This window comes from Burkholderia thailandensis E264 (assembly GCF_000012365.1).
Classification (GTDB): Bacteria; Pseudomonadota; Gammaproteobacteria; order Burkholderiales; family Burkholderiaceae; genus Burkholderia; species Burkholderia thailandensis.
Genome location: NC_007651.1, coordinates 1931469 through 2162154, shown reverse-complemented (window position 1 = coordinate 2162154; position 230686 = coordinate 1931469). Strand labels below are relative to the sequence as shown.

The following is a 230686-nucleotide window of genomic DNA, read 5'->3' as shown; positions in this document are numbered from 1 at the left end:
GCTCGACCTGACCCTCACGCAACGCGGCGCATCCGCCGGCACGCCGATCAAGATGGCGGGCGTGCCGCATCACGCGGTCGAGCAATACCTCGCGAAGCTCGTGAAATTCGGCGAATCGGCGGCGATCTGCGAACAGATCGGCGATCCCGCGACGTCGAAAGGCCCCGTCGAGCGCAAGGTCGTGCGTGTCGTGACGCCGGGCACGCTGACCGACGCCGCACTGCTGTCCGACAAGAGCGACGTGTTCCTGCTCGCGCTTTGCGTCGGACACAACAAGCGCGGCGTCGCGTCGACCATCGGCCTTGCGTGGCTCAATCTCGCGAGCGGCGCGCTGCGGCTCGCCGAGATCGCGCCGGACCAGCTCGGCGCGGCGCTCGAGCGCATCCGCCCCGCCGAGATCCTCGCGGCCGACGGCGCGATCGAAGCGGTGCCGGCCGGCACGGGCGCGATCACGCGCGTGCCGGCGTGGCACTTCGATATCGCGTCGGGCACGCAACGCCTCTGCGATCAACTCGAAGTCGCGAGCCTCGACGGCTTCGGCGCGCAGGCGCTCACGAGCGCGAACGGAGCGGCGGGCGCGCTGCTAATCTACGCGGCGGCGACGCAAGGCCAGCAACTTCGCCACGTGCGCAGCCTCAAGGTCGAAAACGAATCCGAGTACATCGGGCTCGACCCGTCGACGCGGCGCAACCTCGAACTCACCGAAACGCTGCGCGGCACCGAATCGCCGACGCTCTATTCGCTGCTCGACACCTGCTGCACCGCGATGGGCAGCCGCCTGCTGCGCCACTGGCTGCATCATCCGCCGCGCGCATCGGTCGCCGCGCAGGCACGCCACCAGGCGATCGGCGCGTTGCTCGACGCGCCCGTGCACGTCGGCCTCGACAGCCTGCGCTCGGCGCTGCGGCAGATCGCCGATGTCGAGCGAATCACCGGCCGCCTCGCGCTGCTGTCCGCGCGGCCACGCGATCTGTCCAGCCTGCGCGACACGTTCGCCGCCCTCCCCGCGCTGCGCGAACGCGTGGCCGAGATCGCGCCGAACGCTGCCGCGCTCGGCCGCCTCGAAGCCGCGCTCGAGCCGCCGCCCGGCTGCCTCGATCTGCTCACGCGCGCGATCGCGCCCGAGCCGGCGGCAATGGTGCGCGACGGCGGCGTGATCGCCCGCGGCTACGACGCCGAGCTCGACGAGCTGCGCGACATCTCGGAGAACTGCGGCCAGTTCCTGATCGATCTCGAAACGCGCGAGCGCGCACGCACCGGCATTCCGAACCTGCGCGTCGAGTACAACAAGGTTCACGGCTTCTACATCGAGGTCACGCGCGGCCAGACCGACAAGGTGCCCGACGACTATCGCCGCCGCCAGACGCTCAAGAACGCGGAACGCTACATCACGCCCGAACTGAAGACGTTCGAGGACAAGGCGCTGTCCGCGCAGGAGCGCGCGCTCGCCCGCGAACGCGCGCTTTACGACAGCGTGCTGCAAGCGCTATTGCCTCACATCGAGGGTTGCCAGCGCGTCGCGAGCGGCCTCGCGGAGCTCGACCTGCTTGCGGCATTCGCCGAGCGCGCCCGCACGCTCGACTGGGTCGCGCCGGAATTCATCGACGAGATCGGCATCGAGATCGACCAAGGCCGCCATCCGGTCGTCGAAGCACAGGTCGAGCAGTTCATCGCGAACGATTGCGCGCTGAACTCCGATCGGAAGCTGCTCCTCATCACCGGTCCGAACATGGGCGGTAAATCGACGTTCATGCGACAGACGGCGCTCATCGCACTGATGGCGTACGTCGGCAGCTACGTGCCGGCGAAGGCGGCGCGCTTCGGCCCGATCGACCGCATCTTCACGCGCATCGGTGCGGCGGACGATCTCGCAGGCGGCCGCTCGACGTTCATGGTCGAAATGACAGAAGCTGCCGCGATCCTGAACGACGCGACGCCGCAAAGCCTTGTGCTGATGGACGAAATCGGCCGCGGCACGTCGACGTTCGACGGCCTCGCGCTCGCCTGGGCGATCGCGCGCCATTTGCTGTCGCACAATCGCTGCTATACGTTGTTCGCGACGCACTACTTCGAGCTCACGCAATTGCCCGCGGAATTCCCGCAAGCGGCGAACGTGCATCTGTCGGCGGTCGAGCACGGCCACGGCATCGTGTTCCTGCACGCGGTCGAGGAAGGCCCGGCGAACCAGAGCTATGGCCTGCAGGTCGCGCAACTCGCGGGCGTTCCGGCGCCGGTGATTCGCGCCGCCCGCAAGCATCTCGCGCACCTCGAGCAGCAGTCCGCAGCCCAGGCGACGCCGCAGCTCGATCTCTTCGCCGCGCAACCGATCGTCGACGAGCAGGAGTGCAACCAGCCGCCGGCAGCGGCGCCGCACCCGGCGCTCGAGCGCCTGCTCGCGCTCGATCCGGACGACCTGAAGCCGCGCGACGCGCTCGACCTGCTCTACGAACTGCGCGCGCTCGCCCGCTCAGGCGCAACGGATGCGCAACGCTGACGGTATCGCGCCGCGCGCAACGCTTCGCTCGCGCGTCGCCGCTTGCGCGCTCGCTTGCGCGCTCTCGTGGGCGCCGGCCGGCGACGCACTGTCCGCATCCGCTTCGTCGCAGGCGGGCGGCGAGCCTTATACGTTCGCCGTCTTGTCCGGGGTGATCGCGTCGGCTGACGACGAACCCCGGGCTCGGCGCCTGCTGGATGCGATCGCGCGCGACCGCTCGGTGTCGTTCATCGTCTACGAGGGCAACCTGAAGGGACCGAAGGAAGCCTGCCGCGATCAGTTGTATGAGCAGCGCAACGTGCTGTTCACGGCGTCGCGCGTGCCGCTCGTGCTGCTGCCCGGCCAGTATGACTGGGCCGCTTGCGGCACGCGCGATGCCGGCGCGTACGATCCCGTCGAGCGGCTCGACTTCCTGCGTCAGAACGTCTTCACCGAGCCGGCGTCGCCCGGCGCGAATCCAATGCCGCTCACGCGCGAAAGCGAAGTGCCGCGCTTTCGCCCATATCGCGAGAACGTTCGCTGGGTCCGCGACGCAACCGTGTTCATCGGCCTGAACGCGCCGGGGCCGAACAACCGCTACCTGACGGCGGGCGGTCGCAACGGCGAGTTCGAGGATCGCGCCATCGCGAACGCCTTCTGGATCGATCACGCAGCCGAGTACGCGAAGCGCCGCAAGGCGCGCGCGCTCGTGGTCTTTCTCGAAGGCGACCCGCAATTCGATCGCTACGAACGTTCGGAGCGCTTCGGATGGCTGCGTTTCAACCGCCCTCGCGTGCGCGACGGCTTTCGCGAATTCAAGCGAGCGTTGGTGAAGGCCGCGGCGGTCTTTCGCGGCTCGATCGTCGTCGTGCATCCAAGCGGCGAGCCGCTCGCGAACGGGTTCAGGATTGACCGTCCGCTACGAGACGACAAGGGGGATCTGGTCGGCAATCTGACGCGCGTCGCGATCGCGCCGCATGCGCGTCTAACTCAATGGGTGCGAATCGGCGTGGATTCGGCGAGGCAGCCGATGTTCAACGTGAGCCTGCAAACCGTACCGAGACATCTGCCTCAACCGCCCGCGCTGCCCTTCGTGCCGCATGACGATACGCCGTTGCCCGACATGCCCGAAATCCCGGCGCCGCCGGCGCTGCCCGATTCGAGCGCGAGCGGCGCGATGCCGCCCGACTACGGCGAATGGCATGGCGCGCGCGAAGGTTCATTCGACCACCACGCGCCATCGAGCGCGACACCCGGCGAGACGCAGGGCGTCGCCGCACCGGATTCAATGCAGGGTACGCGCTGAACCGCTGCCTTCGTTGTCGTCGTCCTCGTCTTCGTCGACGATCTCGAGCCCTTCCGCGCCGTGCGCATGCTCGTGCTCGATTTCGTCTTCCGTCGCTTCGCGCACGTCCTTGACGGTCAGCGCGAAGCGCAGCGCCATCCCGGCGAGCGGATGATTGCCGTCGAGAACGACCTTGTCTTCCGCGATATCGGTCACCGTGTAGATCAGCGAATCGATTTCCTCGTCGCCGTCCTCCGGCGTGCCTTCGAATTGCATGCCGACTTCGAGCGGCTCGGGGAAACGGTCGCGCGGCTCGATCTTCACGAGTTCAGGATCGTAATCGCCGAACGCATCCTGCGGCTCCAGCTGGACTTGCGTCTGATAGCCAGGCTCCTGGCCGTCGAGTTGTTCCTCGATCTTGGGGAACGTGCCATCATAGCCGCCGTGCAGATAGACCATCGGCTCATCGCTCTCCTCGATCAGATTGCCTTGCGCATCCGACAGCTTGTAAGCGACCGATACGACAGTGTTTTTTGCGATTTTCATCCAATTCTCCCAAGTACGACAGCCATTATACGATGCCCAAACGGCCACTACCCGAACCGTCCGGCCGTGTGCGCGAACGCACTCGCGCGCCGCTGTCCGAGGCGCCCACCCCGCTTCTCGGCAATCTCAGTCCCGCGCAATTCATGCGCCGATACTGGCAGAAAAAGCCGCTTCTGATTCGGCAGGCGATCGCCGACATCGCGCCGCCGCTGTCGCGCGACGCGCTGTTCGAACTTGCGGCCGACTATGACGTCGAATCGCGTCTCGTCACCCATTTTCGTAACAGATGGCAACTGGAACACGGACCGTTCGAGCCCGAGAATCTGCCGTCCGTGAAGCGCCGCGAATGGACGCTGCTCGTGCAGGGGCTCGATCTGCATGACGACCGCGCCCGCTCGCTGCTCGAGCGTTTCCGGTTCGTGCCGGACGCGCGCCTCGACGATCTGATGATTTCGTACGCGACGGACGGCGGCGGCGTTGGCCCGCATTTCGACTCGTACGATGTGTTCCTGCTGCAGGTGCACGGCAAACGCCGCTGGCGAATCGGCGCGCAACAGGATCTGTCGCTGCAGGAAGGTTTGCCGCTGAAGGTCCTCGCAAATTTCGAGCCGACCGAAGAATGGGTGCTCGAACCCGGCGACATGCTGTATCTGCCGCCGCACGTCGCGCACGACGGCATCGCGCTCGGCGAGTGCATGACGTGCTCGATCGGCTTCCGAGCCCCGTCCGCAGGCGAGTTGCGCGCGCAGTTCCTCTATCACCTCGCGGAGCGCGGCGGCCTGCGCACCCGCGCGAGCGACGACGCGCGGTACCGCGACCCGGCGCAGCCCGCGGTCGACACGCCCGCGATGCTGCCTGCGTCGATGGTCGAGCGCGTTGCCACGATGCTCGCCGGAATCAAATGGGACGAACGCGATATCGGCGATTTTCTTGGTTGTTACTTGAGCGAGCCCAAATCGAACGTCGTTTTCGAGCCGCCGCTGCGGCGGCTCGGCGAAGCCGCATTCGTCGCCCAGGCGTCCCGCAAAGGCATCCGGCTCGACAGGAAAGCGGCGTTGTTGTATAACGCGCGCTCGTACTTCATCAACGGCGACGCGCAACCGCTCGCAACCGCGGCGAAATGGCTGCCGGAACTGGCCGATACGCGTCGGATGGAGGCGAAACGGTTTGTAACACTCTCCCGGGACCCCGCCATGACAGCCCTGCTGCACGAGTGGTATTGTGCGGGCTGGATACGGGTGGGCGACATGAGGTAGAGTTGCCCGGCCGTATGCCCATACGAACGCATGTTTTGTATGGGAAAGACAACGTATTGACCCCGCATTTGTCGACGGTCGATAGGAAAGTGCATATAATTTCCGCCCAAGCCGTAGGGAAGATTCACGCTCTAGAAGTGCATCTCCACCAGCGGCCCAGGTCGGTGTTGGAGCACATTACCGGTATTGTTTCGCGCTGTTGCTTACCTTTAACCATAAAAGGACGTGATCATGAAGAAATCCCTCCTCGTAGCTTCCCTGTTGGCTGCCGTTGCACTGGCTGCGTGCAACAAGAGCTCCGAGCAAGCTGCTTCGTCGGCTGCTAGCGACGCAACCGCCGCTGCCGCTTCGGCCGCTTCGGGCGTTGCCGCTGCTGCTTCGGACGCTGCTTCGAGCGTTGCTGCTGCTGCGAGCGATGCAGCTGCTGCTGTGGCGTCGGCTGCTTCGGCAGCGACGGCTGCTCCGGCTTCGGGCGCAAGCCAGTAAGTCCGCGTCAGCATCAGCTGAAAAAAAACCGGCCCGTGGGCCGGTTTTTTAACGTCCTTTTTACGTCCTTGGCCCGGCCTTGCGGGCCCGTCGGCCCCGCATCGGCGTTGCGCGGCCCGTCGGCGCCGTGCCGCGCCCGAACCAGCCGGCCCCGGCGTGCGCCGGCTCGCCGGTCGCGCATCAGCGCAGGCTGAGCCAGCCGAATCCCCCGTCCTGCGACGCGACGAGCACGTCGTCCGCCTGCCCTCCCCAAGCCGCCGCAAGCGCCGCCTGCGCGAGTGCGGGCGCGTTGTTCTGCTGGCTCAGGTGCGCGGCCACCAAGTGCCGCAGCCGGCTGCGATCGAGCTCGGCGAGGATCGCGGCCGCCGCATCGTTGCTCAGATGGCCGTGCGAGCCGCCGATGCGCGCCTTCAGCGACGCCGGATAGCGGCTGGCCGCAAGCATCGCGACGTCGTGATTCGCCTCCAGCACGAGGCCGTCGCAGCCGCTCAGCACGGTGCCGATATGCGGCGTAGACATGCCGACGTCGGTCAGCACGCCAAGACGCGTCGCGCCGTCGCTGAAGACGAACTGGAGCGGTTCGCGCGCATCGTGCGGAACGGTATAGGGAAGCACGCACAAATCGCCTACCGCGGCTGTTTCGTCGCCCCAGAGCACGCGGAGATCGACGCCGGCCTCGTCCGCGCCGACCGCGCGCGCGGTGCCCCAGCTCGTGTACAGCGGCAGCGACGCCCGGCGGGCGAGTGTCAGCGCGCAACCGACATGGTCGCCGTGTTCGTGAGTGACCAGGATCGCATCGAGATCGTCGACGCGCAAACCGACACGTGCGAGCCGGCGTTCGAGCTCCTTCGCCGAGAAGCCGCAGTCGAGCAGGACGCGCGTCGTCGTCGCGCCACTTGACGCTTCGACGACGAGCGCATTGCCTTCGCTGCCGCTTCCGAGGCTCGCGAATCGCACGCGCGGTTAGTTCAGCTGCGCGTGCAGCAGCGAGATGATTCGCCGTGCGTCGGATGACGTGTCGATCTGGCCGTTTGCATCGACGACGGCCACCTGCGTCTTCGCATCGCCTTGCGCGCGCACGTTGACGAGGAATTCCTTGCCCGGTTTCGCGGCAGTCGGGCCGCCGTAGAACAGCTTGCCGAACAGGCCGTCGCGCTTGAGCTCTTCCATCGAGTTCGCGTAACGGACGTAGTACACGCCCTTCGAGCGATCGCGGTTGTCGACCGCGAAGTTCGTGCGGTCGAGCGCGAGCCCGACACGCAGCCAAGCGCGGTCGAACGATTCGGCCAGATCGAGCGTCGATGCGCCGCCGGCGCCGACGACGGTCACGGGCGCGGTGGCCGGACGCGCGTCGGCGAGCAGTTGCTTCGCCTGCGCATCGGTCAGGCCGAACTTCTCCATCAGCTTCGCGAGGAACACGGCCTCGAGCACCGGATTGCGCGGACGCTCCTCCCAGCGCGACGACGTGCCGCCCTGCGCGCCCGTCAGCTTTTCCTCCATCGCGCTATGCGTGATCGAGATGTCGGTATTGCCGTCCGACGTGCGCGTGACGAGCGTGCGGAAGCGATCGCGCGTGCCCGACGAATAGGCGAAATCGATCACTCGGCCGATCGTGCGGCGGAACCAGTCGTCGGGAATGTTCGCGCGATTTTCCGCCCAGTCGGTCGCCATGATGCCCGTCGACGGCGCGTCCGTCTTCAGCACGAAGCCGTTGTCCTGCCAGAACTCCTTCAACTGCGGCCACAGCTGTTCGGGCGAGCGGCCGTCGACGACGAGCCAGCGGCGGTCGCCGTCGCGCTCGACGTGCATGCCGAACGGATCCTGCGCGCTCGGCTGCCCCTCCGTCGTGTTACCCGCGGCCGTCACCGCGCGCGTCGGCGCGGAGCCCAGGCCCGAATTCGTCGGCGGCGCGACGTACGACGGGCTGAGCGGCATCGCCGTCAGATCCTGCGGCACCTGCAGCGGCGGCGCAGACCCGGTCGACTTGTAGTTGACCCGGTCGGGCGCGAGGTAGTCGTTCAGCGTGTCGCAGCCGGCGAGCGCGCCCAGCGCGAGCGCCAGCACCGAAATCTGGATCGCACGGGAGGAAAAGGCGGAATGTTTCATGAAGTCCTTCGTCTTGCTAGAACGCGTGTCACGCGCGACGCCGGGAGCGGCCGGGTCGGTGTCGGATCGATCGGGATGCGGCGCGGCCGCGCGGACGGCCGCGTAAGGCCTCACAGGAGGCCGGCCTCGCGAAGCGCACCGCGCACGGCTTCGTGGCAGCGCTCGTCGAGCGGCGTAAGCGGCAGGCGAATGCCGCCCGCGATCTTGCCCATTTGCTGAAGCGCCCACTTCACCGGAATCGGGTTCGCTTCGATGAACAGATGCTTGTGCAGCGACAGGAGCTTCATATGAATCTCGCGCGCCGTCTTCACGTCGGCGGCCAGCGCCGCGCGGCAGAGCTCGCTCATCGCGCGCGGCGCGACGTTCGCCGTCACCGAGATGTTGCCGTGGCCGCCGAGGAGCATCAGCGCGATCGCCGTCGGATCGTCGCCGCTGTAGATCGAGAAGTGCGCGGGCGCAGCCTTGATCAGTTGCGCGGCGCGGTCGATGTTGCCCGTCGCGTCCTTCACGCCGACGATGCCCGGCACCTGCGCGAGCCGCAGGATCGTCTCGTTCGACATGTCCGCGACCGTGCGGCCCGGCACGTTGTACAGGATCACCGGCAGGTCGACCGCCTCGGCGATCGCCTTGAAGTGGCGGTACATCCCTTCCTGCGTCGGCTTGTTGTAATACGGCACCACTTGCAGCGTCGCGTCGGCACCCACCGCTTTCGCGTGCTTCGACAATTCGATCGCTTCGGCCGTCGAGTTGCCGCCCGCGCCCGCGACGATCGGGATCCGCTTCGCCGCATGCTTGACCGCGGTTTCGATCATGAGGACATGCTCGTCGACGGAAAGCGTCGCCGATTCGCCGCTCGTGCCGACCACGACGAGGGCATCCGTCCCCTCTTCGATGTGCCAGTCGATCAGCTTGCGGAAGGCCGCCAGCTCGAGGCTGCCGTCCTCGAGCATCGGGGTGACGATCGCGGGGACGCTGCCGCGGATTTGAATGCCGTCTTGAGTGCCGTTAGCCATGAAACAAACGCGATGAAAAATCGGTAAAAGTCGATTGTAGCGGATTAGCCCGCCAGTCCGTAACGCGGAAATCCCGCCCCTTCTTGCGACGCGGCGCGCTCGCGCAACGCGCAGATTCGTTGGACGAATGCGTCGCGCGGCGCGGTGACGAACCCATCCTCGAACGCGACGACGCGCAACTGCCCGCGCACGGCATCGAGCAGCTCGCCCGGCGCGAGCAGGAACGCCGGATTGGACGGCTTGCCGACCGTTTGGTTGCCTTGCGCGAACGTCTCGTACAGCAGCACGCCGCCCGGCGCGACTGCGGCGACGAGACGCGGCAGCAGAGGGCGGTGCAGATAGTTCGTGACGACGACTGCCGAAAAGCACGCATCGTCGGCGAGCGGCCACGGCGCGCCTTCGAGATCGGCCGCCTGCGCGACCACGCCGGGCAGCGCGCCAAGCGATGCGAGCGCGGCCGGATCGCGCTCGAGCGCGCGCACCGGATGGCCTCGCTGCGCGAACCAGCGCGCGTGGCGTCCGTGGCCCGCGGCGACGTCGAGCACCGCGCCGCCCGCCGGCATGAGATGCGACCACTTGAGCACCCACGCCGACGGCTCGACCGCCATGTCGTGCGCGCCCGCACCGGGTGCGCGCTCAGCTGCGATCGTTGGCGTTTTCAACTGTACGACAGCCCCATCGCCTCGCGCACGTCGCGCATCGTCTCGGTCGCATACTTGCGCGCCTTGTCGCAGCCGTCCGCGACGATCGCGCGCAACAGCGACGGATCGTCCATGTACTTCTGCGCGCGCTCGAGCATCGGCTGCTGCTCGCGCAGAATCCCCTCGACCACCGGCTGCTTGCAGTCGAGGCAGCCGATGCCCGCCGAACGGCAGCCCTTCTGCACCCACTCGTGCGTCGCCTCGTCCGTGTAGACCTGGTGAAGCTGCCACACCGGACACTTGTCCGGATCGCCCGGATCGGTGCGGCGCACGCGCGCCGGATCGGTCGGCATCGTGCGGACCTTCTTCGTGATCGTCTCCGCGTCCTCGCGCAGGCCGATCGTGTTGCCGTACGACTTCGACATCTTCTGGCCGTCGAGGCCCGGCATCCGCGAAGCCTCGGTCAGAAGCGCCTGCGGCTCGACGAGGATGATCTTGCGCGCGCCTTCGAGATAGCCGAACAGGCGCTCGCGGTCGCTCATCGACAGGCTCTGCGATTCCTGCAGCATCGCGCGCGCCTGTTCGAGCGCCTCGTCGTCGCCCTCCTGCTGATATGCGTTGCGCAGCTCGTGATAGAGCTTCGCACGCTTGCCGCCCAGCTTCTTCGCCGCCTCGAGCGCCTTCTCCTCGAAGCCCGGCTCGCGGCCGTACAGGTAGTTGAAGCGGCGCGCGATCTCGCGCGTCATCTCGACGTGCGGCACCTGATCCTCGCCGACCGGCACGAGCGAGCCGCGGTACAGCAGGATGTCGGCCGCCATCAGCACCGGATAGCCGAGGAAGCCGTACGTCGACAGATCCTTGTCCTTCAGCTTCTCGATCTGCTCCTTGTAGGTCGGCACGCGCTCGAGCCAGCCGAGCGGCGTGCTCATCCCGAGCAGCAACGCGAGCTCCGCATGCTCGGGCACCTTGCTCTGGATGAAGAGCGTCGCCTGCGCCGGGTCGATGCCCGACGCAAGCCAGTCGATCAGCACGTCCCAGACGTTCTTCTCGATCACCTCGGGCGTTTCGTAGTGCGTCGTCAGCGCATGCCAGTCGACGACGCAGAAGAAGCACGGATACTCGGACTGCAGCTTGACCCAGTTCTTCAGCACGCCGTGATAGTGGCCGAGATGGAGCGACCCCGTGGGTCGCATGCCGGAAAAGATACGGTCTGGGAACATGATTATCGTTAGAAAAGCGAGGCGAAAGGAGTCAGGATGGCCGTCACGACCGCATAGCCGGCGCTCACCAGCGGCCGCAGCCAGAGCTTCGTCAGGAGGCCCGTCGCGACGAGCGCGAGCACGATGAAGAAACCGTACGGCTCGAGCCGCGACAGCGCGATCGATTGCTTCGGCGGCAGCAGCGCCGCGAGCACGCGCCCGCCGTCGAGCGGCGGCAGCGGAAAGAGATTCAGCACCGCGAGCACGAGATTCACGCCGACGCCCGCGCCCGCCATGCGCGTGAAGAAGGGCTCGTCGATTGCGAGCGCGGCGAGGCCGATGCTCACGAAGCCCCAGATCAGCGCCTGGACGAAGTTGCAGCCTGGCCCGGCGAGCGCGACCCAGAGGCTCCCCCAGCGCGGATTGCGCAGATTGCGGAACGTGACGGGCACGGGCTTCGCGTAGCCGAACAGGAACGCGCCGCTCGTGAGGAAGTACAGCACGAGCGGAATCACGATCGTGCCGAACGGATCGATGTGGCGCATCGGATTGAACGACACCCGGCCCATCATGTACGCGGTATTGTCGCCCAGCAGGCGAGCGACATAGCCGTGGGCGGCCTCGTGCAGCGTGATCGCGAAGACCACGGGAATGGCGTAGACGGCAATCGTCTGTATCAGGGAAGAAGCATCCATAGCGCGCTATTGTAACAAGCGGCAAACGCGCGAACGGCGCGCATGCATGCGGACCGAAACGGCGGCCGCTCCGTTGCGCCGGGACGGCGCGGCGGCGCTCACGCGGCGAGGCCGAACGGCTCGAGCGGGCCGCGCCCCGCCCGCACGAGTTGCGGCTCGTCACCCGTCAGGTCGATCACCGTCGACGGCTCGCGCGGGCACGCGCCGCCGTCGATCACGAGGTCGACCTGCTTTTCGAGGCGCGCGCGGATTTCCTCCGGATCGTTGAGCGGTTCGTCGTCGGGCGGCAGGATCAGCGTCGTGCCGAGCAGCGGCTGGCCGAGCGACTCGAGCAGCGCGAGCGTGATCGCATGCGCGGGCACGCGCAGGCCGATCGTCTTGCGCGACGGGTGCGACAGCCGCCGCGGCACTTCCTTCGTCGCCTGCAGGATGAACACGTACGGCCCCGGCGTCACCGACTTGATCAGCCGGTACTGGCGGTTGTCGACCATCGCGAACGTCGCGAGCTCGGACAGATCGCGCACGAGGAGCGACAGGTGCTGCTTCTCGTCGAGCCCGCGGATGCGGCGCACGCGCTCGACCGCGTCCTTGTCGTCCAGATGGCACGCGAGCGCGTAGCTAGAATCGGTCGGCAGCGCGATCACGCCGCCGCCGCGCACGATTTCGGCCGCCTGCTTGATGAGACGCGGCTGCGGATCATCCGGGTGAATCCTGAAGAATTGGGACATGGGGACAAAAGTATGGATCGGCGCGCGCGAGCCCGCGGCCGGATGTGCTGCCGGCAAACGCCGCTATAGCCAGCGCTCCCAGACGGGTTTGAGATCGGGCGGCAGCGGCGGCAGGCTGCCGAGCTCGGTGCGCCCTTCTCCCGGCGCGTGGAAATCGGAGCCGCGCGACGCCTCGAAGCCGAAGCGCCGCGCGACGTCCGCATATTCGCGGTACTGGTCGGGCGTGTGGCTGCCCGTCACGACCTCGATCGCGACGCCGCCCAGATCGATGAACTCGCCGAAGAACGCGTCGAACTCGACGCTCGTGTACGCGTAGCGGCCCGGATGCGCGACGACCGCTTCGCCGCCCGCCTGGCGGATCCACGTGACGGCGTCCGACAGCTTCGCCCAGCGGTGCGCGACGTAGCCCGGCTTGCCGTCGCCGAGGTAGCGGTCGAACACGTCGGAAATCGATGCCGCGTAGCCCTTGTCGACGAGAAAGCGCGCGAAGTGCGTGCGCGAGATCAGATCGGGATTCGACACGTAGCCGAGCGCGCCCGCGTAGGCCCCTTCGATGCCGAGCGCGGCAAGCGCGTCGCCGATCGCGACCGCGCGCGCCGCGCGGCCATTGCGGGTTCGGTACAGCCCGTCGACGAGCGCCGGGTTCTGCGGATCGATGTTCAGACCGACGATGTGCACGGTGCGCGACGCCCACGTCACGGAAATCTCGACGCCGTGCAGGTAGCGCATGCCGAGCGCCTCGGCGGCCTCGCGCGCGGCGCGCTGGCCGCCGACCTCGTCGTGATCGGTCAGCGCCCACAACGTGACGCCGCCCGCGTGCGCGCGGCGCGCGACGTCGGCGGGCGCGAGTTGACCGTCGGAAACGTTCGAATGGCAGTGGAGATCGGCGTTCATCGTGGGCATCGGAGGCTAAGCGGTCATTCTACTGCAACGCGCAAATTCGCCGCAGACGCCCCGCCGGCGGGAGCCGCGCCCGGCTGCGGGCCCGCCGGGCGACGCGCTCGCGCGTCGTTCGCCTTTCGCCTCCCGCGCGCCGACGCGCGTTCGGACATGCATTGGCACCCGGCCTTTCGCCGCCCGCCGGATCGACGCCCGCAAATCGGCTCAGGCGCAGAACGCCTCGATCAGCGCCGCGATCTGCTCCGGCTGATCGTGATGCACCATGTGCCCCGCGTCTTCGACAAGCTTCTCGCGCCAGTCGGCGAACGCCGAAAAGCGCGCCTTGAATTCGGAAAGCGCAATCTCGCCCGCCAGGAACGCGAGCGTCGGCGAATCGACGGCCTCGATGTGCAGCACCCTCGCGCGCACCTTCGACCAGATCGCCATCACCTCGTCGAGGCGGTACAGCAGCGGGCCGCGCAGCTTGTGCGCGGGATCGGCGAGCAGCCGGTACTGGCCGCCCGCGTCGCGCGTCGCCCAATGCGCGGCGAGAAACGCCGCGCGGCGCGGCTCGAGGCGCGGATTCGTCTTCACGAGGCGCGCGGCGACGTCTTCGAGCGACGCGTAGCGCTTGAGCCCCGGCGGCGCGCGCAGCTCGTCGAGCCACTGCGCGAGACGCCGCGGCGCCTGCTCGGCGTGCGCGGGCGCGAGCCCGAAGCCCTCCAGATCGACGACCCGCCGCACCCGCTGCGGCCGCGCGCCCGCATACAGGCACACGACGTTCGCGCCCATGCTGTGGCCGACGAGATTCACCTCGCCGTCGGGCGTGTAGTGGTCGATCAGCGCATCGAGGTCCGCCAGGTATTCGTGGAACCAGTAGTGGCCGCCGCCTTGCGCGGCGACCGGCCAGTCGGACAGGCCGAAGCCGCGCGCGTCCGGTGCGATCACCTGCCAGTCGCCCGCGAGCGCGTCGACGACGAACTGGAACGACGCGGCAACGTCCATCCAGCCGTGCAGCATGTAGAGCGTCGGTGCATCGGGCCGCCCCCAGCGGCGCACATGCAGCTTCACGCCGCGAACCGTGACGAAATCGGAGACAGATTGAGTGGAGTGCATCGCAACCGCCATAAAAAAGAATGACCGTTCGATTATATCGATCCGGCCCGTCCGGCGTGGGGCGAGCCGCAAGACCGGGCGCGTTTCGAGGCACTTCTCTAGGGCCTGTTCACGCTCGTGACGGGCTTGCGCTGGCCGCCGGAGGGGCCAGGCGGCCGGATTGCGGCGATGCGACTACCCAATGTCTTCGCAAAGAGCACGGCGCGGCGATCGGCCCTTTCCGCGGCCGGCCCCGCGAACGAATTCCGGAATCAGGGGGGGGCGCCTCGCCGGCACACGCCCGCGTCACGCGTTCGGATCGTCGTCCTGCGCGATGAGCGCGTTCAGTTCGTCGTCGTCGAAGCCCGCGGCGCGCCGAGCCTCGAAATTGAACGGGCCGCGCAGCCGCGGCGCCCGGTACTGCTTGGCGAGCCGTTCGTAGGTCGCATGCGGATCGATCCCGGCGGCGTCGCACAGATGGCGAAACCAGCGATTGCCGATTCGCACATGACCGATCTCGTCGCGCAGGATCACATCGAGAATCGCCGCCGACGCGTGATCGCCCGCCTGCTGAAGCCGTGCGCGAATCGGCGGCGACGCGTCGAGCCCGCGCGCCTCGAGCGTGCGCGGCACGAGCGCCATCCGTGCGAGCGCGTCGCCCGCGGTCCGCTCGCACATCTCCCAGAGGCCGTCGTGCGCCGGGAAATCGCCGTACGCGTGGCCGAACTCGGCTAGACGCGCGGCGAGCAGCGAGAAGTGGTGCGCCTCCTCCGCGGCAACTTTGAGCCAGTCCGCATAGAACGCCGCGGGCATCCGCGCGAAGCGCCACACCGCGTCGAGCGCGAGGTTGATCGCGTTGAATTCGATGTGGGCAAGCGCATGCAGCAGCACGGCCCGCCCTTGCGGCGATCGCATGCTGCGCCGCGCGAGCAGGCGCGGCTCGACGAGCGCCGGGCGAACCGGCCGCCCCGGCAGACCGTGCGCGGGCGCGCTCAGCTCGCGATCGGGGAAAGCCGCCGCGCGGCCGTCGACGAGCGCCGAGCGCAGCTCGACGACGCGCGCGGCCTTGCTTGCGGGATCGGTCTCGCAAAGCGCGGCAAGCGCGTCGCTTCGAGCGCAGCGCAACGGTTCGGGCAATGAAATCGGGACGGATGACATGAGAAGACGACCTGCCCGCGTGCGGCGCGCACGCGAACGACCGGGACAACCGTTTACAATAAGCGATTCGATCGCGCCGCATTCAAGCGCGACGCAACCGCGCGCCATTGTACCGGCCGCCCAGACAAGCCCCAAGGGAGACATCGTGACCATCTACAAGCTCGGCGACAACGCCCCGTCCATCCACGAAAGCGTGTTTGTCGCGGACAGCGCGACGATCATCGGCCAAGTCGTGCTGGAAGAGAACGCGAGCGTCTGGTTCGGCGCGACGATCCGTGGCGACAACGAGCCGATCACGGTCGGTGCGGGCAGCAACGTGCAGGAAGGCGCGGTGCTGCACACCGATCCGGGATGCCCGCTCACGATCGCGCCGAACGTGACGGTCGGCCATCAGGCGATGCTGCACGGCTGCACGATCGGCGAGGGCTCGCTGATCGGCATTCAGGCGGTGATCTTGAATCGCGCGGTGATCGGCCGCAACTGCCTGGTCGGCGCGGGCGCGGTGATCACCGAGGGCAAGACGTTTCCCGACAATTCGCTGATTCTCGGCGCGCCGGCGAAGGTCGTGCGTACGCTGTCCGACGAGGACATCGCGCGGATGCACATGAACACGAAGAGCTACGCGATGCGGCGCGCGTATTTCAAGGAGCAGCTCGTGCGGATCGGCTGAACCGCCGCGCACGAGCCGTTTGATCGTCGAGGAAAAAAGTGAGCGACCAGTTACAGAAATTCATGTTCAACGCGGCCCCGGTGCGCGGCGAGATCGTCTCGCTGCGCAACACGTGGCAAGAGGTGCTCACGCGCCGCGACTACCCGACGCCCGTGCGCAACGTGCTCGGCGAGATGATGGCGGCGTGCGCGCTGTTGTCGGCGAATCTGAAGTTCGACGGCACGCTCATCATGCAGATCTTCGGCGACGGCCCGGTGAAGATGCTCGTCGTCCAGTGCAGTGCGGACCTCGCGATGCGCGCGACCGCGAAGTTCTCGGGCGACGCCGCGCAGATCATCGGCGACGGCACGTCGTTCGCGAACCTGATCAACGCGAGCGGCCACGGCCGCTGCGTGATCACGCTCGACCCCGCCGACAAGCGGCCCGGCCAGCAGCCGTATCAGGGCATCGTGCCGCTGAACGGCGAGGACGGCCCGCTCGCGTCGATCGCCGACGTGCTCGAGCATTACATGCGGCACTCGGAGCAGCTCGACACGCGCCTCTGGCTCGCCGCCGATCAGGATCGCGCGGTCGGCGTGCTGCTGCAGAAGCTGCCGGGCGACGGCGGCATCGTGCCGCGCGTCGAGGAAACCGATACGGACACCTGGGAGCGCGTGTGCACGCTCGGCGGCACGCTTTCGTCGAAAGAGCTGCTCGAAGTGGAACCCGAGACCGTGTTTCGGCGTCTGTTCTGGCAGGAGAATGTGCAGCACTTCGAACCGACGGCCACGCGCTTCCAGTGCACGTGCTCGCGCGAGAAGGTCGGCGGGATGCTGCGCATGCTCGGGCGCGTCGAGATCGACGGCGTGATCGAAGAGCGCGGCCACGTCGAGATTCACTGCGAATTCTGCAATCAGCGCTACGAATTCGATCCGGTCGACGTCGTCCAGTTGTTCGCGACGCCCGAACTCGGCGCGGGCGTCGCGCCCGCCGCCGCGCAACGGCACTGATTCGCCCGCGAGCCAACGAGCAACCGGGCAATGCGCCGCGCCCGTTGTCCGGCGAGCGCGGCGCCGGCACAAGCCAGGAGGCAGCAGCATGAAATCGATTCTCGTTCGCGCCGCGCCGCTCGCGGCGCTCGTTGCGGCCGCGTCGCTGAGCGGATGCGCCGCGCCGCCGTCGACGACGGTTCTGAGTCGTCTGCCCGAGCAGGCAGGTACGACGACGCACACGCTCACGCCCGACGAGCGCAAGCGCTACGACGAGATCGACCGGCAGGTGCTGCGCGAGCAGAACGCGGCGATCGCGGCCGAGGATGCGGCGCGCGCGTGGTCGTACTACTATCCGCCGCCCATCACCTACTACGGCGGCTACTACGGCGGAGGCTGGGGACACGGCTGGGACTCGGGTTTCAGCTACGGCTACCCGGGTTGGCGGTGGTGAATTCGCCGAATTTCGGCAAATTGAGAACCCACGAGAAACAAAAAGCGCGGCCGAGAGACCGCGCTTTTTTCACCGGGCTTTCCGAAGCATCCTGATTGCGTGACGGCCGCGCCGCGCATTCGGCGGCGAGTCTTCACCGCGCGATGCCAGGGCCGCGCCCGTCAGCCTTGCGTCGGCTTGCGCGCCTTGTCGCCGCCGTGCCGCCTCTCCGGCTTTACGCGCGAGACGGGATTCGGCACGACGCGCATCGGCGCGGCCGACACCTCGCCGCGCGTCGACGTCGACGGCTGCGCGTTGCTCTGCGCCGCGGGCGCCGGCGAATTCGGCGACACGAACTGCACGAACACTTCGCCGTCCTTCACCATGCCCATTTCGTAGCGCGCGCGCTCCTCGATCGCCGACGTGCCGTTCTGCAGATCCTGCACTTCGCCTGCGATCCGCTCGTTGCGCAGCTTCGCATCGGCATTCTTCTGCAACTGGTCGTTCAACTGCTGCCGCAGCTCATGCACCCGCAGCCAGCCGCCGTGCCCCCACCACAACGGGTACTGAATCACGACCAGCAAAGCGATCAGAACGACGGTAACGAGCCGCATGAATAAGCCGCAGATATAAGAAGCGCCGCTTCACGAGATCGCGAAGCGGCGTCATCAGTGAACAAGACCGATAGTAACGCGTCAGCGCGCGTCAGCGCAGATTGTAGAACGCCGATTTGCCCGGGTAGCTCGCGATGTCGCCCAGATCCTCTTCGATGCGAAGCAGCTGGTTGTACTTCGAAATGCGATCGCTGCGCGACAGCGACCCCGTCTTGATCTGGCCGGCGTTCAGGCCAACCGCGATGTCGGCGATCGTCGAATCCTCGGTTTCACCCGAACGGTGCGAAATCACGGCCGTGTAGCGCGCGCGCTTGGCCATCTCGATCGCCGCGAACGTTTCGGTCAACGTACCGATCTGATTGATCTTGATGAGGATCGAGTTCGCGATGCCCTTCTCGATGCCTTCCTTCAGGATGCGCGTGTTCGTGACGAACAGGTCGTCGCCGACCAGTTGCACCTTCTTGCCGAGGCGATCGGTCAGCAGCTTCCAGCCGTCCCAATCGCTTTCGTGCATGCCGTCCTCGATCGACACGATCGGGAACTTGTCGGCAAGCGTCGCGAGGTAATCGCTGAATTCGGCCGACGACAGTTGCAGGCCCTCGCCCGCGAGCTGGTACTTGCCGTCGTGGTAGAACTCGGAGGCCGCGCAGTCGAGCGCGAGCAGCACGTCTTCGCCCGCGCGGTAGCCCGCCTTCTCAATCGCCTGCAGGATCGTCGACAGGCATTCGTCGTTGCTGCCGAAGTTCGGCGCGAAGCCGCCTTCGTCGCCGACCGCCGTGCTCATGCCGCGGTCGCCGAGAATCTTCTTCAGCGCATGGAACACTTCCGCGCCGCAACGCAGGGCTTCGCGGAACGTCGGCTGGCTGACCGGGACGATCATGAATTCCTGGATGTCGAGGCTGTTGTTCGCGTGCGCGCCGCCGTTGACGATGTTCATCATCGGCACCGGCAGTTGCATCGCGCCCGAGCCGCCGAAATAGCGGTACAGCGGCAGGCCGGCTTCTTCAGCCGCGGCCTTCGCGACCGCCATCGACACGGCGAGCATCGCGTTCGCGCCAAGGCGTGATTTGTTGTCGGTGCCGTCGAGCTCGAGCAGCGTCTTGTCGAGGAACGCCTGCTCGGACGCATCGAGGCCCATGATCGCTTCGGAGATCTCGGTGTTGATGTGCTCGACCGCCTTCAGCACGCCCTTGCCGTTGTAACGGCCGGCTTCGCCGTCGCGCAGCTCGATCGCCTCGCGCGAGCCCGTGGACGCGCCCGACGGCACCGCCGCGCGGCCCATCGTGCCCGACTCGAGCAGCACGTCGCACTCGACGGTGGGATTGCCGCGCGAATCCAGAATTTCGCGGCCGATGATGTCTACGATTGCACTCATGGTTTCCTCTGAAAATGACGATGGATCCTGTCTTCAGCGACGGCGGTCGATCCCGGCGCGGCAGCCGCTCCTGCTACTGACGCGCGCGACGGCCGCCGAGTTCATCAATTGAAATCGTTTTCCAGGAACGGGACGCGCTTCACCGCTTGATCGAGCGTGACGAGCGTTTCCAGCAGCGCGGCCATCCTGCCGAGCGGCACCGCGTTCGGGCCGTCGGACTTCGCCTCGGCCGGATTCGGGTGCGTCTCCATGAAAAGCCCCGCGACGCCCGTGGCGACCGCCGCGCGCGCGAGCACCGGCACGAATTCGCGCTGGCCGCCCGAACTCGTGCCCTGCCCGCCCGGCAGTTGCACCGAGTGGGTCGCGTCGAACACGACGGGCGCGCCCGTCTCGCGCATGATCGCGAGCGATCGCATGTCCGACACGAGATTGTTGTAGCCGAACGACACGCCGCGCTCGCACGCCATGAAGCGGTCTTCCGACAGTCCCGCTTCGCGCGCGGCGTCGCGCGCCTTGTCGATCACGTTCTTCATGTCGTGCGGCGCGAGAAACTGGCCCTTCTTGATGTTCACGGGCTTGCCCGATTGCGCGCACGCGCGGATGAAATCGGTCTGACGGCACAGGAACGCGGGCGTCTGCAACACGTCGACGACGGCCGCCACGGGCGCGATCTCGTCGATCTCGTGCACGTCGGTCAGCACCGGCACGTTCAGTTGCCGCTTCACCTCGGCAAGAATCCGCAGCCCCTCGTCCATCCCGAGCCCACGAAACGACTTGCCCGAGCTGCGATTGGCCTTGTCGTACGACGACTTGTAAATGAACGGCACGCCAAGCTTCGCGCAGATTTCCTTCAGCCGGCCTGCGGTGTCGATCGTCATCTGCTCCGATTCGACGACGCAGGTGCCGGCGATCAGGAAGAACGGCTTGTCGAGCCCGACTTCGAATCCGGCGAGATTCATGCTTTCGCTCCGGCGCGCGCCTGCTGACACGCGATCGCGGCTTGAACGAACGACTTGAAGAGCGGATGGCCGTCACGCGGCGTCGACGTGAATTCCGGGTGGAACTGAACGCCGACGAACCACGGGTGCATCGCGCGCGGCAGCTCCATCATTTCCGGCAGATCTTCGCTCGGCGTGCGCGCGCTGATCACGAGGCCGCCCGCTTCGAGTTGCGGCACGAAGCGGTTGTTGACTTCGTAACGATGACGGTGGCGCTCGTTCACGTCCTTGCCGTAAATCGCTTCGGCGAGCGTGCCCGGCTTGATCGGGCAGCGCTGCGAGCCGAGCCGCATCGTGCCGCCGAGATCGGAATCCTCGGTGCGCTTCTCGACCTTGCCCTCGCGGTCGTACCACTCGGTGATCAGCGCGACGACGCGCTCCGGCGTGTTCGGATCGAACTCGGTGCTGTTCGCCTGCTTGAGGCCGACGACGTCGCGCGCGAATTCGATGACGGCGAGTTGCATGCCGAGGCAGATGCCGAGATACGGCACCTTCGCTTCGCGCGCATAGCGCACGGCCGCGATCTTGCCTTCGGTGCCGCGCCGGCCGAAGCCGCCCGGCACGAGCACGGCGTCGAGATGAGCGAGGCTCGCGGTGCCGTTCGCCTCGAGCTCTTCCGAATCGATGTACTCGATGTTGACCTTCGTCGACGTGTGGATCGACGCATGACGCAGCGCTTCGATCAGCGACTTGTACGACTCCGTCAGGTCGACGTACTTGCCGACCATCCCGATCGTCACCTCGTGCTTCGGATTCTGAAGCTTCTCGACGAGCTCCGACCACATGCGCAGGTCGGCCGGCTGCGGATCGAGGCGCAACTCCTCGCAGATGAGGCGGTCGAGCCCCTGGTCGTGCAGCATCTGCGGAATCTTATAGATGCTGTCGACGTCCCACACCGAGATCACCGCGTCTTCCGGCACGTTCGAGAAGAGCGAGATCTTCTTCGATTCGTCGTCGGGAATCGGGCGATCGGCACGGCAGAGCAGCACGTGCGGCGAAATGCCGATCTCGCGCAGCTTCTGCACGCTGTGCTGGGTCGGCTTCGTCTTCAGCTCGCCCGCCGTCGCGATGAACGGCACGAGCGTCAGGTGAACGAAGCATGCGCTGTTGCGGCCGAGGCGCAGGCTCATCTGGCGCGCCGCCTCGAGGAACGGCAGCGACTCGATGTCGCCCACCGTGCCGCCGATCTCGACGATGGCCACATCCGGCTCGCCGCAGGTGGCCGACGCCGCGCCGCGCTCGATGAACGCCTGGATCTCGTTCGTGATGTGCGGAATCACCTGGACGGTCTTGCCGAGGTAATCGCCGCGACGCTCCTTGCGGATCACCGATTCGTAGATCTGACCGGTCGTGAAGTTGTTGGCCTTGCGCATCTTCGTGCTGATGAAGCGCTCATAGTGGCCGAGGTCGAGATCCGTCTCCGCGCCGTCTTCCGTCACGAACACTTCGCCGTGCTGAAACGGGCTCATCGTGCCGGGGTCGACGTTGATGTAAGGATCGAGTTTGAGGAGGGTGACTTTGAGACCGCGCGATTCGAGGATCGCGGCGAGAGAGGCGGCGGCAATGCCCTTGCCGAGGGAGGAAACTACGCCGCCGGTGACGAAAACATATTTGGTCATCGCTGGATGCTCGCGGGAAAAACGGATTATACCGTAAAGGCCGCGCGTCACTCAGCAATCGACGCGCGATCGCGCCCCTTCCCGTTACTGTCCGCGCTCGTCCGCGCCGACCGGCCATTTCACGCAGCGGGCCGCCGCCGATCGCGCCGCGTGGCCGTGCAATCCCGGCGCGCCGCGCCGATCTCGCCCGCGCCGCATCCGGCCGGTTCCCCCCTTGCATCGCGGCACGCAAGCCGCCGCGATCACCCGCGCCGCGCGTCGTCGCCGCCTTGCGCCGCGCGCAGCACGTTGATCATGCGCTGCACCGCGCGGGCGGTCTCGAGCGGCCGCTCCATCGGGAAGAGATGGCTGCCTTCGAGCCATTCGATCCGGCCGCGCACCGCCCGGCGCGTTGCCGCGAGCCCGATCTGGCGGATCTCGCGCGAGCGCGTGCCGGCGAGAAAGCCGACCGGCACGGGCGCGCCGCGCGCGAGGCGCGGACCGAGCGTGTGCGGCAGCGTCCGGTAGATCATGTACTCGATCTGCCGGTCGAACGCGAGCGAGCGCTCGCCCGCCGCACTCGTCTGCGGAATGCCGTAGTCGATGTAGTCGGACAGCATCCGCTCGTCCCAGCGCGCGAACGCGGACTTCGCGCGGAAATGCCGCCACGCGTCGTCGCGACTCGCCCAATGGACGCGCCGGGTGCGCGTCGCGGCGGCGGGGGACAAACGCTCGTCGAGCCCCGTCCATTGGCTCACGCGCAGCGCGCTGCTGCGCCAGCCGGCAATCACGGGCGAATCGAGCATCACGACGCCGCGCACCCATTGCGGGCGCTTGAGCGCCGCCATCAGCGACAGATAGCCGCCGAGCGAATGGCCGACAAGCCACACGGGCCGCTCGTATGCGCGGCCGATGTCGTCGAGCAGTTGCTCGACGAGGTGCGGCCAGTCGCGCGTCACCGGAAAGCGGCGGTCATGACCGATCCGCTCGATGAAGCGCAATTCGTAATCGTCCGCGAGCTCGGCGAAGATCGTCCGATACGTGGACGCCGGAAAGCCGTTCGCATGCGAGAAATGGATGATGTCCTTCAAACGACGCTGTCTCCCTGTCGTAGCCTCCGCACCGCGTCAACGGTCCATCCAGTAGCGCCGGTGCGCGTCCCGATACCGTACCGGCGCGGGGAGCGCGCCGCTCGACGTCATGTCGACGCGCACGGCGCCGTCGCGGTCGGTACGCGGCAACTCGATGCCGCGCCCGGCATAGCGCGCCCAGACGGTCGGATGCGGATGGTGAAACCTGTTGGCGTAGCCTACCTGAAATATTGCAATGCGCGGCTCGACCGAATCGAGGAAAGGCTCGGTCGACGACGTGCGGCTGCCATGGTGCGGGACGACGAGCACCTGCGCCGCGAGCGCTCGGCGCGCCCCGGCGACGAGCGCGCGCTCGGAGCGTGCGTCGACATCGCCCGTCAGGAGCGCCGCACGCTCGCCCGCCGACACGCGCAGCACGCACGACTGAGCGTTCGTCGCGCCGCCCGCGCGCGGCCCGCCGGCGGGCCAGAGCGTCGCGAACTCGACGCCGTCCCAGCGCCAGCGCTGCCCCGCCGCGCACGGCAGCGCGTCGGCCACGCCGGCTGCGTGCGCGACGCGCCACAGGCGGTTCGACGGCGGCAGCCCGCCCGTCACCTGCGCGACCGTGATCGCTTCGAGGACGGCGGGCGCGCCGCCCGCGTGGTCCGAATCCGCGTGGCTCACGACGAGCGTGTCGAGCATGCGCACGCCCCGCGCGCGCAAGAACGGCACGACGACCCGCTCGCCCGCATTCGACGCCTCCGGCCCCGGGCCCGCGTCGAACAGCAGCGCATGCCGCGCGGTTTCGATCAACACCGCCGAGCCCTGCCCGACGTCGAGCGCCGTCAACCGGAACGTGCCGTCGGGCAGGGCGAGCGGAGCCGGCACGACAAGCGGCAGCCACGCGAGCGGCGCCGCACCGCGCAGCGGCCAGCCGCGCGGCGTCAGCGCCCACACGACACCCGCCGCCGCCGTGGCGAGCGCGAAGCCGCCCGGCACCGGCAGCATCCAGACCGTGCGCCCCGCGCCGGCTGCCGCTTCGAGGAACCGCATCAGCGCCGCGACGAGCGCTTCGCCGAGCACGTACGCCGGTGCGTCGAGCGGCGCGGGCAGCACGACGCCCGCGAGCACGATCGGCGTGACGAGCGAGCCGACCCACGGAATCGCGAACGCATTTGCGAGCGGGCCGGTGAGCGGAATCTGCGCGAACCACAGCGCGGTGAGCGGCGCGAGCGCGATCGTCACCGCGAACTGCGCCCGCGCGGCATCGCGCACGCGCCGAACGAGCCGCCCGATCGCGCGCCTCGCCCTCATCCGTGCCCGCGCACACGCGGCACGCCACCGCGCGGGACACGCCGGCGGCGACGCGCGTTCGCGACATGCGCCGTCGATCGAGCCGCGCGCCTCGTCGAGGTCGCGCGCTTCGCGCGCGGCGCTTCGCCCCGACGACGCGAACAGGATCGCAGCGACCGCGCAGAACGACAGCCAGAACCCCGGCGACGTCACTGCCCACGGATCGACGATCAGCACGCAGCCGAGCGCCGCCGCCAGCACCGAAGACGGCGCGAGCGAGCGCCCGCTCAGATATGCGACGCCCGCGGCGGCGAGCATCCACCACGCGCGCTGCGCGGGCACGTTGAAGCCCGCGAGCGCCGCATAGCCGGCGCCGCCGACGATCGCGCCGAGCGCCGCGACCTTCTGCGCGGGCACGACAAGCGGCCAGTTGCGCCCGACGTAGCCCGAGCGCCGCCAGAACCCGCCTGCGAGCCACGCGCACAGGCCGCCGACCATCCCGACGTGCAGCCCGGAAATCGCGACGAGGTGGCTCGTGCCGGTATCGCGCAGGATGCGCCGGTCGCCGTCGACGATGTCGTCCTGCGCGCCGATCGCGAGCGCGACGACGATCCCGCGATGCGCGGCGTCGCCGAGCGCATCGGCGATGCGCCCGCGCAGGCGCGCACGCAACCGGTCGACCATCGCCGCGACGCCGGACGCGCGCCCCGCGAGCCGTTGCGCATCGTGCGCCGCCGATACGTAGCCGAGCGCCCGGATGCCGCGCGCGAGCCATGCCGCTTCCGCATCGCGCACCCCGAAATTCGCATTGCCGTGCGGGCGTTTCAGACGCACGCGCAGCCGCCATCGGTCGCCCGGCACGAGCTCGGGCGGCGACGCGGCCGAGCGGCCGAACGTGTACCACGCAAGCGACAGCGTCGCCGGAAACCGCGCGATGCGCGCGTCGTTTTCATCGACGTCGAACAGGAAACGCGTGCCGTTCGCGTCGCGCGACGGCAAGCCGCGCACGGCGCCCGTCACGACGATGTCGCGCCCCTCCCACTGCGCGGGCAGCGCATCGGCAAGCCGCCACTGCGCGCGCGCCGCCGCGTAGCCGAAGCCCGCGAGCGCGGCCGCGCAACAGCATGCGCAGAACCCGATCGATCGCGTGCGCGCACGCACGCCGTCGCGCCACGCGAGCGCGAGCCACACGCACAAGCCGAACGCGAGCGCGCCGCCCGCCCATGCCGCCGCGCCCGGCAACGCCGCCTGCTGCTGCAGCGCGACGACGCCGAGCGCGAACGCGCCGCACCTCGCCCGCATCGCGCCTCCGTCTATTCGCGCCGCCCGAGCGACGCGTGTCCGTCACGAATCGATTATGCGGACGAAAGCGCGAGTCGCGGCAGCGCGGCGAGCGCGTTAGCCGAAGTGGATAGGGAAAGCGCGTCGACGCCGATGCCGCGCAGCTCGGCGATCACGGCGCCGATGCGCGGCACCTGGTCGGGCGTATTGCGCTGCTTGTCGCGCCATTCGGGGGGAATGTCGGGCGCGTCGGTCTCGACGACGAGCGCGTCGAGCGGCAGTTGCCCGGCGAGCCGCCTGATCTGCCGCGCGCGATCGAACGTCACGTTGCCGCCGAAGCCGAGCTTGAGCCCTTGCGCGAGATACGCTTCGGCCTGCTGGAAGCTGCCGTTGAACGCGTGCGCGATGCCGCGCCGCACGCCCGCGCGCCGCAGCCCGGCCAGCACGCGATCCTGCGACTTGCGCACGTGGCACACGACAGGCAGATCGAAGTCGCGCGCGAGCCGCAGCTGCGCATCGTAGAAGCGCTGCTGCCGGTTCTCGTCGAGCCCCGGCGCGAAGTAGTCGAGACCGATCTCGCCGATGCCGACGAAGCGCGGATCGCCGATGCTCGCCTCGACTTCCATCCGCAACCGGTCGAGGTCCTCGTCGCGCGCATGCGGCGTGTACATCGGATGAATGCCGAGCGCGTAGACCGCGCCCTGCGTCGCGTGCGCGAGTTCGCGCACCGTCGGGAAATTCATCCGGCCGACGCTCGGGATCACGATGCGCGACACGCCCGCCGCCCGCGCCGCATCGGCGACGACCTCGCGGTCGGCGTCGAACTCCGGCGCATCGAGATGGCAATGCGTGTCGACCCACATCGCGTCACACCGGCACGGCCGGCTCCTCGTGCAGCACGCCGTCGCGCAGCCGCAGGATGCGGTCGCAGCGCGCGGCGAGATCGGGATCGTGCGTGACGATCACGAAGCTCGTGTCGAGCGTTCGCGACAGCTCGAGCATCAGGTGGAACACGTGATCGGCGGTCGAGCCGTCGAGGTTACCGGTCGGCTCGTCGGCGAGCACGCACGCGGGCTTCGTGACGAGCGCGCGCGCGATCGCGACGCGCTGCCGCTCGCCGCCCGACAGCTCGCCCGGCCGGTGCTTCGCACGCGCGCCGAGCCCCACCTGCTCAAGCATCTCGCGCGCATGATGGCGCGCCTCCTCGGCCGACATCCGGCGGATTCTGAGCGGCATCGCGACGTTGTCGAGCGCGGTGAATTCCGGCAGAAGATGATGAAACTGATAGACGAAGCCGAGCGCGCGGTTGCGCAGGTCGTTGCGCTCGCGCTCGGCGAGTTGCGTGAACGGCTTGCCGAGCAGCGACACCTGCCCCGCGCTCGGCTCGTCGAGCCCGCCCAGCACGTGCAGCAGCGTGCTCTTGCCCGAGCCCGACGCGCCGACGATCGCGAGCTTCTCGCCGCGCCGCACCGACACCTGCGCGTTGTCGAGCACCTGCACGTTGAAGCCGCCCTGCATGAACGTCTTCGTGATGCCGTGCGCCTCGAGCACGCATTCGCGCGCGGCGCCACCCTGATGGTTCTGATTCATCGTCTGTTCGAAAACCCGGTCATTCATAGCGCAGCGCCTCCGCCGGTCGCACCTTCGCGCCGCGCCAGCTCGGATAGAGCGTCGCGAGCGCGGACAGCACGAAAGCGATCACGCCGATCTTGATCACGTCGCCCGCGACGAGCTCGGACGGCAGCTCGCTGATGAAGTACACCGACGGCGGCAGGAACTGCACGCCGAACGCATGCTCGATCATCGGAATGAGCCACGGAATGCTCCACGCGATCAGGCAGCCGAGCGCGACGCCCGTCGCGGTGCCGACGAAGCCGATCGTCACGCCCTGCACGACGAAGATCTTCATGATGGAGCCCGGCTGCGCGCCGAGCGTGCGCAGGATCGCGATGTCCGCCTGCTTGTTCGTCACCGTCATCACGAGCGACGATACGAGGTTGAACGCCGCGACCGCGATGATCAGCGTGAGGATGATGAACATCATCCGCTTCTCGATCTGCACTGCGGAGAACCACGTCTTGTTCTGCTGCGTCCAGTCGCGGATATACAGGTCGCCCGACAGCGTGTGCGCGAGTTCGCGCGCGACCTGCGGCGCCTTCTGCATGTCCGTGAGACGCAGCCGCACGCCCGTCGGCGCGGGCAGCCTGAAGAGCGCCTGCGCGTCCTGGATGTCGATCATCGCAAGCGTGCTGTCGTATTCGTAATGGCCGGACTCGAAGATGCCGACCACGGTGAACTGCTTCAGGCGCGGCATCATCCCGGCCGGCGTGATCGTGCCCTCCGGCGCGACGAGCGTGACCTTGTCGCCGACGCCCACCCCGAGATTGCCCGCGAGCGCGTTGCCGAGCACGATCCCGAACTGGCCGGGCGCGAGCGCCGTGAGCGCGCCCGCCTTCATGTCCTTGCCGATGTCGGACACCTGCGGCTCGAGCGACGGCTCGACGCCGCGCAGCATCACGCCGCTCACCGCGTCCTGCCGCGTGAGAAGCGCCTGCGCGTCGACGTACGGCGCCGCGCCGATCACCGATCGATTCAGGCGCGCTTCCTTCGCGGTCAGTTGCCAGTCGGGCATCGAGCCCGTCGGCGAGAAAATCTCGACGTGCGCGAGCACCGACAGCATCCGGTCGCGCACCTCCTTCTGAAAGCCGTTCATCACCGACAGCACGACGATGAGCGCCGCGACGCCGAGCGCGATCCCGAGCATCGACACGAGCGCGATGAAGGAAATGAAGCCGTTGCCGGTCGTGCGTTTGCCGGCGCGCGTATAGCGCCAGCCGATCTGCCATTCGTACGGAAGTTTCAAGCGTATCCTTTCTGCTGGTTGGGACGCCGCGCGCTGCGCGAATCCGCGCGCCGCAAGCCGGGCCGACCCGGTTACGCGCGCAGTGTGCCACACAATGCTTAATCGGCCCTGAAAACGCTCCGGATCGGCGATACGCGCGCCGCACGAGTTCGGGCGACGCGCGCCGCATCGCTGCGCGCCCGGTCGACTCCGCGCTCACGCGAGCGGCGCGGCGCGCGCGACACCGACACCGACACCGACACCGATCGGCAATTTTACCAACGCGCGCCGCGCATCCGGTGCGTGGCGCGACGTCGGCGACCGACATTGCCGTTTGGCCTACAATGCGCACCATCATGCGTGCCCAACGTCTTCATTTCCTCGTGCCCTTCGCGCTGCCTTCGGCCGCCGACGCCGCGTCTTCCCTTCACACGCTCGACAGTCCCGCGCTCGCGAAGCTCGTCGCCCGCGCGCGGCTCGTCGAGCACACGGTCGGGGAGGATTTTCAGCGCACGCTGCCGCACGAGCGCTGGCTCGCGCGCCGGTTCGGCGCGATCGCCGGCGACGCCGACGACGCGCCGCTCGCGCCGTACATGCTCATGGCCGACGGCGGCACGCCCGGCGGCGACACATGGGCGTGCGTCGAGCCCGTGCACGTGCGGATCGCAACCGATCATCTCGTGCTGATCGATCCCGCGTCGCTCGAGATCGGCGACGACGAAGCCGCCGCGCTTCTCGACACCGCCCGCCCGTTGATCGAGGCGCTCGGCGTGAAGGTGCAGGCGCCGCACGCGTCGCGCTGGTATCTGTCGAGCCCGCAGCTCGCCGGACTCGCGGGCGCCCCGCCGCTGCGCGCGAGCGGCCGCAATATCGAGATCTGGCTGCCGCACGAGACGCGAACGGGCGAGCGCTCGCGCGCGTGGATGAAGCTGCAGAACGAGGTGCAGATGGCGTGGTTCCGGCATCCCGTCAACGAGGCGCGCGAAGCGCGCGGCTACCCGGCGATCAATTCGATCTGGTTCCACGCGCAAGGCGCGATGCGGCCCGTGACGAGCCCGTTCGCGCGCGTGCTGTCGCCCGCGCCCGGCGCGCGCGGGCTCGCGCTCGCCGCGGGCGCGGCCGCGGGCGAGCCGCCCGCGGCGTTCGCCGCGCTCGACGCCCGCGCGCCCGGCGCCCCATCGCAGCCGGACGGCGCGACGCTCGTCGAGCTCGACGCGCTGACGACGCCGTTCATCGAGCAGGACTGGGCGCGCTGGCACGACGCGCTCGCCGCGCTCGAACGCGACTGGTTCGCGCCCGCGCTCGGCGCGCTCGCGCGAGGGCGCATCGGCGAGCTCGCGCTCACGCTGTGCGGCGACACGAGCGCCGCGACGCTCGCCGCGACGCGCGGCGAGCTGCGCAAGTTCTGGCGCCGCCGCGCGCTTGCCTCCCTGTTCGAATAACGACAACCGTTTCGCATGACCCGCATCGTCACCCGCCCAGCTGTCCCCGCCGCGCTCGACGCGCTCGCCCGCCACGGGCTGCATCCCGTGCTCGCCCGCCTGTACGCGGCGCGCGGAATCGCGTCGCCCGCCGACGTCGAAACCGCGCTGTCGCGCCTCGTGCCGCCCGCGCAGCTCAAAGGCTGCGCGGACGCCGCCGCGCTCCTCGCCGATGCGCTCGAAGCCGGCCGCAAGATGCTCGTCGTCGCCGATTACGACTGCGACGGCGCGACCGCCTGCGCGGTCGCCGTGCGCGGCTTGCGGATGTTCGGCGCGAAGATCGACTACCTCGTGCCGAACCGCTTCGAATACGGCTACGGGCTCACGCCCGAGATCGTCGAGCTCGCGGCCGCGAGAAAGCCCGATCTGCTGATCACCGTCGACAACGGAATCGCGAGCGTCGACGGCGTCGCAGCCGCGAACGCGCGCGGCATCGACGTGCTCGTCACCGATCACCACCTGCCCGGCGACACGCTGCCCGCCGCACGCGCGATCGTCAATCCGAACCAGCCCGGCTGCGCGTTCCCGAGCAAGCACATCGCGGGCGTCGGCGTGATGTTCTACGTGCTGCTCGCGCTGCGCGCCGAGCTGCGCGCGCGCGGCGCGTTCGGCGACGCCCGCCCCGAGCCGCGGCTCGACGGCCTCCTCGACCTCGTCGCGCTCGGCACGGTGGCCGACGTCGTGCGCCTCGACGGCAACAATCGCGTGCTCGTCGCGCAGGGCCTGCAGCGGATTCGCAACGGACGGATGCAGCCCGGCGTCGCCGCGCTCTTTCGCGCGGCCGCGCGCGACGCGCGCAGCGCATCGGGCTTCGATCTCGGCTTCGGCCTCGGCCCGCGCCTGAACGCGGCGGGCCGCCTGTCGGACATGTCGCTCGGCATCGAATGCCTGACGACGGACGACGTCGGCCGCGCATGGGAGCTCGCGCAGCAGCTCGACGCGATGAACCGCGAGCGGCGCGAGATCGAGGCCGGCATGCAGCAGCAGGCGCTCGCCGATCTCGCATCGGTCGATCCCGCCGAAGCGGCGACGATCACGCTCTTCAACCCCGAGTGGCACCAGGGCGTGATCGGGATCGTCGCGGGCCGGCTGAAGGAGCGCTTCCATCGGCCGGCGTTCACGTTCGCGCACGCGGACGGCAGCGGCGCGCGCGTGAAGGGCTCCGGCCGCTCGATTCCCGGTTTTCATCTGCGCGACGCGATCGACCTGATCTCGAAGCGCGAGCCCGATCTGATCGTCACGTTCGGCGGCCACGCGATGGCGGCGGGCGTCACGCTCGACACCGGGAACGTGCCGCGCTTTGCCGCCGCGTTCGAGGCGGTCGCGCGCGAATGGCTGTCCGACGACGCGCTCGCGCGCGTGATCGAGACGGACGGCGATCTCGAGGATGCGTACTTCACGCCGCAGGTCGTCGAGCTGCTCGATGCGGCCGTCTGGGGCCAGGGCTTCCCGGCGCCCCTTTTCTCCGGCGAATTCGACGTGGCGTCGCAGGCGCTCGTCAAGGACAAGCACCTGAAGCTGCAATTGATGCGCGGCCGCCAGCGCTTCAACGCGATCTGGTTCAACCACGCGGAGCCGCTGCCCGCGCGCGCGACGCTCGCGTTCCGGCTCGCGAGCGATACGTGGAACGGGACGACACGCGTGCAACTGATCGTCGAGCACGCCGCATAACGCGCGCGGCCCCGTCGGCCGCCTCGTTGCCGCGCGCCGATCCGCCCCGGATGACTGGCGAGCCGCCTCCATCCCGCGGCGGCGGCGCGCCCGCCGCGCCGCCGCAACCCGAATCCACGCGCCTCGCGCCGCGCCGCATGCGGCCGCCCGCCCGCAACCGCACCGGCCGGGGTCCCCGATCAGCTATAATTTCCCCTTTTCACGAAGCGTCAAAAGCGAACAAGATCATGGAAGCGGAACGTCTGAACGCGATCGAAAGCTCCCTCGCGGACCTGCGCCGGCGCGCGGGCGAGCTACGGGGGTATCTTTGACTACGACGTCAAGTCCGAACGTCTAGCCGAAGTCAACAAGCAGCTCGAAGATCCGAACGTCTGGAACGACTCGAAGAACGCCCAGGCGCTCGGCCGCGAAAAGAAGTCGCTCGAGGGTGTCGTCACGACGCTCACCGAGCTCGACAACGACCTGCGCGACGCGCAGGATCTGTTCGACCTTGCTCGCGAGGAAAACGACGAGGACACGCTCGTCGCGACCGAATCCGACGCGGCGAAGCTCGAGGCGCGCGTCGCCGACATCGAATTCCGCCGGATGTTCTCGAACCCGGCCGATCCGAACAACTGCTTCATCGACATCCAGGCGGGCGCGGGCGGCACCGAGGCGTGCGACTGGGCGTCGATGCTGCTGCGCCAGTACCTGCGCTACTGCGAGCGCAAGGGCTTCAAGGCCGAAGTGCTCGAAGAGTCCGACGGCGACGTCGCCGGCATCAAGAACGCGACGATCAAGGTGTCGGGCGATTACGCGTACGGCTACCTGCGCACCGAAACGGGCATTCACCGCCTCGTGCGCAAGTCGCCGTTCGATTCGTCGGGCGGCCGCCACACGTCGTTCTCGTCGGTGTTCGTGTATCCGGAGATCGACGACTCGATCGAAGTCGAGATCAACCCGGCCGACCTTCGCATCGACACCTACCGCGCGTCGGGCGCGGGCGGTCAGCACATCAACAAGACCGATTCGGCCGTGCGGATCACGCACATGCCGACGGGCATCGTCGTCCAGTGCCAGAACGACCGCTCGCAGCACCGCAACCGCGCGGAAGCGATGGCGATGCTGAAGTCGCGCCTCTTCGAAGCCGAGCTGCGCAAGCGCCAGGCCGAGCAGGACAAGCTCGAATCGAGCAAGACCGACGTGGGCTGGGGCCACCAGATCCGCTCGTACGTGCTCGACCAGAGCCGCGTGAAGGATCTGCGCACGAACGTCGAAATGAGCAACACGAAGGCCGTCCTCGACGGCGACCTCGACGACTTCATCAGCGCGAGCCTCAAACAGGGCGTGTAAGCGCCCCTCGCGCGGGCGCGGCGCCAAGCCGGCCCGCGCCCCGCTGCCGCATCACCCTCGAACCCGACCATCATGACCGAACCGATCCAACCGCAGGCCGCTGTCGCAGCGGACGAAAACCAGATCGTCGCGGAACGCCGCGACAAGCTGCGCGCGCTGCGCGACCAAGGCATCGCCTATCCGAACGACTTCCAGCCGACGCACCACGCGGCCGATCTGCAGACCGCATACGCGGACGCCGACAAGGAAGCGCTCGAGGCGAAGTCGCTCGAGGTCGCGATCGCCGGCCGGATGATGCTCAAGCGCGTGATGGGCAAGGCGAGCTTCGCGACGGTGCAGGACGGCTCGGGTCAGATCCAGTTCTTCGTGACGCCCGCCGACGTCGGCGCGGAAACGTACGATGCGTTCAAGAAGTGGGACCTGGGCGACATCGTCGCCGCGCGCGGCGTGCTGTTTCGCACGAACAAGGGCGAGCTGTCGGTGAAGTGCACGCAGCTGCGGCTGCTCGCGAAGGCGCTGCGCCCGCTGCCCGACAAGTTCCACGGCCTCGCTGACCAGGAAACGCGCTATCGCCAGCGCTACGTCGACCTGATCGTCACGCCCGAGACGCGCACGACGTTTCGCGCGCGCACGAAGGCGATCGCGTCGATCCGCAAGTTCATGGGCGACGCCGATTTCATGGAAGTCGAGACGCCGATGCTGCACCCGATCCCGGGCGGCGCGGCCGCGAAGCCGTTCGTCACGCATCACAACGCGCTCGACATGGAAATGTTCCTGCGCATCGCGCCCGAGCTGTACCTGAAGCGCCTCATCGTCGGCGGCTTCGAGCGCGTGTTCGAGATCAACCGGAATTTCCGCAACGAGGGCGTGTCGCCGCGCCACAATCCGGAATTCACGATGATGGAGTTCTACGCCGCGTACACCGACTACCGCTGGCTGATGGACTTCACCGAGCGGCTGATCCGCCAGGCGGCCGTGGACGCGCTCGGCACCGCGACGATCCAGTACCAGGGCCGCGAGCTCGATCTCGCGCAACCGTTTCATCGCCTGACGATCACGCAGGCGATCCAGAAGTACGCGCCCAGCTACACGGATGGCCAACTGTCGGACGACGCGTTCCTGCGCAGCGAACTGAAGCGCCTCGGCGTCGACGTCACGCAGCCCGCGTTCCTGAACGCCGGCATCGGCGCGCTGCAGCTCGCCCTCTTCGAGGAAACCGCGGAAGCGCAACTGTGGGAGCCGACCTTCATCATCGACTACCCGATCGAAGTGTCGCCGCTCGCGCGCGAATCGGACACGGTGGCCGGCATCACCGAGCGTTTCGAGCTCTTCATCACCGGCCGCGAAATCGCGAACGGGTTCTCGGAGCTGAACGATCCCGAAGACCAGGCCGCGCGCTTCAAGAAGCAGGTCGAACAGAAGGACGCGGGCGACGAGGAAGCGATGTTCTTCGATGCGGACTACATCCGCGCGCTCGAATACGGGATGCCTCCGACAGGCGGCTGCGGGATCGGCATCGACCGTCTCGTGATGCTGCTGACCGACAGCCCGACGATCCGCGACGTGCTGCTGTTCCCGCACCTGCGTCGCGAGGACTGACGCCACGCAAACCGCCCTCCGCGCCCGCCCTTCGTTCGCTTGGGTTCGCCTCGGCCCGCTTTCGCCGGGCGGCGCGCGATGGAGAACGGCGGCGGGCGGCGGCCAGCCCCGTCTGCTTTGTAACCACCCGTAAATCCCGGCCGCCGCGCCGCCCCTTTCTTCCGTCCCCTTCTTCACGCCGCCTTTGCGCCGCTTGCGCGGGCGGGCGTTTGACAGTGTTTGACACGCAAGTTTGCGCAGCGAATCGTTACAACTTGAAACGGCGCGCCCAGGGTGTTTGATCGACACTAGCTCCAGAAAATAACGCACCACCATGTGCGCCAGGAGAGTCGAAAATGGACAACCAGAACACCACCACGCAACAACGTCAGCGCCTCCATCCGCTCGTCGCGACGGCGGCGGGCGCCGTCATCGTCGCGAGCCTCGCGGCGACGGCGGCCATCACCGGCGTGTTCCCGAAAGCGAGCAGCACCGACGCGCAAAACCCGCAGACGCAGGCCGCGCTGATCGCATCGCAGCCGGCCGTCGACACGGCCGCCGCGGCAAGCGCCGCGCTCGCCGCGCAAGCCGCGCAGCAACAGGCTGCCCAGCAGCAACCGCGGGCGGTCGCGCAAGCCGCGCCGAAGCCGGCCTCGCATCAAACGACGCGCCATCATCACAAGACATCCGCGGCACCGCAGCCGCCGCAATATGCGCAACAGCCGTATCCGCAACAGCAGCAATCGACGTACTGCGCGAGCTGCGGCACCGTTGCCTCGATCGTGCCGGTGCGCACGGCGGGCACGAGTTCCGGGATCGGCGCGATCGGCGGCGCGGCCGCGGGCGGCCTCGTCGGCAACCAGTTCGGCCGCGGCAACGGCCGCACCGCGATGACGATCCTGGGCGCGCTGGGCGGCGGTCTCGCCGGCAACGTAGTCGAGAAGCAGGTTCGCAGCGAAACGGATTATCAGGTCCAGGTGCAGATGCAGGACGGCTCGACGCGCACGTTCACGTACCGCAACCCGCCGCCGTTCGGCCAAGGCCAGCGCGTGCGCGTGGAGAACGGCACGCTCGTCGGCGCGTGACGTCGAGCGCGCGGCGTGACGGCCGCGCGCACCCTTCGCCGCTCCGGCCGAGGCGACGCTTCGCCCGCCCTCCCGTCGGAGACAAAAAAACGGCCCGTGATTGCCTCACGGGCCGTTTTTCCTTGAATCTTCTTCGAATGCTTGCGGGAAATTGCGCGTCGCCGCGCCGCCGCCGCATCGTCGCGCACGCACGACCGCGGCGTGTGATCGAATCTCGCCGCGCAACGCGCGCTAGCGTCGCGCCGCGTCAATCCTCGTCGTCGAAGTCCGATTCGTCGATCCAGTGCGCCTGGATCGCCTCGAGGATCTTTTCGCCCGAATGGCCCGGATCGTCGTCGAAGCCGTCGAGATCGAGCACCCACTGGCGCAGTTCGGTGAAGCGGATCGTCTTCGGGTCGACGTCCGGATGCTTGTCCGCGAGCGCGATCGCGATCTCGCGGGAATCGGTCCATTTCATCGTCGAACCTCCTCGCCGTCAGTGATTTTCCTTCGCGTGGTTGATCGAGTACTTCGGAATCTCGACGACCAGATCCACGCCTTCCTTCACGATCGCCTGGCACGAAAGGCGCGATGTCGGCTCGAGGCCCCACGCCTTGTCGAGCAGATCGTCCTCGTCCTCCTCGGACGGCTCGAGCGCGTTGAAGCCCTCGCGGATGATCACGTGGCACGTCGTGCACGCGCACGACTTCTCGCACGCATGCTCGATCTCGACGCCATTGTCGAGCAGGTTGTCGCAGATGCTCTTGCCGGGCACGGCGTCGATCACCGCGCCGTCCGGGCACAATTCGACGTGCGGCAGTACTACGAGTTGAGGCATGTTCGTTCCGTTCGTTCAGCCAGTGCGCGGCTCGCCGCCGCGCCGTCCATCGCCGCGCCGGCGGCCAGCCGGCCGCACGGCGCGGTTCGTATTCAGATCTCGTCGAGCTTGCGGCCGGCGAGCGCGCGCTTGATGCTCTTGTTCATCCTGCGTGCGGCGAATTCATCGGTGCCCTCGGCGAGCGCCTTCGTCGCCGCGTCGATCGCGTTCGCGTCGTCGCCCGGCGCGAGCGCGCGCAGCGACGCGACAAGCGCCTCGACCGTCGCGCGCTCGCTTGCGTCGAGCAGATCGCCGTCGGCGGCAAGCGCCGCCTCCGTCGCCTCGACGAGGCGCTGCGCCTCGACCTGCGCCTCGCGCAGCGCGCGCGCGCGCATGTCGACTTCGGCCGTCTTGAAGCTGTCTTCGAGCATCCGCGCGATGTCGTCGTCGCCGAGGCCGTACGACGGCTTCACGACGACCGACGCCTCGACGCCCGAATGCTGCTCGCGCGCGAACACCGACAGCAGGCCGTCGGCGTCGACCTGATAGGTCACGCGAATCCGCGCGGCGCCCGCCGCCATCGGCGGAATGCCGCGCAGCTCGAAGCGCGCGAGCGACCGGCAATCGGATACGAGCTCGCGCTCGCCCTGCACGACATGGATCGCCATCGCCGTCTGGCCGTCCTTGAACGTCGTGAATTCCTGCGCGCGCGCGACGGGAATCGTCGAATTGCGCGGAATGATCTTCTCGACGAGGCCGCCCATCGTCTCGACGCCGAGCGACAGCGGGATCACGTCGAGCAGCAGCCAGTCGTCGCCGCCGCTGCGGTTGCCCGCGAGCAGATCCGCCTGGATCGCCGCGCCGAGCGCGACGACCTGATCCGGATCGAGGTTGACGAGCGGGGGCTGACCGAAGTATTTCTCGACCGCGTCGCGGATCACCGGCATGCGCGTCGCGCCGCCGACGAGCACGACGCCCTTGATGTCGGCCGCGCTCACCCGCGCGTCGCGCAGCGCCTTGCGGGTCGGCGCGAGCGTGCGTTGCACGAGCGGCTCGACGAGCGCGGCGAACGTATCGCGCGTGATCGTCTGCACGAGCTTCTCGCCCGTCGACAGCTTCACGTCGAGCTGCGCCTGCTGCGCGGCCGACAGCGCCTCCTTCACGCCGCGCACGCGATCGAGCAGCAGGCGCACGTCCTCGGGCGCGAGCGCAGCCGCGTCGAGCCCCGCCTGCACGAGCACGTGCGCGAACAGCAGATGATCGAAATCGTCGCCGCCGAGCGCGGAATCGCCGCCCGCCGCGAGCACTTCGAACACGCCCTTCGTGAGCTTCAGGATCGACAGATCGAACGTGCCGCCGCCGAGGTCGTAGACCGCGTAGAGGCCCTCCGCGCCGTTGTCGAGCCCGTACGCGATCGCGGCCGCGGTCGGCTCGTTCAACAGGCGCAGCACGTTCAGGCCCGCGAGCCGCGCGGCGTCCTTCGTCGCCTGACGCTGCGCATCGTCGAAATACGCGGGCACCGTGATCACCGCGCCGACGAGGTCGTCGCCGAGCGTATCCTCCGCACGTTGCCGCAGCGTCGCGAGAATTTCCGCCGATACCTCGACCGGGCTCTTCACGCCGTCGACCGTGCGGATCTGCACCATGCCGGGCGCATCGACGAATTCGTACGGCGCGTTCGCCGCACCTTCGACTTCCGCCTTGCCGCGCCCCATGAAGCGCTTGACCGACACGATCGTGTTGCGCGGATCGATCGCGGCCTCTTCCTTGGCGGCATGGCCGATCCGGCGGCCGCCCTTCTCCAGATAGCGGACGACGGACGGCAGCAGCACGCGGCCCGTATCGTCGGGCAACGCTTCCGGAATGCTGTTGCGCACCGCCGCGACGAGCGAATTCGTCGTGCCGAGGTCGATGCCGACGGCGAGGCGCCGCTGATGCGGCGCGGGCGCCATGCCGGGTTCGGAAATTTGCAGTAAAGCCATTTCTTGTGTTCGATGAGGGCCGAAGCCCCGCTTGCATCGCGTGCGTAAAGCGCGCGGTTAATGTTCGAGGCGCTCGATCTGAGCGCCGATCTCGGCCGATACGCGCTCGACGAACATCAGTTGCCGCACGGCCTCGGCGGCGCCCTGGTCCGAGCCGCTATCGAGCAGCGAACCCAGCTTCGCAAGGCGCGCGCGCCGTTCGTCGCGCAATTCGTCGAGGAGCGCGTCGAGCTCGCCGACGTTCTTCGCGGCCGCCGCATCCTCGATGCGCTCGCGCCACTCCATCTGCTGCATCAGGAACGCCGGCTCCATCGCCGTGTTGTTCTCCGCGCCAACATCGACGCCGCGCAGGTGCAGCAGGTACGTCGCCCGCTTGAGCGGATCGCGCAGCGTCTGGTACGCCTCGTTCGCGCGCGTCGCCCATTGCATCGCGACGCGCTTTTGCGCATCGCCCGCCGCGGCGAAGCGGTCCGGGTGCACCTGCGACTGCACGGCGCGGTACGCGGCGTCGAGCGTGGGCTCGTCGAGCGCGAACTGCGCCGGCAAATGAAAGAGTTCGAAGTGGCTGTCCTTCAGCGAAACCATCGCGTAGTCGCTCTCGCGCTCAACTCGTTGTCGACTGCGGCACGACGTCGACCGAAGTGCCGCCCATTAAAAAGGCGGCCCGCGCCGCCTCTTGCCCGCCTCGCGCGGAGCGCCGTCACACGCGGAACGATTCGCCGCAGCCGCACTCGTCCTTCACGTTGGGATTGTTGAACTTGAACCCCTCGTTCAACCCCTCGCGCGCGAAGTCGAGCTCCGTGCCGTCGATGTACGCCAGGCTTTTCGGGTCGACGAAGACTTTCACGCCATGGCTTTCGAACATCTGATCCTCAGGCGTGAGCTCATCGACGTACTCGAGCTTGTACGCGAGGCCCGAGCAGCCGGTCGTGCGCACGCCGAGCCGCAGGCCCAGCCCCTTGCCGCGCCGCGTCAGATACTTCTGCACATGTTGCGCAGCCTTTTCGGTCAGTGTGATAGCCATAGTGTCCTTCTTCGCACGAAGCCGGCTTCGTGCGTCATGCGTCCAAACCCAAACCCGCCGTCCGTCGAACCCGCCACGCCGCTTACGCGGCGGCCTTGCCGTCTTCGGCCGTTTCGTGGCGCTTCTTGTAGTCGGCCACGGCCGCCTTGATCGCGTCTTCCGCGAGGATCGAGCAGTGGATCTTCACGGGCGGCAGCGCGAGTTCCTCGGCGATCTGCGTGTTCTTGATCGCGAGCGCCTCGTCGAGCGTCTTGCCCTTCACCCACTCGGTGACGAGCGAGCTCGACGCGATCGCCGACCCGCAACCGTAGGTCTTGAACTTCGCGTCTTCGATCACGCCGTTCTCGCCGACGCGGATCTGCAGCTTCATCACGTCGCCGCACGCGGGCGCGCCGACCATGCCGGTGCCCACCGCGTCGTCGTCCTTCGCGAACGAGCCGACGTTACGCGGATTTTCGTAGTGATCCAGAACCTTGTTGCTGTATGACATGACTCAAACTCCTTGCTTCGTTTCGTCTGCGCGGCGCTCAGTCGCCCGCGAAAAATCCGCTGCGCTCAGTGCGCCGCCCATTCGATCGTCGACAGATCGATGCCGTCCTGATGCATCTCCCAAAGCGGCGACAGGTCGCGCAGCTTCGCGATCTTGCTCTTCAGCAGGTCGATCACGTAGTCGACTTCCTGCTCCGTCGTGAAACGGCCGACCGTGAAGCGGATCGAGCTGTGCGCGAGCTCGTCGTTGCGGCCGAGCGCGCGCAGCACGTACGACGGCTCGAGCGAAGCCGACGTGCACGCGGAGCCCGACGACACCGCGACGTCCTTGATCGCCATGATCAGCGATTCGCCTTCGACAAAATTGAAGCTGATGTTCAGGTTGTGCGGAATCCGGTGCTCGAGATCGCCGTTCACGTAGGTTTCGTCGATTTCCGACAGGCCGCGCAGCAGCTTGTCGCGCAGCATCCGGATGCGCTCGTTCTCGGTCGCCATCTCTTCGCGCGCGATCCGGAACGCCTCGCCCATGCCGACGATCTGGTGCGTCGGCAGCGTGCCCGAGCGCATCCCGCGCTCGTGGCCGCCGCCATGCATCTGCGCCTCGATGCGCACGCGCGGCTTGCGGCGCACGTACAGCGCGCCGATGCCCTTCGGGCCGTAGGTCTTGTGCGCGGAGAACGACATCAGGTCGACCTTCAGCTTCGCGAGGTCGATCTCGACCTTGCCCGTCGCCTGCGCGGCGTCGACGTGGAAGATGATGCCCTTCTCGCGGCAGATCGCGCCGATCGCCTCGATGTCCTGGATCACGCCGATCTCGTTGTTCACGTGCATCACCGATGCAAGGATCGTGTCCGGGCGCAGCGCGGCCTTGAACACGTCGAGATCGACGAGGCCGTTGTCCTTCACGTCGAGATAGGTCACCTCGAAGCCTTCGCGCTCGAGCTCGCGGCAGGTGTCGAGCACCGCCTTGTGCTCGGTCTTCACGGTGACGATGTGCTTGCCCTTGCCCTGATAGAAGTGCGCGGCGCCCTTGATCGCAAGGTTGTCGGACTCCGTCGCGCCGGACGTCCAGATGATTTCGCGCGGATCGGCGTTGACGAGGGCGGCCACCTGCTCGCGCGCCTCTTCGACCGCGCGCTCCGCGTCCCAGCCGTATGCGTGGCTGCGCGACGCCGGGTTGCCGAACTGCTCGCGCAGATACGGCACCATCTTGTCGACCACGCGCGGATCGACGGGCGTCGTCGCGCTGTAGTCCATGTAGATGGGCAGGTGGGGGATCTCGTTGTTCATCTATCGCTCCGGGTATGCGTTCAGTGCGGGGACTATTCGTTATGCGCGTTGTGCGGGCCGCGTTCAGTGCGCGGCGCTCATGAGCTCGCGATGTTGAAGACCGAATTCGGGCCGAGCGGAATCGAGCGCACCGGCTCGACGCTCGCCGCGACGGGCTCGGGCTTGCGCTTGTCGCGCAGCACGGCGGGCGTGCCTTCGCGGGCGCGCTGCTGATCGACGAGATCCTGCAGCGACACCGAATCGAGGTATTCGACCATCTTCTGGTTCAGCGTCGACCAGAGCTCGTGCGTCATGCAATGGCCGTCGGGCTGCTTCGAGCCTTCGCACGTGCCCTTGCCGCCGCATTGGGTCGCATCGAGCGGCTCGTCGACCGCGATGATGATGTCGGCGACCGTCACGTCCTGCGCACGGCGCGCGAGGTTGTAGCCGCCGCCCGGTCCGCGGACCGATTCGACGATTTCATGCCGGCGCAGCTTGCCGAACAATTGCTCGAGGTAGGAGAGCGAAATCCGCTGGCGCTGGCTGATGCCTGCAAGCGTCACCGGGCCTTGCTCCTGGCGCAGCGCCAAGTCGATCATCGCCGTGACGGCGAAACGGCCTTTGGTGGTGAGTCTCATGGTATTGAATGGGCAGCAATCTTGACGATTTTGGTCAAGTATAAATATTTGACAAATTTAGTCAAGTATCCCTGCCACTAAAAGGGGTTGTATGCGGCGCTTCAGCGTGCCGTTTCGCGCAGGCTTTCGAGGAGGCCGCGGCACGCGTCCTCGCACTGATCGAGCACCTGTTCGAAACCACGCGCGCCGCCGAAATACGGATCGGCGATTTCGCCCGCCGATCCGTCGCCCGCGTACGCCATCAGGAGCCGGATCTTGCCCCGATATTGCGGCGGGCAGCGCTTGCGCAACTCCGCAAGATTGGCGCAATCCATCGCGAGCACGAGATCGAAGCGTTCGAAATCGGCGTCGCCGATCTGCCGCGCCCGCAACGTCGACAGATCGTAGCCCCGCGCACGCGCCGCTTGCTGCGCGCGTGCGTCGGGCGCCTCGCCGACATGCCAGTCGCCCGTGCCGGCCGAATCGATCTCGATCACGGCGTCAAGCCCCGCTGCCGCCACCTGATGACGCATCACCCCTTCCGCGGTGGGCGAGCGGCAGATGTTGCCGAGGCAGACGAAACAGATCGCGACGCTTTTCATTGTGCTGCCGGACACTCGCGGCGAATCGCTCGGACGAGCAACGCGCCATTATACAAAGGCGCGCCGATTCCCGCTTGCGCCGGATTCAGCTTCACAGCGCCTTCGGACCGGCGAGCGGCGCGACGCGCGATGCGGCGGGCAGCGGCTGCGACGTATCGTCGACGAGCCCGTACGACACCGCGCGCGCGAGTTCGGCCGACGCGTCGCGCGTGCCCGCCGGAGCGCGCTGCGGCGCGGCTTCGGACAGATACAGGTATGCGGCGGCGGCGAGCGGCACGACGATCGCAAGCGGCCAGTACATCGATATTGTCTTTCTCATGATGCGACCTCTCTCGGCTGGTGCATCGGGCATTCCCCAATGCTGATGTCGAGATTCTATAGACCGCACCTATCGGGATAAATCCACGAATAGCGAACGCAGTGTTGTCGCCCGATGAACAGTCGCGGCGCGACGCGTACGCCGCGCGTGCGCGCCATCGGATCAGCGCTTGGAAGACGGATCGAGATGCGTGCGCGATGCCGCGTACAGCTCACGGAAAGTCCGGCCCGCGGGCGCCGGGATGTCGCGCGTATCGGTCCAGCCCCGCGCGAACGGCAAGCGTCCGAGCGTGCCCGCCACGCCGCCCGCCGTGCCGCCCGCGCGCTCGAGCGCACGGGCCGCGAGCTTCGTCGCGAGCGCGTACAGCGCCGGCCGCCGCGCGAAGAAGCCCCAAGCGGCGAGCGCCGCACGCTCGCGCCACGGCCGCAGGCGCCGCTCGACCTGCTTCTCGCGCAGCTTGCGCAGCAAGCCGGAAATCGGGATTCCGACCGGGCAGACACTGTCGCACTCGCCGCAGAGCGTCGCCGCCTGCGGCAAGTCGAGCGCACGGCCGAGCCCGACATAGCTCGGCGTCAGCACCGAGCCCATCGGCCCCGGATACACCCAGCCGTACGCGTGCCCGCCGACTTTCTGGTACACCGGGCAATGGTTCATGCACGCGCCACAGCGGATGCAGCGGAGCATCTCCTGGAATTCGCCGCCAATGAGCCCGCTGCGGCCGCCGTCGACGAGCACGACGTACGAATGCTCGGGGCCGTCCTCGTCGCCGTCGCCGCGCACGCCGGTCAACAGCGAGAAATAGTTCGAAGTCTTCTGCCCGGTCGCCGAGCGCGGCAACAGGCGCATCGCGGTCGCGAGATCCTCGAGCGTCGGCAGCACTTTCTCGATCCCCGTCACCGCCACGTGCACGCGCGGCAGCACCGTGCACATCCCTTCGTTGCCCTCGTTCGTCACGAGCGCGACGGAGCCCGTCTCGGCGATCACGAAATTGCCGCCCGTCACGCCCATGTCCGCCGACAGGAAATGCGGACGCAGCACCTCGCGGGCCTCGCGGGTCATCTCCGGAATCTCGGTGAGACGCGGCCGCCCGTGCGTCTTCGCGAACAGCTCGGCCACCTCCTCCTTGTCCCGGTGCAGCACGGGCGCAATGATGTGGCTCGGCGGCTCATTGCCGTTGATCTGCAGGATGTATTCGCCGAGATCCGTCTCGATCGACTGTACGCCGAGCTGGCCGAGCACCGCGTTGAGATTCGCTTCCTCGGTCACCATCGATTTCGTCTTGATGACCTTCTTCACGTCGTGCCGGCGCGCGATGTCCGCGACGAGCTTCGCCGCATCGTCGGTCGTCTGCGCGTACAGCACGGTCGTCCCGCGCCGCGCCGCCTCGCGCTCGAACATCTCGAGCCACACGTCGAGCCGCTCGAGCGCTCGGTTGCGGCGCGCCTTCAACTCGGCGCGCGTCGCGACGAAATCGATCTGCGTGACGGCCTCGGCGCGACCCGACACGAATTTCGTCGATAGCCGCCTGAGGTTTTCCTGCAGGCGCGCATCGGCGAGCTTCTCGCCGGCGCGCGCCTTGAAATGCATCGATTGAACTTGCATGGCGGTTCGTGGGGTTCGTGAATCTCGTCGTGGTTTCGTATCGGCGATCGGCAGCGCTCGACGCGGCAGGCGCGGCAGATCGTCCGGGGAGAGACGCTCAGACGTCGCCCGCGAGCACCTGCGCGACATGCAGCACGCGCGTGTCGCGGTCGCCCATGCGGCGTAGCCGCCCCTCGATGTTCAGCATGCAGCCGAGATCGCCGAGCACGACCGCGCCTGCGCCCGTCGCGCGCACGTTCGCGCACTTCTCGTCGACGATCGCGGTCGAAATGTTGCCGTACTTCACCGCGAACGTGCCGCCGAAGCCGCAGCAGTGCTCGCAGTCTTTCATCTCGTCGACGGCGACGCCGCGCTGCGCGAGCAGCGCGCGCGGCTGCGCCTTCACGCCGAGCTCGCGCAGTCCGGAGCACGAATCGTGGTACGTGACGGGCCCCTTGAATTCGCCCGGCTCGAGCGTCACCCGTGCGACGTTGACGAGGAAGTCGGTCAGCTCGTAGACCTTCGTGCGCAGACGCCCGTAGCGCGCCATCAATTCGGGATCGTCGCGGAAGAGATCGCCGTAATGCACCCGGATCATCCCGCCGCACGAGCCCGACGGCACGACGACGTAGTCGAGCGCCTCGAACTCGTCGAGCGTCTTTTCGGCGAGATCGCGCGCGAGCGCGCGCTCGCCCGAGTTGTACGCGGGCTGGCCGCAGCAGGTCTGCGTGGGCGGCACGACGACTTCGCAGCCCGCCTGCTTCAGCAGCTTGAGCGCCGAAAAGCCGATCTCGGGCCGCATCAGGTCGACGACGCACGTGACGAACAATCCGACTCGCATAGGCGCTCCTTCGAGAAAACGAAGCTCATTATCCGCCGTTCGCGCGGCGACACCAACGCCATCGCGCAAAGACATGCCGCGGGCGACGCCGAACGAGGACTTCCTCGAACACCGTTCGCTTTTTTCACGATACGAGATACAATCGTCGCATTGGTATTTGATGCGGCAACCGATTTCCCACGATGAGCAACCCGAACCCGGATTCCAAAACGTCGATCCAGGTGATCGAACGGATGATGCGGCTCCTCGATGCGCTCGCCGCGCACAGCGACCCGGTCAGCCTGAAGGAGCTCGCGCAGCGCACCGAGCTGCATCCGTCCACCGCGCACCGGATCTTGAACGACATGGTGACCTGCCGCCTCGTCGACCGGTCCGATCCCGGCACGTATCGGCTCGGCATGCGCCTGCTCGAGCTCGGCAACCTCGTGAAGGCGCGCCTGTCGGTGCGGGACGCGGCGCTGATGCCGATGCGCGAGCTGCACCGGCTGACGGGGCAGACCGTGAACCTGTCGGTGCGCCAGGGCGACGAAATCGTCTACATCGAGCGCGCGTACTCGGAGCGCTCCGGGATGCAGGTCGTGCGCGCGATCGGCGGCCGCGCGCCGCTGCACCTGACCTCGGTCGGCAAGCTGTTCCTCGCGGCCGACGAGACGTCGCGGGTGCGCGCGTACGCGACGCGCACGGGCCTTGCCGGCCATACGCAGAACAGCATCACCGACCTGCCGAAGCTCGAGCGCGAATTGACGCTCGTGCGCCAGCAAGCATGCGCGCGCGACAACGAGGAACTGGAGCTGGGCGTGCGCTGCATCGCAGCCGGCATCTATGACGATTCGGGCAAGCTGGTCGCGGGGCTGTCTCTGTCCGCGCCCGCCGACCGGCTGCAGGATGCGTGGCTCGGCCAGTTGAGCCGCACGGCGCTCACGATCTCCGAATCGCTCGGCTATCGTCCGGAAACCGCGAAGGAAATCGACGCGCCGGCGCAAAAGCAGGCGTAGTAGGCGCGCTTGCGTCTGCCGGCCGCCTTCCGCGGTCGGCGCGAACGAAAAAAGCCCCGCATTCGCGGGGCTTTTTGCTGAGTGGCGCCACGCTTGGCGCCACGATCGAGCGGCCGTGCGATCAGGTTCCGCCCGTCGACGTGTTCGCCGCCGTCAGGCGCTCGCCGCCGCCGTTGTCGAGCCAGTTGCGAACGCGCGACGCATCGGCGAAGCGTGAATACTTCCCGAAAGAATCGAGCAGCACCATCACGATCGGACGGCCATGAATCGTCGTCTGCATCACGAGACACTCGCCCGCTTCGTTGATGAAGCCCGTCTTCTGCAGGCCGATGTCCCACGACGGGTTGCGCACGAGCGCGTTCGTGCTGTTGTACGCGAGCATCCGCTTGCCGGTGTTGACCTCGTAGCTGCGATCGGTCGAGAACTTGCGGATGAGCGGGTACTGGTACGCCGCGTTCACCATCTTCACGAGATCGCGCGCGCTCGACACGTTCTGGCTCGACAGGCCCGTCGAATTCTCGAAGTGCGTGTCGTTCATGCCGAGCGACTTCGCCTTCGCGTTCATCGCCGCGATGAACGCCGGGCGGCCGCCCGGGTAGTAGCGCGACAGCGCGGCCGCGGCGCGGTTCTCCGAGGCCATCAGCGCGATGTGCAGCATGTCCTCGCGCGACAGCACCGAGCCGACCGACAAGCGAGAACCCGTACCCTTCTCGTAATCGCGGTCTTCGTCGGTCACGTCGATTTGCTCGGTGAGCGGCGCCTTCGAATCGAGGACGACCATCGCGGTCATCAGCTTCGTGATCGACGCGATCGGCACCACCGCGCGCGAATTCTTGTCGAAGAGCGGCTCGGCGGTGTTCTGGTCGACGACGTACGCGACGCTCGAGCGCAGCGCGAGCGAATCGGGCGTCTCATGCAGGCCGAACGCCTGGCCGACCGACGGCGGACGCGGCTGGAACGCGACGCGGCGCACGCCGCTGCGGTGATGCCGGCCATTCGACACGTAGGTCACGCGCTTGCGCGCGCCTTTCGCGCGCGGCTCGGCGCTCGACGACGCGGCGCGCAGCGATTTCTTCGCCGGGCTCTTCTTGCCTTTCGCGCTATGCGCGGTCTTGGCGGTGGCGGCGAACGCGTCCGCGGGCGCGACGGCGGCCGTCGCCACCATCAGCGAGACCGCGACCGAGACGGCGGTGCCGAGCGCCACGCTCTGCATCATCCTGAGCGGTGCAAACAATTGGGCTTTCATTGGGGTCCGAGCAAAACGACGGGAGGTTTCCGCAAGTGTAGTAAAAGGTGAAAAAATAAGCAATATTAGGCACTTACCGATCTTCGTTAAACCGGAATGTAAGAATCGGCCATACCAGGTCAATCGGCCCCGCCTTTGTCATCGAAAAATACGATGAAGAAAACGAGACGCCCGAAGCGCGCGACACATGAATCACCCATCGGTTGATCAGAATATCGGCGTCGCAACGGACAAGCTGAAGCTGGGAGAAACCACGAATACGGCGGCAAGGCGAGCCGAACGACCCGCCGACGGGCTCGGCGGCGAACCTTCACACAGGGTGCTCGCTTGCCGAAGCGCCGAAAACGGCGAGCCATTCGACACGCCAGAATGTTAAACGTTCCGCCGCCCCAATCGGTTTACCGCGTCTCGATGGTGCGCCTGCGTCAGCGGGACACGCGGCCGAGCCGGCCTGGGGGCGCACTGAAACCGATACCAACGAGATAGCGCAAGCTATTGTTTTGCTTAAGAATTGTTAGGTTTGTGCAATGCACCAAAAGCACTTGACAATCAATCCTGACGCCCTAAAATAGGAACCATTGTTGCGTCGCACAAAGCAGTTTCAGGTATCTGTTCTCCAAAGTTGTGCCCTTTTCCTTCACGATCATCGATCGAACCTCAGGAGCATGAACATGTCCTTGCTGACCCCCGAGCAAATCGCCGCCGCCCAGAAAGCCAACATCGAAAGCCTCTTCGGCCTCACGACGAAGGCGTTCGAAGGCGTCGAAAAGCTGATCGAACTGAATCTGCAAGTGGTGAAGTCGACGCTCGCTGAAAGCCAGGAAAACGTTCAGCGCGCGCTGTCGGTGAAGGACGCGCAGGAACTGCTCGCGCTGCAGGCAAGCCTCACGCAGCCGATCGCCGAAAAGGTGCTCGCGTACGGTCGCCACGTGTACGAAATCGCATCGGCCACGCAAGCCGAATTCGCGAAGGTCGCCGAGGCGCAATACGAGGAACAGAACCGCAAGGTGCAGGCGCTCGTCGACAACGTCGCGAAGAACGCGCCGGCCGGCTCGGAAACCGCCGTCGCCGCGCTGAAGTCGGCGATCAACGCCGCGAACACGACGTACGAAACGGTGCAGAAGGCTGCGAAGCAAGCGGTCGAAATCGCCGAAACGAACTTCAACGCCGCCGCCGCCGTCGCCACGAAGGCGGCGAACACCGCGGCCGCCGCGTCGCGTCGCAGCGGCACCGGCAAGACCGCGTAAGCAACGGCGTCATCGCCTGCTCGTTTTGGGGAAAGCCGCGCATTCGCGCGGCTTTTTTCATGGCCGCTCGCCCGCGAACGCCTGCTTCGTCCGCTGCGGCCAAACAAAACGGCGCCTCCCTTTTTGAACCGATCTCGCGAAGCCGGATGCCGGGTTTCGGAGTGCGGTTCGTTTCGGGAGGCGCCGTTTTCGCGCCGTCGCAGCCTGCCGGCCGCGATGACTACTTCTTACGTTGCGGCGGCAGGTCCGTGCAGACGCCTTCGTACAGCTCGGCGGCCATGCCGACCGATTCGCCGAGCGTCGGGTGCGGATGGATCGTCTTGCCGATGTCTTGCGCGTCCGCGCCCATCTCGACCGCGAGGCACACTTCGCTGATGAGGTCGCCCGCGTTCAGACCGACGATGCCGCCGCCGATCACGCGATGCGTTTGCTCGTCGAAGATCAGCTTCGTGAAGCCCTCGTCGCGACCGTTCGCGATCGCGCGACCCGATGCCGCCCACGGGAACACCGCCTTGCCGTACTTGATGCCTTCGGCCTTGCACTGGTCTTCCGTCTTGCCCGCCCATGCGACTTCCGGATCGGTATAGGCCACCGACGGAATCTGCAACGCGTCGAAATAGGCCTTCTCGCCGTGCGCCGCCTCGGCCGCGACGTGGCCTTCGTGCACCGCCTTGTGCGCGAGCATCGGCTGGCCGACGATGTCGCCGATCGCGAAGATGTGCGGGACGTTCGTGCGCATCTGCTTGTCGACGTCGATGAAGCCGCGCTCCGTGACGGCGACGCCGGCCTTCTCGGCGCCGATCTTCTTGCCGTTCGGGCTGCGGCCCACCGCGACGAGCACGAGATCGTAGCGCTGCGCTTCCGCCGGCGCCTTCTCGCCCTCGAACTTCACGTAGATGCCGTCTTCCTTCGCTTGCGCGCCGACCGTCTTCGTCTTCAGCATCACGTTGCCGAAGCGCTTCGCGTTGTACTTTTCCCAGACCTTCACGAGGTCGCGGTCCGCGCCCATCATCAGGCCGTCCATCATTTCGACGACGTCGATCTCCGCGCCGAGCGTCGAATACACCGTCGCCATTTCGAGGCCGATGATGCCGCCGCCGATCACGAGCATCCGCTTGGGCAACTGGCGCAGTTCGAGCGCGCCCGTCGAATCGACGACGCGCGGGTCTTCCGGCATGAACGGCAGCTTCACGGCCTGCGAACCCGCGGCGATGATCGCCTGCTTGAACTTGACGACCTTCTTGCCGCCTTCGCCCTGCACTTCCATGTGGTACGGATCGACGAACGCGCCGACGCCCGTGACGACTTCGACCTTGCGCGCCTTCGCCATGCCGGCGAGGCCCGTCGTCAGCTTCTTGACGACGCCGCCCTTGAAGTCGCGCAGCTTGTCGAGGTCGACTTGCGGCTTGCCGAACGAGATGCCGTGCGACGCGAGCGCCTCGGCTTCCTCGACGACGAGCGCCGTGTGCAGCAGCGCCTTCGACGGGATGCAGCCGACGTTCAGACACACGCCGCCGAGCGTCGAATAGCGTTCGACAAGCACCGTCTTCATGCCGAGATCGGCTGCGCGGAACGCGGCCGAGTAGCCGCCGGGGCCGGCGCCGAGCACGAGCATGTCGCACTCGATGTCCGCCGCGCCGGCGTAGCTGCCGGCCTGCGGCGCGCTCGCCGGTGCGGCGGCGGGCGCGGCGGCCGGAGCCGGCACGGCGGGCTTGGCCGGTTCGGCCGCTTTCGCGGGCGCGGCCGCGCCTGCCGATGCTTCGACGAGCGCGATGACCGTGCCCTGCGAGACCTTGTCGCCGGCCTTGACCTTGATTTCCTTCACCGTGCCGGCGACGTCGCTCGGCACTTCCATGGATGCCTTGTCCGATTCGAGCGTGAGGAGCGTTTGCTCCTTTTCGATCACGTCGCCCGGCTTCACGTTGACTTCGATGACATCGACGCCGCTGAAATCGCCAATATCCGGAACCTTGACTTCGATGAGACTCATGACTGTCCCCTTCTTGATTAGCTGCAGACAGAGGGGGAGCAACCCGCAAAAGAACCCGTTGCGACTACGGCCGGACAAGAGAACGCGAACCTGGGCTGGACCACCTTTGCCGTCCGCCCAAGGACGCGCCTTTCTTTTGGTTACTTTTCTTTGGAAGACAAAGAAAAGTGACCGCCGCCCCGCGCAGGGGCGACGCTAATAGACCGTTGGCAAAACAGGTTCAACGACGGGGCATGGCGAACCGACAAACAACCCACGCCCCCGCGAGCCACTCCCACGCTCATCAAAGAATGATGCGGCGGAAATCCCCGAGCAACGCCCCGAGATACGCATTGAACCGCGCGGCTTCCGCGCCGTCGATCACGCGATGGTCATACGACAGCGACAGCGGCAGCGTGAGGCGCGGCACGAACTGCTTGCCGTCCCACACCGGCTTCATCTGGCCGCGCGACAACCCGAGGATCGCCACTTCCGGCGCGTTGATGATCGGCGTGAAGTGCGTGCCGCCGATCCCGCCGAGCGACGAGATCGAGAAGCAGCCGCCCTGCATCTGGTCCGGCTTCAGCTTGCCTTCGCGCGCGGCCTTCGACAACTCGGCCATTTCCTTCGCGATCTCGACGAGCCCCTTCTTGTCCGCATCGCGGATCACCGGCACGACGAGGCCGTTCGGCGTGTCGGCCGCGAAACCAATGTGGTAGTACTGCTTGAAGACGAGGTTGTCGCCGTCGAGGCTCGCGTTGAAGGTCGGGAATTTCTTGAGCGCCGCCACCACCGCCTTGATCACGAACGCGAGCATCGTGAACTTCACGCCCGCCTTCTCGTGCTCTTTGTTCAGTTGCACGCGCAGCGCCTCGAGATCGGTGATGTCCGCTTCGTCGTTGTTCGTGACGTGCGGGATCATCACCCAGTTGCGATGCAGGTTCGCGCCCGAGATCTTCTTGATCCGCGACAGCGGCTTCGCCTCGAACGGGCCGAACTTCGAGAAATCGACCTTCGGCCACGGCAGCAGATTCAGCTCGCCGCCGCCTGCCGGCGCCGCCGCGGCGGGCGCCGCCCTCTGCCCCGTCATCACGCCCTTCACGAACGCGGTGACGTCGTCCTTCGTGATGCGGTTCTTCGGCCCCGTGCCCGCGACGCGCGACACGTCGACACCGAGTTCGCGCGCGAACTTGCGCACCGACGGCGACGCGTGGCTCGGGCGGTACTCGCCGCTCGCGGCGGGCGCAGGCGCGGCTGCGGGCGCCGCCTGCGGCGCGGGTGCAGCCTGAGGCGCGGGTGCCGGTGCAGCCGCGGGAGCGGGCGCGGCCTGAGCGGGCGCGGCGGCCTGCGGCGCGCTCGCGGCGGCGGCGCCCGACGCCTCGAGCACGACGATCAGCGAGCCTTCCGACACCGCGTCGCCCACCTTCACCTTGATGTCCTTGACGACGCCCGCGGCCGGGCTCGGCACGTCCATCGTCGCCTTGTCGGACTCGAGCGTGACGAGCGACTGCTCCTTCTCGACCGTGTCGCCGATCTTCACGGCGATCTCGATGACGGGCACGTCCTTGTAGTCGCCGATGTCCGGCACCCTCACGTCGACCGTGCCGCCGCCCGCCGCCACAGGCGCAGGCGCGGCGGCAACGGGCGCGGCCGCCGGCTGAGCGGCGCTCGCCGCGGCGCCGTTCGCCTGCGCGGGCCTGCCCGCCGCCTGCGCGCCGTCGAGCAGCACGATCAGCGAACCTTGCGACACCGCGTCGCCGACCTTCACCTTCACTTCCTTCACCGTGCCCGCCGACGGGCTCGGCACGTCCATCGTCGCCTTGTCGGACTCGAGCGTGACGAGCGACTGCTCGGGCTCGACCGCATCGCCCGGCTTCACGAGCACCTCGATGACGGGCACGTCCTTGTAATCGCCGATATCCGGCACCTTGACTTCGATCGCTTGACTCATCTGTTTCAGTCTCCTGTCGATCGGAGCTGCCGCCGCAGCGGCCCGCTCCGATCCCATGCAAGGCGCAAGCCGCGCCGTCCGTCCCGCCTTCGTTCGCCGAAATCGTCGAAAGCGGGAGCGGGCGCGCGACGTCACGCGGCGCGTGCGTTAAACCGTCATCGGGTTGGGTTTGGCCGGGTCGAGGTCGTACTTCGCGATGGCGTCCGCCACGACCTTGCGGTCGATCGCACCCTCGTCGGCAAGCGCGTTGAGCGCCGCGACCGTGACCCAGTAACGATCCACCTCGAAGAAGTGGCGCAGCGCCTTGCGCGTGTCCGAGCGGCCGAAGCCGTCGGTGCCGAGCACGACGTAGCGGCGATCGATCTGGCCGCGAATCTGGTCGGCGAGCGCGCGCACGTAGTCGGTCGACGCGATCACCGGGCCTTGCGTGTCCTTCAGGCATTTCTGCACGTGCGACAGGCGGCGCGGCTCGGCCGGATGCAGCAGGTTCCAGCGCTCGACCTCGTGGCCCTCGCGCGCAAGCTCGGTGAAGCTCGGCACGCTCCAGAGATCGGCCGCGACGCCCCAGTCGTTCTTCAAAAGCTCGGCGGCGGCGATCACTTCGTTGAAGATCGTGCCCGCGCCGAGCAGTTGAACGCGCGGCGCCTTCTTGTCGGCGTCGGCCTTCTTGAACGAGTACATGCCCTTGATGATGTCGGCCGCCACGTGCTCGCCCTGCGGGATCGCCGGGTGCTCGTAGTTCTCGTTCATCACCGTCACGTAGTAGTAGACGTCCTCCTGCTCCTGCACCATGCGGCGCAGGCCGTCCTGCATGATGACGGCGAGCTCGTAGCCGAACGTCGGATCGTAGCTCACGCAGTTCGGCACCGATGCCGCCCACATCAGCGAGTGGCCGTCCTCGTGCTGCAGGCCTTCGCCGTTGAGCGTCGTGCGGCCCGCCGTGCCGCCGAGCAGGAAGCCGCGCGAGCGCATGTCGCCCGCCGCCCATGCGAGGTCGCCGATCCGCTGGAAGCCGAACATCGAATAGAAGATGTAGAACGGCACCATGATCTCGCCGTGCGTCGAGTACGACGTCGCCGCCGCGATCCAGTCGCACATGCCGCCCGCTTCGTTGATGCCTTCCTGCAGGATCTGGCCGGTTTCCGATTCCTTGTAGAACATCAGCTGGTCGGAATCCTCCGGCACGTATTTCTGGCCTTCCTGGTTCCAGATGCCGATCTGGCGGAACAGGCCCTCCATGCCGAACGTGCGCGACTCGTCCGGCACGATCGGCACGACGCGCTTGCCGAGCGTCTTGTCCTTCAGCAGGATGTTCAGGATTCGCACGAACGCCATCGTCGTCGAGATCTCGCGGCCTTCGCCCGTGCCCTTCAAGAGCGGCTCGAACGCCTCGAGCGGCGGCACCGGCAGCGACTCGGCCTTCTGGCGGCGCTGCGGCAGGTAGCCGCCGAGGTCCATGCGCTGCTTGCGCATGTATTCGAGCTCCTTCGAGCCTTCCTCGAACTTCACGTACGGCACGTCGGCGATCTGCTCGTCGGTGATCGGCAGGCGGAACTGGTCGCGGAACTTCTTCAGTTGCTCGACGGGCAGCTTCTTCTGCTGGTGCGTGATATTCATCGCCTGGCCCGACTCGCCCATCCCGTAGCCCTTGATGGTCTTCGCGAGGATCACGGTCGGCGCGCCCTTCGAGTTGCTCGCCGCGTGGAACGCCGCGTAGATCTTGTGCGGATCGTGGCCGCCGCGGTTCAGGTTCCAGATGTCGTCGTCGGACCAGTCGGCCACGAGCGCCTTCAGCTCGGGCGTGTTGAAGAAATGCTCGCGCACGTACGCGCCCGACTCCGACTTGTACGTCTGGTACTCGCCGTCGACGACCTCCATCATCCGGCGCATCAGCGCGCCCGTCTTGTCGCGCGCGAAGAGCGCATCCCAGCGGCTGCCCCAGATCACCTTGATCACGTTCCAGCCCGCGCCGCGGAATTCCGATTCCAGCTCCTGGATGATCTTGCCGTTGCCGCGCACCGGGCCGTCCAGGCGCTGCAGGTTGCAGTTGATCACGAACACGAGATTGTCGAGCTTCTCGCGGCTCGCCATGCCGATCGCGCCGAGCGATTCCGGCTCGTCCGTCTCGCCGTCGCCGAGGAACGCCCAGACCTTGCGGCCGGCGGTCTTCGCGATGCCGCGCGATTCCAGGTACTTCATGAAGCGCGCCTGGTAGATCGCCATGATCGGGCCGAGGCCCATCGACACGGTCGGGAACTGCCAGAAGTCCGGCATCAGCCACGGGTGCGGATACGACGAGATGCCGTTGCCGCCGACTTCCTGGCGGAAGTTGTCGAGCTGCTCTTCCGACAGGCGGCCAAGCAGGAACGCGCGCGAGTACACGCCCGGCGACGAGTGGCCCTGCACGAACACGAGATCGCCGCCGTGCTCGGCGGACGGCGCGTGCCAGAAGTGGTTGTAGCCGACGTCATACAAGGTCGCGGCCGACGCGAACGACGCGATGTGGCCGCCGACGTTCGTGTCCTTGCCCGCGCGCAGCACCATCGCGATCGCGTTCCAGCGCGTGTACGAGCGGATCCGGTGCTCGATGTCCTGGTCGCCCGGAATCTTCGCCTGGGCTTCGACGGGAATCGTGTTGATGTACGGGGTGTTCGCGGAGAACGGCAGGTGCTCGCCGTGCATCCGCGCGAATTCAATCTGCTTCTCGATCAGGTAGTGCGCGCGGCCGGGGCCGACCGAGGAAATCACGCCGTCAAGCGCTTCGAGCCATTCGACGGTTTCCTGCGCGTCGTCGTCGCGTTCGGCTGCGACGTACTTCATCACTTCATTCGGTACAGCGGACATTCTCGTCTCCTGGGTGTCCTGGAATTGAAGATGGCCTTCGCGCGACGACGCATGCCGCCGGCTGCAACAAGCTCCCGCGGATTGTAAAGAGCGTCACACGCAACGCGCAACAAAATTTTCGAATTATGAGATCATTTCTCGCGATATGAAATATTGCTGCGCCGCACCCATCCGACCGGCAGTTGCGGCGCAACGTGCATCGATAATTCCGCTTTCGGTTCAATCTTTCTTGTACGCCTTTTGTGCACGACGCGCTGAGCTACAATCCTGCCATGTTGACCGATCGGCTTTTCGCTCGCTCGGCGCGACCGTCGGGCTCGCCGGCGGAGTCGCAGCCGTCCCGCTGGCACCACGGACCGTGGTGGTCCAACTCTTACCTGCTCACCCCCCTGCTGTCGATCCTCGTCTTCCTCGTCGTGATGAGCCTCATTCTGTGGAGCCTCAATCGCCGCGAGGAGCAGCAGCAGGAAGACACGCTGTTTCGCAACGTCGCGTGGGCGCAGCAGCAGATCCGCCTGTCGATGACGAGCGCGCAAGAGCAGCTCCAGGCGTTCTCGCGCGACATCGCCGCGGGCCGCATCGACGAGCATGCGTTCCAGACGACGGTGGGCGACGTGATGCAGGCGCATCCCGAGATCCTCTATCTGAACTGGTACACGTCGCCCGGCACGAAACGCTGGCCGACGATGCAATTGCCGGTACTCGGCCAGCGGCTCGCGAAGCCGGGCGACGCGCAGATGGACGAAGTCGTGCGCGGCGCGTATGCCCAGGCGCGCAGCACGCGCCGTCAGTCGTACTCGCCGCTCGTCTACGACGACTTCGGCAACGGCTACCTGACGCTGCAAACGCCCGTGATCCGCGATCGCGAGTACCTCGGCTCGATCGCCGCGGTGTTCTCGGTCGAAGGAATCCTGAAGCACGACATCCCGCCCGAGCTGTCGGCGAAATACAAGATCTCGATCACCGACGCGAACAACCGCGAGCTCGCGTCGACGTCGTCGCGCCCGCGGCTGCCGCGCGACGCGCACTACGACCTGCCGCTCGATCCGCCCGGCCAGGGCCTCACGGTGCGCGTGTACGCGTACCCGCAGACGACGAACCTGACCAACAACACGCTCGTGTGGCTCGTCGCCGGCCTGTCGTGCTTCGTGCTGTGGAGCCTCTGGAGCCTGTGGAAGCACACGCGGCAACGCTTCGAGGCGCAGCAGGCGCTGTACGCGGAGGCGTTCTTCCGCCGCGCGATGGAGAATTCGGTGCTGATCGGCATGCGCGTGCTCGACATGCACGGGCGGATCACGCACGTGAATCCGGCGTTCTGCCGGATGACCGGCTGGGACGAAAGCGACCTCGTCGGCAAGACCGCGCCGTTCCCGTACTGGCCGCGCGATGCGTACCCGGAAATGCAGCGCCAGCTCGACATGACGCTGCGCGGCAAGGCGCCGAGCTCCGGCTTCGAGCTGCGCGTGCGCCGCAAGGACGGCTCGCTCTTTCATGCGCGCCTGTACGTATCGCCGCTCATCGACAGCGCCGGCCGGCAGACGGGCTGGATGTCGTCGATGACCGACATCACCGAGCCGAAGCGCGCGCGCGAAGAGCTCGCGGCCGCGCACGAGCGCTTCACGACGGTGCTCGAAAGCCTCGACGCCGCGGTGTCGGTGCTCGCCGCGGACGAAGCCGAGCTGCTCTTCGCGAACCGCTATTACCGGCATCTGTTCGGCATCCGTCCGGACGGCCATCTCGAGCTGTCGGGCGGCGGCTTCGACACCGCGCAGGCGTCGTCGGACTCGATCGACATGGTCGACGCTTACGCCGGCCTGCCCGCCGCCGCGCTCACCGAGAGCACGGCGGACGCGCAGGAGGTGTACGTCGAGAGCATCCAGAAGTGGTTCGAGGTGCGCCGCCAGTACATCCAGTGGGTTGACGGCCACCTCGCGCAGATGCAGATCGCGACCGACATCACGACGCGCAAGAAGGCGCAGGAGCTCGCGCACCAGCAGGAGGAGAAGCTGCAGTTCACGAGCCGGCTGATGACGATGGGCGAGATGGCGTCGTCGATCGCGCACGAGCTGAACCAGCCGCTCGCCGCGATCAACAACTACTGCTCGGGTACGCTCGCGCTCGTGAAGAGCGGCCGCGCGTCGCCGGAGACGCTCGCGCCCGCGCTCGAGAAGACCGCGCAGCAGGCGCTGCGCGCCGGGATGATCGTCAAGCGGATTCGCGAGTTCGTCAAGCGCAGCGAGCCGAAGCGGCAGCCGTCGCGGGTCGCCGACATCGTCGCCGACGCGGTCGGCCTCGCCGAGATCGAGGCGAGAAAGCGCCGGATTCGGATCGTCACCGAAATCCGCGCAAGAATGCCTATTATTTATGTCGACCCCGTGTTGATCGAGCAGGTGCTCGTGAACCTGATGAAGAACGCGGCCGAGGCGATGCAGGAGGCGCGGCCGCAGGCGGAGAACGGCGTGATCCGCGTCGTCGCCGACCTCGAATCGGGCTTCGTCGACATCCGCGTGATCGACCAGGGTCCGGGCGTCGACGAGGCGACGGCCGAACGCCTGTTCGAACCGTTCTACAGCACCAAGTCGGACGGGATGGGCATGGGGCTCAATATCTGCCGCTCGATCATCGAATCGCATCGCGGGCGTCTGTGGGTGGTCAACAACGTCGAGCCGGACGGCTTCGTATCGGGCGCGACGTTCCACTGCAGCCTGCCCATTGGGGAACCGGAGGATCTCGGTCACGGATCCGAGACATCGCCATCACAAACCGTAACGGGAGAGATATGAATAGCCCTGTCACCACCTCTCAGGAAACCGTCTTTGTCGTCGACGACGACGAGGCCGTGCGCGACTCGCTGCGCTGGCTGCTGGAGGCAAACGGCTATCGCGTGCAGTGCTTCTCGAGCGCCGAGCAGTTCCTCGAGGCGTATCAGCCCGCGCAGCAGGCGGGACAGATCGCGTGCCTGATCCTCGACGTGCGGATGTCCGGGATGAGCGGCCTCGAGTTGCAGGAGCGTCTGATCGCCGAGAACGCGGCGCTCCCGATCATCTTCGTGACGGGCCACGGCGACGTGCCGATGGCCGTGTCGACGATGAAGAAGGGCGCGATGGACTTCATCGAGAAACCGTTCGACGAGGCCGAGCTGCGCAAGCTCGTCGAGCGCATGCTCGACAAGGCGCGCAGCGAGAGCAAGAGCGTCCAGGAGCAGCGTGCGGCGAGCGAGCGCCTGTCGAAGCTGACGGCGCGCGAGCAGCAGGTGCTCGAGCGGATCATTGCGGGCCGTCTGAACAAGCAGATCGCCGACGATCTCGGGATCAGCATCAAGACGGTCGAGGCGCACCGCGCGAACATCATGGAAAAGCTCAACGTCAACACGGTGGCCGACCTGCTGCGGCTCGCGCTGTCGAAGAAGCAGGCGTAACGCGCGGCGCCCGGCCCTCCTCCTCCGCCCGGCGCGCGCCGGGCGAGCGCCGGTTTTGCAGCGCGGCATCGCGCGCGATGCTGCCGGTTCCCGTCCCGCTTGCATGCCCGCTCGCGCCCTCGTTCGCCGGCGCACGCCACCCCGCTTTTTTCCCGCTTTTTTCCGTTTTTCCCCCGTTTGGCATGCCGCGCATGGCGCGAATCGACTCGATCGGTGTCGGCTGACGACAGGCGGGCGGTATAATTCGATGCTTCGCTGCAGCGCAACCCAGCGCCGCACGCCCGCATATCCAACCTGCCCAAGCGAATTCCCACCATGACAGCCACTCTGATCGACGGCAACGCCCTTTCGAAGACCCTGCGCGCGCAAGCGGCCAAGCGCGCCGCCGCGCTCGCCGCGCGCGGTCACCGGCCGGGCCTCGCGGTGATCCTCGTCGGCGACAACCCGGCGAGCGAAGTCTACGTGCGCAACAAGATCAAGGCGTGCGAGGACAACGGCTTCTTCTCGCTGAAGGACCGCTATCCGGCGACGCTCTCCGAGCCCGAGCTGCTCGCGCGCATCGGCGAACTGAACCGCGATCCGAAGATCCACGGGATTCTCGTGCAGTTGCCGCTGCCCGCGCACATCGACAGCCACAAGGTGATCGAGGCGATCGCGCCGGAGAAGGACGTCGACGGCTTTCACGTCGCCAACGCGGGCGCGCTGCTGACGGGCAAGCCGCTCTTCCGCCCGTGCACGCCGTACGGCGTGATGAAGATGTTCGAAGCGTACAAGATCCCGCTGCAGGGCGCGAACGCGGTCGTGATCGGCCGCTCGAACATCGTCGGCAAGCCGATGGCGCTGCTGCTGCTCGAAGCGGGCGCGACCGTCACGATCTGCCATAGCAAGACGCGCGACCTCGCCGCGCATACGCGCGAGGCCGACATCGTCGTCGCGGCGGTCGGCAAGCGCAACGTGCTGACCGCCGACATGGTGAAGCCGGGCGCGACCGTGATCGACGTCGGGATGAACCGCAACGACGAAGGCAAGCTGTGCGGCGATGTCGACTTCGCGGGCGTCTCGCAGGTCGCGGGCCACATCACGCCCGTGCCGGGCGGCGTCGGCCCGATGACGATCACGATGCTGCTCGTCAATACGATCGAAGCCGCCGAGCGCGCCGCGGCCGCGGCCTGACCGGCGGATTCGCCAACGCTCGCGGCGGCGGCGAGCCGGCCGGCTTCGGCGACAATAGCCGCGGCCGGCAAGCCCGCCGCGCGTGCCGTCGATCTTGCATTGCCGCCCCCGAGGCTTCGGCGGGAAGCGTTTCCGCGCAATGCGGGCCGCCCGGCAGCGGTCAGTCGGCCGGGCCGTTCGACGCCCGCGCCGATGCCGACGTTTGCGCTCGCACGCTTGTTGCCGCAATCGCCATCGCCGCCGCCTTTCGCAGCGGCCGCTCGCCAGCGCCTGCCGGCTCGCGGCCGCACACGCTTCTCGCCACGCCGCACGGCGAACCGGACGCGCTGCGCCCCCGAGAAACGCAATCCGGCGAATCGCTCGCCGCCAGTCGCGCGCCTGCCGCTTCGCGCCCATCCGGCCGGCTGGGCATGCCGGTGTCGGCATCGCCGCCGCCCGTCGCTGGAACGCGCCCCGGCCGACGCCGTCCGCGCGTGAGCGAGGCCGCCCATCGCCGCCTTCCGTTCCCGCCCCAATCGCTTCGTTAGAAACTAACGATTGGAAAGCGCGCGATGCGCCCCAATAATGTCGACATGACGCGACGGCCGGCGCCGTGCGCCGCCGTCTTTCGCCCAACCCGAAACCGCCAGGGAGCTCTATGTCCGTCAGCGCAAACGCCAATCCGCTTCTCGATTTCTCAGGTCTGCCTCGCTTCGGCGAAATTCGCCCCGAGCACGTGACGCCCGCGCTCGACACGCTGCTCGCGAGCGCAAACGAAGCCGTCGAGCAAGCCGCGCGGCCCGACACGCCCGCGACCTGGGCCGATGTCGTCGAGACCATCGAGCATGCGACCGAGCCGCTCGGCCGCGCATGGGGCGTCGTCGGCCACCTGAACGCGGTCGCCGACACGCCCGAGCTGCGCGCCGTCTACGGCGAGAACCTGCCGCGCGTGACCGAGTTCTGGTCGAGCGTCGGCCAGAATCTCGCGCTCTACGAGAAATACAAGGCGATCGCCGCGAGCGCGGAATACGCGACGCTGTCCGCCGAGCGCAAGAAGATCCTCGACAACGCGCTGCGCGACTTCCGCCTGTCGGGCGCGGAGCTGCCCGAGGACCGGAAGCCGCGCTTCGCCGAGCTGCAGGAGCAGCAGGCGGCGCTGTCGAAATCGTTCTCCGATCACGTGCTCGACGCGACGAACGGCTACGCGTACTACGCGCAGAGCGACGACGAACTGGCCGGCCTGCCCGACGATGCGATCGCGGCCGCCCGCGAGGCCGCGCAGAAGGAAGACAAGACCGGCTGGAAGTTCACGCTGCACTTCCCGTCGTATTTCCCGGTGCTGCAATACGCGCAGAACCGCGCGATGCGCGAGGCGATGTACCGCGCCTACGTGACGCGCGCGTCCGAGCTCGGCCCGCAGTACGGCAACGGCAAGGCAGACTGGGACAACACGACGATCGTCGCCGATCAACTCGCGCTGCGCCGCGAAGAGGCGACGATGCTCGGCTATCACGACTTCGCCGAGGTGTCGCTCGCGCCGAAGATGGCGGAATCGCCGCAGCAGGTAATCGCGTTCCTCGAGGATCTCGCGAAGCGCGCGCGCCCGTTCGCCGAGAAGGACTGGGACGAGCTGCGCGCGTTCGCGTCGAGCGAGCTCGGCCTCGCCGCGCTCGAGCCGTGGGACGTCGCGTATGCGGCCGAGAAGCTGCGCGAGCGGCGCTACGCGTTCTCCGAGAACGAGGTGAAGCAGTACTTCCCCGAACCCGCGGTGCTCAAGGGCCTGTTCACGGTCGCCGAGACGCTGTTCGGCGTGCGCATCGCGCGCGACGAAGCGCCCGTCTGGCACGAGGACGTGCGCTTCTTCCGCGTCGAGAATCGCGACGGCTCGCTCGTCGCGCAGTTCTATCTCGACCTGTACGCGCGCGAAGGCAAGCGCGGCGGCGCGTGGATGGACGACGCGCGCTCGCGCGCGAAGCGCGGCGACGGCAGCGTGCAGACGCCCGTCGCATACCTGACCTGCAACTTCTCCGCGCCGATCGGCGGCAAACCCGCGTGCTTCACGCACGACGAAGTGATCACGCTGTTCCACGAGTTCGGCCACGGGCTGCATCACATGCTCACGCGTGTCGACGAGATCGGCGTGTCGGGCATCAACGGCGTCGAATGGGACGCGGTCGAGCTGCCGTCGCAGTTCATGGAGAACTTCTGCTGGGAATGGGACGTGCTCTCGTCGATGTCGTCGCACGTCGATACCGCGCAGCCGCTGCCGCGCGCGCTGTTCGACAAGATGCTCGCCGCGAAGAACTTCCAGAGCGGCCTCGGCACGCTGCGCCAGATCGTGTTCTCGATGTTCGACATGCTGCTGCACGTCGACTTCGATCCCGCGTCGGACAAGACAAGCGTCAACGACTTCGCGCGCGAGATCAACGAGCGCTTCCACGTGATTCCGCAAGCGCCGTTCTCGCGCTGGCCGAACACGTTCAGCCACATCTTCGCGGGCGGCTATGCGGCCGGCTACTACAGCTACAAGTGGGCCGAAGTGCTGTCCGCCGACGCATACGCGGCGTTCGAGGAAGCGGCCGGCTCGGCGGGCAGCGTGCTCGACGCGACGACGGGCGCGCGCTATCGGCGCGAGATCCTCGAAGTCGGCGGCAGCCGCCCGGCGATGGACTCGTTCAAGGCGTTCCGGGGCCGCGAGCCGAACATCGACGCATTGCTGCGTCACAGCGGGATGGCCGACGCCGAGCAGGCGCGCGCGTAATGCGGCCGGCTTCGCGCGCGTAGATCGGGCGATCGCCCCGGCAATCGGCTCGGGGCGCGACAGGCCGCGTGCGCGCGCCGCGCCCCGTCACATCGGCAGATCGGCAGATCCGCGAAAGGCGACGAATGGCAACCCGTACCGACGGGTTGCCGTTTTTTTATCGCGCCGCACCGAGGCGCCAGGCAGGCACCGAGCCCTCGCGCGTTCGATCACGCGTCGGACGACGCATCGCCTTCGCCGCCATCGTCACCGTCGCCGTTCATGACCTCGTCGTCGAAGAGCGCGATCTGTCCGTGCCGCTCGGCCGTGTCCTCGTCGATCCGCACGCCGACGCCCAACAGCCGCACCGCCTGCTTGCGGCGCGCGAGCCCTTTCGCGAGCAGCGAGACCGCGGTTTCGGCATCGGTCGCGTCGGCGACGCACTCGACCGTCGTGCGCTGAAAATCCGCGAAACGGATCTTCACGTAGAGCTTCCTGATCGAGCGCGCGGCCCCGGCCCGCTCGATCCGCGCATCGAGCAGCGCCGTCAGTCGACGGATCTCCGCCGCGCATTGGTCGAGCGTGGCGAGATCCTGCACATAGGTCGTCTCGACGCTCACCGACTTGCGCTCCTGGTCCGCGCGCACCGGCCGCTCGTCGATGCCGCGCGCAAGCTCGTAGAGCCGCCGGCCGAACGCGCCGAACTCGTGATGCAGATCGAACAGCGACCAGCCGCGCAGCTCGCTGCAGGTGCGAATGCCGAGCTTGTCGAGCCGCGCCGCCGTCACCTTGCCGACGCCGTGCAGCTTGCGCACGGGCAGCGCGGCGACGAACGCGTCGACTTCGTGCGGCCGCACGACGAACAGGCCATCGGGCTTGTTCCAGTCGGACGCGATCTTCGCGATGAACTTGTTCGGCGCGACGCCCGCCGACACCGTGACGCCCACCGTGTCGCGCACGCGCTCGCGGATCTCGCGCGCGATCAGCGTGCCGCTGCCGTGACAGCGCGTCGCGCGGCTCACGTCGAGATACGCCTCGTCGAGCGACAGCGGCTCGACGTCGGGCGTGTAGTCGCGATAGATCGCCATGATGAGCCGCGACGCCGCGCGATACTTGTCCATCGCGGAGGGCAGGATCAGGAGGTCCGGACACTTGCGCATCGCGAGCGCCGACGACATCGCCGAATGCACGCCGAAGCGCCGCGCCTCGTAGTTGCAGGTCGCGATCACGCCGCGCTGATCGGGGCGGCCGCCGACCGCGAGCGGGCGGCCGCGCAGCGACGGATCGTCGCGCATCTCGACCGACGCGTAGAAGCAATCGCAGTCGCAATGGATAATCTTGCGCGCGAACGGGGCCGCGTCGCCCAAAGGCGGCGAATACGGGTCGGGGGAAGGCGTCGGCTTGTTCACGGTGCCGATACTGTACAAAAACACAGTGAGCGTTTCAACTGCGCGGCGCGGCTTCGCGTGGCGCGACTCCCGAGGAGCCCGGGCTGCGTCGGCGGGGCGAATTCGATGGGGCGGCCGGCTCGCTCTCGAAGGCGACGACGGCACGCGCAGCCTGCGTGGCACGCAGGCTCGTGCGGCGTCCCGCAAGCGTGATGCAGGCTGCCCCGCAACGAGCGGTGCGCCTGCCGCGGCTCCGCTCGACGATCCTGAAGCCGCGACGTTCCCCGCCCGGCCGGCCGGCGCACCGCCGAGCGCTTGTCCGCCACGTTGCACGCATCGGGAATTCCAGGCCCGGGCGGGCTGCGCAAGCAGGATGCGCGCGATGCCGAGAATCCGCTCGGTCTGCGTTCGAAAATCGGCCTCGGAAAGAAGCGCCGTTCGACACGCCTATTCGGACGACTTCACCGACGGATCACTGGCGGCCAATAGTAAGGCGTCTGCCAATATTGGTATCCTTACGCCCTTAACTATTACATTAACCACATGCTGCAAAGAACTCGAATAACGATAAACTGCGCATCCGCTACCGCTACTTATCGGGCCGATATCGACGGACTCAGGGCGATCGCCGTGGCATCCGTCCTGGTTTTTCATGCGTTCCCGAACGTCTTGCCGGGGGGATTCGTCGGGGTTGATGTGTTTTTCGTCATTTCCGGATATCTGATCACGCAACTGATGATCGATGGTCTTGAAAATGGTGAATTCCGATTTTTCAGATTCTATATTCGGCGGGTCGCACGCCTGTTTCCCGCCCTTCTGATCACGCTCGCAGCCTGCTATGGATTTGGATGGTTCAATCTTCTGGACTATGAATTCAAAGCGCTGGGCAAACATATCGCTTCCGGGGCACTGTCGATCGCGAACTGGGTATATTGGAAAGAATCCGGATACTTCGATGTCGATTCAATTCAAAAGCCGCTCTTGCACCTGTGGTCGCTCGGCGTGGAGGAACAATTTTATTTGTTCTGGCCCATGGTGCTTTGGCTCCTCTTTCGATTCCGGAAGAACGCGCTGCTTGCCATCGTCGGAATTGGAATTGCATCGTTTGTCGCGAACGTCATCCTGACTGAACACCGGCAAGCATCGGCATTCTTCCTGCCGATGCCGCGCGCATGGGAATTGATGCTCGGAGCCGCCGTTGCCTTCATGCACTCGAAGAACATTTGCTTTGCGCGGGAATATGCAGATTGCAAGGCCGCGTTTGGCATGCTGCTGATCGCTGCCGCATGCGTGATGCTGAATGAAAAATCGTCGTTTCCTGGATGGTGGGCACTGCTCCCCACATTCGGCGCGGCGATCACGATAGACGCGCGCCACTCACGAATCAACGGCCGCTTGCTGTCTCATCCGTGGTTCGTCGGAATCGGGCTGATCAGCTATCCGCTATATCTCTATCACTGGCCGCTCCTGTCGTCTCTCCAAGTCGTCTCGATCGACACGCCTGCGTGGCAATTGCGCGCGGCGGCCCTGCTCTGTTGCTTTCCGCTCGCGTGGGGAACGTATCGATTCATCGAACGCCCGTTGCGCAGGAACAGCCGTCCGGCGCTGACAGCCACGCTGCTCGCCGTCTCGATGGCTGGCGTCGGTTACATCGGATTCAACACATACGATCGGGACGGCCTGAATTTCAGGATGTCCCGTCTCGTCACGCAGTTCACCGATGACGTGCATTTCGATCTCGATCGGGAGTGGCGGCGGCATACCTGTTACATCGCGGACGAGGAAACGGCGTTTGCGCCCGAGTGCGCCGATAGCGGCGGGACCGGGCCGTTGATGATGCTTTGGGGCGACTCGCACTCGGCCGCGGTCTATCCGGCGCTGCGCGATTCGCATCGCGCATTCGGCATGCGGCTCGCACAATACAGCGTGGCGAGTTGCCCGCCGGTGTTGCTACGCGGGCCGTGTGACTCGGTTGAGGCAGGCATCTTGTCGGTCGTGCGCGCGATCAAGCCGGATGTGATCGTGCTGACGGCAAACTGGACGAAGGACAGTCTGGATTCGCTGCGTCAAACGGTCGATGCGATCCGGGAAAGTGGCGTCAATCGCATTGTGCTGCTTGGCCCGGTTCCGAAATGGACTGCCATGCTGCCCAAGGTCTATTGGGCATATTGGCGCAAGCATCGGGAAAAACTGCCCGAGTACACGGCTTTCGGGCTCGATACGTCAGTCGCCGAATTGGACCGCTACGCTCGTGGTACGGCGTCGTCTCTCGGCATCGAATACGCGTCGGCTTACCAAGCGCTGTGCAACGACAAGGGATGCCGAACCCGGTACGGCTCGGGAAAAGGCAAGCCGATCATGTACGATGACCACCACCTCACGCCGGCGGGGGCAACCGCGCTGATGGACAAGTTGGCGCCGTCGCTTTTTGCACGCGAACCGGCCAGGCGCTAACGAAGCGCGCTTGCCGCGGATTTCGCCGCCTTCGGGCGGCGTTCCCGCAACCGGAGGCGATGACGGACGCCTCGCCGCCCATGCTCGACCGGTCGGGCGTCGCGCCCATGCGGGACCGACGCGGCGCCCGCCAACGATGCGTGGGGCGCGGTACGCGCAACGACATCGTGAGACGAAGCCGGCGCGACATCGATGCCGTGAACGCGCCGATCGACAGAAGCGCGATGTGCGATGAAAACGCAACGCGAAAAACAAAAACCCGGCTCGAAAGCCGGGTTTTTGTTTAGGCGATTCGCGCATCGGTCACTTGCGCGTGGACCTCGCCGAATTTGGTTGCGGGGGTAGGATTTGAACCTACGACCTTCGGGTTATGAGCCCGACGAGCTGCCAGACTGCTCCACCCCGCGTCAGAGAAACAAAAGTATATGGGTTTTAAGCGGGTACGTCAAATCTTATTTCAAACAATCGTCACACACACCGCCGCGCCCTCGCCGATCGAACTAGGCCGGTCGACCCAGCGACACGAACGCGCCCGTTCCTCCGGCGAATAGGCAAGCGCATCGCCCGTCCCTACTCTTGAGACGCTCCTCCTCGTCTCGAGAGAATCGTCATGGCTGCAACCTTCGCTCCCCCCGCATCGCTCGACAAGCGCGCGATGCCCGTGCTCGCGTCGAGCACGATCGCGTTCACACTGTGCTTCGCCGTCTGGATGATGTTCGCGATCCTCGGCATTCCGCTCAAGAAAACGCTCGGCCTGAACGACACCGAATTCGGCCTCATCGCCGCCATGCCCGTGCTCACCGGCTCGCTGATCCGCGTGCCGCTCGGCATCTGGACCGACCGCTACGGCGGACGCATCGTGTTCTTCATCCTGATGCTCGTCACCGTCGCGCCGATCTGGCTGATCTCATATGCCACCGCGCTCTGGCAATTCCTCGTGCTCGGCCTGTTCGTCGGGCTCGCGGGCGGCTCGTTTTCGGTCGGCACGCCCTACGTCGCGCGCTGGTTCCCGAAAGCGCGCCAGGGCCTCGCGATGGGCGTGTTCGGCGCCGGCAACTCGGGCGCGGCCGTCAACAAGTTCGTCGCGCCCGCGCTGATCGCCGCGGCGGGCACGTGGACCATCGTGCCGCGCGTCTACGCGATCGCGATGCTCGCGATGGCGCTCCTCTTCTGGCTGTTCTCCGCCACCGATCCCGCGCACCGCTCGACGAACGCGACGTCGCTGCGCGCGCAGTTGCGCGTGCTGAAGGACCCGCGCGTGTGGCGCTACTCGCAGTACTACTCGGTCGTGTTCGGCGGCTACGTCGGGCTGTCGCTGTGGCTCACGCAGTACTACGTCGGCGAATACGGCTTCGGCATCCAGTCGGCCGCGTTCCTCGCCGCGTGCTTCTCGCTGCCGGGCGGCGTGCTGCGCGCGATCGGCGGCTGGCTCTCCGACCGCTACGGCGCGTATCGCACGACGTGGTGGGTGATGTGGGTCTGCTGGGTGATGTTCTTCCTGCTCAGCTATCCGCCGACCGATTTCACGATCCGTGCCGCGCACGGCCCGCTCGGCTTCCATCTGTCGCTCACGCCCGTCGCGTTCACCGTGCTGCTGTTCGCGGTCGGCATCGCGATGGCAGTCGGCAAGGCATCGGTCTTCAAGTTCATCGCCGACGAGTTCCCGGACGACATCGGCGCGGTGTCGGGCGTCGTCGGCCTCGCGGGCGGCCTGGCCGGCTTCGCGCTGCCGATCCTGTTCGGCGCGCTCGTCGACCTGACGGGCGTGCGCTCGACCTGCTTCATGCTGCTCTACGGCGCCGTCAGCGTGAGCCTCGTCTGGATGTACTTCAGCTTCCGCGCCGAGCGCGCGGCGCACGACCAGCGCGTGCTCGCCGCCCGCTCCGCGTGAGCGTCGTCTTCGCCATCTTCGTTCACTCAACGGATTCGATCATGTCCACCTCTCTACTCGTGCGCTGGGACCCCGAAAACCCGGCATTCTGGCAAGCCAAGGGGCGCCCCGTCGCGTGGCGCAATCTCGCGATCTCGATTCCCGCGCTGATGCTCGCGTTCGTCGTCTGGTCGCTCTGGAGCGTCGTCGTCGTCAACCTCGATCGCGCGGGCTTTCACTTCAGCAAGAACCAGCTGTTCTGGCTCACCGCGCTGCCCGCGCTATCCGGCGCGACGCTGCGCATCTTCTATTCGTTCCTCGTGCCGATCTTCGGCGGCCGCCGCTTCACCGCGATCTCGACCGCGACGCTGCTGATCCCCGCGCTCGGCATGGGCTTCGCGCTGCGCGATCCCGGCACGGGCTATCCGACGCTCCTCATCCTCGCGCTGCTCTGCGGGTTCGGCGGCGCGAACTTCAGCTCGTCGATGGCGAACATCAGCTTCTTCTTCCCGAAGGCGAAGAAGGGTCTCGCGACCGGCCTGAACGCGGGCATCGGCAACCTCGGCGTGTCGGTCGTGCAGTTCGTCACGCCGCTCGTGATCTCGGCAGGCCTGTTCGGCGCGCTCGCGGGCGATCCGCAGACCGCCGTCGCGCACGGCACGACGACGAGCCTGTGGCTGCAGAACGCGGGCTTCGTGTGGGTGCCGTTCATTGTCGTCGCGACGCTCGCCGCGTGGTTCGGGATGAACGACATCGCCGACGCGAAGGCATCGTTCGCCGAGCAGGCGGTGATCTTCCGCCGGCTGCACAACTGGCTGATGTGCTGGCTGTATGTCGGCACCTTCGGCTCGTTCATCGGCTTTTCCGCGGGCTTCGCGCTCCTCACGAAGGCGCTCTTCCCGAACGTGAACCCGACCGCGTACGCGTTCATCGGCCCGCTCGCGGGCGCGTTGATGCGCCCCGTCGGCGGCTGGGTGTCCGACCGGATCGGCGGCGCGCGCGTCACGTTCTGGACCTTCGCCGCGATGATCGCGGCAGTCGGCGGCGTGATCGCGACGCTGCCGTCGGGCGGCGACGCGGGCAGCTTCGCAGGCTTCCTCGCGATGTTCATCGTGTTGTTCGCGCTGACGGGCATCGGCAACGGTTCGACGTTCCGGATGATTCCCGTGATCTTCCTGACCGAGCGGCAGCGCGCCGCGCACGGCCAGGGCGAAGCCGCGCAGAAGCAGGCGGTGCTCGACGCCGGCAAGGAATCGGCCGCCGTGCTCGGCTTCTCGGGCGCGATCGGCGCGTACGGCGGCTTCTTCATCCCGAAGAGCTTCGGCACGTCGCTCGACATGACGGGCTCGGCCGTGCCGGCGCTCACCTGCTTCATCGTGTTCTACGTGTCGTGCGTCGCGATCACCTGGTGGTTCTACGCGCGCCGCAACGCGTCGATGCCCTGCTGACGGCAGGCCGAACACCGCGCGGGCCGGATGCGCCGCGCCGCGACACGCGGCCGCACCCGGCCCGCATTCCGCGAGGGCGCGCCGCGCCCTCTAGTTCTTTCGAACTAGTTCTTCTCCCGCCCGCTTCCCGCTCCATCGGCGAATGGGCGCGCGAGCGCGCGCGCCGTAATCTCGGACTGTCCCCTGACACAAGCATTCGCAGCACCCGAGGGCGACCGCGGATGCCCTTGGAGAAACACACGATGAGTCACTTTCTGGATCGGCTGAAGTTCATGTCGCGCGTGAAATCCACGTTCTCCGACGGCCACGGCGCCGTCGTCGACGAGGACCGGCGCTGGGAAAACGGCTACCGCAGCCGCTGGCAGCACGACAAGATCGTCCGCTCGACGCATGGCGTGAATTGCACCGGCTCCTGTTCGTGGAAGGTCTATGTAAAGAACGGCCTCATCACGTGGGAAACCCAGCAGACCGACTACCCGCGCACCCGCGCCGACCTGCCGAACCACGAACCGCGCGGCTGCCCGCGCGGCGCGTCGTACAGCTGGTATGTCTACTCCGCGCAGCGCGTCAAGTATCCGATGATCCGCGGCCGCCTGATGGAGATGTGGCGCGAGGCCCGCAAGACGATGGACCCGATCGCCGCATGGGAATCGATCAGCCAGAACCCGGAGAAGGCGCGCCGCTACAAGAGCGTGCGCGGCCTGGGCGGCTTCGTGCGCGCGGACTGGAACACCGCGACCGAGATCATCGCCGCGGCGAACGCATACACGATCAAGCGCTACGGGCCGGACCGCGTCGTCGGTTTCTCGCCGATCCCGGCGATGTCGATGGTGTCGTACGCGGCGGGCGCGCGCTATCTGAGCCTCATCGGCGGCGCATGCCTGTCGTTCTACGACTGGTACTGCGACCTGCCGCCCGCGAGCCCGCAGGTGTGGGGCGAGCAGACCGACGTGCCCGAATCGGCCGACTGGTACAACTCGAGCTACCTGCTCGTCTGGGGCTCGAACGTGCCGCAGACGCGCACGCCGGACGCGCACTTCTACACCGAGGTCCGCTACAAGGGGACGAAGACGGTCGCGATCTCGTCCGACTACGGCGAGATGGTCAAGTTCGGCGACATCTGGCTCGCGCCGAAGCAAGGCACCGACGCCGCGCTCGCGATGGCGATGGGCCACGTCGTGCTGAAGGAATTCCACGCGTCGAACAAGTCCGCGTATTTCCGCGACTACGTGAAGCAGTACACCGACATGCCGATGCTCGTGCTGCTGCGCGAGCGCGACGGCGCGCTCGTGCCCGACCATTTCCTGCGCGCGTCGCATCTGGCCGCTTCGCTGAGCGAAGCGAACCATCCCGAATGGAAGACGCTCGCGATCGACGCCGCGACGGGCGACATCGTCGCGCCGAACGGTTCGATCGGCTTTCGGTGGGGCGAGGCCACGCACAACGGCGGCGAGAAGGTCGGCCGCTGGAATCTCGAGATGAAGGACGGCGGCAGCGGCCGCGCGATCGATCCGAAGCTCTCGCTCGTCGGCTCGCACGACGAAATCGTCGACGTCGGCTTCCCGTACTTCGGCGGCGAGCACGAATCGGTGCTCGCGCGCCGCGTGCCCGCGAAGCGCGTCGCGCTCGCGGACGGCACGAGCGCGCTCGTGGCGACCGTCTACGATCTGCAGATGGCGAATTACGGCGTCGATCAGGGCCTCGGCGGCCCGAACGTCGCGGCGAGCTACGACGACGACGTGCCTTACACGCCCGCGTGGCAGGAAAAGCACACGGGCGTCGCGCGCCATCTCGTGATCCAGGTCGCGCGCGAGTTCGCGGACAACGCTGACCGCACGCGCGGCAAGAGCATGGTGATCGTCGGCGCGGCGCTCAACCACTGGTATCACAACGACATGATCTACCGCGGCATCATCAACCTGTTGATGATGTGCGGGTGCATCGGCCAGAGCGGCGGCGGCTGGGCGCACTACGTCGGCCAGGAGAAGCTGCGCCCGCAGTTCGGCTGGGCGCCGCTCGCGTTCGCGCTCGACTGGTCGCGCCCGCCGCGCCAGATGAACGGCACGTCGTTCTTCTACAACCACACGAGCCAGTGGCGCCACGAGAAGCTCGCGGTGGGCGAGATCCTCGGGCCGACCGCCGATGCGTCGAAGTACGAAGGCATGACGCTGCTCGACCTGAACGCGAAATCGGAGCGCATGGGCTGGCTGCCGTCCGCGCCGCAGTTCGGCAGGAATCCGCTCGACGTCGTCGACGAAGCCGAGCGCGCGGGCAAGGAGCCCGTCGCGTACGCGGTCGAGATGCTCAAGAGCGGCAAGCTCGCGTTCGCGTGCGACGACCCCGACAACCCCGCAAACTTCCCGCGCAACATGTTCGTGTGGCGCTCGAACATTCTCGGCAGCTCGGGCAAGGGCCACGAGTATTTCCTCAAGTACCTGCTCGGCACGCAGAACGCACTCTTCAGCGACGAGGCGGACGCGCTCAAGCCGTCCGAAGTGCAGGTGCGCGAGGCGGCCGAAGGCAAGCTCGATCTGCTCACCGTGCTCGACTTCCGGATGAGCACGACGTGCCTGTACGGCGACATCGTGCTGCCGACCGCGACCTGGTACGAGAAGGACGACCTCAACACGTCGGACATGCATCCGTTCATCCACCCGCTGTCCGAAGCCGTGCAGCCGCTGTGGGAAAGCAAGACCGACTGGGAAATCTACAAGACGATCGCGAAGAAGTTCAGCGAGATCGCGGGCCCCTACCTCGGCACGCGGCGCGATCTCGTCTGCACGCCGCTCATGCACGACACGCCGGGCGAGCTCGGCCAGCCGTTCGAGCCGAAGGACTGGCGCCGCGGCGAATGCGATCTGATCCCCGGCAAGACCGCGCCGTCGATGACCGTCGTCGAGCGCAACTACGCCGACGTCTACAAGAAGTTCACGTCGATCGGCCCCCTTCTCGACAAGCTCGGCAACGGCGGCAAGGGGATCAACTGGAACACCGAACACGAGGTGAAGGAAATCGGCGCGCTGTCCGACACGGTCGCCGAACCCGGCGTGAGCCGCGGCCGCCCGCGCCTGGACACCGCGATCGACGCGGCCGAGATGATCCTCACGTTCGCGCCGGAGACGAACGGCCACGTCGCGGTGAAGGCATGGGACGCGCTCTCGAAGATCACGGGCCGCGACCACACGCACCTGGCGGTGGGCCGCGAGCACGACAAGATCCGCTTCCGCGACGTGCAGGCGCAGCCGCGCAAGATCATCTCCGCGCCGACGTGGTCGGGCCTCGAATCGGAGGAAGTGAGCTACAACGCCGGCTACACGAACGTGCACGAGCTGATTCCGTGGCGCACGCTGACGGGCCGCCAGCAGTTCTATCAGGACCACCGCTGGATGCTCGACTTCGGCGAAGGCTCGTGCGCGTACCGGCCGGCGATCGACACGAAGACCGTCGCGCCGCTGCACAAGCGGATGCCGAACGGCCAGCCGGAGCTCGTGCTGAACTGGATCACGCCGCACCAGAAGTGGGGCATCCACTCGACCTACTCGGACAACCTGCGGATGCTCACGCTCTCGCGCGGCGGCCCGCACGTGTGGATCTCGGAGGCCGAGGCGCAGCAGGCGGGCATCCGCGACAACGACTGGGTCGAGGTGTTCAACGTGAACGGCACGCTGACCGCGCGCGCGGTCGTGTCGCAGCGCGTGCCGGCCGGCATGTGCCTGATGTATCACGCGCAGGAGAAGATCGTGAACGTGCCGGGCGCGGAGACGAGCGGCAAGCGCGGCGGGATTCACAACTCGGTCACGCGCACCGTGACGAAGCCGACGCACATGATCGGCGGCTACGCGCAGCAGGCGTACGGCTTCAACTACTACGGCACCGTCGGCAGCAACCGCGACGAATACGTGATCGTGCGCAAGATGAACCGGGTGGACTGGCTCGAAGAGCCGCTTAACGAAGGAGCAGAACAATGAAGATCCGCGCACAAGTGGCGATGGTGCTCAATCTCGACAAATGCATCGGTTGCCACACCTGCTCCGTCACCTGCAAGAACGTGTGGACCTCGCGCGACGGCGTCGAGTACGCGTGGTTCAACAACGTCGAGACGAAGCCCGGCGTCGGCTACCCGCGCGAGTGGGAGAACCAGGACAAGTGGCAAGGCGGCTGGAAGCGCAACGACGCCGGCAAGCTCGAGCCGCGCCAGGGCGGCAAGCTGAAGATCCTCGCGAACCTCTTCGCGAACCCGAACCTGCCCGCGATCGACGACTACTACGAGCCGTTCACGTACGACTACGCGCATCTGCAGAACGCGCCGCTGTCGCAGACGCCGCCGACCGCGCGCCCCGTGTCCGCGATCACCGGCCAGAAGATGGAGAAGATCGAATGGGGCCCGAACTGGGAAGACGATCTCGGCGGCGAGTTCAAGTCGCGCGGCCGCGACAAGCTGTTCGAGGCCGTGCAAAAGGAGATGTACTCGACGTTCGAGAACACCTTCATGATGTATCTGCCGCGCCTCTGCGAGCACTGCCTGAACCCGACCTGCGTCGCGTCGTGCCCGTCCGGCTCGGTCTACAAGCGCGAGGACGACGGCATCGTGCTCGTCGACCAGGACAAGTGCCGCGGCTGGCGCATGTGCATCTCCGGCTGCCCGTACAAGAAGATCTACTTCAACTGGCAGACCGGCAAGGCCGAGAAGTGCGTGTTCTGCTTCCCGCGCATCGAGGCCGGCCAGCCGACCGTGTGCTCGGAAACCTGCGTCGGGCGCATCCGCTATCTCGGCGTGATGCTCTATGACGCGGACCGCATCGAGCAGGCCGCGTCCGTCGCCGATCCGCAGAAGCTCTATGAAGAGCAGCTCTCGGTGTTCGTCGATCCGCACGATCCGGCGATCGAGCGCCAGGCGCTCGCCGACGGCGTCCCGCAAAGCTGGCTCGACGCGGCGAAGCGCTCGCCCGTCTACCGGATGGCGTGCGAATGGAAGGTCGCGTTCCCGCTGCACCCGGAATACCGGACGCTGCCGATGGTCTGGTACGTGCCGCCCCTTTCTCCGATCCAGGGCGCCGCGCAGTCGGGCCACATGGGGATGAACGGCGTGATTCCGGACGTGCGCAGCCTGCGGATTCCGCTGCGCTATCTCGCGAACCTGCTGACGGCGGGCGACGAAGCGCCGGTCGCCGCCGCGCTCGACCGGATGCTCGCGATGCGCGCGTACAAGCGCGCTCAGACCGTGCACGGCGAGCACGACGCGCAGGTGCTCGAGCAGGTCGGGCTCACCGCCGAGCAGGTCGAGGACATGTATCAGCTGATGGCGATCGCGAACTACGAGGACCGCTTCGTGATTCCGTCGTCGCACAAGGAAATGGCCGAGGACAGCTTCGACGAGAAAGGCAGTTGCGGCTTCTCGTTCGGCAACGGCTGCTCGGGCGGCACGTCGGACGGCACGCTGTTCGGCCGCAAGAAGGAAACGGCCGTGTCGTACGCGGCGCTGCCGACCGTCACGCGCAAGAAAGCGAGTGCCGCATGAGCGCATCGCACGAGGAAAACGTCATGTCGATCTACCCGATTCTGTCCGCCCTGCTGACCTACCCGGAACAGCCGCTGCTCGACGCGCTGCCCGACATCGAGCGCGCGCTCGACGCGTTCCCCGACGCGCGCGCGGCGCTCGCGCCGCTCGTCGAATCGCTGCGCGCGACGCCGTTGATCGAGCTGCAGGAGCGCTACGTCGCGACGTTCGACCGCACGCCGTCGCACTCGCTGCATCTGTTCGAGCACGTGCACGGCGAGAGCCGCGACCGCGGCCAGGCGATGGTCGATCTGCTCGACGAATACCGGCGCCACGGCTTCGAGCCCGTCGGCAGCGAGTTGCCCGACTACGTGCCGCTCTTCGTCGAATTCCTCGGCGCGATCGCGAGCGACGGCGACGACGCGCACGCGGCGCACCTGCTCGGCGACGCGATCGACGTGCTCGCCGCGCTCGGCGAGCGCCTCGCGCGCGCGTCGAGCCCGTACGCGGGCGCGTTCGACGTGCTGCGCGCGTGCTCGCCGGTCGAGCCGCGGCCCGTCGCCGAGCCGCCGCCGCGCACGATGGACGAGGCGCTCGAGCGCTTCGGCCCCGGCCACGACGGCGTCGAGCCGCTGCTCGCGCCCGCGGTCGACGCGTCGGCCGCGCAGCCGATCCGATTTCATCCGCCGCGCCGCGCGGCGACGCCCGCTCCCCGCGCGTGACGCGGGAGGCGTCGCGAACCCGTTTCGAGGTCACGTCATGGATTATCTGAATACGTTCGTCTACGGCATCTATCCGTACATCGCCGCCGCCATCTTCCTGTTCGGCAGCCTCGCGCGCTTCGAGCGCGAGCAGTACACGTGGAAGTCCGACAGCTCGCAGCTCCTGCACCGCGGCGCGCTGCGCACGGGCAACATCCTCTTTCACGTCGGCGTGCTCGGGCTCTTCTTCGGGCATCTGGTCGGGCTGCTCACGCCCGTGGCCGTGTGGGACGCGCTCGGCGTCACCCACCACTTCAAGCAGCTCGTCGCGATGACGGCGGGCGGCGTGATGGGCTCGCTCGCGCTCGCGGGCCTCGCGATCCTGCTGCACCGGCGGCTCACGAACGCGCGGATCGCGGCCGTCACGCGGCGCGGCGACAAGGTGCTGCTCGCGTGGCTGCTCGTCACGCTCGTGCTCGGCCTGTCGACGATCTTCGAATCGGCCAGCCACACCGACGGCCATCTGATGGTGCAACTGATGACGTGGGCGCAGCACATCGTCACATTCCGCGGCGACGCGGCGAGCCATGTCGCCGATGCGCCGTGGCTCTTCAAGGCGCACCTGTTCATGGGGCTCTCGCTCTTCGCGATCTTCCCGTTCACGCGCCTCGTGCATGTGTGGAGCGGCTTCGCATCGGTCACGTACGTCGGCCGCGCGTGGCAGCTCGTGCGCGCGCGCCGCTAGACGCGGCCAGGGCGGGGGCCGAGCCAAACGCAGCGCGGCGCACCGGGCGGGTGCGCCGCGATGCCCCACGTGCTCGAATGTCGCAGCAACCGCGCAACATTCAGCAGGACAATTGTCATGTTCAAAAAAATCATGACGTGCTATGGCTCCCGCCCTCCCCGACTCCCCCGCCCCGTGGCGGCACCGCCTGTCGACGCGGATCGTCGCGCTGTCGGCGATCGCGTGGGCGCTCGTGCTCGCGATGGTGGGCGGCACGCTGTGGCTGTCGTGGCAGCTCGAAGGCGCGGGCGCGGCGATCAACGACGCCGGCAGCCTGCGGATGCGCGCGACGCGCACCTACGTCGAGCTGTCGGGCGCGGGCGTCGAGCCGCGCCGCCAGCTCGCGGCCGAGGTCGAAGCGATCGACGGCACGCTCGCGCGGCTGCGCCGCGGCGATCCGTCGCGCCCACTCTTTCTGCCGGGCACCGCCGTCGTCCAGCATCAGCTCGACATCGTCACCGATCGCTGGAACGCCGCGCTGCGCCCGCTCGCCGCCGCCGCGCTGACGAACGCGCCGCGCGCTGACGCGGCCGCCGCCTATCTCGTCGCGCTGCCGGGCTTCGTCGACGAAGCCGATCTGCTCGTGCGCGAGATCGAATCGGACAACGCACGCAAGACGACGTGGCTGCGCCTGTCGCAGATCGGGCTCGGCCTGCTCGCATGCTCGGGCACGGTCGCCGTCATCTATCTGCTGTTCCTGTGGATCATCCTGCCCGTGATGCAGTTGCGCGACGGCCTGAGGCGCATGGCCGCGCGCGAATTCGCGGTGCGCCTGCCGGTGCAGACGCGCGACGAGTTCGGCGATCTCGCGCACGGCTTCAACCGGATGGCGAGCGAATTGCAGGAAGTCTATGCGGGGCTGGAGGAGCGCGTGCAGCAGAAGACCGCGCAACTTGCCGCGCAGAATCGCGAACTGAGCGCGCTCTACGAAATCACCGCGTTCCTGAACCGCCCGCAGGCCGTCGACGACATGTGCGCGGGCTTCCTGTCGCGCGCGATCGCGCAGTTCGACGCGGACGCCGGCAGCATCCGCGTCACCGATCCGACGGGCGAAAAGCTGCATCTCGTGATCGCGGAAGGCCTGTCGGCCGAGCTCACCGAGCTCGAGCGCTGCATGCCCGTCGACGATTGCTTCTGCGGCACCGTGACGCGCGCGGAAACGGCCGTGCTGCACGATCTGCGCGGCGGCGCCGCGCGCTCGCCGACCCCGTGCTCGCGCGAAGGCTTCGCGGCCGTCGCCGTGTTCAAGGTGATGACGCAGGACGCGGTGCTCGGCTCGTTCTCGCTGCACTATCGCGACGCATCGCGGCTGCCCGACGCCGAGCGGCGCGTGCTCGAAACGCTCGGCCGCCATCTCGGGATCGCGCTCGATCACGTGCGGCTGTCCGCGAGCGCGCGGCAGCTCGCGGTCGCCGAAGAACGCAATCTCGTCGCGCAAGGGCTGCACGACAGCATCGCGCAGAGCCTCAATTTCGTGAACCTGCAGACGCAGATGCTCGGCGACGCGATCTCGCACGACAATCTCGCCGACGCGCGCGACATCGTGCCGATGCTCAAGCACGGCGTCGAGCAGAGCTACGCGGACGTGCGCGAGCTGCTGCTCAACTTCCGCACGCGGCTCACGCAAGGCGAGCTGAAGGCGGCGATCGAGGAAACGATCGCACGCTTCGAGAAGCAGACGCGCGTCGCGTGCGCGCTGAATTACCGCGAGACGGGCGGCGCGCCGCTGCCGTCCGACGAGCAGCTGCAGGTGCTGTTCATCCTGCAGGAAGCGTTGTCGAACGTGCGCAAGCACGCGCATGCGCAGCACGTCGCGGTCGATATCGAGAACGGCGCCGCGTTCCGGCTGTCCGTTGCCGACGACGGTTGCGGCTACGATCCGGCCGCGCTCGCCGCGCGCGCGGACACGCACGTCGGACTCACGATCATGCGGGAGCGCGCCGCCCGCCTGCGCGCGACGCTCACGTTGACGGGCGCACCGCAACGCGGCGCGCGCGTCGAGCTGGTGTTGCCGGCCGACGCGCGACAGGCGGCATAGAAACAAGAACGAGGACAACAATCATGACCATACGCGTACTGTTGATCGACGACCACACGCTCTTTCGCAGCGGCGTCAAGCTGCTGTTGCAGCGCCAGCCGGATTTCGAAGTCGTCGACGAGGCGTCCGACGGCGTCGAGGGCGTGAAGCGCGCGAAGCAGCATCAGCCCGACGTGATCCTGCTCGACCTGAACATGCCGGGGCTGTCGGGGCTCGAAACGCTGCAACTGCTCGTGCAGGACGTGCCGTCCGCGCATGTCGTGATCCTCACGGTGTCGGAAGATGCGCAAGAGCTGACGACCGCGCTGCGCGACGGCGCGTGCGGCTTCCTCGTGAAGAACATCGACGCGGAGACGCTCGTCGCGGGCATCCGCAAGGCTGCCGCGGGCGAGCCTGTGATCGCCGAGAGCATGACCGCGAAGTGGATCGCCAGCCTGCGCGCGCCCGCGCCCGCCGCGCGGCCCGCGCCGGCCCCGGCCGCGACGCCCGCCGCGCATGTGCCGGTCGATCCCGACCAGTTGACGCCGCGCGAGCACGACATCGTGCGCGCGCTCGCGCGCGGCGCGAGCAACAAGGAGATCGCGCGCGAGTTCGACGTCGCCGAAAGCACGGTGAAGATCCACGTGCAGAACGTCCTGAAGAAGCTGAACCTGTCGAGCCGCGTGCAGATCGCCGTGTATGCGGTCGAGCGAGGCCTCACCGCGCCGCATCCGGCCGAGGCCTGAGCGAGAACGACGGCCGCGCGCGGATGACGGCGCGAGCCGCATGATTCGCGGCGACATCGTCCTTCGCCGCTTCACCGCGCCGCCGATCGAATGACCGAAGGCGCCGTCGGCCTCAGCCGTCGACATGGCGCGACGTCGGCGTCATCACCACCTCGGCGCGTTGCTCGACGAACCGCATCGCGTCACCGCGCCAAACCGAAGGCCCGACAGCGCGCCCCTTCGTTCGAGCACGGACGAGCCCGAACGCGTCGGGTCCGGCAACCGGATCGCCCCGCGTCCGAAGCAAACGCATGCATGAGCCGGCTCGTTCGATCGACTTCGTCGGGCAACGCAATGCAATCCGACATCGGCATGAACGCCGCCGCCTCCTGAACCGCGCCACGGCATCGTGACGTCGCGCGCTCCGGTTCGCGAACGCGCGAGCCGTGCCCTTCAACAACCCTCTCGCAATCCGCGCCATGCCGGCGCGCGTCATCCGCGCTCGGCATAGAAAATCGACGGCGCGCGCCGCACAACGATCGAACGCGTTGATTACATCCCGCAAACGGCTGAAAGGTTTCCGGCTGTCGTTTTCCGGCTTGCCGGCATCGACCGGACGCGCGAATCCCACATCTCACGCACCGCCCGCCGAAGATCGACATGCAAGGATGTTGCCGCGACAAAATTTTGCGGTATTCTGCGTGACGCCAGGATTGCCGGACGATGCAGCGGCGCGGCGCATACGTCGACACGGTCGCAACGCTCGATTCGTCGACGCGCGCCCCGACGACGCAGCACGCGTTTTCGCGACGGGTCGATCGCGCGTTGCCGGCGTCGGGCCACGCGATCGCCGGTTCGCTGACGCGTAACGAACAGCCCATGGCGCGCTGCCGTTCATCCGGCCACGCCCACATACTGGACCTTCGCACCGAGCTGCACGGGTGCGGCGTGACTTTTACCCCATCGAGGAAGGTAGGCAGTCTCATGACAGCATCCGAACAGCTTCAGCACCTCCTGTCGGCGCGACAAACACTGGGCGGCGATTTCTTCGGCGGCTGGACGCCCGCCGATCTCGACCTGTTCGCGCGTCATCACAAGCCGGCCGCAGGCTCGGCAGGCTACGTGACCGACTATTTCGGCGTGAAGACGCGCACGGATTTCGTGCCGTGGGCCAACGCCCTCAACGGACACACGCTCACGACGCCGCCGATCCCGAACGACGGCGTGCGCGCGGAGGCGATCGAATACGTCGCGCTGCTCGACAGCATCGAGCACAGCGCGGGCCCGCATTTCGCGATGGTCGAGCTGGGCGCGAGCTACGCGCCGTGGGCCGCGCTCGCGGGCGTGATCGCGAAGCGCCTCGGCAAGAACGTGTCGGTGCGCGCCGTCGAGGCGAGCAGCTACTTCCATGCGCTCATCCCCGAGAACTACACGGCGAACGGTCTCGTCGGCGATTCGAACGGCGTGGGCCCGACGGTCGAAAGCGTCGCGATCCACGGCGCCGTCGGCATCAAGAAAGGCACGATGTTCTTCCCCGTCGTGAACAGCGCGTTCGAGAACGGCGGCCAGGCGGCCGACAGCGTGCCCGACGTCGATTATGTCGGCCGCGCGGTCCCGCACGAGGAAGTGCCGATCCGCACGCTCGACGAAATCTTCGACGGCCTCGACGCCGTCGATTTCCTGCACTGCGACATCCAGGGCTCGGAAGAGGACGTGCTCGTGCACGGCGCGGCGCTGCTCAGCCAGAAGGTCAAGCGCATGTTCGTCGGCACGCACAGCCGGAAAATCGAAGGCGCGCTGATCGAATGCCTGCACAAGCACGGCTGGCATCTCATGCGCGAGCGCCCCGTCACGTTCGCGCATCAGCCGCAGCTGTCGTCGGTGGTTGGCATGACGACGATCGACGGCGGCCAATACTGGGTCAATTCGCGCTTCTGATTGCGCGCGCCGTCGCGCTTTGACGGTTCGTCGACAGCGCTTTGACAGCGCTTCGATCGCGCGTCCGCGGCGGCCCGGCGTCGCGGCGTGCGGCGCCCGGAGCGACGCGCGATCGTCCCCCGCTTTGCTCGAATGATCCGCGAACCGAAGCCGTGCGGCGCCGGTTCGCGGCCGTGAACGGCGCGGCGCCGATCGCTCGCCGGTTCGGCGTCGCGCCGGCTTTCCCGCCGCCTGCGGCGGCTCGCGGTAAGATGTCGGCCTCACGCATCCCGCCGATCCGCCCATGAGAATTGCCACCTGGAACGTCAACTCCCTGAACGTGCGCAAGCAGCACGTGCTCGACTGGCTCGCGCAGAGCGACGTCGACGTGCTGTGCCTTCAGGAGCTCAAGATCCCCGACGAGAAATTCCCGCGCGAAGCGCTCGAAGCGGCCGGCTACCGCAGCTGGTTCGCGGGCCAGAAGACCTACAACGGCGTCGCGATCCTCGCGCGCGCGAGCCTGCCGTTCGACGAGACGGACGTCGTGCGCAACATCCCCGGCTTCGAGGACACGCAACAGCGCCTGATCGCCGCGACGATCGACGGCGTGCGGATCGTGTCCGCGTACTTCCCGAACGGACAGGCGCTCGACTCGGACAAGTTCGTCTACAAGATGCAGTGGCTCGACGCGCTGCAGGCGTGGCTGAAGAACGAGCTGCAGCGCTACCCGAAGCTCGCGCTGCTCGGCGACTACAACATCGCGCCCGAAGATCGCGACGTGCACGATCCCTCGAAATGGGAAGGCCAGAATCTCGTGTCGCCGCAGGAGCGCGCGCACTTCGCGCAACTCGTCGCGCTCGGGTTCGTCGACGCGTTCCGCCGCTTCGATCAGCCCGAGAAGACCTTCACGTGGTGGGACTACCGGATGCTCGCGTTCCGCCGCAACGCGGGGCTTCGGATCGATCACATCCTGCTGTCGCCCGCGCTCGCCGAGACCTGCACGAGCTGCACGGTCGATCGCGCGCCGCGCGCGTGGGAACAGCCGTCCGATCACACGCCCGTCGTCGCGCAGCTCGGCTGAGCCGGCGTCGCGCCCGCCCGCGCCCGCCCGCGTTCGGCCGCGCGCAGTGCGACGCGCGAACACGCGAGTGGCGCACGCCCGGCCGAAAGCCGCTCGCGAGCCCGCTATCGACTCGCGTATCCGAGCGCGCTCGCGGGGTCTGTGCATCGTCATCCAACGCACGGCGCACATCGCGCCGCGTCGATCACGATTCGAGATGCAACTCCTGAATCTTGCGCGTGATCGTGTTGCGGCCGATGCCGAGCCGCTCCGCCGCCTCGACCTTGCGGCCGCGCGTGAAGTCGAGCGCCTCGCGGATCACCGCGGCCTCGAAACGCCGCGCGAGCGCGTCCATCACGTCCGCCGAGTTCTCGCGCAACAAGCGCGCGACTTCGGTGCGCAGCCCATGCTCCCACAGCGGATGCCCCACCGCCGCGCCGACCGCCGCCGGCGCGCCCGCCATCGCCGGCGCGACCGCGGCCGCGACCACGCTCGCCACGTGCGATTCCGCGGCGCCGGCGCCGATGCCGGCCGCCGGCGCGTCCGCCTCCACGGTGGCCTCGACGGGCGTCACGCTGCCGGACGCCGTCTGCGTCGCGACGAGATCGGGCGGCAGATCCTTGATCTCGACCGTCTGCGCGGGCGCCATCACCGTCAGCCAGTTCGCGAGATTCTCGAGTTGCCGGACGTTGCCCGGGAACGGCAGCGACGTCAGATACGCGAGCGCTTCGTCCGACACGCGCTTCGGCTCGACACCGAGGTCGCGAGCGCTCTTCTGCAGGAAGTGCCGCGTGAGGAGCGCAATGTCCTCGCTGCGCTCGCGCAATGGCGGCAACCGCAGCCGGATCACGTTGAGCCGGTGATACAGGTCTTCGCGGAACAGCCCCTGCCGCACGCGCGCCTCGAGATTCTGGTGCGTCGCCGCGATCACCCGCACGTTCGCGCGCAGCGGGCTATGGCCGCCGACGCGATAGAACTGCCCGTCCGACAGCACGCGCAACAGGCGCGTCTGCAGGTCGAACGGCATGTCGCCGATTTCGTCGAGGAACAGCGTGCCGTTCTCGGCCTGCTCGAAGCGGCCCTGGCGCGTCGTCTGCGCGCCCGTGAACGCGCCGCGCTCGTGGCCGAACAGTTCCGATTCGAGCAGATCCTTCGGGATCGCCGCCGTGTTCAGCGCGATGAACGGGCCGTTCGCGCGCGGGCTGTGCCGATGCAGCGCGCGCGCGACGAGCTCCTTGCCGGTGCCCGATTCGCCCGTGATCAGCACGGTCGCGGCCGAATGCGACAGCCGGCCGATCGCGCGAAACATGTCCTGCATCGCGGGCGCCTGGCCGAGCATCTCGGGCGCCTCGGCGAGCTTGTCGTCGTCGGGCACGCCGCCGCGCAAGCTCTCTTCGACCGCGCGCCGGATCAGCTCGACCGCCTTGTCGACGTCGAACGGCTTCGCGAGATATTCGAACGCGCCGCCCTGAAACGCCGCCACGGCGCTGTCGAGATCCGAGAACGCCGTCATGATGATGACGGGCAGCCCCGGCAGCCGGTCGTGCATCGCCTGCAGCAGCTCGAGCCCGGAGCCGCCCGGCATCCGGATATCGGATACGAGCACCTGCGGCGTTTCCTGGTCGAGCGCGGCGAGCGCGTCGCGCACGTTCGCGAAGCTCCTCGTCGCGAAGCTCTCGCGCGCGAGCGCCTTCTCGAGCACCCAGCGGATCGATTGGTCGTCGTCTACTATCCAGATCGGCTTCATAGTCGGTCAGAGGTATGGTGAATCGCTGCGCCGCCGCTCAGTGGTCGAGCGGCAGCAAAATCTGAAATTCGGTCCGGCCCGGCCGGCTGTCCACTTCGATCATCCCGTCGTGCTGCTGGATGAACGTCTGCGCGAGCGTGAGCCCGAGCCCGCTGCCGTCGTCGCGGCCGGATACGAGCGGATAGAAGATCCGGTCGCGTATCTCGTCGGGAATGCCGGGGCCGTTGTCGATCACGTGCAAATCCAGTGCCAGCCTGTACAGGCGCTTCGCGATCGTCACCTTGCGCGCGACGCGCGTGCGCAACTCGATCTTCGCGTCGCCCTGCGCGATCCGCTCGCGCAGCGCCTGCGCCGCGTTGCGCACGATGTTCAGCAGCGCCTGGATCAGTTGCTCCTTGTCGCCGCGCAGGTCGGGCACGCTCACGTCGTAGTCGCGCTCGATCGTGAGGCCGCGCGGAAATTCAGCGAGCATCACGGCGCGCACCCGCTCGCACACTTCATGGATATTCACGTCGCCGACGATGTGCGGGTGCCGATGCGGTTCGAGCAAACGGTCGACGAGCGTCTGCAGCCGGTCCGATTCCTTGATGATCACCTGCGTGTACTCGCGCAGCTCGTCGCGCTCGCGCTCGCCCAACTCGAATTCGAGCAATTGCGCGGCGCCGCGAATCCCGCCGAGCGGGTTCTTGATCTCGTGCGCGAGATTGCGGATCAGTTGCTTGTTGACGGCCGTGAGATCGTGGATTCGCTCCTCGCGGTCGGTGCGCGACTGCCGCTCGTTCTCGAACAGCTCGACGAGCACGAAGTCCGGCGCGCCCTCGAGGAAGCCGACGATCGCGTGCACGTGCAGCGGCTCGCGTCCCGGGCGGTCGAGCACGGTGTCGAGATGCGTCGCATGAAAGCGCTCTTCGCCGATCGCGGCGATCGTCGTCGCGAGCTCGTTCGCGTTCGGGAAGATCTCGCTCCACGGCATCTGCGACAACTGCCGGCGCGAGATGTCGAGCATCGCCTCCGCCGACGGATTGGCGAACGCGATCCTGAGCGTGCGCCGGTCGAGCACGAGCACGACCGTCGGCAACGCCTCCAGCCCCGTGAGGAGCCCCGAGCGCACGAGCCGGTCGTCGTCCGACAAGCGCTCCGGGTGGCCGGCCCTGGCCTTGATCAGATTCTTCAGAACCATCTTGCGTGGATGCCGTGTCAAAAACCGCCGTCGCGGGCGGAACAAAAAGGGGACGGCGTCCCGCCGTCCCCTTTCAAGGTCCGATGCCTTCGCGCGCGGTTGCCGCGCGAAGGCCGGTCGGCGCCGCGGCGCTTCGTCCGCCGACGAGACGAAGCGCCATCGTCGCTTACAGCGAGTAGTACATCTCGAACTCGATCGGATGCGTCGTCATGCGGAACTTCGCGAGCTCCTGTTCCTTCAGGCCCAGGTACGCGTCGATCATCGCGTCCGTGAACACGCCGCCGCGGGTCAGGAACTCGCGGTCCTTGTCGAGCGCCTCGAGCGCCTGGTCGAGGCCGGCGCACACGGTCGGGATCTTTGCATCCTCTTCCGGCGGCAGGTCGTACAGGTTCTTGTCCGCAGCCTCGCCCGGGTGGATCTTGTTCTGGATGCCGTCGAGACCCGCCATCATCAGCGCCGAGAAGCACAGGTACGGGTTCGCCATCGGGTCCGGGAAGCGCGTTTCGATGCGGCGGCCCTTCGGGTTCGACACGTGCGGAATGCGGATCGACGCCGAGCGGTTGCGCGCCGAGTAAGCGAGCTTCACGGGCGCTTCGAAGTGCGGCACGAGACGCTTGTACGAGTTCGTCGTCGGGTTCGTGATCGCGTTCAGCGCGCGCGCGTGCTTGATGATGCCGCCGATGTAGAACAGCGCCGTTTCCGACAGGCCGGCGTAGCCATTGCCCGCGAACAGGTTCTGGCCGTCCTTCCAGATCGACTGGTGCACGTGCATGCCCGAGCCGTTGTCGCCGACGACGGGCTTCGGCATGAACGTCGCCGTCTTGCCGTACGAATGCGCGACGTTATGGATGATGTACTTCGACCATTGCGTCCAGTCCGCGCGCTGCAGGAGCGTCGAGAACTTCGTGCCGATTTCGTTCTGGCCCTGGCCCGCGACTTCGTGGTGGTGCACTTCGACCGGAATGCCGATCTGCTCGAGCAGCAGGCACATTTCCGAGCGCATGTCCTGGAACTGGTCGACCGGCGCGACAGGGAAGTAGCCGCCCTTCACGCCCGGACGGTGGCCCGTGTTGCCGCCTTCGAATTCCTTCGCCGACGACCACGGCGCTTCTTCCGAGTTGATCTTCACGAAGCAGCCCGACATGTCGGTGTTCCACTGCACCGAGTCGAAAATGAAGAATTCCGGCTCCGGACCGAAGTAGGCGGTGTCGCCGATGCCCGTGCTCTTCAGGTATGCCTCGGCGCGCTTCGCGAGCGAGCGCGGGTCGCGCTCGTAGCCCTTGCCGTCGGCGGGCTCGACGACGTCGCAGGTCAGCACGAGGGTCGACTCTTCGTAGAACGGGTCGATGAAGGCGGCGTTCGGGTCCGGCATGAGCAGCATGTCCGACGCCTCGATGCCCTTCCAGCCCGCGATCGACGAGCCGTCGAACGCGTGGCCGCTTTCGAACTTGTCCTCGCCGAAAGCCGACACCGGCACCGACACGTGTTGCTCCTTGCCGCGCGTGTCCGTGAAGCGGAAATCGACAAACTTGACGTCCTCGTCCTTCGCGAGCTGCATGACGTCGGCGACGGTTTTACTCATAACCTCTTCTCCTGATTGAACAAATCCGGCGGACTGGGACCGCCTCGTTAAGCGAGCTGCTGGGCGCAGCGTTCTTTGCCGCGTACAACCGATTCGAACGGAACGGGATGGATATAGCAGCTTCCGTGCCATGCATGCGCCAGATCGGCGCGAAGCGCGCGAGACCGCGCCGCGGCAGGGCCCGAGCGCGCACTTTCGGGGCTTCGGCGCGCCCGGACGTCACGGCGCGCGCACCTTATCCGTGCAATGCGGCATTCCGCACACTCGAAAATCCCAATGTTGGTGCCGATCACGTATTTTGCACCTTTTTGGTGAGTGCGACGCATCACGGATATCGCCGGCGCCGCCGCTCACCCTGCGCGCTAGAATGCTTTTTTGATCCGCAGGAGACCTCCCGCCATGAGTACGCTTGAACAGCTTTACGCGCAAGCCGACACGCGCCGCGCGCAAGGCAACCTGAACTACGCGGGCGCGCTCTCGCCCGCCGAGGCGTTCGAGCTGCTGCAGCTCGATCCGAACGCGCGCCTCATCGACGTGCGCACCCGCGCGGAGCTCGACTGGGTTGGCCGCCCGATCGTCGGCGACGGCCAGTACGCGCACGTCGAATGGACCCGCTACCCGGGCGGCGTGCCGAACGCGGAATTCATCGACCAGTTGCGCACGCTCGCGCAACCCGATCAGCCGATCCTGTTCCTGTGCCGCAGCGCCGCCCGCTCGAAGCTCGCCGCGGTCGCCGCCGCGCAGGCCGGCTTCACGAAGGCGTTCGACCTGCTCGAAGGATTCGAAGGCGCGAAGGACGCGCAGGGGCACCGCAAGACCGTCGAGGGCTGGTGCCACCGCGGCCTGCCTTGGATCGGCGCATAACGCACACCCGTACGCCGGCACATCGGCACGCCGTTACAGCGTTACGCACCGCCGCCCGCCATCGTCGGGCCGGCCGATGACACGGCGATGACGCGACGCGCCTAGACGCGCCGACGGCGCCGGCAACGTGCCGCCCGGTGCAGGCCGGTGCCGCCCGGTGAGGCGCCGCGTGGCCATGCGTGACGGGGTGCGGCGCCCGTCGGCGCTGCCGAGCATCCGGCCCGCGCGCGTCGGAGAGCTGTCTGTCCGTTGTCCCGCCGTCTCGTATCGGCGCGGGCCGCGCCGGCCGCCCGCTCAGGCGCGCGGCGCCTCGGCCGGCTCGACGATGTCGCCGCCGAGCAGATGCACGCCCTCGCGCAGCTTCACGAACGCGGCGGCGACCGCTTCCGGCTCGCCCTTCACCCCGAGATCGATGTGCCGGCGCGCGTAGATTCCGCCCTTTTCCGCGTCGCCGACGCTCGGCAGGCTGAACACCCGCACGCCCGGGAAATCGCGCTCGATCTTCTCCATCAGCGGCGTGAGCGTCGATTCGGGCAGCTCGAACACGTAGAGCGAGCGCTCCGCATGCGGCGTCGCGTGGTGCAGGTGCGCGTACTTCGTGTCGAGCACCCATTCGATCATCGGCCACGCCATCACCGGAAAGCCCGGCACGAAATGATGGTCGCCGCATGAAAAGCCCGGGATCCGGTTGTAGCCGTTCGGGATGATCGCCGCGCCGCGCGGGAACACGCCCATGTTCAGCCGATGCAGGTTCTCGGGCGAATCGAGGTCGACGGGCTTCGCGGCGTCGGCGTGCGTCTCGCGGATCCGCTCCTCGATCAGCGCCTTCGCCTCCGGGTGCAGTTCGAGCGGCACGCCGAGCGCCGCGGCCGCGCACTGGCGCGTGTGGTCGTCGGGCGTCGCGCCGATGCCGCCCGTCGAGAACACGATGTCGCCCGACGCGAACGTGCGCGCGAGCGTCGCCGTGATCCGCGCGGGATCGTCGCCGACGTATTCGGCCCAGCCGAGCGCGAGCCCGCGCGCGGCCAGGAGCTCGATCACCTTGGCGAGGTGCTTGTCTTGACGGCGACCGGACAGAATTTCGTCGCCGATGATGATGATGCCGATGGTCATGCTCGCCTCGTCGAATCGGTGGAAATCGCATTCGCGGCCGCCGCGCGCTCGTCCTGCAGCGCGCGCAGGCAGTAGAAGCCGAACCACAGCGCCGAGAACACCAGAATGAACGCGTAGACCCAGATCATCGCGGCGGCGACGAACGGAAACAGCACCATCATCCAGATCGACGACACCCAGATGAAGGTCGGCACCGTGCCGAGCAGCCCGCTCGCGACGCCGATGCCCAGCAAGGGCCAGCGGTGCTTGCGCACGAGCGCGCGGCGCTCGTCGGCGCTCGCGTGCAGCGCGAGCGCGTCGTAGGTCATCACGCGGTACGTGAGCCAGCCCCAGATCACGGGCGGCAGCAGCGCGAAGAACGGTGGAATCAGCCACAGCGGCACCGTCACGACCAGGAGCGCGATGCTCGCGAACGCGGCCCACAGCGAATTGAACACGCTGCCGAACAAGCTGCCGCCCCGCTTCATCTCGAGCGACGCGAACTGGCGCTTCGCCAGATGCGAGACGACGGCGGGCATCGACAGCGTCGCGATCAGGAGCAGCACCGTCAGCACGATGAGCGGAATCGCGAGCGACACGACGACGAACGGCGCGACAACCGCGTGCAGTTGCGACGCGCCGATCGCGTTGAAGAACTTGTAGAGGAGCGCCGTCAGCGCGAAGCCGTCGAGCGCGGCGCGCGCGGCGTCGACGAGCGGCTGCCACGAGAACCAGAGCACGACGCCCCAGATCACCGCGGCGACGATAAACGGCATGAAGGTAAGCCAGAGCATCCGCGGGTGCAGCGCACTCGCGAGCGCCCGGCCGAAGGAGCGCAGCAGGTCGTTCATGCGGGACGGATCATCGATCGGGAATGGGAAGGGAAAGCCCGGAAAGGATAAACCACGCGGCGTGCGCGCGGCAAAAACGGGGCGGCAGCGGATGGCGCGAAGAAAGCGCGTGCTGCGCGCGCATCGCCGCCCCCCGGGTGCGGTGACGCGCGGGGGACGGCGGAACGCGCCCGGCGCTCGAAGGACGACGTGCCGCGGCAATCGAAACGCGGCGGGCGCGGGCCGATTGCCGAGGAACGGCGAACGGCGAACGGCGAGCGGCGAACGGCGAATCGTCGGCGGTGAAACGCGAATCGGTCGACAAAAGCGGTGGGCGCACGGACAACCCGCCGTCGAAGCGCCGCTTACGCCGACGCCACGTCGCTCCGCTTGCCCGGCGCGAGCCGCCGCGCGATCCGCACGAACGCGAGCCAGTGCTGCGCCCAGAAGCCGTCGCCGTACGACACGCCCTCGTACTGCTCGCGGATGCCGGTCGGCTCGGGCGTGCGGTTCCACGACGCGGTGCGAAACAGCATGTCCCACCACGGGAACAGCACGCCGAAGTTGCAGCCGTACTTCGTGCCCTCGTGGCCGTAGCCAACCGCGTGATGGCGGCGATGGAACGTCGGGCTGACGACGAGGCGCTCGGCGAGCCAGCCGAACGGCAGCCGCGCGTTCGTGTGCTGAACGCTCTGCATGAAGTTCGTGACCGCGGTCAGCACGACGAACTGCGACGGCGACACGCCGATCACGAGCGCAATCGCCGCGAAGAAGCACGCCTGCAGCACGTCGTCGAGCAGATGGTTGCGGTCGTCGCACCAGAGCGACATCTGGCGCTGGCTGTGATGCACCGCGTGCAGTTCCCACCATATGCCGATCCGGTGCTGCCAGCGGTGATACCAGTAGCCGGCGAAATCGAGCACGATCAGGTAGATCGCGAACGCGACGATCGGCCTGGACGTGACGCCCGGCCACAGGTAGTCGAGATTGACGTTCGCGATCCCGTGCAGGCGCAGCCACGCCTGGACGTTGTCGAAAAGCGGCCGCAGCGCGAAAAAGAAGAACAGGCTGAAGATGCCGAGCTTCGCGATCAGCGTGTAGATCACGTCGACGCGCACCGCCTTGCGGTTCGCCCACCGCTCGACGGGGCGCAGCGCCTCGAGCGGGCGCAGCAGCACATACATCGCGACGACCTGCAGCGCGCCGACGATCACCCAGTAGAGCGCGTCGTACGTGTCCTCGTCGTAGCCCATCAGGCCGACCTTGAACAGCAGCGGCTGCACGATGTCGACATACAGCCACGTCTGCAGATCGGACACGAAGCCGTCGAGCGCGGCGGCGATCACGTGCAGCATGAACCGCTCCCCCGCCGCGTCACGCGCCGTTCGGCGCCGTCCACGGCGCGCGGTCGTAGAAATAGATCCCGTGCGGCGAGCGGCCGACCGAAATCGTCTGGATCAGCTTGCGGCTCGGCAGGTCGATCACGCCGACCTTCTTCGCGAAGCGGAACGTCACCCACAGCGTCTTCCTGTCGGCCGACAGCTCCATGTCGTCCGGGCCGGGCAACAGGCCCGTGATGTCGCCGACGTTCGTGAGCGCGTTCTCGTCGATGATGCTGATCGTGTTCGCGACCCGGTTCGTCACGGCGACGTGCGTGCCGTCCGCGAGCGAGCGGAAGTTGTGCGCGCCCTTGCCGGTCGGAATCGTTTTCACGACCTTCTGGTTGCGCCAGTCGACGACGGCGACGTAATCCGCGCCCGTCATCCCGATCAGCACGTACTTGTCGCCGGGCGTGAGCCAGAGGCCCGCCGGCACCTTGCCGACCTTCATCTTCCACTTGACCGTCTGCGTGGCCAGATCGATCGCGGCGAGCTCGCCCGACACCTGCAGCGACACGAGCACCGTCTTGCTGTCCTTCGTGAACGCGAGGTGGCTCGGCATCACGTCCAGCGGCACGCGCTTGGCGAGCTTCAGGTCATGGCCGTCGTAGCGGTAGATGTCGACGCGGTCGAGCCGCAGGCCCGCCGCGACGAACCACTTGCGATCGGGCGAGAAGCCGAGCTGATACGGATCGTCGATCCCTTCGAGCGTGCGCTGCGGCTTGCCCGTCTTCGGATCGAGGAACATCAGGCTGTTCGACACCGAATTCGCGACGATCAGCGACGAATTGTCGGGCGTCGCCATCAGGTGGTGCGGTTCCTTGCCGGTCGGGTACTGGCCGACGACCTGGCGGGATTGCTCGTCGATCAGGGAAAGCGTCGCTTCGGCCGAATTCAGCACGATCACGTTGTTCGCAAAGGCGGCGACGGGCGCCAGCACGGCGGCTGCAAGCGCGAGCGTGCGGCCGAGAGAAAGGAAATTGCGCATGAAGACTCACGTCGTGGGACTGGCGTGATTGTAAAACGCGCGAGAGCGCCGCCGGTTGACGTCCCGCGCCCGAGTGTGAACCCGCATACTTTGAACCGCGCTCAGCGCTGCATCGACTCCCACACTTTGTAGAGCCGCTTGACCGACACCGGCATCGGCGTGCGCAGTTCCTGCGCGAAAAGCGAGATCCGCAGTTCCTCGAGCAGCCACCGGAACTCGGCGAGCCGCGCATCCGCGACGCCGCCGCGCTGCACAATCGAGCGCTGATAATGCTGCGCGAGCGGCTGCAGCTCGGCCGCCTGCCGCGCGTCGCGGGCGGGATCGGCCTTCAGCTTGTCGATTCGCAGCGCGATGCCCTTCAGGTAGCGCGGGAAATGCGCAAGCTGCGCGTAAGGCGTGTCGATGACGAAGCGCTTGCCGACGAGCGCGGCGAGCTGGCCCTGCAGGTCCGCGTGCGCGGCCGGGAACGGCTTCGCCTGCGCGAGCTTCTTCGCGAGCCCCGCGTACTCGGCGAGGATCTGCCCGACGAGCCGCGCCATCTCCTGCGCGAGCAGGTTCAGCCGGCTCCTGCCCTCGTCGCGGCGCGCGTGAAAACTCGCGTCGTCGGCGGGCAGCGGGTCCTGCAGGCACGCGCGGTCGAGCGCGGTCGCGATCAACTGGTCGCGCAGTTCGTCCTGCGTGCCGAGCGACATGTACTGCATCGCCATCTCGCGCAGCCCCGGCAGGTTCTTCTCCAGGTACTTGATCGGCTCCTTCAGCTGCAACGCGAACAGGCGCCGCAGGCCCGCGCGGTGGATTCGCGCCGCCTCGTCGGGCGAGTCGAACACCTCGACGTCGCAGTGCGTGCCGCGGTCGACGAGCGCCGGGTAGCCGAACAGCGTCTCGCCGCGCCGGCGGATCTCGAGGAGTTCCGGCAGCTTGCCGAAGTTCCACGTCGTCAGGTTCTCATAAAGCGCGGTCGCGCCGGCGGCGGCCGCGCCCGCTTGCGCCGCCGACGGCGCGACGGCGGGCGTCGCCCCGCCGCCTTGCGCGCCTCGCGGCCGCGCGCCACCCGCGGGCGCCTCGGCGGCGGCCGCGCCGGAAGGCGCGCCCGCCGGCGCGAGCGTTGCCGCGGCGGCGATCTTCTGAAAGTGCTGCTGCGCCTGCGCGCCCAACTCCGCGCGCAACTGCGCGAGATTGCGCCCCATCGCGAGCTGCCGGCCGTGCTCGTCGATCACCTTGAAGTTCATGAACAGGTGCGCGGGCAGCGTCTCGAGCTTGAAGTCGGACGTCTTCGTCGCGACCTGCGTCCGCTCGCGGACGTCGGCGATCAGCGCGTCGACGAGGCCGCCCGCGCCGAAGCGCTCGCGCCCGGCGCGCTCGACGAAGCCCGCCGCGTACTCTGGCAGCGGCACGCAATGGCGGCGCAGCTTCTGCGGCAGCGACTTCAGCAGCAGGTGCGCCTTCTCCTTCAGCATCCCGGGCACGAGCCACTCGGCGCGGCGCGCGTCGACCTGGTTCAGCGCGAAGAGCGGCACCGCGAGCGTCACGCCGTCGCGCGGCGAGCCGGGCTCGAAGTGGTACGTGAGCGCCATCTCGACGCCCGCCATCGTCGCGCGCTTCGGAAACAGATCGGTCGTCACGCCCGCCGCCTCGTGGCGCATCAGATCGTCGCGCGACAGATACAGCAGGCGCAGCTTGTCTTCCGGCTGCCCGCTCTTTTTCACCTCGTCGCGGTACCAGCGCTCGAACGCGGCGCCCGTGTGGATGCCGGACGGAATCGCCTGATCGTAGAACGCGTGAATCAGCTCGTCGTCGACGAGCACGTCCTGCCGGCGCGACTTGTGCTCGAGCTGCTCGATGTCGGCGAGCAGCTTGCGGTTGTGCGCGAAGAACGCGAGCTTCGTGTCGAATTCGCCGTCGACGAGCGCGCCGCGGATGAACAGCTCCCGCGCGCGCGCCGGGTCCTGCCGGCCGAACGCGACGCGCCGCCGGTGATAGACGGTGAGCCCGTACAGCGTCGCGCGCTCGAACGCGGTGACCTGCGCGGGACGCTTCTCCCAGTGCGGCTCGGACAGCGATTTCTTCAACAGGTGCGCGCCGATGCGCTCGATCCATTCCGGCTCGATCTTCGCGATGCAGCGCGCATAGAGGCGGCTCGTCTCGACGAGCTCGGCCGCCATCACCCAGCGCCCCGCCTTCTTCACGAGCGCGGAGCCCGGCCACAGATGGAACTTGATCCCGCGCGCGCCGAGATAGTGCGGCTCGTCCTCGGCCTTGAAGCCGATGTTGCCGAGCAGCCCCGTCAACAGCGACAGATGGATCTGCTCGAACGTCGCGTCGGCCTCGTTCAGGCGCCAGCCGTGCTCGCGCACGACGGTCAGGAGCTGCGAGTGGACGTCGCGCCATTCGCGCAGCCGCAGGTGCGACAGGAAATGCTGCCGGCACGCGTCGACGAGTTGCCGGTTCGACTTCTTGTGCGCGACCGCCTCCTCGAACCACGCCCAGATCCTCAGCCACTGGAGGAACTCGGAGCGCTCGTCGGCGAAGCGCCGGTGCGCCTGGTCGGCCTGCTCCTGCGCGTCGATCGGGCGATCGCGCGGGTCCTGCACGGACAGCGCGCTCGCGATCACGAGCACTTCGCGCAACGCCTGCTGGTCGCGCGCGGCGAGGATCATCCGGCCGACGCGCGGATCGAGCGGCAACCGCGCGAGCTCGCGGCCGAGCGGCGTGAGCGCGTTGTCGTCGTCGACCGCGCCGAGCTCGTTGAGCAGTTGATAGCCGTCCGCGATCGCGCGGCCGGGCGGCGGCTCGATGAACGGAAACGATTCGATCGCCGACAGATGCAGCGACTTCATCCGCAGGATCACCGATGCGAGCGACGAGCGCAGGATTTCCGGATCGGTGAAGCGCGCGCGGCCGGCGAAATCGCTTTCCTCGTAGAGACGGATGCAGATGCCGTCGGCGACGCGGCCGCAGCGGCCCGCGCGCTGGTTCGCGGCCGCCTGCGAGATCGACTCGATCTGCAACTGCTCGACCTTGTTCCGGTACGAATAGCGCTTCACGCGCGCAAGCCCGGTATCGACGACGTAGCGGATGCCCGGCACCGTGAGCGACGTCTCGGCGACGTTCGTCGCGAGCACGATCCGCCGCGCGTTCGACGCCTTGAACACGCGCTCCTGCTCGGCCGCCGACAGCCGCGCGAACAGCGGCAGGATCTCGGTGTGCGGCGGATGGTGCTTGCGCAGCGACTCGGCGGCGTCGCGGATCTCGCGCTCGCCGGGCAGGAACACGAGCACGTCGCCCGGGCCCTCGCGGCACAGCTCGTCGACCGCGTCGACGATGCCGTCCATCAGGTCGCGCTCGGCCTCGCGCGCGCTCTTCGCGCGGTCGCGCCCGGACGCCGCGCCTTCCGCGTGCCGGACGGCGGCCGGCCGGTCGTCGGCGATCGGCCGGTAGCGGACTTCCACCGGATAGAGCCGCCCGCTCACCTCGATCACCGGCGCGGGCCGCTCGTCGCTGCCGAAATGGCGCGCGAAACGGTCCGCGTCGATCGTCGCCGACGTGACGATCAGCTTCAGGTCCGGCCGCCTCGGCAGGATCTGCTTCAGGTAGCCGAGCAGAAAATCGATGTTCAGGCTGCGCTCGTGCGCCTCGTCGATGATGAGGGTGTCGTACGCCTTGAGCAGCGGATCGGTCTGCGACTCGGCGAGCAGGATGCCGTCCGTCATCAGCTTGACCGACGCGCCCGGCGCGAGGTTGTCGGTGAAGCGCACCTTGTAGCCCACCACTTCGCCGAACGGCGTGCCGAGCTCCTCGGCGATCCGGCGGCCCGTCGACGACGCCGCGAGCCGCCTCGGCTGCGTGTGGCCGATCAGCCCCGCGCCGCCCGCGCCGACGCCGCGGCCGAGCGCGAGGCAGATCTTCGGCAACTGGGTGGTCTTGCCCGAGCCCGTCTCGCCGCAGACGATCACGACCTGGTGAGCGGCGATCGCGCGCGCGATCTCGTCGCGCTTGCCCGACACGGGCAGGCTTTCGGGAAACGTGATCGGCGGAACGGGATTCGGCGCTGTCCGCGCGCGCGGCGCATGCGGCGCGCGCGCGGCCTCGGAGCCGGCGTCGCGGCGCGCGGCGCGCGGCGCGCCCGCCTGCCCGGACGGCGCCCGCGGCGGGCGCGGCGGCCGCGGCGCGTGCGCGCCGGCGGGCTGCGCCTCGCCCGGCGTGCCCGCATGTTTTTGCGCGGGACTTTTAGGTACATTCGACATGGGGGCGCATTATAATCCCGCCCATGAATTCCCAAACCGACCTCCCCGCCGCCCAATCGGGTGCCGCGCCCCAGCCGTCCGTCGACGAAGCCGTCCATCACGCGCAGTTCGTCGACTGGATGCGCTCCGTCGCGCCCTATATCCACAAGTTCCGCAACAGCACGTTCGTGGTCGGCTTCGGCGGCGAGGTCGTGCAGCACGGGCTGCTGAGCGCGCTCGTGTCCGACATCGCGCTCTTGCAGGCGATGGGCATCCAGATCGTGCTCGTGCACGGCTCGCGGCCGCAGGTCGAGGAGCAACTGCACCTGCACGGCGTCGAATCGGCGTTCTCGCACGGCCTGCGGATCACCGATGCGCGCGCGCTCGAATCGGCGAAGGAAGCGGCGGGCGAAGTGCGGCTCGACATCGAGGCGGCGATCAGCCAGGGCTTGCCGAACACGCCGATGGCGCACGCGCACATCAGCGTCGTGTCGGGCAACTTCGTCACCGCGCGGCCGGTCGGAATTCTCGACGGCGTCGATTTCGCTCATACGGGCGTCGTGCGCAAGATCGACGCCGAATCGATCCGCCACTCGCTCGCGAGCCGCAAGCTCGTGCTGCTGTCGCCGCTCGGCTTCTCGCCGACGGGCGAGGCGTTCAACCTGTCGATGGAGGATGTCGCGTCGGCGGCCGCGATCGCGCTGCGCGCCGACAAGATCATTTTCCTGACCGAGTCGCCCGGCATCGTCGACGAAGCGGGCGAGCTCGTGCGCGAGATGTCGCTCGACGCGGCGGCCGAGCTGCTCGACTCGGGCGATCTGCAGGGCGACGACGGGTTCTTCCTGAAGCACGCGATCCGCGCATGCCGCGGCGGCGTCGCGCGCGCACACCTGATTCCGCAATCGCTCGACGGCAGCGTGCTGCTCGAGCTGTTCCTGCACGACGGCGTGGGCACGATGATCTCGTACGAGAACCTCGAAAGCCTGCGCGAGGCGACGCCGGACGACGTCGGCGGCATCCTGACCCTCATCGAGCCGCTCGAGACGGACGGCACGCTCGTGCGGCGAGGCCGCCACCAGATCGAGCGCGACATCGATCACTTCTCGGTCATCGAGCACGACGGCGTGCTGTTCGGCTGCGCGGCGCTCTACCCGTACCCGACCGAGAAGATCGGCGAGATGGCGTGCCTGACGGTCGCGCCCGAGGCGCAAGGCTCGGGCGACGGCGAGCGGCTCCTGAAGCGGATCGAGCAGCGCGCCCGCGCGCGCGGCTTGACGCGGATCTTCGTGCTGACGACCCGCACCGAGCACTGGTTCCTCAAGCGCGGCTTCGTGAAGGTGACGGTCGACGACCTGCCCGAAGACCGTCGCAAGCTCTACAACTGGCAGCGCAAGTCGCTCGTGCTGATGAAGCAGCTCTGAGCGGCGCGGCGCGCCCTTCCCCCGGATTACGATTACAGGAGAGGTACACGATGGCCCGTATGATTCACTGCGCGAAGCTCGGCAAGGAAGCCGAAGGACTCGATTTCCCGCCGCTGCCGGGCGAGCTCGGCAAGCGCCTGTACGAGAGCGTGTCGAAGGAGGCATGGCAAGGCTGGCTCAAGCAGCAGACGATGCTGATCAACGAGAACCGGCTGAACATGGCCGATCCGCGCGCGCGCCAGTATCTGATGAAGCAGACCGAGAAGTACTTCTTCGGCGAAGGCGCGGACCAGGCGTCCGGCTACGTGCCGCCGGCGCAGGACTGATCCGGCGCGGCGCGCGAGACGCCGCCTGCGCACTGGCGCGTTGCGCACTCGAACAAAAAGCCTCGGGCAGCGATTGCTGCCCGAGGCTTTTTTGCGGGCGCCGCGGCCGCGCTTCGCGCGCGGCGCGTCAAGGCTTCGCGAGCGCACCGCCGGGCGCGCCGGCGTCGCTTCGCTTGTCGCGCTCGAGCGTCGCGATGCACCCGAGCGACACCGCCGCGAGCGCGCTGTAGAACGCGGCGAGCGGCCACCACTCGCCGGCGAAACGGTGCGCGAGCAGCGTGCCCGCGAGCGGCGTGAGCCCGCCCGCGAGCGCCGCGCAAAGCTGATACGACAGCGAGATCGCCGAATAGCGGACGCGCACGTCGAACGCGCTCGACATGAAGCCCGCCATCACCGCGTACGAGCTCGACATGCACATCACCGCGATCGCGATGCCCACGACGATCGCGACGGGCCGCCCCGTCGACACGAGCGCGAACATCGGATACGGCGACGCGATCGCGAGCGCGGCGGCCGTCTTCAGGAAGCGCCCGATGCCGATGCGCTGCGCGAACCAGCCTGACGCGAACTGCGTGCCGAGCTGGATGAACGCGACGACGAACAGGCAATCGAGGATCAGCGCGCGATCGAGCCCGAGCGTCTGCGTCGTGTAGTTCAGCATGAACGTGTTGACGAACCACGCGCCCGCGACGCCGATCACGTTCGCGCCGAGACAGAGCAGCAGCGTGCGCCATGCGTCGCGCACCACGTCGGCCACGGGCAGCGCGGCCGTGCGCCGCTCGGCCTTCACGCGCGCGAATTCCGGCGATTCGGCGACGCCCGCGCGAATCGCGAGCCCGACCGCGAGCAGCGCCGCGCTCGCGAGAAACGGCAGCCGCCAGCCCCATGCGAGGAACGCGCCGTGCTCGATGCCCGCGACGAGACGAAACGCGAGCAGCGCGAGAATCAGCCCGGCCGGGCTGCCGAGCTGCGCGAACGACGCGACGAACGTGCGCTTGTCCGCGCTCGCGTGCTCGCTCGCCATCAGCACCGCGCCGCCCCACTCGCCGCCGATCGCGATGCCCTGCGCGATGCGCAGCACGACGAGCACGACGGGCGCGACGACGCCCGCCTGCGCGTATGAAGGCAACAGGCCGATGCCGACCGTGCCGACCGCCATGATGACGAGCGTCGCGACGAGCGCCTTCTTGCGGCCGATCCGGTCGCCGAGATGGCCGAACACGAGGCCGCCGAACGGCCGCGCGAAAAAGCCGACCGCGAACGTGCCGAACGACGCGAGCGTGCTGAAGAACGGCTCGCCCGACGGAAAGAACAGCTTGCCGAAGATGAGCGCGGACGCGGTTGCGTAAAGGTAGAAGTCGTACCACTCGATCGTCGTGCCGACGAACGCCGCGAGCGCGGCGCGCGCGGGCTGGCCGACCGGCGCGCGAACGGCGCGGTCATCGTGCTGGGATGTCATCGTTGTCTCCATGTCTCTTGCCGGTGGCGCGACTCGCGCGCGCCTTCACCGGCCGGGCCGGATCGCTCCGGGTTCGGTCGCCGCCGGACAGGCGGCGCGCGCCGTTCGGCCGAAGACGGATCGATCGTCTGCGGACGTTCGGCCGCGCGCGCACCCGGCGGCGCCCATCGAGCCGCGGCCGCCGCCAAGCGTCGGCGGCCGCGTCCATTCGCTCACGTCGCCATCTACTTCGCCTCCTTCAGCACGCCCGCTTCGGCGAGGCGCGCCTGCGTCGCCGCGTCGATGCCGAGCGCGTCGAGCACCGCGCGCGTATCGCGCCCGAGCATGGGCGGCGCGGTGCGGTACGTCGCGCTCGTGCGCGACAGCTTGATCGGCGATGCGGCGCCCCGGTATCGCCCCATCTCGACGACGAGCCCGCGATGCAGCGTGTGCGGATCGCGCGCGACCGCGTCGACCGTGCGCACCGGCCCGCACGGCACGCCCTCGGCCATCAGCTCGCGCGCGAGCGTCTCGCAGTCGCGATCGGCGAGCCGCGCCTCGAGGCTCGCCTTCAGCTCGGCGCGGTGCGCGCAACGGCTGCGGTTGTCGACGAAACGCGGGTCGCCCGCGAGCTCGGGCACGCCCAGATGCGCGCAGAGCCGGGCGAACTGCCGGTCGTTGCCGACCGCGAGAAAGATCGGCCCGGTCGCGGTGCGGTAGCTGTCGTACGGCGCGATGTTCGGATGCGCGTTGCCGCTGCGCGCGGGCGTGCGCCCCGAGCCGAACCAGTTCGGCAAATGCGGATGCAGCAGCGACACGCCGCAGTCGTACAGCGCGATGTCGACCGACTGGCCGACGCCGCTTTTCTCGCGCTCGGCGAGCGCGAGCAGGATGCCGGCGAGCGCGTTCAGGCCCGTCACCATGTCGACGATCGGCAGGCCGATGCGGGTCGCGCCGCCGCAGGCGTCGCCGTTCACGCTCATGAGGCCCGCCATCGCCTGGATCACCGCGTCGTAGCCGGGCAGCCCGCCGAGCGGGCCGTCGGCGCCGAAGCCCGTGATCGCGCAATGGACGAGACGGGGAAAGCGCGGCCGCAAGTCCCGCTCGTAGTCCATCCCCCAACGCGCGAGCGTGCCGGGCTTGAAATTCTCGACGAGCACGTCCGCGTCTTCGAGCAGACGCCAGAGGATCGCGCGGCCTTCGTCGCGCGACAGGTCGAGCGCGATGCCTTCCTTGTTGCGGTTCACGCCGATGAAGTACCACGCGTCGTCGTCGAAGAACGGCGGGCCCCAGCCGCGCGTCTCGTCGCCCGCCGGCGGCTCGATCTTGATCACGCGCGCGCCGTGGTCCGCGAGCGCCTGCGTGCAGTACGGGCCGCCGAGGACGCGGCTCAGGTCGACGATCTTCAGGCCCGCGAGTGCGCCGCGGCGGGCGTGCTCGGTCGCCGCCGCGTCGCGCGGGGAGGCCGAACCCGGTCGGCGTGCGGCGTTTGCGGCCGCCGTCTCCAGCGGTTCGCGCTGCGCAGGCGGAGCGCAAAGCGCGCTCGCCGGCTGCGACGGATTCGCGGCGCGCCCTGCCGCGCCAGCGACGCCGGCCGCACCTGCCGAATCGATCGCCCGCGCTGCGTCGCGCTCGATCTCCAAGCCGCCCGAAGACGGGAATTGCTTCGAGGCATCGTCGCTCATGCCGCCTCTCCCGACGGACCGTCGAGCAACCGCAACGCGTCGTCGAGCGCGACGGGCCGATCGTGCAGCAACGCCGCCAGCGCGCCAGAGTTCGCATCGGCATCGGCGCGCGGCATTGCGAGCGGATCGACGGGCGACAGCTTGTGCCGCAGCACGAGATGCGCGAGCGCGAGCCGTCGATGATCGGGCGCGAGCCGCATCCCTTCGCTCGCGAGGAGGATCGCGGTCGTCGCGTGATAAAGCGCGCTCGCCGACTGCCGCACGAACGCATCGTCGCCCGTCTGCGCGACGTGTGCGATCGCGTCGCTCGCGCGATCGAGCGCGCGGCGCAGGCGCGTCGCGCTCGCGCCGGGCAGCCGCGCCGCGTCGAGCGTGTCGAGCAGGAACGCACGCAGCGGCGCAAGCGCGCCTTCCCGCTTGACCGCCCGCGCGACGTCGAGCGCGACGATGTTGCTCGTGCCCTCCCAGATCGAGCCGAGATGCGCGTCGCGCAGCACGCGCGCATCGCTCCACTCCTCGATGTAGCCGGTGCCGCCGCGCACCTCCATCGCATCGCCGGCGACGCGGCGCGCGTCGCGGCACGCGCGGAACTTGATGAGCGGCGTCAGGATTCGCACGCAGCCGGCTGCCTGCGCGTCGCCCGCGTCGGCTTGCGCGAGCAGCATCGCGATCTGCATGAAGAGCGAGCGCGCCTGCTCGGTCGGCACGAGCATCTTGACGAGCTGCCGCTGCATCAGCGGCATGTCGATCAGCTTGCGGCCGAACGCTTCGCGATGGCGCGCGACATGCAGCGCCTCCGCCGTCGCGCGACGCATCAACCCCGCCGCACGCACGCCGTTCGACAGACGCGACATGTTGATCATGTCGGCCATCTGGTGGAAGCCGCGCCCGATCTCGCCGATCAGATACGCTTCGGCGCCCTCCAGCGCGATCTCGCCGCTCGCCATCGAGCGGCTGCCGAGCTTGTCTTTCAGGCGCACGATCCGATAGCGATTGCGCGAGCCGTCGGCGAGCGTCTTCGGCAGCAGGAACAACGCGAGCCCGTTGACGCCGTCGGGCGCGCCTTCGGGCCGCGCGAGCACCATCGCGAGATCGGCGTCCGCGTTCGAGCAGAACCATTTGTCGCCGAACAGACGCCATGTCGCCGCGCCATTGGCGGACGTCTCGCGCACCGCGCGCGTCGCGATCCGGCCGACGTCGGAACCGGCGGCCTGCTCGGTCATGAACATCGCGCCCTGGTGCAGCACGCCGAAATCGCGCGACGCGAGCCGCGGCAGGAAACGCTCGACAAGCTCGCGCGAACCGTAACGGCGCAGCGTGCGCGTGAGCGAATCGGTCATGCTGACGGGGCAGCAGAGGCCGAACTCCGCCTGAACGAACAGGAACGTCAACGCGTACTTGACGAGCGGCGGCGGCGCATCGTCACGATGGCTCATCGCGGCAAGCCCAAGTTCCGAATACGCGACGCGCTCGAGTGCGACATAGTCCGGATGCTTGTCGATCGTCTCGAGCGACTCGCCGCGACGCGTGCGCGGCTGCAGCACGGGCGGGTTCTTGTCGGCGCGCGACGCGAGGCGATCGAGCTCGTCCGACGCGCGCAGCCCGAGCGCGCGCAACTCCGGCTCGAGGGTGCGAAAGCGCGCTTCGCCGAGATGAAGCCGCAACAGCGCCGCACAATCGGGGTCGCTCGTGAAGAAGTTGATGCCCCGCGAATCGGGGATGTGGGCGGCGCCCGCCGCGGGCGTGCTCGCCTCGACGATTTCTTTCATCATGTTCATCGCTTGTCTCCTGGTCCGACGAGCGTAGAACCGCGACCGATAATCGTCCAATACAGGATTTATCCAGTACGATAAGCTGCATTTATCGATCGCCCCGAACGGAGACGCGATGGACCTCAAGCAATTGCGCTACTTCGTCGCCGTCGCGGAGGAACTGCATTTCGGCCGCGCGGCGAAACGGCTGTTCATCTCGCAGCCGGCGTTGAGCTTCGACATCCGCAAGTTCGAGGACGAACTCGGCGTGCAGCTGTTCGCGCGCACGAGCAAGTCGGTCGCGCTGACGAATGCGGGCGAAGTGCTGCTCGGCGAGGCGCGCCGGCTGCTGCTGCAGGCGCAGGAAGCGCAACGACTGACGATTCGGTCGGCGTCGGGGCTCGCGGGGCGACTCAAGGTCGGCTTCGTCAATTCGATGCTGTATCGCGGGTTGCCGTCCGCGGTGCGGCGCTTCGAGGCGGATTATCCGAATGTCGAAGTCGTGCTGAAGGAAATGAACACGCACGAGCAGGTGCAGGCGATCCTGCGCGGGCAGATCGACGTCGGCTACGCGCATTGGGGCACGTTTCCGCCCGAGATCTCGGCCGATACGATTTTCTCCGAACCGTTCCTCTGCTGCCTGCCGGCCGCGCACCGGCTCGCGCGACGCAGGCGCGTCGACCTCGCGGCGCTCGCGCATGAGCCGTTCATCCTGTTCCCGCGCGATGCGGCGCCCCACTACCACGATCTCATCATCGCGCAGTGCGTGAGCGCCGGCTTCAGCCCGCAGATCCGGCACGAGGCGCGCCTGTGGCAGACGGTGCTGACGATGGTCGAGTTCGAGATGGGGGTGGCGCTCGTGCCGAGCGTGCTGCGCCAGGTGCGCAGCGAGCGGCTGCGCTACCTGCCGCTCGCCGGCGACGCACTAGAGTCGCGCACGTTGCGGTTGCGGCGCTCGGATGAACGGGAGCCCGTTGCAGAGCGTTTCGGCGAATATCTGGACGACGGGATCCGGCGGCTTCGCGGCGCGGCGAAGTGACGGCGCGCGAGCGGACGCTCAAAAAGTTCTGGATAAAAGTGCGCGATTGCCGGTAGAATCACGCCCCTGGTCGCGCGGTGCGTGACCGGCACCCGTCAGATGGGTTATGTCGAAAAAAGTGCTTTACGGAACGAAAAAGCTCTGACATAATTCAAGGCTCTTTGGGCGGTTAGCTCAGCGGTAGAGCACTGCCTTCACACGGCAGGGGTCACTGGTTCGATCCCAGTACCGCCCACCAAAGACATCAAGCGCAGCCGCTGGCGGCGCCTCAAAGACTGGTTCATTCCGTTCCCCAACGGACACCCCGAACCAGCATTCAGCTGATAAGCAAAAAAGCCCCGCACGTGCGGGGCTTTTTTTCGGACTAGACCAGTTGTCAGTCCCTTTCGCGCTATGGCATCCTGCCCGGGCTTTCAAATACAGAAATCCGAGGGAAATCAAATGTCTATGGCCTGCACGGGAACAGCGTTCTACCAAGCCTTCAAGCAAAACATGGAAGCGCTAGGGCTCGATGTGCCGTCGAGCTGGTACGGCACCCAAACCGCCCTGCTTACACGCGTCGGCGCACTCGTCGCAGCTGTCGACCGGCTCGGCAAGGATGCAACGCTTGCGGAACTGATCGGCGCAACGACTTTGCCTGAGAAACTGCTAGCGGCCGGCGGAATCTATGCATCGTGGTATGTCGGCGCGGCCGTCGGTAGCCTCATGGTCGCCACCGGCAAATTTACGCAGTGCAGCAGCTCGACTGACATCTCACGAGCCGTCCAACGATTCCAGTTCGAGGCGGCGATCCGTGTTCCGAGCAGCCTGCTGTTTCACCTGCAGACGCACCCGGAAATCTTCGATGACAACGCAACGAACCGCCTCATGTATGCGCGCCGCGGCCTGTCGACAAAGCAACCCGAATTCGCGAAATGACCATGAAGACCCGTTCCCGTGAGTGGTGGATTGATCGCGCTGCACTACTCGGCGTCGCAGTTCTATGCGCGAGCCTCGCATGGCTGTTTTCAATCGGCGCTGGCAAGTGGAGCACGCTTATCCTAGCGACCGTCGTTTTCGTCGCCTTGCTTTTGGACAATCACCGACTTCGAAAAGAGCTGAAGCGATACCGAGACAAGTAACACCGACCAAGCCGCTTCACTCAACCGGCAAGAGCAGTTGCACAGCCGCATACCCCATATGCGGCACTAAGTGCGCATAGCGCTCCGTGACCGTGTCGAGGATTGCCCAAGCAGGTCTTTGACGACATACAGGGACACTTTCGCCATCACCAACCACGATGCGAACATGTGGCGCAGATCGTGGGCGCGAAAATCCTCGATCCCCGCACGCACGCCGGCAGCGGTATGAAGGCTACGCCTCGCATCCGAAACGCATGCCCACCGACGAAACCCCTTCGTCCCGCAGCCGACGCCGCCTGCCCAGCATCACACGAGACCCAGTTGCTGCGCTGTCGCGTCGATCGCACGCTTCGCCTTCTCGACGATCTCGTCGATTTCGGGCCGCGAGATCACGAGCGGCGGCGAAAGCAGCATCCGGTCGCCCGTCGCGCGCATGATCAGGTTGCCGTTGAAGCAGTAGTCGCGGCAGATCGTGCCGACCTCGCCGCCGTTCTCGAAGCGCTTGCGCGCGCCGGGCTCGCGCGCGAGCTGAATGCCCGCGACAAGCCCCGCGCCGGCGATATCCCCGACGATCGGATGGTTCGCGAACGTCTCGCGCAGCAACTGCTGGAAGTACGGGCCGGTATCGGTCTTCACGCGCTCGACGATCTTCTCGTCGCGCAGCACCTTCAGATTCGCGACGGCCACCGCCGCGGCCACCGGATGCCCCGAGTACGTCATCCCGTGATTGAACTCGCCGTGCGCGATCAGCGCGTCGGCGATCCGGTCCGACAGCGCGACCGCGCCCATCGGCACGTAACCGCTCGTCAGCCCCTTCGCGAGCGTCATCAGGTCGGGCTCGAAGCCGAAGTGCTGGTGCGCGAACCATTCGCCGGTGCGCCCGAAGCCGCCGATCACTTCGTCCGCGACGAGCAGCACGTCGTACTGGCGGCAGATCCGCTCGATCTCGGGCCAGTACGTCGACGGCGGGAAGATCACGCCGCCGGCGCCCTGGAACGGCTCGCCGATGAACGCGGCGACGTTCTGCGCGCCGAGCTCGAGAATCTTCGCCTCGAGCTGCCGCGCGCGTTCGAGGCCGAACGCCTCGGGCGTCTGCCCTTCGCTCGCCTCGCCGAAGTAATAAGGCTGATCGATGTGGACGATATGCTCGACCTTCGAGGGCATCTGCTCGTGCATGTAGCCCATGCCGCCGAGCGTGGCGCCCGCGATCGTCGAGCCGTGATAGCCGTTCCTGCGCGAGATCACGAACTTCTTCTGCGGCCGGTTTTGCGTGCGCCAGTACTGATGCGCGATGCGCAGCACGGTATCGTTGCCCTCGGAGCCGCTGTTGCAATAGAAGAAGCGGTTGAACGCGGGCGGCGCGATCTCGGCAAGCAGCGCGGAGAGCTCGATGACGGGCGGATGGGTGGTCTTGAAGAACGTGTTGTAGAACGGCAGCTCGCGCAACTGGCGGCTGCCGGCCGCGATCAGTTCCTCGCGGCCGTAGCCGACGTTCACGCACCAGAGGCCGGCCATGCCGTCGATGATCTTGTTGCCGTCGGAATCCCACAGATGGACGCCTTCGGCCTTCACGATCACGCGGCTGCCCGCGCGATTGAGCGAGCCCATGTCGGAGAACGGGTGAATGTGATGCGCGGCGTCGAGCGCGCGATATTCGGCGCTCGTGCGGTGCGCGTGCGCATGCGCCTGCGCGTGCAGCGGCTCGACATAGGCGATGCCTTCGTTTCGATACGTCACTTTGACCTCCTGAATGCGGCGTGCGCCCGCACGCTCAAACGTGCAGCAGCAGGTGCTTGCGCTCCCACGAGCTGATCACGCGGAAAAATGCTTCGTACTCCGTTTCCTTCAACGCGAGATAGGCCTTCACGAACTTCTCGCCTAGCATCTCGGCGAGCGGCGCGCACGCGCTCATCAGCGTGAGCCCCTCCTCCAGATTGCGCGGCAGTTGATAAGGCAGGCTGTAGCCGTCGCTCGCGAGCGGCTCGGTCGGCTCGAGCGCCTGCGTGACGCCGAGATAGCCGGCCGCGAGCGTGGCCGCGATCGCGAGATACGGATTGCAGTCGACGCCCGGAATCCGGTTCTCGATTCGCCGCGCGGCGGCGGCCGAATGCGGAATCCGGAAGCCGACCGTGCGGTTGTCGTAACCCCACTGCACGTTGATCGGCGCGGCCATGAAGCGCGACAGCCGGCGATACGAGTTGATGTACGGCGCGAAGATCGGCATCAGCGCGGGCGTGTACTTCTGCAGTCCGGCGAGATAGCCGCGGAACATCGGCGTGACGTCGCCGCTCGCGCCGATGAAGAGGTTGCGGCCCGTCTCGATGTCGACGACGCTCTGATGAATGTGCATCGCCGAACCCGGCTCGTTCTCCATCGGCTTCGCCATGAACGTTGCGTACATGTTGTGGCGCAGCGCCGCTTCGCGCACGGTGCGCTTGAACAGGAACACCTGGTCGGCGAGCGACAGCGCGTCGCCGTGCAGGAAGTTGATCTCCATCTGCGCGGCGCCGACCTCGTGAATCAGCGTGTCGATGTCGAGCCCCTGCAGCTCGCAGTATTCGTAGATGTCCTCGAAGAGCGGATCGAATTCGTTGACCGCCTCGATCGAATACGACTGGCGCCCCGTCTCCGCACGCCCCGTGCGGCCGACGGGCGGCCGCAGCGGCAGGTCCGGATCCTTGTTCATGTCGACCAGATAGAACTCGAGCTCCGGCGCGACGACGGGCTTCCATCCTTTCGCGCGATACAGATCGAGCACCCGGCGCAGCACGTAGCGCGGCGAGATCTCGACGGGCGAGCCGTCGAAATGCACGCAATCGTGAATCACCTGCGCGGTCGGATCGACCGCCCACGGAATCAGGCAGATCGTCGACGCGTCAGCCACGCACACCATGTCGGGATCGGTGACGCCCGTGAGCGCGCCGTCCTCCGGATAGTCGCCGGTGACGGTCTGCACCATCACCGCTTGCGGCAGGCGCATCGATTCGCCGGTTTCGAACTTGTTGCGCGGAATGATCTTGCCGCGCGCGATGCCCGCCATGTCGGGGATGATCGCCTCCACTTCGGTGATCCGGTGCTGCCTCAGAAAATCATCGATGTCTTGCATGTGAGCCTCTCTTCGATAAGCGTCGACGGCCGTCACGCGCGCGGCGCGCGCCCGGCCGTCCGGCGTCTTCGGGCGCGGCACGCCGCGCCGAACGCCGCAAAGATTTCTCGCGACAGCGGATTGCTGTCGAAACGCCATTCCGGATGCCATTGCACGCCGAGCGCGAACGCGCGTGCGTCGCGCACGCCGATCGCCTCGACGAGCCCGTCGGGCGCGCGCGCCTCCACGGTCAGCCCGTCGCCGAGCCGCTCGATGCCCTGCGCGTGCAGAGAATTAACGTCGACGGCCTCGGCGCCCGCGAGCCGATGCAGCAGGCCGCCCGGCACGAGCCGGACCGGATGCGCGGGGCCGTACTGCACGTCGACCGATGCCAGCAGGTCCTCGCGATGATCGGCATGGCCGCTCAGGGCGTGCACCGCCTGATGCAGCGTGCCGCCATACGCGACGTTCAGCTCCTGCATCCCGCGGCAGATCGCGAGCACGGGCACGCCGGCGTCGATCGCCGCGCGCACGAGCGGCAGCGTCGTCGCGTCGCGCGCCGCGTCGTGCAGCGTGCCGGGCGCGCTCGCCGGGCCGCCGTAGCGCGCGGGCTCGACGTTCGAATGGCTGCCCGTCAGCAGCAGGCCATCGACGAGCGCAAGCAGCTCGTCCGCGCGCTGCCGCTCGCCGAGCGCAGGCAGCACGATTGCGAGCGCGCTTGCGCCGTCGACGACGGCATTCACGTATTTCTCGCCCGCGACGTGCGCGACATGCAGGCCGACCGTCTTTCGATCCGCGCAGACGCCGACGACGGGCCGCGGCCCGGCGTCGAGGTGTTCATTCATCGCTCTTTCTCCCATTCGACAGACACGCGCGGCGAACGCACGCAATGCACGGCGTTCGTCGCGAAAAACGAAGAACGGCGTCGCACGCGGGCTGCGCGCAGGGGCGCGCCCGAGCTGGAGCGACAGGATCGGAGCCGACTCGCCGGCTCGGAGCGAGCCGGCGAGCGACGAAACGAGGCGCTAGGGCAACAGCGATGCGATGCCGTCGTCGTGCACCGCCATGTAGGCGCGCGCGGCGACCGCGTTGTGGCGGCGCACGGAGCGCCGGGACACGGTGGCGAAGATGGACAGGCTTCGGCTGACGAGATACTTGCCGCAGCCATCGGCGGCGGCATCGACGGCGTGCGGAATACTCGCGCGCCGACTTCGATCCCGTCTGACCAAGGGGCCTTGGACTCTCACGATCACACTCGACTGACTGTTTAAAGTATTGAACGCGGCAAGCGGCGATGCGACATCGCATGCGCCGCCACCCGGCCAGCCGGTCGATCGTCGCGAACGTCGCATCAGCCCGTTCGCGAGTGGCGACGGCGTCCCTGGACGCCGTCGTGATCGATGTGACGGCTAGCTGACAATCAGCTTATCGTAACTGGAAACGCCGTCAATTCGGTTTCGATAATATCGAACTAGGGTTTTCCCTGAATCGTCGGCTGAAACGCTGCTTAAAATATTGGACGATTGATCCCGGCGAATGCACGCATCGCGCGGCGTTGACGCGGGAGCCGAGCGGAATCAAAAGAACGATCGGCTCGCCCGCTCGCTTCCCGCAGCCGGCGGGCGAATCACGAACGAAGCATGCGGCCGTTTCGAAGCGGTTGCGAAACCGCGAAACCGTTCACCGCCCACGCCCCGAAGCGAAGCCCGGCGAACGAACGCGCCGCCGAAACGGCGTCAACGATGCTCGAGCGCGGTCTTCACGAGCGCCTCGAGCAGCGGCGCGATCCGCTGCGCCTTTGCTTCGTCGTACGAATAAGGCCGCGCCTCGTCCATGTAGGTCGCCTGCACGAGCTCGAGTTGCACCGCCTGCACGCCCCGCTCCGGCGCGCCGTAGTGACGCGTGATGTAGCCGCCCTTGAAGCGCCCGTTCGCGATCGACGTGTAGCCGCCGTGCCTCTCGACGAGCGCGGCCAGCTTGTCTGCAAGACCGGGCGCGGCGCTCGCGCCGTTCGACGTGCCGAAGTTGAAGTCCGGCAGCCGGCCGTCGAAAAAACGCGGCACATGCGAGCGAATCGAATGCGCCTCCCACAGCAGCGCGCGGCCGTAAGCGTCCGTCAGCCGTTGCAGCTCGCCCGCGAGCGCGTCGTGGTAAGGCACCCAGTAGCGCTCGCGGCGACGCGCGATCTCGGCGACGGTCGGCTCGCTGCCGGGCGCGTACAGCGGCGCCTTGTCGAACGTGTCGACCGGCACGAGGCCCGTCGTGTCCTGGCCCGGGTAGAGATTCGCGTCGTCGGGCGGACGGTTCAGGTCTACCACGTAGCGCGCGTGCGAAGGCACGAGCACCGAAGCGCCGAGCGCCTTCGCGAAATCGTACAGGCGCTCGAGATGCCAGTCGCAATCGTCGACATGGCGCGCGACGGGCGTCATCGTCGCGGCGATGTCATCGGGAATGTGAGTGCCCGCGTGCGGTATCGACACGAGCAGCGGCAGCGTGCCGCGATGCAGCGTGATGACCGGCGGATGCGATGCGGTGTTCATGATCGTTCGACCTCGTTGATGATGCGGCGCGCCGTACGGCTCGCCGGCCGTTTTGCGGCGCATGCTGCGGCCGGTTGCGGCGCTGCGCGCAACGCGCCCGGCTTGCACGCGTTGCGTTGCGGCATGCACGGCGGCCCCGCCTCCGCGCCGGATGCCGGATGCCGGATGCCGGATGCCGGATGCCGGATGCCGGATGCCGGATGCCGGATCTATGCTAACCGCGTTGCGGCGCGTTCGCGCCGCCGTTTCTTCGCAGCGTCCTGCGTTCGCGCAACGCGGCGGCGCTTCAGTTCAATAGCTGCGCAAGCGCCGCGCGATATCCGGCATACGCCGCCTCTTCGTCGCGATGCCGGCGCGCGCTCACCACCCGCTCGCCGCCGACGTACACGTCGAGCACCGGCGTGTCGCCGTGCTCGGCGAACACCGCACCCGACAGCCACGTATCGCTGCCGTGCTCGGCGACCGACGGATGCGCGGGATCGAGCACGATCCAGTCGGCGCGCCGGCCCGCCTCGAGCGCGCCGACGGGACGCCCGGCCGCGCGCGCGCCGCCCGCGAGCGACGCCGCGAACAGGCGGTCCGCCACGTGAGTCTGCGCCGCGTCCGCAAGCACGTTGCGCTCGCGCCGCACCAGCCGCTGCCCGTATTCGAACAGCCGCAACTCGGCGCGCCAGTCGACGCTCGCGTGGCTGTCCGAGCCGATGCCGATCATGCCGCCCGCCGCGAGATACTCGACCGCCGGAAAGATGCCGTCGCCGAGATTCGCCTCGGTCGTCGGACACAAGCCCGCGATCGCGCCGCTGCGCGCGAGCGCCTGCGTCTCCGTCGCGTCGAGATGCGTCGCATGGACGAGGCACCAGCGCGCGTCCACGTCGAAGCGATCGAGGAGCCATTGCACGGGCCGCGCGCCGTACGCGCGCACGCAATCGTCGACTTCCGCGGTCTGCTCGGCGATGTGGATGTGCACCGGCGCATCGGCCGGCATCGCGCCCACCAGTTCGCGCAGCCCGCTCTCCGACACCGCGCGCAGCGAATGCGGCGCGATTCCGTAGCGCAGCCCGCCATGCTCGGGCAACTCGCCGCGCAGCGCGTCGAGAAGCGCGAGCAGCGCGTCCGGCGTGTTGATGAAGCGGCGCTGATCGTCGCGCGGCGCGCGCTCGCCGAAGCCGCTGTACTGATACGCGACGGGCAGCATCGTGATGCCGATGCCCGCATCCCGCGCCGCGCCGGCGACGCGCGCCGCCAGTTCCGCCGGCCGCGGATAGCGCGCGCCGTCCGGCGCGTGGTGAACGTAATGGAATTCGCACACCGACGTATAGCCGCACTTGAGCATCTCGACATAGAGCCAGCGCGCGACCGCGGCGAGCGCGTCGGGCGTGATCTTCAGCGCGAAGCGGTACATCAGGTCGCGCCAGCTCCAGAACGTGTCGGACGGATTCGCGCGATATTCGGTGAGCCCCGCCATCGCGCGCTGGAACGCGTGCGAATGCAGGTTCGGCATGCCGGGCAGGAGCGGCCCGTTCGCACGCGCGACGCCCGCGGGCGCTTGCGCGTTCGCGCTCACGTCGACGAGCGCGCCCGTCGCGTCCCAGCGCAGCAGCACGTCGCGCCGCCAGCCGCCGGGCAGGTACGCGTGCTCGGCAAACAACATCGAATCGATTCTCGTCATGCTTGTCTTCCGGTCAGCGCGCATCGCGCGCGAACACCGTCACGCCGCCCTTCACGACCCGCTCGCACAGCGGCCGGCCGAACCAGTACGCAAGCTCCGCGAGCGTCGCCGCCGACCACACCGCGAAATCCGCCTGCCGCCCGGGCGCGAGCGAGCCGTGCCGGTCGCCTGCGCCGAGCGCCGCCGCCGCGTGGCGCGTGACGCCGAGGAGCGCCTCCTGCACCGTCAGCTTGAACAGCGTGCAGCCCATGTTCATCGTGAGCAGCAGCGACGTGAGCGGCGACGTGCCGGGATTGTGGTCGGTCGCGAGCGCGATCGGCACGCCGTGGCGGCGCAGCAGGTCGATCGGCGGCTGCTTCGTCTCGCGAATGAAGTAGTACGCGCCCGGCAGCAGCACGGCCGTCGTGCCCGAGGCGCGCATCGCCGCGACGCCCGCCTCGTCCAGGTATTCGAGATGATCGGCCGACAGCGCGCGATAGCGCGCGGCGAGCGCGGCGCCGCCGCCGCCCGACAATTGCTCCGCGTGCATCTTGACGGGCAGCCCGCGCCGCGCCGCCGCTTCGAACACGCGCTCGCTCTGTGCGAGCGTGAAGCCGATCCGTTCGCAGAACACGTCGACCGCGTCGACGAGCCCTTCGTCGGCGAGCGCGGGCAGCATCCGCTCGCACACCTCGTCGACGTATTCGTCCGCGCGGCCCGCGTATTCGGGCGGCAGCGCGTGCGCGCCGAGAAACGTCGTGTAGACGCTCACGGGAAAACGCTCGCCGAGCTGCCGCGCGACGCGCAGCATCCGGCGCTCGCTCGCGAGCTCGAGCCCGTAGCCGGACTTGATCTCGATCGCGGTCACGCCTTCGGCGAGAAGCGGCCGCAGCCGCGCGGCCGCCTGTTCGAACAGCGTCGCCTCGCTCGCGTCGCGCGTCGCGCGCACGGTCGACACGATCCCCCCGCCGCGCCGCGCGATCTCTTCGTAGCTCACGCCCGCCAGGCGCTGCGCGAACTCGTCCGCGCGCTGGCCGCCGTAGACGAGATGCGTGTGGCAGTCGACGAGGCCGGGCGTCACCCAAGCGCCGCGCAGGTCCTCGCGCGGCCAGTGCACATAGCCGGCCGGCACGTCGCTCGCGCGCCCGGTCCATGCGATCGTGCCGTCGCCGTTCACCGCGATCGCCGCATCCGCGATCGTGTCGTTCGGGTCGCCGTGCGCGCACAGCTTCAGGTTGTGCCAGAGAGTCGATTTCATCCGCTCGAGCCTTGTGCGTTGTCTTGAAGAAGCGTCACGCCGACCGCAAGGAGCACGCCGTCGCCGCGAATCGCGCATCGCCGCTCGCCGCTCGCCGGCGCGCGCGCGGGAACGTCCGCGCAGACGTCGATGCGCAGCGTGTCGAACGCGCTCAGCGCGACGCTCGCGCCGTCGCCGAGGTCGACGACGGGCGCGCCGCTCGCGCAGAACAGCAGCACGGTGTCCGCACGCAACGGGTACGCCGCTCCGCTGCGCCAGAGCTCGACGCCGCCGCGCGCGGCATCGCGCCGGACCATCAGATTGAAGTCGCGCGTCGGGCCGTCGTGCAGCTCGGCCGCGATCTCCGTCTCGCCCGCGAACGCGACGCGATCGAGCGGCGCGCGCAGCGCGTGCCGCGCGCCGTCAGACTCGACGAGCGTCATGCCCGCGCCCGCGAGCAGCACGAGCGTGCGCTCGACGCCTGGAAAGCGCGAGAACGGCCCCGCCTCGGCGACGTCCGCGACGCTCACGCGCCACGCGAACGCGTCGAGCGCGCCGCCGGCGCCCTCGCGCGACGGATGCACGGCGATCTCGCGCGTCACGCCGCCGCCGTTCTTCCACGGCGACGCGACGAGCGCGTCCGAGCGGATCAGCGTCGCGCGCATCGTGGACGACGCGGCCCGCATCAGCGTCCGAGCATCGGCAGCTTCAGGCCCGCTTCCTTCGCGGTGCGCTGCGCGAGCTCGTAGCCGGCATCCGCGTGACGCATCACGCCCGTGGCCGGATCGTTGAAGAGGACGCGGCCCAAGCGCTCGTGCGCGGCGTCGGTGCCGTCGGCGACGATCACGACGCCCGCATGCTGCGAGAAGCCCATGCCGACGCCGCCGCCGTGATGCAGCGACACCCATGACGCGCCGCCCGCGGTATTCAGCAGCGCGTTCAGCAGCGGCCAGTCGCTCACCGCGTCCGATCCGTCCTTCATCGCTTCCGTCTCGCGGTTCGGGCTTGCGACCGAGCCGGTGTCGAGGTGGTCGCGGCCGATCACGATCGGCGCCTTCAGCTCGCCCGTCCTCACCATCTCGTTGAACGCCTGGCCGAGGCGATAGCGATCCTTCACGCCGACCCAGCAAATGCGCGCCGGCAGGCCCTGGAACGCGATGCGCTCGCGCGCCATGTCGAGCCAGTTGTGCAGGTGCGCATCGTCGGGGATCAGCTCCTTGACCTTCGCATCGGTCTTGTAGATGTCCTCCGGATCGCCCGACAGCGCGACCCAGCGGAACGGCCCCTTGCCTTCGCAGAAGAGCGGCCGGATGTACGCGGGCACGAAACCCGGGAAGTCGAACGCATTGTCGACGCCCATCTCCAGCGCCATCTGGCGGATGTTGTTGCCGTAGTCGAGCGTCGCCGCGCCGCGCTCCTGCAGCGCGAGCATCGCGCGCACCTGCACGGCCATCGATTGCTTCGCGGCCTTCACGATGCTCTGCGGATCGACCTTCTGTGCCTCGCGCCACTGCTCGACGCTCCAGCCCTGCGGCAGGTAGCCGTTGATCGGATCGTGCGCGCTCGTCTGGTCGGTCACGCAGTCCGGCGTGATGCCGCGCGCGACGATCTCCGAGAACACGTCGGCCGCGTTGCCGAGCAGGCCGACCGACACCGGCTTGCCCGCGCGCTTCGCTTCGTCGATCATCGCGAGCGCTTCGTCGAGCGTCTTCGCCTTCTTGTCGACGTAGCGCGTCTTCAGGCGGAAGTCGATTCGCGATTCGTCGCATTCGACCGCGATCATCGAGAAGCCCGCCATCGTCGCGGCGAGCGGCTGCGCGCCGCCCATGCCGCCGAGCCCGCCCGTCAGAATCCAGCGCCCGGCAGGATCGCCGTTGAAGTGCTGGTTCGCGACCGCGAAGAACGTCTCGTACGTGCCCTGCACGATCCCCTGGCTGCCGATGTAGATCCAGCTGCCCGCCGTCATCTGGCCGTACATCATCAGGCCCTTGCGGTCGAGCTCGTTGAAGTGGTCCCACGTCGCCCAGTGCGGCACGAGGTTCGAGTTCGCGATCAGCACGCGCGGCGCGTTCTCGTGCGTGCGGAACACGCCCACCGGCTTGCCCGATTGCACGAGCAGCGTCTCGTCGTCGTTCAGGTCCTTCAGCGACGCGAGAATCTGGTCGAAGCAATCCCAGTTGCGCGCCGCGCGGCCGATGCCGCCGTAGACGACGAGCGCGTGCGGATGCTCGGCGACCTCCGGATCGAGATTGTTCTGGATCATCCGGTACGCAGCCTCGGCGAGCCAGTTCTTGCAGGTCTTCTCGCCGCCGCGCGGCGCGCGGATCACGCGGGTCGGATCGAGGCGCGGATCGATGTGTTTCGGGTGGTTCATCGCAACTGCTCCCGGAAAAGGATGTGAAGGTTCGTCAAGCGTTCAGAAATGGCCGGTGAAGCGATAGCGGCTGCCCGGGTGCCAGAGGTTCACGACCGATGCGACGACGCCCTGCGACCACGTGCGCCGATGCAGCACGAGGCACGGCTCGGCGTCGCTCATCTCGAGCTCCTCGCGCATCGCGCGATCGGGCATCGCCGCCTCGATCCGGTACTCGACGCGCTGCAGCGGCGCGACGCGCATCAGGTACTGGTTCGGCGTGATCGCCGAGAAGTCCTGATCCGCGTAATCCGCGGCGACGGCGGGATTGACCCAGCGTTCCTCGATCTGCACGGGCTCGTCGTTCTCGTAGTGCAGCATCACCGAGCGGAAGAGCTTCGTGTGGAGCGGCACCTGCATCTCGTCGGCGAGCGCCTCGTCGGCTTTCATCGTGACGAGGTCGAGCACGCGCGCGTGATGCTTGTGGCCGCGCGCGGCGACTTCGTCGGAGATGCTGCGGATCGCGACGAGCGTCGATTCGTACTTCGGCCGCGCGACGAAGGTGCCCGCCCCCTGGATGCGCGTGAGCACCTGCTCGGCCGTCAGCTCGCGCAGCGCGCGGTTGACGGTCATCCGCGCGACCTTGAAGTCGCGCGCGAGCTCGTTCTCGGACGGCACCTGATCGCCTTCCGCCCATTCGCCGGCGTGAATGCGCGCGAGGATGAAATCCTTGATTTCCTGATAGGCGGGCGTGCTCATCGTCTTATTGTTCCGATTCGAACGACAGCGGGCTCAGCGTCGCGAACGCGCGCTCGCGCACGCGCTGCGCGACCACCGCGATGTCGGGCGCGAAGTAATGGTCGAGATCGTAGTGCGCGACGTCCGCGCGGATCGTCTCCATCGCGTGCTGCAGCGCCGGGCTCGTTTCGTGCGGCGCGCGCAGGTCGACGCCCTGCGCGGCGGCGAGCAGCTCGATCGCGAGGATGTTCGCGACGTTCTCCGCGATGTCCGCGAGCTTGCGCGCGGCGAACGTCGCCATCGACACATGGTCTTCCTGGTTCGCCGACGTCGGCAGCGAATCGACCGACGCCGGATGCGCGAGCGTCTTGTTCTCCGACGCGAGCGCGGCGGCCGTCACGTGCGCGATCATGAAGCCCGAGTTCACGCCGCCGTCCCTCACGAGGAACGGGGGCAGGCCGGAGAGCGTCGCGTCGATGAGAAGCGCGATGCGGCGCTCGGCGAGCGCGCCGATTTCGGCTGCGGCGATCGCGAGATTGTCGGCCGCGAACGCGACGGGCTCCGCGTGGAAGTTCCCGCCCGAGAGCACCTCGCCCGTATCCGGGAAGATCAGCGGGTTGTCCGACACCGCGTTCGCTTCGACGAGCAGCACGCCCGCCGCGTGACGGATCTGGTCGAGGCATGCGCCCATCACCTGCGGCTGGCAGCGCAGGCTGTACGGGTCCTGCACCTTGCCGCAGTCGCGGTGCGACACGTTGATCGCCGAGCCGTCGAGCAGCGACCGGTACGCGGCGGCCGCGTCGATCTGGCCGCGATGGCCGCGCAGTTCGTGGATGCGCGCGTCGAACGGTTTCACCGAGCCCGCCGCCGCGTCGACCGACAGCGCGCCCGACACGAGCGCCGTGCGGTACAGGTCTTCGATCGCGAACAGGTTGTCGAGCGCGAGCGCCGTGGACGCCTGCGTGCCGTTCAGCAGCGCGAGGCCCTCCTTCGCTTCGAGCGTGAGCGGCGCGAGGCCCGCGACGCGCAGCCCGTCCGTCGCGCTCGCGCGCTCGCCGCGAATGAACACGTCGCCGATGCCGAGCAGCACCGCCGACATGTGCGCGAGCGGCGAGAGGTCGCCCGACGCGCCGACCGAGCCCTTGACCGGGATGAGCGGCAGCACGTCGGCGTTGAACAGCTTGACGAGCGCGTCCATCACGACGCGGCGGATGCCCGAGTGGCCGCGGCCGAGGCTCGACAGCTTGAGCGCCATCAGCAGGCGCACGACGGGGCGCGCCATCGGCTCGCCGACGCCCACCGCGTGCGAGAGCACCAGGTTCCTCTGCAGCAGCTCGAGTTGATCGTGCGGGATGTGCGTGCTCGCGAGGCGTCCGAAGCCCGTGTTGATGCCGTACGCCGGCTCGCCCTTCGCGGCGATGTCGGCGACCGCCTGCGCACCCCGGTCGATCGCGGCGAAGCTCGCGGGATCGAGCGCGATCTGCACGTTCTCGCGGGCGATCCGGCGCAGTTGCGGGAGAGTCAGGCGGCCTGGGGTCAGCGTGATCATGAAGGGGTCCTGTCTATACAAGTTTTCGGAATGAGACGAGTGTAGTGACTCGATGTTGTATAGACAACTTGTTTTTCAAAAATCGGGGCTAGGAGTTTCCCCTAGGCCGGCGCGGCTCGCGAGGTCGCGCGCATTCGGCCGGACGGCTCGGCCGGGCCGCTCGGATCGTCGAGGCGTCGGCGGCGCGACGCTCGACGGCATGGATGCCGCATCGCGGCGGAGAGCGGCGCGAACGATGGGTGGCGCGCGTAGCCGGCGCGCTCGTCGGCGCAACCGACACCGTGACGGCCTCAGGCGTGGCGATCGCGAGGCAAAGCCGCGAAGAATCCGTCGGCCGCCGCATGGCGGCATCGGAGCAACGAAACGGCGAGCGTCGATCCCGATCTCGCGCCGCGCGCCACACGGTTGCGCGTCATCCGGCAGACGAAGCGTCTCGCGCGGATCGAAAACGCGCCCATGCGCCGCCGCACGACGAACCGCGGCTAGAACGCCCCCGCCTCCGCGCGCCGCCATGCCACGCAGGCCGCATAGCCTGAGGGCGCGTCGAGCCACACGGCGTCGAACGCCGCCACGCCGCTCGCGGCCGACTTCGGCTCGACGATCTCGACGACGGGCTCACGGCCCGCGCCCGACGGCGCGCCGCCCGCCAGCACCGAAAACGCGGTCAGACCGCCGCCGATCCCCGTGCCGAGCGCCTTCAGCAGCGCCTCCTTCGCCGCCCATACGCGATAGCACGCCGATTCGCGCTCGTCGGCGGACAGCGCGCCGATCGCCGCCGCTTCCGCGGGCGCGAACACCGCGCGACCGAGCGAGCGCCAGTCGACGCCCGCCCGCCGCGCCTCGATGTCGACGCCGACACGCGCGGCACGGCTCCACGCGATCAGCGCGTGCGCGCCCGAATGCGACACGTTGAAGTCGAGCGTCTCATGCTCGGGCGCGAGCCGCGGGCGCCCGGACGCGTCGGTCACGATCCGCAACTCGGCGGGCGGCACACCGAGCACCGCGCCGATCACGCCACGCACGACGGCGCGCGTCGCGGCGCTGCGCAGCGCGTCCTCCGCACGCATGAAGCGGCGAGCGCGCGCGCGCTCGGCGTCGCTCAGCCACGTCAGCGCGCGCGTGCGGTGCGCCGCGTCGAAATCGAAATCGAGCCGCACGAGCCGCACGCCGGCGCGTTGCGCCGCTGCGGGCGGCGGCAATTCGACGGCGCGATAGGCGTCGTCGGTCAGGAGCGGCAAGGCGGCGTCGGTCGGCTGGCGCATCGGCGGCGGGGCATGTGGTGCAGGCGGTGGACTTCGCTCGATGGTAACGGATCTTCGCGCCCCTGCCGGCCGCGGCCGTCCCGCGCCGCTCAGCCGGCGACCGTCCGGCCCGCCTCGTCGCGCGCCGCGAGCCCGCGCTCGGGCGCGCACGACTGCCGATAGACGTCGCCCGGCGTCTGCGGCGCGAGCGCGCCCGTCTTCAGCCAGCCTAGCGCGATCGGCCAGAGCGTCGGTTCGAAGCGGCTGTGGAAGAACGCGAAATGCCCGATCGACGCCGCGCCGATCTGCTCGGGCGCGATCCGCAGATGCGTGACCGCGCTGCGCGTGTAATAGCCGAGCAAGCGCTCGACCGCCTCGACGCTGCCGAACTCGTCGTCCGACAGGCCGATCGCGAGCATCGGCGCGGTGAGGCGCGTAAAGCGCTCGACGAGATCGCGCCGCGCATCGGGCGTCTCGTCGAGCGGCGCGCGCAAGTACGCATCCTCGAAGCGCGGCCGGCTGCGGCTCCACGACAGCGCGACGCCGCGCGGCGTGTCCTCCATCCAGCCGAGCCGCTTGGCCGGAACGTAGCCGAACACGCGCGCGAGAATCGGCATCGCGAAATGCCATTTGATCAGCATCCGCAGCCGATGCGGGCCCGCGTAATCGCGCCAGTACGCGTATTGCGAGCCAACCGTGAGCGCGCGCCGCACGACCGGATTCGACGCCGCGAGCCCGAGCGCGACGCCGCCGACGCTGTGCGCGACGACGTCGACGGGCTGGCCCGCGAACGTGCGCGACGCATATTGCAGCACCGCATCGCAATCGAGGCGGCCCCAGTCGAGCCAGCTCGCGTGAAAGCCGGCGAGCGACGCGGGCCGCGATTCGCCGATGCCGCGATAGTCGTAGACGAGCACGTCGCTGCCGTGGCGGAACAGATAGGCGGCGAAGCGGAAGTAATAGCGGCAGCGCACGGACGTCGCGCAATTGATGACCGTCACCGGCCGGCCCGCCGCCGGACTGCGATGCCGCCACGCGAAGCCGCGCACGGGGAAGCCGTCGGCGGCCGGCGCGACGAAAGGCTCGGGCGCAATGGCGTCGGGCTGCGGGTCCGGCATATCGTCTCCTTCATGGTTGTGTCGGGTTGGCACGCCGCGCGGCCGCCCTCTCGCATCGGCCGGCCGCGTATCCGCGTATGCGCGAATGCGCGTCCGACGGCGCGTTCGCCGGAGGCGGGCGAAATCGATGCGGCGACGTCGCGCACGCGCGGCGCGCCTCGATGCGGCCGCACGCCGCCGTCTGATCGGGTTCTGGCAGGTCTTTGCCCCGCGTGCCGCCGCCCGGCCATCGCGCGGCCGCGCCCGCCGAATCGAACGACACGGCCGGCGGCGTCCGCGCGGCCGCGCGGCCGAGTGGCCGAGTGGCCGAGTGGCGACGCGACGCGACGCGACGCGACGCGACGCGACGCGACGCGACGCGACGCGACGCGACGCGACGCGACGCGACAACGATACGTTACTCGATTTGCGCAAAGCCGGCAGCGAGCCACGCCAAGCCGGAAAACGGCGGCGCGGGCCGCGCGCTCACGCCGCCCGGCCCGCGCCGCGCGCGGCCCGGTTTAACTCAACAACCCGAGCATCGCCGCGCGCACGACGGCTGCGGTCTTGTTCGCGGTCCTGAGCTTCAGGATCGCGTTCTTCACGTGGAAGTTCACCGTATCGACGGAAATCGCGAGAATCTTCGAGATCTCGCCCGACGTCTTGCCGTCCGCCGCCCATTTGAGCACCTCGACCTCGCGCTCGGTCAGCCCGCGCTCCGGGTCCGCCATCAGCTTCGGCAACATCATGCGGCCGAGCGCGGCGTGCGCGGTGCGCACGAGCCAGCGCATCCGGTACTCCTTCGCATCGAGCTCCGCGTGCGTCACGGGCTCGCGCGAGCGGACGAGCGCGAGCATGCCCATGCCGCCGTACGCGTCGAAGCTCGACTGCGCCCAGCCGAACCGCAGCCCGAACGACTGCGCCTCGACCCACATCTGATGCGAGGATGCAAACAGTGTCTCGTTCAGGACGACAGGCTGCTGCGACCGGCGGCCGTGCGCGAGGATCGGATCGACGTCCAGAAAACCCGCCTCGACGTAGCGCCGCTTCCATTGCTCGGGAAAGTTGCTGCGCGTCTCGATGCGCGGCCTGGACAGCGGCCAGGGCACGCGCAGCCCGTACGCGCAGTATTCGAAATCGAGGGCCGTCGCCGCGGTTTCGATGCTCCGAAACGCCTCATCCTCGGATCGTGCGCTGTCGAGCCCCGCCAGCAGATCCTCCGCCCAATTCCCCATCGCCGCCCTCATCGGTTCTCCATGCTCGGACAAGCCGAAGTTTCTCGCGTAGCGGTACGATGCGCCGCGCCCGACGCGGCAATGCGAGGCAAGATCAACCGGCCCGAATGATCAGCATGTATTTATGATTGATTGTGCTTATGCGGTTTGCGTTTTCGTGTAATGCGATTCGAATTACACATGCGCGACGACCTTCGGGCAAATGAGATTTTTTCATTCCTCAAAACGGCCCCATACGCCGCTCGAATAGCCGAAGAGATCGCTCAATGCTTGCTCGGATTATTCACGCGCGGCGCCCGCGCATCTCAAAAAAACGTTGCGCAAGCGCCGGCGAAATGGGTGGGAACGCGGGTAAAAAGCGAGTGAAGGGCATTGGGCGCGTCAATGCCCGCGGCGCGCGACATCGCGCTTTTTAACCGACGAGTGAATCCGTGCATTGCGCGCTCATCGCGATGCGCGCGCACGCGGAACACGACACGCGCATTGCATCGCAATATGCGCGCGGCGCATTCGTCGGTTGAATGACGCGCCGCAGGCGCGCCGACAGGCGGCGAACGCCCGCCGGCGGACGACGGTCCGCGCGCGACGTCGCCACTTCACGCGGCGGGCGTCGCGCCGCGCCTGCGAACGCGCGAGATGCGCAGCGGCGCGACCCGCTTTCCCGCGGGACGCGATCAAACGCAGACGAACAGGCAAGCGAGCGCGGCGGCAAGCGCCGGGCGGACGTCGCGCGATCCGCCGCGCGGCGGCGAGCGGGCCCGCGCGCCGGGATTCGAACCTCGGTCAGCCGCGCGCCGTGGCGGGTGCCGACGCGGCAGCGGCGAACTGCCCCGGCAACGCGCTCGCCCGCGCGAGTTGCGCCATGACTTCGGCGAGCGAAAACGCGACGCTGCAGTTCGTCGTGTCGATCGAGATGTCGGGCGCGACGGGCGGCTCGTACGCGCCCGACACGCCCGTGAACTGCATCAGCCGCCCCTGTTCGGCACGCGCGTACATGCCCTTCGGGTCGCGCGAGCGGCACACTTCGAGCGGCGTCGCGACGTAGGTCTCGAAAAACCCCTTCCCGACGATCGAGCGCGCGAGATCGCGATGCGCCTGCAGCGGCGAGATCGTCGCGACGATCACGACATAGCCTTCGAGCTGGAACAGCCTCGCCACATGCGCGAAGCGGCGGATGTTCTCCATCCGGTCGCCATCGGAAAAGCCGAGATCGGCGCAAAGGCCGGTGCGCAGCGTATCGCCGTCGAGCACGATCGCCTTCGCGCCGCCCTCGAGCAGCCGGCTGAGCAACGCGTTCGCCGTCGTCGTCTTGCCGGCCCCTGGCAGCCCCGTCATCCATACGACCGGAGCGACCGCCTCCGGCGGAAAACCGCCTGTCATTTCCATACGCTAACCCCTGCCAAACATCCTCCTGACACGAGGTGAGAGTTTAACCACTGGAAGCGATAAAAAAATGCGGTCTTCCAGGACTATGTCAGCCCAATCAATTACAAAAGATTCAATCCTCCAGCGTCAGATTCATCCTGCTGTCGCGAATGCGTCGAGTGCGCGCCGGCGCGCGGCGTCGTGCGCGACGACCGGCACCGGGTAGGTGTCGCCGAGCCGCACGCCCGCCGCGGCAAGCTGCGCGGGCGGCGCGGCCCACGGCTCGTGGATCGCGGCCGGCGGCAAGCCGGCCAGCTCGGGCACCCAGCGCCGCACGTAGGCACCGTCCGGATCGAACTTCTTGCCCTGCGCGACCGGATTGAAAATCCGGAAGTACGGCGCGGCGTCCGCGCCGCAGCCCGCGACCCACTGCCAGTTCGCCGCGTTCGACGCGGCGTCAGCGTCGACGAGCGTGTCCCAGAACCACGCCTCGCCCTCCCGCCAGTCGATCAGCAGATGCTTGACGAGGAATGACGCGCATACCATCCGCGCGCGATTGTGCATCCAGCCCGTCGCCCAGAGCTCGCGCATGCCGGCATCGACGAACGGGTAGCCCGTCGCGCCGCGCCGCCACGCGGCGAGCCCGGCGGGATCGTCGCGCCAGGGCATTCCGTCGAGCGTATGGCGCAGATTGCGGCGCGGCAGATCCGGGAAGCGGTACAGCTGAGCCCAGCAAAACTCCCGCCAGCCGAGCTCGCTCAGAAACTTGTCGAGATCCGCTTGCGTCGCCGCGCGGTGCGCGTGCGCGTCGACGGCCGCCTGCCAGATCTGCCGCACCGACAGGTTGCCGAAGCGCACGTAAGGCGACAGGCGGCTCGTCGACGCGATGCCCGGCCGGTCGCGCTCGGTCGCGTAGCCGCCGAGCCGGCTGTCGACGAACGCGCGCAGCAGGCTGTGCGCGGCATCCTCGCCGAAGCGCCACGCATCGCGCAAGCCGCCCGCCCAGTCCGGGCGCGTCGGCTCGAGCCCGAGCGCGTCGAGCTCGACTCGCCGTCGAGCGAGCGCCTCGGGCAGCGCGCCGCCGTTCAGGCGCCGCGGCGCGGCGAGCGGCGGCGGCGGCGCGCCGCGGCGCAGCGCCGCACGCCAGTACGCCCCGAACACCTGATACGGACGACCGTCCCCGTTGACGATATCGTCCGGCTCGAACAGCAGGCTCGCGTTGAACGTCTCGACCGCGACGCGCCGCGCGTCGAGCGCGGTCTGCACCGCATTGTCGAGCGCGCGCTGAGCGAACGCATAGCGACGGTTCCAGTAGACGGCGCCCGCGCCGAGCGCCGCGACGAACGAAACGAACGTGTCGGCCTCGTCGCCGCGCAACAGCACGAGCCGGCCGCCCAGCCCGGCGAGCGCCGCATCGAGCGCGCGCAGCGATCCGTGCAGCCACCAGCGCGCCGCGCCGCCCAACGCTCGCCCGCCGGCGCGCTCGTCGAACACATAGACGCCGATCACAGGGCGCCCGGACTCGGCGGCGCGCGCGAGCGCGGGATGATCGGATACGCGCAGATCATCGCGAAACCAAACGACGGCGGGTGCGGTCGAGTCGAATGAAGACAATGGATGGGCTCCGATGAAAGACAACCGTAACAGGGCCGACGCGCACCGGCTGCATCGAAGGCAGCGCCGGGCGGCATCGGCCGGCCGAATACGCTGGCGAGCGAACGCACGCGATACCGCGCTTTCATGCGTCGTGCGTCGCCCTCGAATATACGGAAATACCCTCGCTGTTACACGTCATTCGTTCGGCAATCATGGAATACACGGATGTTTGAATCGTCGCCCGATACAAGCGGCACCACGGCGCCTGCCGGCCACGCCGATGTTTGGAGGTCGCGCCCTAATCCGAATGTTTGGCTGAACGATAATTGAGCACGTATAAATCAGCGCAACGGGCATGAACCCGTCGGCGCGAACGGCGATCGATCGCTCGCGCACGCCACTCGCCGGAACACGAGGAGATCGGTACACAACTTGGAGGGAGACAATGGCAATCCAGCAACCGGCGTCGGACGACTGGGCCGACACGAAACGCTATTGGTGGCTGCTCGGCGCGCTGACGATCACGCTGCCGCTTCTCGCCGCGCTCCTTGCGCTGTCGACCGGCTGGCACATCTTCTGGTGGTTCGGGCCGCTCTTCGCGTTCGGCGTCATTCCGGTGCTCGACCTGCTGATCGGCGTGGACAGCGAGAATCCGCCCGAATCGATCGTGCCGCGGCTCGAAAGCGACCGCTACTATCGTTACGTCGTCTATCTCGCGACCTTCGTCGTCTACGTCGCGTTCGCGGGCGCGATATGGATCGTCGGCACGAAGCCGCTCGTGTGGTACGACTATCTCGGCTTCGCGCTCTCGCTCGGCGCGGCAACCGGCATCTCGATCAACACCGCGCACGAGCTCGGCCACAAGACGAGCCGCCTCGAGCGCTGGCTCGCGAAGATCACGCTCGCGCCCGTCGCGTACGGCCACTTCTTCGTCGAGCACAATCGCGGACACCACGTGCGCGTCGCGACGCCGAACGATCCCGCGAGCGCGCGCTACGGCGAATCGTTCTGGGCGTTCCTGCCGCGCACCGTGACGGGCAGCGTCGCATCCGCGTGGCGGCTCGAAAGGGAGCGCCTCGCGCGAAGCGGCCGCTCGGTCTGGTCGTGGCGCAACGAGGTGCTGCAGGCATGGGCGATGACGGTCGCGCTCTGGAGCGCCGCGATCGCGTTCGGCGGCGCGAAGGTCGTGCCGTTCCTGCTGATCCAGGCGGCCTACGGCGCATCGCTGCTCGAGGTCGTGAACTATGTCGAGCATTACGGACTGGGCCGCAGGCAGTTGCCGACCGGACGCTACGAGCGCTGCACGCCGCAGCATTCGTGGAACAGCAACCACGTCGTGACGAATCTGTTCCTCTATCAACTGCAACGTCACGCCGACCATCATGCGAATCCGACGCGCTCATATCAGGCGCTGCGGCACTTCGACGATTCGCCGCAACTGCCCGCCGGCTACGCGGCGATGATCCTGCTCGCGTACGTTCCGCCGCTGTGGTTCAGGGTGATGAACCCGCGGGTCGTCGCGCACTATGGCGCGGACATGGCGCAATCGAACATCAAGCCGTCGATCCGGCAGAAGGTGCTGGCGGATCTCGCCATCGCGAACGCGTCGTGAATCGGCCACGCTTCGCTTCTGGCCGCCCGACGTTCGGCGGCCAGAAGCGCGGTGCGCGCTGCGGCAAGCCGACGTGCGCGGCAGCCGCGCTTCTGGCCGCCGGTTCGGAAGGGGTTTCGAGTGGCATGCGGCGCGCGGTCGCCGCTCTTGTCGCTCGCGTTTCGTTGCGTGGCCCGCATTGCTTCGCGGCTTCCTGCTCTCTCGCCTTCGTGCCGTCACGTTCTCACGCCTGCACGATTGATATGGATCGTCGCGCGATCCCGCGCATCTGGCGCGGCCCGCTTGCTTGCCCATTGACGTGCCCATTGACCGGCCTCTTTGCCGGCCCCTTTGCCGCCCCCTTTCCCGCTCCGATCGCGCTGACCACCCGCGTCGACCTCGGCTGAATCGCCGTCGTTCGCTCACGCAGCGCCACCGTCTCGGCACGACGCGGCCCTCGCGCCGCACGCGCGCCCGGCCCCGCCGACACCTCGCGCCGCGACATCGCGCCCGCCCGCGACCAATTGACACGCCGCCTTTCCCGCCAAGCCCGGCGGCCCAATATCGGCGCGCCTTCGCGGCCCGCGCGCGGCGCCGCGCCACGGCATCGCGCCGCCCTGTCGCGGCATCGAGCCTTTACAACCGCATGGGCGTCTCATACCATCCGCTTAAACATACATTCTTTGTACATGTTTAATCGACGGCCCGTTGCGCCGCCGTCGCATTGAACGTTTTTCTCCACATCCACCCTCTTGAAAGGAGAGAGGTCATGCGCTCCACACGTCGTTTATGGACATGGCTCGGGCTTGTCTGCCTCGCGTCATTCGCCGTCCTGCTATGGCTCGGCAGAGACATCTATCTCGCCGCGCCGCCGATACCGAACACGGTCGTCAGTGAAAATGGGCGCGTCATTTTCACTGGCGAACAGATCAAGCGCGGTCAGCAGGTGTGGCTCGCGTCGGGCGGCCAGCAGCTCGGCACCGTCTGGGGGCACGGCAGCTACGTCGCGCCGGACTGGTCGGCGGACTGGCTGCATCGCGAAGCGCTCGAACTGCGCGACGCGTGGGCGCGCCAGCAATTCGGCGCGCCGTACGACAAGCTGTCCGTCGATCAGCAAGGCATGCTCGATGCGCGCCTGAAGCATGAAATGCGCACGAACCGCTACGATGCGGCGAACGATCGCCTCACGCTGTCGGATGCGCGCGCAGCGGCGGCGCTGCGGGTGGCCGAGCACTACGAAGCGTTGTTCGGCGCCGATCCTGCGCTCGACACGCTGCGCGACCAGTACGCGATGACGGCGGGCTCGGTGCCGGGCGCGGCCGACCGTACCGCGCTCGCGTCGTTCTTCTTCTGGTCCGCATGGTCGGCGACGACCGACCGCCCCGGCGAAACGGACATCACGTACACGAACAACTGGCCGCACGAGCCGCTCGTCGGCAACACGCCGACCGCCGCGAACGGCATGTGGTCGATCGCGAGCGTGATCATCCTGCTCGGCGCGATCGCCGCGATGATCTGGTATCACACCGCGCACAGTGAACATGAGTCGCCGCTCGCCGTCCCGACGAACGATCCGCTCTTCAACGTGAAGCCGACACCGTCGATGCGCGCGACGAAGAAGTACTTCTATGTCGTGATCGGCCTGCTGCTCACGCAGGTCTTCATGGGCGCGATCACCGCGCACTATGCGGTCGAAGGCCATAGCTTCTTCGGCATTCCGCTCGCGGACGTGATGCCGTGGGTCGTGAGCCGCACGATCCACACGCAATTCGGCGTCCTCTGGATCGCGACCGCGTGGCTCGCGACGGGCCTGTACATCTCGCCGCTCCTGTCCGGCCGCGAGCCGAAGCTGCAGAAGCTCGGCGTCGACGTGCTGTTCTGGGCGCTGATCTTCATCGTCGTCGGCTCGACCGCCACCGGCTGGCTCGGCTCGCTCAAGCATCTCGGCACGAACTTCTCGTTCTGGATCGGCAATCAGGGCCTGGCCTATACGAGCATGGGCCGCGTCTGGCAGATCCTGCTCTTCGTCGGCCTGCTGTTCTGGCTGTTCCTGATGGGCCGCGCGCTGATGCCCGCGCTGAAGAACAAGGCAACCGAAGGCCGCGGCCTGATCGCAATGGTGTTCCTGTCCGCCGCGTGCATCGGGCTCTTCTATGCGTCGTCGCTCGCGTGGGGGCAAAACACCCACTACTCGATGATCGAGTACTGGAGATGGTGGCTCGTGCACCTGTGGGTCGAAGGCTTCTTCGAAGTGTTCGCAACCGCGGTGATCGCCCTCATCTTCGCGCGCCTCGGCCTCATCCGCTTCGAAAGCGCGAACCGCGCGATCGTGATGGAAACGATCGTGTTCCTGTTCGGCGGCATTCTCGGCACGCTGCACCATCTGTACTTCACCGGCGCGACGACGTCGATCATCGCGGTGGGCGCCGTGTTCTCCGCGTGCGAAGTGGTGCCGCTCGCGCTCGTCGGCCTCGAAGGCTGGCAGACGTATCGCAAGTCGCAGGCCGCGCCGTGGGTTCAGTCGTACAAGTGGGCGATTCTCTGCTTCGTCGCGGTCGGCGTGTGGAACACCGTCGGCGCGGGCCTGCTCGGCTTCTCGATCAACCCGCCGATCTCGCTCTACTACGTGCAGGGCCTGAACATGACGCCCGCGCACGGCCACGCCGCGCTGTTCGGCGTGTACGGGATGCTCGGCATCGGCCTGATGCTGTTCTGCCTGCGCGGCATGTCCGCTCGCAGCGTGTGGAGCGACGGCCTGCTCAAGCCCGCGTTCTGGCTGCTGAACGTCGGCCTCTTCATGATGGTGTTCCTGTCGATCCTGCCGTCAGGCATCTATGAAGCGTACGCGAGCGTGACGAAGGGCCTCTGGTACGCGCGCTCGCCGGAAGTCGTGCATGCGCCGATCATGAACGCGCTCGTGTGGCTGCGCGTGCCGGGCGACGTCGTGTTCGCGTTCGGCGTGCTGTATCTCGGCTGGTTCGCGCTTCGCCTGCTGCGCCGGCCCGTGCCGCCGCAGCCCGACGAGCGCGCCGTCGGCCAGGCCGCGCAGCGCATGTAAGCTGCACTCTCGCGCAGCCGGCGGGCCGTGCATGTCGCGCGGCCCGCCGGCCCCTCCCCTTCCTCCGTTCGGAGCAATCATGTCGAATTCCTCAGCGATCCGTTGCGAAACGCCCGACGAACTCGCACTGCGCGAAGCGCTCAAGGAAGTCATCGATCCGGAGATCGGCGTCAACATCGTCGACCTCGGTCTCGTCTACCGGATCGAACGCACCGAAGAGCGCATCGTCGTGACGATGACGATGACGTCGCCCGCCTGTCCAATGGCGGGCGTCGTGATCGACGACGTGCAGGCGACGCTCGGCGGGTTCACCTCCGATGCGTTGCCCGTCGACGTCGATCTCGTCTGGGAGCCGCCGTGGGCGCCGAAGATGATGAGCGACGCCGCGCGCGAGCAGATGGGCTGGCCGATCGCCTGACGCGCTTCACGCCCTCGAGATCATGCGCGCCGCCATGCAACCGACCGCTTCGCTCGCCCGCGCGATCGTGCGCGTCGCGGCGGGCGGCGTCATCGTCGCGCTGCTCGCGTGCGGCATCGCGACGGGCCTGGCGCGGCTCGGCGCGCCCGCGCCCGCACATGCCGTATCGAGGCTCGCGTGGCACGGCGTGCTGATGATCCCGGTGTTCTTCGGCGCGGTGATCGGCGTCGAGCGCGCAGTCGCGCTCGGCGCGCGCTGGGCGTATCTCGTGCCCGCGATGGCCGTCGCGGCCGGCGTCGCATTGCTGGCAGGCGCGCCGCCGATGCTCGCCGCCGCGCTGCTGGCCGGCGCGGCGAGCGTCGCGCTCGCCGTCAACGCCGCGGTGCTGCGGCGGCAAACCGCGCTGTTCCTGTGGGTGCTCGCCGCGAGCGTCGGGTGCTGGTGGGCGGGCAATGTCGTCTGGCTGCTGACGGGCGATCCGTTCGCGGCCGTTGCGTGGTGGCTCGCGTTCCTGATCCTGACGATCGCCGCCGAGCGGCTCGAGCTCACGCGCGTGCGCCCGCTGCCGCGCGGCGCGAGCGCCTGCTTCTGCGGCATCGCCGCGTTGCTGCCCGTCGCCGCCGCGCTCGCGCCCTGGCAGCCGCTGCCCGCGTTGCGGCTGTTCGGCGCGGGCGAGCTGCTGCTCGCGTGGTGGCTGATCCGCCATGACATCGCGCGCCACACGGTGCGCCAGCGCGGCCTCACGCGCTTCATCGCCGTCTGCCTGCTGTCCGGCTACGGCTGGCTCGCGGTCAGCGGCGCGCTCGGTCTGAACGGCGCGCTCGCGCCGGGCCATCCGGCGCACGACGCCGCGCTGCACGCGCTCACGCTCGGCTTCGTGTTCTCGATGATCCTGGGGCACATGCCGATCATCGTGCCGGCCGTCGCGCGGCTGCGCGTCGCGTATCGGCCGTTCTTCTATGCGCCGCTCGCGCTCCTGCACGCGGCCGTCGCGCTGCGCGTCGCGGGCGGTCTGCTCGATGCGTTCGCGCTGCGGCGCGCGGGCGGCGAACTCGCCGCGCTCGCGATCGCGAGCTTCGCCGCGACGCTCGCGATCGGCGTCGCGCTCGCGCGCCGTTCGGCGTCGCAACGCGGCGCTGGCAAGCGCGCCGTTTAGTTCACCGCATCCGCCACGTCAACGCGCGGACGCGCGTGCCTTGCGCGCGGACAACAACGCAGCCGCGCAATCTTGTCGCAGCGCACGCGCGCGCTTCTTCTCCTATCATGCATCAAGAAAGCAACATATCGAAAAAGGGGAACGTCATGCCGCTCGTTCGCTCGACGAACCACAGCCCGCTCGCGCCGCCCGACGGCCCTCGCGCCGCGCTATGGTCGACCGGCTTCCGGCCCTTCTATCTCGGCGGCGCCTGCTTCGGCGCGATTGCGATGCTCGCGTGGCTCGGCGCACTCGCGGGCCACGACTCGGCCGGGCACGCGGCGCCCGCGAGCGGCCTGTTCTGGCACGCGCACGAAATGGTGTTCGGCTTCGGCGGCGCGATCGTGTCCGGCTTTCTGCTGACGTCGCTGCGCACCTGGACGTCGACGAATCCCGCGCAAGGCCCGTCGCTCGCCGCGCTGTGGCTGCTGTGGTTGGCTGGCCGCGTGCTGATGTGGACGGGGCCCGGCTGGGCCGCGGCCGCGGTCGACGTCGCGTTCCTGCCGGCGATCGCCTACGCGCTCGTTCGTGCGCTGATCGGCGCGAAAAATCGGCACGGCATCTTCCTGCCCATCGCGCTCGGCATGCTCGCCGCACTCAACGCGCTCTTTCACCTGTGGGTCCGGCAAGGACACGCCGACTGGGCGCTGCGCTGCGTCGATCTCGCCGCGGGGCTGCTCGTGCTCTTCATCGTCATCATCGGCGGACGCATCATCCCGTCGATCACGACGGCCGCTCAGCCCGGGTTGCCGGTCAAGCAGTGGCGGATCGTCGAATCGTCGGTGATGTCGGTGACGCTCGCCGCGCTGATCGCCGACGCGATGCGCGCGCCCGCGCCCGCGATCGCCTCGCTCGCCGGGGCGGCGGCCGCGCTGCACACGGCGCGGCTGGTCGGCTGGCGCTTCTGGGCGGTCCGGCGGCGGCCGATGCTGTCGATTTTGCACGCCGCTTACGCATCGATCGTGGCCGGCTTCGCACTGACGGCCTTGAGCGCGTACGGGCTTGTCGCGCATTCGCTCGCGCTGCACGCGTTCACGACGGGTGTGATCGGCTGCGCGATCATCGGGATGATCACGCGCACCGCGCTCGAGCATACGGGACGCGAGCCCGTCGCAAATGTCGCCGAGCGCGTGTGCTACGGGCTGCTGATCGCCGCGACGCTCGCGCGCGTCGCGGGGCCGTGGCTCGCGCCCGCCGCGACGGCGCAATGGCTCGTCGCCGCCGGTGTCGGCTGGACGGCCGCGTTGCTCGTCTACGTCGCATGCTATGCCGGACTCCTGACGTCCCCCGCGCCGGCCGCGCCCGGTTCGGACGCGAAGACCAGCGGGTAGGCGGGCGGCGGCACGCATCGTTCCCATCACCCGCATCGCGCGCATTCGCGTTCGACATCGCTCGTCGACGAGCCCGCCGCAAAGCGCGCGGCGCTCAATCGAATGCGGGCGGCCGCCGGCCGTGCCGCCACACGGTACCCGTTGCGCGCGCAACGGTCCGGCGGCTGCGCCCGCCGGTCCCCCGCGGCCAAGCGCGCCGTCGCATGCCGATGCGAAGAACGCCGCCGCGCCGACGGCAAATCGCTCGACGAGATGGTGCCTGACCGTCCGGCGACTGCCGCCCCGCTCTCCGCGCTCGCGCGCCTCGTGACGTCCGCACATCGCGGCGCTCACGCTCCCGCCCGCGGCCCCCTCCCTATCGTGCCCTGAAGCCGCTCATCGGCCGCAGCGCCGCGCATCCTGCTGCCCGCGCGCGCCGCGCATCCGATCCGCGCAACCTCGCCGCCGATGCCGCAGCCCGAATTCGCATCGCCTTAATCGCCGTCAAGTACGCGCCGAACTTCGGCGAATCGACGTTGACCATCACAACATCTGGTATTTAGCATTCAGCCCATCACCAGATTTTGTGCCACCACCGAGAGAGGCCCACGTTGTCCGAGACCCTGCACCCCAGCGCCGCGTCGAATCCGGCGTCGCGCGACAAGCCGCTGATCGACGTCGAATCGTCGATCAACGAATACCTGGACCGGCAGGACTGGCGCGTCAACGCGAACGCGAACCAGGGCTATTCGCTCGGCGGCCTGATCCTGAACGTGTCCGGCAAGGTGATCGCGAACTACTGGCTGAGCCACGTCTACCCGAGCGCGATCGGCGAAGCGCACCGCAACGCGGATCTGCACATCCACGATCTCGACGTGCTGTCCGGCTATTGCGCGGGCTGGTCGCTGCGCACGCTGCTCACCGAAGGGCTGAACGGCGTGCCGGGCAAGGTCGAGTCGGGGCCGCCGAAGCACATGTCGAGCGCGGTCGGCCAGATCGTGAACTTCCTCGGCACGCTGCAGAACGAATGGGCGGGCGCGCAGGCGTTCAGCTCGTTCGATACGTACATGGCGCCGTTCGTGCGCCGCGACGCGCTCACCTACGCCGAAGTCCGGCAGTCCGTTCAGGAACTGATCTACAACCTGAACGTGCCGTCGCGCTGGGGCACGCAGACGCCGTTCACGAACCTGACGTTCGACTGGATCTGCCCCGAGGATCTGCGCGAGCAGGTGCCCGTGATCGCCGGCGAAGAGATGCCGTTCACGTACGGCGACCTGCAGCCCGAAATGGACATGATCAACCAGGCGTACATCGAGGTGATGCAGGCGGGCGACGCGGCGGGCCGCGTGTTCACGTTCCCGATTCCGACCTACAACATCACGACCGATTTCGACTGGCACAGCCCGAACGCCGAGCGCCTGTTCGAGATGACCGCGCGCTACGGCCTGCCGTACTTCCAGAACTTCATCAATTCGGAGCTGAAGCCGAACATGATCCGCTCGATGTGCTGCCGCCTTCAGCTCGACCTGCGCGAGCTGATGAAGCGCGGCAACGGCCTGTTCGGCTCGGCCGAGCAGACGGGATCGATCGGCGTGGTCACCGTGAATTGCGCGCGGCTCGGCTATCTGCACGCGGGCGACGAGCGCGCGCTCTTCGCGCGGCTCGACACGCTGCTCGACTACGGAAAGGAAAGCCTCGAGATCAAGCGCGAGGTGATCCAGCACCACATGAACAACGGGCTCTTCCCGTACACCAAGCGCTATCTCGGCACGCTGCGCAACCATTTCTCGACGCTCGGCGTGAACGGCATCAACGAGATGATCCGCAATTTCACGCGCGACGCGCACGATCTGACGACCGACTGGGGCCACGCGTTCGCGCTGCGCCTGCTCGACCACGTGCGCGCGCGCATCGTCGAGTATCAGGAGGAAACGGGCCACATGTACAACCTCGAGGCGACGCCCGCCGAAGGCACGACGTACCGCTTCGCGAAGGAAGACCGCCGCCGCTATCCGGACATCCTGCAGGCGGGCACGCCGCAGATGCCGTACTACACGAACTCGTCGCAGTTGCCGGTGGGCTTCACCGACGATCCGTTCGAGGCGCTCGAACGCCAGGACGACCTGCAGCGCAAATACACGGGCGGCACGGTGCTGCATCTGTACATGACCGAGCCGCTGTCGTCCGCCGACGCGTGCCGCACGCTCGTGAAGCGCGCGCTTACCCGCTTCTCGCTGCCGTATCTGACCGTCACGCCGACCTTCTCGATCTGCCCGAAGCACGGCTATCTCGCCGGCAGCCACAAGTTTTGCCCGAAGTGCGACGAAGCGCTGCTGCGTCGCAAATTGTCTCAATCCCAACCGATGGAAGCCTGAACATCATGACGACACAAGCCAACTCACAAGCCGCCCTCGCCTCGATCGCGCTGTCCGACGACGAACGTCAGCCATGCGAAATCTGGACCCGCGTGATGGGCTACCATCGCCCGGTCTCGTCGTTCAACGTCGGCAAGCAAGGCGAATTCCACGAGCGCAAGTACTTCCGAGAACGCGAAATGGGCGACGTCGCGATGCGCGCGGCGGCGTAAGCGCGGCTCGCTCACGCGATGAACCTCGCCCTCCCCCGGCGTCATCCGCTCAAGGTGGGCGGGCTCGTCCCGTTCACCGCGACCGACTATCCCGGCCAGCTCGCCGCGGTCGTGTTCGTGCAGGGTTGCCCATGGCGTTGCGGCTATTGCCACAATCCGCACCTGCAGCCGCGCTCGCGGCCGGCCGAGATCGAATGGGACGCGCTGCTCGCATTCCTCGCGCGCCGCGTCGGGCTGATCGACGCGGTCGTGTTCAGCGGCGGCGAGCCGTCGATCGATCCGGCGCTCGCCGCGGCGATCGACGACGTCAGGCGGCTCGGCTTCAAGGTCGGCATGCACAGCGCGGGCACGCACCCGCGGCGACTCTCCCGACTGCTGCCGTCACTCGACTGGATCGGGCTCGACGTGAAAGCGCCGTTCGACGACTACACGCGCACGACACGCGTGCGCGCGAGCGGCGGCCATGCGCGGCAAAGTCTCGAAGCGGTGCTCGCGAGCGGCATTGCGTACGAATGCCGGACAACCGCGCATCCGGATCTGCTGCCCGAGCCGGCGCTGCTGCGCATCGCGCACGAACTCGCCGATCTCGGCGTCGAGCGTTACGTGCTGCAAGTGTTTCGAACGCAAGGATGCGGCGATGGCGCGCTGAACGCCGCATCGCTCGCCGGCTATCCGAGCAATGCGGTGCTCGGCCAGCTCGATCGCCTGTTTGCGGATTTTGCGATTCGGCGCGGGTGAGCCGGTGCGCTTCGGCCGTGTCTGTTCCGGCGCTCATTCGGCGGCTCATTCGGCGACTTCCCCGGCGCAATCGCATTTCCCGCGCCGTATTCTCCGCGCCTCCCCGCTCGGCTTCGCGCATGCCGCAACCGCCATCGCGGGCTCGATCGCCGGACTGCCGATCGAGTCGAGTCGCCGCCGCGCCGCCACGCGGCCCGCGCATCGGATATCGCGAAAATCAGCGCTTGTGTTGAAGCGCGGCGTCGGCGTCCTCGCCCGCCTGCGCGAGTTCGGGTTCAGGCTCGGGTTCTGGCTCGCCGCTCGCGAGCCGCTCCGCTTCGGCTTTCGCGATCGCGAGAATGCGACGCGCGTCGTCCGGGTCGAAATCCTCGTGAAAGCGCTTTCTGACGCCGTGCTCGCCGAGCTGCAAATGCGCGTTGGGCGCGATCCCGTGCCGCTCGAGACTCTTCTTCGCGCATACGAGCGGGCACCCGTCGATCGCGAGAATCGGCCGCCCCGAATGCGCGACCTTCAGCAGCGACGGCACGTCGCCGCCGACGCCCGCGATGCACGACATCTCCGCATCGCCGCCGCGGTCGAGCCGCACCGCGACGTGATTCGCGAGCTGCGCGACGTTCGAACACCCCGAGCAGGAATAGACGATCGGCAGCGTTTTCGTTTCGTGCTTCATTCCGGTCTCCTGATCGCTCTTCCGTGCGTGCGTTCACGTATCAGTCCGACATTGCGCCGCGCTCGATCGGCGGGCGTCGAAACAGCCGCGTCGGCAGCCATCGCTCGATCGAAAGCACCGACAGGTCGATCGCGTCGAGCGAATTCTTCACGAGCAACCCGAGTTCGGTATCGCCTTCCATGGTCAGACGCCGGCTGAAGAACAACGTGTCCGGGTCCTCGCGGCGCTGCGAAACTAGATAGAAGTCGTACGCGGTCGCGCCGATCGTCAGATCGACGTCTCGCCCGCCGGGCAGCGCCGAAAACGTCCCGCGCCGGCAGACGAAATCGAAAGCAATGCCGGCGTCCTTCACCTCGATGCGTAACGGACGCCCCTCCAGCAACGCGAGCGTCTCGGCGGGCAAATGCCGGCGCAGCACGAGATTGATCCCGCTCGCGAACAACAGCGCGCCCGGGTACGCGGGCAATTTCGACAGCAGCTTGCCGAGTGCCGGCGGCAATTGAAAAAGCGGAGCATTCATCGTGGGTTCCTCATCATTCCGTCCGAAGCGGCACGGCAAACGCCGCGCCGCGCCCTCAGCGCGCGACGCGCTCGAGGCCCGGCCTGCCGTACCAGTAGCCGTTGCACGACGCCTCCGGCATCCTGTCGTGCAGCGCGGCGAGCGCGTCGCCCGCGTCCGTGCGGCCGCTCAGCACGCCGTGATACGCGTCGATCACGTCGGTCATGTGTTGCGATTGCGGGCTCAACCGGACGACGTCGACGTTCAGCGCACGCAGCGCGTCGATCTCGCCGATCAGGTTGTAGACGCGCGCGGACTGCGTCGAAATGCCGTTGAGCACGAGGAACGGCTCGCCTTCGCGGGTGTGCAGCGGCAGGCCGTCCGGATGTTCCATGCACACGTACTGGCAGTTGTCCTTCGGGAAATTGCGGTTGCGCGCGGTGAAGCAGCGCGCGGAAAACGCGAGCGGTATGCGGCCGTACGCGAACACCTCGGTTTCCAGATGCGCGGGCCGCTCGGCCTGCATCTGCGCGAGCCCCGCCTCGCTCATCTCGGGCGGCATCACCCAGCGCCGCGCGCCGAGCTCGGCGAGCATCGCGAGCGTCGGCGGGTTGTAGACGTTCAGCCACGGCCCCGCGACGAACGCGCGCGACGCGCTGCGGCGCACCGCGCCCATGTCGTTCGCCTCCACCAGATAGCGGCCGTTCTCGGCGATCTCGCGCATCGTCTTCAGATCGCGGCCCGATTCGAGCAGCACCTGGGTCGACAGCACGACTTCCTTGCCGGCCTCGGCGAGCATGTCGGCGATCTCGATCCAGTCCGCGAAGCGCAGCTCGTGCCGGCGCGAGCAAACCGTCTCGCCGAGATACACGATGTCGACGGGCGTCTCCGACATCGCCTGATAGAACTGCATCGTCGCGATGCGCGGCCAGTAGTACTGCACCGGGCCCAAAGCAATTTTCATGATCCTCGCTCCCGCATTCAGGCATGCGCCGTCGTGCGTGTCATTTCCACGGCCGGTGGTAGGCGCCGAGCGTATGCTGCTGCCCTTCCGCGACCTTGTTCAGTTCCGTCATCCACGCGGGCTTCACGTAGTAGCGCGCGAGGTTCGATGCGCACTGATCGATCGCGTCGCGCCAGACGCGCGTCACCTGCGCGACGTACGCGGGGCTGCGCTGACGGCCTTCGATCTTGATCGCCCGTATGCCGATCTGCATCAGCTTCGGCAGCAGTTCGAGCGTGTTCAGGCTCGTCGGCTCCTCGATCGCGTAGTAGCTCTCGTCGGCCACCGTGAAGCGCCCCTTGCAGAGCGTCGGATAGCCGGCGTTCTCGCCGTCTTCGTAACGGTCGATCAGCACGCCGTTCAGCCGCGATTCGAGGCCGTCCGGCGTCTTCTGCCAGCGCACCGCCTTCGCGGGCGAGCACACGCCGCGCGTGTTCGGCGATTCGCCCGTCGCGTACGACGACAGCGCGCAGCGCCCCTCGACCATCACGCACAGACTGCCGAAGCCGAACACCTCGATTTCGACCGGCGTGTTTTCGGTCACCTGCTCGACCTGCGCGAGCGACAGCACGCGCGGCAGCACCGCGCGCGATATGCCGAAGTGCTCGTGATAGAAGTTGATCGCCTCGTAGTTCGTCGCCGAGCCCTGCACCGACAGGTGCAGCCGCAGGTCCGGATAGCGCTCGCGCGCGAAACGCATGAGCCCCGGATCGGCGACGATGATCGCGTCGACGCCCGCGTCGGCCGCGCGGCCGACCGCTTCCCGCCATGCGGCCCAGCCGTCCGGCTGCGGATACGTGTTGAGCGCGACGAGCACCTTGCGGCCGCGCTCGCGCGCGTAGCGAATGCCGGCGTCGATCGCCTGCGCGTCGAAGTTCAGGCCGGCGAAGTTGCGCGCGTTCGTCGCGTCGCGAAAACCGAGATACACGCAGTCCGCGCCGTTGTCGACCGCGGCCTTCAGCGCGGGCAGGCTGCCCGCCGGGCACACGAGTTCGATCGGCGCGGCGCCCGTCGCGAAGTGGCTGCTTTGCGTCATGGCATGACGGCTCCATCAAAGAAACGAGAAACCGCTCGCGGCGTGTCGGCGAGCGGCGGAAACGGGCGTCGCCCGAAGCGGGCGGCGTCAGCCCAGTGCGGGCAGCGGCGCGCGCGCCGGCTCGGGCGCGATCGCTGCGGCGGCCGCGCGCTTGACGCCCGTGAGCAGATAGTCGATCAGTTCGCGCACGGAGCGGATCTCATGGCCGAACGGCAAGACTTCCGAGCCCCGGAAAAACAGCCCTCGCTTGATGTCGCCCGCAAGCGCGAACGCGAGCCGGGTATCGATGCAGAACTGCCCGTGCTTCTCGATGCCGTCGCGCAACCCGCACTGCTGCAGGCAATCGAAGCCGACGAGGCACTTGCGCGGCTTCGCCGCACGCTGAAGCTTCCTTTCCCGCTCCAGATAGTTCGTGAGCCAAGGCGTTCTCACCGCGCGCGCCGGCAGACCCGCGACGCTCATGAACGTGACGATGTCTTCCGGCCCCGCCTCGACGAGCACTTTCTTGAAGTTCGGATGCGCGTCGCCCTCTTCGGTCACGGCGAATGGCGTGCCGAGCTGCACCGCGCTCGCGCCGAGCGCGAACAGTTGTTTCGCCTGCTCGTGAGTGTGAATGCCGCCCGCCGCGATCAGCGGAATGCGCTCGCGCTCGATGCCGAGCTCCTTGAACAGCGCGAACGTGCCTTCGAGCACCGCAGGAAACGCGAAATTCGGATTGTTCAGGCTATCGGTCGTCGGCGCACCGAGGTGGCCCGCCGCATAGCGCGGGTTTTCGATGACGACGGCGTCGGGCAGGCGGTTCTTGCGCATCCACTTCTTCAGCACGAGCCCGATTCCGCGCGCATCCGACAGGATCGGAATCAGCGCGACGTCGGGGAAATCGGCGGTCAGCTCGGGCAAGTCGAGCGGCAGCCCCGCGCCCACGACGACCGCATGCGCGCCGCTCTCGCACGACTGGCGCACATACGACGCGTACTCGGACAACGCGCGCATCACGTTGACCGCGACGAGCCCGCAACCGTTCGCGAGCGTTTTCGCCGCGTGGATCTCGCGATCGAGCGCTTCGAGGTTCGCCGCGTCGATGAGCGCGCGATCACGCGAGCGGCCGGTGCGCGCCATCAGATCGGGATGATGGCGGCGCAGGTCGACGCTCGAGATCGTCCCGCACGCGCCGAGCGACGCGACCGTGCCGGCAAGCCGGTGCGCGGACACGCCGACGCCCATCCCGCCTTGCACAATCGGCAGCAGCGACCTGCCCTTGATCACGAGATTCCTGAATGCGGTTTTGACGACGGACACGGACACGGCGAATTCCTGAAAGGGGCGGCTTACGCCCGGTGCGTAAGTGTGCGGCCGAATGCGTTCTCGCCGCCTTAATCGGCGTCAAGGTCTGGGTGCGGACCGCGCGACAATCCGGGATTATGATCAGAATACCGAAACATGGAGGCGTCGCGCGCCGCCGAAGGGTCGGCTGACGCGCGACGCGCCGGCCGCCCCCTTCGCCGCGCCATTCGCCGAACGCACTCTTTTCGCCATGCAGCGCAAACTCGAACTCGATCGCTCCCCCCCGCTGAACGTGCCGCTGCGCTTCTTCGCGAGCGCGCCGCTCTTCGCGATCGCCGCGGCGGGGTTGCTGCTGTGGGCGGGGCCGGACGCGCTCGCGTCGCGCTGGTCGCCCGCCGCGCTCGCGCTCGCGCATCTGTGCGCGCTCGGGATGCTCGCGACGACGATGGTCGGCGCGATGATTCAGATCATGTCGGTCGCCGCGGGCGTCAGGATCGCATCGCCCGTCGCAAGCGCCACGGCGATCCACGCGTGCCTGGCGCTCGGCACGCTGCTGCTCGCGGCGGCGTTCGCGCGCGCGGCGCCCGCGCTGTTCGCGCCCGCCGCGCTGCTGCTCGGCGTGGCGTTCCTGTGGTTTCTGCTCGTCTGCGCGATCGGCTTCGCGCGTCAGCGGCGACACATGCCGGCAGGCGCCGCGAGCGTGATGCGCACCGTACGCCTCGCGTGGCTCGCGCTCGCCGCAACCGTCGCGCTCGGCGCATCGCTCGGGCTCGCGCTCGGCGGGCATCTGCGCGCCTTCTCGATCGGTCTCGTCGACCTGCACGCGACCTGGGGGCTGGCCGGATGGGTCGGGCTGCTGACGATCGGCATCTCGTACCAGCTGATCCCGATGTTCCAGGCGACCGAGCCCTATCCGCGCGCCGTCACGCGCTGGCTGGGCCCGGGTGTGTTCGCGGCGCTCGTGGCGGCTTCCGCCGTCGCGCTCGGTCCGGCCGATCGCTTCGGCTTCGCCGCCGACGCGATTCGGATCGCGCTCTACGCGCTGTACGCGGCCTACGCCGCGTGGACGTTCTACTTGCTTTGGACGCGCAAGCGCCCGGAGGCCGATACGACGACGTTGTTCTGGCGCACCGCGATGGCGAGCGCCGGTTGCGCGAGCGTACTGTGGATCGCCAACACGGGTGCGGGCGGCCGCGACGTCGCGGTCACGGTCGGCGTGCTGCTGATGATCGGCGGCGCGTGGTCGGCGATCAACGGAATGCTCTACAAGATCATCCCGTTCCTGCTGTGGTATCACGCACAAAAGGCGAGCGAGACCGCGATTCCCGCGATGCCGAAGGTCAAGGACATGCTGCCGGAACGCGCGGCGCGCCCGCAATTCTACGCACACGTCGCAGCGCTGCTGCTGCTCGTCGCCGCGAGCGTCGCGCCGGCCCCGTTCGCTCGGCCGGCCGCCGTCGCGTTCGGCGTATCGGCCGGCTGGCTCGCGCTCAACATGCTCGGCGCATGGCGGCGCTACGCGCGAATCCGGCGGCGCGTCGCGTCTGTGTCAATACTGCATCTCCGAGCGTAGCCGGTCGACATCGGGAATGAAGATGTCGCGGCCGTTGACGATGACGAGCTCGCGCGTGCACAGATCGCGCAGCACGCGCGAGAAATGCTCCGGCGTGAGATTCAGGCGCGACGCGATCGCCTTCTTGCCCGTCTCGAGCCGGATCTGCATGCCGGATTCCACGGGCGTGTCGGTCTGTTCGAGCAGATAGCTGATCACGCGCTGCGTGCCCGAGCGCAGCGAATACGTCTCGACGTCGACGACGAGCTGATGCAGGCGCATGCTGAGGCTCGCGAGCATCCGGCGCGCGAACGCCGGATTGTGATCGAGTTCCTCTGTCACGACAGCCTTTGTCACGTGCAGAAGCAGCGTGTCGGACAGCGCTTTCGCCGTCACCGCGTAAGGCTTGTCCATGAACATCACCGCTTCGCCGAAGCTGTCCCCCGGCCCGAGCAGGCGCACGATCTTCTCGATGCCGAGCGGCGAGAACGAGCTCAGCTTGATCTGGCCGTAGACGATCATGTGAAAACCGCCGCACGGATCGCCGCGGCTGAACACCGTCTGCCCTCGCGGCACCTGCACGCGCATCGTGCCGCGCGCGAGATTGTCGAGCTCGCCGCGCGACAGCACGCTGAAGAGCGGCAACCGCGCGAGAAAGTCCTGGACCGGAATCTTGCTTTCCTTCATCACGCCACCTTCTAGATCAACTTCGAATAGGACGCCGAGGCAGGCCGGCCGAGATACGCGTCGAACACCATGCCGATCGCGCGCACGAACATGCGCCCCTTCGGCGTAATGGCGATGCGCTCCGCGTCTATCGTGAGCAGCCCGGCGTCGCGATACGGCTCGAGCTGCGCGAGCTCGTGCGCGAAATGCCGCACGAAATCGACGCCGTGCCTGCGGCCGATCTCCGCGAAATCGACGGGGGTGCTGCACATCACTGTCATGATGACCTCGCGGCGCAGCAGATCGTCGGCGCTCAGCGCGAAGCCGCGCTCGATCGGCAGGCGTCCGGCGTCGAGCTGGCGATAATAGGTCTTCAGCGAGCGCGTCGACTGGCTGTACGACGCGCCGACCTTGCCGATCGCCGATACGCCGAAGCCGACGAGGTCGCATTCGGCCTGCGTCGTGTAGCCCTGGAAATTGCGGTGCAGGCTGCGCTCGCGCAATGCGTTGCTGAGCTCGTCGTTCGGCTTCGCGAAGTGGTCGAGCCCGATGTACACGTATCCGGCGTCGAGCAACCGCCGCGTCGATTCGATGAAGATGCGCAGCCGGTCTTCGGCGGCCGGCAGCTCCGATTCGACGATCAGGCGCTGCGCCTTGAAGCGGCTCGGCAGATGCGCATAGTTGTAGACCGCGATGCGGTCGGGCGACAGCCGGATCACCTCGTCGAGCGTACGCGAGAAGCTCGCCGGCGTTTGTCGCGGCAGCCCGTAGATCAGATCGATATTGACCGATTCGAACCCGGCCGCGCGACTCGCCGCGAGCGCGCGCTCGACCATCGGCAGCGGCTGGACCCGGTGCACCGCCTCCTGCACCGCCGGATCGAAATCCTGAACGCCGAAGCTCGTCCGGTTGAAGCCGAGCGCCGCGAGCGACTGCAGCGTGCGCTCGTCGACCGTGCGCGGATCGATCTCCACGCCAAGCTCCGCGTGCGGCGCGAAATCGAAGTGATCGCGCAGCGCGCGCATCAGGCGCGCGAGTTCGTCGATCGCGAAGAACGTCGGCGATCCTCCGCCCAGATGCAGCTGCGTCGTCACGCGGTCGCGGCCGAGATCGGGTGCGACGAGCTCCATTTCGCGGATCAGGTAGTCTACGTACGCACTCGTTCGGGTGTGATCCTGCGTGATGATCTTGTTGCACGCGCAGAAGTAGCAGAGCGACTCGCAAAACGGCAGATGCAGATAGACCGACAACGGCGGGTTGCGCTCGGCCGACGCGCGGCGCGACAGATGCTCGCGGTACGCGCGCTCGTCGAATGCGTCGGAAAACCGGTCGGCCGTCGGATACGACGTGTAGCGCGGTCCTTGCCGGTCGAAGCGCCGGATCAGCGCTTCGGATATCTGAACGTCCGCGAATGCGGAAACGTCGTGGTGGGGAGTGGGCGCGGTCGTATCCGCGCCGTCGTTCGAATGCGTTGTCATGTCCATCTGCTTGTACCCTGGCATGCCGCGCGAAACGCCGGCGTTCCATTGTCGGTCGCGCGGCTCGGGCGGACTTGATGCAAATCAACCTCCGACATTGCACGCATGCCGCCGAGCGGGCGGCCTGCGTATACGCTGAAGGGCTATGTGCCCGCTACGCGAGCACGAAGCGCCCGACAAGCTTTCCCATGTGCTCGGCCTGTTCGCGCAGCGACGCGCTCGCGGCCGCCGATTCCTCGACGAGCGCCGCGTTGCGCTGCGTCACTTCGTCCATCTGCGTGATCGCCGCGTTGACCTGCTCGATCCCGTCGCTTTGCTGCTCGGACGCCTTCGCGATTTCGCTGACGACGGTGTCGACGCTCCGGATCGACGCATTCACGCTGCGGATCGCGTCGTCCGCGCGCTGGAACAGCAACGAGCCGTCGGTCACGTGGCGAATCGATTCGTGAATCAGCTCCTTCACGTCCTTCGCGGCGGCGGCGCTGCGGTGCGCGAGCGCGCGCACCTCGCCCGCGACCACCGCGAAGCCCTTGCCCTGCTCGCCCGCGCGGGCCGCCTCGACGGCCGCGTTCAGCGCGAGGATGTTGGTCTGGAACGCGATGCCTTCGATCACCGACACGATCTCCGCCATCCGGTTCGAGCTGTCGTGGATCTTCGTCATCAGCGTCACCGCGTGCGTCATGATCCGCCCGGTGTCCGCCGCGCGCTCGGACGCCTCGGCGCTCAGCGTGCTCGCGTGCGATGCGTTCGACGCGTTGTGGCGCACGGTCGACGTCAGCTCTTCCATGCTGGCCGCCGTTTGCTCGAGCGATGCGGCCTGCGTCTCGGTGCGCCCCGACAAATCGAGATTGCCGGCCGCGATCTGCTGGCTGCCGACCATCACCGAATCGGCCACGCGCCGCGTCTCGGACAGCGTCTGCGCCCATACGTCGAGCAGCGCGTTGAAGCCGCGCTTGATGAAAGCGAATTCGTCGCCGCCGCGCACCGCGAGGCGCGCGCGCAGATCGCCGTCGCCCACCGCGCGCATGCAGCCGGACAACTGCGCGACATCCTCGTGCGTCGACATCGCGAAAGCGACGAAAAGATAGAGCGCGCACGCCACGAGCGCGACGCTCAATGCCAGGATCGCCGCCACCTTCACCTGCTCGGCGTGCGCGCGCGCCGCGAGGCGCTCGCGCAGTTGCTGCGCGAGCGCGCCGTGCACGCGATACAGCGCGTCGATCGCATCGCTCCCCTGCTGGAAATAGGTCTTCGCGTCAACCGGCGCGCCGCCGTGCGCGAGCGCTGCCGCCGTGCGTTGAAACGCCGCAACCGCACCAAGATCGACGCCATCCAGCGCGTTTGCGCCGAGCGTGTCCTTCGTGCGTTCGAGATGATGGCGAATCACGCTCATCTGCTCGGCGAGGCCGCCCGCGCGCACCGCGAGCTCGCGCTTGTCGGCGTCGCCGAGCGAGCCGCCGCTCAGCGCGGCCGATCCCTTGCCGCGCAGCACGCCGACCGTTTCGGCCGTACCCGGCAGCGCGAACAGCACCGAGTCGATCAGGTGATAGTTCGACGCGTCCGGATCGACGCCGAGCTGCGACGCAACCGCCAGGTCCTTCTCGAACAGGAAGATCGAGTGGATCACGTCGGTGTGCGAATCGAACAGCGCGGCGGCGGATGTGCCGAGCCCGCCCGCCGCCGCCTTTTCGTACTGGCTCGCGAGCGCTTCGACGAGCGCAACGACGTCGAACCGCCGGGTGTCGCGCACTTGCTGCTTGAGCGTCGCGACGAGACGATCGGCGCTCGCGTTCGCCGCGTCGAACTTCGCGCGCATCGCCTCGTTGCCCGCGAGCACCGAAGCGCCCGCGCCGCGCCGCACCTGCACCGCCTTCAATAGATCCTGCGTCGTTTCGAGGATCGTGATGCCGTCGCGCTCGCCCTGCGTCGTCGCATAGGCGTGCAGTGCGACGGCAAGCGTCGCATAGAGCGCGGCGACGAGCGGCACGATGAACAGCACGGCGAGAATCGCGAGCTTCCTGGGCAGCTTCATGCGCGCCATCAGGCGCATTCCAGGTCCAAACAGTTGCTTGCTCATTCTTGCCCCTTTTCGATGTGATAAGACGACCGCTTCGGCCTCGTTTCCGTATACGGATCGTTCGGCCCGATACTTAAGCGAGATCAATCACCAGTCCACGACATCGAAATCTACCCACGCCGCACAAATTGCTTAACGCTCGCGCTCTGCCTCATCCGTGCGCGCGACACGCGTCGCCCGCAAGCGCGTGTGGCGCGGCTCGCGCGCGCTGCGGCACTTGTTCGCGCCCGATCGACGCTTTCGCATTCATGCGTCGCTGTGCCGCATGCGCACAACGTTCTGTTTTCCTGACCATCGTTTGATACAGATCAAATTCGCACGCGACGCCCGGCATCGGCCGCGCCTTCGCCTGCCCCATCTTCAGGCACGCCCGGCATGCCGAGCTGCCCGCCTGCTGCGGGCCGCCGCGCCGCGGCCAGGCGGCACATACCCGAAATGCCATCGCGCCGCACCAGCGCTTGCGAGCATTGGACCTGCATGGCTTCACGCATTAAGATACATAATAAATGCATCTTAAATGGAGAGCCAACGTGAAGATTCCGCTCGCGACCCCACAACCGTCTCGGCAACCCGCCGGCCTGCCCGTGCTGCGGCTCGGCTTCCGGCCGTTCTATCTCGGCGGAGCCTATTTCGGGATCGTTTCGATCGCACTCTGGCTCGCGTCGCTGCGCGGCCATCCGGTTGCCGGCCTGTCGCCGACGATGAGCGGCCTCGCATGGCACGTCCACGAAATGGTGTTCGGGTTCTCCGCCGCGATCATCGTCGGCTTCCTGCTCACGGCGATTCGCGCATGGACGGCGCGCGATACGCCGCACGGCGCGCCGCTCGCCGCGCTATGGCTGCTGTGGGCGGCCGGCCGCCTGCTCGTGTGGGCCGGGCCGCAGCCGCTCGCCGCTGTCGTCGATTCCGCGTTCCTGCCGATCACCGCGATCATCCTGCTGCGCGTGCTGCTTGCCGCGCGCAACCATCGCAACGTGTTCCTGACCGTCGCGCTCTTTCTGTTCGGCGTGCTCAACGCGCTCTTTCACTGGTGGGCCGCGCACGGGCGTCTCGATCTCGCGCTGCAGGCCGCGTATGCGGCCGTCGGCTTCGTCCTGCTGTTCGTCGTCGTGATTGCGGGCCGCATCGTCCCGACGTTTACGATGAACGCGATTCCCGGCTTCACGGTGAAGCGCTGGAAACTCGTCGAGACGCTCGCCGCCCCGGTCACAGTGCTCGCGCTCTGCGCCGACGCGATCCAATTGCCGGGGGCGATCGTCGCGGCCATTGCGTTTGCCGCCGCCGCGCTGCACACGGCACGCATCGTCGGCTGGCGCTCGTGGCGCGTCGGCGCGCGGCCTATCCTGTGGATTCTGCATGTCGCGTATGCGTGGGTGCCGGTGGGCTTCGCGATGCTCGCGCTCGCCGCGCTTGACGTCGCGCCGCATACGCTCGCGATCCACGCGTTGACAGTCGGCGTGATCGGCGGCGCGATCGTCGCGATGATCACGCGCACCGCGCTAGGCCATACGGGCCGTCCGCTGCGCGCGGGGCCGACCGAGATCGCGTGCTACTGGCTGCTGATCGCGGCCGCGCTCGTGCGCGTGTTCGCGCCCTGGATCGCGCCCGACGCGACAAGTGTCTGGATCGACATCGCGGGCGCATGCTGGATCGCGGCATTCGCCGTGTACGCGCTGCGCTACACCGGCTACCTGACGTCGCCGCGCATCGACGGCAAGGCCGGCTGAGGCGAACGCCGGCGCGTCGCACGCCCGTCTCGAGTGCGCGCGATGCGGCGGCCGTCGGCACGAAACGCGCCGATGCCGCGCCGCGCCTCATCGTCATCCAGCACCCGCCCCGTTCGAGACGGACGCCGAAGTGGTTTCGGCTCGTCCTTTTTCGTCGCGACGTTCGGCCAGCATGCCGGAAGCCGCGTCGCCGCAGACGTATTCCCTGGCACTGCGCTGCGACGTTCGCCTCGAGCCGCGCACGAGCGCGACTTCTCGACGCACGAGAGGCCGGCGTCGCCTCGCTTTCAGGCCGCACCCCGGCCGCATCCCGCCGATAAAGACACGACTCGAAACAGGGTCTCCGCTTGCGCGCTTGCGGCCAGCCAAATAGATGCATACCATATACAACAATTAAGGCTACAGACCGAATCGAGTCGCGCCGCGCGTTGCACATCGAACCGCGCGGAGGCGGCCTCCCTGCTCTACACGGATTCGCCCATGCTCAACGTCGATCAACCCACGCCGCTCGCGAGAGCGCTCGAACAATCGTATCGGCACGGATTCGTGACCGACATCGAATCCGATTCGCTGCCGCCCGGCCTCGACGAAAACGTCGTTCGCGAGATCTCGCGCCGCAAGCGCGAACCGGCATTCCTGCTGAAATGGCGGCTCGCCGCATTCGAGCGCTGGCTTGCGATGGCGCCGCCCGATTGGGGCCAGCTGCGCATCGCGCCGATCGATTTCCAGGCGCAGTCATACTACTCGGCGCCGAAATCGCTGAAAGACCGCCCGAAGAGCCTCGACGACGTCGATCCGAAGCTGCTCGAAACCTACGAGAAGCTGAACGTGCCGTTGCACGAGCGCGCCAGGCTCGCGGGCGTCGCAGTCGACGCGGTGTTCGATTCGGTATCCGTCGGCACGACCTTTCGCGAGCAGCTCGCCGAGGCGGGCGTGATCTTCTGTTCGTTCTCGCACGCGGTCGAGCATCATCCGGAGCTGATCGAGCGCTATCTCGGCACCGTCGTGCCGCCCGCCGACAACTTCTACGCGGCGCTGAACTCGGCGGTGTTCTCCGACGGCTCGTTCGTCTACGTGCCGCAAGGCGTGCGCTGCCCGATGGAGCTGTCGTCGTACTTCCGGATCAACGCGCAGAACACCGGCCAGTTCGAACGCACGCTGATCATCGCCGAGCCCGGCAGTCACGTCAGCTACCTCGAAGGTTGCACCGCGCCGCAGCGCGACGAGCATCAACTGCACGCGGCCGTCGTCGAGCTCATCGCGCATGACGACGCGCACATCAAGTACTCGACCGTGCAGAACTGGTATCCGGGCGATGCGAACGGCGTCGGGGGCATCTACAACTTCGTGACGAAGCGCGGCCTGTGCGCGGGCGCTCGCTCGCGAATCGCATGGACGCAGATCGAGACGGGCTCCGCGATCACTTGGAAGTACCCGAGCGTCGTGCTGCGCGGCGACGAATCGAGCGGCGAGTTCCATTCGATCGCCGTATCGAACCATTGTCAGCAGGCCGACACCGGCACGAAGATGATTCACCTCGGCCGCAACACGCGCAGCCGGATCGTCTCGAAAGGCATCAGCGCGGGCCGCGCGCAGAACAGCTACCGGGGGCTCGTGCGCGTCGCGCGCACGGCCGAGGGCGCGCGCAACCATACGCAGTGCGATTCGCTGCTGATCGGCCCGCAATGCGGCGCGCACACGTTCCCGTATGTCGAGAGCGCGCGCGACGACGCAGTCGTCGAGCACGAGGCGACGACGACGCGCATCTCCGAAGACCGCCTCTTCTATTGCCAGCAGCGCGGCATCGATCCGCAGGAAGCGACGGCGCTCATCGTCGGCGGCTTCTGCCAGGCCGTGCTCGAAGCGCTGCCGATGGAATTCGCGCTCGAGGCCAAAGCGCTGCTCGCGGTGTCGCTCGAAGGCGCCGTCGGCTGATCCCCACACATGACGAACGAAGGAATCACCATGAATCGATCCGAACCCTTGCTGCAGGTATTCGACCTGAGCGTCGACGTCGCGAAGCGCCGCGTGCTGCAGTCGGTATCGCTCACCGTGCCGGCAGGCGCGCTCGTCGTGCTGATGGGCGCGAACGGCAGCGGCAAGAGCACGCTCGGCATGACGCTCGCGGGACATCCCGCCTATCGCGTGACGCACGGCCATGCGCGATTCGGCGGGCGGGACCTGCTCGCGATGAGCGTGCAGGAGCGCGCGCGCGCCGGCCTGTTCCTGTCGTTCCAGGCGCCGCCCGACATCCCCGGCGTGAAGAACAGTCTCTTCATCCGCACCGCGCTCAATGCGGTGCGCGAGGCGCGCGGCGACACCGCGCTCGACGCGGTCGACTTTCTCGGCGACGCGCGCGCGTCCGCCGCGCGCGTCGGGCTGCCGGACGCGATGCTCAACCGTTCGATGAACGAAGGTTTCTCGGGTGGCGAGCGCAAGCGCAACGAGCTGTTGCAGCTCGCGCTGCTGCGCCCGCGGCTCGCGATGCTCGACGAAATCGACTCGGGGATGGACGTCGACGGCGTGCGCGCGGCGGTCGATCTGATCGGCCGGCTGCGCGAGCAAGGCACCGCGTTCGTGATCGTGTCGCATTACCTGCAGATGATCGAATCGCTCGCGCCCGATACGGTGTTGCTGCTCGACCGCGGACGCATCGCCGAATCCGGCGATCTCGCCCTCGCCCGCGACATCGCGGCGAAGGGCTTCGTTCGCACGGACGCGCTCGCGGAGGCTTGACGCGATGACGACGACAGACACCGAACGGATCGCCGCGCGAGCGCAGCTCGCTGAACGCGGCTGGATCTCGCGGCACAACGAATCGTTCCGCCATCTGCCCCCGCCCGCGGCCGACGCGTGGCTCGGCGGCGAAACCGGCCAAGCATGCGCGGACCGCATGCCGAGCGCCGCCGCGCGCGCCGGCTGGCTGCTCGCGCCTGTCGGCTCCGGCTCGCTCGAACACATCGACGCATGCTGGCTCAGCGCCGCGGATTGCGCCGAGCGCGCCGCGTTGTTCGCGGACTTGCCGACGTCGTCCGAAGACGACGCCGCCCCGTTTTTCTGGGCGCATCGCGCGCTGTGCGAAGCGGGCTTGCGGCTGCGCATCGGCAGCGGCCCCGCGCATCGCGCGCCCGTGATGCTGCAATTGCGGCTGCAATCGAACGCGAGCGTCGAAGCGCCGCTCGTCGTGATCGACGTGATGCCCGGCGCGCATTGCATGCTCGTCGAATCGCACGAGCACGACGCCGGCGGCCGCGGCGGCCCGATCACGCAGAACCTGCACGCGTACGTGCGGCTTGGCGCCGGCGCGACACTCGACCATCTGCGCGTCGCGACGCCCGGCGCGCGCGATCGGATCGCCCATCACGTGCACGTGCGGATCGAGCACGATGCGCAATACCGGCAATCGCTGCTCGCGTCGGGCAGCGAGTACCACTTGCAACGCACGGTGCTCGATCTGCGCGGCGAACGCGCACTGGGTCGCGCATCCGGCGCGCTGTTCGCGTCCGCTCACGCGAGGCTCGAGCAGCAGGTGCGCGCGATGCATGCGTCGCCGAATACGCAAAGCGCGATCGATGCGCTCGCCCTCGCGGGCGGCCACGCGCAGATCGTCGCGAACGCGTTCTCGTCGATCGCCGCGGGCGCGTCGGGGGCCGATCTCCGGCAGCGCCTGAGCGGCATTCCGACAGGCGGCGAGCCGCGCGTCGTATTGCGTCCGCACCTCGAGATCCACCACGACGACGTTCAGGCGGCGCACGGCGCGACTTGGGGGGCGTTGCCCGAAGACGCGCTCTTCTATGCATGCCAGCGCGGCCTCGATCGCCGAGACGCACTGGCGATGATCGTCGCGGGCATGGCGCACGCCGCGCTCGCGCGCGGCATCGACACGCCGGGCAGACTGGAGACGCTCGGCGGCGACGCGCTGCTCGCACGCGAAGTCGCCCGGCATCTCGCCGAACAAGCGGAGGCGCATCATGGGTGACATGCTGCGTTCGACCACGATGGCGAGCGCCTTCCCGGCGCTCGCGCAGCGCGTGAACGGCGCGCCGCTCGCGTATCTCGACAACGCGGCGACGACGCACGTGCCGCAGCCCGTTCTCGCCGCGATCCGCGGCTTCGACGAGCACGATCGCGCCAACATCCACCGCGGCGTCCACACGCTCAGCCAACGCGCCACCGATGCCTACGAGCGCTCGCGCGACACGCTCGCGCGCTTCGTCGGTGCAAGCGACGATCACCTGCTCGTCTTCACGTCGGGCACGACCGATTCGCTGAATCTCGTCGCGCACGGGCTGTCGCTCGCGGGCCACACGCGATCCGTGCTGCGGGAAGGCGACGAGATCGTCGTCAGCGCACTCGAGCATCACGCGAACCTCGTCCCGTGGCAGATGGCCGCGCGTCGTTGCGGCGCGACACTGCGAATCCTGCATCCCGATTCGCACGGCCGCCTGCATGTGCAGGATCTCGAACGATTGCTGACGCCGCGCACGCGCGTGTTCGCGGTCACGGCGTGCTCGAACGCGACGGGCGAGCGGCCGCCCTACGAGGCGCTGCTCGCCGCCGCACGGGCGGCCGGCGCGCTGACGGTGCTCGACGCCGCTCAGGCGGTAGGCCATGAAGTGCCGGACCTGTCAAAGCTCGCGTGCGATTTCATGGCGTTCTCCGGCCACAAGATGTACGGGCCGATGGGAACGGGCGCGCTCGTCGGCCGCCGGGACGCGCTCGAGCGGCTCGTCCCGCTGCGCTTCGGCGGCGACATGGTGAGCTGGGTCGGCGAGACGGACGCGACGTTCGCCGCGCTGCCCGCGCGGCTCGAAGGCGGCACGCCGAACGTCGCCGGCGCGGTCGGAATCGCGGCCGCCGCCGACTATATCGACGCGATCGGCCGCACCCTGATCGATGCCCACGTGCGCGCGCTGCGCGATCACGCCGCAGCGGGTCTCGCGGCGCTCGACGGCGTGACCGTGCTCGCGCCGCAGTCGCCTTCGGCGATCGTGTCCTTCGTCGCCGACGACGCGCATCCGCACGATATCGGCACATTACTCGACGAGCGCGGCATCGCCGTGCGCACGGGTTTCCACTGCGCGCAGCCGCTTCTCGACAGGCTCGGCTGCGGGCCGACGACGCGCGCGTCGTTCGCGCTCTACAACACGCACGACGAGGTCGAGCGCCTCGTCGCGGGCGTCGCGCAAGCATTGAAGGTACTGAGATGAATCCCACTGCGTCCCCCACCGTTCCAAGCGACGCGCAAAGCACGCTCTATCAGGAGCTCGTCGTCGAGCACAAGCGCGCGCCGCGCCACTTCGGCAAGCTCGCCGCGCCGACGCACGAAGCGCGCGGACACAATCCGCAATGCGGCGACGACCTGAAAGTCCAGTTGCGCATCGAAGGCGACCGGATCGGCGACATCCGCTTCGACGGCCACGGCTGCGCGATCTGCATCGCGTCCGCGTCGATGATGACGGAAGCCGTGATCGGCCGCGACATCGAGGCCGCGCGCGAGCTCCAGCGGCGGTTCCGCGCGGTGCTCACCGGCCAAGCCGGGCACGACGAAGCGTACCTCGGCAAACTCGCGAGCCTCGCCGCGGTGCAGCGTTATCCGAGCCGGATCAAATGCGCGCTGCTCGGCTGGCATGCGCTCGCGCACGCGCTCGACACGCGCGTGGCCGCCCCTTCCGACGCGGAGCCGAGCGCATCATGAGACATTCGAGAGAAACGGTCGTCCTGCAGCGGCAGGTGTCGGTCGAATGCGTGCCGTCCGGCGCGCCGCTCGATTTGCCCGCGGGCACCGTCGCCGACATCACGCAGGCGCTCGGCACGAACTTCACGCTCGTCGTCGGCGGCCAGATGGTGCGACTGCACGGCGACGACGCCGATGCGATCGGCAAGCCGCCGCCCGAACCGGTCGACGTGCCGGACGGCCCGGTATCGCCCGACGATGCGCAGGCGTTCGTGCGGCAAACGCTGAAGACCTGCTACGACCCGGAGATCCCGGTCGACATCGTCGAACTCGGGCTGATCTATGGTTGTGCGATCGAGCCAGCCGAACACGACCGCCTGAAAGTAACGATCACGATGACGCTGACCGCACCCGGCTGCGGAATGGGAGAAGCGCTCGCCGACGAGGTGGCCGACAAGGTGCTCGCGCTGCCGTTCGTCGGCGAAGTCAATGTCGACATGGTGTTCGATCCGCCGTGGGATCGGTCGAGAATGTCGGAGACGGCGATGCTGACGCTCGGCCTTTGACGCGGCGAAGCACGCTTGGCTGAAGCCGATCCGGAATACGCTCACGCCCGCGCATGCGGGCGTTTCATTTGGAGAGCGCGGTTCGCGTCGATGTGTTCCGGTACGACCGGAACCGATTCGAACGAAGAGGCCTCGCGCGGCGCTCGCCGCGCATTCGCGTGCGCGCCGCTTGGCCAGCGGGACGCGGCGCCGCCCCTCGCGGGCATCGCGCCGCATCGCCCCGTGCGCCTTAACCGCCGCAGCCGCCGCCCGAGCAGCAGCTGTCGCCCGCGTCCGGTCCGAGCGCGCCGTCGCGCTTCGCGATCTGCACGCGCCACTGCGACGGCCCCGCCTCCAGATACGTCCATTCGAACGAATCGGCTGCGCGCTGCTCGAACTGGTCATAGAGCGGCTTCGGGTCGTGATCGTTGATCAGTTGCAATGCTTCCCCGTCGGGCAACGCATCGAAGGTGCCGAAGATCAGCGCATGGCGCTTGTGATGAGGAATCCTACGAACGTCGATGACGGATGCGTACTGCTCGTTCATGGCATGGTCCTTGAAGGGAGGAAGACACGGCGCGCGACCGGTGCGGAACGCCCGCCGTTCGCCGGAAACGCGCTCAGCGTTCACCCGGCTTGCAACATGCAGCCGTTAACTATATAAAGTGCATGTATTGCGCATGTTATAGCGCACCACCCTCAATAGCAACACAATACATGCATCTTTTTGCCACGTATGCGACTCTCTGAATATACGGACTACACGCTGCGCGTGCTGATGTACTGCGCGTCGAATCCGGACCGGCTCATCACGATCGCGGAGCTCGCCGAGCGCCACGACGTGTCGAAGAATCATCTGACGAAGATCGTCAACAGCCTCGCGCGCCAGGGCACGCTGGAGACGACGCGCGGTCGCGGTGGCGGCGTGCGTCTCGCGCTGCCGCCCGAGCGCATCGGCATCGGCGACGTGATTCGCTCGTCCGAAACGGATTTCCGTCTCGTCGAGTGCTTCGACCGGAACACGAACACGTGCATGCTCGCCGCGAAGTGCCGGCTCGAGCGGCTGCTCGACAGCGCACTGCGTGCGTACTTCAAGGAGCTCGACGGCGCGACGCTCGCGGATCTCGTCGGCCCGCCGCCGAAGAACGGATTGAGCGCGGCCGAAAGGACGCACGAATTCGCGGTCGCGATGCCGTCGAAGTCGATCGCGCGCGCGCGATGACGGTCGAGCCCCAATGCTGATCGCCGCCGCGCGCGCGTCGCGCGCGAACGCGGCGGCCGAACGTCGCGCCGCACATTCGGCCGTGCTCGCTTTGCTTCGGCGCTTTCGCCCCTTCGCCGCATCGCGATGGGTGAAAGCGCAATCGCGTCACACCTCGGCCTGCACGTCGGCGATTGCGAAGTTGAGCATCTTCAGATGGGAGACCATCATCGAGTCCATCGTCCGGACGTGATGATCGAACCATTCCGACGCCTCCGCCAGCAAGCGGCGGCCCAATTCGAATTGGGCGTCGCCCGCGACCTTCTCGCGCACGGCCGCCGCCACTTTCAGCACCTCGTTGTGATCGGCCGCATGGCAATACTGCGGGCCGAACTTCGTGCTCGCCATCCAGCGCTCTTCCCGCTCGAAGTGCTGCCGGCAATGATCGATCCAGGCGTCGTACGCCTGCAGGAAATGCGCGTCGTCCGCGCGCGCGGCCGCGTCGAGCAGTTGGACGAATTCCGTGTGAACGGCATCGACGAACGGATCGTCGAGCTTCAGCTCGGGTTTCAGCTCGTTTGAAATGTCTTGCATCTGAAGGGCGAAATGGTTCGTGATTCGGGATGCGGCTTGACGGGCCGCCTTCTCGAAGGTACATGCCGCGCCCACCGTTCGCTCGTCGATCTGCGTTCCCGTTGATTCAGCACAAGATCGCCGCGCCGCACGCGCGCTCGCAGCGTGTCCGGCGCGCCGGCGCTTCTTCTCCCGCGCCGCTTTCCGACGCGCGATTTCACCCCCGCATCGAGTTCGTCTGAACGTAGATCAAGACCTCAACCCCATTGTTGTTTGCGAATCGTCAACATGCGCTCCGTGAAATTCCGCTACATTCCGCCGCCAAAGCGACTGGATGTCGCATCGAGCGCGGCGAATGCGTTTCGGCGTCTCGGCAGGCCCGCTTCATCACAAACCCAGGCAAATTCAATGGTCCGAAGAATAACGAGTAGAGCGTCCGCGATCCTGCGATTAGGGCTCGTCGCGGGACTTTCCGGATGCAGCGAGCTGCACGTGCTCGATCCGAAAGGCGCGATCGGCGCCGCGGAGAAGTCGCTGATCGCGACGTCGACGTGGGCGATGCTGATCGTCGTCGTGCCGGTGATTTTCCTCACGCTGCTGTTCGCGTGGCGCTACCGCGCATCGAACCGCAATGCGACCTATGCGCCGAAGTGGGCGCACTCCACCGCGATCGAGATCGTGATCTGGACGGTGCCGTCGCTGATCATTCTGTTCCTCGGCATCCTCACGTGGAAGACGACCCACGCGCTGGATCCGTACCGGCCGATCGAATCGTCGGTGAAGCCGATCGACGTCGAGGTCGTCGCGCTCGACTGGAAGTGGCTGTTCGTCTATCCCGAGCTCGGCATTGCTTCGGTCAACCAACTGGCGGTGCCCGTCGGCACGCCGATCAATTTCCGGATCACGTCCGATTCGGTGATGAACTCGTTCTTCATTCCGCAGCTCGGCACGCAGGTCTACGCGATGGCCGGCATGCAGACGCGGCTGCACCTGATCGCGGACGAGCCGGGCGACTTCGCCGGCATCTCGGCGAACTACAGCGGCCGCGGCTTCTCGGACATGAAGTTCCGCACGCTCGCGACGTCGCGCGACGCCTTCGACGCGTGGGTCGCGAAAGTGCGCGCGTCGGCCGACCGGCTCGACATGACCGCGTACAGCCAGCTCGCGCAGCCGAGCGAGAAGCAGCCGGTGCGCTACTACTCGACGGTCGACTCGCGGCTCTTTCACAACATCATCGCGAAGTACAACAACGGTCACGTCCTCGATCTGACGGACGCCGCCTGTCGGACGAAGAGGTAATGCATGTTCGGTAAATTGACGCTTTCGGCGATCCCGTTCGATCAGCCGATCATCATGGGCGCGGCCGCGCTCATGGCGCTCGTCGCGCTGTCTGTCGTCGGCGCGCTCACCTACACGAAGCGCTGGAAATGGCTGTGGTGCGAATGGCTCACGTCGGTCGACCACAAGAAGATCGGCGTGATGTACATCGTCGTCGCGGTGCTGATGCTGCTGCGCGGCTTCGCGGACGCGGTGATGATGCGCCTGCAGCTCGCGCTCGCGTACAACGGCCCCGGCTATCTGCCGCCGCACCACTACGATCAGATCTTCACCGCGCACGGCGTCATCATGATCTTCTTCATGGCGATGGCGCTCCTCGTCGGGCTCTTCAACCTGATCGTGCCGCTGCAGATCGGCGCGCGCGACGTCGCGTTCCCGTTCCTCAATTCGCTGAGCTTCTGGATGACGGCCGTCGCTGCGCTGCTGATGAACGTGTCGCTCGTCGTCGGCGAGTTCGCGCAGACGGGCTGGCTCGCGTATCCGCCGCTGTCGGAGCTGCAGTTCAGCCCGGGCGTGGGCGTCGACTACTATCTGTGGGCGCTGCAGATATCCGGCGTCGGCACGCTGATCACCGCGATCAACTTCTTCGTGACGATCATCCGGATGCGCGCGCCCGGCATGACGCTGATGAAGATGCCCGTGTTCACGTGGACCGCGCTCTGCTCGAACGTCCTCATCATGGCGACGTTCCCGATTCTCACGGTCGCGCTCGCCCTCCTCGCGCTCGACCGCTACCTCGGCATGCACTTCTTCACGAACGACGCCGGCGGCAACGCGATGGTGTATCTGAACCTGATCTGGGCGTGGGGTCATCCGGAGGTGTACATCCTCGTGCTGCCCGCGTTCGGCATCTATTCGGAAGTGATCGCGACGTTCTCGAAGAAGCCGCTGTTCGGCTACAAGACGATGGTGTACGCCTCATGCGTGATCATGGTGCTCGCGTTCCTCGTGTGGCTGCACCACTTCTTCACGATGGGCTCGGGCGCGAACGTGAACGCGTTCTTCGGGATCATGACGATGGTGATCGCGATTCCGACCGGCGTGAAGATCTTCAACTGGCTGTTTACGATGTATCGCGGCCGCATCGAGTTCACCGCGCCCGTGCTGTGGACGATCGGCTTCATGGTGACGTTCACGCTCGGCGGGATGACGGGCGTGATGATGGCGATTCCCGGCGCGGACTTCGTGCTGCACAACAGCCTGTTCCTGATCGCGCACTTCCACAACGCGATCATCGGCGGCGTGGTGTTCGGCTATCTCGCCGGCTTTCACTACTGGTTCCCGAAGGCGTTCGGCTTCAAGCTCGACGAGAAGCTCGGCAAGCGCGCGTTCTGGTTCTGGTTCATCGGCTTCTACGTGTCGTTCGTGCCGCTTTACGTGCTCGGCTTCATGGGGATGACGCGCCGCCTGAATCATTATGACAACCCCGCCTGGCATCCGTGGCTCATCGTCGCCGCGTGCGGCGTCGCGCTGATCGCGATCGGCGTGCTGCATCAGGTCGCTCAGGTCTGGGTTGCGGTGCGCAAGCGCAACGAGCCCGGCTACCTCGACACGACGGGCGACCCGTGGAACGGCCGCACGCTCGAATGGGCGACGTCGTCGCCGCCGCCCGTCTACAACTTCGCGGTGATCCCGACCGTGCACGCGCTCGACGAGCTCGCGTACCGCAAGGAGCACGGCCTCGATGTCGGCAACGGCCGGAAGATCGTCTATCAGGACATCCACATGCCGTCGAATACGGGCGCGGGCTTCGTCATCGGCATGCTCAGCCTCGTGCTCGGCTTCGCGCTCGTATGGCACATCTGGTGGCTCGCGATCGCATCGTTCGCCGGCATCGTCGCGACGGTGATCCTGTACAGCGCGGGCGACAACGACGGCTATTACATCCCGGCCGAAACGGTCCGCAAGATCGAGGAGAAGCGCGCCGGCGCGCGCATGCCGGCGCAGCCGGCCGAAGTCGAACTGGAGGTCAACTGATGTCGCACAACACGATGATGCTCGACCACGCGGCATCTCACGATCACCCGCCGTCGCATTCGGTGTTCGGCTTCTGGCTGTACCTGATGACCGACTGCGTGCTGTTCGCCGCGCTGTTCGCGACGTTCGCGGTGCTCGGCAACCAGTTCGCGGGCGGCCCGACCGCGAAGGACCTGTTCGACATTCCCGGCGTCGCGCTCGAAACCGCCGCGCTGCTGCTTTCGAGCATCACGTACGGCTTCGCGATGATCGGCGCGCACAAGCGGCGGCGCGGCGCGGTGTTCGGCTGGCTCGCGGTGACGTTCGTGCTCGGCGCGGCGTTCCTCGCGATGGAACTGCGCGAGTTCTCGCATCTGATCGCCGAGGGCGCGGGCCCGCAGCGCAGCGCGTTCCTGTCTTCGTTCTTCACGCTCGTCGCCACGCACGGGCTGCACGTGACGGCTGGCCTCCTATGGATGGCCGTGCTCGTCGTGCAGGCGCTGCGCCGCCCCGAGCTGACCGAGCGCGACATCCGCCGGCTCACGTGCCTGAGCCTCTTCTGGCACTTCCTCGACATCGTCTGGATCTGCGTGTTTTCCTTTGTCTATCTCGCGAGCGTGATCTAAATGGCCCATTCGCATCCTACCCACGGCGACGAAGCGCACGGCACCGTCGGCGGCTATATCGCAGGCTTCGTGCTCTCGGTGCTGCTCACGGCCGCGTCGTTCGGCCTCGTGATGGGCGGCGTGCTGCCGCCGCGCGAGGCGCTCGTGTCGCTCGCCGTGCTCGCCGCCGTGCAGATCGTCGTGCATCTCGTGTACTTCCTGCATATGAACACGTCGTCGAGCCAGCGCTGGAACGTGATGGCGTTCAGCTACACGGCGCTGACCGCGCTGATCCTGATCTTCGGCACGGTCTGGGTCATGCACAACGTCAGCATGAACATGATGTCCCGATAGCGGGCCGTTTCGCCCGCCGCCGATGCCGTCCCGCGTTGGACGGCATCGCCTTGTGTTGCCGCCGGAGCGCACGGGGATTCGGGCCCCGCGCCGGTCCGGCCGCTTGTTGCCGTGCCGCACGCGCCGCGACCGCAATCGCGATCCGGCAACCGGCATGCGCGCCGCCCTCGCCCGCCGCCGCGATTTCGCCGCGGATCGCAAAGCAGCGGGAAACGGCGCATCGACGTCTCTTTGTGTGATCGACTCCATGAACGACTCCTCCACCCCCATTCGCGTCGACGAGCCGATGCCGCACCGCAAGGTCATCCGCGCTTGGATCACGCCGTTCGGCGACCGCGTGATCGCGCGCTCGATCGTGCTGCTCGTCGTCGACTATCTGCTGCTCTTCGCGGCGTTCGCGGGCGCGCTGCTCGCGGCATCGAGCATCGTGAAGATCGTCTGCGGGATGGCGGCCGGTTTTATCACCGGGCGCCTCTTCATCATCGGCCACGACGCGTGCCACCAGAGCCTCACGCCGAATCACCGGCTCAACCGCTGGCTCGGCCGCATCGCGTTCCTGCCGTCGCTCACGCCTTACAGCCTGTGGGAGGTCGGCCACAACGTCGTCCACCACGGCTACACGAACCTGAAGGGCTTCGATTTCGTATGGGCGCCGCTCACGCCCGACGAGTACGCGGCGCTGTCGCCCGCGCGGCGCATGCTCGATCGCGTCTATCGCAGCGGCTGGGCGCCGGGGCTCTACTATCTCGTCGAAATCTGGTGGCTGCGGATGTACTTTCCGGCGAAGGCCTACCTCGGCGCGTCGCGGCCGATCTTCCGGCGCGACTGCCTGCTCGTCACGGGCTTCGCCGCGCTGTGGATCGGCGCGGTCGTCCAGATCGCCGCGGCGACGCAGCAGCCGACGCTGCTGCTGCTCTTCACGGGCGTCGCCGTGCCTTTCCTGTTCTGGTGCTCGATGATCGGCTTCGTCGTCTACGTTCACCATACCGATCCGCGCATCTCGTGGCACGCGAACCGCGCCGAGTGGTCGCGCGCGGCGCCGTTCGTGTCGACGACGCTGCACCTGACGTTCCCGTTCGGCATCGGCGGGCTGCTGCATCACATCATGGAGCACACCGCGCACCACGTCGACATGAGCATCCCGCTGTACGGGCTGAAGGACGCGCAGGCAAAGCTCGAGGCGATGCTGCCGGGCCGCATCGTCGTGCAGCGCTTCAGCTGGCGCTGGTATTTCGATACCGCGCGGCGCTGCAAGCTCTACGATACCGGCCGCAGGCACTGGACCGACTATCGCGGCCGCGCGACGAGCGACGCGCATCTGCGCGCGGATGCGCCGATGGCCGAGCAGCGTCCGATCGACGCGCCGACCGGGCTGAGCGGCGCGTGACGCCGGCGGCCGCGCGGCGACGGGATTGCCACGCCGCCTTCGTCATTCGCCCCGATTGCGGCGCTCGCCGCAGCCAGCCGCGACAATCGCCGCGCTCGCCGCAACGGTCAAGCATCGTCGCATGCGCGGCGCGCACCGCGCCCCTGAAACACAACCGGCCGCTTGCGCGGCCGGTCGATTCGAACCCGTCGCGGCGCGGCGGCAAGCCGCCCGCCGGGCGCGTTACTTCAGCGTCACGGGCACGCTGAAGTACTTCTTCGCGAGGCCGTCGATCGTGCCGTCGGCCTTCAGTTCCTTCAGCGCCTGATTGACGGCGCTCTTCAGTTGCGCGTCGTTCTTGCGCAGGCCGAAGCCGACGCCCGTGCCGAGAATCTCGGCGTCGCTCACGTGATCGCCCGCGAACGCGAATCCCGCGCCCTGCGGCTTCGACAGGAAGCCCTTCGCGCCCGCCTCCGAATCCTGGAACGTCGCGTCGAGGCGGCCCGACTTCAGGTCCTCGTACGCGAGATCCTGCGTCTGGTACGGCACGACTTCGACGCCCGCCGGCGCCCAGCGCTTCTTCGCATACGCCTCCTGGATCGTGCCCTGCAGCACGCCGACGCGCTTGCCCTTCAGCGACGCGGTGGTCGGCAGCAGGCCGCTGCCCTTCTTCGCGATCAACTGGTTCGGGATCGTGTAGATCGGATCGGTGAAATCGATCGCCTTCCGACGCTGCTCGGTGATCGTCATGTCGGAGTTGATCGCGTCGAACTTGCGCGCCTGCAGCGCCGGGATCAGGCCGTCGAACGCGTTCTCGACCCACACGCACTTGACCTTCAGCTTCGCGCACACCGCGTTGCCGATGTCGATGTCGAAGCCCGCCAGCTTGCCGTCCGGCGTCTTGTATTCGAACGGCGCATACGACGCCTCGACGCCGAAGCGGATTTCCTTCAGATCGGCGGCGAACGCGCTGCCTGCCGCCAGGGCCGTGGCCGTCACCACCGCATGCGCGGCCATCTTCCGCCAGTTCAACTTCATCAGGTGTTCTCCTCGCTTTGAACGAACAATGTCAGTCAACGACCGGACCGCAGCATCATTGCAGCATCGAAATTCCCGGACAAACGCGCGGGGCGGCCGTGATGCGGCGCAACAGCCGCAAGGTCGCGATTGTACCGTCTCGCGCGAGCCGAGCCGTCGAACTCTCGCTCGAGCGCGGCCTCGGCGGATGCGCGGCGCGCTCCGGGCGAAAGTCGCAAGAGGATGTCGCAATCGCGCAACGCGCGCGTTTGCCGCGCGCTCGCCCGGCTACGCCAGGCCGCCGTCGTCGGCGAGCGCGCGGGCAAGCGCCGCGCACAGATGCGAGTAGACGGCCGACACGTGCGGCAGGTGACGCGCGTCCGGATGCGCGAGCACCCAGAGCTGCGACTCGGCGTCGTCGAGCGGCGGACTGATTTGCCGGATGCCCGGGTACGCGTTCGCGAGAAACATCGGCAGCACGCCGATCGCCAGACCCGACGCGACGAGCTCGCACACCGACACGACGCTGTTCGCGCGATAGCGCGGCTCGACGTCCGGATAGCGGCGGCGGCGCCAATCCACCGACGGATGGTTCGACAGCGCGATGTCGGGCGCCGCCCAATCGCATCGTGCGAGCGCGTCGAAATCGCCCGCGCGCAGCGGGCTCGACGCGCTCGCGAACACCGCGATGCGCAGCGGGCCGACCGCGCGGCCGATCAGATGCTCGGGCGCGCGCTTCGTCGCGCGCACCGCGATGTCCGCGTCGCGCCGCGTGAGGCTCGCGAGGCCGTTGCTCGTGTCGAGATCGAAGCGCAGCGCAGGGTGCCGCGCGGCAAGCTCGCCGAGCGCGTTCAGCAGCAGCCCGGACAGCACGCTGTCCGTCGTCGTCACATGGACGGTGCCCGCGAGCGCGGCCGTATCCGGGCCCGCCGCGATGCGCGCGGCGCCGAGCTCCGCCTCGATCCGCTCGCCGTGCTGCGCGAGCCGGCTGCCGAGCGACGTCGGCCGGTAGCCGCGCTTCGAGCGATCGAAGAGCCGCTGCCCGAGGCCGCGCTCGATGCGCTGCACCGTGCGGAACACGGTCGACGCATCGAGATTCATCCGTCGCGCCGCCTCCGCGAGCGTGCCCGCGCGCACGAGCGCGAGCACGGTCTGCATGTCGATGGCCGTCAGTTCGTATTGCGTTTCTGCACGCATCGCTTGGCGCCTTGCCGGTTATCGTCGGAGTCGGTCGCTGCTATTTTAACGGGGTATTCCGGGCGCGCCGCCGAGGCCGCCCGCCCTTCGCCCCCTCGTCACCACAAGGAAACGCCCAGTCATGAAGCTCTATTACACGCCCGGCGCATGCTCGCTCGCGATTCGCATCGCGCTCACCGAGGCCGGCCTGCCGTTCGACAGCATCAAGGTCGATCTGTCGAAGCATCGGATCGCCGCCGACGGCAGCGACTACTACACGGTGTCGCCGCGCGGCTACGTGCCGCTCGTCGAACTCGACGACGGCACGCGCCATACCGAGACGGCCGCGCTGCTGCAGCGCATCGGCGATCTGGCGAGCGTCGGCGCGCTGATTCCCGCGCACGGCGCGCCGGCGCGCTACGAGGTGATCGAATGGCTGACGTTCGTCAGCTCCGAGCTGCACAAGACGTACAGCCCGTGGCTCTTTCACGCCGACACCGCCGACTCGACGCGGCGGCAATGTCTCGACAAGCTCGACCGCCGCCTGCGGGAAATCGACGCGCATCTCGCGACGCGCGACTATTTGACGGGCGGCTTCACCGTCGCGGACGCGTATCTGTTCGCGGTCGCGAACTGGTCGAACTTCCTGCGCATCCCGCTCGCGCCTTATCCGCATGTCGTCGCGTTCATGGAGCGGGTGGCCGCGCGGCCGAAGGTCAAGGAGGCGCTCGCGGCCGAAGGCCTCGGCCGCTGACGCGCGAGACGCGCCGGGCCGCTTCGCGCCGGGCGCGGCGCGCGCTTCACGCGAGCGCCGCGTGCGTGTCGAGCGTCGTCTCGACGACGAGCAGCCCCGCGCGCAGGCCGGGCTTCACCGACGGATTCGGGAACACGATGCGCTCTTGCGCGTGCCGCACCGCGTAGCGGTAATCGCCGTCGCGGGCGAGCAGCGTGCCCTGCGCGAACGGCGTGAAGTTCGGCACGTCCTTCTCGACGAACAGTTCGAGCGCATCGCTTTGCTTCGTGATCTGGTCGACGACCGTGAACACGCGCGGCAGCGCCGCGCGCGCCGCGTCCCGGCGGCCGGACACGAGATTGCGCACTGCCGCGTCGGCCCGCGCGAAGCGCGACAGATCGTTCGCGCCGAACGGCATCACCTTGCCGAGCTCGAGCGTGCACGCGAGCGCGCCGCAGGTTTGTGCGGTGAAATGCGAGAACGTGCTGCCCTTCGCGGTGTGCAGCAGCACCGCCGCGATCCTCGCCTCGCCGAGCCATTCGAACATCGTGCGCGTCGGCGGCTCGCCCGTGTGCGGCAGCAGCGCGAACTGCTCGAACACCGAGGCGCGGATCGCCGTGTGCATGTCGATGTGCCAGCGCGCGCCGCGCGCACGGCCCGCCGTCGCGAAAAACGCCGACGCGGCCGCCTCCAGCTGCGCGGCGCGCGGCGCCTCGCGGCTCGTCGCGAGCGGCGCGTGCCGGCCGCCGAACAGCCGGTTCAGATCGTCGTCGAGATAGCGCTCGCCCGCGCGCATCGCGCCCGGATTGCCGAGCGCGACGAGGAGGCGGCAGCGCAGCGGCAGCGCGCCGTGCGCGATGTCGCGCACGAGCATCGACAGCAGCTCGATCGGCGCGGTTTCGTCGCCGTGCACGCCCGCCGAGACGAGCACGCTCTGCATGCGCCGCGTCGCGTCGACGGGCTCGAACTGCAGCAGGCCGTCGCCGAGCCAGCGCCAGCGCACCGCGTGCGCCGCGCATTCGCCCGCGTGCGCCGGCGGCGTGCCGCCCGCGAGCGTCAGCGCGAGAAAATCGTCGAGCCAGGCGGCGTCGCGGCCGGAATCAGCGCTGGAAATCATAGAGCGAGCCGAGGCCGAGGATCTGCGTCAGTTCGTCGAGCGCGGTGCGCGATTCCTCGAGCAGCGCGGGATCGGCGAGATCGGCGGGTGACAGCCGGTCGCGGTAGTGCTTGTCGATCCATGCGTCGAGCGAAGCGAACAACGCGTCGCCGATCCACACGTTCGGCTTCACCGCCGCGCGCTCGGCATCGTTCAGCACGACGCGCAGCCGCAGGCAAGCAGGTCCGCCGCCGTTCTTCATGCTCTCGCGCAGATCGAACACGCGCACGTCGCGAATCGGCCCGTTGCCGGCGGCGAGCGCGTCGAGATACGCGGACACGTTCGCGTTCTCGCGGCATTCCTGCGGCACGACGAGCAGTTGCCGGCCGTCTTCGCGCGTGAGCAACTGGCTGTTGAACAGATACGAGCCCACCGCGTCGGCGACGCTCACCGCGCGCTCCGGCACCTCGATCACGTTCAGTCGCGCGCCGAGCGCCCCGAGCGACGCGGTGAGCGCGTCGTACACGGCCTGCTTGTCGACGAACGCGCGCTCGTGGCAAAACAGCGTGTCTCGGTTGCCCACCGCGATCACGTCGTTGTGGAACACGCCCGCGTCGATCACGTCCGGGCTCTGCTGCGCGTAGATCGTCGCCTCCTCGCGCAGGCCGTGGCGCTGCGCGACCGCGCGGCTCGCCTCGAACGTCTGGCGCGCCGGAAAGCGCGTCGGCTCCGGCCCGCGACGGTATTCGGCGCGGCCGTACACGAAGAACTCGACGCCGGGCGCGCCGTACTCCGAACAAAAGCGCGTATGGTTCGCGGCGCCCTCGTCGCCGAGCGCGGGCGTGCCGGGCAGCGCGTCGTGCACCGCGAAGCGCGCTTCGTCCGCGAAGATCGCGGCAAGCGTGCGGCGCGTCGATTCGTGCTCGATCGCGCGATGCAGCTTGCTGCACAGGTTCGCCGGCGTGAAGTGCACGCGGCCGTCGCTCGTGTCGGCGGACGGGCTCACCGTCGCCGCGTTCGCGGTCCACATCGCCGATGCGGAGCTCGCGGCGGCAAGCATCTCGGGCGCCTGCTTCGCCGCTTTCGCGATCACGTCGGCGTCCTTGCCGGAGAAGCCGAGCTCGCGCAACAGGCGCAGCGACGGCCGCTCCTGCGGCGGCAGCACGCCCTGCGCGAAGCCGAGGTCGGCAAGCTGCTTCATCTTGCGCAGCCCCTGCTTCGCCGCCGCCTTCGGGTTCGCATCGGACTTCTCGTTCGACAGCGACGCGACGTTGCCGAACGACAGCCCCGCATAGTTATGGGTCGGGCCGACGAGCCCGTCGAAATTGGCTTCTTTAGCGTTCATCGTCGCATCCTGCTCAGAAATGAAGGCCCGGCGACAGGCTCGCGGGCATCTGCAATTGCGCGCTCTCGACCGACGCCATCGGATACGCGCAGTAATCGGCCGCGTAGTACGCGCTCGGGCGATGGTTGCCGGAGCGGCCCGCGCCGCCGAACGGCGCGGCCGACGACGCGCCGTTGGTCGGCCGGTTCCAGTTCACGATGCCCGCGCGAATCGCGCGGCGGAACGTGTGCCAGGCTTGTTCGTCGTCGGCGAGCAGCCCCGCCGACAGGCCGAACGCGGTGTCGTTCGCGCGCGCGATCGCGTCGTCGAGATCGGTGTAGCGAACGATCTGCGCGAGCGGGCCGAAGTGCTCCTCGTCCGGCAGTTCGCGCACGTTCGTCACATCGAGGATCGCCGCGTTGACGAAGCCGAGCGCCGGATCGCGCTGCTTCATCTCGATGATGGGCGAAGCGCCCAGTCCGACCAGCCTCGCCTGCGCGGCGACGAGGCGCGACGCCGCGCGCGCGGAGATCACCGCGCCCATGAACGGCTGCGGATCGGCGTCGAAGACGCTGGCCGTGATCTTCGACGCGACGTCGGCCAGGCGCGCGACGAAGCGGTCGCCGAACGCGCCGCGCGGCACGAGGATGCGGCGCGCGCACGTGCAGCGCTGCCCCGCCGACAGGAACGCCGACTGGATCGCGTGATGCACGGCCGCGTCGATATCCTCGACCTCGGCGACGACGAGCGGATTGTTGCCGCCCATCTCGAGCGCGAGCACGATCTCGGGCCGGCCGCCGAACTGCTTGTGCAGCAGCGTGCCCGTGTCCGAGCTGCCGGTGAAGAAGAGACCGTCGATCTGCCGATGGTTCGCGAGCGCGACGCCCGTGTCCTTCTCGCCCTGCACGAGATTGAGCACGCCCGCGGGCAGCCCCGCGTCGCGCCAGATCTCGACGGTGGCCCGCGCGACGCCGGGCGCGAGCTCCGACGGCTTGAACACGACGGTGTTGCCCGCGATGAGCGCGGGCACGATGTGCCCGTTCGGCAGATGGCCCGGGAAGTTGTACGGGCCGAACACCGCGACGACGCCGTGCGGACGATGCCGCAGCACCGCGACGCCGTCGGCCATCGGCGCGCGCTTCTCGCCGGTGCGCTCGTGATACGCGGTGATCGAGATGTCGACCTTCGCGGCCATCGAAGCGACCTCGGTGCGCGCTTCCCACAGCGGCTTGCCGGTCTCGCGGCCGATCATCGTCGCGAGCGCTTCCTTGCGCTCGACGAGAAGCGCGGCGAAGCGCTTGACGATCGTGCAGCGCGCGTCGAGATCGAGCGCGGACCACGCGGCGAACGCGCGCCGCGCGCTCGCGACCGCGCGCTCGACGTCGTCCGCCGACGCGCTCGCGCCTTCCCACACGCGCTCGTTCGTGCCGGGGTTGCGCGAAGCGAAGACGGGGCCCGCGCCGTCAACCCAGGCGCCGTCGATGAAGAGTTCAGTCATTTCGTTATCCCTGTTTGGGTTTGAGCGGCAGCACGCGCACGAGATCGCCCGCGCTCACGCGCAGCGCGGCGGCGTCCTCGGCCGACAGCGTGAACGCGCCGTCTTCGACGAGCCCCGGCGCGACGCCGACGCGGAAATCGGCAAGCGACGTGTTCGACACGAGCGAGCGCGGCGCGTCGTCGCGCGCGGCGATCGCGCCGATCGCGACCGGCACGACGACGCTCTCGCGCACCGTGCGCAGATCCGACACGTGGCATTCGAGCACGGGGCCCGCGTCGAAGATGTCGACGTGGTTCTGATAACGCAGCCCTTCCGCCTCGAGCATCTTGCGCGCGGGCAGCGTGTCGCGATGCGTGACGCCGATCACGTCCTGCGCGTCCTGCGGCAGCAGGTCGACGTAGACCGGAAAGCGCGGCATCAGCTCCGCGAGGAACGATTTGCGGCCGTGCGAGCTCAGGTAATCGGCGGCGTTGAAGTCGATCTGATAGAAGTGCGAACCGACCGCGCGCCAGAACGGCGACGTGCCGTCGTCGTCGAAGTGCCCGCGCAACTCCGCGCAGATGCGCTCCGGAAAGCGTTCGCGGAACTGCGCGATGAACATGAAGCGCGAGCGCGACAGGAGGCCGCCGAAGCCGCCCGTGCGGTAGCGCGGGCTCAGGAACAGCGAGCACACTTCCGCGTAGCCCGTCAGGTCGTGCGAGATGTTCAGCAGCGACATCTTCGTCCACACGCCGAGATCCTGGCTCGCGTGGACGACCGTGCTCACGCGGTAGTTGTAGAACGGCTGCGCGAGGCCGACCTCGGTCTCGATCCCGCATACGCCGGCGATGTCGCCCGACTGCGAATCTTCCATCACGAAGAAATAGCCGGCTTCGGCGGGCGTCGCGAAATTGTCGAGCGTGCGGCGCGTGCGCTCGATGCGCGCGGCGAGCGCGTCGCGATCCGGCTTGAACGTGGTGAGGCCCGGTCCGGTTTCCTGCGCGAGCGCGACGAGCGCGTCCACGTCGCCCGTTTGTACGACCCGAACGACGATCATGCTGCGTCTCCTGGTTGGCCCGTCGGTTGGCCGTCGCGCTGATGCAGCGGCACGCAGCGCACCGTGTCGCCGTCGGCGACGCCGAGCGCCGCGCGCGCGTCGGCGGACAGCGGCGCGTCAGCGCTGTCGTCGGGCAGGTCCGCGAGCACGCAGCGAAACGCGTCGCCGCGCCCGCTCGACAGCAGATACGTGGTGCCGCCGTGCGCGCGCGCCGCCTCGCGCACCGTGCGATCGGCGTGCTTCGTCACGCACGCGGTGCGATCGACCTGCGCGGTCAGCACGGGGCCGGCGTCGAAAATGTCGACGTAGCGGTCCGGCTCGAAGCCCTCTTCGAGGTGGATGTCGTACGCGAGGAGCGCATGCTCGTTCGGCTCGCCGAGCACGCGTTGCGCGGCTTCGGGCAGAAGCGGCACGTAAAGCGGATAGGTCGGCATCACTTCGGCGATGAACGTGCGGCTGCGGCCGCCCGACTCGATCTCGACCGCAGCGAAGTCGCGCCCGAAGAACTTGCGGCCGACCGCTTCCCAGAACGGCGACGCGCCCGTCTCGTCGGTGACGCCGAGCAGCAGCGAGAACACCTCGGGCGTGAAGCGGTTGCGGTTCGCCGCGATGTACATCATCCGTGCGCGCGAGATCAGGTGCGCGGCGGCGTCGCCGCGCAGCGACGGATCGACGTAGAAACCGGCGAGCCGGCTCTTGCCCGTCAGTTCGTGCGACATCGTGAGCGCGTGGATCTTGCGGTTCACGTGCAGCTCGCGCGACGCGTGGATCAGCGCATCGTTGCGAAACGCGTAGAACGGCTCCGAGTAGCCGGCCGCGGCAACGATGCTCGCGGTGCCGAGCAGCTTGCCCGTCGCGCTGTCCTCCAGCACGAACAGATAGAACTCCTCGCCGGGGAAGTCGACTTCCGCGCGAAACGAGTCCTCGGAAAGCGCGACGCGCGCTTCGAGCGCCGCGCGGTCGTGCGGCAGCGAGTGCAGCACGGGTTGCGCGGTGCGCGCCATCTGCGCGAGCGCGTCGAGATCGGCGAGTCTGCCGGGGCGTACGAAGAGCATCGTCGTTCCTGTCTACGTCAGCGATATGGGCGGTTCGAGCCGGCTCAGCGCGACGCGGCTTCGGCCTGCGCGGCGAGCACCTGCTCGACGGCCTTCTCGAAGCGCGCGAGGCCTTCGTCGAGCACGTCGAGCGGAATCACGAGCGACGGCGCGAAACGCAGCACGTTCGGGCCGGCGATCAGCATGATGACGCCGTGCTCGGCCGCAGCCGACACGAAATCCTTCGCGCGGCCGTCGAGCGCGCCGACGAGCTCGGCGCCGATCAGCAGGCCCTTGCCGCGAACTTCCTTGAAGAGCTTGAAGCGCGCGTTGATCTTCTCGAGCGTGGCCGTGAGGCGCGCGCTGCGTTCGTTGACGCCTTCGAGCAGCGCGGGATCGCTGACGAGCTCGACGACCTTCTCGGCGATCGCCGACGCGAGCGGATTGCCGCCGTATGTCGTGCCGTGCACGCCGACCTTGAAGTGCGCGGCGAGCGCTTCGGTGGTGAGCATCGCGCCGATCGGAAAGCCGTTGCCGAGTGCCTTCGCGGTGGTCAGGATGTCGGGCGTGACGCCCGTGTCCATGTATGCGTAGAAGTGGCCGGTGCGGCCGACGCCCGTTTGCACCTCGTCGAAGATGAGCAGCGCGCCGTGCGCGTCGCACGCTTCGCGCAGCGCCTTGAGGAAGGCGGGATCGGCGGGAATCACGCCGCCTTCGCCCTGGATCGGCTCGACGATGACGGCGCAGGTCTTCGGGCCGATCGCGGCTCGGGCGGCGGCGATGTCGTTGAACGGCAGATGCTTGATGCCTTCGGGCACGGGGCCGAAGCCTTCGGAGTACTTCGGCTGGCCGCCGACGCTGACGGTGAAGAACGTGCGCCCGTGGAACGACTGGAGGAACGATACGATTTCGTACTTGTCGGCGCCGTGGCGTTCGAACGCGACGCGGCGCGCGAGCTTGAGGGCGGCCTCGTTGGCTTCGGCGCCGGAATTCGCGAAGAACGCGCGGTCGGCGAACGTGAGCGATTCGAGGCGCTTCGCGAGACGCAGCACGGGCTCGTTCGTGTAGCCGTTGCCGATGTGCCAGAGCTTGCGGCTTTGCTCGTCGAGCACCTTGAGGAGTTCCGGATGACCGTGGCCGAGCGCGGTGACGGCGATGCCGCCGGCGAAATCGACATAATCGCGGCCTTCCGTGTCCCAGACACGCGAGCCTTCGCCGCGATCGGGGACGAACGGCGCGGGGGAAAACACCGGCACCATCACTTCGTCGAAAGTCTGGCGGGACACGTTCGGGCTCTTCATGACGATTCCTTTCGTTTCGTAAGAGGTAACAGATTCAAGTTTAGGCAACGGCGCGGGATGCGTCTTGCGCAATTGCGACGCGATTTATCGGACGGGGTTCGTTTGGCCTCTTGCCGTGGGCAGCGCTGTTTGTTGGTCGTTTTCGGGTGTTTTTTCGTGAAGGGCCCCGTGGTCGATGGGCCGCGTCTTTTTGTCGGTTGTGTTCGGGTTTGCGTGAATGGCCTGTGATGTTAGCGGTCGGTCAGCGTTGCCCCTCCCCGGGGCGGGGGTCACTTTTCTTTGTCTTGCCAAAGAAAAGTAACCAAAAGAAAGGCGCGTCCTTGGGCGGACAGCAAAGGGAGCTACGCTTTCTCTTTCCGCCCGCTTTATCGCCGGATTCGCGGCAAACCACAATGTGTCGTTGCACGACTCGCCCCGCACGATGCGTGCCTGTCGATCGCAAGGCATGCAAATGATTCGATCCCGAGCAGATCGCCCTGATATGCCCATCGTCCGAGCGCAGCGAGGACGGAGCTGGCGGGAGGCATACCGCTTTGTTGGATGGCGCGGCGACGCGGACCCTGCGCGATCCGCTCCGTGTTCCGGTCCGACGCGACACGTTAGGGGCCGTGCCAACACGAACGAGCATGCCGCCGTAGGCCGGGGCGGAAAAAGCGCCTTTCTTTTGGTTACTTTTCTTTGGCAAGACAAAGAAAAGTGCCCCCCGCCCCGGGGAGGGGCAACGCTAACCGACCGCTAACATCACAGGCCATTCACCACGAAAAAAGCCCTCGAAAAAAACGGACAAAAAACCCAAAAGACCCGACTCATTCCCGCCCGGAGGGCCGCTCGACCATCGCCCCCGCCCGAGGCGGCTCGACGCCCCCATGCTGCTTCTCGAGCCAGGCCCGCCGATCCTCGCGCGGCGTGACGCCGAACCGCTCCCGATAGGCATTGGAAAAATGAGCGGCGGAAGAAAACCCGCACGCGAGACTGACCTGCACGACCGATTTGCTCGTGCGCTGCAACTGCGTGCGCGCCTTCAGGAGCCGCAAATTGAGGTAGTACTTCGACGGCATCGCGCCGAGATACTGCCTGAAAAGCCGCTCGAGCTGCCTGCGCGACACGCCCACGAGCCCCGCGATCTCGTCGGTCGTCAACGGATCCTCGATATTCGCCTCCATCAGCAGCAACGCATCGTTCAACCGCGGGTGCCGCTCGCCCGGCGCCGTCACGAACGGAATCCGCTGGCGCGCCTCGCCGCTTCTGAGCGGCCCCGTGCCGAGCGCGTCGGCAATCCGCTCCGCGAGTTCGGGCCCCTGGTCGCGGCCGATCATCGCCAGCATGAAGTCGACGCTCGCCTGGCCGCCCGCGCACGTCGCGCGATCGCGGTCGATCTCGAAGATCTGCTGCGTGACGATCGAGCGCTCGAACTGCTCGGCGAACTGCTGGTACGTCTCCCAGTTCACGCTGACCCGGTAGCCCGACAGCTGCCCCGCCATCGCAAGCCACCACACGCCGTGATGGATGCCCGTCACGAGCGGCGTGCGCTGGCCAACCCGCGCGAGACTCGCGAGAAAGAGCCTGTAGTCGGCGAACTGCTGGAACCGCTCGCTAATGACGATCAGCCAATCACAGACGATCGCGTCGTTGAACGCGGCGTCGGCATGCCATTGCGCACCGCCCGCGAGCGGCACCGCGCGGCCGTCCCATGAGCACACCTGCCAGCGGTACAGCAAACGCCCGTCGATCTCGTTCGCGAGATTCAGCGCGTCGACGATCGGCCCGACACCCGACATCGACACGGGCGGCAGCGCGACGATCGCCACCTGTATCGTGCGGGCTGAACTCGCTGGACGATTCACGGACATCACGACCTGCGGCGTCGGCCGTTATTTGAGGCTGCCCGACAGGAATTGCTTCAGGCGCTCGCTCTGCGGGCGCGCGAGCACCTCGGCCGGATCGCCCTCTTCCTCGGTGCGCCCCTGATGCAGGAACATCACATGATTCGACACGTTGCGCGCGAAGCCCATCTCGTGCGTGACGACGATCATCGTCCGGCCTTCCTCCGCGAGCTTCTGCATCACCTTCAGCACTTCGCCGACCAGCTCCGGATCGAGCGCCGACGTCGGCTCGTCGAACAGCATCACGTCCGGGTGCATCGCCAGCGCCCGCGCAATCGCGACGCGCTGCTGCTGCCCGCCCGACAGGTGCGACGGATATTGCTTCTCCACGCGCGGCGCCAGGCCCACTTTTTCCAGATATTCGCGCGCGCGATCCTCCGCCTCGCGCTTCGATATCCCCAGCACGTGCACCGGCGCTTCCATCACGTTCTCCAGCACGTTCATGTGCGCCCACAGATTGAAGTGCTGGAACACCATCGCGAGCTTCGTGCGGATTCGCTGCAGTTGCTTGTGATCGGCGACTTCGAGATTGCCCGCGCGATCGGTCTTCGTGCGCACCGCCTCGCCGTCGACGACGATCTGACCCGCGTTCGGCCGCTCGAGGAAGTTGATGCAGCGCAGGAACGTGCTCTTGCCCGAGCCGCTCGCGCCGATGATGCTGATCACGTCGCCCGCCTTCGCGTTCAGCGACACGCCCTTGAGCACCTCGTTGTCGCCGTAGCGCTTGTGGATGTCCCGTGCCTCGAGCTTGCACGCGGCATTCGTGGTCGTGGTCTCTGCCAACTGGCTCTCCCTGGAGTGAAATCAATGACGGCCGGCCGCGAGATACGCGAGCCAGTGGCGCTCGGCCCGACGAAAGGCCGCGACGAGTGCGAACGATACCGCAAGATAGATCAGCGCGGCGATTCCGAACGACTGGAACGCCATGTACGTCGCCGAATTCGCGTCGCGCGCGACCTTCAGGATGTCGGGCACGGTCGCCGTGAACGCGACCGTCGTCGCGTGCAGCATCAGGATCACTTCGTTGCTGTAGAGCGGCAATGCGCGGCGCAGCGACGACGGCAGGATCACCCGGCGATACATCGTGAACGGGCTCATCCCGTACGCGCGCGCCGCCTCCACCTCGCCGTGCGCAATCGCGCGGATCGCGCCCGCGAAGATCTCGGTCGTGTACGCGCAGGTGTTCAGCGCGAACGCGAGAATCGCGCAGTTCATGCCGCTCCTGAAGAACGTGTCGAGGAACGCGTGATCGCGAACGAACGCAAGGCTGTACATCCCCGTGTAGATGAGCAGCAGTTGCACATAGAGCGGCGTGCCGCGGAACACGTACGTGTAGAAGCGCACGGGCGTCGACAGCCAGCGGTTCTTCGACACCCGCGCGACCGCGAGCGGCACCGCGCAGACGAAACCGAAGCCGAGCGACGCGACGAGCAGCCACAGCGTGACGGCGAGCCCCGACATGCGCTGGCCGTCCCAATACAAGAACGCGCGCCCGAATTCCTGCAGGATCTCGATCATAGTTCCGCGTGCCTCACGCCGATGGAATAACGCTTCTCGAGCTGCTTGAGCACGAGATTGGAGGCCGTCGTGATCGCCAGATAGACGAGCGCCGCGACGAGAATGAAGAAGAACATGTTGAACGTGCTTTTGCCCGCGTCCTGCGCGGCTTTCACGACGTCGGCGAGACCGATGATCGACACGAGCGCCGTCGCCTTCACGAGCACCTGCCAGTTGTTGCCGATGCCGGGCAGCGCGAAGCGCATCATCTGCGGAAACATGATCCGCGCGAACACGCGCATCCCGCTCATCCCGTACGCGCTGCCCGCCTCGAGCTGTCCGCGCGGCACCGCGAGGAACGCGCCGCGAAACGTCTCGGTGAAATACGCGCCATAGATGAACCCCAGCGTGAGCACGCCGGCGACGAACGGATCGATGTCGATCTGCTCCCAGTTCATCAGGTCGGTGAGCTGGTTGAGCCAGATCTGGATGCTGTAGAACAGCAGCAGCATCAGCACGAGATCGGGCACCGAGCGGATGAGCGTCGTGTAGGCCGTCGCGCCCGCGCGCAACACGCGATTGCGCGAGAGCTTCGCGACTGCACCGGCGAGGCCGAGCAGCACCGCCGCCGCGAGCGACAGCACCGACAGCTCGATCGTCTGCACGGTGCCCGCCCAGATGAGCGGACCAAAGCCGTATAGAAACACGCTTGTCTCCGGGATCGTGATGGGAATGGCGCACGCACGGTCGCGCCGGTTTGACGCGGATAGTCGCAAGCAAAAAAAAACCGCTCAAATGGCGGTGGCGTGCGATGCTGCATTGCAATATCACGGCGGCGGCGGCGCGCGCGGCACGCACAGCACTGTTTTAGCGGGGTAAACGTCGATCCCGGACATTGCCGGACGCGCGCCGCCCGCCGCTTTTTTGCAAGTTTCGGGTCGCTTTTGCGATAGAGCCGGCGCAGCGGCCAACCAGGCAAGCGACGGCGAGTAGCGACAGGCGGCGGCGCTCAGCGGCCCTTCAGGATATCGGAGCGCGAAGTCGTGTAGACGAGCCCATCCGGCCCGAAATGGACGTTGAAGAACGCGTCCTGATTGACGCCGTCCTCGAGCCAGCGCCAGCTCCACACCGTCTCCGGCTTGAGCGGATAACGCGCGACCTCGGTCGGCTTGCCGAGCAGGCGCCGCACCTCGTCCTGCGTCATGCCGGGGCGGATCTTCGCGAAATTCGCGGCCGTCAGCACCTGCGTCGCGGCGACGAAGCGGCCATTCGCGTCGAGGTCGACCATGTACGTCTCGTTGCCCATCGGGCCGCGCGGGTATTCAAGCCGCTTCGAGCCGTCGGTGTAGACGCGCTCCGTCTCGGGCCGCCCCATCTGGCTGCGGATCTCCGCCTCGGTCGTCACGCCGGGCGTGAGGCCCTTGAGGAACATCGGCGCGGGTTTGATCGCGTTGAAGAAATCCTTGAATCGCTGCACGGCCTGCTCGCTTTGCTGATCGTCGCAACCGGCGAGCGCGAGCGCCGCGCCGAGCATCGCGACAGGAAGGATACGGAATCGGAACATCGTCATCGGAAAACGGCGCGGCTACGCGCGCGACATCGAACACGCGCGCAAGCATACCGCACCGCGGCCGTCGCACGCGCAAAGCGCGATTCGAGGCGGCGCGCACGCGCCGGAGCGGTTGAGCCGTTAAGCCCGAGCCCTTGAGCCCTTGAGCCCTTGAGCCCTTGAGCCCTTGAGCCCTTGAGCCCTTGAGCCACCTAGCATCGACTCGCCCGCCCCGCGAGTCAACGACCGAGCGCGCGCGCGCCGCCGCTCGACCGCGCGCTCACAGCATCGGCTCGGCCTGGCGCTCGCTGCGCGCCGCGGCGGCCGCGACGCGCGCCGCGCGCCGCGCATGGCTGCGCAGCCGCCGCCGCGTGCGCGACAGCTCGACGATCTGCCACGAGCCGAGCGCGAGCGCGCCGAACAGCAGCTCGCGCGCGCGCTTGACGAGCGCGAGCGACAGCGCCGCCTCGCGGTCGACGCCGAACATCTGCGCGAGCAGCACGACGGTCGCCTCCTGGACGCCGAGGCCGCCCGGCACCATGAACGCCGCGTGGCGCACCGCCTGCGTCATCGCCTCGATCGCGATCGCGCCGCCGATCGACACCGGATGGCCGAGCAGCGCGAGCGCCCAGTAAATTTCGAGCGCGCCGGCCACATAGCCCGCGAGCTGCCAGAAAAACGCGCGGAACAGCAGGCCCGCGCGCGACATCAGTGCGTCGATATCGGCGTCGAGCCGCTTGCCGTCAACGCCCTGCAACAGCCGGTGCGAATCGCCGAGCAGCCGGCTCGCGAAGCGCTCGATCGCATGGAAAACCCCGCCGCGCCGCATCAGCACGAATCCGAGCACGGGTATCGGCAGCGACAGCACGAGCGCGACGCCGATCGTCCGCGCGCCGACGCTCTCCTGCGTCGCGGCGAGCAACAGCACGAGCCCGAGCGCGGCGAACGCGTACTGGACAGCGATCGTCACGAGCACCTCGACGATCACCGACGCCGTCACGCGGCTCGCATCGGGCACGCGCCAGCGCGCGAGCCGGATGCCGACGATCTCGCCGCCCACGCCGACGACGGGCAACAGCCGGTTCACCGCCTCGCGCACGGTCGCGATCCACCAGAGGAACGGCAGCGACGCGCGCTTGTCGAGCAGCAGGCGCCATGCGTGTGCGTCGAGCAGCAGCGGCAGCCCGTGAAACGGCACGAGCCACAGCAGCGCGAAGCCGGCCTGGCCGATCACGCGGACGGCGTCGCCGGCGCCCTCGTGCACGACGAGCGCGAGCAGGATCGCGATGCCGATCGGCCAGCCCAGCCATTTGATCCAGCGGGTCATGACGGCTGCGCCCCGCTGATCCGCGCACCGCGCGGCGTTCGCGCACGCGCGCGGCCGCCGAACACGTCGGCGAAGCCGCCGCACGCGACGCCCGCCGCCTGCACCGCGGCCGCGACGCGCGGCGACAGCAGCGCGGCGAGTTCGTCGGCCGGCCGATAATCGCGCATCGACGGCGTGATCGGGCCGTCGCCCGCCTCCGCCGGATGGCTGTAGATTTCGCCGACGCCCGCCGGCAGCTTCGCGAGCGCGGCGAGCAGCGCCGCCTCGTCCATCGCGCCCGTGCGCTCGATGCCGACGACGTAGTCGTTGTGCGCGATGCCCGCGCGGTCGAGCCGCGCGCGCACGAGCGCGATCCACGGCTTGAGCCAGAACGGCGTCGACGGCTCGTACGGTAGCCGCATCGCGGCAAGCCCGAACTCGCGGCCGATATCGACGATCATCGACAGCACGGTCGGATGCAGATGGAAATGCTTGTGCGTGTTCACGTGATCGAGCGCGAGCCCGGTCGCCGCGAACGCCTCGAACTGCGCGCGGATCTCGCGGCGCAGTTGCGCCCGCACGTGCGGCAGGAAGAAGAAGCGGCAGCCGTCCTTCGCCATCGCGTCGCGAAAACGCCCGTCGGGTCCGACGAGCGCCGGGATCTCGCGCGCGGGCAACGTCGCGGGCCCGTCGGCGAGCACGATGTGCAGGCCGACGGCCAGCGAGGGCAGGCGCTTCGCGCGCTCGACCGCGTCGCGCGCGGCGCTCGCGCCGACCATCAGGCTCGCGGCCGAGAGCACGCCGTCTCGGTGCGCACGCTCGACGGCCGCGTTGACCCGCTCATGCAGGCCGAAGTCGTCCGCCGTGAAGATCAGCGCGCGCGGCGCCGCGTCGCAAGCCGCCACCGATCACGCCTCGTGCGCGCGCAGGAAACGGAAGAACTCGACGCCCTCGCGCAGGCGGCGCTTCATCATGTCCCAGCTCGTCAGCATCTCGCGCAGGATTTCCCAGATCTTCGACGGCCGGAAATAGAACTCGCGATAGAAGTGCTCGAGCTGGTGGTAGATCTCTTCCTTGGGCAGGTGCGGATAGCCGATCGCGGCGAGCTGCACGCCTTCCTTGCTGACGAGGTTGATCGTCTTGTTCTCTTCCATCCAGCCGTTCTCGATCGCCTGGTTGTACAGGCGCGTGCCCGGATACGGCGCGGCGAGCGACACCTGGATCGTGTGCGGATTGATTTCCTTCGCATACTCGATCGTCTTCTTGATCGTTTCCTTCGTCTCGCCCGGCAGGCCGAGGATGAAGGTGCCGTGGATCTTGATGCCGAGCTTCTTGCAATCCTCGTTGAAGCGGCGCGCGATGTCCGTGCGCAGGCCCTTCTTGATGTTCAGCAGGATCTGGTCGTCGCCCGACTCGTAGCCGACGAGCAGCAGGCGCAGGCCGTTCTCCTTCATGATCTTCAGCGTCGAGTACGGCACGTTCGCCTTCGCGTTGCACGACCACGTGACGCCGAGCTTGCCGAGCCCGCGCGCGATCTCCTCGACGCGCGGCTTGAAATCGGTGAAGGTGTCGTCGTCGAACATGATCTCCTTCACTTCCGGCATGTTGTCGCGAATCCACTTCACTTCCGCGAGCACGCTCTCGACCGAGCGCACGCGGTAGCGATGGCCGCCCACCGTCTGCGGCCACAGGCAGAACGTGCACTTCGAGCGGCAGCCGCGGCCCGTGTAGATCGACACGTACGGGTAGTTCAGGTAGCCGATGAAGTAGTTGTCGATCTTCAGGTCGCGCTTGTAGACGGGCGCGACGAACGGCAGCTCGTCCATGTTCTCGATCATCGGACGCGGGCCGTTGTGCTCGATCGAGCCGTCCTTCGCGCGGTAGCTCATCCCGAGGATCTCGGCGAACGGCTTGCCTTCGGCGATGTCCTTGCACGTGTAGTCGAATTCCTCGCGGCAGACGAAATCGATCGCCTGCGTCGCGGTGAGCGAGTTGTGCGGATCGACCGCGACCTTCGCGCCGACCATGCCGACGAGCATCGACGGCTTCATCTTCTTCAGGTCTTCCGCGAACATCGCGTCGGTCGGGAACGACGGCGTGCTCGTGTGGATGATCACGAGATCGTAGTCCTTCGCGATCTTCAGCGTCTCCTCGACCGACAGGCCGTCAGCGGGCGCGTCGAGCACGCGGCTGCCCGGCACGAGTGCTGCCGGCTGCGCGAGCCAGGTCGGATACCAGAAGGATCGGATCTCGCGCTTCGCCTGGTAGCGGGAGCCCGCGCCGCCGTCGAAGCCGTCGTACGACGGTGCCTGCAAGAACAGCGTTTTCATGAATGCTCCGGTAGCCTGCTGCATAGATATCAATTCGTTCCAGTACAAATGTTTCGACAAACCGCGGGCGGCCCGCCGCCGCCCGCGCATCCCGTATGTGTGTCCGGCGCCTGTCAGCGCCCGTCGCCCGCTTCGACGACCGTCGCGCGCGCATCGCCGCCGACCACCGTCATCCGCGCGCCGCGCCACACGACCTGCGTGCCGAACGCGGCGGCGAGCCATTCAAGCGCGAGCAGCGCGTCGCGCACCGGCACGAGCGGCAAGTCGCGCCAGAACGCGCGCCATCCGGCCGCGCCGCGCGCGTGCAGCGCGAGCCGCGCGAACGCGCCGATCGCGGCCGCCCACGCGGCCGTCGCGCCCGCGGCCGACGCGAGGCCGAGCCACGCCGCGAGCGCCGCGCCGATCGCGAGCCACGGCGCGGTGAACGTGATGAACAGGAAGGCGAACCCCGCCGGATTCAGCGAGCGGATCGTGCGCAGCCAGCGCGTCTCGCGCAGCCACAGCGGCGCGAACGACGGCTCCGCGACGTCCGTCGCCACGTTCACCTCGGAGAGCACCGTGCGCCGCCCGAGGCGGCGCGGCAGCTCGGCGAGCCAGTAGTCGTCCGCGAGCTCGTCCTTCAGCGCCTTGAAGCCGCCGATCGCGTCGAGCGTCGCGCGCGTCAACGCGAGCGTCGCGCCGAACCCGAAACGGCTCGACCCGCCGAGATGGGTGATCCGGACCGACGGCGCGAACCACGCATCGACGAACTGCGCGCCGATCCGCGTCCAGAAGCCGCCGACGCTGCGCGCATGATACAGGCAAGTGACGACGCCGACCGACGGATCGGCGAGCGGCGCCGTCACGCGCGTCAGATAGTCGGGCTCGACCGCGATGTCGCTGTCGGCGATCACGATGCGGCCGTGGCGCGCGCGCTCGGCGAGATTGACGAGATTGCTGACCTTCAGGTTCGAGCCGTACACGCGCGCGTCGATCACGAGCTCGATGTCGCAATCGGGGTAGTCGGCCTGCAGCCGGCGCACGACGGCTGCGGCCGGATCGGCGGCCGACGCGACGCCGAACAGCAGCTGGTAGCGCGGATGCCGCTGCTCGCAGAAGGTCGCGAGATTTTCATACAGATGCGGCTCCGAGCCGCACAGCGGCTTGAGCACGCTGACGGGCTCGAAGCCGTCGCGCGCGGCCGTGCGGGGCACGCGCGGCGCGGGCGCGAACGCGGCGAGCACCGCATAGCCGCACGACGCGCAGACGAGCGCGAGCAGCGCCCAACCGACGATGGGAAGCGATTCCGTCATGCCGCGCGCCCCCGGACGATCGAGCGACGGGCGAAACGGGAGCGCGATGCTTCGGCGGGGACGATTTCGAACACGATCCCAACTCCTTTCTGACTTGCTTGCACTTTCAACGACGCGCAACGCACCGGAACCGGCCTGGCGGCCGCTATCCCGAGGCTCCTCGTGCGGCTTTTCGCGGCAAGCGCAGGGAGAACTAGAACGGAATCCGTGAGCGCGATTGGTGTGTAGGCCGCGAATTTTAGCAGCGACAAGCCGGCAACGCTTGCCGCGCGTGTTGAAAAGCACTGTTTCTGAACGGCAGATCCACGCAGATACGGCCAATTTCCGCGCAGTTGCCCCATTGTTAGCGTAAGCGCTTTGCAGGACGCATGCTGTCCAAAACGTAAGGGTTTCTGTGGATTTTTGTAGCCAGTGAAATATTCGAGTCGAATCGTCGCGTATTTCGCCTGATTTCTTACCGTTACAGTCTATTACAGAACAATCTTTCGCGCCGTGCCGCGTCACGTTGACGCCCTTTTTCGTCCCTGTCGCCTTCAGGGATATCTTTGCGGCCTCCGACGCGATCCGGAACGCTTTGGCACAATCGACGCCGTCTGTTGCATCCACGCATCATCGACGGGCCGCGCCGCGCGTGGGCCCGAGCTCCGTCCCCATGCCACTCGTTCCGCCGTCGCCATGATCCCGTTTTCCGTTCTCGACCTCGCACCGATCCCCGCCGGCGCCGACGCCGCCCAGGCGTTGCGTCACTCCGTCGACCTCGCCCGGCATGCCGAGCGCCTCGGCTATCGCCGCTATTGGCTCGCCGAGCACCACAACATGCCGGGCATCGCGAGCGCCGCGACCGCCGTCGTGATCGGCCATGTCGCGGGCGCGACGCAGACGATCCGTGTCGGTTCGGGCGGCGTGATGCTGCCGAACCACGCGCCGCTCGTGATCGCGGAGCAGTTCGGCACGCTCGCGTCGCTGTACCCGGGCCGCATCGATCTCGGCCTCGGGCGCGCACCCGGCACCGATCAGATCACGGCCCGCGCGCTGCGCCGCGACCTGATCGGCAGCGCCGATTCGTTCCCGGACGATGTCGTCGAGCTGCAGCGCTACTTCGCCGCGCCCGCCGCCGGCCAGCGCGTGCGCGCGGTGCCGGGCGCGGGCCTGAACGTGCCGATCTGGCTGCTCGGTTCGAGCCTCTTCAGCGCGCAACTCGCCGCGATGCTCGGCCTGCCGTTCGCGTTCGCATCACATTTCGCGCCGGACTACCTGATGCGCGCGCTCGACGCGTACCGCGCGCAGTTCCGCCCGTCCGCGGCGCTCGCGAAGCCGTATGCGATGGTCGGCGTGAACGTGTTCGCCGCCGATACCGACGACGACGCGCGGCGCCTCTTCACATCGCTTCAGCAGCAGTTCCTGAATCTGCGGCGCGGCACGCCCGGACAACTGCCGCCGCCCGTCGAATCGCTCGACGCGCTCGGCGCGACCGAGCAGGAACTGGCGAGCGTCGCGCACGCGCTGTCGTTCGCGGCGGTCGGCTCGCGCGACACCGTGCGCGAGCGGCTGCGACGGATGATCGCGCAGACGGGCGCGGACGAGCTGATCGTCGCCGCGCAGATCTTCGATCACGGCGCGAGGGTGCGGTCGTACGAGATCGCCGCGCAGGTGCGCGACGAGCTTCGCGACGAGGCGGGAGGTTGACGGGGGGAAGACGGGGGGAAGACGGGGGGCGGCGCGATGACGATGGCGATGGCGATGGCAATGGCGATGGCAATGGCAATGGCGATGGCAGGCGCCGCGTGAGGCGACCGCGCGTCGGCGGTGCGTCCGAGTCCGAACCGGCGACGATGGCGGCAAGGGCGAGAACAATCACGCAACGTAAATGCGGGGGCCGGGCGCCGCAACGAAGATGACCGCGCGGAGGCGCGCCTCCCGATACATCGTGGCCGCAGCCTCACGGACCGCGAACACCCGGCCGATTTGCTTGCCCGAATCCCACCGGCCCGCCGCGGACGACACGACGAGCGTGAAAACGCCCCCCCTCGCGCCCCGCCGCCAACGCCTACTCGCTCGCCGAACTCGCCGAGCGCGCGTCCGGCTTCACGTCCGCGAGCCCCTCGAGCAGCGCCTTGTGGAACGTCGCCGGGTCCTGGATCTGCGGCGCGTGACCGAGCGCCGGGAACTCGTGGAGCACCGCGCCCGGAATCGCCGCCTGCGTGCGCTTCGCGAGCGCCGGATAGCGGCCGAGCTTCGCATGCACGTCGGGCGGCGCGACGTCCTTGCCGATCGCGGTCGTATCCTTGTCGCCGATGAGGAGCAGCGTCGGCACCCGAATCGCGCCGAACTCGTAGAGCACCGGCTGCGTGAGGATCATGTCGTAGACGAGCGCCGAATTCCACGCGACGGCTTCGCGCCCCGGTCCGCGATACAGGCCGGCGAGCATCTGCACCCAGCGCTCGTAGGCGGGCGACCACTCGCCCGCGTAGTACGTGCGCTGCTCGTAGCGGCGAATGCCGTCCGCGGTCGTCTTCAGCTCGCGCGCATACCAGTAGTCGACCGACAGCGGCGGCACGCCGAGCGCCTTCCAGTCCTCGAGGCCGATCGGGTTGACGAGCACGAGCTGGCGCGTGGCCTTCGGATACAACAGCGCGTAGCGCGCCGCGAGCATGCCGCCCGTCGAATGGCCGACGATCGTCGCCTCCTTCACGCCGATCGATTCGAGCAGCGCGTGCGTGTTGTGCGCGAGCTGCTGGAAGCTGTATTGATAGCGCACGGGCTTCGTCGACTTGCAAAAGCCGATCTGGTCGGGCGCGACGACGCGGTAGCCCGCCTTCGCGAGCGCGTCGATCGTCTGCTCCCAGGTTCCCGCGCAGAAATTCTTCCCGTGCAGCAGCACGACAGTGCGGCCGTTCGGATGCTCGGGGCGCACGTCGAGATACGCCATCTGCAGCGTCTCGCGCTGCGACGTGAACGCGTAGCGATGCACCGGATACGCGTACGCGAAACCCTCCAGTTCCGCGCCGTACGCGGGGCCGTCGGACTGCGCACGCGCGGCGGCGCCCGCCGGTCCGGCGACGGCTGCGGACGCACCCGCCCGCGACCCGGCTGCGATTGACGCGGCGCTCGCGGCAACGCCCGAAGCGGCGGTTGCCGACGCGATCGCGCGCGCCGCGGCCACTGCCGGCGCGCCCGCCCTGACCTGCGAAGCAGCGGCCTGCGAAGCGGCGGCCTGCGAAGCGAAGACCTGCGGCACGAAGGCCTGCGAAGCGGCAAACGCCGGCGTCTGCGCGATCGACGCTGCAGCGGATACTGCGGCGAGCCGCGCGAACCACACCATGCGAATCTGGACCATCGTCGAAGCCTGGAAGAGTGAAGGAAGCGGCTCGCCCGACGTCCGTGCAAGCCGCGCGCCATTTTACTTTCGGCGTGCTGACGCCTCCCCGACACCGTATTACCGGATGTTTCCGCGAATGCGGGAAAGTCATGTATCGTTCGACCTAGTCCGACGAGCCCGCCGCGCGCAGGCACACTCGATCATGAAAAACGTCCTCAGCATCCAGTCGCATGTCATCTACGGACATGCGGGCAACAGCGCCGCAGTGTTTCCAATGCAACGGCTCGGCGTCAACGTCTGGCCGCTCAACACGGTGCAGTTGTCGAACCACATGCAGTACGGCCACTGGGCGGGCAGCGCGATCGACGCGGCCAAGATGGAGCAACTCGTCGACGGCATCGCCGCGATCGGCGCGCTCAAGCGCTGCGACGCGGTCCTCTCGGGCTTCCTCGGCTCGCCCGCGCAGGCGCGCGCGGCGGTCGAGATCGTGCGCACCGTGAAGGCGACGAATCCGAACGCGTGGTACTTCTGCGATCCCGCAATGGGCCAGACGGGCGGCATCCGGCCCGAGCCCGGCGTCGAGGAATTCATCGTCGCCGAGCTGCCGGAGCTCGCGGACGGCATGGCGCCCAATCACGGCGAGCTGCAAAAGCTCGCCGGACAGCGCATCGAGACGGTGGCCGAGGCCGTCGAAGCGTGCCGCTCGATCATCCGCCGCGGCCCGCGGCTGATTCTCGTCAAGCATCTGCACGATCGCAACAGCCCCGCCGACCGTTTCAACATGCTCGTCGTCACCGAAACCGAAGCGTGGATCGGCCAGCGTCCGCTGTATGCGTTCCCGCGGCACCCGGTCGGCGTCGGCGACCTGACGAGCGCGATCTTCGTCGCACGCCGGCTGCGCGGCGACAGCGTGCGCGCCGCGTTCGAGCACACGCTCGCCGCCGTGCACGCGGTCGTCAAGGCGACCTACGACGCGCGGCGCTACGAGCTCGAGCTCGTCGCCGCGCAGGACGAGATCGCGCAGCCGAGCGAGTGGTTCGGCGCGTGGGTCACGGGCGCGGATTGATGCGCGGCGCGCGACGGTCCGCGTGTTGAGCCGCACGCCCCGTCGCGCGCTTGTGTTTCGGCCGCCGCGGGGCGGAGCGCCACCGCGGCTCTCGCGGCTTCCGTTTGCCTCGCCGCGCCCGCCGCTCGCTTCGCCGTTCTCGCCGTTCTCGCCGTTCTCGCCGTTCTCGCCGTTCTCGCCGTTCTCGCTTTCGTCGCTTTCGTCGCACGCCTCACGGCTATCGCGACGGCCGCGCCCTTCGCCCGCCCGCTCGCGTCTTTGCGACGAGCCGTACCCGCCGCGCCGTCACGCGCGCCGCAGCGGCGCTGCACGCGCCATCGCGCCCGAACGCGCGCGCCGGCATCCGCGCGCATGCCCGCGCGCGTTCATCCGGATGACACCGTTTCCCCGATATCCTCCCGGCGGCGTTGCGCGGCGGCGCTGCCGCGCACGACGGCATCACGCATCGCGACCAACTTCCCTCCGGCCGCCGCCGCTCCGGCGGTCTCGCCCCACCCCAAAACAAGGAAGCGACAACATGACGAATCAGAATCGCCGAGACTTTCTGCGCCTCGCCGCCGGCACGGCGGGCGCGGCCGCGTTGCAACTCTTTCCGCCTGTGATCCGCGAAGCGCTCGCGATTCCCGCGAACCGCCGCACCGGCACGATCCGCGACGTCGAGCACATCGTGATCCTGATGCAGGAAAACCGCTCGTTCGACCATTACTTCGGCAAGCTGCGCGGCGTGCGCGGCTTCGGCGATCCGCGCCCGCTCACGCTGCAGAACGGCAAGCCGGTGTTCCATCAGCCGGTGCTCCTCGGCCCGGCCGAGCTGCTGCCGTTCCATCCGGACGCATCGAATCTCGGCATGCAGTTCCTGCAAGACCTGCCGCACGGCTGGCAGGACACGCACGGCGCATGGAACAAGGGGCGCTACGACCGCTGGATCGCGAACAAGGGCACGACGACGATGGCGTACCTCGAACGCGGCGACATCCCGTTCCACTACCAGCTCGCCGATGCGTTCACGATCTGCGACGCGTACCACTGCTCGATCCCGAGCTCGACCGACCCGAACCGGTACTACATGTGGACGGGCTACGTCGGCAACGACGGCGCGGGCGGCGGCCCGGTGCTCGGCAACGAGGAAGCCGGCTACGGCTGGAGCACGTATCCGGAGACGCTCGAGCAGGCCGGCGTGTCGTGGAAGATCTATCAGGACATCGGCACGGGCCTCGACGCGGCGGGCTCGTGGGGCTGGACGCAGAACCCGTACATCGGCAACTACGGCGACAATGCGCTCCTCTACTTCAACCAGTACCGCAACGCGCAGCCGGGCAGCCCGCTGTACGACAAGGCGCGCACGGGCACGAACGTGAGCGCGGGCGGCACCCTGTTCGACGTGTTGCAGCAGGACGTGAAGAACGGCACGCTGCCGCAGGTGTCATGGATCTGCGCGCCGGAAGCGTATTCGGAGCACCCGAACTGGCCGGCGAACTACGGCGCGTGGTACGTCGAGCAGGTGCTGAAGGCGCTGACGTCGAATCCGGACGTGTGGAGCAAAACCGCGCTCTTCATCACGTACGACGAGAACGACGGCTTCTTCGATCACGTCGCGCCGCCGTTCGCGCCGCAATCGCGCGACAACGGGCTGTCGACGGTGTCGACCGCGGGCGAGATCTTCCCGGGCGACGCGGCGCACATGGCTGGGCCGTACGGGCTCGGGCCGCGCGTGCCGATGCTCGTCGTATCGCCGTGGACGAAGGGCGGCTGGGTCTGCTCGCAGACGTTCGATCACACGTCGCTGCTGCAATTCATCGAGGCGCGCTTCAACGATCGCTACCCGGTGCGCGCGCCGAACGTGACGCCGTGGCGCCGCGCGGTGTGCGGCGATCTCACGTCCGCGTTCAACTTCTCGAGCCCGGACGGCAGCTGGCCGCAACTGCCCGACACGAGCGGCTACGCGCCGCCCGATCGCAATCGCCACCCGAGCTACGTGCCGGTGCCGCCCGTCGCGCAGTCGATGCCGAAACAGGAAGCGGGCCTGCGCGCCGCGCGCGCGTTGCCGTATGAGCTCTTCGTGCTCGGCCGCATCGATCAGTCGACCGGCAAGTTCAAGCTGACCTTCGCGAACACGGGCCGGGCGGGCGCGGCGTTCCAGGTGACGGCCGGCAATCGCGTCGACGGTCCGTGGGCGTACACGGTCGAAGCGCGCAAGCGTCTGTCCGACGAGTGGAGCACGGCGCTCACGCTGAGCCTCTACGATCTGACCGTGTACGGTCCGAACGGCTTCCTCTGCCAGTTCCGCGGCTCGACCGCGGCCGCGCTCGGCCTCAACGCGAACCCGGAAGTGATCTACGGCTACGACGTCGCGAACGGCAACATCACGCTGCGCCTGTCGAACCGCGGGCGTGCGACGGTGCGGCTCACAGTCGCGAACGCGTACGGCAAGGAAAGCCCGCGCGTCTACGAGCTGAAGCCCGGCCAGCGGATCAACGACTACTGGGATCTGCGCGACAGCCACAGCTGGTACGACCTGACCGTCTCCGACGGCGCGCCGAACGGCTTCCTGCGCCGCTTCGCGGGACACGTCGAGACGGGCCGGCCGAGCACGAGCGATCCGCTGATCGCGACGGTCTGAGCGGCGCGCCGTGCGCTCGCGTGCGGCGCTTCGGCGGCGCACGCGGCTGACGGACTGGGCGCGGACGATCGAAGGCCGCGCGGCGGGCGAGCGCACGACAGCTCGCTCGAGCGATGACCGCGCGGCGCCGCCGGCGAGCGCGCGGCGGGGCGCGCGCGTCCCGCCGCGCCACGTCGCAATCGACCGATCACGCGCCAGCGATCCGTCAATCGAAACGCCCTGATCACGTGCGCGCGGATCGGCAGCGTTTCGCGACGTGGCGCCCGAGCCCGATACAGGCGCGATCGTGTTGCTTCCCGCCGTTCCGCCTTCTCCCCATCTCTCGCTTTTCTCTCCCGCTCCGTTTCGCCGCTTGCCGCCGACAGGCATCCGCCGCGCGCGCGGCGCAAGCGATGGGCGCATCTCGCCCGCCATGCCATCGCCCGCGCACGCTTTCCCGTCGGGCCCGATTCCCGTCGTTCTGCCGCAATGCGCCGCAAGCGCGCACGAATGCGCGCGCGGCGCGCCGCGTCAACAGTCTGCGGAATCCGAGCGTTCCCGCCGTTTCGCGCCCGCTCCCGCCCCCGCGCGACTATGCGCAAATCCGCATCCGATGCGCCGCAAATCAACAAGACTCGCCCAATTTGGCCTTCTATAAATCGGTTAGCCGGCGCCGCTCCGGCGGCTCGCGACGCGGGCCGCGGCGCCGGCCCTGTGCATCCGCGCTACTCGCATCCCGTTCGTGCATCGCTACAAGGAAAGAACATGAGACTCCGCTCGTCACTGTCCTCCCTCGCCCTCGCCGCGGCATTCGCGTGCGGCGCAACCGGCGCCGCGCGTGCCGCCGACGACACGCCCGTCAGGATCGGCTTCGCCGCGCCGCTCACGGGCGTCAACGCGGGCTACGGCAAGGATCTGCAAAACGGCGTGCAACTCGCGCTCGACGACGCCCGCGCGCAAAACGTCAAGATCGGCGGCAAGCCCGCGCGCTTCGAGCTCGTCGTCGAGGACGACCAGGCCGACCCGCGCATCGGCGTGCAGGCCGCGCAAAGCCTCGTCGACAAGAAGGTGTCGGTTGTCGTCGGCCACTTCAATTCAGGGACGACGATTCCCGCGTCGGTCGTCTACGACAAGGCGGGCATCCCCGTCATCGATCCGGCCGCGACGAATCCCGTCATCACGTCGCGCGGGCTCGCGAACGTCTTCATGGTGATCGCCACCGACGGCCAGAACGCCGGCAACGCGGGCCGCTACGCGGTCGACGTGACGAAGGCGAAGCGCATCGCGATCGTCGACGACCGCACCGCGTTCGGCCAGGGCGAAGCCGACGAATTCGACAAGGCGGTGAAGGCCGCCGGCAGCGCGATCGTCGCGCGCGAGTACACGAACAACCAGGCCGTCGACTTTCGCGCGCAGATCACGAGCCTCAAGAGCAAGAACGTCGACCTGATCTTCTTCGGCGGCCTCGATTCGCTCGCGGCGAACTTCATCAAGCAGATGAAGCAGCTCGGCCTGAACGCGCAGTTCGTCGGCGGCGGCGGCGTGAAGGACGCCGAGTTCATCAAGATCGCGGGCCCCGCCGCGGAAGGCGCGATGGCGTGGGAATACGGCCGCCCGCTCGACCAGTTGCCGCAGGGCAAGGATTTCGAGGCGCGCTTCAAGAAGCGCTTCGGCGTCGACGTGCTGTCGTACGCGCAATTCGGCTACGACGCGACGTGGGCCGCGATCAGGGCGATGCAGGCGGCAGGCTCGACCGATCCGAACGGCTATCGGCCCGCGCTGAAGAAAATCGACTTCGAGGGCATCACCGGCCGCATCTCGTTCGGCGGCGACGGCTCGCTCAAGAGCGGGATGTCCACGCTCTATCAGGTGAAGAACGGCGCGTGGCAGACGATCGTCACGAAGGGAGGCTGATCGGCCGCCCGTGATTCGAGCAGGCCGCGCGCGACGCGCTGCACGCGCGCGGCCGCTTTCCCGAACGGCGCGCATCGCGCCCAACCCATGGAGTTTCGATGCAATCGAAAGTCGTCATCGTCGGCGGCGGCGTCATCGGCAGCGCGACCGCCTATTTCCTGCGCACGCTCGATCCGGGCATCGCCGTGACCGTGATCGAGCGCGATCCGACCTATGCGCGCGCGTCGTCCGCGCTGTCCGCGGCGTCGATCCGCCAGCAGTTCTCGACGCCGCTGTCGATCCGGATGTCGCTCTTCGGGATCGAGTTCCTGCGCTCGCTCGGCGAGCGGCTCGCGGTCGACGGCGAACGCCCGTCGATCGATCTGCACGAAGGCGGATACCTCTTTCTCGCGACGCCGGCAGGCGACGCGGCGCTGCGCGAGAACCACGTGCTGCAGACATCGCTCGGCGCGCAGATCCGCTATCTGCCGCGCGACGCGCTCGCCGCGACGTTCCCGTGGCTTGCCGTCGGCGATCTCGCGGCCGGCTGCCACGGCGAGCGCGGCGAAGGCTGGTTCGACGGCTACGGGCTCGTGCAGGCGTTGCGCAGGAAGGCGCGCGCGCTCGGCGCGCAATACGTGAGCGCCGAAGTGACGGGCGCACGCGTCGACGGGCGGCGCGTCACGCAACTGCTGACGGCCGACGGCCGCACGTTCGACTGCGACGCGCTCGTCAACGCGGCGGGGCCGTGGGCGCGTTCGGTCGCGGCGTTCGTCGGCGTCGATCTGCCGGTGCGCGCGCGCCGCCGCAGCATCTTCAACGTGAGCTCGCCCGCCGCGCTGCCGCGCTGCCCGCTCGTCATCGATCCGAGCGGCGTCTACTTCCGGCCGGAAGGCGCATCGTTCATCTGCGGCGCGGCGCCGCCGCCCGAGCGCGATTTCGACGACCTGCCGCTCGACGACATCGACCATGCGCTCTTCGACGACCTGATCTGGCCGACGCTCGCGCACCGCGTGCCGCAGTTCGAGGCGCTGCGGGTCACGCGCAGCTGGTCCGGCTACTACGAGTACAACGTGCTCGACCAGAACGCGATCATCGGGCCGCACCCGGACGTCGACAACTGCATCTTCGCGAACGGCTTCTCCGGGCACGGGCTGCAGCAGGGGCCGGCGACGGGGCGCGGCGTTGCCGAGCTGATCGTGCACGGACGGTACACGTCGCTCGATCTTTCGCCGCTAGGCTTCGCGCGCGTGCTCGAAGGCCGGCCGATTATCGAGCGGAACGTGGTTTGACGGGGAATGCGCGCAGGGCGGGAGCGGCTGGCGAAGACGCGCGGGCGTGGCCGACGCGCGCCGTGTGCGGCGGCGATCGCGGGGGTGACCGGCGGCCGGCGGTCAGAACCCGACGCCGCGCGCCATTCCGGTGGCCGCGAGCACGATCATGGCGATGAGCATCGCCTGCACATGGCCGATCCGCGCGTACGCGGGCGCGCGCGCGAGATCGGGCAGCATCCCGCGACGCGCGCTCACGCGCCAGCGGATGAGGCCCGTCATCGGCGCGAGCTCGAGCACGAGGATCAGCGCGAGCGCGCCCATCTTCAGATGAAAGAGCGGCGCGTGCAGATAATAGTCGCCGCCCTTCTCGAAGCCGCCGAACGCGCGGACGATGCCCGTCGTGATCAGCACGAGCGCGGACACGCCCCAGATCGCGTCGGCCTTGAACACGTCGGGCAGATCCGCCGGCTGCCGCGACGCGGCGACGCGCTTGAGCGCGCGGTTGCGCGCGGAAATCGACGCGAACGCGAAGCCGAACGCGAGCAAATGCACGGCGGCGAGCAGCCATCGAACGGTCAGCATCGTTCCTCCTTCCGTCGGCAAAGCGAATGCGGCGGCGCGAGCCGGCCCGCCGGCGTCACGCGATCTGCCTGAGCGACGCGTCGAGCGCGCGCGCCGCGACGCGGTCCCCTTCCGTCGCGAGCGGCGCGCGCATCACGATCTGGCGGTTATGGCCGACCGCGGCCGGCGAATCCCACAGCAGTTCGATCTTCGGCCTCGCGAACCAACCGCCGTTGCGCGGGGCGGGACGCGCGGATGCCGGCTGTTTCGCCGATGCATGCGATCCGGCCGACGTGACCGATCCGGCCGATGTGGCGGCATCCGGTTGCCCAGCGGGTGGCGCGGCCATATCCGGTTGCGCTCCGGCATCCTGCGCGGCGACGTCCGGCATGACGACGCCCGGCGCAGCGACACCCGGCGCGTCTGCCGCCGGCGCGCCCGCATCGGCGGCCGCCAAGGCTTGCGGCGCAGCCCCTTTCGGCCAGCGCACGGACAACTCGCGCGCATCGTATTGCCCGACTTTGCGGCTCTCCATCCAGACGACGACGGTGCGCGTCAGCACATCGAGCGAGATCGCGTAGCGGCCGATCGCGTAGCGGCGCGCGGCGACATTGGTGCGCCAAAGCGCACGCGGCCGGCACACCCAGACGACGGCCGCATAGAGCGCGGGGGCCGCGAGCAGCCAGCCGTTGCTGACCGTCAGCGCGTGCAGCGCGCGGCGCCAGCCGGCGACCCATGCGAACACGCCGACCGACCATACGGCGAACAGAAAGCCGAGCAGCGCGAAGAAGCGCAGCGCCTGGCGCAGCCACTGCGGAAGCGGATGGAGGGGGCGCTCGGCGCGCGCCTGCGCGCCGGGCAAGACGAGCAGCAGGAAGATGAGGACGAGGTTGATGCACGCCCACGGCGACGACGCCATCGCCGACAGCGACGCCCGATAGCCCATCAGCGACATCGAGAAGAGCCAGCGGGCGAGCAGCACGAGACCGACGGCTCGCAACGCGAAAATGACGCCCGAGCCGGGAGCCGGGTTCGCGCGCGTGGGTTTCGTTCTCGCCAAAACTCTCTCCTCTTGACGGCCTTGCCGGGGCCTGATTTTGCGGCACGGCCATTATAGGGACATTACTCGGCCGGCTGATGTCCAAGCGCCGCAAATCGCCGGATTGCATCGTTTCCGGACACGACGGCGCGGCGCGAATACAACAGATCGCGCGGGGCGCGCACCGGCGGCCGGCGCGCCCGCCGCCGAATGCAAAATGCCCCGCCAGGTCGACCCGGGCGGGGCATCGCTCGAACGTGCAGCGCTCGAAAGCGCCGCGTCAGCCGGCGTTGACTTCGCGCAGCACCGTGCGGCGCTTCTGGCGCAGCAGCTCCTCGTAGCCCTTCACATAGTTCCGCGCCATCACCTTCGACGTGAAACGCGCGTCGAACGCGGCGCGCACCCGCTCGCGCGGCAGCGTGTTCAGGCGCTTGACGGCGGCGACGGCGGACAGTTCGTCCTCGACCACGAAGCCCGACACGCCGTTCTCGATCACCTCAGGCACCGAGCCGCGCTTGAACGCGATGACCGGCGTGCCGCACGCCATCGCCTCGATCATCACGAGGCCGAACGGCTCCGGCCAGTCGATCGGGAACAGCAGCGCGTGCGCGTTGCCGAGGAATTCGGCCTTCTCGGCTTCGCTGATCTCGCCGATGTACTCGACGTGCGGCAGCGAGAAGAGCGGCTTGATCTTCTCTTCGTAGTACGCGCGATCGGCCTTGTCGAGCTTCGCGGCGATCTTGATCGGCATGCCGGCCTGCTCGGCGATGCGGATCGCGGTGTCGACGCGCTTTTCCGGCGAGATGCGGCCGAGAAACGCGAGGTAGCTCGGCTTCACGTCCGGGATCGGCTTGAGCAGGTTCTCGGGCAGGCCGTGGTAGGTCGTCTGCAGCCAGTTCGCCTGCGACAGCGGAATGCGCTGGTTGTCGGAGATCGACACGACGGGCACGTCGCTGAACGTGTTGAAGATCGGCTGCAGTTCCGGCAGGTCGAGGCGGCCGTGCAGCGTCGTCAGATGCGGCACCGGCTGGCGCGAGAACAGCGGGAACGGGTAGTAGTCGATGTGGAAGTGCAGCACGTCGAACTCGTCCGCGCGGCGGCGCACTTCCTCGAGCAGCAGCATGTGCGGCGCCATCACGTCGCGGATCGTCGGATCGAGGCGCAGCGCCTGCGGCCACACGGCCTCGAGCTTCGCGGAGGTCTGCGAATCGCCGCTCGCGAAGAGCGTGACGTCATGTCCCATCTCGACGAGCGCCTCGGTCAGATAGGACACCACCCGTTCGGTACCGCCGTACAGTTTCGGGGGAACCGCTTCGTGCAACGGAGCGATTTGAGCGATTCGCATGTGTAACTCCTAAAAAATCGGCAAAAAGTAAAACAGCGGGTCGATCGCCCGCCTGCCGAACGCCGCGGCGACGTCGGTTGGACGTCGGGCGAGCCGGCTCGCGACACTGAAGCTGCGTTGCCTGGCAGGCCGCGCCGCACGGGCAGTTAACGTTTCAGCGGGAATTCCGTTGACAGGTTCCAGTAAAGGACCTAGGACAAACCCGGAGTCGATTATCGGGGGTCGCGGACGGTGCGGCGCACAACATTTCAAAGTCTTTACGTTGTTACAAAGACGCAACACTTTGCCAATCTTCCGACGTGAAGACCGTTCTAGAGTAGTTGCGTCCGCTCCGCTCCATGCGGCAACCGGCCGTGCGCGCGGCGTTTTTCGTCCGTCGACGAGAGGAACGCGCCACAAGACGCAAAATTTTATCCCAAAATGAGTCGCATACCCCGGCGTAACGCAACTCGGGCGCAGCGCGACGCACCGGCTTGATTACAATGCCGGCTTTCGCCTGCTTCTCGGCGCGACGTTCGGACGCGGCGTTCAACCCTCGTTTCACCACACGCACTGATTTTGGAAGCTCTCACCCCTGCCCAGCGCAACGCCCACAACGCGAAGCTCGCGAGCTACGCCAACCGGCCGCTCGCGTTCCTGTTCCGCTATATCCGGATGCACCCGGTCGCGCACGTCGTCGTGCTCGCCAGCGTGCTCGCGGCGGTCGGCTGCGCGCTCGGCTCGCAATACGCGATCAAGCACCTGATCGACGTGCTCGCGGCCGGCCGCCACCATCCGGGCGCGCTCTGGGGCGCGTTCGCGCTCCTCGTCGGCCTGATCGCCGCGGACAACCTGCTGTGGCGCGTCGGCGGCTGGGTCGCCGCGCATACGTTCGTCGCGGTGACGGGCGATCTGCGCCGCGATCTGTTCCAATATTTGAGCGGGCATTCGCAGACTTACTACGCGGAGAAGCAGCCGGGCACGCTTGCGAGCCGGATCACCGCGACGTCGAACGCGATCTACACGTCGGAGAACACGATGGCGTGGAACGTGCTGCCGCCGTGCATCGCGGTGATGGGCGCGATCCTGATGATCATCGTCGTCAATCCGCTGATGGCGCTCGGCCTCCTGTCGTGCTCGGGCGTGCTCGCGATCGTGCTGTTCAAGCTCGCCAAGCGCGGCTCGGTGCGCCACCACCGCTTCGCGGCGAAGGCGGCGGCCGTCGACGGCGAGCTCGTCGACGTGATCGGCAACATGGGGCTCGTGCGCGCGTTCGGGATGACGCTGCGCGAGCAGAAGCGCTTTTCCGCGACTGTGAAGGCCGAGATGGACGCGCGCCAGCAGAGCCTGCTCTATCTTGAGAAGCTGCGCCTCTTGCACGCGGTGATCACCGCGATGCTGTCGGCGGGCCTGCTCGGCTGGGCGCTGTGGCTCTGGGAGCAGGGGCGCGCGACGTCGGGCGACATCGTCCTCGTGAGCTCGCTCGGCTTCACGATCCTGCACGGCACGCGCGACCTCGCCGTCGCGCTCGTCGACGTCACGCAGCACGTCGCGCGGCTCGCCGAGGCGGTGAAGACGCTCCTCGAGCCGCACGGGATGCCCGACCGCTCGGACGCGATCGCGCTCGCGCCGCGCGGCGGCCGCGTCGACTTCGAGCGCGTGACGTTCGCGTATCCGCACCGCCGGCCGATCCTCGACCACTTCGATCTGCACATCGAGCCCGGCCAGCGCGTCGGCCTGATCGGCAAGTCGGGGGCGGGCAAGTCGACCGTGCTCGCGCTGCTGCAGCGCTTCTACGAGATCCAGCAGGGCGCGATCCGGGTCGACGGCCAGGACCTCGGCTCGATCACGCAGGAGAGCCTGCGCCAGTCGATCGCGCTCGTGCCGCAGGACATCTCCCTCTTCCACCGGTCGATCTACGAGAACATCGCGTACGGGCGCCCCGACGCGACGCACGAGGAAGTGCTCGCCGCCGCGCGCGATGCGCGCTGCACCGAGTTCATCGAGGCGATGCCGGAGGGCTTCGAGACGATCGTCGGCGATCGCGGCGTGAAGCTGTCGGGCGGCCAGCGGCAGCGGATCGCGATCGCGCGCGCGATCCTGAAGGACGCGCCGATCCTGCTGCTCGACGAGGCGACGTCGGCGCTCGACAGCGCGTCCGAAGAAGCGATCCAGGCCGCCCTCGACCGGCTGATGACGGGCCGCACGGTGATCGCGATCGCGCACCGGCTGTCGACGCTGCGCAACTTCGACCGGATCATCGTGATGAGCGCGGGCAAGGTGATCGACGACGGCAGCCCCGACGTGCTGCGCGAGCGCCCGGGCCTCTACCGCGACCTGCTCGCGAAACAGCACGGCCGGCACCTGGCCGCGCCGGCGCCCGCGGAGGGCGACGGTAACGGCGACGACGATGCGTCGGCGTCGGACGACGAACGCGTCGCGTAGCGCCGCGCCGTCAACGAAAAAGGGAAGAACGAAAAGGCCCGGCCGGAACTGCGCTCCGAAAATTCCGCCCCCCGTTACTATCTTCCCGCCCCGATAATTGGGGCTTTGGCCAGCCAGGCTCGGCATGATTCTCGCCCCCAGTCGCAGTCATGATCCGGGGGGTGTTGTCACCGGGCCTGGTGGGTGGCTGGTGATCGCTGATAGGGGTTTGGCCGGGATATCCCGACGCCGTCCGTAACGTGGATGCCGAGACTTGCCACCGTTGTTGCAGGCCAATCCGTTCACTCTGCACAAACTGCGATGCAAGACACACAACAACGTGATGCCGTCGATGTCTTCGTCGGCGTCGATGTCGGTAAAGGCCAGCATCACGCCGTCGCACTCGATCGGAACGGCAAGCGTCTGTACAACAAGGCGCTACCCAACGACGAGGCCAAGCTGCGCGCCCTCATCGCCGAACTCAAGACTCACGGTCGACTCCTGTTCGTCGTCGACCAACCTTCCACCATCGGCGCGCTGCCGGTGGCCGTAGCCCGTGCTGAAGGCGTACTCGTCGCCTATCTGCCGGGACTGGCCATGCGCCGCATCGCCGATCTGCATGCAGGTGAAGCCAAGACCGATGCCCGCGATGCCGCGATCATTGCCGAAGCCGCCCGCTCGATGCCACATACGCTGCGCTCACTTCGATTGGCTGACGAGCAACTCGCCGAGCTCACCATGCTGTGCGGCTTCGACGATGATCTCGCCGCCCAGGTCACTCAAACCAGCAACCGCATTCGCGGCCTGCTTACTCAAATCCATCCGGCGCTCGAGCGCGTTCTCGGACCCCGCCTCGACCATCCGGCAGTGCTCGATCTGCTTGAGCGCTACCCGTCGCCCGCCGCGCTTGCCTCAACCAGCGAGAAGACGCTTGCTAACCGCCTGACCAAGCTCGCGCCCCGCATGGGCAAAAGCTTGGCGGCCGAGATCGTTCAGGCTCTGAGCGAACAAGCCGTGATCGTGCCCGGCACGCAAGCTGCCACCATCGTCATGCCTCGTTTGGCCCAGCAGCTTGCGGCCTTGCGTAAGCAGCGCGACGAGGTCGCGGCCGAAGTTGAGCAACTGGTGCTTGCTCACCCTCTTTGGCCGGTCCTGACCAGCATGCCGGGAGTCGGCGTCAGGACCGCCGCCAGACTCCTGACCGAAGTCGCCCATAAGGCCTTCGCTTCGGCTGCACACTTGGCGGCCTACGCTGGCCTTGCCCCGGTCACCCGGCGCTCAGGCTCGTCTATCCGAGGCGAACATCCATCCAGACGCGGCAACAAGGTGCTAAAGCGCGCCTTGTTCCTATCCGCCTTCGCTGCCTTACGAGACCCAGTCTCACGGGCCTATTACTCCCGCAAGATCCAGCAAGGCAAGCGCCACAACCAAGCCCTCATCGCACTGGCACGGCGACGCTGCGACGTCCTGTTCGCCATGCTGCGTGACGGCACCATTTACCAACCCAAGTCAGCCCCTACCGCTTGACGAAACACATAGGGGCACCCCCCAAAGCTGGATGTTTCAGTCCGACTTTTGGGGTGTGTTGCATGACGAAGTACAGCGACGGGCTTCGACGACCAGTCGTTCAGGGGCATCCGACATCGGAAGGAGGCGCTCGGCCCGATCCGGCCGGCGAAGCGTCGCGGAATTGGCCGACCGGTGATACGCCGACGGATCGCGGCCCGCCGTCCGCATGGCCGATCGCGGAACGCAGCCCTTCGGCGCCTGGCCTTTAGCCGTCCAGCTTCGTGGGGGGCGGATCACGGTCGGTCTTTTCGCTCAAGCCCGCATTCGTCATCCGGGGGGTGCCCCTATGTGTTTCGTCAAGCGGTAGGGGCTGACTTGGGTTGGTAAATGGTGCCGTCACGCAGCATGGCGAACAGGACGTCGCAGCGTCGCCGTGCCAGTGCGATGAGGGCTTGGTTGTGGCGCTTGCCTTGCTGGATCTTGCGGGAGTAATAGGCCCGTGAGACTGGGTCTCGTAAGGCAGCGAAGGCGGATAGGAACAAGGCGCGCTTTAGCACCTTGTTGCCGCGTCTGGATGGATGTTCGCCTCGGATAGACGAGCCTGAGCGCCGGGTGACCGGGGCAAGGCCAGCGTAGGCCGCCAAGTGTGCAGCCGAAGCGAAGGCCTTATGGGCGACTTCGGTCAGGAGTCTGGCGGCGGTCCTGACGCCGACTCCCGGCATGCTGGTCAGGACCGGCCAAAGAGGGTGAGCAAGCACCAGTTGCTCAACTTCGGCCGCGACCTCGTCGCGCTGCTTACGCAAGGCCGCAAGCTGCTGGGCCAAACGAGGCATGACGATGGTGGCAGCTTGCGTGCCGGGCACGATCACGGCTTGTTCGCTCAGAGCCTGAACGATCTCGGCCGCCAAGCTTTTGCCCATGCGGGGCGCGAGCTTGGTCAGGCGGTTAGCAAGCGTCTTCTCGCTGGTTGAGGCAAGCGCGGCGGGCGACGGGTAGCGCTCAAGCAGATCGAGCACTGCCGGATGGTCGAGGCGGGGTCCGAGAACGCGCTCGAGCGCCGGATGGATTTGAGTAAGCAGGCCGCGAATGCGGTTGCTGGTTTGAGTGACCTGGGCGGCGAGATCATCGTCGAAGCCGCACAGCATGGTGAGCTCGGCGAGTTGCTCGTCAGCCAATCGAAGTGAGCGCAGCGTATGTGGCATCGAGCGGGCGGCTTCGGCAATGATCGCGGCATCGCGGGCATCGGTCTTGGCTTCACCTGCATGCAGATCGGCGATGCGGCGCATGGCCAGTCCCGGCAGATAGGCGACGAGTACGCCTTCAGCACGGGCTACGGCCACCGGCAGCGCGCCGATGGTGGAAGGTTGGTCGACGACGAACAGGAGTCGACCGTGAGTCTTGAGTTCGGCGATGAGGGCGCGCAGCTTGGCCTCGTCGTTGGGTAGCGCCTTGTTGTACAGACGCTTGCCGTTCCGATCGAGTGCGACGGCGTGATGCTGGCCTTTACCGACATCGACGCCGACGAAGACATCGACGGCATCACGTTGTTGTGTGTCTTGCATCGCAGTTTGTGCAGAGTGAACGGATTGGCCTGCAACAACGGTGGCAAGTCTCGGCATCCACGTTACGGACGGCGTCGGGATATCCCGGCCAAACCCCTATCAGCGATCACCAGCCACCCACCAGGCCCGGTGACAACACCCCCCGGATCATGACTGCGACTGGGGGCGAGAATCATGCCGAGCCTGGCTGGCCAAAGCCCCAATTATCGGGGCGGGAAGATAGTAACGGGGCGCGGCGCTCGCCGGATGCGGCGTGCGGACGTCCGAACCATCGCCCCTCACGCCCGCGCGATCGCGCCGCCCCGGAGCGGCGAGAGCAGGCAGCCCTCGCCCGCCGCCGCGCGCTATCGCCCGAGATCCCGCAAGAAGTTGTCGCGCCACACCGACACGTTGTTCTCGCGCAGCCGCGCGAGCATGTCGGCGTGACGCGCGCGCCGCTCGGCGAGCGGCATCGACAGCGCGCGCGACAACGCGTCGGCCATCCCGGCGATGTCGATCGGATTGACGATCAGCGCGCCCGTAAGCTCGCACGCCGCGCCCGCGAAGCGCGACAGCACCAGCACGCCGGGATCGTCCGGGTCCTGCGCGGACACATACTCCTTCGCGACGAGATTCATCCCGTCGCGCAGCGGCGTCACGTAGCCGACACGCGCGAGCCGGTACAGCGCGGCCAGCACCGGCCGCTCGTACTGCCGATGGATGTAGAGGATCGGCGCCCAGTCGAGCTCCGCGAAGCGCCCATTGATGCGCCCCGACTCGCCTTCGAGCTGACGGCGGATGTCCTGGTACGCGCGCAGGTCGGCGCGCGTCGACGGCGCGATCTGCAGGAACGACACGTGATTGCGAAACGACGTCTCGTGCTCGAGCAGCTTCTCGAACGCGCGAAAGCGCTCGACGAGCCCCTTCGAGTAATCGAGCCGGTCGACGCTCATCACGAGCTGCCGCCCGCGCAGCGACGCCGCGAGCGCCTTCACCGCGCGGCCGTTCTCGCCCGCCTTCGCGAGCGCGGCGATCTCGTCCGGATAGACGCCGATCGGATACGCGGCCGCGCGCAGCGTGCGCCCGAACGCCTCGACGCGCGCCGGGTGCGCGGCGCGGTCGACCGCGCCGCCCGCCTCGCATTCGACGTATTCGAAGAACGCGCGCAGATCGGTGTCGGTCTGGAAGCCGAGCAGATCGAACGAGCACAGCGCCTCGACAAGCTCCCGATGCGGCGGCACGTTGACGAGCACCTGCGCGGCCGGAAACGGAATGTGCAGGAAGAAGCCGATCCGGTTCTTCACGCCGGCCGCGCGCAGCGCCTGCGCGAACGGAATCAGGTGATAGTCGTGCACCCAGATCACGTCGTCGTCGCGCAACAGCGGCACGAGCTGCCGCGCGAGCCACACGTTCACGCGCGAATAGCCCTCGAACTCGTGGCGATCGAACTGAATCAGGTCCGCGCGGTAATGGAACGCCGGCCACAGCGTCGCGTTCGAGAAGCCTCGGTAGTACTGATCGTAATCGCGGCGCGACAGCCCGATCGTCGCGAACGTGACGGGGCCGTGCTCCTCGACGCGAATCTGCGGCGCGCCCGACGCGACAACCTCGCCGCTCCAGCCGAACCACGTGCCGCCCGTTTCCTTCAGCGCGTCGTAGACACCGATCGCGAGACCGCCCGCGGCGGGCTCCCCTTCCGAAATCGGCGCGACCCGATTCGAGACGATGATGAGACGGCTCATGCGAGCGCGCGCCCCGCGTCGATCCAGCGCGCGAGCTGCTCGCGGAACGCGGCGACCGAATCGACGCGCACATGCGCCGCCGTATCGCCCGCGCCGACTTTGATCGACAGCCCGCCGCTCGCGTTGACGACGGCGAAGCCCTGCTCGTCGGTCAGATCGTCACCGGCGAAGACGGGCATGCGCCCGGCGAACGGCGGCTCGTTCAGGAACGCGGCGACCGCGCGCCCCTTGTCGACGCCCTTCGGCTTGATCTCGAACACCATCTTGCCCGGCTGCAGCACGTACGCGTCCGGATAGTCGGCGACGAGCCGCTCGGCCGCCGCGCGCGCCACGCCTTCGCGCTCGGGCGCATTGCGAAAGTGCAGCGCGAGCGCCGCGCCCTTGATCTCGAGCAGCATGCCCGGATGCCGGTCGACGACCGCCGCGAGCTCGCGCTCGATGCGCAACAGGCGCGGATCGTCGAAGCCGATGCGCTGCGTGTCGCCGTTCGCGTCGCGCCGCTCGGCGCCGTGCAGGCCCGCCACCGGCAGATCGGGCAGGTTCAGATACGCGTCGATGCTGTCGATGCCGCGCCCCGAGACGATCGCGACCGCGCCGTGCGACAGCCGCCGCAGATCGTCGACGAGCGCGGGCACGTCGGGCGGCACCTGAATCGCGTCGGGTGTCGGCGCGAGGTCGACGAGCGTGCCGTCGAAGTCGAAGAAGAACGCGGCGCGAGCGAGAGGAAGGGAAAGCGGGATGGATGGCATCGATTCGCTGAAGAGAATGGCCGCTGGCGGGCGCGCCCGCCGGGCGAATGTGCGCATCTTACCGCGCCTCGTACACGATGAACAAAAGCGCGGGCCTGCGGCGCGCGGCCGGCATCCCGCGTCGCTGCGACATTTTGCCCCGGTTCCGCGTGCCGCGCGCGTTTCGAAAAGACGATCCGGATCAAATTGCGCTACAGTCGCAACCGCTAACCGATATGGCGCGACGCGGCCCGACGCCGATCCGCCTCGGCGCCGGAGTGTGGCCGGGCCGGTGCGCCGCGACGCGGCACGCTCGATGCGTCCCCGATCGCAGCCGGCGCCGCGCACCGTGATCGCGGCACCCGATACCGCGCGGGGCCGTCGCGCACGATTGCTCTTCGAACCGTTTCGAACTGAATTCGCCGATGCCGTTTCCTTTTTCCGCGGCGCGCGCGCCGGCCGCATCATCGCCGGCTTGCGCCCGCCGCACGCGCTTTTTGCGCGTCGCCGCCTGCGCGGCGGCGGTCGTGCTCGCCGGCTGCACGCCGCGCGGCGAGCCGTGGCGCCTGACGAACGTAACGGGCCACCTGCCCGACCTGACGTTCTCGCTCACGGGCGAGGACGGCAAGCCGATCGACGCGTCCGCGTTCCGCGGCCGCGCCGCGCTCGTCTACTTCGGCTACACGCATTGCCCGGACGTGTGCCCGGAGACGATGGCGCGCCTGATGCGGGTGCTCGCGCTGCTCGGCCCGGACGTGCGCGACAACGTGCGCATCCTGTTCGTGTCGGTCGACCCGGCGCGCGACACGCCCGCCGCGATGCGCGACTACGTCGGCGCGTTCGACGCAGAGCACGCGTACGGGCTGACGGGCAGCGAGCGGCAAATCGAGTCGCTCGCGAAGCGCTACCGCGTCGCGTATCAGATGGAAAAGCGCGATCCGAACGGCAGCTACGAAGTCACGCACAGCTCGGCCGTCTATGTGTTCGATGCGCAAGGCCGCGCGCGCCTGCTCGCGACCGACCAGGATTCCCCCGACGCGATCGCCGCCGATCTGCGCCGGATCATCGTCAACCGTTCCTGAACCGGAACCCACTTACCGCCAAGCCGATGACGCTCAAACCGACACTCCTCGCCGCGCTCGCCGCCCTCTCGCTCAGCCTGAACGCCCACGCGGCCGACGCCGCTTCGATCAGCGCGCAGAACGCATGGGTGCGCTGGCTGCCGAACAAATTGCCCGCCGCCGGCTACGTCACGCTCGTCAACGCGAGCGACAAGCCGATCGATCTCGTCGAGGTCGACAGTCCCGAGTACGGAATGACGATGCTGCACCAGACCGTGTCGAACGGCTCGACGCAGAAGATGGTGATGGTCGACAAGCTGACGATCCCCGCGCGCGGCAAGGTCGACATCGCGCCGGGCGGCTATCACTTCATGCTCGAAGAGCCGAAGCGCGCGATCAAGCCGGGCGACACCGTGCACCTGCGGATGCAGTTCTCCGACGGCGAAAAGCTCGACGCGCCGTTCGCCGTGAAGTCTCCCGCGACCGCCCAGTAAGTCCCGCGCGATGAACCTGCTGTACTGGCTCGAGCCGTGGGAGCCGTCGCCCACCGTCGTGATCGCGGTACTCGTGGCCGGCGTGCTGTTCGCGCGCGGCGCGCGCAAGGCGAAGGTGTCGGCGTCGCGGCGCGTCGCGTTCTGGTTCGGACTCGTCGCGCTGTACGTCGCGCTGCACACGCGGCTCGACTACTTCTTCGAGCACGAGTTCTTCATGCACCGCGCGCAGCACCTGGTGCTGCATCATCTCGGGCCGTTCTTCATCGCGTTGTCGTATCCGGGCGCGGCGATCCGCGCCGGCATCCCGTTCGCGTGGCGGCAGCGCTTCGTGCGCCCCGCGCTCGCGCAGCCGTTCGTGCGCGCGACGCTCGACGTGCTGTTCAATCCGGTCGTCGCGGTCGTGCTGTTCGTCGGCCTGATCTATTTCTGGCTGCTGTCGCCGATCCACTTCGTCGCGATGCTCGACTGGCGGCTCTATCGCGTGATGAACTGGAGCATGGTGATCGACGGGCTGCTGTTCTGGTGGCTCGTCGTCGATCCTCGGCCCGCGCCGCCCGCCCGGCTCGCGCCGGGGCGCCGCATCCTGATGGTCGTCGCGGCGATTCCGCCGCAGATCGCGCTCGGCGCGCTGATCTTCTTCACGCCGCACGAGCTCTATCCGATCTATTCGATCTGCGGGCGCGCGTTCACGTGGCTGAGCCCGCTGCGCGACCAGCAGATCGGCGGGCTGCTGCTGTGGATTCCCGGCTCGATGATGAGCGTGATCGGCGCGCTGATCGCGCTGCGACACTGGATGCGGCTGTCCGCGCGCGGCCGCCTGTCGGACGAGCGCGCGGCGCGCGCCGAGCTCGCGCGCAGGCAGGCGGCCCGCGCGTCGCACTGACGCTCACCACCGGCTCGCCACGTCACGCGCGGGCCCCGTGCGATTCGCGGGCGCAATCCGCGGCGGGTTCGGCGCCTCGCCGCTTACGCGGGCGAGCGCATCCACACGTGCGCAATGCCGTCCTCGTCGTGCACGTCCGAACTCGGCGCGAAACCGAACGCGCCGTAGAAGTTCTGCAAATGCGCCTGCACGTGCAGGCTGATCGGTGTGTCCGGCCACTGCGCGCGAATGCGCTCGAGCGCGGCCGAGAGCATCGCGTTGCCGAGGCCCATTCCGCGAAACGGCTGCGTCGTCAGCACTCGGCCGATCCGGATGTCCGGCTCCGACGCGTCGGGCAGCAGCACGCGCAGGTAGCACGCGAGACGGCCCTGCGCGTCGTACGCGCCGAGATGCCACGCATCGAGATCGGCATGATCGATGTCGCGATACACGCAGTGCTGCTCGACGACGAACACGTCGCTGCGCGCCGCGAGAATCGCGTAGATCTCGCTCGGCGTCAGCGCGCCGAACGGTTTCCAGCGCCATTCGAGCGATGCCGAAGGCGCGGCGGCGGTAATGGACGAAGCGGCTGCCGTGGGGGTGGACATGATCGAGATTCCGAGTGAAAAGCAATGTCGTTGCGATGCACGCAATGGCCGATTATGCCTTGAGCGGACTCGGGAACGCGAATACAGGCTCCCGCGCCGAATGCGCGCATTCGCGTCCGCGCGCGGCGCCGCGCAAATGGCGCATGGGAAAAGCCCCGCTCGTCGCGGGGCTTTCGTCAAGCGCTCATCTTGCCGAAGCGGCCGCCGTTGAAATCGTCGATCGCCTGGCGAATCTCCTCGTCGCTGTTCATCACGAACGGCCCGTAGCCGACGATCGGCTCGTCGATCGGCTCGCCGCTCAGCCACAGCAGCGTCGCATCGTTGTTCGCCTCGATGTCGACGTCGCTGCCGTCCCGTGCGAACTGCACGAGTTGCGCTTCGCGCACGACCTCTTCGCCGTTCACGAGCACCGTGCCGCGCAGCACGACGAGCGCGAGCGTGCGGCCCGCGTCGGCGCGCAGCCGCACGCGCCCGCCCTGCGCGACGCGCACGTCCCACACGTCGAGCGGCGTATGCGTGCGCGCCGGCCCGCGGCGGCCGTCGAACTCGCCCGCGATCACCCGCACGCGGCCCGCGCCGTCGGGCAGTTCGACCGACGGGATGCTGTCGTTCAGCAGCGTCTGATAGCCGGGCTCGGACATCTTGTCTTTCGCGGGCAGATTCACCCAGAGCTGCACCATCTCGAGCGTGCCGCCGTCGCGCGCGAACTGCGCCGAATGAAACTCCTCGTGCAGGATGCCGCCCGCCGCCGTCATCCACTGGACGTCGCCCGGGCCGATATGGCCGCCCGCGCCCGTCGAGTCGCGGTGATCGACCTCGCCCTGATAGACGATCGTCACGGTCTCGAAGCCGCGATGCGGATGCTGGCCGACGCCGCGCCGCCGCGCGGTCGGCTCGAAGCGCGCCGGGCCGGCGTAATCGAGCAGCAGGAACGGGCTCAGATGTGCGCCGTGGCTGTCATAGCTGAACAAGGACCGCACCGGGAAGCCGTCGCCAACCCAGTGCGAACGAGGCGCGCTGTACACGCCGACGATTTGCTTCATGTTCCTCTCCTTTCGTTGATGGCCGAAGCGATCGCTTCGATCGATGGATAGAAGATAAAATCAGAACGATACTTTCGGTAGACTGCACAATTCGTACTCAGCGTTCCATCTGGAGAACGATCGATCATGCGGGACCTGAACGATCTCTATTACTTCGTGCAAGTGGTCGACCACGGCGGCTTCGCGGCCGCCGGGCGCGCGCTGAACATGCCGAAGTCGAAGCTGAGCCGGCGGGTCGCGCTCCTCGAGGAGCGGATCGGCATGCGCCTCATCCAGCGCTCGACGCGACGCTTCGCAGTCACGGATGTCGGCCAGACCTATTGCGCGCATTGCCGCGCGATGCTCGTCGAGGCGGACGCGGCCGACGAAGCGGTCGCGCTGATGCGCGCGGAGCCTCGCGGCATCGTCCGGATGACCTGCCCCGTCGCGCTCCTCGATGCGCTCGTCGGCGACATGATCGCGGCGTTCATGGCCGAATGCCCGCTCGTCGAGATCCATCTGGAGGAAACGAACCGCCGCGTCGACGTCGTCGGCGAAGGAATCGACGTCGCGCTGCGCGTTCGGCCGCCGCCGCTCGAAGACAGCGAGCTCGTGCTGCGCGTGCTCGGCGAGCGCGGACAATGCCTCGTTGCGAGCCCGCGGCTTCTCGCGCGCGCCGGCGCCGGCGTGCCGCGCGTGCCCGCCGATCTCGCCGCGCTGCCGAGCCTCGCGCTCGGCCTGCCTCAGGACGAACACGTCTGGAACCTGTACGGGCCCGACGGCGCGCATGCGGCGATCCATCATCGGCCCCGGCTCGTCACGCGCGGGATGCTCGCGCTGCGCGCGGCGGCCGTCGCGGGGGTCGGCGTCGTTCAGTTGCCGACGATGATGGTTCGCGAGCCGATCGCGCGCGGCGAGCTGCGGCAACTGCTGCCCGGCTGGGCCCCGCGACGCGAGATCGTGCATGCGGTGTTCGCGTCGCGCCGCGGGCTGCTGCCTTCGGTGCGCGCGCTGCTCGACTTTCTCGCGCAGCGTTTCGCCGCGCTCGAGCCGGATTAGACGAACGCTCCGGCAGCCGATCGATCAGACGTTCGAACGCGATCCAACGCCCGCTCGCATCCTGGTCGCCGCGCGCGCTCACGCCCCGCGCGGCGGCGAATTCCCGTAGACTGCCCGAGCCATGGCCGCTCGCGGCCGCCGCTCAACCCTCACGTCAATCGCTCATGTTCGCGCTCTCCGAAGCCCTTCCATCGTCGAAGCCCGCGCTCTACGAAACGCTCGCCGCGCAGGCGCGCGCGCTCGTCGAGACGGAAACCGACATCGTCGCCAACGCTGCGAATTTCGCATCGCTCGTCTATCACTCGCTCGATGGCCTCAACTGGGCCGGCTTCTATTTCTTCGACGGCCGCGAGCTCGTCGTCGGGCCGTTCCAGGGCAAGCCCGCATGCGTGCGCATCCCGCTTGGCAAGGGCGTGTGCGGCACTGCCGCGCAGACGCGCGGCACGCAGGTCGTGCACGACGTGCACGCGTTCGCCGGCCACATCGCCTGCGATTCGGCGTCGCGATCGGAAATCGTCGTGCCGCTCATCGCGCGCGACGGCGCGTTGATCGGCGTATGGGATGTCGACAGCCCGCTGATCGGCCGCTTCGACGCGGAGGATGCGACAGGAATGGAGGCGCTGTGCCGAGTGTTCGTCGAGGTTGCGTGGGAGAACGCGACGCGGCGCGGCGAGTAAATCGGCATCCGGCGATGCCGGCCGCCCGCGCACAAGCGCGGGCGCGGGCGCGGGCGCGGCCACGTTCGCTCGATCGTATTCCTGCACCAGCGCTGAGGCTGCAATTCTGTGAAGCACCGTGAGCGGGCTTTAGCGAATTTGGCCCTGACCGGATCGCAGTTCAATTGCAAAGCGGCTCTGGTTGCCCTCCGCTCGCCCAGACATCGACGCACAACTCACGCTGAAGTCCACGGGTCCTCTTCGGGAAAACCACCCGAGCCGTAATGGCCCTGACATTGGCAAGAGCCTACGCCACCGCCAAATCCCCCGCATTCATCGGGGCATTCTCCGCGAGATAGCGCCTCTGGTCACACCAGATCCCCCGCTGATCCCATAGCGCGCAGGGCCACGACGTGAATGCCGCAACCGAATCGTGAACGTATTCCGCCAGCAGTTGATCGACGACCAGCAAAGGCGGTGCCTGCTCGTCCCACGCCGACAGGATCATTTTTTCGTATGGGGTCAACTCACGCGGTGTCGGCGGGCATCCGCGCCGACGGCCGCAAGGAAGTACTGGGTTTGTGGATCGAGCAAACCGAAGGCGCCAAGTTCTGGCTGAAGGTCTTCAACGAGCTGAAGAACCGCGGCTTGCACGACATCCTGATCGCGGTGGTCGATGGGTTGCGCGGCTTCCCCGAAGCGATCGAGGCGGTCTATCCGGCCGCCCAAATCCAGACCTGCATCGTGCATCTGATCCGCAATTCGCTGAATCTGGCGAGCTGGAAGGATCGCAAGCCGCTGGCTGCCGCGATCAAGCCGATCTACCAGGCCGCCACGGCCGAGGCGGCGGCAGCGGCGCTCGACGCCTTTGCGCAGAGCGAGTGGGGCCGCAAATTCCCTACCGTCGCGGCCATGTGGCAGCGCCAATGGGAACAGGTGATTCCCTTCTTTGCCTATCCGCCGGAGGTGCGTCGAATCGTATATACGACAAACGCTATCGAGAGCATGCACATGCAGTTGCGCAAGATCGTCAAGAACCGCGGCCACTTCCCGAGCGACGAAGCCGCCAGCAAACTGCTGTATCTGGCCTTGCGCAACATCGAAAAGGATTGGAAGATGCCGCCTATCACTTGGCGGCAAGCAGTTAATCAGTTCGCCATTCTGTTCGGCGAGCGATTCACCTCCGCCATCAACTGAGACCTTTAACCGGCCTCAGCACACGAAATTCCTGACACGTCCTTGCAATGGCACGCCGGCCCGCAAAGCTTCTGCATACATGTGTCGTAGCGGGATCAACGACAAGTCCTGCTCGCGCCCCTGCTCCTCCGGCCCGTAACCACCGCCGACATCGGAATGCACGCCCGGATATACGACTTCCTCGCAGTTGTTCACCGCATACCGGTCAGTATGATTAATCGGCACCATGCCAAGCGCAGGCCCGCGCCCCTCAAGAGGATCGTCGGGCAAGAAACTAGAACCGGCGCAAGCGGTCAGCGCGACGACAGCAAAGCCCGCCGCGAAAGCCATACGCCGGAATGTGGAAAAGGTCATCTTGTGCTTCCTTGTGGGTAAATGCCCTGATTATGCTTGGGGTCGATCGATCGCGACCGGCAGCAGCGGTTTCAATAATGCCGCGCCTTCGGGCGATGCCTCGAACGCTGGAGCGATCGCTTCGCGTCGCTCGGTGACTGCCGTCGGCACAATACCGGCATCGAGCAGTTGATCAAGACGAGCGACATATGCGTCACCCTCTTCTTAGGATTAGAACGTCAGGGAAAGTGGCTTTGGGAGGAGCTTCGAACCTCGGATGGTGTATTCCCACGTTCCGGAGAAGCGTAATCGCTTGGTCGCTATGTGCTGAGCGAACTCGCCTATACGGCCAAAGAGCCGACTTAGGCGTGGTTACGCGTGTTTCTTGAATGGTTAGAGGCGACTCTGTACCACTCCAGGCGACTTTCCTACAAGGATGAAAGCGAAGCAGAAAAAAGAAAAGCCCTGACGAATCAGGGCTTTATCTTTTATAACTTGGAGGCGCGAGCCGGAGTCGAACCGGCCTACACGGCTTTGCAGGCCGCTGCATAACCGCTTTGCTATCGCGCCGTAAGCGGACTGCCGAATATCGCGAAACCAGCCGGCTTGCAACGATCGACAGATTTCGTTCGAAGCCCGAAGGGCACATCAAACAAAAAGGGAAGCCCGGCTTCCCCTTGTTCTGGAGCGGGAGACGAGTCTCGAACTCGCGACCTCAACCTTGGCAAGGTTGCGCTCTACCAACTGAGCTACTCCCGCATCGTCCTGCACTGCAGGTTTTGCCGAACAACACGTCAAACAAAACGCTGCTTTAAAACCTGGAGCGGGAGACGAGTCTCGAACTCGCGACCTCAACCTTGGCAAGGTTGCGCTCTACCAACTGAGCTACTCCCGCGTTTTGCCTCATCCACCGCACTGCGTCAGACGTCGTGCAGTGGAGAAACGAGATTATGGTGAAACTCGATTTGTGTGTCAAGCGTTTTTCGCGCCCTTTTTCTTCGACCGCGTCATCGCCCTCATCGGCGCGCGATCCCGCTCGCGTTTCGCCGTGCATTCGGCGGCGCGCTCACGCCGCGCCGCCACGCTCGCGAATCTGCGGCCACGCGAGCTTCATGTAGTAAAGCATCGACCAGATCGTCAGCACGGCCGCGAGATAGATCAGCCACTCGCCCCACACGCGCGTGTCGATCGCGACGCCGCCGCCGAACGGCAGACGACCATAGAAGAGCAGCATCGGAATCGCGACCATCTGGCACGCGGTCTTGAACTTGCCCAGCGAATTCACCGCGACGCTCTTCGACGCGCCGATCTGCGCCATCCATTCGCGCAGCGCCGAGATCGCGATTTCGCGGCCGACGATCACGAGCGCGATCGCCGCGTCGATACGCGCGAGCTGCACGAGCATCAGCAGCGCCGCCGTCACCATCAGCTTGTCGGCGACCGGATCGAGAAACGCGCCGAACGCCGACGTCTGGTTCCATTTCCGCGCGAGATAGCCGTCGAACCAATCGGTCAGCGCGGCAAGAATGAAGATCACGGCCGCCGCCAAATTGCGATGGTCGGCGCTCAGCATCGTGTCCGGCAGGTAAAACACGCCGACGACGAGCGGAATCAGCACGATTCGCACCCACGTCAGGAAAATCGGGAAATTGAACGGCATGGCACGCGACACGGTTGAAGGATTTGCCATTGTGCCGCGTCGCCCGCGCCGCCACAAGCAAGCCGGGCGGCCCGGACCGCGCCGCCCGGCTTGCCCGCGAAGGGCCGGGCGGCGAAGGAGCGGCGCTCAGTGGAGTTGCCGATAGATCTGCTCGGCGAGCGCGCGGGAGATGCCCTCGACGCTCGCGAGTTCGTCGACGCTCGCGGCAACGACGCCGCGCAAGCCGCCGAAACGCGCGAGCAGCCGCTGCCGCCGCTTCGCGCCGACGCCTTCGAGCTCCTCGAGCCGCGACGTCTGCCTCGTCTTCGCCCGCTTCGCACGCATCCCGGTGATCGCGAAACGGTGCGCCTCGTCGCGGATCTGCGCGACGAGCATCAGCGCGGCGCTCTCCTTGCCCAACTCGAGCGGCGCGCGGCCGTCGGCGAAGATCAGCGTCTCGAGCCCGACCTTGCGCCCCTCGCCCTTCGCGACGCCGACGAGCATCGAGATATCCAGCCCAAGCTCGGAAAACACCTGGCGCGCGATCTCGACCTGGCCCCGGCCGCCGTCGATCAGCACGATGTTCGGCAGCCGGCCGGCCGACGCGGCCGCATGCACCGCGTTGCCGTCGATGCCGGCCGCTTCGTCGGCCGACGCCTCGGCGGCCGCCTCCTCGACCATCTTCTCGTAGCGACGCGTGAGCACCTGGCGCATCGCCGCGTAGTCGTCGCCGGGCGTGATTCCCGCGATGTTGTAGCGGCGGTACTCGGACGACTGCATCTTGTGATGGTGATAGACGACGCACGACGCCTGCGTCGCCTCGCCCATCGTATGGCTGATGTCGAAGCACTCGATGCGCAGCTGCGCGAGATCGTCGCTCTCGTAGCCGAGCACGTCGGCGAGCGAGCGAGCGCGCGCCTGCTGCGATCCCTGCTCGGACAACAGCCGCGCGAGCGCGAGGCGCGCGTTCTGCTCGGCCATCGCGAGCCACGCGCGCTTCTGGCCCTGCGGCTGCCGCACGAGCGCGACCTTGTGCCCCGCCTGTTCGACGAGCAGATCGATCAGCTCGCGATTCGCGATCGCGTGGCTCACGACGAGAATCGGCGGCACGCGGTTGCCGAGATAGTGCTGCGCGATGAACGCTTCGAGCACTTCGGTTTCGAGCGGCGCGGCGTCGGCGTCCGCGTCCTGCGATGCGGCGGTAACGCTGTCGGGCTCAGACGGCGCGGCGGCTTCGCGCGCATCGGCCTCGCCCCGCGCGCCGGCGCTCGCGTCCGCGCTTCGCTCGACATCGCCTTCGGCCCGCGCGCGCGTGGGCTGCGCCGAGCGATCGTCCGCGCGCGCCGCGGCCGCCGCATTTGCCACCCCATTTGCCGCCGCATCGCCCGCAAGCCGCGCTTGCGCGGGCGATTCCGCCGCGTCCCGCGCGTCGTCGCCCGCCCCTTCGCCGGCGTGCGCGTCGACGCCGCCCGCGAGGGCGAGCGCGGTCTCGACATGCGTCGGGAAATACGCCTTGTCGCCGAGATGCCGGCCGCCGCGCACCATCGCGAGATTCACGCACACCCGGCCGCCCTGCGCGACGACGGCGAGGATGTCGACGTCGCTGTCGCCGCCGACGTCGATCGCCTGCTGATGCAGCACCTTCGCAAGCGAGCTCATCTGGTTGCGCACGGCCGCCGCCTGCTCGAACTTCAGCTCGGCCGCGAACGCATGCATCTTCCGCTCGAGCTCGCCCATCACCTCGCCCTGCCGGCCGAGCAGGAAGCGCGACGCGTTGTCGACGTCGCGCGCGTAATCCTCCTCGCCGATCGCGCCGACGCACGGCGCCGAGCAGCGGCCGATCTGGTGCAGCAGGCACGGACGCGTGCGGTTGCTGAACACCGAGTCCTCGCAGGTGCGCAACTGAAACACGCGCTGCAGGATCTGGATGCTCTCGCGCACCGCCCATGCGCTCGGAAACGGCCCGAAGTACTGGTTCTTCTTGTCGACCGCGCCCCGGTAGTACGCCATCCGCGGAAACCGATGGCCCGTGAGCTTCAGGTACGGATACGACTTGTCGTCGCGAAACAGGATGTTGTAGCGCGGCGCGAGCGCCTTGATCAGGTTGTTCTCGAGCAGCAGCGCCTCGGCCTCCGAGCGCGTGACCGTGGTCTCGATGCGCGCGATGCGCGTGACCATCATCGCGATGCGCGGCGACAGCTGCGTCTTCGTGAAGTAGCTCGACACGCGCTTTTTCAGGTCGCGCGCCTTGCCGACGTACAGCACCGCTTCCTGCGCGTCGTAATATCGGTAGACGCCGGGCAGGTGCGGCAGTTGGGCGAGGATCGGCTTGGGTTCGAAACGGGATTCGGATGCGTCGGGGGATGTCATGCTCAATGCGGGTGCGAGGGGCGCGCGCGAACAAGGTCATTTAGAATCGCCAGTGTAGAGCATTCGCCGCGCGCGAACGCGGCCCGGCCGCCGCCGCGCGTCCGCGCCTCGTGCGCGCCGCGCCGGTTATGCGCCGGTCGCGCGCCTGTTTTCAAGTCGATTCGCGCGCCGATCGGCGCTTCATTCGCTTCATTCGCTTCGCCCAGATCAAATGACGTCGTCCGCCCCTCTTCCCCCGCCCGCGTCCGCGCCCGCCGACACCGCGCCGTCCCCGCAAACGGCAAGCCCGATCGCGTGCGACATCTTCTGCGCGGTCGTCGACAACTTCGGCGACATCGGCGTGTGCTGGCGCCTCGCGCGCCAGCTCGCGGCGGAGCACGGCTGGCAGGTGCGACTCTTCGTCGACGACCTCGCGACGTTCGCGCGCCTGCAGCCGGCCGCGTTGCCCGACGCCGCGCGGCAGACCGTCGACGGCATCGTCGTCGAGCACTGGCGCGCGCCCGCGCACGCGGGCGACACGCTCGAGATCGCCGACGTCGTGATCGAGGCGTTCGCGTGCGAGCTGCCGGGCGCGTACGTCGCCGCGATGGCGCGCCGCGCGCGGCCGCCCGTGTGGCTCAACCTCGAATACCTGAGCGCCGAAGACTGGATCGGCGACTTCCACCTGCGCCCGTCACCGCACCCGCGCTACCCGCTGACGAAGACGTTCTTCTTCCCCGGCCTCGGCCCCGGCACGGGCGGCGTGCTGAAGGAGCGCGATCTCGACGCGCGCCGTGCGGCGTTCGAAGCCGACGGCGACGCGCGCCGCGCATGGTGGCAAAACGTCGCGTGCGCGCCGATGCCGGGCCCGGACGCAACCGTCGTGTCGCTCTTCGCGTACGAGAACCCGGCGCTCGATGCGCTGCTCGAGCAATGGCGCGACGGCGGCGAGCCGGTCGTGCTGCTCGTGCCCGAGGGCCGGATCTCGGCGCGCGTCGCGCGCTTCTTCGGGGCCGGCGCGTTCGGCGCCGGCGCGCATGCGGCGCGCGGCAGCGTCGCCGCGCACGGTCTCGCGTTCGTCGCGCAGCCCGACTACGACCGGCTGCTGTGGGCGAGCGACGTGAACTTCGTGCGCGGCGAGGATTCGTTCGTCCGCGCGCAATGGGCGCGCCGGCCGTTCGTCTGGCAAATCTATCCGCAGGCCGATGACGCACATCTGCCGAAGCTCGACGCGGCGCTCGCGCACGTCACCGCACGCGTCGATCACGCGACGCGCGCGGCGACCGAGCGCTTCTGGCATGCATGGAACGGCGCGGGCGCGCCCGACTGGGCCGACTTCTGGCGGCACCGCGCGGCGCTCACAGCGCGCGCGGCGAGCTGGGCGGACGAGCTCGCGGCCGTCGGCGACCTCGCCGGAAATCTGGCGAATTTTGCAAAAACTCAGTTAAAATAAGCGGTTATCCAATGGCTGACCACGCAAGCGCGTCCGTTCCCGGCGCGACGCTTCAGGATAAAGGGGGCCGCCAGTCCGGCCGCGGCCGATCGCGCATGCGATCGCCGGGCTTGCCGGATCGAGCCCGCTTGCGCCGTTAGCCGTTGAGCAACGCTCAGGCAAATTCTCTCGTTCAGGATAGTTTTAGTTATGAAAACCGCACAGGAACTCCGCGTAGGCAACGTCGTGATGGTCGGCAACGACGCATGGGTCGTCTCGAAGACCGAATACAACAAGTCGGGCCGCAACGCCGCCGTCGTCAAGATGAAGCTGAAGAACCTGCTGACGAACGCAGGCCAGGAATCGGTCTACAAGGCGGACGACAAGTTCGACGTCGTCGTGCTCGACCGCAAGGAAGTGACGTACTCGTACTTCGCGGACCCGATGTACGTGTTCATGGACGCCGACTACAACCAGTACGAAGTCGAAGCGGAAATGATGGGCGACGCGCTCAACTACCTCGAAGACGGCATGGCATGCGAAGTCGTGTTCTACAACGAGAAGGCGATCTCGGTCGAACTGCCGACGATCCTCGTTCGCGAGATCACGTACACGGAACCGGCCGTCAAGGGCGACACGTCGTCGGGCAAGGTGCTGAAGAACGCGAAGCTCTCGACGGGCTTCGAGTTGCAAGTGCCGCTCTTCTGCAACACCGGCGACAAGATCGAAATCGACACCCGCACCAACGAGTACCGCAGCCGCGCGTAAGCGCCGATTGCGCCTGCCGGTTGAACAAAGCGCCCCACGGGGCGCTTTTTGTTTATTCGACGTCGCTTATTGCATAAAGGCGCCGCATCATAAACAATGTTTTTGAGGAAGCGCTGACGGGATTCAATTTGTATCATCCGTAACTGTTTTATAGTCGATAACAAATACCGTACGCCAAGTGTGCGATGGGGCATAAAATTCATTTCTCATCCCGAAATGGGGGCTGTACGCCTGTCCTGCCGATGGACCGGTCTTTCAACTCGCGCACACCATGCCACTCGCCCTGATTGTCGAAGACGATCCCAATAGCTTATCCGGCCTGACCGCGCTTCTTGCCGCGGACGGCTTCTCGGTCGATACGGCGACATCGCTCGCCGAGGCGCGCGGCGCCCTCGCCCGGTCGATTCCCGACGTCGTCCTCGTCGACCTGAACCTGCCCGACGGCAGCGGCTTCGACCTGCTGCAGAACCTGCCGCAACAACAGCCGAACGGCTCGCTGCCGGTGATCGTGCTGACCGGCAACGCGACCGTCGAGAGCGCGATCGAAGGGTTGCGGCACGGCGTCTGGGATTACCTGCTGAAGCCCGTCAACATCCCCCGGCTGCGCAGCCTGCTCGCGCGAATTCCCCGCCCGTACGAACTGATCGAGGAAGTGCAGGCGCTGCGCGCGTCGCTGCGCCGACTCGGGCGCTTCGGTTCGCTCGTCGGGCGCAGCGACGCGATCCAGCACGTCTACGACATGATCGAGCACAACGCGCGCACCGAAACCGCGGTGCTGCTGTGGGGCGAGCCCGGCACCGGCAAGGAAGCGGCCGCGCGCACGCTGCACGAGCTGAGCCGCCGCCGCAAGGGCCCGTTCGTCGCGTTCGATTGCCGCGCCGCCGTGCAATCGCCGCGCAACATCGAGACCAACGGCCGCGCGATCGAAAGCATGCTGCTCGGCCGCGAGCGCGGCGCGTACACGGGCGTCGAGCGGCGCGACCCCGGCCTCTTCGAGCAGGCGAGCGGCGGCACGCTGTTCCTCGAGGAAATCACCGCGCTGCCGCTGCCGCTGCAGGAGGCGCTGTTGCGCGCGCTCGATTCGCAGAACTTCATGCGCGTCGGCGGCACGACGGAAATCGCGAGCGACTTCCGGCTGATCGCGACGACGCGCCGCCCCGCGCGCGAAGCGGTCGCGAACGGCACACTGCGCGAGGATCTTTGGCTGCGCCTCGACGCCGCATCGATCGGCCTGCCGCCGCTGCGCGAGCGTGACGACGACGTCGTCGTCATGGCCGAGGCGTTCGTCGACGATCTGAACCGCGACGCGCGCGCGGCGGGCCTGAACATCACCGACAAGCGAATCGCGCCCGCCTTCATCCGCGAATGCCTCGCATACGACTGGCCCGGCAACGTGCGCGAGTTGCGGGAGCGCGTGCGCATCGCATACGACCAGTCGGGCGATTTCATCGAAACGCTGCGCGCGGGCGACGCATATCCGCAGCCCGGCGCGGCGCTGAACGGCAGCAGCGTGCAGGTGCGCGTCGGCACGCCGCTCGCCGACGTCGAGGATCTGCTGATCCGCGCGACGCTCGACGCGGTCGGCGGCACGCGCCACCGCGCGGCGACGCTCCTCGGCATCAGCCCGAAGACGCTCTACAACAAGCTGCAGCGAATGAAGATCGGCTGACGCCCGGCCGACATCGAAGCGGGGCGGCCGCGCGCCGCCCTCGCCTGTTTCAAGTCAAGCGAACGTGCTGCGCAACAGTTCCTGCGCGCTCAGATAGCGCGGCTCACGCATCAGCTTGCGCCATTTGAGCGCCTTGCCGCGCGGGCGCATCTGCTTGATCCGCAGCAGCGATTCGTGCGACGTCGTCGTGCGCAGCTCGTCGAGCACCCGCTGCGCCGCATCCGGTTGATTGCACACAAGCACCATGTCGCAGCCCGCATCGAGCGCGGCCTGCGCCGCCTGCGCGAGCGTGCCGCCTTCGCGCGCGGCTTCCATCGACAGATCGTCGCTGAACACCGCGCCCGGGAAACGCAGCCGGCCGCGCAGCACGTCCTGCAGCCATACGCGCGAGAAGCCCGCCGGCTTCGAATCGACCTGCGTGTAAATCACGTGCGCCGGAATGACGGCCGACAGCGACAGCCCGAGCCAGTCGTACGGCGCCGCATCGTTCGCGAGGATCTCGTCGAGCGGGCGATCGTCGATCGGCAGCGCGACGTGCGAATCGGCCTCAGCGAAGCCATGACCGGGAAAATGCTTGCCGCAGTTCGACATCCCGGCAAGCGCAAGCCCGTGATTCAGACTCTTCGCAAGCAGCGCGACGACGCGCGGATCGCGATGGAGCGCGCGATCGCCGATCACCTTCGAGCGGCCGTAGTCGAGGTCGAGCACGGGCGTGAAACTCATGTCGATGCCGCACGCGCGCAGCTCGGACGCGAGCACGTAGCCCGTCGCGGTCGCCGCCTTCGTCGCGTGCAGCACATCCTTGTCCCACAGCTCGCCGAGCCGGCGCATCGCCGGCAGCACGGTGAAGCCGTCGGTGCGAAAGCGCTGCACCCGGCCGCCCTCGTGATCGACCGCGATCAGGATGTCGTCGCGGATCGCCCGGATCGCGTCGGTCAGCGCGACGAGCTGCGCGCGGCTTTCGAAGTGGCGCGCGAACAGAATCACGCCGCCCGTCTGTGGATGCGCGAGACGGCGCGCGTCGTCACGCGTGAGCGTCGTGCCGACGACGTCGAGCATCACCGGACCGGGGGGCAGTTTCATCGAATCAGCGTCCTTGCGGAGAATGGATCAGGAAGCGGCGCCCGAGCGCGCGGCGACCACGTCGTCGGGCGCTTCGGCGACGACGAACGTGACCGCGTAATCACGCTCGTCGCTCACCGTCACGCGCGCGGTGATGCCGCGCGCGTCGAGCCACTCGGCGAGCCCGCCCGACGCGACGACGTAAGGCTCGCCGCTCGGCCGGTTGAGCGTCTGCAGCGCGCGCCACGTCATCGGCCAGTGCATGCCGAGGCCGATCGCCTTCGAGAACGCTTCCTTCGCGGAAAAGCGCGTCGCGAGAAACGCGATGCCGCGCGCCTCGGAGCGCGCGCGCCGCGCATGGAACACACGCAGCTCGTCGGGACCGAGCACCTTCTCGGCGAAGCGCCCGCCCGTGCGCTCGAGCACGGCGGCGATGCGGCTCACCTGCGCGAGATCGGTGCCGATGCCGTAGATCGCCATGCGCGTCAGCGGCCGCCGTGCAGCGCGGCGACGCGCGCGGCGACCATGATCGCCTTCATCTCGCGCACCGCGTTGTCCCAGCCCGCGAACACCGCGTGCGCGACGATCGCGTGCCCGATGTTCAGCTCGGCGATGCCGGGCAGCGCGGCGATCGCCTGCACGTTCGTGTAGTGCAATCCGTGGCCCGCATTCACCTTCAGCCCGAGCGCGATGCCGGCGTCGACGCCCGTCGCGATCCGCTCGAACTCGCGCTGCTGCTCGGCCGTGTCGTGCGCGTCCGCATAGCGGCCGGTGTGCAGCTCGATCACGGGCGCGCCCGTTTCGTGCGCGGCGCGGATCTGCGCATCGTCCGGATCGATGAAGAGCGACACGCGCACGCCCGCGTCCGCGAGCTGCTTGCACGCGGCGCGCACCGCGTCGAAATGCCCGACGACGTCGAGGCCGCCTTCCGTCGTCAGCTCCGAGCGCTTCTCCGGCACGAGGCAGGCGTCGTGCGGCCGGACCTCGCATGCGATGTCGAGCATCTCCGGCGTCACCGCGCACTCGAGATTCATCCGCGTCTTCACGAGCGGACGCAGCGTGCGCACATCCGCATCGACGATGTGCCGGCGGTCTTCGCGCAGATGCAGCGTGATCGCGTCCGCCCCCGCGTCCTCGGCGGCGAGCGCCGCGCGCACGGGGTCCGGATACGCGGTGCCGCGCGCGTTGCGCAGCGTTGCGACGTGGTCGATGTTCACCCCCAGTTCGATGGCGGTGGGCGTTGTCAGGAAGAAGCTCATAGGTTTTGCAGGTCGATCAGGATCTGACGCGTGGCGAGCGGCGTGCCGCCCAGATAGGTGTTGAGCAGAAAGCGCATCAGCGTCTTGCTTTGCGCAACGGTCTGCGCCCGATGGTAATCGTCCTCTTCCATGTCGAGCAACGTCTGGCCGGCGATCACGGGCCAGTGCGGCGGTACGTCGCTGTCCGCATCGCGCACGCCCCGCTCCGGATCGAACACGTAGAGCTTGCCGGGCTCGACCGCACGCCGCGCGACGGTGCGCTTCAGCGTCATCGCATAGCCCGTCTCGCGCAGGAGCACGCGCTCGAACGAGCGCAGCACCTGCACGGGCGGCTCACCGTGCGCGAGACGCGTAAGCGTGACGAGATAGTGCTGAAAGAGCGGCGGATGCGGGTCCTCGCGCGCGCAGAATTTGACGAGCAGTTCGTTCGCGTAGAAGCCGCACAACAGCGCGTCGCCCGCGAGCGGCAGCATGCCGCCCACCCATTCGGCGCCCGTCAGCGTGCGCAGCTCCGACTTGCCGGACCACGACAGCGACAGCGGCTGGAACGTCTGCAGCACGCCGCGCAGCGCCGAATGCGGGCGCTTCGCGCCCTTCGCGACGAGCGCGATGCGGCCGTGATCGCGCGTCAGCACGTCGATGACGAGGCTCGTCTCGCGGTACGGATAGCTGTGCAGCACGAACCCCGGCTGCTCGGCGATCCGGAATTCGGACGTGCGCGGCACGGTGCGGCGCGGCTTGCGCGCCGGCTTGTTGGCGGCCGGCGCGCCGGGTGCGGGCGGCACGGCGAAGGGTTGCGGGTCGGCGTCGGCCTCGTCGGTCATCCCGACATCGGACGTCCCGTCATTCGTACCCATAGGCGCGCAGCCCCGCTTCGTTGTCCGCCCAGCCGCTCCTCACCTTGACGAAAGTCTCGAGATAGACCGGGCCGTCGAACAGCTTCTCCATGTCCTGCCGCGCCTCGGTGCTGATCTGCTTGAGCTTCGCGCCCTTCTTGCCGATCACCATCGCCTTGTGCGAATCGCGTTCGACGAGGATCGTCGCGAACACGCGCGTGAGCCGCCCCTCCTCCTCGAACTTGTCGATGACGACGGTGCTCGTATAGGGCAGCTCGTCTCCCGTCCAGCGGAACACCTTCTCGCGCAGGATCTCGGCCGCGAGGAAGCGCGAGCTGCGGTCGGTCAGGTCGTCTTCGCCGTAGATCGCGTCGCCTTCCGGCAGATACGGCTTGATCGTGTTCATCAGCCGCTGGATGTCTTCCGGATGCTTGGCCGACAGCGGCACGATCTCCGCGAACTCGCGCAGCTCGCCCATCTTCTGGAAGAAAGGGTACAGCGTGTCCTTGTCGGATACGCGGTCGAGCTTGTTCGCGACGAGCAGCGTCGGCGTGCCGGGCGGAATCAGGTCGAGCACCTTCTGATCGTCGGGGCCGAAGCGGCCCGCCTCGATCACGAACAGGATCGCGTCGACCGACGTGAGCGTCGACGTCACCGCGCGGTTCAGCGACCGGTTGAGCGCGGTGCTGTGGCGCGTCTGGAAGCCGGGCGTGTCGACGAAGACGTATTGCGCGTCGTCGAGCGTGCGAATGCCGGTGATCCGGTGGCGGGTCGTCTGCGCCTTGCGCGACGTGATGCTGATCTTCTGGCCGACGAGCGCGTTCATCAGCGTCGATTTGCCGACGTTCGGACGACCGACGATCGCGATCATGCCGCAACGAAAACCGGTGGGAGCGGGTGCGTTCATATCAGGCTGCTGCTGGGTTCGGAAGCGGCCGCGCGACCGTGCGCGACCGCGGTGTCGATTGGAACGATGTCAATGACCCGCATCGGCCACGCGCACGGGCGCGGCGGCCAGATCGGGCTCGGCGGCCGATGACGCGTCGCGCGCGCGCGGCGGCCGATCGGCGGCCCCCGCGCAAACGCGCGCGGCGGCGTCCGGCTTTTCCGTCAGCGGCTCCGCCGTCTTGTCGGGCGTCTTTTCCGGAGCCGGGTCGGGCGATTTGTCCTGCGGCTTCTCGTGGCCCTTGTCCGGCGCCTTTTCCGCCGATTTCTCCTGCAACCTGTCCGTCGCCGGCGCGGGCTTCTCGGCCGGCTTCGCCGCACGCGGCTCGCCCTTGTCGGCGCCGTGCTCGACGTGTGCCGCGCGGATCATCGCGACGGGCGCGGTCCCGGGGGAACGGGCGGCCGAATCGTCGGCGTGCGCGGGCACGACGGGCGAAACGGCCGCGTGAGTTTGCGCGCCAGCCTTCGCGTCCGCCGAGGCCCTTGCCTCGGTCGCCCTCGAATCGTCCACGCGCGACTCCGCAACCTTCGGCTCGCCCTGCTTCGCGTCGCCCGACTTCGCGTCGACCGTGGCCCTCACATCGGCCGCCTTCGGCTCGACGCCTTTCGCTTCGCCGCCCGCCGTGCGGCCCGCGCCGCGCTCCTTGCGGTCCGGCGAACGCAGGTCGAGCGCCTCCTGCACGCCCTTCACGCCCGGCACGATCTCGGGCTCCATGTGCTTCGCGCCGCGCGCGCTCTTCGAGCGCTTCGGCTTCGCGGCAAGCATCGGCGCAACCGCCATCACCTCGTCGAGCGCCTTCTTCGCGGCGGCCTGCTCGGCCGCGCGACGGCTCGCGCCCGAACCCGACACCTTGATGTCCAGCTTCGGCACCGTGCACTCGACTTCGAACTGCTGATTGTGCGCCGCGCCATGCGTCGCGACGACGGTATAGGTCGGCAGCGCGATCTTATGGCCCTGCAAGTACTCCTGCAGCAGCGTCTTCGCATCCTTGCCGAGCGTGCGCGGATCGATGTGGTCGAGAATCGGCACGTACAGCCGCTTGATGACCCCTTGGGCGGCTTCGAAGCCGCCATCGAGGAACACCGCCCCGATGATGGCTTCGAATGCGTCCGCGAGGATCGACGGTCTTCGGAATCCGCCGCTGCGCAACTCGCCTTCGCCAAGCCGCAGGCCGTCCGAGATATTGAGGGCCTGAGCAATCTCGTACAGTGACTGCTGCTTGACGAGATTCGCCCGCACGCGCGACAAATCGCCTTCGTCCAGCTTGCTGAAGCGCTGAAACAAAAGGGCGGCCACCGCGCAATTCAGAACGGAATCGCCGAGAAACTCGAGCCGTTCGTTATGCGTGGCACTGTGACTGCGATGGGTCAAAGCCTGGCGCAGCAATTCCGCATTGCGAAATTCGTAGCGCAGCCGGCTTTCCAACTGGGATAGGGGCATGGACAGGAGTATAACGCGGGCGCCGCGTCGGTCGGGAAACGCGACCTGGCGCAAAAAGGCGTGACGAGGCGGTGTTGCCGCCGGTTCTGCGAGCAGTTCGGCGACACGCCGCGCAGCCCGCGCGCGGCGTGTCGCAACGTTCGCTGCGGCTCAGTTGAACGAGCCGATGCGCTTCAGATCGCTGAAATTCATCCAGATGAAGAACGCGCGGCCGACGATGTTCTTGTCCGGCACGAAGCCCCAGTAGCGGCTGTCGGCGCTGTTGTCGCGATTGTCGCCCATCATGAAGTAGTGGCCGGGCGGCACCTTGCAGACGACGCCGCGGCTGTCGTACTGGCAGTTGTCGCGATACGGATAGTCGTCCGCGCCCATCACGAACGGCGGCACCGACGGATTGTTCAGGATCGCGTTCTTGCGCGTGCCGAGCGTTTCCTCAAACTGCTTCGCGTAGTTCATCCGCTCTTCGTCGAAGTAATCCGACAGCGGCGTCTCGGGCACGGGCTGGCCGTTGATCGTGAGCTTCTTGTCCTGATATGCGACCGTGTCGCCCGGCAGGCCGATCACGCGCTTGATGTAATCGACCGATTCGTCCTTCGGATAGCGGAACACGACGACGTCGCCGCGCTCGAGCGGACGGCCTTCGGTGATCTTCTGATTCGTGATCGGCAGACGCAGGCCGTAATCGAACTTGTTGACGAGGATGAAATCACCGACGAGGAGCGTCGGCACCATCGAGCCCGACGGAATCTTGAACGGCTCGACGACGAACGAGCGCACGACGAACACGACGAGAATCACCGGAAAGAAGCTCGCGGTGTACTCGAGCCACCACGGCTGGCGCAGCTTTTCGTCACGCAGGCGCGCGCGCGTCTGCGGCGCGTTCTCGTCGGCGAAGCGTTCGCCGATCCGCTCCTGCTGGCGATCGAACTCGGCGATCGCCGCGTCCGCCGCCTTCTTCCTCTGCGGCAGGAAAACCAGTTTGTCCAGCACCCATGCGATGCCCGTCACGACGACGAGCACAAAAAGGATCAACGCAAAATTCATAGAGGATCAGTCCTGTTATTTGTCTTCGACTCGCAAGATCGCCAGGAACGCCTCCTGCGGGATCTCGACCGAACCCACCTGCTTCATTCGTTTTTTGCCTTCCTTCTGCTTTTCGAGCAGTTTCTTCTTACGCGTGATGTCGCCGCCGTAGCACTTCGCGAGCACGTTCTTGCGCAGCGCCTTGATGTTCTCGCGCGCGATGATATGCGCGCCGATCGCCGCCTGGATCGCGACGTCGTACATCTGGCGCGGAATGATCTCGCGCATCTTCGCCGCCACTTCGCGGCCTCGATACTGCGACTGCGAACGGTGAACGATGATCGACAGGGCATCGACCTTGTCGCCGTTGATCAGCATGTCGACCTTCACGACGTCGGACGTCCGGTATTCCTTGAACTCGTAGTCCATCGACGCGTAACCGCGCGACACCGACTTCAGCCGATCGAAGAAGTCGAGCACGATTTCCGCCATCGGGATCTCGTACGTGAGCTGCACCTGCCGGCCGTGGTATTGCATGTTGATCTGCGTGCCGCGCTTTTGCTCGCACAGCGTGATCACCGAGCCGACGTAATCCTGCGGCATGTACAGGTTGACCGTCACGATCGGCTCGCGAATCTCGGCGATCCGCGCGGGCTCCGGCATCTTCGCCGGGTTCTCGACCATGATCGTCGCGCCGTCGCTCTGCACGACCTCGTAGACGACCGTCGGCGCGGTCGTGATGAGATCCATGTCGAACTCGCGCTCGAGCCGCTCCTGCACGATCTCCATGTGCAACAGCCCCAGGAAGCCGCAGCGGAAGCCGAAGCCGAGCGCCTGCGACACTTCGGGCTCGTACTGCAGCGACGCGTCGTTCAGCTTCAGCTTCTCGAGCGATTCGCGCAGCGCGTCGTACTGATTCGCCTCGACGGGATAGAGGCCCGCGAACACCTGCGGCTTCACTTCCTTGAAGCCCGGCAACGGCTCGGGCGCGGACTTCGTCGCGTGCGTGACCGTGTCGCCGACCTTTGCGGCCGTCAGTTCCTTGATGCCGGCGATGATGAAGCCCACCTGCCCCGCCGACAGCGATTCGAGATTGCGCGACTTCGGCGTGAACACGCCGACGTGCTCGACCGAATACTGCGCATCGGTCGCCATCAGCTTGATCTTTTCCTTCGGGCGCAGCGTGCCGTTGACGATGCGCACGAGCATCACGACGCCGACGTAGTTGTCGAACCACGAATCGATGATGAGCGCCTGCAGCGGCGCATCGGGATCACCCTTCGGCGGCGGCACCTTCGCGATCAGCGATTCGAGCACATCCTCGACGCCCAGGCCCGTCTTCGCGCTGCAGCGCACCGCGTCCATCGCGTCGATGCCGATCACGTCCTCGATCTCGGCGATCGCGTTCTCCGGGTTCGCGGCCGGCAGGTCGATCTTGTTGAGGACGGGCACCACTTCGACGCCGAGCTCGATCGCCGTGTAACAGTTCGCGACCGTCTGCGCCTCGACGCCCTGGCTCGCGTCGACGACGAGGAGCGCGCCCTCGCACGCGGACAGCGAGCGGCTCACTTCGTACGAGAAATCGACGTGCCCCGGCGTGTCGATGAGATTCAGGTTGTAGACCTTGCCGTCGCGCGCGCGATAGGTGAGCGCGGCGGTCTGCGCCTTGATCGTGATGCCGCGCTCGCGCTCGAGATCCATCGAGTCGAGCACCTGCGATTCCATCTCACGGTCGGACAGGCCGCCGCAAAGCTGGATGATGCGATCCGCGAGCGTCGACTTGCCGTGGTCGATGTGCGCGATGATCGAGAAGTTGCGAATATGATCCATTCAGTGCCGATCAAGCGAAAAAGGCGCGCTCGACGACCGCGGAGCACGCCTTGTAAGTCGGTGAAAAAACGGCTTATTTTAGCCGAAAAGGCCCGCCAGGGGCGGCATTTTGGACGTTGGGACGTCCGCCCCGGCCGGCGATCCGCCGCGCGGCCGTTCGATCGGCGCGGCAAGTCCCCAGGCACGAGCGGCGGCGAGACGGCCGCTCCGCCCTTGCGCGCCATTCACCGCATGGCGCTTCACGCCCCGCGCCGCGCAAGCGCCGCCCTGACCCGCGTCTCGTCGAACCGGTGCCGGCATACTTCGACGCCGTCGAGCAGCAGCACCGGCACGTCCTCGTCATAGCGCGCGACGAGCGCCGGATCCGCATCGATGTCGACATAGTCGACGCTCGCCGAGCATTCGGCCGCCACGGGCGCGAGCGCATCGCGCATGTCGTCGCACAAATGGCACCAGCCGCGGCCATACAGCGTGAAACGCGCGGCGGCGATCACTTCTGGCGCGGCCGGATCGGGATGAACTGCGTGTTGTCGCCGCGCCGCACGAGCACCGCGACCGCGCGCTGAGGATCGAGCTTCGACGTCACGTCGACGAACTGCTTCGCGCTCGAGATGTCGACGTCGCCGACGCGCAGCACGATATCGCCGCGCTGCAGCCCCGCGCGCGCGGCCGGGCCGTCGACCGCGTCGATCTGCACGCCGTTGCGCAGCTTGAGCGTCTTCAACTGCTCGGGCGACAGATCGCTGACCGCCAGGCCGAGCGCGCTGCTGCGCGGCTTCTGCTGCGGCGCCTGGCGGCTGCTTGCCTTCGCGATCTTGTCGGCCGGGAATTCCGCGATCGTGATCGGCAAATCGCGCGACTGCCCCTTGCGCCACACCGTCACCGTCGCCTTCGTGCCCGGCTTCGTGTCGCCGACCATGCGCGGCAGATCCGACGCCGTTTCGACCGAACGGCCGTTGAACTTCAGGATGATGTCGCCCGGCTGGAGGCCCGCCTTGTCGGCCGGACCGCCCGACTCGACGCTGCTGACAAGCGCGCCTTCGGCCTTCGGCAAACCGATCGAATCGGCGACTTCCTTCGTCACCTCGCCGATCGCGACCGCGATCCGGCCGCGCGTGACCTTGCCCGACGCTTTCAGCTGCTCGGCGACGCGCATCGCCTCGTCGATCGGAATCGCGAACGAGATCCCCATGAAACCGCCCGTGCGGCTGTAGATCTGCGAGTTGATGCCGATCACCTCGCCCTGCATGTTGATGAGCGGGCCGCCCGAGTTGCCGGGGTTGACCGCGACGTCCGTCTGGATGAACGGCAGATAGTCGCCGGTGTTGCGGCCCTTCGCGCTGACGATGCCGGCCGTGACCGTGTTGTCGAGACCGAACGGCGAACCGATCGCGACGACCCATTCGCCGACGCGCACGCGGTTCGAATCGCCGATCGCAACGGTCGGCAGGCTCGACGCGTTGATCTTCACGATCGCGACGTCGGTGCGCTCGTCGACGCCGATGAGCTTCGCCTTGAATTCGCGCTTGTCGGTGAGCGTCACGTAGATCGTGTCCGCGTCGTCGACGACATGCGCGTTCGTCATCACGTACCCGTCCGGCGACAGGATGAAGCCCGAGCCGACGCCGCGGTTCTGCTCGGTGTCCGGTGCGTCGGGCGCGCTCGGCGCATTCTTCTGCCCGCCCGGCGGCTGCGGCAGCGGAATGCCGAAGAAGCGGCGGAAGAACTCCGACATGTCGCCGTTGTCGAGGCCGGGCGGCAGCGCGCCGCGCGTATCGGCCGGCACGTTCGCCGTCGTCCGGATGTTGACGACGGCCGGGCCGACCCTCTCGACGAGGTCCGCGAAATCGGGCAAACCGGCGCGCGTCGTGGGCGCGGCGCCCGTGGCGGCAGGCGCGGTCGTGACATTCGAAGCCGCCGTCGCCGATTGCGCGGCAAGCGGCGTCAAGGCCGTCACCGCCGCAGCGACGAGCCAGGTGCGCAGCGAGGGATTCATCATGTCGGAAACCGAGAGGTTACTTGGAAGCCTTGTATTCTATGGCAGACGCGAACTGCTGCAACGTCGCGGGAGGCGCTTCGCCGAGAACCGTGATCCAGAAATCGCCGCGGCGCTTGACGAGCACGTGCGTCGCGCCCGTGCCGCCCGCCCCTTCCTTGCGGCTGTTCTTCTCGGCGGGTTCGATGAAGACCGAGATCGTCGCGAGGCCGTCGGTGAACACGGCCTGATCGACGGGAATCGGCGGATCGTTCGCGTCGCGCGCGGCCATCGGACGGCGCACTTCGCGGATCTTGCGGAAGCCCGCGACGGTCGGCGCGATCTGCCAGCCCTGCGCCTCGATGTCGACGGGCGACACGGGCGGCCGAACGACGGTCCAGCCGCCGAGATGGCGCATGCCGGCCGCGATCGTGGTTTTCTGGCTCGGCCCCGCGGCGCCGAGCTGCAGTTGCGAGAAGGCGATCTGCTCGAGCACGCGATCGTCGGCGTCGAGCGTCTGCGAACGCAGCAGAAGCCCCGTCTTCGCATCGGTCCACAGCTTGTACGCGAAGCGATACGCATCCTTCGGCACGAGCTCGACGACCTGCGCGTCGAGGCCCGCGACGCGGTCGCGCCCGAGCGACTTCGGCTCGTAGACGGACAGCACCTGCTCGCCGCTCGCGCCGAGCAGCGCGGGGAACGAATCCTTGTTCTGGCGGCGCTCGACGACGCAAAGCCGCCGCTCGGGCACGAACGTATAGAGATCGTCGTTGTGACGCAGCAGCTTGCGCGGCTTGCCATCGAGGCTCTCGACGCGCTCGTATTCGCCGTCGCCTTTCGACGCGACATGGACGATCCGCGACGATTGCACGTACGCGCCGCGTTGATAGACGAACGTCCCTTCGTAGTTCTGCTGCTGCGCGGCCAGCTGGATGCGATCAAGCCACTCGGCGGCTTGGCGCCGGGTGGCCACGGGATCGTCGGGCTGCTGCGCGGAGACGGGGGACTGGACGGACAACAGCGCGGCCGCGCATAGCAGCAGCGCCGGCAGCCGTCTCCAACCGAGAATGGCTTGATTCAACTGCAACGTCCGCATCGGGTTTATTGGCCTTGCGTGGTGACCGCTGTACGAATGACCGGCATCGAACCCGTCACGACGGGCTGTTGCGCGAATTGCTGATGCGCTTCGAGATATTGATCGAGGCTCGCGTCACGAATGATGTTCGCGTCCTGCGCGCCCGTCTGCGCAGCCGCCACGCGTTGCAGCGGGCCTTGTTGCGCGGGGCTCACCGACGCGACCTGCACGGCGCCCGGCGCGCCGACGCCCTGCATCTGCGGCACGACGATCCACGTCAGCGTTGCCGCGGCGGCGGCGACAGCGAACGCGGGCACGACGCGGCGGCGCAGCGCCAGCAGCCGGCGCGCGACGGGTGCGGCCGCGGGCGCGAGCAGGTGCGGCTCGGCCGCGAGGCTCGCCGAGAAGCGGGCCATGAACGCGCTGCTCTCGGCGGGCTTGAGCGTGAGCTCATCGGAGCGCAGCGCGTCACCGATCACGTGATATTGCGCCCAGGTCGCGCGCTCGGCGTCGCCCAGCCCCGCGAGAATCTGTTTCAGCGAAAGGCCCTCCGGCGCTTCGCCGTCGACCAGAGCGGACATGCGCTCGCGTTGCGAGCACGCCTGCGACTGCATAGAGACCGACCCCATGATGCTCCCCATCTTGCACACACCCCGTCGTGACACACGACTCCGTAACTAGACCCCAAACCGCTTCGATTCGCCGCAGGCGCTTACCAGCGCCTGCCTTCCGGCGTATCGAGCAGCGGCCGCAATTTTGCCGCGATCGCCTCGCGGGCGCGGAAGATCCGCGAGCGAACGGTGCCGATCGGGCATCCCATCATCTCCGCGATCTCTTCGTAGCTCAGACCTTCGATCTCGCGCAGCGTGATGGCCGTTCGCAGCTCTTCCGGCAGCAACGCCATCGCGGCGTTGACCGTCTGGGCGATTTGCTTGCTCATCAACATCGACTCAGGCGTGTTGATATCCCTTAGTTGGTCGGCGTCGGAGAAAGTTTCAGCCTCTTCGGCGTCCGCGTCGGTGGACGTGGGCGCCCGGCGTCCCTGGGTCGCAAGGTAGTTCTTCGCGGTATTGACGGCAATCCGGTACAACCACGTGTAGAACGCCGACTCGCCGCGAAACTGCGGCAACGCGCGATACGCCTTGATGAACGCGTCCTGGGCCACGTCCTCGACCTCCGCGGGATCCCGCACGAGGCGCGAGATCAGCCGGATGATCTTGCGGTGGTATTTGGAGACCAGGAGTTCGAACGCCGCCTTGTCGCCATTCTGTACGCGTTCGACCAGCGCCTGATCGATTTCTTTTTCACTCACCTGACAAATCCGTAAACGAGGGAAGCAACGCGGAGCGCTATT

At 67.7% G+C, this 230686-nt stretch carries 190 protein-coding genes, 5 tRNA genes and 3 pseudogenes (1 of these 198 running past the window's edge); 75 read left to right on the top strand and 123 right to left on the bottom strand.

The annotated features are described in order from the left end of the window. Window positions 1-2494, top strand: partial view of a DNA mismatch repair protein MutS gene (gene mutS, locus BTH_RS21985; protein WP_009890225.1) — the 3' portion only. Its footprint begins 188 nt before the window's first position; the window shows 2494 of its 2682 coding nt (coding positions 189-2682); the start codon falls outside the window, past its left edge; the stop codon is at window positions 2492-2494. Further along, window positions 2481-3779: a hypothetical protein gene (locus BTH_RS21980; RefSeq protein WP_009890224.1), complete on the top strand. Its 1299-nt coding sequence runs from the start codon at window positions 2481-2483 to the stop codon at window positions 3777-3779. Before mutS ends, BTH_RS21980 begins: the two co-directional genes overlap by 14 nt. Here BTH_RS21980 and BTH_RS21975 read toward each other — a convergent pair. Continuing rightward, window positions 3759-4304 carry an FKBP-type peptidyl-prolyl cis-trans isomerase gene (locus tag BTH_RS21975; RefSeq protein WP_009890223.1) on the bottom strand — a complete coding sequence of 182 codons (546 nt, stop codon included), beginning with the start codon at window positions 4302-4304 and terminating at the stop codon, window positions 3759-3761. The genes BTH_RS21980 and BTH_RS21975 overlap by 21 nt on opposite strands. 68 nt (window positions 4305-4372) lie before the next feature. Here BTH_RS21975 and BTH_RS21970 point away from each other — a divergent pair, with 68 nt between their 5' ends. Together BTH_RS21970 and BTH_RS35755 are read left to right on the top strand one after the other, a co-directional pair. After that, on the top strand, window positions 4373-5560 hold the full coding sequence (locus BTH_RS21970; protein WP_009890221.1) for a cupin domain-containing protein: 1188 nt from the start codon (window positions 4373-4375) through the stop codon (window positions 5558-5560). A 56-nt stretch (window positions 5561-5616) separates the two neighbouring features. Then, window positions 5617-5886, top strand: coding sequence for a hypothetical protein (locus BTH_RS35755; RefSeq protein WP_009904701.1), 270 nt, complete (start codon window positions 5617-5619; stop codon window positions 5884-5886). 340 nt (window positions 5887-6226) lie between these two features. Here the strand turns inward: BTH_RS35755 and BTH_RS21965 are convergent, their stop codons facing one another. The 10 genes from BTH_RS21965 to BTH_RS21920 form a co-directional block, all read right to left on the bottom strand. Beyond that, window positions 6227-7003: an MBL fold metallo-hydrolase gene (locus tag BTH_RS21965; RefSeq protein WP_009890218.1), complete on the bottom strand. Its 777-nt coding sequence runs from the start codon at window positions 7001-7003 to the stop codon at window positions 6227-6229. 6 nt (window positions 7004-7009) lie between these two features. Further along, window positions 7010-8152 (bottom strand): outer membrane protein assembly factor BamC, encoded by a 1143-nt coding sequence (gene bamC, locus BTH_RS21960; RefSeq protein WP_009890216.1) that lies wholly within the window; start codon window positions 8150-8152, stop codon window positions 7010-7012. Between the two features lie 110 nt (window positions 8153-8262). Next, on the bottom strand, window positions 8263-9165 hold the full coding sequence (gene dapA / locus BTH_RS21955; RefSeq protein ID WP_009890214.1) for a 4-hydroxy-tetrahydrodipicolinate synthase: 903 nt from the start codon (window positions 9163-9165) through the stop codon (window positions 8263-8265). Window positions 9166-9209: 44 nt separating this feature from the next. After that, window positions 9210-9827 carry a class I SAM-dependent methyltransferase gene (locus BTH_RS21950; protein WP_025369277.1) on the bottom strand — a complete coding sequence of 206 codons (618 nt, stop codon included), beginning with the start codon at window positions 9825-9827 and terminating at the stop codon, window positions 9210-9212. Continuing rightward, the gene (locus BTH_RS21945) at window positions 9824-11026 is read right to left on the bottom strand and encodes a tryptophan--tRNA ligase (RefSeq protein ID WP_009890211.1); all 1203 of its coding nucleotides are present in this window, start codon (window positions 11024-11026) and stop codon (window positions 9824-9826) included. The genes BTH_RS21950 and BTH_RS21945 overlap by 4 nt, the downstream gene beginning before the upstream one ends. 8 nt (window positions 11027-11034) lie before the next feature. Next, the gene (locus BTH_RS21940; protein ID WP_009890209.1) at window positions 11035-11700 is read right to left on the bottom strand and encodes a site-2 protease family protein; all 666 of its coding nucleotides are present in this window, start codon (window positions 11698-11700) and stop codon (window positions 11035-11037) included. A gap of 98 nt (window positions 11701-11798) precedes the next feature. Further along, window positions 11799-12428 (bottom strand): L-threonylcarbamoyladenylate synthase, encoded by a 630-nt coding sequence (locus tag BTH_RS21935; protein WP_009890207.1) that lies wholly within the window; start codon window positions 12426-12428, stop codon window positions 11799-11801. Between the two features lie 63 nt (window positions 12429-12491). Beyond that, on the bottom strand, window positions 12492-13322 hold the full coding sequence (locus tag BTH_RS21930) for a 3',5'-nucleoside bisphosphate phosphatase (protein ID WP_009904694.1): 831 nt from the start codon (window positions 13320-13322) through the stop codon (window positions 12492-12494). Window positions 13323-13532: 210 nt separating this feature from the next. Further along, complete coding sequence (locus tag BTH_RS21925; RefSeq protein WP_011402199.1) at window positions 13533-14423, bottom strand: alpha/beta fold hydrolase; 891 nt, start codon at window positions 14421-14423, stop codon at window positions 13533-13535. 285 nt (window positions 14424-14708) lie between these two features. Beyond that, a complete protein-coding gene (locus BTH_RS21920; protein WP_009890202.1) occupies window positions 14709-15527 on the bottom strand; it encodes a ferritin-like domain-containing protein in 819 nt (272 codons plus the stop codon). Window positions 15528-15705: 178 nt separating this feature from the next. Here BTH_RS21920 and BTH_RS21915 point away from each other — a divergent pair, with 178 nt between their 5' ends. From BTH_RS21915 to BTH_RS21905, 3 genes are all read left to right on the top strand, one after another. Next, window positions 15706-16230 carry a gamma carbonic anhydrase family protein gene (locus BTH_RS21915; protein ID WP_009890200.1) on the top strand — a complete coding sequence of 175 codons (525 nt, stop codon included), beginning with the start codon at window positions 15706-15708 and terminating at the stop codon, window positions 16228-16230. A gap of 38 nt (window positions 16231-16268) precedes the next feature. Continuing rightward, complete coding sequence (gene hslO, locus BTH_RS21910; protein WP_009904690.1) at window positions 16269-17219, top strand: Hsp33 family molecular chaperone HslO; 951 nt, start codon at window positions 16269-16271, stop codon at window positions 17217-17219. An 88-nt stretch (window positions 17220-17307) separates the two neighbouring features. Then, window positions 17308-17652, top strand: coding sequence for a hypothetical protein (locus tag BTH_RS21905; RefSeq protein WP_009890196.1), 345 nt, complete (start codon window positions 17308-17310; stop codon window positions 17650-17652). A 161-nt stretch (window positions 17653-17813) separates the two neighbouring features. On the opposite strand, the gene ftsB is transcribed toward BTH_RS21905, so the two are convergent. The 9 genes from ftsB to BTH_RS21860 all read right to left on the bottom strand — a co-directional run bounded on the left by ftsB (window position 17814) and on the right by BTH_RS21860 (window position 28723). Further along, a complete protein-coding gene (gene ftsB, locus BTH_RS21900; RefSeq protein ID WP_009890195.1) occupies window positions 17814-18245 on the bottom strand; it encodes a cell division protein FtsB in 432 nt (143 codons plus the stop codon). Window positions 18246-18336: 91 nt separating this feature from the next. After that, complete coding sequence (gene eno / locus BTH_RS21895) at window positions 18337-19620, bottom strand: phosphopyruvate hydratase (RefSeq protein ID WP_009890193.1); 1284 nt, start codon at window positions 19618-19620, stop codon at window positions 18337-18339. Window positions 19621-19724: 104 nt separating this feature from the next. Further along, window positions 19725-20579, bottom strand: coding sequence for a 3-deoxy-8-phosphooctulonate synthase (gene kdsA, locus BTH_RS21890; protein WP_009890191.1), 855 nt, complete (start codon window positions 20577-20579; stop codon window positions 19725-19727). Then, the gene (locus BTH_RS21885) at window positions 20576-22237 is read right to left on the bottom strand and encodes a CTP synthase (RefSeq protein WP_009890189.1); all 1662 of its coding nucleotides are present in this window, start codon (window positions 22235-22237) and stop codon (window positions 20576-20578) included. The genes kdsA and BTH_RS21885 overlap by 4 nt, the downstream gene beginning before the upstream one ends. Window positions 22238-22479: 242 nt before the next feature. Beyond that, a complete protein-coding gene (locus BTH_RS21880; protein ID WP_009890187.1) occupies window positions 22480-23307 on the bottom strand; it encodes an alpha/beta fold hydrolase in 828 nt (275 codons plus the stop codon). A gap of 36 nt (window positions 23308-23343) precedes the next feature. Beyond that, the gene (locus BTH_RS21875) at window positions 23344-25881 is read right to left on the bottom strand and encodes a ComEC/Rec2 family competence protein (RefSeq protein WP_009890185.1); all 2538 of its coding nucleotides are present in this window, start codon (window positions 25879-25881) and stop codon (window positions 23344-23346) included. A 53-nt stretch (window positions 25882-25934) separates the two neighbouring features. Then, a complete protein-coding gene (locus tag BTH_RS21870; RefSeq protein ID WP_009890183.1) occupies window positions 25935-26723 on the bottom strand; it encodes a TatD family hydrolase in 789 nt (262 codons plus the stop codon). A gap of 4 nt (window positions 26724-26727) precedes the next feature. Then, a complete protein-coding gene (gene lolD / locus BTH_RS21865; RefSeq protein WP_011402197.1) occupies window positions 26728-27477 on the bottom strand; it encodes a lipoprotein-releasing ABC transporter ATP-binding protein LolD in 750 nt (249 codons plus the stop codon). Beyond that, window positions 27470-28723, bottom strand: coding sequence for a lipoprotein-releasing ABC transporter permease subunit (locus BTH_RS21860; RefSeq protein WP_009890181.1), 1254 nt, complete (start codon window positions 28721-28723; stop codon window positions 27470-27472). The genes lolD and BTH_RS21860 overlap by 8 nt, the downstream gene beginning before the upstream one ends. 335 nt (window positions 28724-29058) lie before the next feature. Between BTH_RS21860 and BTH_RS21855 the strand changes: the two genes are divergently transcribed. From BTH_RS21855 to BTH_RS21825, 5 genes are all read left to right on the top strand, one after another. Beyond that, window positions 29059-30144, top strand: a complete 1086-nt coding sequence (locus BTH_RS21855; RefSeq protein WP_025369276.1) for a hypothetical protein — start codon at window positions 29059-29061, stop codon at window positions 30142-30144. A gap of 15 nt (window positions 30145-30159) precedes the next feature. After that, window positions 30160-31854, top strand: coding sequence for a single-stranded-DNA-specific exonuclease RecJ (recJ, locus tag BTH_RS21850; protein WP_009909025.1), 1695 nt, complete (start codon window positions 30160-30162; stop codon window positions 31852-31854). Between the two features lie 303 nt (window positions 31855-32157). Then, entirely contained in the window at window positions 32158-33186 is a 1029-nt protein-coding gene (prfB, locus tag BTH_RS21835) for a peptide chain release factor 2 (protein WP_080554852.1), read from the top strand. A gap of 72 nt (window positions 33187-33258) precedes the next feature. Then, a complete protein-coding gene (gene lysS, locus BTH_RS21830; RefSeq protein ID WP_009890173.1) occupies window positions 33259-34785 on the top strand; it encodes a lysine--tRNA ligase in 1527 nt (508 codons plus the stop codon). 335 nt (window positions 34786-35120) lie between these two features. Beyond that, window positions 35121-35849, top strand: coding sequence for a glycine zipper 2TM domain-containing protein (locus tag BTH_RS21825; RefSeq protein ID WP_009890172.1), 729 nt, complete (start codon window positions 35121-35123; stop codon window positions 35847-35849). A gap of 247 nt (window positions 35850-36096) precedes the next feature. Here the strand turns inward: BTH_RS21825 and iscX are convergent, their stop codons facing one another. From iscX to BTH_RS21765, 12 genes are all read right to left on the bottom strand, one after another. Then, complete coding sequence (iscX, locus tag BTH_RS21820; protein WP_009890171.1) at window positions 36097-36306, bottom strand: Fe-S cluster assembly protein IscX; 210 nt, start codon at window positions 36304-36306, stop codon at window positions 36097-36099. 18 nt (window positions 36307-36324) lie between these two features. Then, window positions 36325-36666 (bottom strand): ISC system 2Fe-2S type ferredoxin, encoded by a 342-nt coding sequence (gene fdx / locus BTH_RS21815; RefSeq protein ID WP_009890170.1) that lies wholly within the window; start codon window positions 36664-36666, stop codon window positions 36325-36327. Between the two features lie 92 nt (window positions 36667-36758). After that, a complete protein-coding gene (gene hscA, locus BTH_RS21810) occupies window positions 36759-38627 on the bottom strand; it encodes a Fe-S protein assembly chaperone HscA (protein ID WP_009890168.1) in 1869 nt (622 codons plus the stop codon). Between the two features lie 57 nt (window positions 38628-38684). Then, the gene (hscB, locus tag BTH_RS21805) at window positions 38685-39212 is read right to left on the bottom strand and encodes a Fe-S protein assembly co-chaperone HscB (RefSeq protein WP_009890167.1); all 528 of its coding nucleotides are present in this window, start codon (window positions 39210-39212) and stop codon (window positions 38685-38687) included. A gap of 115 nt (window positions 39213-39327) precedes the next feature. Continuing rightward, a complete protein-coding gene (gene iscA, locus BTH_RS21800) occupies window positions 39328-39651 on the bottom strand; it encodes an iron-sulfur cluster assembly protein IscA (RefSeq protein WP_004191333.1) in 324 nt (107 codons plus the stop codon). A gap of 82 nt (window positions 39652-39733) precedes the next feature. After that, window positions 39734-40141 carry a Fe-S cluster assembly scaffold IscU gene (gene iscU / locus BTH_RS21795; RefSeq protein WP_009890166.1) on the bottom strand — a complete coding sequence of 136 codons (408 nt, stop codon included), beginning with the start codon at window positions 40139-40141 and terminating at the stop codon, window positions 39734-39736. Window positions 40142-40206: 65 nt separating this feature from the next. Next, window positions 40207-41430, bottom strand: coding sequence for an IscS subfamily cysteine desulfurase (locus BTH_RS21790; RefSeq protein ID WP_009890165.1), 1224 nt, complete (start codon window positions 41428-41430; stop codon window positions 40207-40209). Between the two features lie 77 nt (window positions 41431-41507). Continuing rightward, window positions 41508-42047, bottom strand: coding sequence for a Fe-S cluster assembly transcriptional regulator IscR (iscR, locus tag BTH_RS21785; RefSeq protein WP_009890164.1), 540 nt, complete (start codon window positions 42045-42047; stop codon window positions 41508-41510). A gap of 101 nt (window positions 42048-42148) precedes the next feature. Next, on the bottom strand, window positions 42149-42628 hold the full coding sequence (locus BTH_RS21780) for a low molecular weight protein-tyrosine-phosphatase (RefSeq protein ID WP_009890163.1): 480 nt from the start codon (window positions 42626-42628) through the stop codon (window positions 42149-42151). A gap of 91 nt (window positions 42629-42719) precedes the next feature. Then, on the bottom strand, window positions 42720-42929 hold the full coding sequence (locus BTH_RS21775) for a hypothetical protein (protein WP_009890162.1): 210 nt from the start codon (window positions 42927-42929) through the stop codon (window positions 42720-42722). Window positions 42930-43109: 180 nt separating this feature from the next. Further along, window positions 43110-44549 (bottom strand): lactate utilization protein B, encoded by a 1440-nt coding sequence (locus tag BTH_RS21770; RefSeq protein ID WP_009890161.1) that lies wholly within the window; start codon window positions 44547-44549, stop codon window positions 43110-43112. Window positions 44550-44646: 97 nt separating this feature from the next. Continuing rightward, entirely contained in the window at window positions 44647-45369 is a 723-nt protein-coding gene (locus BTH_RS21765; RefSeq protein ID WP_009890160.1) for a (Fe-S)-binding protein, read from the bottom strand. A gap of 182 nt (window positions 45370-45551) precedes the next feature. Between BTH_RS21765 and BTH_RS21760 the strand changes: the two genes are divergently transcribed. Continuing rightward, entirely contained in the window at window positions 45552-46364 is an 813-nt protein-coding gene (locus BTH_RS21760) for an IclR family transcriptional regulator (protein WP_009890159.1), read from the top strand. Between the two features lie 121 nt (window positions 46365-46485). On the opposite strand, the gene pbpG is transcribed toward BTH_RS21760, so the two are convergent. After that, on the bottom strand, window positions 46486-47610 hold the full coding sequence (gene pbpG / locus BTH_RS21755; RefSeq protein ID WP_019255205.1) for a D-alanyl-D-alanine endopeptidase: 1125 nt from the start codon (window positions 47608-47610) through the stop codon (window positions 46486-46488). A gap of 671 nt (window positions 47611-48281) precedes the next feature. On the opposite strand from pbpG, the gene BTH_RS21750 reads away from it, so the two are divergent. Continuing rightward, window positions 48282-48857, top strand: coding sequence for a phasin family protein (locus BTH_RS21750; protein WP_011402190.1), 576 nt, complete (start codon window positions 48282-48284; stop codon window positions 48855-48857). Between the two features lie 220 nt (window positions 48858-49077). Here BTH_RS21750 and lpdA read toward each other — a convergent pair whose 3' ends face one another. From lpdA to BTH_RS31775, 4 genes are all read right to left on the bottom strand, one after another. Next, window positions 49078-50847 carry a dihydrolipoyl dehydrogenase gene (gene lpdA, locus BTH_RS21745; protein WP_009890156.1) on the bottom strand — a complete coding sequence of 590 codons (1770 nt, stop codon included), beginning with the start codon at window positions 50845-50847 and terminating at the stop codon, window positions 49078-49080. A gap of 283 nt (window positions 50848-51130) precedes the next feature. Further along, a complete protein-coding gene (gene aceF / locus BTH_RS21740) occupies window positions 51131-52777 on the bottom strand; it encodes a dihydrolipoyllysine-residue acetyltransferase (RefSeq protein WP_009890155.1) in 1647 nt (548 codons plus the stop codon). Window positions 52778-52924: 147 nt separating this feature from the next. Next, a complete protein-coding gene (gene aceE, locus BTH_RS21735; protein WP_011402189.1) occupies window positions 52925-55621 on the bottom strand; it encodes a pyruvate dehydrogenase (acetyl-transferring), homodimeric type in 2697 nt (898 codons plus the stop codon). A gap of 131 nt (window positions 55622-55752) precedes the next feature. Continuing rightward, on the bottom strand, window positions 55753-55974 hold the full coding sequence (locus BTH_RS31775) for a hypothetical protein (RefSeq protein ID WP_009909011.1): 222 nt from the start codon (window positions 55972-55974) through the stop codon (window positions 55753-55755). On the opposite strand from BTH_RS31775, the gene fixL reads away from it, so the two are divergent. The 4 genes from fixL (at window position 55894) to BTH_RS21715 (ending at window position 62952) form a co-directional block, all read left to right on the top strand. After that, entirely contained in the window at window positions 55894-58404 is a 2511-nt protein-coding gene (gene fixL, locus BTH_RS21730) for an oxygen sensor histidine kinase FixL (protein ID WP_009890153.1), read from the top strand. The genes BTH_RS31775 and fixL overlap by 81 nt on opposite strands. Continuing rightward, window positions 58401-59039: an oxygen response regulator transcription factor FixJ gene (fixJ, locus tag BTH_RS21725; RefSeq protein WP_009890152.1), complete on the top strand. Its 639-nt coding sequence runs from the start codon at window positions 58401-58403 to the stop codon at window positions 59037-59039. Before fixL ends, fixJ begins: the two co-directional genes overlap by 4 nt. Window positions 59040-59354: 315 nt before the next feature. Then, complete coding sequence (gene folD / locus BTH_RS21720; protein WP_009890151.1) at window positions 59355-60212, top strand: bifunctional methylenetetrahydrofolate dehydrogenase/methenyltetrahydrofolate cyclohydrolase FolD; 858 nt, start codon at window positions 59355-59357, stop codon at window positions 60210-60212. A 637-nt stretch (window positions 60213-60849) separates the two neighbouring features. Continuing rightward, window positions 60850-62952 carry a M3 family metallopeptidase gene (locus BTH_RS21715; RefSeq protein WP_009890150.1) on the top strand — a complete coding sequence of 701 codons (2103 nt, stop codon included), beginning with the start codon at window positions 60850-60852 and terminating at the stop codon, window positions 62950-62952. Between the two features lie 209 nt (window positions 62953-63161). Here the strand turns inward: BTH_RS21715 and dinB are convergent, their stop codons facing one another. Further along, entirely contained in the window at window positions 63162-64340 is a 1179-nt protein-coding gene (dinB, locus tag BTH_RS21710) for a DNA polymerase IV (protein WP_011402187.1), read from the bottom strand. Between the two features lie 522 nt (window positions 64341-64862). Between dinB and BTH_RS21705 the strand changes: the two genes are divergently transcribed. After that, window positions 64863-66773 (top strand): acyltransferase family protein, encoded by a 1911-nt coding sequence (locus BTH_RS21705; protein WP_011402186.1) that lies wholly within the window; start codon window positions 64863-64865, stop codon window positions 66771-66773. A gap of 59 nt (window positions 66774-66832) precedes the next feature. Then, window positions 66833-67060 carry a hypothetical protein gene (locus tag BTH_RS33870; RefSeq protein WP_127446393.1) on the top strand — a complete coding sequence of 76 codons (228 nt, stop codon included), beginning with the start codon at window positions 66833-66835 and terminating at the stop codon, window positions 67058-67060. Between the two features lie 43 nt (window positions 67061-67103). Here BTH_RS33870 and BTH_RS21700 read toward each other — a convergent pair. Continuing rightward, window positions 67104-67180, bottom strand: a tRNA-Met gene (locus BTH_RS21700). 203 nt (window positions 67181-67383) lie between these two features. On the opposite strand from BTH_RS21700, the gene BTH_RS21695 reads away from it, so the two are divergent. From BTH_RS21695 to xth, 10 genes are all read left to right on the top strand, one after another. Continuing rightward, on the top strand, window positions 67384-68664 hold the full coding sequence (locus BTH_RS21695) for an MFS transporter (protein WP_009904646.1): 1281 nt from the start codon (window positions 67384-67386) through the stop codon (window positions 68662-68664). 41 nt (window positions 68665-68705) lie between these two features. Then, window positions 68706-70091, top strand: a complete 1386-nt coding sequence (locus BTH_RS21690; protein ID WP_009909008.1) for a NarK family nitrate/nitrite MFS transporter — start codon at window positions 68706-68708, stop codon at window positions 70089-70091. Window positions 70092-70333: 242 nt separating this feature from the next. Further along, window positions 70334-74059 carry a nitrate reductase subunit alpha gene (locus BTH_RS21685; protein WP_025369270.1) on the top strand — a complete coding sequence of 1242 codons (3726 nt, stop codon included), beginning with the start codon at window positions 70334-70336 and terminating at the stop codon, window positions 74057-74059. Next, entirely contained in the window at window positions 74056-75609 is a 1554-nt protein-coding gene (narH, locus tag BTH_RS21680) for a nitrate reductase subunit beta (protein WP_009904641.1), read from the top strand. The genes BTH_RS21685 and narH overlap by 4 nt, the downstream gene beginning before the upstream one ends. Continuing rightward, window positions 75606-76310 (top strand): nitrate reductase molybdenum cofactor assembly chaperone, encoded by a 705-nt coding sequence (gene narJ / locus BTH_RS21675; protein ID WP_009909006.1) that lies wholly within the window; start codon window positions 75606-75608, stop codon window positions 76308-76310. Before narH ends, narJ begins: the two co-directional genes overlap by 4 nt. 37 nt (window positions 76311-76347) lie before the next feature. After that, window positions 76348-77034 (top strand): respiratory nitrate reductase subunit gamma, encoded by a 687-nt coding sequence (narI, locus tag BTH_RS21670; protein WP_006025931.1) that lies wholly within the window; start codon window positions 76348-76350, stop codon window positions 77032-77034. Between the two features lie 142 nt (window positions 77035-77176). Then, window positions 77177-79111 (top strand): type IV pili methyl-accepting chemotaxis transducer N-terminal domain-containing protein, encoded by a 1935-nt coding sequence (locus BTH_RS21665; RefSeq protein WP_009890143.1) that lies wholly within the window; start codon window positions 77177-77179, stop codon window positions 79109-79111. A gap of 23 nt (window positions 79112-79134) precedes the next feature. Next, window positions 79135-79836 (top strand): response regulator, encoded by a 702-nt coding sequence (locus BTH_RS21660; protein WP_009890142.1) that lies wholly within the window; start codon window positions 79135-79137, stop codon window positions 79834-79836. A 963-nt stretch (window positions 79837-80799) separates the two neighbouring features. Next, complete coding sequence (locus BTH_RS21650) at window positions 80800-81753, top strand: FkbM family methyltransferase (RefSeq protein ID WP_009904632.1); 954 nt, start codon at window positions 80800-80802, stop codon at window positions 81751-81753. Window positions 81754-82036: 283 nt separating this feature from the next. Further along, a complete protein-coding gene (xth, locus tag BTH_RS21640; protein WP_009890139.1) occupies window positions 82037-82813 on the top strand; it encodes an exodeoxyribonuclease III in 777 nt (258 codons plus the stop codon). A gap of 184 nt (window positions 82814-82997) precedes the next feature. On the opposite strand, the gene ntrC is transcribed toward xth, so the two are convergent. The 3 genes from ntrC to glnA all read right to left on the bottom strand — a co-directional run bounded on the left by ntrC (window position 82998) and on the right by glnA (window position 87301). After that, complete coding sequence (gene ntrC / locus BTH_RS21635; RefSeq protein WP_009890138.1) at window positions 82998-84539, bottom strand: nitrogen regulation protein NR(I); 1542 nt, start codon at window positions 84537-84539, stop codon at window positions 82998-83000. Between the two features lie 37 nt (window positions 84540-84576). Further along, a complete protein-coding gene (glnL, locus tag BTH_RS21630; RefSeq protein WP_009890137.1) occupies window positions 84577-85719 on the bottom strand; it encodes a nitrogen regulation protein NR(II) in 1143 nt (380 codons plus the stop codon). Between the two features lie 166 nt (window positions 85720-85885). Further along, window positions 85886-87301, bottom strand: coding sequence for a type I glutamate--ammonia ligase (gene glnA / locus BTH_RS21625; protein ID WP_009890136.1), 1416 nt, complete (start codon window positions 87299-87301; stop codon window positions 85886-85888). A 399-nt stretch (window positions 87302-87700) separates the two neighbouring features. On the opposite strand from glnA, the gene BTH_RS21620 reads away from it, so the two are divergent. Then, window positions 87701-88165 carry a rhodanese-like domain-containing protein gene (locus BTH_RS21620; RefSeq protein ID WP_009890135.1) on the top strand — a complete coding sequence of 155 codons (465 nt, stop codon included), beginning with the start codon at window positions 87701-87703 and terminating at the stop codon, window positions 88163-88165. Between the two features lie 294 nt (window positions 88166-88459). On the opposite strand, the gene BTH_RS21615 is transcribed toward BTH_RS21620, so the two are convergent. From BTH_RS21615 to hrpA, 5 genes are all read right to left on the bottom strand, one after another. Continuing rightward, window positions 88460-89278, bottom strand: a complete 819-nt coding sequence (locus tag BTH_RS21615) for a competence/damage-inducible protein A (RefSeq protein ID WP_009890134.1) — start codon at window positions 89276-89278, stop codon at window positions 88460-88462. Further along, complete coding sequence (locus BTH_RS21610; RefSeq protein WP_009890133.1) at window positions 89275-90108, bottom strand: EI24 domain-containing protein; 834 nt, start codon at window positions 90106-90108, stop codon at window positions 89275-89277. The genes BTH_RS21615 and BTH_RS21610 overlap by 4 nt, the downstream gene beginning before the upstream one ends. 344 nt (window positions 90109-90452) lie before the next feature. Continuing rightward, a complete protein-coding gene (locus BTH_RS21605) occupies window positions 90453-91442 on the bottom strand; it encodes a sterol desaturase family protein (RefSeq protein WP_009890132.1) in 990 nt (329 codons plus the stop codon). Window positions 91443-91461: 19 nt separating this feature from the next. Beyond that, window positions 91462-92454, bottom strand: coding sequence for a beta-propeller fold lactonase family protein (locus BTH_RS21600; RefSeq protein WP_009890131.1), 993 nt, complete (start codon window positions 92452-92454; stop codon window positions 91462-91464). A 101-nt stretch (window positions 92455-92555) separates the two neighbouring features. Further along, a complete protein-coding gene (gene hrpA, locus BTH_RS21595) occupies window positions 92556-96698 on the bottom strand; it encodes an ATP-dependent RNA helicase HrpA (RefSeq protein WP_011402182.1) in 4143 nt (1380 codons plus the stop codon). Between the two features lie 23 nt (window positions 96699-96721). Between hrpA and argA the strand changes: the two genes are divergently transcribed. Together argA and BTH_RS21585 are read left to right on the top strand one after the other, a co-directional pair. Then, window positions 96722-98098, top strand: coding sequence for an amino-acid N-acetyltransferase (argA, locus tag BTH_RS21590; RefSeq protein WP_009890129.1), 1377 nt, complete (start codon window positions 96722-96724; stop codon window positions 98096-98098). A 50-nt stretch (window positions 98099-98148) separates the two neighbouring features. Further along, on the top strand, window positions 98149-98424 hold the full coding sequence (locus tag BTH_RS21585) for an oxidative damage protection protein (protein ID WP_009890128.1): 276 nt from the start codon (window positions 98149-98151) through the stop codon (window positions 98422-98424). A 127-nt stretch (window positions 98425-98551) separates the two neighbouring features. On the opposite strand, the gene BTH_RS21580 is transcribed toward BTH_RS21585, so the two are convergent. From BTH_RS21580 to BTH_RS21570, 3 genes are all read right to left on the bottom strand, one after another. Further along, a complete protein-coding gene (locus BTH_RS21580) occupies window positions 98552-99883 on the bottom strand; it encodes an MFS transporter (RefSeq protein WP_009890127.1) in 1332 nt (443 codons plus the stop codon). Window positions 99884-100107: 224 nt separating this feature from the next. Beyond that, window positions 100108-101547: a CaiB/BaiF CoA transferase family protein gene (locus tag BTH_RS21575; protein WP_009890126.1), complete on the bottom strand. Its 1440-nt coding sequence runs from the start codon at window positions 101545-101547 to the stop codon at window positions 100108-100110. Next, window positions 101544-103325 (bottom strand): acyl-CoA dehydrogenase family protein, encoded by a 1782-nt coding sequence (locus BTH_RS21570; protein WP_009890125.1) that lies wholly within the window; start codon window positions 103323-103325, stop codon window positions 101544-101546. The genes BTH_RS21575 and BTH_RS21570 overlap by 4 nt, the downstream gene beginning before the upstream one ends. Window positions 103326-103434: 109 nt before the next feature. Between BTH_RS21570 and BTH_RS21565 the strand changes: the two genes are divergently transcribed. The 3 genes from BTH_RS21565 (at window position 103435) to BTH_RS21555 (ending at window position 105255) form a co-directional block, all read left to right on the top strand. Continuing rightward, on the top strand, window positions 103435-104337 hold the full coding sequence (locus BTH_RS21565; protein ID WP_009890124.1) for a LysR family transcriptional regulator: 903 nt from the start codon (window positions 103435-103437) through the stop codon (window positions 104335-104337). Between the two features lie 163 nt (window positions 104338-104500). After that, window positions 104501-104575, top strand: a tRNA-Val gene (locus BTH_RS21560). Window positions 104576-104778: 203 nt separating this feature from the next. Continuing rightward, window positions 104779-105255 (top strand): hypothetical protein, encoded by a 477-nt coding sequence (locus BTH_RS21555; protein WP_048901540.1) that lies wholly within the window; start codon window positions 104779-104781, stop codon window positions 105253-105255. A 269-nt stretch (window positions 105256-105524) separates the two neighbouring features. On the opposite strand, the gene BTH_RS31760 is transcribed toward BTH_RS21555, so the two are convergent. From BTH_RS31760 to BTH_RS21465, 17 genes are all read right to left on the bottom strand, one after another. Next, a complete protein-coding gene (locus BTH_RS31760; RefSeq protein WP_373365277.1) occupies window positions 105525-105626 on the bottom strand; it encodes a hypothetical protein in 102 nt (33 codons plus the stop codon). 138 nt (window positions 105627-105764) lie between these two features. Further along, entirely contained in the window at window positions 105765-107195 is a 1431-nt protein-coding gene (locus tag BTH_RS21545; protein ID WP_009890122.1) for an aspartate aminotransferase family protein, read from the bottom strand. A 34-nt stretch (window positions 107196-107229) separates the two neighbouring features. Further along, entirely contained in the window at window positions 107230-108564 is a 1335-nt protein-coding gene (locus tag BTH_RS21540) for a glutamine synthetase family protein (RefSeq protein ID WP_009890121.1), read from the bottom strand. A 32-nt stretch (window positions 108565-108596) separates the two neighbouring features. Then, entirely contained in the window at window positions 108597-109388 is a 792-nt protein-coding gene (locus BTH_RS21535; protein ID WP_009890120.1) for a gamma-glutamyl-gamma-aminobutyrate hydrolase family protein, read from the bottom strand. A 180-nt stretch (window positions 109389-109568) separates the two neighbouring features. Beyond that, a complete protein-coding gene (locus BTH_RS21530; protein ID WP_009890119.1) occupies window positions 109569-109772 on the bottom strand; it encodes a hypothetical protein in 204 nt (67 codons plus the stop codon). 507 nt (window positions 109773-110279) lie between these two features. Next, window positions 110280-111083: an N-formylglutamate deformylase gene (hutG, locus tag BTH_RS21525; RefSeq protein ID WP_009890118.1), complete on the bottom strand. Its 804-nt coding sequence runs from the start codon at window positions 111081-111083 to the stop codon at window positions 110280-110282. Between the two features lie 286 nt (window positions 111084-111369). Beyond that, the gene (locus BTH_RS21520) at window positions 111370-112752 is read right to left on the bottom strand and encodes a formimidoylglutamate deiminase (protein WP_011402178.1); all 1383 of its coding nucleotides are present in this window, start codon (window positions 112750-112752) and stop codon (window positions 111370-111372) included. Window positions 112753-112765: 13 nt separating this feature from the next. Next, entirely contained in the window at window positions 112766-113989 is a 1224-nt protein-coding gene (gene hutI / locus BTH_RS21515) for an imidazolonepropionase (protein WP_009890116.1), read from the bottom strand. Continuing rightward, window positions 113986-114654, bottom strand: a complete 669-nt coding sequence (locus BTH_RS21510; RefSeq protein WP_009890115.1) for a HutD/Ves family protein — start codon at window positions 114652-114654, stop codon at window positions 113986-113988. The genes hutI and BTH_RS21510 overlap by 4 nt, the downstream gene beginning before the upstream one ends. Next, complete coding sequence (gene hutU / locus BTH_RS21505) at window positions 114654-116342, bottom strand: urocanate hydratase (RefSeq protein ID WP_009890114.1); 1689 nt, start codon at window positions 116340-116342, stop codon at window positions 114654-114656. The genes BTH_RS21510 and hutU overlap by 1 nt, the downstream gene beginning before the upstream one ends. Window positions 116343-116384: 42 nt before the next feature. Next, the gene (gene hutC, locus BTH_RS21500) at window positions 116385-117080 is read right to left on the bottom strand and encodes a histidine utilization repressor (protein ID WP_009890113.1); all 696 of its coding nucleotides are present in this window, start codon (window positions 117078-117080) and stop codon (window positions 116385-116387) included. Window positions 117081-117084: 4 nt separating this feature from the next. After that, the gene (gene hutH / locus BTH_RS21495; RefSeq protein WP_009890112.1) at window positions 117085-118608 is read right to left on the bottom strand and encodes a histidine ammonia-lyase; all 1524 of its coding nucleotides are present in this window, start codon (window positions 118606-118608) and stop codon (window positions 117085-117087) included. A 482-nt stretch (window positions 118609-119090) separates the two neighbouring features. Continuing rightward, entirely contained in the window at window positions 119091-119870 is a 780-nt protein-coding gene (locus tag BTH_RS21490; RefSeq protein WP_009890111.1) for a 4'-phosphopantetheinyl transferase family protein, read from the bottom strand. A gap of 89 nt (window positions 119871-119959) precedes the next feature. Further along, on the bottom strand, window positions 119960-120967 hold the full coding sequence (locus BTH_RS21485) for an alpha/beta hydrolase family protein (protein ID WP_009890110.1): 1008 nt from the start codon (window positions 120965-120967) through the stop codon (window positions 119960-119962). A gap of 500 nt (window positions 120968-121467) precedes the next feature. Further along, complete coding sequence (locus tag BTH_RS21480; RefSeq protein ID WP_009890108.1) at window positions 121468-122181, bottom strand: autoinducer binding domain-containing protein; 714 nt, start codon at window positions 122179-122181, stop codon at window positions 121468-121470. Window positions 122182-122964: 783 nt separating this feature from the next. Beyond that, entirely contained in the window at window positions 122965-123567 is a 603-nt protein-coding gene (cysC, locus tag BTH_RS21470; RefSeq protein ID WP_009890107.1) for an adenylyl-sulfate kinase, read from the bottom strand. Window positions 123568-123699: 132 nt separating this feature from the next. Further along, entirely contained in the window at window positions 123700-125160 is a 1461-nt protein-coding gene (locus tag BTH_RS21465; protein ID WP_009890106.1) for a cryptochrome/photolyase family protein, read from the bottom strand. A 427-nt stretch (window positions 125161-125587) separates the two neighbouring features. Between BTH_RS21465 and BTH_RS21460 the strand changes: the two genes are divergently transcribed. The 8 genes from BTH_RS21460 (at window position 125588) to BTH_RS21425 (ending at window position 136039) form a co-directional block, all read left to right on the top strand. After that, window positions 125588-126754, top strand: a complete 1167-nt coding sequence (locus BTH_RS21460; RefSeq protein WP_009890105.1) for an alkane 1-monooxygenase — start codon at window positions 125588-125590, stop codon at window positions 126752-126754. Between the two features lie 748 nt (window positions 126755-127502). Then, window positions 127503-129791 carry a nitric-oxide reductase large subunit gene (locus tag BTH_RS21455; protein ID WP_009890104.1) on the top strand — a complete coding sequence of 763 codons (2289 nt, stop codon included), beginning with the start codon at window positions 127503-127505 and terminating at the stop codon, window positions 129789-129791. Window positions 129792-129870: 79 nt separating this feature from the next. Then, window positions 129871-130209 carry a metal-sulfur cluster assembly factor gene (locus tag BTH_RS21450; protein ID WP_009890103.1) on the top strand — a complete coding sequence of 113 codons (339 nt, stop codon included), beginning with the start codon at window positions 129871-129873 and terminating at the stop codon, window positions 130207-130209. Between the two features lie 22 nt (window positions 130210-130231). Then, a complete protein-coding gene (locus BTH_RS21445) occupies window positions 130232-131365 on the top strand; it encodes a hypothetical protein (RefSeq protein ID WP_009890102.1) in 1134 nt (377 codons plus the stop codon). Window positions 131366-131511: 146 nt separating this feature from the next. Then, window positions 131512-132735, top strand: a complete 1224-nt coding sequence (locus tag BTH_RS21440; RefSeq protein ID WP_009890101.1) for an NnrS family protein — start codon at window positions 131512-131514, stop codon at window positions 132733-132735. 590 nt (window positions 132736-133325) lie between these two features. After that, on the top strand, window positions 133326-135089 hold the full coding sequence (locus tag BTH_RS21435) for a ribonucleoside triphosphate reductase (protein ID WP_009890100.1): 1764 nt from the start codon (window positions 133326-133328) through the stop codon (window positions 135087-135089). A 5-nt stretch (window positions 135090-135094) separates the two neighbouring features. After that, entirely contained in the window at window positions 135095-135301 is a 207-nt protein-coding gene (nrdD, locus tag BTH_RS35485) for an anaerobic ribonucleoside-triphosphate reductase (RefSeq protein WP_009890099.1), read from the top strand. Window positions 135302-135319: 18 nt separating this feature from the next. After that, window positions 135320-136039, top strand: coding sequence for an anaerobic ribonucleoside-triphosphate reductase activating protein (locus BTH_RS21425; protein ID WP_009890098.1), 720 nt, complete (start codon window positions 135320-135322; stop codon window positions 136037-136039). A gap of 217 nt (window positions 136040-136256) precedes the next feature. On the opposite strand, the gene BTH_RS21420 is transcribed toward BTH_RS21425, so the two are convergent. From BTH_RS21420 to BTH_RS21400, 5 genes are all read right to left on the bottom strand, one after another. Continuing rightward, the gene (locus tag BTH_RS21420; protein WP_009890097.1) at window positions 136257-136709 is read right to left on the bottom strand and encodes a putative zinc-binding protein; all 453 of its coding nucleotides are present in this window, start codon (window positions 136707-136709) and stop codon (window positions 136257-136259) included. Window positions 136710-136749: 40 nt separating this feature from the next. Continuing rightward, window positions 136750-137229 carry a ubiquinone anaerobic biosynthesis accessory factor UbiT gene (locus tag BTH_RS21415; RefSeq protein ID WP_009890096.1) on the bottom strand — a complete coding sequence of 160 codons (480 nt, stop codon included), beginning with the start codon at window positions 137227-137229 and terminating at the stop codon, window positions 136750-136752. 55 nt (window positions 137230-137284) lie between these two features. Continuing rightward, window positions 137285-138172: a U32 family peptidase gene (locus tag BTH_RS21410; RefSeq protein WP_009890095.1), complete on the bottom strand. Its 888-nt coding sequence runs from the start codon at window positions 138170-138172 to the stop codon at window positions 137285-137287. 40 nt (window positions 138173-138212) lie between these two features. Beyond that, window positions 138213-139247, bottom strand: coding sequence for a ubiquinone anaerobic biosynthesis protein UbiU (locus BTH_RS21405; RefSeq protein ID WP_009890094.1), 1035 nt, complete (start codon window positions 139245-139247; stop codon window positions 138213-138215). Between the two features lie 87 nt (window positions 139248-139334). Next, window positions 139335-140552 (bottom strand): NAD(P)H-dependent flavin oxidoreductase, encoded by a 1218-nt coding sequence (locus BTH_RS21400; RefSeq protein ID WP_009890093.1) that lies wholly within the window; start codon window positions 140550-140552, stop codon window positions 139335-139337. Between the two features lie 229 nt (window positions 140553-140781). Between BTH_RS21400 and BTH_RS21395 the strand changes: the two genes are divergently transcribed. Beyond that, on the top strand, window positions 140782-142104 hold the full coding sequence (locus BTH_RS21395; RefSeq protein ID WP_009890092.1) for a hypothetical protein: 1323 nt from the start codon (window positions 140782-140784) through the stop codon (window positions 142102-142104). On the opposite strand, the gene BTH_RS21390 is transcribed toward BTH_RS21395, so the two are convergent. The 3 genes from BTH_RS21390 to BTH_RS21380 all read right to left on the bottom strand — a co-directional run bounded on the left by BTH_RS21390 (window position 142081) and on the right by BTH_RS21380 (window position 146304). Beyond that, a complete protein-coding gene (locus tag BTH_RS21390) occupies window positions 142081-142770 on the bottom strand; it encodes a Crp/Fnr family transcriptional regulator (protein WP_009908977.1) in 690 nt (229 codons plus the stop codon). The genes BTH_RS21395 and BTH_RS21390 overlap by 24 nt on opposite strands. Before the next feature lie 11 nt (window positions 142771-142781). Further along, entirely contained in the window at window positions 142782-144233 is a 1452-nt protein-coding gene (hemN, locus tag BTH_RS21385) for an oxygen-independent coproporphyrinogen III oxidase (RefSeq protein WP_009890090.1), read from the bottom strand. A gap of 148 nt (window positions 144234-144381) precedes the next feature. After that, window positions 144382-146304, bottom strand: coding sequence for a methyl-accepting chemotaxis protein (locus tag BTH_RS21380; RefSeq protein WP_009890089.1), 1923 nt, complete (start codon window positions 146302-146304; stop codon window positions 144382-144384). Window positions 146305-146834: 530 nt separating this feature from the next. On the opposite strand from BTH_RS21380, the gene BTH_RS21375 reads away from it, so the two are divergent. The 7 genes from BTH_RS21375 (at window position 146835) to sufT (ending at window position 154274) form a co-directional block, all read left to right on the top strand. After that, window positions 146835-148031: an NnrS family protein gene (locus BTH_RS21375; RefSeq protein ID WP_009890087.1), complete on the top strand. Its 1197-nt coding sequence runs from the start codon at window positions 146835-146837 to the stop codon at window positions 148029-148031. A 480-nt stretch (window positions 148032-148511) separates the two neighbouring features. Then, window positions 148512-149966 (top strand): Fe-S cluster assembly protein SufB, encoded by a 1455-nt coding sequence (gene sufB, locus BTH_RS21370; protein WP_009890086.1) that lies wholly within the window; start codon window positions 148512-148514, stop codon window positions 149964-149966. Between the two features lie 30 nt (window positions 149967-149996). Then, window positions 149997-150767: a Fe-S cluster assembly ATPase SufC gene (gene sufC, locus BTH_RS21365; protein ID WP_009890085.1), complete on the top strand. Its 771-nt coding sequence runs from the start codon at window positions 149997-149999 to the stop codon at window positions 150765-150767. A gap of 4 nt (window positions 150768-150771) precedes the next feature. Further along, a complete protein-coding gene (locus BTH_RS21360) occupies window positions 150772-152010 on the top strand; it encodes a SufD family Fe-S cluster assembly protein (protein WP_009890084.1) in 1239 nt (412 codons plus the stop codon). Continuing rightward, on the top strand, window positions 152003-153241 hold the full coding sequence (locus BTH_RS21355; RefSeq protein WP_009908974.1) for an aminotransferase class V-fold PLP-dependent enzyme: 1239 nt from the start codon (window positions 152003-152005) through the stop codon (window positions 153239-153241). Before BTH_RS21360 ends, BTH_RS21355 begins: the two co-directional genes overlap by 8 nt. Next, entirely contained in the window at window positions 153238-153729 is a 492-nt protein-coding gene (gene sufU, locus BTH_RS21350; protein WP_009890082.1) for a Fe-S cluster assembly sulfur transfer protein SufU, read from the top strand. The genes BTH_RS21355 and sufU overlap by 4 nt, the downstream gene beginning before the upstream one ends. Further along, on the top strand, window positions 153726-154274 hold the full coding sequence (sufT, locus tag BTH_RS21345) for a putative Fe-S cluster assembly protein SufT (RefSeq protein ID WP_009890081.1): 549 nt from the start codon (window positions 153726-153728) through the stop codon (window positions 154272-154274). The genes sufU and sufT overlap by 4 nt, the downstream gene beginning before the upstream one ends. A 229-nt stretch (window positions 154275-154503) precedes the next feature. On the opposite strand, the gene BTH_RS21340 is transcribed toward sufT, so the two are convergent. After that, complete coding sequence (locus BTH_RS21340) at window positions 154504-154800, bottom strand: DUF2249 domain-containing protein (protein WP_009890080.1); 297 nt, start codon at window positions 154798-154800, stop codon at window positions 154504-154506. 189 nt (window positions 154801-154989) lie between these two features. Here BTH_RS21340 and BTH_RS21335 point away from each other — a divergent pair, with 189 nt between their 5' ends. Continuing rightward, a complete protein-coding gene (locus BTH_RS21335) occupies window positions 154990-155475 on the top strand; it encodes an RrF2 family transcriptional regulator (RefSeq protein ID WP_009890079.1) in 486 nt (161 codons plus the stop codon). A gap of 147 nt (window positions 155476-155622) precedes the next feature. Here the strand turns inward: BTH_RS21335 and BTH_RS21330 are convergent, their stop codons facing one another. After that, window positions 155623-156048, bottom strand: a complete 426-nt coding sequence (locus BTH_RS21330; RefSeq protein WP_009890078.1) for a bacteriohemerythrin — start codon at window positions 156046-156048, stop codon at window positions 155623-155625. A 387-nt stretch (window positions 156049-156435) separates the two neighbouring features. Here BTH_RS21330 and cyoA point away from each other — a divergent pair, with 387 nt between their 5' ends. The 5 genes from cyoA to BTH_RS21305 all read left to right on the top strand — a co-directional run bounded on the left by cyoA (window position 156436) and on the right by BTH_RS21305 (window position 161667). Continuing rightward, the gene (cyoA, locus tag BTH_RS21325; RefSeq protein WP_009890076.1) at window positions 156436-157326 is read left to right on the top strand and encodes a ubiquinol oxidase subunit II; all 891 of its coding nucleotides are present in this window, start codon (window positions 156436-156438) and stop codon (window positions 157324-157326) included. A 3-nt stretch (window positions 157327-157329) separates the two neighbouring features. Then, entirely contained in the window at window positions 157330-159342 is a 2013-nt protein-coding gene (gene cyoB, locus BTH_RS21320; protein ID WP_009890075.1) for a cytochrome o ubiquinol oxidase subunit I, read from the top strand. Further along, window positions 159342-159947, top strand: a complete 606-nt coding sequence (gene cyoC / locus BTH_RS21315; protein WP_009890074.1) for a cytochrome o ubiquinol oxidase subunit III — start codon at window positions 159342-159344, stop codon at window positions 159945-159947. The genes cyoB and cyoC overlap by 1 nt, the downstream gene beginning before the upstream one ends. Next, window positions 159948-160280: a cytochrome o ubiquinol oxidase subunit IV gene (cyoD, locus tag BTH_RS21310; protein WP_009890073.1), complete on the top strand. Its 333-nt coding sequence runs from the start codon at window positions 159948-159950 to the stop codon at window positions 160278-160280. Window positions 160281-160434: 154 nt separating this feature from the next. Beyond that, window positions 160435-161667 carry a fatty acid desaturase gene (locus tag BTH_RS21305; RefSeq protein WP_045592547.1) on the top strand — a complete coding sequence of 411 codons (1233 nt, stop codon included), beginning with the start codon at window positions 160435-160437 and terminating at the stop codon, window positions 161665-161667. A 222-nt stretch (window positions 161668-161889) separates the two neighbouring features. Here the strand turns inward: BTH_RS21305 and BTH_RS21300 are convergent, their stop codons facing one another. Both BTH_RS21300 and BTH_RS21295 read right to left on the bottom strand, forming a co-directional pair. Next, window positions 161890-162684 carry an ABC transporter substrate-binding protein gene (locus tag BTH_RS21300; RefSeq protein ID WP_009890071.1) on the bottom strand — a complete coding sequence of 265 codons (795 nt, stop codon included), beginning with the start codon at window positions 162682-162684 and terminating at the stop codon, window positions 161890-161892. 267 nt (window positions 162685-162951) lie between these two features. Continuing rightward, the gene (locus BTH_RS21295) at window positions 162952-163860 is read right to left on the bottom strand and encodes a LysR family transcriptional regulator (protein ID WP_009890070.1); all 909 of its coding nucleotides are present in this window, start codon (window positions 163858-163860) and stop codon (window positions 162952-162954) included. A gap of 121 nt (window positions 163861-163981) precedes the next feature. On the opposite strand from BTH_RS21295, the gene BTH_RS21290 reads away from it, so the two are divergent. After that, window positions 163982-164593 (top strand): glutathione binding-like protein, encoded by a 612-nt coding sequence (locus BTH_RS21290; RefSeq protein ID WP_009890069.1) that lies wholly within the window; start codon window positions 163982-163984, stop codon window positions 164591-164593. 46 nt (window positions 164594-164639) lie between these two features. On the opposite strand, the gene astE is transcribed toward BTH_RS21290, so the two are convergent. The 15 genes from astE to hpnI all read right to left on the bottom strand — a co-directional run bounded on the left by astE (window position 164640) and on the right by hpnI (window position 181718). Beyond that, entirely contained in the window at window positions 164640-165689 is a 1050-nt protein-coding gene (gene astE / locus BTH_RS21285) for a succinylglutamate desuccinylase (protein ID WP_009890068.1), read from the bottom strand. Next, window positions 165673-167013, bottom strand: a complete 1341-nt coding sequence (gene astB / locus BTH_RS21280) for an N-succinylarginine dihydrolase (RefSeq protein WP_009890067.1) — start codon at window positions 167011-167013, stop codon at window positions 165673-165675. Before astB ends, astE begins: the two co-directional genes overlap by 17 nt. A 13-nt stretch (window positions 167014-167026) precedes the next feature. Continuing rightward, window positions 167027-168490, bottom strand: coding sequence for a succinylglutamate-semialdehyde dehydrogenase (astD, locus tag BTH_RS21275; RefSeq protein WP_009890066.1), 1464 nt, complete (start codon window positions 168488-168490; stop codon window positions 167027-167029). 4 nt (window positions 168491-168494) lie between these two features. Continuing rightward, window positions 168495-169526 carry an arginine N-succinyltransferase gene (gene astA, locus BTH_RS21270; RefSeq protein WP_009890065.1) on the bottom strand — a complete coding sequence of 344 codons (1032 nt, stop codon included), beginning with the start codon at window positions 169524-169526 and terminating at the stop codon, window positions 168495-168497. Continuing rightward, window positions 169523-170581 (bottom strand): arginine/ornithine succinyltransferase subunit alpha, encoded by a 1059-nt coding sequence (gene aruF / locus BTH_RS21265; protein WP_009890064.1) that lies wholly within the window; start codon window positions 170579-170581, stop codon window positions 169523-169525. Before aruF ends, astA begins: the two co-directional genes overlap by 4 nt. Window positions 170582-170625: 44 nt before the next feature. Beyond that, the gene (locus BTH_RS21260; protein ID WP_009890063.1) at window positions 170626-171861 is read right to left on the bottom strand and encodes an aspartate aminotransferase family protein; all 1236 of its coding nucleotides are present in this window, start codon (window positions 171859-171861) and stop codon (window positions 170626-170628) included. Between the two features lie 806 nt (window positions 171862-172667). After that, window positions 172668-173711, bottom strand: coding sequence for a GlxA family transcriptional regulator (locus BTH_RS21255; RefSeq protein ID WP_011402163.1), 1044 nt, complete (start codon window positions 173709-173711; stop codon window positions 172668-172670). Window positions 173712-173732: 21 nt separating this feature from the next. Then, window positions 173733-174527 (bottom strand): ABC transporter ATP-binding protein, encoded by a 795-nt coding sequence (locus BTH_RS21250; protein ID WP_011402162.1) that lies wholly within the window; start codon window positions 174525-174527, stop codon window positions 173733-173735. A gap of 21 nt (window positions 174528-174548) precedes the next feature. Further along, window positions 174549-175262 carry an ABC transporter permease gene (locus BTH_RS21245; protein WP_009908965.1) on the bottom strand — a complete coding sequence of 238 codons (714 nt, stop codon included), beginning with the start codon at window positions 175260-175262 and terminating at the stop codon, window positions 174549-174551. Continuing rightward, window positions 175259-175948 (bottom strand): ABC transporter permease, encoded by a 690-nt coding sequence (locus BTH_RS21240; protein WP_009890057.1) that lies wholly within the window; start codon window positions 175946-175948, stop codon window positions 175259-175261. The genes BTH_RS21245 and BTH_RS21240 overlap by 4 nt, the downstream gene beginning before the upstream one ends. A gap of 302 nt (window positions 175949-176250) precedes the next feature. Continuing rightward, window positions 176251-176811 (bottom strand): outer membrane protein assembly factor BamE domain-containing protein, encoded by a 561-nt coding sequence (gene bamE / locus BTH_RS21235; protein ID WP_025369251.1) that lies wholly within the window; start codon window positions 176809-176811, stop codon window positions 176251-176253. A 259-nt stretch (window positions 176812-177070) separates the two neighbouring features. Then, window positions 177071-178117 carry a lysylphosphatidylglycerol synthase domain-containing protein gene (locus BTH_RS21230; protein ID WP_009890055.1) on the bottom strand — a complete coding sequence of 349 codons (1047 nt, stop codon included), beginning with the start codon at window positions 178115-178117 and terminating at the stop codon, window positions 177071-177073. Next, window positions 178114-179001 (bottom strand): hopanoid biosynthesis-associated protein HpnK, encoded by an 888-nt coding sequence (gene hpnK, locus BTH_RS21225; RefSeq protein WP_009890054.1) that lies wholly within the window; start codon window positions 178999-179001, stop codon window positions 178114-178116. Before hpnK ends, BTH_RS21230 begins: the two co-directional genes overlap by 4 nt. 3 nt (window positions 179002-179004) lie before the next feature. Beyond that, window positions 179005-180426 carry a hopanoid biosynthesis associated radical SAM protein HpnJ gene (gene hpnJ, locus BTH_RS21220; RefSeq protein WP_009890053.1) on the bottom strand — a complete coding sequence of 474 codons (1422 nt, stop codon included), beginning with the start codon at window positions 180424-180426 and terminating at the stop codon, window positions 179005-179007. Between the two features lie 113 nt (window positions 180427-180539). Then, the gene (gene hpnI, locus BTH_RS21215; protein WP_009890052.1) at window positions 180540-181718 is read right to left on the bottom strand and encodes a bacteriohopanetetrol glucosamine biosynthesis glycosyltransferase HpnI; all 1179 of its coding nucleotides are present in this window, start codon (window positions 181716-181718) and stop codon (window positions 180540-180542) included. A gap of 675 nt (window positions 181719-182393) precedes the next feature. Between hpnI and BTH_RS21210 the strand changes: the two genes are divergently transcribed. Next, complete coding sequence (locus BTH_RS21210) at window positions 182394-183404, top strand: LLM class flavin-dependent oxidoreductase (protein WP_009890051.1); 1011 nt, start codon at window positions 182394-182396, stop codon at window positions 183402-183404. A gap of 361 nt (window positions 183405-183765) precedes the next feature. On the opposite strand, the gene BTH_RS21205 is transcribed toward BTH_RS21210, so the two are convergent. Further along, the gene (locus tag BTH_RS21205; RefSeq protein WP_011402157.1) at window positions 183766-185055 is read right to left on the bottom strand and encodes an alpha/beta fold hydrolase; all 1290 of its coding nucleotides are present in this window, start codon (window positions 185053-185055) and stop codon (window positions 183766-183768) included. 184 nt (window positions 185056-185239) lie between these two features. Between BTH_RS21205 and pdxY the strand changes: the two genes are divergently transcribed. The 4 genes from pdxY (at window position 185240) to BTH_RS21180 (ending at window position 191887) form a co-directional block, all read left to right on the top strand. Next, a complete protein-coding gene (gene pdxY / locus BTH_RS21200; RefSeq protein ID WP_009890048.1) occupies window positions 185240-186103 on the top strand; it encodes a pyridoxal kinase PdxY in 864 nt (287 codons plus the stop codon). A 517-nt stretch (window positions 186104-186620) separates the two neighbouring features. Next, window positions 186621-188723, top strand: a complete 2103-nt coding sequence (locus tag BTH_RS21195) for a phosphocholine-specific phospholipase C (RefSeq protein WP_009890047.1) — start codon at window positions 186621-186623, stop codon at window positions 188721-188723. Between the two features lie 744 nt (window positions 188724-189467). Then, window positions 189468-190616: a branched-chain amino acid ABC transporter substrate-binding protein gene (locus tag BTH_RS21185; protein ID WP_009890045.1), complete on the top strand. Its 1149-nt coding sequence runs from the start codon at window positions 189468-189470 to the stop codon at window positions 190614-190616. A gap of 98 nt (window positions 190617-190714) precedes the next feature. After that, window positions 190715-191887 carry an NAD(P)/FAD-dependent oxidoreductase gene (locus BTH_RS21180; protein WP_009890044.1) on the top strand — a complete coding sequence of 391 codons (1173 nt, stop codon included), beginning with the start codon at window positions 190715-190717 and terminating at the stop codon, window positions 191885-191887. 102 nt (window positions 191888-191989) lie between these two features. Here BTH_RS21180 and BTH_RS21175 read toward each other — a convergent pair whose 3' ends face one another. The 3 genes from BTH_RS21175 to BTH_RS21165 all read right to left on the bottom strand — a co-directional run bounded on the left by BTH_RS21175 (window position 191990) and on the right by BTH_RS21165 (window position 194814). Next, window positions 191990-192451 (bottom strand): DUF2214 family protein, encoded by a 462-nt coding sequence (locus tag BTH_RS21175; RefSeq protein WP_009890043.1) that lies wholly within the window; start codon window positions 192449-192451, stop codon window positions 191990-191992. Between the two features lie 55 nt (window positions 192452-192506). Then, window positions 192507-193490: a hypothetical protein gene (locus BTH_RS21170; RefSeq protein ID WP_009908953.1), complete on the bottom strand. Its 984-nt coding sequence runs from the start codon at window positions 193488-193490 to the stop codon at window positions 192507-192509. A gap of 259 nt (window positions 193491-193749) precedes the next feature. Continuing rightward, window positions 193750-194814, bottom strand: a complete 1065-nt coding sequence (locus BTH_RS21165) for a glycosyltransferase family 4 protein (RefSeq protein ID WP_009890041.1) — start codon at window positions 194812-194814, stop codon at window positions 193750-193752. Between the two features lie 558 nt (window positions 194815-195372). On the opposite strand from BTH_RS21165, the gene BTH_RS21160 reads away from it, so the two are divergent. Together BTH_RS21160 and BTH_RS21155 are read left to right on the top strand one after the other, a co-directional pair. Beyond that, the gene (locus BTH_RS21160; protein WP_009890040.1) at window positions 195373-197238 is read left to right on the top strand and encodes an ABC transporter ATP-binding protein; all 1866 of its coding nucleotides are present in this window, start codon (window positions 195373-195375) and stop codon (window positions 197236-197238) included. 300 nt (window positions 197239-197538) lie between these two features. Next, complete coding sequence (locus BTH_RS21155; RefSeq protein ID WP_009892020.1) at window positions 197539-198744, top strand: IS110-like element ISBma3 family transposase; 1206 nt, start codon at window positions 197539-197541, stop codon at window positions 198742-198744. Window positions 198745-199082: 338 nt separating this feature from the next. Here the strand turns inward: BTH_RS21155 and BTH_RS21150 are convergent, their stop codons facing one another. The 3 genes from BTH_RS21150 to otsB all read right to left on the bottom strand — a co-directional run bounded on the left by BTH_RS21150 (window position 199083) and on the right by otsB (window position 202815). After that, entirely contained in the window at window positions 199083-200288 is a 1206-nt protein-coding gene (locus tag BTH_RS21150; RefSeq protein WP_009892020.1) for an IS110-like element ISBma3 family transposase, read from the bottom strand. A gap of 344 nt (window positions 200289-200632) precedes the next feature. After that, window positions 200633-202009: an alpha,alpha-trehalose-phosphate synthase (UDP-forming) gene (gene otsA / locus BTH_RS21145; protein ID WP_009890039.1), complete on the bottom strand. Its 1377-nt coding sequence runs from the start codon at window positions 202007-202009 to the stop codon at window positions 200633-200635. Then, the gene (gene otsB, locus BTH_RS21140; RefSeq protein WP_009890038.1) at window positions 202006-202815 is read right to left on the bottom strand and encodes a trehalose-phosphatase; all 810 of its coding nucleotides are present in this window, start codon (window positions 202813-202815) and stop codon (window positions 202006-202008) included. The genes otsA and otsB overlap by 4 nt, the downstream gene beginning before the upstream one ends. 347 nt (window positions 202816-203162) lie before the next feature. On the opposite strand from otsB, the gene BTH_RS21135 reads away from it, so the two are divergent. From BTH_RS21135 to BTH_RS21125, 3 genes are read left to right on the top strand one after another with little or no spacing between them, the layout of a single operon-like run. Next, window positions 203163-203819, top strand: a complete 657-nt coding sequence (locus BTH_RS21135) for an SCO family protein (RefSeq protein ID WP_009890037.1) — start codon at window positions 203163-203165, stop codon at window positions 203817-203819. A gap of 26 nt (window positions 203820-203845) precedes the next feature. Beyond that, window positions 203846-204292 carry a copper chaperone PCu(A)C gene (locus BTH_RS21130; protein ID WP_009890036.1) on the top strand — a complete coding sequence of 149 codons (447 nt, stop codon included), beginning with the start codon at window positions 203846-203848 and terminating at the stop codon, window positions 204290-204292. Between the two features lie 10 nt (window positions 204293-204302). After that, window positions 204303-205175: a cytochrome c oxidase assembly protein gene (locus BTH_RS21125; protein WP_009890035.1), complete on the top strand. Its 873-nt coding sequence runs from the start codon at window positions 204303-204305 to the stop codon at window positions 205173-205175. Between the two features lie 83 nt (window positions 205176-205258). On the opposite strand, the gene BTH_RS21120 is transcribed toward BTH_RS21125, so the two are convergent. Both BTH_RS21120 and BTH_RS21115 read right to left on the bottom strand, forming a co-directional pair. Next, entirely contained in the window at window positions 205259-205762 is a 504-nt protein-coding gene (locus BTH_RS21120) for a GNAT family N-acetyltransferase (RefSeq protein WP_009890034.1), read from the bottom strand. 176 nt (window positions 205763-205938) lie between these two features. Then, window positions 205939-206805, bottom strand: a complete 867-nt coding sequence (locus tag BTH_RS21115; RefSeq protein WP_009890033.1) for a pirin family protein — start codon at window positions 206803-206805, stop codon at window positions 205939-205941. A gap of 126 nt (window positions 206806-206931) precedes the next feature. Between BTH_RS21115 and BTH_RS21110 the strand changes: the two genes are divergently transcribed. Next, window positions 206932-207843 (top strand): LysR family transcriptional regulator, encoded by a 912-nt coding sequence (locus BTH_RS21110; protein WP_009890032.1) that lies wholly within the window; start codon window positions 206932-206934, stop codon window positions 207841-207843. 164 nt (window positions 207844-208007) lie between these two features. Continuing rightward, on the top strand, window positions 208008-208520 hold the full coding sequence (locus BTH_RS21105) for a GAF domain-containing protein (RefSeq protein WP_009890031.1): 513 nt from the start codon (window positions 208008-208010) through the stop codon (window positions 208518-208520). A gap of 286 nt (window positions 208521-208806) precedes the next feature. Here the strand turns inward: BTH_RS21105 and BTH_RS35910 are convergent. Next, window positions 208807-209067, bottom strand: a pseudogene (locus BTH_RS35910) (DUF2235 domain-containing protein); the annotation flags it as partial. On the opposite strand from BTH_RS35910, the pseudogene BTH_RS21095 reads away from it, so the two are divergent. Further along, window positions 209043-209696: pseudogene (locus tag BTH_RS21095) on the top strand (IS256 family transposase); the annotation flags it as partial. The pseudogenes BTH_RS35910 and BTH_RS21095 overlap by 25 nt on opposite strands. Window positions 209697-209741: 45 nt before the next feature. On the opposite strand, the pseudogene BTH_RS31690 reads toward BTH_RS21095, so the two are convergent. The 6 genes and pseudogenes from BTH_RS31690 to uvrC all read right to left on the bottom strand — a co-directional run. After that, a pseudogene (locus BTH_RS31690) lies at window positions 209742-209888 on the bottom strand (phospholipase effector Tle1 domain-containing protein); the annotation flags it as partial. Between the two features lie 637 nt (window positions 209889-210525). Further along, window positions 210526-210599: transfer RNA gene (locus tag BTH_RS21090), tRNA-Cys, on the bottom strand. A 113-nt stretch (window positions 210600-210712) separates the two neighbouring features. Next, window positions 210713-210788: transfer RNA gene (locus tag BTH_RS21085), tRNA-Gly, on the bottom strand. Between the two features lie 60 nt (window positions 210789-210848). Beyond that, window positions 210849-210924: transfer RNA gene (locus BTH_RS21080), tRNA-Gly, on the bottom strand. A gap of 171 nt (window positions 210925-211095) precedes the next feature. Further along, window positions 211096-211689 carry a CDP-diacylglycerol--glycerol-3-phosphate 3-phosphatidyltransferase gene (pgsA, locus tag BTH_RS21075; RefSeq protein WP_006025821.1) on the bottom strand — a complete coding sequence of 198 codons (594 nt, stop codon included), beginning with the start codon at window positions 211687-211689 and terminating at the stop codon, window positions 211096-211098. A gap of 126 nt (window positions 211690-211815) precedes the next feature. After that, a complete protein-coding gene (uvrC, locus tag BTH_RS21070; RefSeq protein WP_009890027.1) occupies window positions 211816-214038 on the bottom strand; it encodes an excinuclease ABC subunit UvrC in 2223 nt (740 codons plus the stop codon). A gap of 211 nt (window positions 214039-214249) precedes the next feature. On the opposite strand from uvrC, the gene earP reads away from it, so the two are divergent. The 3 genes from earP to BTH_RS21055 all read left to right on the top strand — a co-directional run bounded on the left by earP (window position 214250) and on the right by BTH_RS21055 (window position 217886). After that, entirely contained in the window at window positions 214250-215470 is a 1221-nt protein-coding gene (gene earP, locus BTH_RS21065; protein WP_009890026.1) for an elongation factor P maturation arginine rhamnosyltransferase EarP, read from the top strand. 189 nt (window positions 215471-215659) lie between these two features. After that, a complete protein-coding gene (gene efp, locus BTH_RS21060; protein ID WP_009890025.1) occupies window positions 215660-216217 on the top strand; it encodes an elongation factor P in 558 nt (185 codons plus the stop codon). Window positions 216218-216488: 271 nt separating this feature from the next. Next, window positions 216489-217886, top strand: coding sequence for a sigma-54-dependent transcriptional regulator (locus tag BTH_RS21055; RefSeq protein ID WP_009890024.1), 1398 nt, complete (start codon window positions 216489-216491; stop codon window positions 217884-217886). 54 nt (window positions 217887-217940) lie between these two features. Here the strand turns inward: BTH_RS21055 and nagZ are convergent, their stop codons facing one another. The 13 genes from nagZ to rpoE form a co-directional block, all read right to left on the bottom strand. Further along, a complete protein-coding gene (gene nagZ / locus BTH_RS21050) occupies window positions 217941-218969 on the bottom strand; it encodes a beta-N-acetylhexosaminidase (protein ID WP_009890023.1) in 1029 nt (342 codons plus the stop codon). A 27-nt stretch (window positions 218970-218996) separates the two neighbouring features. Beyond that, window positions 218997-219428 (bottom strand): holo-ACP synthase, encoded by a 432-nt coding sequence (acpS, locus tag BTH_RS21045; protein ID WP_009890022.1) that lies wholly within the window; start codon window positions 219426-219428, stop codon window positions 218997-218999. A 5-nt stretch (window positions 219429-219433) separates the two neighbouring features. Then, the gene (pdxJ, locus tag BTH_RS21040; protein ID WP_009890021.1) at window positions 219434-220207 is read right to left on the bottom strand and encodes a pyridoxine 5'-phosphate synthase; all 774 of its coding nucleotides are present in this window, start codon (window positions 220205-220207) and stop codon (window positions 219434-219436) included. Beyond that, window positions 220204-221064, bottom strand: a complete 861-nt coding sequence (gene recO / locus BTH_RS21035; protein WP_011402149.1) for a DNA repair protein RecO — start codon at window positions 221062-221064, stop codon at window positions 220204-220206. Before recO ends, pdxJ begins: the two co-directional genes overlap by 4 nt. Continuing rightward, a complete protein-coding gene (gene era / locus BTH_RS21030) occupies window positions 221051-221950 on the bottom strand; it encodes a GTPase Era (protein ID WP_009908944.1) in 900 nt (299 codons plus the stop codon). The genes recO and era overlap by 14 nt, the downstream gene beginning before the upstream one ends. 69 nt (window positions 221951-222019) lie before the next feature. Then, on the bottom strand, window positions 222020-223429 hold the full coding sequence (rnc, locus tag BTH_RS21025; RefSeq protein WP_011402148.1) for a ribonuclease III: 1410 nt from the start codon (window positions 223427-223429) through the stop codon (window positions 222020-222022). Between the two features lie 150 nt (window positions 223430-223579). Then, window positions 223580-224473 carry a signal peptidase I gene (gene lepB / locus BTH_RS21020; RefSeq protein ID WP_009890017.1) on the bottom strand — a complete coding sequence of 298 codons (894 nt, stop codon included), beginning with the start codon at window positions 224471-224473 and terminating at the stop codon, window positions 223580-223582. Window positions 224474-224488: 15 nt separating this feature from the next. Continuing rightward, complete coding sequence (gene lepA / locus BTH_RS21015) at window positions 224489-226282, bottom strand: translation elongation factor 4 (RefSeq protein ID WP_009904470.1); 1794 nt, start codon at window positions 226280-226282, stop codon at window positions 224489-224491. A gap of 239 nt (window positions 226283-226521) precedes the next feature. After that, complete coding sequence (locus BTH_RS21010) at window positions 226522-226776, bottom strand: glutaredoxin family protein (protein WP_009890016.1); 255 nt, start codon at window positions 226774-226776, stop codon at window positions 226522-226524. Beyond that, window positions 226773-228281 carry a DegQ family serine endoprotease gene (locus tag BTH_RS21005; RefSeq protein ID WP_009890015.1) on the bottom strand — a complete coding sequence of 503 codons (1509 nt, stop codon included), beginning with the start codon at window positions 228279-228281 and terminating at the stop codon, window positions 226773-226775. Before BTH_RS21005 ends, BTH_RS21010 begins: the two co-directional genes overlap by 4 nt. 16 nt (window positions 228282-228297) lie before the next feature. Beyond that, entirely contained in the window at window positions 228298-229353 is a 1056-nt protein-coding gene (locus BTH_RS21000; protein ID WP_009908941.1) for a MucB/RseB C-terminal domain-containing protein, read from the bottom strand. A gap of 5 nt (window positions 229354-229358) precedes the next feature. Continuing rightward, window positions 229359-229961, bottom strand: a complete 603-nt coding sequence (locus BTH_RS20995; protein ID WP_011402146.1) for a sigma-E factor negative regulatory protein — start codon at window positions 229959-229961, stop codon at window positions 229359-229361. Window positions 229962-230044: 83 nt separating this feature from the next. Next, on the bottom strand, window positions 230045-230644 hold the full coding sequence (rpoE, locus tag BTH_RS20990) for an RNA polymerase sigma factor RpoE (protein ID WP_006025804.1): 600 nt from the start codon (window positions 230642-230644) through the stop codon (window positions 230045-230047). Window positions 230645-230686: the final 42 nt, after the last annotated feature.

Excerpts from the sequence above, each read along its gene's own strand:
- BTH_RS21685 (WP_025369270.1), top strand. The coding sequence starts at position 70,334 with ATGAGTCACTTTCTGGATCGGCTGAAGTTCATGTCGCGCGTGAAATCC.
- BTH_RS21980 (WP_009890224.1), top strand. The coding sequence starts at position 2,481 with ATGCGCAACGCTGACGGTATCGCGCCGCGCGCAACGCTTCGCTCGCGC.
- BTH_RS21555 (WP_048901540.1), top strand. The coding sequence starts at position 104,779 with ATGTCTATGGCCTGCACGGGAACAGCGTTCTACCAAGCCTTCAAGCAA.
- BTH_RS21490 (WP_009890111.1), bottom strand. The coding sequence starts at position 119,870 with ATGCGCCAGCCGACCGACGCCGCCTTGCCGCTCCTGACCGACGACGCC.
- BTH_RS21335 (WP_009890079.1), top strand. The coding sequence starts at position 154,990 with ATGCGACTCTCTGAATATACGGACTACACGCTGCGCGTGCTGATGTAC.
- BTH_RS21150 (WP_009892020.1), bottom strand. The coding sequence starts at position 200,288 with ATGCAAGACACACAACAACGTGATGCCGTCGATGTCTTCGTCGGCGTC.
- astB (WP_009890067.1), bottom strand. The coding sequence starts at position 167,013 with ATGAACGCTAAAGAAGCCAATTTCGACGGGCTCGTCGGCCCGACCCAT.
- ntrC (WP_009890138.1), bottom strand. The coding sequence starts at position 84,539 with ATGAAGCCGATCTGGATAGTAGACGACGACCAATCGATCCGCTGGGTG.
- cyoC (WP_009890074.1), top strand. The coding sequence starts at position 159,342 with ATGTCGCACAACACGATGATGCTCGACCACGCGGCATCTCACGATCAC.
- BTH_RS21575 (WP_009890126.1), bottom strand. The coding sequence starts at position 101,547 with ATGAGCGACGATGCCTCGAAGCAATTCCCGTCTTCGGGCGGCTTGGAG.
- sufT (WP_009890081.1), top strand. The coding sequence starts at position 153,726 with ATGAGACATTCGAGAGAAACGGTCGTCCTGCAGCGGCAGGTGTCGGTC.
- bamE (WP_025369251.1), bottom strand. The coding sequence starts at position 176,811 with ATGACGATGTTCCGATTCCGTATCCTTCCTGTCGCGATGCTCGGCGCG.
- BTH_RS21450 (WP_009890103.1), top strand. The coding sequence starts at position 129,871 with ATGTCGAATTCCTCAGCGATCCGTTGCGAAACGCCCGACGAACTCGCA.
- BTH_RS21750 (WP_011402190.1), top strand. The coding sequence starts at position 48,282 with ATGTCCTTGCTGACCCCCGAGCAAATCGCCGCCGCCCAGAAAGCCAAC.
- BTH_RS21770 (WP_009890161.1), bottom strand. The coding sequence starts at position 44,549 with ATGCAAGTTCAATCGATGCATTTCAAGGCGCGCGCCGGCGAGAAGCTC.
- BTH_RS21180 (WP_009890044.1), top strand. The coding sequence starts at position 190,715 with ATGCAATCGAAAGTCGTCATCGTCGGCGGCGGCGTCATCGGCAGCGCG.
- hutH (WP_009890112.1), bottom strand. The coding sequence starts at position 118,608 with ATGATCACGCTGACCCCAGGCCGCCTGACTCTCCCGCAACTGCGCCGG.
- BTH_RS21695 (WP_009904646.1), top strand. The coding sequence starts at position 67,384 with ATGGCTGCAACCTTCGCTCCCCCCGCATCGCTCGACAAGCGCGCGATG.
- BTH_RS21165 (WP_009890041.1), bottom strand. The coding sequence starts at position 194,814 with ATGCGAATCGCTCAAATCGCTCCGTTGCACGAAGCGGTTCCCCCGAAA.
- BTH_RS21455 (WP_009890104.1), top strand. The coding sequence starts at position 127,503 with ATGCGCTCCACACGTCGTTTATGGACATGGCTCGGGCTTGTCTGCCTC.
- iscU (WP_009890166.1), bottom strand. The coding sequence starts at position 40,141 with ATGTCATACAGCAACAAGGTTCTGGATCACTACGAAAATCCGCGTAAC.
- lpdA (WP_009890156.1), bottom strand. The coding sequence starts at position 50,847 with ATGAGTCTCATCGAAGTCAAGGTTCCGGATATTGGCGATTTCAGCGGC.
- BTH_RS21690 (WP_009909008.1), top strand. The coding sequence starts at position 68,706 with ATGTCCACCTCTCTACTCGTGCGCTGGGACCCCGAAAACCCGGCATTC.
- xth (WP_009890139.1), top strand. The coding sequence starts at position 82,037 with ATGAGAATTGCCACCTGGAACGTCAACTCCCTGAACGTGCGCAAGCAG.
- iscA (WP_004191333.1), bottom strand. The coding sequence starts at position 39,651 with ATGGCTATCACACTGACCGAAAAGGCTGCGCAACATGTGCAGAAGTAT.
- BTH_RS21210 (WP_009890051.1), top strand. The coding sequence starts at position 182,394 with ATGATCCCGTTTTCCGTTCTCGACCTCGCACCGATCCCCGCCGGCGCC.
- BTH_RS21580 (WP_009890127.1), bottom strand. The coding sequence starts at position 99,883 with ATGACATCCCAGCACGATGACCGCGCCGTTCGCGCGCCGGTCGGCCAG.
- BTH_RS21260 (WP_009890063.1), bottom strand. The coding sequence starts at position 171,861 with ATGAAGAGCCCGAACGTGTCCCGCCAGACTTTCGACGAAGTGATGGTG.
- BTH_RS21535 (WP_009890120.1), bottom strand. The coding sequence starts at position 109,388 with ATGAATGAACACCTCGACGCCGGGCCGCGGCCCGTCGTCGGCGTCTGC.
- hemN (WP_009890090.1), bottom strand. The coding sequence starts at position 144,233 with ATGGACATGACAACGCATTCGAACGACGGCGCGGATACGACCGCGCCC.
- BTH_RS21570 (WP_009890125.1), bottom strand. The coding sequence starts at position 103,325 with ATGAACATGATGAAAGAAATCGTCGAGGCGAGCACGCCCGCGGCGGGC.
- cyoD (WP_009890073.1), top strand. The coding sequence starts at position 159,948 with ATGGCCCATTCGCATCCTACCCACGGCGACGAAGCGCACGGCACCGTC.
- astA (WP_009890065.1), bottom strand. The coding sequence starts at position 169,526 with ATGATCGTCGTTCGGGTCGTACAAACGGGCGACGTGGACGCGCTCGTC.
- aceF (WP_009890155.1), bottom strand. The coding sequence starts at position 52,777 with ATGAGTCAAGCGATCGAAGTCAAGGTGCCGGATATCGGCGATTACAAG.
- BTH_RS20995 (WP_011402146.1), bottom strand. The coding sequence starts at position 229,961 with ATGGGGTCGGTCTCTATGCAGTCGCAGGCGTGCTCGCAACGCGAGCGC.
- pdxY (WP_009890048.1), top strand. The coding sequence starts at position 185,240 with ATGAAAAACGTCCTCAGCATCCAGTCGCATGTCATCTACGGACATGCG.
- BTH_RS21360 (WP_009890084.1), top strand. The coding sequence starts at position 150,772 with ATGACGACGACAGACACCGAACGGATCGCCGCGCGAGCGCAGCTCGCT.
- recO (WP_011402149.1), bottom strand. The coding sequence starts at position 221,064 with ATGGGTACGAATGACGGGACGTCCGATGTCGGGATGACCGACGAGGCC.
- sufU (WP_009890082.1), top strand. The coding sequence starts at position 153,238 with ATGAATCCCACTGCGTCCCCCACCGTTCCAAGCGACGCGCAAAGCACG.
- BTH_RS21245 (WP_009908965.1), bottom strand. The coding sequence starts at position 175,262 with ATGATCGAGATCCTGCAGGAATTCGGGCGCGCGTTCTTGTATTGGGAC.
- lepB (WP_009890017.1), bottom strand. The coding sequence starts at position 224,473 with ATGAATTTTGCGTTGATCCTTTTTGTGCTCGTCGTCGTGACGGGCATC.
- BTH_RS21650 (WP_009904632.1), top strand. The coding sequence starts at position 80,800 with ATGACAGCATCCGAACAGCTTCAGCACCTCCTGTCGGCGCGACAAACA.
- hutU (WP_009890114.1), bottom strand. The coding sequence starts at position 116,342 with ATGAACCACCCGAAACACATCGATCCGCGCCTCGATCCGACCCGCGTG.
- BTH_RS21925 (WP_011402199.1), bottom strand. The coding sequence starts at position 14,423 with ATGCACTCCACTCAATCTGTCTCCGATTTCGTCACGGTTCGCGGCGTG.
- pdxJ (WP_009890021.1), bottom strand. The coding sequence starts at position 220,207 with ATGAGCTTCTTCCTGACAACGCCCACCGCCATCGAACTGGGGGTGAAC.
- argA (WP_009890129.1), top strand. The coding sequence starts at position 96,722 with ATGAATTCCCAAACCGACCTCCCCGCCGCCCAATCGGGTGCCGCGCCC.
- BTH_RS21780 (WP_009890163.1), bottom strand. The coding sequence starts at position 42,628 with ATGAAAAGCGTCGCGATCTGTTTCGTCTGCCTCGGCAACATCTGCCGC.
- otsA (WP_009890039.1), bottom strand. The coding sequence starts at position 202,009 with ATGAGCCGTCTCATCATCGTCTCGAATCGGGTCGCGCCGATTTCGGAA.
- BTH_RS21975 (WP_009890223.1), bottom strand. The coding sequence starts at position 4,304 with ATGAAAATCGCAAAAAACACTGTCGTATCGGTCGCTTACAAGCTGTCG.
- BTH_RS21765 (WP_009890160.1), bottom strand. The coding sequence starts at position 45,369 with ATGCGAGTCGGATTGTTCGTCACGTGCGTCGTCGACCTGATGCGGCCC.
- BTH_RS21715 (WP_009890150.1), top strand. The coding sequence starts at position 60,850 with ATGTCCGTCAGCGCAAACGCCAATCCGCTTCTCGATTTCTCAGGTCTG.
- BTH_RS21125 (WP_009890035.1), top strand. The coding sequence starts at position 204,303 with ATGAACCTGCTGTACTGGCTCGAGCCGTGGGAGCCGTCGCCCACCGTC.
- hrpA (WP_011402182.1), bottom strand. The coding sequence starts at position 96,698 with ATGTCGAATGTACCTAAAAGTCCCGCGCAAAAACATGCGGGCACGCCG.
- earP (WP_009890026.1), top strand. The coding sequence starts at position 214,250 with ATGACGTCGTCCGCCCCTCTTCCCCCGCCCGCGTCCGCGCCCGCCGAC.
- lepA (WP_009904470.1), bottom strand. The coding sequence starts at position 226,282 with ATGGATCATATTCGCAACTTCTCGATCATCGCGCACATCGACCACGGC.
- sufC (WP_009890085.1), top strand. The coding sequence starts at position 149,997 with ATGAATCGATCCGAACCCTTGCTGCAGGTATTCGACCTGAGCGTCGAC.
- BTH_RS21425 (WP_009890098.1), top strand. The coding sequence starts at position 135,320 with ATGAACCTCGCCCTCCCCCGGCGTCATCCGCTCAAGGTGGGCGGGCTC.
- BTH_RS21195 (WP_009890047.1), top strand. The coding sequence starts at position 186,621 with ATGACGAATCAGAATCGCCGAGACTTTCTGCGCCTCGCCGCCGGCACG.
- ftsB (WP_009890195.1), bottom strand. The coding sequence starts at position 18,245 with ATGCGGCTCGTTACCGTCGTTCTGATCGCTTTGCTGGTCGTGATTCAG.
- BTH_RS21485 (WP_009890110.1), bottom strand. The coding sequence starts at position 120,967 with ATGCCGGACCCGCAGCCCGACGCCATTGCGCCCGAGCCTTTCGTCGCG.
- BTH_RS21760 (WP_009890159.1), top strand. The coding sequence starts at position 45,552 with ATGAGCAACCCGAACCCGGATTCCAAAACGTCGATCCAGGTGATCGAA.
- BTH_RS21420 (WP_009890097.1), bottom strand. The coding sequence starts at position 136,709 with ATGAAGCACGAAACGAAAACGCTGCCGATCGTCTATTCCTGCTCGGGG.
- nagZ (WP_009890023.1), bottom strand. The coding sequence starts at position 218,969 with ATGAAACTGCCCCCCGGTCCGGTGATGCTCGACGTCGTCGGCACGACG.
- BTH_RS21905 (WP_009890196.1), top strand. The coding sequence starts at position 17,308 with ATGAAATCGATTCTCGTTCGCGCCGCGCCGCTCGCGGCGCTCGTTGCG.
- BTH_RS21410 (WP_009890095.1), bottom strand. The coding sequence starts at position 138,172 with ATGAAAATTGCTTTGGGCCCGGTGCAGTACTACTGGCCGCGCATCGCG.
- aruF (WP_009890064.1), bottom strand. The coding sequence starts at position 170,581 with ATGCTCTTCGTACGCCCCGGCAGACTCGCCGATCTCGACGCGCTCGCG.
- pgsA (WP_006025821.1), bottom strand. The coding sequence starts at position 211,689 with ATGCCGTTCAATTTCCCGATTTTCCTGACGTGGGTGCGAATCGTGCTG.
- hpnI (WP_009890052.1), bottom strand. The coding sequence starts at position 181,718 with ATGACGGAATCGCTTCCCATCGTCGGTTGGGCGCTGCTCGCGCTCGTC.
- BTH_RS21615 (WP_009890134.1), bottom strand. The coding sequence starts at position 89,278 with ATGACCATCGGCATCATCATCATCGGCGACGAAATTCTGTCCGGTCGC.
- hutI (WP_009890116.1), bottom strand. The coding sequence starts at position 113,989 with ATGAAATCGACTCTCTGGCACAACCTGAAGCTGTGCGCGCACGGCGAC.
- BTH_RS21870 (WP_009890183.1), bottom strand. The coding sequence starts at position 26,723 with ATGTGGGTCGACACGCATTGCCATCTCGATGCGCCGGAGTTCGACGCC.
- BTH_RS21940 (WP_009890209.1), bottom strand. The coding sequence starts at position 11,700 with ATGGATGCTTCTTCCCTGATACAGACGATTGCCGTCTACGCCATTCCC.
- eno (WP_009890193.1), bottom strand. The coding sequence starts at position 19,620 with ATGAGTGCAATCGTAGACATCATCGGCCGCGAAATTCTGGATTCGCGC.
- iscR (WP_009890164.1), bottom strand. The coding sequence starts at position 42,047 with ATGAGACTCACCACCAAAGGCCGTTTCGCCGTCACGGCGATGATCGAC.
- BTH_RS21405 (WP_009890094.1), bottom strand. The coding sequence starts at position 139,247 with ATGACGCAAAGCAGCCACTTCGCGACGGGCGCCGCGCCGATCGAACTC.
- hscB (WP_009890167.1), bottom strand. The coding sequence starts at position 39,212 with ATGGTTTCGCTGAAGGACAGCCACTTCGAACTCTTTCATTTGCCGGCG.
- narH (WP_009904641.1), top strand. The coding sequence starts at position 74,056 with ATGAAGATCCGCGCACAAGTGGCGATGGTGCTCAATCTCGACAAATGC.
- BTH_RS21790 (WP_009890165.1), bottom strand. The coding sequence starts at position 41,430 with ATGAACAACGAGATCCCCCACCTGCCCATCTACATGGACTACAGCGCG.
- BTH_RS21825 (WP_009890172.1), top strand. The coding sequence starts at position 35,121 with ATGGACAACCAGAACACCACCACGCAACAACGTCAGCGCCTCCATCCG.
- BTH_RS21005 (WP_009890015.1), bottom strand. The coding sequence starts at position 228,281 with ATGATGAATCCCTCGCTGCGCACCTGGCTCGTCGCTGCGGCGGTGACG.
- BTH_RS21395 (WP_009890092.1), top strand. The coding sequence starts at position 140,782 with ATGCAGCGCAAACTCGAACTCGATCGCTCCCCCCCGCTGAACGTGCCG.
- BTH_RS33870 (WP_127446393.1), top strand. The coding sequence starts at position 66,833 with ATGACGGACGCCTCGCCGCCCATGCTCGACCGGTCGGGCGTCGCGCCC.
- acpS (WP_009890022.1), bottom strand. The coding sequence starts at position 219,428 with ATGGCGATCTACGGCATCGGCACCGATCTCGCGCAGGTGAGCCGCATC.
- pbpG (WP_019255205.1), bottom strand. The coding sequence starts at position 47,610 with ATGAAAGCCCAATTGTTTGCACCGCTCAGGATGATGCAGAGCGTGGCG.
- BTH_RS21130 (WP_009890036.1), top strand. The coding sequence starts at position 203,846 with ATGACGCTCAAACCGACACTCCTCGCCGCGCTCGCCGCCCTCTCGCTC.
- hpnJ (WP_009890053.1), bottom strand. The coding sequence starts at position 180,426 with ATGAAAACGCTGTTCTTGCAGGCACCGTCGTACGACGGCTTCGACGGC.
- fdx (WP_009890170.1), bottom strand. The coding sequence starts at position 36,666 with ATGCCTCAACTCGTAGTACTGCCGCACGTCGAATTGTGCCCGGACGGC.
- lysS (WP_009890173.1), top strand. The coding sequence starts at position 33,259 with ATGACCGAACCGATCCAACCGCAGGCCGCTGTCGCAGCGGACGAAAAC.
- BTH_RS21565 (WP_009890124.1), top strand. The coding sequence starts at position 103,435 with ATGGACCTCAAGCAATTGCGCTACTTCGTCGCCGTCGCGGAGGAACTG.
- BTH_RS21480 (WP_009890108.1), bottom strand. The coding sequence starts at position 122,181 with ATGGGGAATTGGGCGGAGGATCTGCTGGCGGGGCTCGACAGCGCACGA.
- BTH_RS21175 (WP_009890043.1), bottom strand. The coding sequence starts at position 192,451 with ATGCTGACCGTTCGATGGCTGCTCGCCGCCGTGCATTTGCTCGCGTTC.
- efp (WP_009890025.1), top strand. The coding sequence starts at position 215,660 with ATGAAAACCGCACAGGAACTCCGCGTAGGCAACGTCGTGATGGTCGGC.
- otsB (WP_009890038.1), bottom strand. The coding sequence starts at position 202,815 with ATGCGCACATTCGCCCGGCGGGCGCGCCCGCCAGCGGCCATTCTCTTC.
- BTH_RS21600 (WP_009890131.1), bottom strand. The coding sequence starts at position 92,454 with ATGCGCAATTTCCTTTCTCTCGGCCGCACGCTCGCGCTTGCAGCCGCC.
- iscX (WP_009890171.1), bottom strand. The coding sequence starts at position 36,306 with ATGAAATGGACCGATTCCCGCGAGATCGCGATCGCGCTCGCGGACAAG.
- BTH_RS21305 (WP_045592547.1), top strand. The coding sequence starts at position 160,435 with ATGCGCGCCGCCCTCGCCCGCCGCCGCGATTTCGCCGCGGATCGCAAA.
- hutC (WP_009890113.1), bottom strand. The coding sequence starts at position 117,080 with ATGAGCACGCCCGCCTATCAGGAAATCAAGGATTTCATCCTCGCGCGC.
- recJ (WP_009909025.1), top strand. The coding sequence starts at position 30,160 with ATGACCCGCATCGTCACCCGCCCAGCTGTCCCCGCCGCGCTCGACGCG.
- BTH_RS21660 (WP_009890142.1), top strand. The coding sequence starts at position 79,135 with ATGACCATACGCGTACTGTTGATCGACGACCACACGCTCTTTCGCAGC.
- BTH_RS21295 (WP_009890070.1), bottom strand. The coding sequence starts at position 163,860 with ATGCGTGCAGAAACGCAATACGAACTGACGGCCATCGACATGCAGACC.
- kdsA (WP_009890191.1), bottom strand. The coding sequence starts at position 20,579 with ATGAATCTCGCCGGATTCGAAGTCGGGCTCGACAAGCCGTTCTTCCTG.
- BTH_RS21440 (WP_009890101.1), top strand. The coding sequence starts at position 131,512 with ATGCCGCTCGTTCGCTCGACGAACCACAGCCCGCTCGCGCCGCCCGAC.
- cyoA (WP_009890076.1), top strand. The coding sequence starts at position 156,436 with ATGGTCCGAAGAATAACGAGTAGAGCGTCCGCGATCCTGCGATTAGGG.
- BTH_RS21185 (WP_009890045.1), top strand. The coding sequence starts at position 189,468 with ATGAGACTCCGCTCGTCACTGTCCTCCCTCGCCCTCGCCGCGGCATTC.
- BTH_RS21380 (WP_009890089.1), bottom strand. The coding sequence starts at position 146,304 with ATGAGCAAGCAACTGTTTGGACCTGGAATGCGCCTGATGGCGCGCATG.
- bamC (WP_009890216.1), bottom strand. The coding sequence starts at position 8,152 with ATGAAACATTCCGCCTTTTCCTCCCGTGCGATCCAGATTTCGGTGCTG.
- uvrC (WP_009890027.1), bottom strand. The coding sequence starts at position 214,038 with ATGACATCCCCCGACGCATCCGAATCCCGTTTCGAACCCAAGCCGATC.
- BTH_RS21355 (WP_009908974.1), top strand. The coding sequence starts at position 152,003 with ATGGGTGACATGCTGCGTTCGACCACGATGGCGAGCGCCTTCCCGGCG.
- cysC (WP_009890107.1), bottom strand. The coding sequence starts at position 123,567 with ATGGAAATGACAGGCGGTTTTCCGCCGGAGGCGGTCGCTCCGGTCGTA.
- astE (WP_009890068.1), bottom strand. The coding sequence starts at position 165,689 with ATGATTTCCAGCGCTGATTCCGGCCGCGACGCCGCCTGGCTCGACGAT.
- BTH_RS21115 (WP_009890033.1), bottom strand. The coding sequence starts at position 206,805 with ATGAAGCAAATCGTCGGCGTGTACAGCGCGCCTCGTTCGCACTGGGTT.
- BTH_RS31760 (WP_373365277.1), bottom strand. The coding sequence starts at position 105,626 with ATGTTCGCATCGTGGTTGGTGATGGCGAAAGTGTCCCTGTATGTCGTC.
- BTH_RS21935 (WP_009890207.1), bottom strand. The coding sequence starts at position 12,428 with ATGTCCCAATTCTTCAGGATTCACCCGGATGATCCGCAGCCGCGTCTC.
- era (WP_009908944.1), bottom strand. The coding sequence starts at position 221,950 with ATGAACGCACCCGCTCCCACCGGTTTTCGTTGCGGCATGATCGCGATC.
- BTH_RS21885 (WP_009890189.1), bottom strand. The coding sequence starts at position 22,237 with ATGACCAAATATGTTTTCGTCACCGGCGGCGTAGTTTCCTCCCTCGGC.
- rnc (WP_011402148.1), bottom strand. The coding sequence starts at position 223,429 with ATGCCCCTATCCCAGTTGGAAAGCCGGCTGCGCTACGAATTTCGCAAT.
- hscA (WP_009890168.1), bottom strand. The coding sequence starts at position 38,627 with ATGGCTTTACTGCAAATTTCCGAACCCGGCATGGCGCCCGCGCCGCAT.
- BTH_RS21445 (WP_009890102.1), top strand. The coding sequence starts at position 130,232 with ATGCGCGCCGCCATGCAACCGACCGCTTCGCTCGCCCGCGCGATCGTG.
- BTH_RS21520 (WP_011402178.1), bottom strand. The coding sequence starts at position 112,752 with ATGACGAGAATCGATTCGATGTTGTTTGCCGAGCACGCGTACCTGCCC.
- BTH_RS21585 (WP_009890128.1), top strand. The coding sequence starts at position 98,149 with ATGGCCCGTATGATTCACTGCGCGAAGCTCGGCAAGGAAGCCGAAGGA.
- dapA (WP_009890214.1), bottom strand. The coding sequence starts at position 9,165 with ATGGCTAACGGCACTCAAGACGGCATTCAAATCCGCGGCAGCGTCCCC.
- BTH_RS21775 (WP_009890162.1), bottom strand. The coding sequence starts at position 42,929 with ATGTACTGGCCGCTTGCGATCGTCGTGCCGCTCGCCGCCGCCGCATAC.
- folD (WP_009890151.1), top strand. The coding sequence starts at position 59,355 with ATGACAGCCACTCTGATCGACGGCAACGCCCTTTCGAAGACCCTGCGC.
- BTH_RS21415 (WP_009890096.1), bottom strand. The coding sequence starts at position 137,229 with ATGAATGCTCCGCTTTTTCAATTGCCGCCGGCACTCGGCAAGCTGCTG.
- BTH_RS21300 (WP_009890071.1), bottom strand. The coding sequence starts at position 162,684 with ATGAAGTTGAACTGGCGGAAGATGGCCGCGCATGCGGTGGTGACGGCC.
- glnA (WP_009890136.1), bottom strand. The coding sequence starts at position 87,301 with ATGAGTAAAACCGTCGCCGACGTCATGCAGCTCGCGAAGGACGAGGAC.
- BTH_RS21110 (WP_009890032.1), top strand. The coding sequence starts at position 206,932 with ATGCGGGACCTGAACGATCTCTATTACTTCGTGCAAGTGGTCGACCAC.
- BTH_RS21705 (WP_011402186.1), top strand. The coding sequence starts at position 64,863 with ATGCTGCAAAGAACTCGAATAACGATAAACTGCGCATCCGCTACCGCT.
- fixL (WP_009890153.1), top strand. The coding sequence starts at position 55,894 with ATGTTGACCGATCGGCTTTTCGCTCGCTCGGCGCGACCGTCGGGCTCG.
- sufB (WP_009890086.1), top strand. The coding sequence starts at position 148,512 with ATGCTCAACGTCGATCAACCCACGCCGCTCGCGAGAGCGCTCGAACAA.
- lolD (WP_011402197.1), bottom strand. The coding sequence starts at position 27,477 with ATGAATGACCGGGTTTTCGAACAGACGATGAATCAGAACCATCAGGGT.
- BTH_RS21390 (WP_009908977.1), bottom strand. The coding sequence starts at position 142,770 with ATGAAGGAAAGCAAGATTCCGGTCCAGGACTTTCTCGCGCGGTTGCCG.
- BTH_RS21105 (WP_009890031.1), top strand. The coding sequence starts at position 208,008 with ATGTTCGCGCTCTCCGAAGCCCTTCCATCGTCGAAGCCCGCGCTCTAC.
- BTH_RS21620 (WP_009890135.1), top strand. The coding sequence starts at position 87,701 with ATGAGTACGCTTGAACAGCTTTACGCGCAAGCCGACACGCGCCGCGCG.
- BTH_RS21855 (WP_025369276.1), top strand. The coding sequence starts at position 29,059 with ATGCGTGCCCAACGTCTTCATTTCCTCGTGCCCTTCGCGCTGCCTTCG.
- narI (WP_006025931.1), top strand. The coding sequence starts at position 76,348 with ATGGATTATCTGAATACGTTCGTCTACGGCATCTATCCGTACATCGCC.
- BTH_RS21605 (WP_009890132.1), bottom strand. The coding sequence starts at position 91,442 with ATGCTGCACGTGATCGCCGCCGCGCTCGACGGCTTCGTGTCCGATCTG.
- cyoB (WP_009890075.1), top strand. The coding sequence starts at position 157,330 with ATGTTCGGTAAATTGACGCTTTCGGCGATCCCGTTCGATCAGCCGATC.
- astD (WP_009890066.1), bottom strand. The coding sequence starts at position 168,490 with ATGACTGAACTCTTCATCGACGGCGCCTGGGTTGACGGCGCGGGCCCC.
- BTH_RS21330 (WP_009890078.1), bottom strand. The coding sequence starts at position 156,048 with ATGCAAGACATTTCAAACGAGCTGAAACCCGAGCTGAAGCTCGACGAT.
- BTH_RS21610 (WP_009890133.1), bottom strand. The coding sequence starts at position 90,108 with ATGAACGACCTGCTGCGCTCCTTCGGCCGGGCGCTCGCGAGTGCGCTG.
- BTH_RS21000 (WP_009908941.1), bottom strand. The coding sequence starts at position 229,353 with ATGCGGACGTTGCAGTTGAATCAAGCCATTCTCGGTTGGAGACGGCTG.
- BTH_RS21120 (WP_009890034.1), bottom strand. The coding sequence starts at position 205,762 with ATGTCCACCCCCACGGCAGCCGCTTCGTCCATTACCGCCGCCGCGCCT.
- fixJ (WP_009890152.1), top strand. The coding sequence starts at position 58,401 with ATGAATAGCCCTGTCACCACCTCTCAGGAAACCGTCTTTGTCGTCGAC.
- BTH_RS21460 (WP_009890105.1), top strand. The coding sequence starts at position 125,588 with ATGGCAATCCAGCAACCGGCGTCGGACGACTGGGCCGACACGAAACGC.
- nrdD (WP_009890099.1), top strand. The coding sequence starts at position 135,095 with ATGACGACACAAGCCAACTCACAAGCCGCCCTCGCCTCGATCGCGCTG.
- BTH_RS21155 (WP_009892020.1), top strand. The coding sequence starts at position 197,539 with ATGCAAGACACACAACAACGTGATGCCGTCGATGTCTTCGTCGGCGTC.
- BTH_RS21290 (WP_009890069.1), top strand. The coding sequence starts at position 163,982 with ATGAAGCTCTATTACACGCCCGGCGCATGCTCGCTCGCGATTCGCATC.
- BTH_RS21930 (WP_009904694.1), bottom strand. The coding sequence starts at position 13,322 with ATGAACGCCGATCTCCACTGCCATTCGAACGTTTCCGACGGTCAACTC.
- narJ (WP_009909006.1), top strand. The coding sequence starts at position 75,606 with ATGAGCGCATCGCACGAGGAAAACGTCATGTCGATCTACCCGATTCTG.
- BTH_RS21135 (WP_009890037.1), top strand. The coding sequence starts at position 203,163 with ATGCCGTTTCCTTTTTCCGCGGCGCGCGCGCCGGCCGCATCATCGCCG.
- BTH_RS21510 (WP_009890115.1), bottom strand. The coding sequence starts at position 114,654 with ATGCGGGCCGCGTCGTCCACGATGCGCGCGACGCTGATCCGCTCGGAC.
- hutG (WP_009890118.1), bottom strand. The coding sequence starts at position 111,083 with ATGAACACCGCATCGCATCCGCCGGTCATCACGCTGCATCGCGGCACG.
- glnL (WP_009890137.1), bottom strand. The coding sequence starts at position 85,719 with ATGGTTCTGAAGAATCTGATCAAGGCCAGGGCCGGCCACCCGGAGCGC.
- BTH_RS21205 (WP_011402157.1), bottom strand. The coding sequence starts at position 185,055 with ATGGTCCAGATTCGCATGGTGTGGTTCGCGCGGCTCGCCGCAGTATCC.
- BTH_RS21230 (WP_009890055.1), bottom strand. The coding sequence starts at position 178,117 with ATGACCCGCTGGATCAAATGGCTGGGCTGGCCGATCGGCATCGCGATC.
- aceE (WP_011402189.1), bottom strand. The coding sequence starts at position 55,621 with ATGTCCGCTGTACCGAATGAAGTGATGAAGTACGTCGCAGCCGAACGC.
- BTH_RS21255 (WP_011402163.1), bottom strand. The coding sequence starts at position 173,711 with ATGTCCGTGAATCGTCCAGCGAGTTCAGCCCGCACGATACAGGTGGCG.
- BTH_RS21945 (WP_009890211.1), bottom strand. The coding sequence starts at position 11,026 with ATGTTCCCAGACCGTATCTTTTCCGGCATGCGACCCACGGGGTCGCTC.
- BTH_RS21540 (WP_009890121.1), bottom strand. The coding sequence starts at position 108,564 with ATGCAAGACATCGATGATTTTCTGAGGCAGCACCGGATCACCGAAGTG.
- BTH_RS21665 (WP_009890143.1), top strand. The coding sequence starts at position 77,177 with ATGGCTCCCGCCCTCCCCGACTCCCCCGCCCCGTGGCGGCACCGCCTG.
- BTH_RS21055 (WP_009890024.1), top strand. The coding sequence starts at position 216,489 with ATGCCACTCGCCCTGATTGTCGAAGACGATCCCAATAGCTTATCCGGC.
- BTH_RS21875 (WP_009890185.1), bottom strand. The coding sequence starts at position 25,881 with ATGCGGGCGAGGTGCGGCGCGTTCGCGCTCGGCGTCGTCGCGCTGCAG.
- BTH_RS21340 (WP_009890080.1), bottom strand. The coding sequence starts at position 154,800 with ATGAACGAGCAGTACGCATCCGTCATCGACGTTCGTAGGATTCCTCAT.